Raw genomic sequence first — 230,686 nt, 5'->3', positions numbered from 1 at the left:
ACTCCTTCGCGTCTCGTCGCCAAGAACCTGACGCTCGGGTACGGGGACCGCATCATCGTCGACGGACTCGATCTCGAGATCCCTACCGGCGTGATCACGACGGTCATCGGCCCCAACGGTTGCGGCAAGTCGACGCTCCTGCGTGCGCTCGGTCGTCTGCTCAAGCCCAAGGGCGGATCGGTTGTCCTGGACGGCAAGGCGATCAGTTCGATGAAGACCAAGGAAGTCGCACGGGTGCTCGGAATGCTCCCCCAGACTCCAGTTGCGCCCGAAGGACTCACGGTCGCCGATCTGGTCTCACGTGGGCGCCACCCGCACCAGTCGTGGATCAGGCAGTGGTCTGCGGACGACGAGGGCGAGGTCGCCGAAGCGCTGGAGCTGACCGGTGTCTCGGATCTCGCCGATCGACCCGTCGATCAATTGTCCGGCGGTCAGCGCCAGCGGGCCTGGATCTCGATGGCTCTCGCCCAGGGAACCGACATTCTGCTTCTCGACGAACCGACTACCTATCTGGACCTCGCGCACTCGATGGAAGTCCTCGACCTGGTGGATCAACTCCACGAGGAAATGGGGCGCACCGTGGTGATGGTTCTGCACGACCTCAATCTCGCGGTCAGATACAGCGATCATCTGATCGTGATGCGCGACGGCGCCGTCGTCGCTTCTGGTGTCCCCAAGGACATCATTTCCGCGGAACTTCTGCTCGAGGTGTTCGGTCTCGAAGCTGCGGTCATCGACGATCCCGTCTCGGATCGGCCGCTGATCGTTCCGATCGGCACCCGGCACGTGTTCGGCGCCGTCGGCGGGCCGGCAAAGCCTGCGTGACGATCGCGAATCAGCGACCCAGAATCGTCCGAACAAGTTTGAATCCCTGACCGATCGTCACGGTCGGCAGGTACGCTCGTCCGACCGCGTTCCCGATGCTCGGCAACGCGGCTGGATCGGCGAAGGTCATGTGCATCGGCACGTACCGAGGCTGGAACTTCGATTTGAAGGCCAACAGCGAACGAAATCCGTACACCGGTTCCAGGGTGCGACCGAGCAGGTCGAGCACGCTGTCCATCATCGCCGAGAAAGTCGTGGCCTCCGGTTCGTTCGCATTCCTCTCGGAATCACCGGCGATTGTTGCCAACGGTGCACCGGACAGACTGAGGAACTCGACGTCCTCCTCCTCCAATTTCAGTGCAGCGGAGGCGATGAGGAACTCCATCGCGGGACGGAATCCTTCGGAGCGTCGCCTCATGAAGTCGAGTGTCCACCCGACGACTTTGCCGTCGCGGTGCACCGGTAGCCACGACGTGACACCGTGCACGGTGCGATCCTCGTCGACGGCGATCAGGCACCGCACTTGTTCGTCGTCGATCTCGTCGAGTCCGCCGAGGGTGAATCCCATCTCGGGCATCCCCTTGTCCGCCACCCATTCCTCCGAGATCGCAACTATCTGATCCTTGATCGCGAGAGGTGCATGAGGGAAGGAAATCCACTCGGCCGTGATCCCGGACTTCTTCGCCCGGTTCAGTGCTGTTCGCACATCCTGGAACCGCTTTCCTGTGAACGCGACCTGTCCGAGGTCGAGCACGGTTTCCTCGGCGACCTGCAGGCCGCTCCAGCCCATGGAATCAGTGATGCTTCGGGCGTCGTCGGTCACTGAATAGAAGCAGGGAATCCAACCGTTCGACGAAGCGAACTCGGCAAACTCCTCGATCGCCGTGCGCATGCGATCTGGAGGACCGACCGGATCACCGGTTGTGAGAGCAACACCGGCGATGACGCGATACGCGACGTAACTCGAACCGTCCGCGCTGAACCAGTATGTGTTTCCCTTCCACGTCGTCATCCAGGACAACGGGCTGCCGGTACCGGCGATCAACATGGATCGTGCTCGTTCGGCGGCTTTGGGATCGGCGGTCTTGACCGGCTTGAGGAAACTCACGAACACCAACACGGCGGCGACGCCCCAGAACACGACGCCGGTCCACTCGAAGAGCAACGTCGACTCGATGTCCACGGGAAGCAGACGCGGATCGATCAACTGCAGGTACACGGGCGGTACAAGGCGCTGAGGGAAGTCCGCGAGCAACATCGTTACGGTGGGCTCGCGATCGAACCCGTGCCTGGCGAGCATTCCGCCGCCGACGTAGATCACGGCGAGGACCGCGAGCAAGGTCACGATCGCAGCACCGAGACGTCGGTATGTCTTGGCCGGGGCCGCGACGTCGAAGTATCGACGTGTCGCGATCAGCAGGATCAGTACGAAGAGCGGTGTCAGGAACGGCACCAGAGTTCGGTACACGTTCGGATCGCTGATTCCGTAGAACAAGCTGTCACTGTCGACGGCGTCGACGAACCTGATGACGAAGTTCCCGATCGAGAGGACGAGTAGGACGACCTGAGCACACACTGTCGCAATCCAGGCGAATCTGCGGCCACGACGGAGCCCGTCACTCAACACGAGAACGAAGATCGACGGCATCAGCGAGAGCAGAGTCGGGCCGATACCGGAGAGTCTGAGCTCGAGGAGTCCTCGTCGGCAGTCCGGATCCGACGACGACTCCTCGCACAGTTCTCGAACCTCGGCGACAGTCCAGGGAACTCCGCGGAAGAGGTCACGGAGGACCGCGAGTGGGCCGACCGCCTGCGGGGACAGCGCGGCGATCATCGGGCCGATCGCACTCGCCGCGACGACGATGGCGACCAGGACGCGACCCTCTCGCTGTGTCCCGGCGATGCGCTCACCGCGCGCCGATCGTCCGACGATCCACTGTCCGATCACCAAACCCACCACAGCGGCAAAGAATCGGATGACGTCTTGCAGCTGACCACTGAACAAGGCCAAAGTGATCGTCAACGCCAAAGTTCCGACGCGAATGCGACGGCGCCACAGGGTGCCCATGTTCGAGCTGGCGGCCATCGCAGCGCCGACGATCCATGCACTGGCTCCGACCGCGGAGCCCACGTGGAGGCGGAATCCCCAACTGGAATCGAACACCTTCGCAAACGACGCCCAGCCGAGCCCGAGCAGGACTCCCAAGATTTGAGTGCTTGCGCCGGCGATCGCAAGCTTGATCGTTCCCATTCGGCGTTCGAGGGGTGCGGCGACTGCGATCAGGAGCACGGTCGCGCCGAGGTACCCGAGCAGGTTTCCTGCCCACAGCACGGACGTGAGCGGAGTCCAGATGCGGCCGTGCTGGATCGAGCCCATTCCGGCACCGATCGTGTGCTCGAGATCGCGGGACGGTCCGTGAACGAGGCTGCCGGTTGCGGCACCCACGATCCACATGGTGAGAAGTAGAACGACCGTCAACGGTGCGTCGCGAATGCCGAAACGGATGATGCCGGCAGCTTTCTGCGTGACTACCCGCGCCCGTGATGTCGATTCTTCGGTGCCCGGCGAACTGTCGATCGTCATCTACGTGCGGCTACTTTCTGCGGATCGACTGTTGGCTTGCAATTATCGGGCATCGTCATTGTCGGGACTTTCGTCGTCTCACACCACCGTAACCGTCACGCAGATCACTATGGCCAATACCACACCCCCACCGAGGTGGTTACTACTACCAGTAGTACGTATTTCGTCGTGGAAGTCCGTAGAATCGAAGAATGGCAGGTCTAGGTGAACTCGAACGCGCGGTGATGGATCATTTGTGGTCCACATCGGAACCGCAAACTGTGCGACAGGTGCATGAAGCACTCGCGACGCATCGCGAATTGGCGTACACGACGGTAATGACCGTTCTGCAGCGCCTGGCGAAGAAGCATCTGGTGATTCAGCAGCGTGACGATCGCGCACATCGCTATCTTCCCGTCAATAAGCGCGAAGAACTGGTCGCGAGTCTGATGGTCGACGCGCTGGCCCAGGCTCCGGAGTCCGGCGGTCGCGCTGCGGCGCTCGTCCACTTCGTGGGACAGGTCAATGCTGACGAAGCCGATGCTCTCCGCGAGGCGCTCGCTGCCCTCGAGGTGCGCGAGTCCGCGAAAAAGGCTGCGCAGCCCGGAATTTCTAGGCCGAACTGATTTCGTCGTGCATGATGTGTAGGACATGAACGCCACTACTGCACTGGTTTTCGGACTGCTTGCCTTGTTGCTGGCCGGTCCGGTTCCCGCACTCCTGAGCCGCTCCACGTGGCCTTACCGCGCTCCACGCGCGGCGTTGGTTCTGTGGCAAGCCGTCGCAATTGCTGCGGTGCTGTCGGCATTCAGCTCGGGCCTGGCCATTGCCAGCCAGCTGCTCGTTCCCGGCACTGACGGTAGGCCGACGACGGCCCCGACCGCCGAAATCGATGCACTCGGGCTCCCGCTGTGGATTCTGTACGTGGTTGTTTTTGCCCTGACGCTTCTGATCGGCGCGAAGCTGATCTTCTCGATCATCCAGGTCGCTGTGAGAACCCGACGTCGCCGTGCACGTCACCGCGTGTTGGTGGACCTTCTCGACGACTGCGCCATGCCCGCGTCGGTGGAACGCACACCCGATCTGCGGGTACTGGACGTCGACGAACCGATCGCATACTGCCTGCCAGGTCTGCGTCAACGCGTGGTTCTCAGTCAAGGCACTCTGCAGAACCTCGATCATGCCGAGGTCAAAGCCATCCTGACGCACGAGCGTTCCCACCTGCGAGCTCGTCACGATCTGGTCCTCGAGGCTTTCACTGCCGTCAACCACGCGTTCCCCCGTTTCGTTCGTAGCAAGTCGGCCCTGGGATCGGTGCAGCTACTGGTGGAGTTGCTCGCCGACGATTCAGCCGTGCGGGCTACCGGTCCCACTCCCCTCGCGCGGGCGCTTGTCGCGTGTGCCGGATCGACGGCACCCCGCGGGGCAATGGCAGCGGGCGGGCCGTCGACGCTCATCCGGGTGCAGCGCCTCTCGGCCGACGACGCAGATCCCCGCATCGCAGTTTTTGCGTATCTCGGGGCGGTCGCGATTCTCGTTGTTCCCACGGTTGCGGTTGCTGTGCCCTGGCTCACCGAACTTCGACTGCTTTTCAACGCATACTGAGTCTTGACCTGCGTAACCCCGTGTAGTAGTGCAGGTCACAGGCGGGGCTACCTGACTTCGGTGTCCCCGGTGGCGTAGAGTGGATCACGGCCACCATCGTGGTCCGTCAACATATAACGGCACACAGCCCAATTCCCCGCAGTATGCGTTCGGATTGCCAGGTGACATGTGCCCTGGCTCGTCCCTTTGCGAACTGTGTCGTGTATTTCAGCATGGCTTCTTCCGCTCCGCGACGTGCCCGTAGTCCGGAGAGGTTTCCGCGTGACCAACGCTGTCCAAATGTCGTCTTCTGAGAACATCGAAGACCCCACCGTCAACACCCCCGCTGCCGAAGAAGCAGTCGCCACCGAGCCGGGTATCACCTTCGCCGAGATCGGCCTGCCCGAGCAGCTTGTTGCCGCATTGGCGCGCAACTCCATCACCGTCCCGTCCCCCATCCAGGCGCAGTCCATCCCGGACGCGCTCGCCGGAACCAACGTTCTCGGCCGCGCACAGACCGGATCGGGCAAGACCCTCGCCTTCGGCCTGCCGATGCTGACCCGCCTCTCACGCCACGAAGATCGCCCGGCCGCCAAGCGTCCCCGCGCACTCGTGCTCGTCCCCACCCGTGAGCTTGCTTTCCAGGTGGTCGACTCCCTCAACTCCTACGCTGGCGCACTCGGACTCACGGTTCGTCCCGCTGTCGGTGGAACGCCGTTCGCCAAGCAGGTCGATCAGCTCCGCCGCGGCGTAGACGTCCTCGTCGCAACGCCGGGTCGTCTCGGCGACCACCTGCGTCAGGGCACCTGCATCCTCGACTCGGTGGAAATCACCGCACTCGACGAAGCCGATCAGATGGCAGACATGGGCTTCCTGCCCGAGGTTCGCTCGATCCTCGGTGAGACCCCCGCAGACGGACAGCGTCTGCTGTTCTCGGCAACCCTCGACCGTGAGGTCCAGTCGCTGGTTCGTCAGTTCCTGGCCAACCACGTCACCCACTCCACCGAAGACGGCCGCGCAAGCGTCGACACGATGGAGCACTACGTTCTCCTCGTCGATCGTGGACAGAAGGATTCCGTTCTCGCCGAGATCGGTGCCCGCGACGGACGCACCATCATGTTCGCCCGCACCAAGCTCGGTTGCGAGGGAATCACCGACCGCCTCCGCGCAGTCGGCATCGCTGCCGAGTCGCTTCACGGCGGCAAGGCACAGAACCAGCGCACCCGCGTCCTCGAGCGTTTCAAGAACGGCCGCACCCCGGTCCTCGTCGCAACGGACGTCGCAGCGCGCGGTATCCACGTCGACGGCATCGACCTCGTCGTTCACGTCGATCCCCCGGCCGACCACAAGGACTACCTGCACCGCGCTGGTCGTACCGCTCGCGCCGGCGAGAAGGGCACCGTTGTCGCCATCGTGCTGCCCAACCAGAAGCGTCAGTTCAAGCGTCTGACCGGTATGGCCGGCGTCAATGCCGCAGCCGTTGCCGTCACCCCGGGTTCTGCTGAACTCGCTCGCATCACCGGCGCCAAGAAGCCGACCGGAGAACCGTTGCGCGAGAGCTCTTCTCGTGGCGAGCGTTCCTTCGGTGATCGTGGTGGAAGCCGTGGCGGATACCAGGGCAACCGCTCGTCCGGTGGATACCAAGGCAACCGTTCTTCGGGTGGCTACCAGGGCAACCGCGACGGCGAGAGCCGCGGCGGATACCAGGGTGATCGCTCCAGCGGTGGTTACCAGGGCAACCGCGACAGCCGCCCCTCGACCGGATACCAAGGAAACCGCTCTTCGGGTGGCTACCAGGGCAACCGCGACGGCGAGAGCCGCGGCGGATACCAGGGCAACCGTTCGTCCGGTGGTGGATACCAAGGCAGCCGTGACAGCCGTCCGTCCTACGGAGACCGCGACAGCCGCCCGTCGACGGGTTACCAGGGCAACCGCTCGTCGGGCGGATACCAGGGAAGCCGTGACGGCGAGAGCCGCGGCGGGTACCAGGGCAACCGTTCGTCCGGTGGTGGATACCAGGGCATCCGTGACAACAACCGCTCGTACGGCGATCGCGACAGCCGCCCCTCGACCGGCTACCAGGGCAACCGCTCCTCCGGCGGATACCAGGGAAACCGCGAAGGCGGCGACAACCGTGCAGCCTCGACCAGCGGTGGCGGCTTCCGCAGCCGCACCGACCGTCGTAGCTATGACGGATTCGACGGCCCGAAGCGCGATCAGCGGTAATACCTGCGCTGAGCTGCGGCTCGACAACTGAACACTGAGAACCTTCCGGCTGTGCCGGAAGCTGTATCGAGACGGATGCAGGTCACTGCAATTAAAGTGATCTGCATCCGTGTTTTGTATGCACGGTCTGATGTTCACGCGCGTCGCGGCCGCACCGTTTTCGGCTGCGCACAGCGCAGGATTTCACAGCCGCGGACCGAGAGGGAAAGCTGTAAGCATGTCAACCACTAGCACCGAATCACCCCGAGCTCAGATCGGCGTCACCGGCCTGGCCGTCATGGGTTCGAATATTGCCCGCAATTTCGCCCGCCACGGTCACACCGTTGCCCTGCACAACCGCAGCATCGCGAAGACCGATGCCCTGATCGCCGAGCATGGTTCCGAGGGCGATTTCGTGCGCACCGAGACCGTCGAGGAGTTTGTTGCCGCACTTCAGAAGCCGCGACGCGTCCTGATCATGGTCAAGGCGGGCGCCCCGACCGATGCTGTCATCGAAGAGCTCGCGAACGCCATGGAGCCCGGCGACATCATCATCGACGGTGGCAACTCGCTCTACACCGACACGATCCGTCGTGAAGCGGCGATCCGCGCCCGCGGTCTGCACTTCGTCGGCGCCGGTATCTCCGGTGGCGAAGAAGGCGCACTCAACGGTCCGTCGATCATGCCGGGCGGCCCGAAGGAGTCCTACGAGGCTCTCGGCCCGCTTCTCGAGTCCATCTCCGCTCACGTCGACGGCACCCCGTGCTGCACGCACATCGGCCCCGACGGCAGCGGTCACTTCGTCAAGATGGTGCACAACGGCATCGAGTACGCCGACATGCAGCTCATCGGCGAGGCGTACAACCTCTTCCGCGACGCTCTGGGCTACGACGCCGGTCAGGTTGCCGACGTCTTCACCGAGTGGAACAAGGGCACCCTCGAGTCCTACCTGATCGAGATCACCGCCGAGGTGCTCCGCCAGGTCGACGCCGAGACGGGCAAGCCGTTGGTCGACGTCATCGTCGACGCTGCCGAGCAGAAGGGAACGGGCCGCTGGACGGTCAAGTCCGCTCTGGATCTGGGCGTGCCGGTCACCGGTATCGCCGAGGCCGTATTTGCTCGCGCACTATCCGGTAGCCGCAATCAGCGCGCCGCAGCTCAGGCGCAGGGTCTGGCTGCCGGCTCTCTCGGCGACAAGCCTGCTGACGCCGAGCAGTTTGCCGCCGACATCCAGGCCGCGCTGTACGCGTCGAAGATCGTGGCGTACGCGCAGGGCTTCGATCAGATCGCTGCCGGCAGCGCCGAGTACGACTGGAACCTCAAGCCTGCCGACCTGGCGACGATCTGGCGCGGTGGCTGCATCATCCGTGCGCAGTTCCTCAACCGCATCAAGGACGCGTTCGACGCCGATCCGAGCCTGCCGAGCTTGATTCTGGCGCCGTACTTCCGCGAGGCCATCGAGGCAGGCATCGACAGCTGGCGCCGCGTGGTCGCCACCGCGACGATGCTCGGCATTCCGGTACCTGCGTTCGCGTCCTCGCTGTCGTACTACGACGGTCTGCGCGCGGAGCGTCTGCCGGCCGCCCTGACTCAGGGTCAGCGCGACTTCTTCGGCGCGCACACCTACGAGCGCATCGACAAGCCGGGCAAGTTCCACACACTGTGGAGCGGTGACCGCAGCGAAATCGAGGCCTGATTCACAGCGGGTATCGGTAGATGCGGTCATCTGCGTCTACCGATACCCGGTAGCCTGGACAAATGCAGGAATCGACGATCGACTCGCCCACCTCGACCGAAGGGCGTTCGTTCGTCGACCTCGGAATCCCCGCCGTGATGGTGCACGCGTTGCGCCGAAGCGGCATCGATGCCCCCTTCCCCATTCAGTCGGCAACCATCCCCGATGTTCTTGCCGGTCGGGATGTACTCGGGCGCGGTGCGACGGGTTCCGGAAAGACTCTGGCCTTCGGGCTTCCGATGCTGGTGCGCCTCAAGGGTGGGGCGAGCAAGCGGAATCGTCCGCGCGGTTTGGTGCTCGCTCCCACCCGTGAGCTGGCGATCCAGATCCACAAGGCACTCGACGACGCCGCTACCGAGATCGGTTTGCGTGTGGCAAATGCGGTCGGGGGCGTTCCGATCAAGCGTCAGGCCGACATCCTTGCCCGCGGCGTCGATCTGCTGATCGCGACCCCCGGGCGCCTGCTCGACCTACTCGAGCAGAAGTCGGTGATTCTCGACGACGTCGTGATCACGACCATCGACGAAGCCGACCACATGGCGGACATGGGTTTCATCGACGAGGTTGCGAAGATTCTCGACACGACTCCGAAAGACGGTCAGCGTCTTCTCTTTTCGGCGACACTCGACGGCAAGGTCGACGATCTGGTCGCGGGTTACCTGCGCAATCCGGCGTCGCACTCGACTGCTCCCCCGGTTGCGACCGTCTCGACCATGGAGCATCACCTGCTTTTCGTCGACCGCGACGACAAGAGATCCGTTGTCGCACATATCGCTTCGCGTGCGGGGCGGACCATCATGTTCGTCAAGACCAAGCACGGTGTGGATCGTCTTGCGCAGCAACTGCATTTGATCGGCGTCTCGGCGGGGGCTCTGCACGGCGGCAAGACGCAGAACAATCGGACCAAGACCCTCGCGTCGTTCTCCGACGGGACAACACCGGTCCTGGTCGCCACCGATGTCGCCGCGCGCGGAATCCATGTCGACGACGTGACGCTCGTCGTTCACGTCGATCCCCCGGCCGAGGCGAAGGACTACCTGCACCGGGCCGGCCGGACGGCACGCGCCGGCGAATCGGGCGTCGTCGTCACCATCGTCACCGACGAAGAACGTGAATCGGTCGAGAAGTTGACCAGGCAGGCAGGCATCAAGGTTCACGGTGTGCGGGTTCGTCCTGACGATCTTGAGCTCACGCGCATCACCGGTGCGATGGAGCCGACGGGAATTCCGGTCGAGGCTCCCGATACGACGGTTGCCGTCAAGCACACCGCCAAGCGTGGCCGTCAGGAACACGACACTGCAGGCCGGACCGCTGCCGGAGGCCGGATGAAGAAGGACGGCGACAAGCGCGCCGCCTCCTCGCGGCGCGTCACCGATCCGAAGAGTGTGAAGAAGATCCGTGCGGACGGCACTCCGGTCCCGACCCGTTCGGAGCGTCTGGCGTCCAAGGGCTTGACCCCGCGTCGCGGCGCACCCGGCGCAGGAAAGCCGTCTGCCGGAAATCGGGCGGGCAAGCGCGCACACTGAGGGAATGGGTGATCTTCCACTGATCTCGGTTCTCTGCGCACTTCTCGCTGCACTGCTCTTCGCGTGCGCTTCGGTCGCTCAGCAACGGGCGGCGTCCGCGGTTCCCGAGGGCGAGGCGTTGGTGGCGTCGTTGATTCGCAGTCCTCGGTGGTGGGCCGGGCTGATCGGTGACGGCGGCGGGTACGTCATGCAGGCCGTTGCACTGTCGTTGGGTTCGGTGTTGGTGGTGCAGCCGCTGATCGTGACCTCGTTGCTGTTCGCGCTGCCTCTCTCGGCCAAATTCTCGGGAATCCGCATCACCCGTTCCGCGTGGTCACTGGCGATCATGCTCGCGATTTCCTTGGCGATCTTCCTCGTCGTCGGCGACCCCACCGAGGGAGACAGCAATGCTCCATGGTCGGATTGGGCTGTGCCCCTGACGATTACGGTCGCAGTGGCCGTGGCCGCAACTGTCGGCGGCTTGTCCAAACTCGACGGCGGCTGGCGCGCACTGCTTCTCGGCTCTGCGGCAGGCATCTTCTACGGCGTCGCCGTCGCATTCACCAAGTACGTCACCGACCTACTCGGCCACGGCGTCATCGGGGTGATTTCGGCATGGCAGACGTGGGCGCTGATCGCCTCGGGCGCAATCGGGGTCTACCTGCAACAGCGCGCGTTCCAGGTCGGGCCGCTGTCGGCGTCGCTACCCGCCCTGACGATCGGCGAGCCGATCGCGGCCATCTTCCTGGGGATGACAGTGCTCGACGAACGCCTCCGCGTCGACGGTCCCGGAATTGTTCTCATCGGGTGCGCCGTCGCCGTCATGATCATGACCACGATCGCCCTCTCCCGCTCACAAGCGCGCGATACCGAGGGCGCTACGGCGGAATCGACGGTAGGCTCGTGAAACGTGCAGTTCCTCGAAGGGCAACGCCCCCCATACGACCTGACCTACGACGACGTCTTCCTCGTCCCTAACCGGACCGAGGTCACCTCTCGGTTCGACGTCGATCTCAATTCTTCCGACGGATCCGGAACGACCATTCCCGTCGTGGTCGCCAATATGACCGCAGTCGCCGGCCGCCGCATGGCGGAGACTGTCGCCCGCCGCGGCGGACTGGTCATCATTCCGCAGGACGTCCCCACCGACGCTGTCGCCGAGACCGTGGCGTTCGTCAAGAGCCGCCACCTCGTCGCCGATACGCCGGTCACGCTGAGTCCGGACGACGCCGTCTCCGATGCGCTGGCGCTGCTTCCCAAGCGCGCTCACGGCGCGGTCGTGGTGGTCGAGGACGGTAAGCCTCTCGGTGTCGTCACCGAGGCTGCCTGCGCGGATGTCGATCGGTTCACTCGCCTCCGTACCGTCGCGATCACCGACTTCGTCACGGCCCCGGTCACCGCCACACCGCGTGAGGTCTTCGAACTGCTCGAAACCAAGCACGATCCGCTGGCGGTCATCGTCAACGAAGACGGGACTCTTGCCGGCGTCCTCACCCGCACCGGCGCGATTCGTGCCGGCATCTACGACCCCGCAGTCGACGAGCGCGGCGCACTCCGGGTCGCTGCGGCGGTCGGTGTGAACGGTGACGTGGGCGCCAAGGCCAAGGCACTCGTCGACGCCGGTGCCGACGTGATCGTCGTGGACACGGCTCACGGTCACCAGCAGAGAATGATCGATGCGCTCACCACCCTCAAGGCGCTCGATCTCGGCGTCCCGTTGGTCGCAGGCAACGTGGTCTCCGCACAGGGAACCCGTGATCTGATCGCCGCAGGCGCGGACATCGTCAAGGTCGGCGTCGGACCCGGAGCCATGTGCACGACTCGCATGATGACCGGCGTCGGACGCCCGCAGTTCTCGGCCGTCGCGGAATGTGCTGCAGCGGCACGTGAGCTCGGCAAGCACGTCTGGGCCGACGGCGGCGTTCGACACCCCCGCGACGTTGCACTCGCCCTCGCGGCGGGCGCGTCGAACGTCATGATCGGCTCGTGGTTCGCCGGCACATACGAGTCCCCCGGCGATCTCAAAGTCGATCAGGCGGGCAACGCGTACAAGGAGAGCTTCGGTATGGCCTCCAAGCGCGCTGTTGCCGCTCGCACAGCCACCGAAACGGCTTTCGATCGCGCCCGTAAGGGATTGTTCGAGGAAGGCATCTCCAGTTCGCGGATGCGTCTCGATCCCGAGCGCCCTGGAGTCGAGGACCTGATCGATCAGATCTGTTCCGGCGTGCGCAGTACCTGCACGTACGCGGGTGCGCGTTCTCTCGAGGAGCTGCACGAGAAGGCCGTTCTGGGCGTGCAGTCCGCCGCCGGATTTGCCGAAGGACGGCCGCTTCCGTCTGGTTGGTGAACCACGTTCTGTGACTGTCGGCGGGTGCTCGGGTCCCTACTCCCGGGCACCCGCCGGTATCATTGGATCCGTAAACAGAAAACAAAACTCGGTCGGGTGCCCTTCGGCGACCCGACCGAGCCCGCTACAGCCGAGAACTACTCGGCTCTGACGAAAGGAACCCGGTGCCCGAGGCACCCACACACTTACCCGGCGCTACACCCGTCGTTTTATCCGAGGAATCTTCTGATTCCGCCGGTTCGGAGGGCTCCTCTAGCGAGCCGGGAGACAAACCCGGCGGCCCCCGTGCACATCTCAGGTGGCGATGACACATGGACATCGTTTTCACCATTCTCAGCCTGGTCGGCTTCATCGCGCTGACTGCAGGCACCGCCCTCTTCGTGGCGGCCGAATTCTCACTGACCGCGCTCGAACGCAGCACCGTCGACGAAGCTGCTCGTGGCGGCGACCGACGCTCGCGGCAGGTTCAACACGCGCACAAGACTCTTTCGTTCCAGCTCTCCGGCGCTCAGCTGGGCATCACGATCACAACCCTGATCACCGGTTACCTGGCCGAGCCGGTCCTGGCACGGTTCATCACACCGGTCACGAAGGCCGTCGGGCTCAGTGAATCCGCGGCCTCGACAACGTCTTTGATCCTGGCGCTCGTGATCGCGACCTCGTTCTCCATGATCTTCGGTGAGCTCGTACCGAAGAACCTCGCAATCTCCAAGCCGATGCCCACCGCCCGCGCGACTGCGGGCCTGCAAGCAGGGTTCTCGCTGATCTTCCGGTGGGCCATCAACGGCCTCAACGGAACCGCCAACTGGATCGTGCGACGCCTGGGCATCGAACCCGCGGAGGAATTGCGCTCCGCGCGATCACCGCAGGAACTCGGGTCCCTCGTGCGGACGTCCGCGCAGCGCGGGTCCATCGACAAGGGCACGGCGATGCTCGTCGACCGTTCACTGCAGTTCGGTGACCGCACGGCAGAAGAGCTGATGACTCCGCGAGTGAAGATCGAATCGCTGGAACTCTCGGACACCGTCGCAGACCTGATCGTGACGGCGTCGCGGACCGGCTATTCGCGCTTCCCGGTCGTTCGCGGCGATCTCGACGACACGGTCGGCGTCGTACACATCAAGCACGCGTTCACCGTTCCGGCCGAACGTCGGCGCACGACGCGCGTCGACAGTCTGGCTCAACGTGTTCCCGTCGTGCCGTCGAGCCTGGACGGGGACACCGTCATGGAGCGAATCCGCTCCGACGGCATGCAGGTTGCGCTCGTCGTCGACGAGTACGGCGGAACTGCCGGCATCGTCACGATGGAAGACCTCATCGAGGAAATCGTCGGCGATGTGCGCGACGAACACGACGAACCCGAACTCGACGTGCAGCGCGTCGGCGACGGATGGTCGTGCTCCGGTCTCCTGCGCATCGACGAGGTCACTTCGGCTACCGGGTACACCGCTCCCGAAGGCGACTACGACACGCTCGGCGGCTTGGTGCTCACCGAACTGGGCCGCATCCCCGACGAAGGTGACGAGGTGGAATTGCCCGACGTCGACTCGTCCGGTGATTCGCGCGGAAAGTGGATTGCACGAGTGACCGGCATGGAAGGCCGCCGTATCGACCGGGTGACCATCACGCCGGTCCCCGCTTACGTCGAACCCGAATCCGCCGACGACAGCAAGAAGGAGTCCGACGATGAATAACCTCTTCGGTGTACTCCTCACCGTCGTGCTGCTCGCCGGCAATGCATTCTTCGTCGGTGCGGAGTTCGCACTGATCTCCGCACGACGTGACCGCCTCGAAGCACTGGTCGCGCAAGGCAAGAAGCGGGCGCTCACAGTCATCAAGGCCGGTGAGAACCTCTCGCTCATGCTTGCGGCGGCTCAGCTGGGCATCACGATCTGCTCGATCCTCCTCGGTAAGGTCGCCGAGCCCGCCATTGCGCACCTCCTCGAGGTGCCGATGGAAGCCGTCGGCCTGCCCGACGGATTGCTGCACCCGATCTCGTTTGCCATCGCGCTGTCGCTCGTCGTCGTGCTGCACATCCTGCTCGGCGAGATGGTGCCCAAGAACATCGCGTTGGCCGGCCCCGAGAAGACGGCCATGCTGCTCGTTCCCGTGCATCTGGCGTTCATCAAGATCGCTCGCCCGATCATCGCGTTCTACAACCTGTGCGCGAACGGAGTGCTCAAGCTCCTGCGCGTCGAACCCAAGGACGAACTCGACGTCACGGTCTCGGCGGTGGAGTTGTCCGCGATGATCGGTGAATCGCGATCCGAAGGTCTGATCGACGCCGAAGAACACCGGCGGTTGAAGCAGGCACTCGAATCGACCGATCGGACCGTCTCCGAGGTCCTGATCACTCTCGACAAGGTGCGGACCATTCCCCTCACACCGTCGGGAACAACACTGGGTGAGATCGAGCGTGCGGTCATCGAGACCGGATACTCGCGTTACCCGGTGCGAGCGAGCGACGGATCGCTGGCTGGGTACGTGCACCTCAAGGACGTGCTCGACGAGGTGCTCGACGAGGCCGCTGGACCGGACACCGTCGTTCCGACGTCGGATATCCGGCCGCTGCCCATCGTTCCGCTCAGCACACCGCTGGCCGAAGCGTTGGCCGGCCTTCGTCGGGCCAGCTCGCACCTCGGCGCTGTCACGGACGCTGACGGAGTGGTGATCGGTATCGTCGCGCTCGAGGATCTCCTCGAGGAGTACGTCGGAACGGTCCGCGACGGCACGCACCGCGGCACGGATGCTGTTCCCGGACAAAGAAACAGCTGATCGATGACACGTTCGGTGCATTCACTCGCACTCGCGCAGAGCGAGTGGACGGCTCGGCGGGCACTTCACCTCGAGGAGGTGGAGAAGCTCGTCGAGCCGCACCGAGCGCGTCGTAGCGCCGGTATCTCTCACCCGGTGCACGACTTCCTCTTCACGTACTACAACTTCAAACCCGCTCAACTGCGCCGCTGGCACCCCGGGTACGGAGTCGCGCTCGAGAACGCCGCCGAATACGCAGCCTTCTCCGGCTACCGCGTCGACGATTCGGGTACCGCGACGGTCGAGGCCTCAGTGCTGGAGCGTCGGCGTCACACAGTCGAATTCGTGTGGAATCTGTTGAATCAGACGTCTGCGCGGCCCGCTGTGCTGGGTTGCTTCGGCCTCCACGAATGGGCGATGGTCTATCGCGGCGGCGAGGACGCAATCCGTCACCAGTCGGTGCCGCTGCGACTCGGGTTCGCCGGTACCGACGCGGTCGTCGAATCCCTGCCACTCAAATGCACGCACTACGACGCGTTCCGGTTCTTCACACCGGACGCGGCCCCCAAGAACTCGCTCCCGCTTGCACGCGAAACTCAGATCGATCACGAACAGCCGGGCTGCCTGCACGCCGGTATGGACCTGTACAAGTGGAGCTTCAAATTGTTGCCACTCGTCGATTCCCACCTGGTGATGCGGTGCTTCGAACACGCGCTCCTGGCCCGTGAACTCGACATGCGCGCGAGCCCATACGACCTCGCCGAGTACGGGTACTCCCCCATTCGTATCGAAACTCCCGCGGGCCGCGCCGAATACGTGCGTCAGCAACAACAGTTGGCGGATCGTGCTGCGCCGCTCCGCGATACGCTGGCAGAGAAGTGCCGGGAGCTTCTCGGCCACTGAACTGCCGAAAGGCGTCGCATGGATCACGGGTACGGGTTCTATCTCGACGAATACCAGCGTGACGTCGGGGTGCACAGCGACGACCGACGCGGGCACATCGAATGCCCGGACTCGGCGGGTTTCCTTGCGGCGCACTTGCCGGTGTTCGACCTCGCTGCGGGCTCAGTCGCGGCGTTCGCCTCGGCGATTCATCGGTCAACCCGCCCGGGCGACGGATACTGGACCCTCGATCCCGAGCGCATCGCCGCGTCCTTCTCGAGCGATCGACTGTTCCGGATCGGCGGCGAGCCGATCAACGGGTTCTCCGAGCACTCGGGGTTCTTTGCCGCCCGCGACGGTTGGGTCCGCACGCACGGCAACTATCCGCACCATCGCGACCGCCTGCTCGCCGTCCTCGCGCTCGTTCATGGATCACCCAAAGATGCAGTGGCGCAACGGATATCCGAACTCAGCGCCATCGAGATCGAGCAGCAGGCCGCCGAGATCGGAGCCATCGCGGTCCGTGTTCGTACCGCGACCGAGTGGCGCCTGAGTGAGCAGTGCGCAGCTGCGAGGTCTGCGCCTCTGGTATCCATCCGAGCACGCGACGAGGGAAAACCCCGCACGCATCCGACGCGCCCACGCGTTCTCGACCTGACCCGCGTCATCGCCGGTCCGGTCGCGACGCGTGCCCTGGCGTTGGTCGGCGCTGACGTTCTGCGGATCGATCCCCCGGCGATCCCCGAGATCGGATGGCAGCACCTCGACAGTGGACAGGGCAAGCGGTCGGCGCTTCTCGACCTGAAGTCCTCGGCCGGAGCGGCAGCGTTCCGAGAACTCCTCGAAACCGCAGACGTACTGGTCACCGGCTACCGGCCGGGTGCACTCGAAGCGCTCATCGGGCAGGATCTTCCCGCCCACCTGATTCACGGGCGCATCAGCGCATGGGGATGGGAAGGTCCGTGGGCGAATCGCCGTGGCTTCGACAGCATCGTGCAGGCCGCGTCCGGCATTTCGTTCCTCGAGGGTGGTGAGAACCCTGGCGCACTTCCGGCGCAGGCACTCGACCACTCGACCGGATACTTCTTGGCAGCGGGGATCCTCGACGCGTTGACGCTGCGCTCGCAGGACGGCCGTGGCCGCGATGTCGACGTGTCATTGGCCAGCACCGGCGCCCGTCTTCTCGACGCACCCGGCCGAACCGTCCATCCCGGTCTACCGACCGCTCCCGGCCTGAATGTTGTTGTCAACCATGCCGACGTGACCACCGCACGACCCGCGCTGGCAGAGTTCGAGGACTACCCCGAACCAGCCCATCCGTGGGGATCGGATCGCGCGGAGTGGGCACACTGAGGGACCGGCACATTCAGGGCAAGATGGACCTGTGAAGTCACATACCTACACACTCGACCTTCAGTGGACGGGCGATCTGGGAACCGGAACGTCCAGCACGCAGGGATATTCGCGCAATCATGCAATATCCGCGGTCGGAAAGCCGGAACTTCTCGGCAGCTCCGATCCCTCGTTCCGCGGTGACGCGCAGCGATGGAACCCCGAGGAACTGCTCGTTGCCTCCCTCGCCCAGTGCCACATGCTCTGGTACCTCGGGCTGGCAGCTGCCGCTGGGGTCGTCGTTCTCGACTACAGCGATCAGCCGGTCGGCAGCATGATCGAGGAATCCGATGGCGGCGGCCAGTTCATCGAAGTGACGTTGAATCCGACGGTGTTGGTCGCGGAGGCGTCGATGGTCGAGAAGGCCCAGGAGCTTCACGGCCCCGCACACACGAAGTGCTTCATCGCTCGGTCGGTGAACTTCCCCGTCCTGCATTCCCCGACGATCCTGGTGGCCACCGATGAGTGACATGCACAAACTCATCGTCGACGTCGACACCGGTATCGACGACTCGTTGGCGCTTCTCTATCTCCTTGCCAGCCCCGAAGCCGAGATACTGGGGATTGCGAGCACCGCCGGCAACGTTCCGGTGGAACAGGTCGCGGCCAACAACTTGAACTGGCTTGCGCTCTGCGGCGCCCCGGACATCGAGGTTGCACTCGGCGCCCGCGAGCCATTGGTCATACCGTTGCGCACCACCGAGGAGACTCACGGTCCGCAAGGAATCGGCCATGCGGTCCTCCCCGATTCGGGTCGCAAGCGCTCGGTCCGAACCGCCACCGACCTCTGGGTGGATCTCGTCCGGGAGTACCCCGGACAACTCACCGGGCTGGTGACGGGGCCGCTCACCAACCTGGCCTTGGCGATCAGACGTGAACCCGATCTGCCGTCCCTGCTGAAGCGACTGGTCGTGATGGGTGGGTCGTTCAACTATCCGGGCAACACGACGCCGACCGCGGAGTGGAACGTCTCGGTGGATCCGCACGCCGCCAAGGAGGTGTTCGACGCGTTCTCCGTCGTACCCGCGCACCGGCGCCCGATCATCTGCGGCCTCAACGTCACCGAATCCATCGAGATGTTCCCCGAACATGTGCGTCGGCTCGCCGAAGCTGCCGGGAGCACCCCGGAAGAGATCATCTCGCCTGACGACGGTCCCGACGTCCGCAGTTCCGCGTCCAACAGCGTGATCAGGCATATGTCCGACGCAATCCGGTTCTACATGGAATTCCATCGTGAATACGACCAGGGATTTCTTGCTCACATGCATGATCCCTTCGCTGCTGCCGTCGCGCTCGATCCGAGCCTGGCGACGCTGAAACCGGCAACGGTAGATGTCGAAACCGAGAGTCCACTGCTGATCGGAACGACGGTTGCGGACTGGGTCGGGCACTGGAAGCGTGAGCCCAACGCGGATATCGCGGTCAGCACCGATCCGGCGGAATTCTTCGATCGACTTGTCCACCGAGTGGGAAATTACGCCCGCGTCGTGGGTTGACCGAGCCGGGCACCGGCTATGCTCGCATGGACAGAACACCAACGAACGAGAACAAAGGACCTGACGTGCAGATTTCCAGCCACGATGCCTCCCCGGCATTTGCGCTCGGATTGATGGCGTTCTGGCCCACTCGTCGTAGCGCATGCTTCGATCAGGCGTGTTGCTGAGCGGCGATTCTCGCTGCCTGCACCCCTGACTTTGTCGCTTCTTCGCTCGGAGTCTGTCTTCTCATGTTCAATCTTCTTTTGTTCACCCTTGTCGGCGTCGGCGCCCAGCTCGTCGACGGCGCCCTCGGTATGGCCTTCGGTGTCACCGCAACCACTCTGTTGATGATCGGTGGCCTCGGTCCGGCTCAGGCCAGCGCCGCTGTTCACCTGGCCGAGGTCGGCACCACCCTCGCTTCGGGTGTGTCGCATTGGAAGTTCAAGAACATCGACTGGAAGCTCGTCGCCAAGCTCGGTGTGCCCGGCGCAGTCGGTGCATTCATCGGCGCAACCGTGCTCTCGGGTCTGTCCACCGAAGCGGCAGTCCCCATCACGGCGACGATCCTGCTGGCCATCGGTATCTATGTGGCACTACGCTTTTCGGTCCGCCCACCGGCCGTCGCGGACGCTCGTACCACCCCGCACACTGCACGTTTCCTGTCCCCACTCGGCCTGTTCGGTGGTTTCATCGATGCATCCGGCGGTGGTGGTTGGGGTCCGATCACCACCAGCACGCTGCTCTCACGAGGAAAGACCGCGCCGCGCACCGTGATCGGCTCGGTCAGCGCCTCGGAGTTTCTGGTCGCGTCAGCCGCGTCGCTGGGATTCCTTGTCGGATTGGGACGTGAGTCGGCGGGAAACCTCCTCGTTGTCGCCGGTCTCGCGCTCGGCGGTGTCATCGCAGCTCCGTTCGCGGCGTGGCTGGTCAGCCGCGTACCTGCAACCTTGCTCGGAACGGCGGTGGGCGGCGTCATCGTGTTGACCAACGCACAGAAGCTGTTCAAATCCTTCGACATCACCGGGGCGGTCACAGTGGCCGGTTACCTGACCATTCTCGGCGCGTGGGCAGCGCTGCTGTTCTACGCGTGGAAGCGGTCCACGCTCACCCCGGCCGAGGCAGAAGGCGATTTCACGGGAGTCGAACTCGCTGTCGAGACCGAACTCACCGAGCCTGCAGTCAAACGCGAACGATAGCTCGTCACAGAAGAAATCCCGGGTATCCGCGCTCGGATACCCGGGATTTTGTTCTTTCCGCGCTAGTTGCTTCCGTCGAACGCGTCGAGAATTCGCCCCGCCGCCAACGCTGCCGTCAGCGAACCGTCACGCACGCTCTGCTCGACGTCGGCCCGGATCGCACGCACCCGATCGTTGCTCGAGAGCCTGCGTAGCAGCTGATCGTTGACCATCGTCCAGGTCCAATCGACCTGTTGCTTGCGACGCTTCTCCTCGAACTGTCCCGCTTCGGTGAGCACCTCACGGTGTTTGGTGACAGTTCCCCAGAACTCGTCCAGCCCGACACCTTCGAGACCGCTCATCGTGATGACGGGCGGCTTCCAGATGGCGTCGTGCGGGTAGATCAGGCGAAGCGCACCCGCCAATTCACGGGCAGCGCCCTTTGCCTCGCGCTCATGCTTGCCATCGGCCTTGTTGACCGCCACCAGATCTGCGAGCTCGAGGACACCCTTCTTGATGCCCTGGAGCTGATCACCGGTACGAGCGAGGGTCAGGAACGTGAAGCAGTCCACCATGTTGGCAACAGTGACTTCGGACTGGCCGACACCCACCGTTTCCACCAGGATGACGTCGAAACCGGCAGCTTCGAGAAGCACGATAGTCTCGCGGGTTGCCTTGGCAACACCACCGAGCGTGCCGGACGTCGGTGACGGCCGGATGTACGCATTCGGTTCGACGGTGAGCCGAGCCATGCGTGTCTTGTCGCCGAGAATCGAGCCGCCGGTGCGGGTGGACGACGGATCGACCGCCAACACCGCAACCCGATGTCCCTTGCCCAGCAAGTACATTCCGAGCGCGTCGATGAAGGTCGACTTGCCGACGCCGGGAACGCCGGTGATGCCGATCCGGTGCGCTCCCCCGGCCTCCGGCAGCAACTTCAGTAGAAGTTGCTGCGCGAGGGCCCGGTGGTCGTCGCGGGTGGACTCGACGAGGGTGATCGCCCGAGCGAGGCCGGCACGCTGATTTCCGCGCACCGCCTCGGCGAGGGAATCAATGTCGATGGGCTGACGTGCCATCTTCAGTGACCCCCTTCTCAGCTGTTGTCGTGACCCAGTTGGGCGGAGAGCTTCTCCAACAATCCGCTGGCAGCGTCGGCGATGACGGTGCCGGGCGGGAAGATGGCAGCAGCGCCGGCCTCGTAGAGTTCGTCGAAGTCACCGGGCGGAATGACGCCGCCGACGACGATCATGATGTCGGGACGACCGGCCGCAGCCAGAGCCTCCCGCAGCGCCGGCACCAAGGTCAGGTGACCGGCGGCCAACGACGACACACCGACTACGTGGACGTCGTTGTCGGCCGCCTGATTGGCGACCTCTTCGGGGGTCTGGAACAGCGGTCCGACGTCGACGTCGAATCCGATGTCCGCGAAGGCGGTGGAGATGACCTTCTGGCCACGGTCGTGACCGTCCTGGCCCATCTTCGCGACGAGGATGCGGGGACGACGTCCCTCGTCCTCGGCGAACTTCTCGACCAGTTCCATCGCCTTGCTGATGTTGCTCACCGTTCCTGCCTCGTCGCGGTACACACCACTGATGGTGCGGATCTCGGCCTGGTGGCGTCCGTACACCTTTTCGAGGGCGTCGGAAATCTCGCCGACGGTAGCCATCGCGCGGGCGGCGACGACAGCGAGGGCGAGGAGGTTGTTCTCCATGCCGCCTTCGGTGGATGCGGCAGCTCGAGTGAGGTTCGCCAGTGCGGCCTCGACGGCTTCCGGATCACGTTCCGCGCGAAGACGAACCAACTTCTCGAGCTGTTCCTTCCGGACCTTGGAGTTCTCGACCTTGAGAACTTCGATGGTGTCGACCTCGTCGGGAACGTACTTGTTGACGCCGACGAGCGGCTGCCGACCGGAGTCGATGCGTGCCTGGGTGCGGGCGGCAGCCTCCTCGATGCGCAGCTTCGGGATGCCTTCGTTGATGGCCTGAGCCATTCCGCCGGCTTCCTCGACCTCTTCGATGTGCTTACGAGCCCGGTTGGCGAGTTCGTTGGTGAGCCACTCGACGTAGTACGAGCCACCCCACGGGTCGATGGGACGCACGGTGCCGGATTCCTGCTGCAGCAGCAACTGGGTGTTACGGGCGATGCGGGCGGAGAAGTCCGTCGGCAATGCGATCGCTTCGTCGAGTGCGTTGGTGTGCAAGGACTGAGTGTGGCCCTGGGTGGCAGCCATGGCTTCGACGCAGGTACGCGGAACGTTGTTGAAGACGTCCTGCGCGGTCAGGGACCAGCCGGAGGTCTGCGAGTGGGTACGCAGCGAGAGAGACTTCGCGCTCTTGGGATCGAACTTGGCGACAAGCTCGGCCCACAGGAGGCGTCCGGCGCGGAGCTTGGCGACCTCCATGAAGAAGTTCATGCCGATGGCCCAGAAGAAGGACAGGCGAGGTGCGAACTTGTCGATGTCCATACCGGCGTCGAGGCCGGCGCGGATGTACTCGACGCCGTCGGCGAGGGTGTACGCCAGTTCCAGATCGGCCGTCGCTCCGGCTTCCTGGATGTGGTAGCCCGAGATGGAGATGGAGTTGTACTTCGGCATTTCCGCGCTGGAGTACGCGAAGATGTCCGAGATGATCCGCATCGAGGGCTTCGGCGGATAGATGTAGGTGTTACGAACCATGAACTCTTTGAGGATGTCGTTCTGGATCGTTCCGGCCAGCTTGTCCGGAGTGACACCTTGCTCGCCTGCCGCAGCGACGTACAGCGCGAGAATCGGCAGCACGGCGCCGTTCATCGTCATCGAGACCGAGACCTGCGAGAGGTCGATTCCGTCGAAGAGCTGACGCATGTCGAGGATGGAATCGATTGCGACACCGGCCATTCCGACGTCACCGGCAACGCGAGGATGATCGGAGTCGTAGCCGCGGTGTGTGGCGAGGTCGAAGGCGACCGAGAGACCCTTCTGACCGGCCGCGAGGTTACGACGGTAGAACGCATTCGACTCCGCGGCAGTGGAGAATCCGGCGTACTGGCGAATGGTCCACGGCTGGTTCACGTACATGGTCGGGTACGGACCACGCAGGAACGGCGCTGCGCCCGGGAAGCTGTCGAGCGGGTAACCCGACTCGGCGGCGGCCGTGCGGTCCGCACCGGTGTACACCGGCTTGACGTCGATGCCTTCCGGGGTGGACCAGACAACCTGCTCGGCGGCGTAGTTGTTGGCGTTGGCGCCCTCTTCGATGAGCGCCTGGGCCTGCTCGACCGACGGCGGTGTGGGTGCCGGAGACTGCGGGTCCTCGAGTGGGACCTCGGCGAAACTGCCGATCACGTGCTTGACCTCTCGTGTCGTCACTTGGAGCTTCCCGTCTCGATGAAGTCGAGCAGTTCGGTCAGAGCCGACACTGCGTCGATGCGGGCGGTGAGGAATCCGTCCGGGCGAGAATCGCCGGTCGCGTCGGCGACTGCCTTCTCCGGTCCTGCGAGCAGCACCTTGGTGATGCCGGCGGCGCGAAGTTCGGCGACGGCCGCTGCGGCGCTCTCGCCGTAGCGCTTGTCCGTGCCGCACAGCACGGCGACGGTGGCACCGGAAGCCTTGACTGCAGCGGAGATGGCCTCGGCGCCCACCTCGAGCGGGCCGGGGTTGACTGCGTCGATACCACCCGAAGCGAGCAGGTTGGACGCAAACGTGGTGCGCACGTTGTGTTCTGCAACCGAGCCCAGCGGCGCGAGAAGCGCAGTGGGACGGGCGCCGCCGGCGGCGAGGAACGCGTCCGAACGGTCACGAAGCGCTTCGAATGCAGCTGCGTAGCGGGCGACGGACTGACCGGGCTCGACGGCTTCGGCGGACAGCGGCGTTTCGCCGAGGTTCGGAAACTCGTTGACACCGGTGACCGTGGTCTTGCGGTGTGCGATGTCGGAGTCGCGCTTGGCCTTGGTAGCGGCGATGCGACCGGAGACGATTCCCGCTTCGAGTGCCGCCAGATATCCGCCGGCTGCTTCGATTTCCTGGAAGAACTCCCACGCGGTGGCGGCAATCTGCTGTGTCAGGTCCTCGACGTACCAAGACCCGGCCGACGGATCGAGGACACGGCCCAGGTGCGACTCCTCGAGCAGGAGCAGCTGTGTGTTGCGCGCGATGCGCGAGGAGAAGGACTTGCTGACGCCGAGGGTGCCGTCGGCCAGGGCGACGTCGAACGGAAGAACAGTCACCGCGTCTGCTCCGCCGACGCCGGCGCCGAATGCGGCGAGGGTCGTGCGCAGCATGTTCACCCAGGGATCACGCTGAGCCATCATCGCGGCGGAGGTGACTGCGTGCTGCGGCGCTCCACCGAAATCGGAAGCTCCGCAGACCTGGGCGATGCGTGCCCATACGAGACGTGCGGCGCGGAACTTCGCGATGGTCTGGAACTGATCGTCGGTTGCCGCGTAGCGGAAAGCCAACTGCGACAACGCGGCACCGATGGTCAGGCCGCTCTGGGCGGTGAGTGCACGGAGGTACTCGAGGCCGGCGGCGATTGCGGCTCCGAGTTCTTCGGCATCCCCGGCACCCGCGTTGTGAAAGGCCGTGCCGTCCACGGTGATCGCGTGCACGGTTTCCGCACGAGCGGCGGCGAGGGCGGCCAACTCGACTGCGCCTGCAAATTCGACGTCGGCTGCGCCGGAGAACGAACTGGTCAGCGGTGCTGCACCGAGGTGAACTCGGATGCTGCTGCGATCGCTGACACCGTCGCCGGCTTCGCTGCGTGCATCGAGGAGTGAGAAGAGTGCTCGGGCTGCATCGTTTGTCGCTGCGCCTGCATCGAGCGTGAGCGGTGCGAGGTCGAGAAGCACGCCCTCGAGCGCAGCGGCGAGGTCGGTGACCGGAACGCCGTCGGCGCCCACCTTCAACCAGAGTGCGCTGACTCCGTTTTCGAGGGCGTCCAGGATGGCGCGATTGGTCTCGGCCGCCGAGGCGGTTCCGAATGCAGCGGAAACCAACCAACCGGCATTGACATCACGGTGAGCGTCGACGCCACGCACGTACGGAAACGTGCCCGGCAAGCTCTGCTCGGGACGCTCGTCGCGTGGGCTGTAGAGCGGTGCGACAGTGACACCGTCGTAGGTGACGGTTTCGAGCAGTTTCTGTGGCTCGGGGCCCAGTTCTGCCGCATCGACTCTGCGGGACTTGGCGAGCACACCGGCTACGGAGCGCTGCCACTCCGCGTACGCCTGCTCGACAGCCTCGGCTTCTGAAGCTAATGACACTGTGTCCGCTCCCTCTCATTTTTTGCGTGAGCGCTTTACCGATAATCGGATTTGTTCGTTAGTTCTGTGATGCTAACCCGCGGTTGAGCCCAGATATCGTGAGGATCACGTCATGTTCTTCACAGGGCTGTTCGTGGCCACTTTCCGACCGGCCGGGCGACGTGCGGATTCGGTCGTTCGTGCACGTGTAACCGGCCCTTACCTAGCGATTGTTCAGCATGTTTGCGGGTTACCCGCGAGTTCGTTTCACTGGCCGGGACTGCAGGTGAAGGCCACTCCGAAAGCCTAGTGGTTTTCGTCACAGCGCCGTTTCATTGTCGCCTGGAGCACGTCGCTTTCCCGCCCCCGTGGCGATGTTCGACTCGCGATTGCAGGTCGGCAGTCGGCCTGGTTCACCGTTCGCAGGTAGCCTTGTGACCTGTGATGGGACGCCTGCTGGACCGAAGATTGATCGCAATAGTCCTGGTAGTGCTCGCTTTGTTCCTCGCAGCCCTCCTCGCCCCACATCCCACGGTGTCTCAGGTACGCGAGTGGGCGGACTCGGTTGGCCCGGCGTTTCCCCTCGTGTTCTTCCTGGTTCATTCGATAGTCACCGTCGCGCCGTTCCCGCGCACCGTCTTCACGCTCAGCGCGGGGGTTCTCTTCGGCTCGGCAACCGGCATCGCCCTTACTGTGGCGGCAACGACTGTGAGCGCCGTTCTGGCCCTCTACCTTGTCCGCGCGATCGGCCGCGACGTCGTGTGGCAACGGATTTCGAGTCCGACGATCCGGCGGGTGGACGAGCGGATCGAAAAGCGGGGGTGGCTGGCCGTCGGGTCTCTGCGCTTGATCGCGTTCGTCCCGTTCTCGGTGGTGAACTACTGCTGCGGCATTTCGTCGATCCGGATCGTGCCCTACATCCTTGCCACCGTCGTCGGCATTTTGCCCGGCACTGTTGGGATTGTCGTTCTGGGCGATGCGCTCTCCGGCGAAGCCGATCCTCGTCTCCTGATTCTGTCCGGGATCTGCATTGCGATTGGCATCGCCGGTCTGGTGTTCGACGCTCGCCGTCAGCCTTCACCGGGCGAAACCATCGTTGACAACGGTCAACCTCAAGAGGTTGATTTGATTGAGTCAACCCAAAACGATTGACTATTGAGAGTCAACTATCTAGCATTGACTAATGTTCGTACTGACAGTGGATCAGCGAGGTAGCCGACGCGATGTCGACCGCGTCGGGGACATCATCGACGACATGGCCGATCGCAGGCTCCTGCGGCCATTCGAGCGCACAGCGGGCGACGAGATTCAAGCGGTGACCGACGATCCGGCGCTACTCGTCCTCGTCGCACTCGAGCTGATTCGGCGCGAGCGCTGGAGTGTCGGGATCGGGATCGGTCCCGTCGAGCAGCCTCTCCCACGGCAGACCCGGGCCGGACGCGGACCGGCATTCGAAGCTGCTCGGATCGCCGTCGAGCGAGCCAAGCGAGCTCCGGCCAGAATTGCCGTCGAACAGGCGCCGGCGGATAGCTCACGCGACGAACTCGCCGCAGATGTCGATGCCGCGTTCACCTTGCTCGGAACGATCGTCACGAGACAGACGAAGGACGGACGCGAAGCCATCGCCCTGATGGACAGCGGACTCACTCAGGTCAGCGCAGCGGCCCACCTCGGAATCACCAAACAGGCCATGTCCAAGCGACTCCTGACAGCCGGGTGGCACGCAGAACTCGCCGGGCGCAGACTCGCAGAACGACTTTTGGTCAGACTCCAGCCCTAGACTGCTCACGCTCGCACCGGTACAAACTCGTCGACACAGCAGGGGGCTCGAATACATGGTCGTTCTGGCGTTGATCGCGCTCGCCGTCGCCGCCGCGGCACCAGCAGTTGCAGCGGCACTGGGACCGCTCAGTCGTGGTCGACTCGAAGTCCCCGAATGGGCGTCGTCCGTGGTGGCTCTTCCGGCGCTGGGTGTTGCCGCACTGGCATCGACCCGAACGACCCCGGTCACCGGTTTCGCTCTCGGGGCGACGCTTGTCCTGTGCGTACTTGCCGCCGCCACGGCCGGTGCACCGTTGGTACTTGCCACCTTCAAGATCGCTCGTCGCCAACCGGACGGGAGCCCGGCACCGGACGCCGGACCTCTTCGGGGCGGACGTGTGATCGGCATCCTCGAACGGCTTGCGGTGGCGGCATCGGTTCTCGCAACCTGGCCGGAAGGCATCGCGATCGTCTTGGCAGTCAAGGGGCTCGCGCGGTACCCGGAACTTCGCGAACCTCATGCGTCCGAGCAGTTCATCATGGGAACCTTCGTCAGTGTCCTCTGGGCGATCGCCGTATGCGGAACGGGACAGGCACTCATCACGTAGGTGATGAGTGCCCGTCCCGATCAACGTTCGCTACGAGAGGCGTCTACTGGCGCTGGCCACCCTCGGGCGGCTGCCCCTGGTACGGGTACTTCTGCTGGAAATCTTCACGCTCGGGCGGCAACTGACCCGGCCAAGGATTTTCGCCCTGCTGTGGCAACGCGGGATCTACGAATCCAGGCTGCTCGGGCGCACTCTCACGGCGGTGCCTGACCGCAGCTGCCGGGTCTTCGACCGGTGTGCGTGCAGCAACTTCAGCAGCGCGCACTGCTTCCGCGATAGCCGGATCGGATTTGGTCTCGAACCACTCCGCCACCTCGGCTGAATCGTCCTCAGGATTGGGAAGATTCTCTTCGGCGGCCGGCGGCTCATACCGGAAAACGCCATCCTGCCCTTGCGCGCCAAGCGTTTTGGCAAATCCCTTCAGCGCGTCACCGAAGTCGCTGGGTACGAGCCACACCTTGTTCGCATCGCCTTGCGCCATCTGCGGCAACGTCTGAAGATACTGGTATGCAAGCAATTCCGGAGTCGGCTTACCGGACTTGATGGCAGCAAAAACCTTCTCGATGGCCTTGGCCTCGCCTTGAGCCTGCAAGTACTTGGCCGCGCGGTCACCTTGAGCACGAAGGATCTGGGACTGACGCTCACCCTCGGCGTTCAGGATCGAGGCCTGCTTGTTTCCCTCGGCAGAAAGAATCTGGCTCTGCTTGGCGCCCTCGGCGGTCTTGATAGCGGATTCGCGGTGACCTTCAGCCGTCAGAATCATCGCGCGCTTCTCGCGGTCCGCCTTCATCTGCTTTTCCATCGACTCCTGGATCGAGGGCGGCGGATCGATGCTCTTGAGCTCGACGCGGGCCACTCGCAGGCCCCAGCGACCGGTCGCCTCGTCGAGGACACCACGAAGCTGACCGTTGATGGAATCACGCGAGGTAAGCGTCTCTTCGAGGGTCATTCCGCCGACGACGTTTCGCAGCGTGGTGGTCGCCAACTGCTCGACGGCAGCGATGTAGTTGCTGATCTCGTACACCGCAGCTTGCGGATTGGTGACCTGGAAGTACACCACCGTGTCGATGGACAGTGTCAGGTTGTCCTGGGTGATCACCGGCTGCGGTGGGAAGGAGACCACCCGCTCACGAAGATCCACCTTGGCGCGCACACGATCGGCGAACGGGATCAAGAACGTGAGCTGCCCGGACACCGTCTTCGAATACCTACCGAGCCGCTCGATCACCGCGGCTTCTGCCTGCGGTACCAGTGCTACCGACTTCGCGACCACCAAGATCACGAATAGCACCAACACACCGAGCACTATGAGTGCTGCCATTAAGGTCCCCTCCAGACGACTGCTGTTGCGCCGTTGATTTCCATCACCGTCACCTTGGTGCCCGGCGGGTACACCTCGGTGGTGTCGTACGGCCTGGCAGTCCACACCTCGCCGTCCAACTTGACCTGCCCGGAATGCTCGCCCACTTCTTCCAGAACCAGAGCGTGCTTACCTTCGAGTGCCTGTATTCCGGTCGGGGTCGGCGGCGGACTACCGAAGCGACGCAACATGATCGGTCGCACGCCCAGGACGAGGGCGGCGGAGAACACTCCGAACATGACGGCGTCGACCCAGACCGGGAAGTCGGTGACAGCACTGACACCGGCAGTAGCGAGCGCCCCACCGGCGAGCATCAGCAGGAAGAAATCCCCCACCAGCGCTTCGGCCCCGGCGAGCACCAGTGCTCCGATCAGCCAAATAAGTGCAGCCACAACACCATCTAACCAGAATGTGTGACCCAGGCCGCCGCTACGTCAGTTCGGCTCGGTAACGAAATCGACAAGTTGTTCGACTGCACCGATCAAAGGAGCTTCCAGATCGCGGAAGCTCTCGACCGAGTTGTAGACCCGCCGCCAGCCCTCTTGAGGTGTCCCCCAGCCCAGTTCGCGGCAGATTCCCGTCTTCCAATCCTCGCCGCGTGGAATCTTCGGCCAGGAGGCGATTCCGACAGATTTGGGACGAACGGCCTCCCACACGTCGATGTACGGGTGCCCGGTCACCAACACGTTCGGGCCGAGGCCCTGAGTCAGTTGGGTTTCCTTGGAACCGGTGACCAGGTGGTCGACCAGGACCCCGACGCGGCGGCCGGGACCAGGCCCGAATTCGGCAAGCCGCTCCCCCAGATTGTCGAGTCCTTCGAGATGTTCGACGACAACACCTTCGACGCGAAGATCGTGACCCCACACCCGCTCGACGAGGGCAGCATCGTGTACTCCCTCCACCCAGATCCGGCTGGGCAGTGCCGTGCGGGCGCGTAAGCCTTCGACTCGCGTCGAACCCGAAGCCGACCGTGCGGGTCTGGTGGACACGGGCTTGGGGGCCGGGCGTACGAGGGTGACCGGTGAGCCGTCGATGAGGAAGGCCGCCTCGCGCATCGCGAACAACCGCGTCCGGGAACGACCGTCCTCGAGTCGCACGAAATCGCCGTCGTACGTGCGCTCGAAACCGACTACCGCACCGCAGAATCCCGTCGCCGCATCCTCGACGACAAGATCACGCTCGGCCGCCACTTCAGGCGTCACGCGCTTCTGTTTGCGGGTATGACCCGCAAAAATGTCACCGTATCCGTTGCCACCGCTCACGCCGGATCACGCTAGGTCACAACGCCGGGGCCGCGCATGTCGCCACGCCGAACTAAACTTCACGGTCATGAGTTCTCCCAGCGCAACCCTCACCGTGTGGGCAGCGTCATGGCTCGCCGGCGACGCTGCGCCGGACGACGTCATCGACGCCCTTGCCGCGTGGGCACCGATGCACCTGATCGGCGCCGCCGATGCGGAAACCGCGGTCCGCCACGATCTCGAATGGCCGGGAGTCACGGCTTCCGGTGTGCCCACCCTGCTCAGAATCGCGCGCTCGGAGGCTGCCGAGGTCCGCCTGGTCCTTCCCACGGCCGGTGATGTACGTGGTCTGCCCACCGGGACCGAGTTCGCGCGCGCTGCGATCGCAACGGGTGAAGGGATACAGATCGGCGCCGTCGGCAAGCCGGGAGTCGGACTCGTGCCGTCGAAGGAAGGCCCGGACGTCTTGCGATGGACGGTCTTCTCCATTCCCACTGTGGCGGGCAGCGCCGAATCGATCGGACTCCGCGAAGCCGAATACGAACTGCGCCAGGCTGTTCGGGACGCAGCCGAGGTGCTCGGCGGGCTTCCGGCCGTAGCCACCGGAATGCCTGGAAACGACGCTCGTACGCTGGTCGCCGAAGCCCTGCAGGCACAGGCCGGACACCGCTGGCCGTCGACACTGTCACCTCGGCATTTACAGGTGATCGACACCGCCGACAACGTGGCAGCCATTCTCACCGTGGCTGCGTCGATATCGACCAATCAGGCCCCGAGCGTGTCCACTGCGCAGAGGCGTGACGACCTGCTGCGACGACTGTGGGACGTTGTTCGCACTGCCCGTGTCGCGTCGGCGAACAGCGTGTCGATCAGAGCTTGAGCACGAAGTTCCGGCGTTTCTCGGCAAACCCGTTGCGGTCACCGAACATGTCGATCTTCATCTCTTCGAGCTCACGCTCCTCGTAGGGCTCCACCGGATCACGTTCCAGTCGAAGACGTTTGCGCTCCAGCATCGATTCCAGCCGATCTCCTTCGAGCAAGTCGGTGGCGACCTCGCGCAACCACGCCTCGAACAGATCCGGCCGCCTGGGGCCGATCGCGTCGACAAGTCCGATGTCCAAGGCTCGACGGATGCCTATCGCACTGCACTCGGCCAGCAAACTGCGGGCCTGCTGCTCGCCGACCCGAGCCGGAAGTGTGTACGTGCGCAGTTCCGAGCCGAACAGGCCCATCGTGGCTTAATGAGGATTGAGAACCACACCGTCCCTGGCCACGACTACGTCGGCTCCAAGCGGGAGCATGACCCCGCCGGCACCGGCGTTGCCTGTGAATGCCGCCACCACAACCTGTTCCGTACAGGTGACGATCGCTTTCGCGATCTCGTTGATGGCTTTGATGTTGGCCCACGCTTCTCCGGCTTGATCCGACGCGGCCTCGATGACGTTGAGGTGGATACCGTTGCTGAATCTGTCGTAGTCACCCGTCAGGACAAGGATCTTGGTGTCCTGCGCGATCGCCCAGCGGAGCCTGGAGGCCAGTCGCGCGCATTGCTTCGTACTCATCGCACCGTTGTAGAAGCGGAACGAGATATATCCGATTTCGCCGTCGCGGTGATAGTCGGTCTCGGGGTAACGACTCTCCCAGACCTGTGGAACGAACACGTCCGGACGTACGACCGCGGTCGACGGAAGTTTGACATTGCCGGCGCCGACGAGCCGCGCATGTCCGATCCAAACGGAGCCCGCACCGGTGGCAACACGTATTGCCTGGTGGAAGTACTCGACGATGGTGCCGGGCGCTGCATCGACGTGGGTATCGAGGTGAGCGTCGTAGACGTAGACCCGGTCGAGCCCCAACTGAACGGCGACGCCGGGAAACCCGTCGGCGGCGTTGACGGCGCGGACGATGCTCGACGCGTCTTCCTCCCAGCTGAAAACGCGATCGGCCTGTTTCATGCTCGGCCGCGATCGGGTCGAAGCCACGGGCCGCGCAACTCGGTCCGATGGAATCGGCTGGAAGTAAGGAGTACGGAAATGTTCGACGACCTCTCCAATGCACTCCATCGCCGCGTCGGTGACTTCCTCGTTGTATACCGAGGATTTGGTTGCCCCGTTCCGGAGTTCGAACGTCCGCCACGCCCACACCGGCCCGGCATCGAGTTCCTCAGCGGCCTGCAATGCCGTGACACCCCAGATCGGTTCGCCATCCGTTATCGCCCAGTCCAGCGACGACGGCCCGCGATCTCCGGGCGGGCCGGGATGGATGATGATCGTTGTCCACCGCTGCCAAACAGATTCCGGGACATAGGCTTTCAAGAACGGGCAGATGACGAGGTCAAAATCTCCCGAAGAAGTCGCGGCCAGCACTGCGTCCGCGTCGGCGACGACGGCTGTACGGACTTGGTGTCCCGCCTCGCGAAGAACAAGACCGGCCCGCTGCGAGAGACCGTTGTCGGAGGTGACGAGAAGAAGCACGCTCAACGGTGGCGCGAAGGTCGTACGTGGGCGTGAGCGCCGGAACAGCGCCGCCGTCGCCGCTCGCAGACGGCCCCTGCCCGATACACCTTCACGTAGCTTAGCCGTTGCTACATCGCTGGAAATAGCCACAGAAGTCGTGAGCGCGGCCGATTTGGGCATCGGTCGTACTTCGGGGGTCGAAACCATGAATTCCTGCTCGCATGCTCGGGTATCTGCAGCGCAGACCAGACTCCCCCCAGAGCAGGACCGACGCACCGATAGATTGATTGAGGTATTTAGGGACTTTATACCTACCGTCGGTTTGTTTCAATAGCTATTTTCAAGCAAACCGTTTGATCGATCAACCCACAGTCTTGTGATTGATCGCGATATGGCGGTCGATGCGAATATGTTCATCCAGCGTCGGGTAGCGCAAACCGGTGTCCTGGCTGTACCCCTGACGGCGCAACCAATCCAGGACGTCGCCCCAGAACCAGATCCCCCCGGCAACCGAGTTGTACGGAATCGGGAAAGGCGTAGCCGCCTGCCGGACCCCTCGCACCCACTGCCCGACAGCTTGCCGCGTCACCCCCGCACGGTCGGCAATGTCCTGACGTGACACCAGATCGGGATGTGTCCGCTGGGGACGCACGCCTGCAGCCACCAACTGGTCCACCACGGTGATAGCCGTTGTCGCCGCTCGCATACCTTCCGAGGTGAGCGTCAGCAGCTCCAGCCCGCGTCGGTCCTCGACCCTTCCGCCCAAGCTCTCTTCGATCGCCTGCTCTTGCGAGACTGTCAGCATCTGAACGATGAATGTGAATTCGTAACGGTGATAGAGGTCTTCGGCCACGCAATGAACATAGCCGTAAGCTGCACTGTTTCCACATGGACACACCCGGATCCCGCCCCCGCACGCACAATGGGCAGATGATCGACGTGGACGACAGCCAGTTCGAGGACATGGTCAAGCGGGCGCTCGACAGCCTGCCACCGAAATTGGGTGCGGAGATGGCCAATGTCGCAGTGACCGTTCAACTCGAAGGTGGACGACCGGGGCTACTCGGGCTGTATCAGGGCATCCCACTGACCAAGAGAACCACCACGTACGCCGGCGTCCTTCCCGATCACATCACGATCTACCGCAGGGCCATCTGTGCGATCTGCAGCACCGAAGACGAGGTGATCGAGCAAGTTCGCCGAACCGTGATCCACGAAATCGGCCACCACTTCGGGATCGGAGATCCCCGGTTGCGTGAACTCGGATGGTGACAACCGACTCATCTACAAGTCGGAAATCAGCTAGAGGTTGATAATCGGCGAATTGTCATGTCAGCTGTACCAAGCCCGCAACAATTGAACACTTACAGGAGTTCGCATGGTCAATTTGATCCAGATCGCCCCGAAGAATGCCCCGACGTTCGCGATGAGCCGACAGAAGGCCGCAGAACTGCTGGGCATCTCGGTCGACAGCGTCGCGTTTCTCCTCAAGTCTCGCTATCTCCCGGATCTGGACGCCGGTCGGTTGATCAAGATGGCCAACCAGCCTTGGTTGTACTCGGACGGCGACTTTCCCGTCCTTCAGCAGGGCGCATCCGAACTTGCACCCAAGAAGATGCTGCCCGCACGTAAGTACATCGGCGAGAGCGCAATTCACTCCGACGCCGAATGCGTGGAGGCCAACCAGGGGCAGTGGGCGGGATTCAACGTCGACCATGTGCTCGGCGCCCGCTTCCTGCCTGTGACGCTGCGCAAGTTTCCGGTGTCGGTGCTGCAGATCCACGACGTCAACGACGACGACGAAGAACGCGTCTCGTTTGTCGCGACCCTCGCCGGGCGAGTCCGCGAACTGGGCGCGCCCGAACTCAACTACATAGACCCGTCACTGAGCCCCGAGGATCGACAGATCGTCGAGACGCTCCTCACCTCGCGCAGCACGTCCACCGTTCCCGGGCCCTGCGGAAAGCTCAAGCATCCGAACACCTGAGCGCCGGACCGTCAGCGGGGACGCTGAACGGCCGCGCAGCAATTGACCGCACACGAGAGACCGTTGGTGGTCGAGCCGAGCAGCGGCTCGACCCCCAGTCGCAGTGGCTGCTCGGCCTCGGCCAGTTCCCGAACGAGCGTGGGCACCAGCTGCGCAAAACGCTGATCGCGGCCGGGCGTTGCTGCCCGAACGAAATCCATCCCGAGTTCGGCTGCCTTGTCCTTGGCCTCGGTGTCCAGGTCCCACACCACTTCGAGGTGATCGGAGACGAAACCGACGGGGCACACGATCACGGCGCGAACATCCTTGGCGGACAACGTATCCAGGTGATCACAGATGTCGGGGTCCAGCCACGGAACCTGCGGCGGGCCTGATCGCGACTGCCACACCAGATCGAAATCCTCGGCGCCGACGGCCTCGGCAACCAACTTCGCGGCCTCGGCGACCTGTCGACTGTAGAGGTTTCCGCCCTCTGCCGGCGGCCCTGCATTGCGGTCTGCGGCACTCGGTACCGAATGCGCGGTGAACACCAGGCGCGCAGTATCGCGAGTCGCTTCGGGCAACTCTGCGCGGGCCGCGCGCACACCGTCGGCGAACGCGCCGACGACCAGCGGATGGTCGTAGTACTGGCGAAGTTTTGTCAGCGTCGGTGCGCCGTCACCGACCGCCTCACGGGCGCGAGCGATGTCCTCGTGGTACTGCCGACATCCGGAGTAACCACCCCACGCCGACGTGGCGAACACGGCGGCGTTGCGGACACCGTCCACGCGCATCTTGGCAACGGTGTCTTCGACCATCGGGTGCCAGTTGCGGTTGCCGAAGTACACGGGCAAATCCACGCCGGCTGCTGCCAGCTCACCTTCGACCCGTTCGATCAGGTCTCGGTTGAGCGCGTTGATGGGCGAAACTCCACCGAAATGCATGTAGTGCTCGACGACGGCGTCGAGCCGCTCCGGTGGCACTCCCCTACCGCGGGTGACGTTTTCGAGGAACGGCCGTACGTCTTCGGGTTTCTCGGGACCGCCGAACGACAAAACGAGAAGAGCATCGAACTGCATGTCCATACTTGCGGTCATGAGTTCAATCTTGCGCGATGCCGTTCGGCGGGAGTCACCCGGGTACTCACCTGCGTAGTAGAAGGGGTGCTACTAGCCGACCATCGCGTGGAAGCCGCCGTCGACGTAGATGATCGACGCGGTCGTGCCGGGCAACCAATCCGAGAGAACGGTGCAGACCGTTTTGGCGACCGGCTCGCGATCGTCGACGTCCCAGCCGATGGGCGCAGCACCGTCCCAGGCGGTGTTCAGCTTGTCCAACTCCGCGCCCGGACCGGTGCTGTCGCCGGCAATGGCCTTGGCGGCCAGGGTCTTGATCGGGCCGGAGGACACCAGGTTCGAGCGGATGCCGCGGACGCCGACCTCTTTGGCGACGTAACGGTTGACGGCCTCGAGGGTTGCCTTGGAGACACCCATCCAGTTGTAGAAGGGCATTGCGCGTGCCGGATCGAAGTCCATTCCGACGATGGACGCGTTGTCGTTGAGCACCGGCAGCAAGGCCTTGGCCAGTGCGCTGTACGAGTAGGCGGACACCTCGAGTGCGACCGCCACGTCTTCCCACGGCGCGTCCATGAACGGGCTTCCCAGGCAGGAGCGGGGAGCGAAGCCGATCGAGTGGACGACGCCGTCGATACCCTCGGGAGCCAGCTCGCGCACACGCTCGGCGAGAGAGGCGAGATCCTCCGAGCTCTGGACGTTGAGCGAGATTGCCGGCGGCACGGGCTGCGGCAGTCGCTGGGCGATGCGGTCGATGAGGCGCAGACGATCGAATCCGGTGATCAGTACCTTCGCGCCCTGCTCCTGCGCGACCTTGGCCACGTGGAACGCGATCGACGAATCGGTGATGATGCCGGTGACAAGAATGGTCTTACCCTCGAGCAAGCCGCCCATGAGATGTCCTCCTGATTTCAGACGTACGAGAAAGGTGTGTGTGCGAAAAGCGGGTCAGTGCCCCATGCCGAGTCCACCGTCGACGGGGATGACCGCACCCGAGACGTAGGCCGAATCGTCGGAGGCGAGGAAACTGACAACTGCTGCAACATCTTCCGGCTTTCCGGTCCGCTGCAACGGGATGAACTCGGTGGCCTTGTCCTTGACGTCGTCGCCCAGTGCTGCCGTCATGTCGGTCTCGATGAACCCGGGAGCGACGACGTTGGCGGTGATCGAACGTGAGCCGAGTTCCCTTGTCAGGGAACGAGCGATACCGACGATGCCTGCTTTGGACGCGGCGTAGTTGACCTGGCCGGCTTGTCCTGCCAGACCCACCACAGAGCCGAGGAAGATGAACCGTCCGAAACGCGCGCGCAGCATCGACCGGGTCGCACGCTTCGAGAGGCGGAACGTACCGGTGAGGTTCGCGTCGACGACGCTCGTGAACTGCTCTTCGCTCATTCGCATGATCAGTGTGTCGTCGGTGACGCCGGCATTGGCGACGATGACCTCGACCGGCCCCTGGTGCGCTTCGACCTCTTTGAACGCACGGTCGATCGACTCGGTGTCGGTGACGTCGCACACGACGCCGAACAACCCTTCGGGGACACCGGAACCGCGGTGCGTGACGGCTACCTTGTGGCCGTCTGCGGCGAGCCGCTGAGCGACGGCCAAGCCGATTCCGCGGTTACCGCCGGTGACGAGCACCGAGCGCGGTGTGGTGACGGTCCGTTCGGAAACCACTGTCGTGGGAGGGGTAGACATGGCGATCAACCTATCAATTCTCTGCGGGCCGCGTACCAGCGGTATTTGGACAATTCGGAACTGCTCTCGATCAGGGCAGACGCTGCCTGCGTACCAGGGCAATCGTCAGACCAGCGGTCGCGAACACGACGCCGAGAACCAACCACGGTCGACTCGCATCGCCTCGTGTCGTCTCGAAACCGATCTGCTCTTCGAGCGTGTCGTACACCTGGCGCAGTTCTTCGAGGCTCGATGCCGTGAAGAAACTTCCGCCGGAAAGGTTGGCGATCTCCTTCAATGACGCGTCGTCGACCGGGACGGGGATTCGGTCTCCTTCGATCTCGACTCGCCCGTATGTCGTTCCGAAGGAAATGGTCGAGATCGGAACGCCCTTGTCCTTGGCCTGACGGGCAGCGGTGAATCCGCCCCGCGGATCGTCCGAGTTCTCGGGAACGGTCTGCTTACCGTCGGACAGCAACACGATGCGCGCCGGTGGCGCCTGATCGCTGCCGCCGAGAACAGCCGACAGCGTGTCGATCGACTGCAACGAGGTGAAGATCGCTTCGCCCGTCGCCGTTCGCTCACTGAGCTTGAGGTTGTCGATGGCGACCTTCGTCGCGTCACGATTCGTGGTGGGCGACACCAGAACCGAAGCGGTTCCGGCAAATGCGACCAACCCGAGGTTGATGCCGGGAGTCAGACCGTCGGCGAACGACTTCGCAGCTTCCTGCGCTGCTGCCAATCGCGTCGGCTCGACGTCGGTGGCCTGCATCGACAGCGACACGTCGATCACGAGGATCACCGTGGCACGGTTTCGCGGGACCTTCTTGTCTGCCGTCGGACCGGCAAGGGCGACGGTGAAGAACACCAATGCGATGACCATCAGAATCGCCGGAATATGACGCCACCGCCCGGGCCGCGAAGGCGCGACCTTCTCCAACAGTGCGAAGTTCGTGAACCGAAGTGTGTGCTTGGCTCGCTGCTTCTGCACGAGTACGTAACCGACCACCAACGCGGCGATGACAGCGAGGAACAGCAGCCACCACGGTGCGGTGAATTGCGAAAGACTCACGAACGAACGCCCCCAGTTCCGGCGCCGGCACCATAACTGTGTCGGCGTGCCGAGATGAATCTCACGACGTCGGCGATCCAGTCCCGATCGGTGTGCAGGGACATGAGCGGTGCGCCGCAACGACGTAGAGCTTGCCTGACCTCGACGCGGTGCTCGGCGGCGACTCTGGCGAAGTCGGCGCGCAATTGCGGCGTCGTGGTGAATTCTCTGGTCCGGCCGGACTCGGGATCGTGGAGCACCACGTCGCCCACGTCGGGCAGTTCGAGGTCTCGCGGATCGACCACTTCGACACCGAGCACGTCGTGCCGTCCTGAAATGGCGCGCAGCGAGCGTTCCCAGTCGATCGGTCCGAGGAAGTCACTGATGACCACCGCCAGTCCGCGCCGACGCTGTGGGCGTCTGAGCGCTTCGATCGCGCCGACCAGATCACCGCGTACCCCGTCCGGCGCGTGCGGAGTCGTCGCGATCTTGCGGAGCATCGCCTGTGCGTGAATTCGCCCACCGCGGGCCGGAATTCGAGTTGTCTGTGCGCCGGTCGAGATGATGGCGCCGACGCGGTTACCGCCCGAACTGGTCAGGTGAGTGATCGCCGCGGCTGCGGCGACGACCAGGTCGCGCTTCTCGCATCCGGCGGTCCCGAAGTCGAGACTTGCGGACAAGTCGATGACGAGCCACGTCTCGAGCTCACGATCTGCGACCGACTGACGCACGTGTGGGTGCGTCGTCCGTGCGGTGACGGACCAGTCCATCTGCCGCACGTCGTCGCCCGGCTGATACTCGCGGGCATCTCCCGGCTCCGAACCCGGACCGGGAATCAGGCCGAGATGATCGCCGTGCAGCACACCGTCGAGGCGGCGGCGAACCGTCAGTTCGAGGGTGCGCAGCGCAGCGGTGAGTTTGGGGTCGCTGAGCTCGCCGGATCGGAACGACGGCGGAGAACCGGTGGATCCGGCGGGTGTCGCCTGGCCACCGTCGCGGCCTTCGGTCACTGCGGGCGACTCATCGTCTCAGCGGTCGCGATCGGCGCGCCGTTGCCCTGCGGATTAGCTGTGCCCTGCGGATTAGCTGTGCCCGGTGCGTTGAACTGCGGTGCTTGTGGTGCGCCCTGCTGGGGCGGACCGGGAACGGTGGGGACCGGCCGCGCGGCGATCTGCGGCAGTCCGACGGTCTGCAGCACCCGGGCGATGACGGCGTCGGGAGTCACCTCGTCGGCCATGGCGTCGTAGGAAAGAACGAGACGGTGACGCAACACGTCCGGGATCACCTCGATGACGTCCTGCGGCACTACGTAGTCGCGCCCGCGGACGAGAGCGAGGGCCCGCGACGCGGCGATGATGCCGAGCGTCGCGCGGGGTGAGGCGCCGTACGCGATCCAGCCTGCGACGTCCTCGAGTCCGACTTCACGCGGCGTACGCGTGGCGGCGATGACCCGGACAACGTAATCGACGAGCGCGTGGTGAACGAAGACGTTGCTGGCGACGCGTTGGAGCCTGACCAACTCCTCCGGACCGAGGATCTGGTGCGGCTCCGGCGCTGCCACGCCCATCCGGTAGACGATTTCGCGTTCTTCCTCCACTGTCGGGTAATCGACGAGGATCTTGAACAGGAAGCGGTCGCGCTGCGCTTCGGGGAGCGGGTAGACGCCCTCGTTCTCGATGGGGTTCTGCGTCGCCATCACCAGGAACGGATCGGGCATGTGGTACCGCTTGCCACCGATCGAGACGTGGCGTTCTGCCATCACCTCGAGGAGCGCGGACTGCACCTTGGCCGGGGCACGGTTGATCTCGTCGGCCAACACGAAGTTGGCGACGACGGGGCCAAGTTCGGTGTCGAACTCCTCGCGGCCCTGACGGTAGATGCGCGTGCCGATCAGGTCGGTGGGCACCAGGTCCGGGGTGAACTGGACGCGGGAGAACGAACCGCCGACGACCTTCGCGAAAGTCTCGACGGCCAGCGTCTTGGCGACACCGGGTACGCCTTCGAGGAGGACGTGCCCCTTGGCGAGAAGTCCGACGAGAATGCGCTCGACAAGCCGGTCCTGCCCGACGATGACTCGCTTGACCTCGTAAATCGCTCGTTCCAAGGTCTGAACGTCGGCTGCCAGGGAAGGTGCTGCTCCGTCCGCACTTCCACTCGCCTTGCTTACGTCGACCGTTCCGACCGAATCTTCACGTGAGGTCACCAAGAATCCATCGCTTTCACCTAGAAAAGTACCGACAGTAACGTGTTCCCCGTCAACTATTCCAGGTAGTTGCGCTCGATGCCGTAACACCACGTCGGGAACTTGATACTTCCCTGACAATGCGGGTGTCAGCGGCATTTCCTCTGACGGTCAGGACACCAGTCGGACGGCGTACGGCGTCATTCCGCCCCACCGAACCGGTGAGACCATGACACTCGAACCGGATTGTGGTGCCTCGAGCATCTGACCATTACCAAGGTAGAGCGCCACGTGTTGGCTGGCGTTGGGGCCGTAGAAGATCATGTCGCCGCGCTTCATCTCCGAAGACGGAACCTGAGTGCCTGCGGTGTACTGATAGCCGGTGTAGTGCGGCAGCGAGATCCCGATGCCGGCAAAGGCATAAATCATCAAGCCGGAGCAGTCGAACCCGACCTTGTTGAAGTCGCCGTAACTGTCAGCGACGCCGCCGTCACGGATGCCTCGCGTCGGACCGTTCTCGTCGCCGCCGCCCCAGGCATACTGCACGCCTAGCTGAGACATTCCGCGGTCGATGACGGATTCGATTGCAGCGCTTCCGGTGACGGAAGGCTTCGGAGTGGTGGGTTTCGGCGTCGTCGGCTTCGGGGTGGTGGGCTTGGGCGTCGTGACCGTTTCCTCGTCGGTGCCGGTCTCTTCGTCCGTGCCTGTTTCCTCGTCGGTCCCTGTTTCTTCGTCAGTCCAGGTGTCGTCGTCGTCCGGGATGACGGTCGGAGTCGGGTCTTCGACCGCGGTGTGCGGACGCTGGGCTGCTGCCAATGCGGCAGCTCGATCCTTGGCTGCCTGGTCGGCAGCGGCACGGGCGGCGGCCTGAGCGGCCGCTTCCTTGGCAGCGGCTTCGAGAGCCTTCTGATGAGCTTCCTCGGCGCGGCGCTGTTCGTCCCAGGTCGCGTATGCCTGGCGTTGACCCTGCAAGCCGGCGACGGCGTTGCGGGCGGCGTCGAGCTGAGCCTGGGCAGAGTTGCGCTCGGCTTCGATCGCGGCCTTCTTGGCTACCTGCTGATCGAGAGCGTTGCGCGCGATCTGAATCGCTTGCTCCGCCAGATCCTTCAGTTGTGCCGCGACCTCGGCGGCGGCATCGGCCTGCTGCTTGGCCTGGCGGGTCGCGGAATCCTTGTTCGCCTGCTCGGTACGTGCTCGCTGGAGACCGTCGAGCACTGCACTCTGCGTATTGGCGAGAAGCTTGAGGACCTGGGCGCGGTCGAGAACGTCGCCAGGACCCTTGGCGTCGAGGAACGACGAGATCGACGCAGTATTGGTGCCCTTGACGTAGCTCGAGCGTGCGTACTTGTCGAAGTCCGTCTGAGCGACCTCGATCTGCGCCGACGCGTCCTTCAGAGCTTGTTTCGTGACTCCGACGGCCTGCGCTGCGGAGTCTGCGGCGCCGCGAGCGTTCTGCAGATCCACGAGAGTCTTGTTGACGTCTTCACGCTTGATCGCAACTTCGTTGTCGAGTGCCGACAACTGTTCGTTTGCCGATGCGACTTGATTGATGAGCGCGCTGACGGTGCCGACGCTCGACGAGACCTGCGAATCTGCCGCGGCGATATCCGAGTCACTCGGATTCGGCGGCGGTGGCGGTACGGCCGAGGACATGGCCGGCGTCCCGACGATCAGGGATCCGACGACGCCGAATCCGATGACCAGTTGCGCCAGGCGCATCGATTTACGGGAAGGACCACGACGGGACTCGCCGCCACGTGTTACTTGCCTCACAAATAACTCTCCCTCGCGTGTAACGCCACGGCCCGCTGGGTCGCCGATCCGTGCGGGGAGGGAATGCGCAGACCAAGCACGGGTCGCCCACAGCCCGAGAGCTGCTCCTCGACCTGGACGTGTCGTACGAACGCCACCGTCGACACCTCGAGAACGAGGCAACCGACAAGTACGCGTCGAACAACATCAGCCTGTCTGCGACACTTCTTCCCCAAAAAGTGCCAGTTGTACCGTACGACACTCAAGCGTTCTTTGGAAACTTTAGCCACAAATAACACAAACGGTATTTGAGCTGGTCGAATGGCATGCAGGCACCAAAAAGGGCAGGTACTCACCGCAAACAGCAGTGAGTACCTGTTTTCGACGAGTTACTGAAAATCTCGCAAAAGGACCAAGGTCAGACGGAATCGGCCCGGTGGTCGGATGGTGCTGGTGTTTCCGAAGTCGAGGCGATATGTCTGGTTTGCGCGTTTTCTGGCTCTCGCCGCCACTTGACGGCAAAGGTAATTCCGGCAATAACCGCCACCACTGCGATGACAAGGACCGTGTAAAGCGTCCACGGCGGACCTGGCGCCACGATCTCGTGCGAGAAGCGGTCCGCGGTCACGCTTGCGCTTTCGCCGAAAGATCGGTCCTGTGCAGTTTCGAGCTGCACTCGACTGATCGAATCGCTGTAGCTACCCATCCAGTCAGGGCTCAGAACGAGAACCGTTCCGCCTTCTGTTTTGCCGACCGTCGTGGCCAGGTCTCGAAGATCGGACGGCCGGCCCGGATTTGCGTCGACTACTACGACGCTCAAGTCGACACCACGTTCACGAGCGTCGGTCACCACCGCGGTCAGCCCCGCAACATCATCCGCGGGGGCGGAGACGCCGTCCGTCGAAATGTCCGCGAGCACGTCGTCGAGATCGACGTCCGACGGAACAGCGACGTGCAACGGGGACTTCACGTGCACAGGCGCAAAAGCGTGATTTGTAGGAGCAGACATCTCTCATCCGGGTGCTGTTCGGATTCCGTCCACCGCTGAGATGCGGGGAGTTCTTCCGAGGTCGTTTTTCGGCGGCCGACCCGCGACGGGCCTGCATGCACCCTACTTCAGGTCGACTGCCACCAGGCGTCACACACAACCGCCGCGCGTGCCGCCCGAGCGGTAGCTGTGGGTGCGGTCACCCAGCCAAGCCTGCGTTGCGCAGGCCCGCAGTCTGCATGAAGATTGTTTCGGTCAACTTGCCCTGAATTCTCACAGGACAAGCGTACTGTTAGACTTGGACCAAGAGGTACCACCGGTCAGGACAGGTTCTACTGCAGCTCCGATGTTCGGACAGTTCTCACGCGAACTGTGCGATTGGCGTGAGCTACGGAGGATCTTCCCGGCCGAAGTACCTCGCTTCAGCTGCCGACACAGCCCCGTCGGTAGCGACCCTCATAGACGAGTGGAGCAGACGTGAGCACCAGTATCGATTCATTCGGAGCCAAGGGAACCCTCGAGGTCGGTGAGAACTCTTACGAGATCTTCCGCCTCTCGGCCGTCCCCGGCACCGAGAAATTGCCCTATTCCTTGAAGGTTCTCGCCGAGAACCTTCTCCGCACCGAAGACGGCGCCAACATCACCGCGGATCACATCCGCGCAATCGCAAGCTGGGATCCCTCAGCCGAGCCGAGCATCGAAATCCAGTTCACGCCTGCCCGCGTGATCATGCAGGACTTCACCGGCGTTCCTTGCATCGTCGACCTCGCCACCATGCGTGAGGCCGTCACCACCCTCGGTGGCGACCCGAACAAGGTCAACCCGCTCTCCCCCGCCGACATGGTCATCGACCACTCGGTCATCCTCGACGTCTTCGGCCAGGCCGACGCACTCGAGCGCAACGTCGACCTCGAATACGAGCGCAACGGCGAGCGTTACCAGTTCCTCCGTTGGGGCCAGGGCGCATTCGACGACTTCAAGGTCGTCCCCCCGGGAATGGGCATCGTTCACCAGGTCAACATCGAGTACCTGGCGCCCACCGTCATGTCCCGTAACGGCCAGGCATACCCCGACACCTGTGTCGGCACCGACTCGCACACCACGATGGTCAACGGCCTCGGCGTGCTCGGCTGGGGCGTCGGCGGCATCGAGGCCGAGGCAGCAATGCTCGGCCAGCCCGTCTCCATGCTGATCCCCCGCGTCGTCGGCTTCAAGCTCTCCGGTGAGATCAAGCCCGGCGTCACCGCAACCGACGTCGTGCTCACCGCCACCGAGATGCTCCGTAAGCACGGCGTCGTCGGCAAGTTCGTCGAGTTCTACGGCAACGGTGTTGCCGAGGTTCCGCTCGCGAACCGCGCGACGCTGGGCAACATGAGCCCCGAATTCGGTTCCACCGCAGCGATCTTCCCGATCGACGCCGAGACCATCGAATACCTGCGCCTCACCGGCCGCAGCGACGAGCAGCTCGCTCTCGTCGAGGCGTACGCCAAGGAACAGGGCCTGTGGCACAACCCCGACAAGGAACCCGTCTTCTCGGAGTACATCGAGCTGGATCTGGGAACCGTTGTTCCCTCGATCGCCGGCCCGAAGCGCCCGCAGGACCGAATCCTGTTGTCGGAGTCCAAGACTGCGTTCCGCAAGGACATCCACAACTACGTGGAAGAGAACCACCCGACCGAGCACACCCAGCTCGACGAGGCCGTCGAAGAGTCCTTCCCGGCTTCCGATCCCGCGGTTCTGTCGTTTGCCGACGACGGAGCGGTCGACGTTCTCTCTGCTGCCAACGGTGCAGAAGGCCGTCCGAGCAAGCCGGTCGTCGTCAAGTCCGACGCCGGTGAGTTCGTTCTCGACCACGGCGCCGTCGTCGTTGCAGGTATCACCTCCTGCACCAACACGTCCAACCCGTCGGTCATGCTCGGCGCTGCACTGCTCGCACGCAACGCCGTCGAAAAGGGCCTCGCCACCAAGCCGTGGGTCAAGACCAACATGGCTCCCGGTTCGCAGGTCGTCACCGACTACTACGAGAAGGCCGGCCTGTGGCCGTACCTCGAGAAGCTCGGTTACTACCTCGGTGGTTACGGCTGCACCACGTGCATCGGTAACACCGGACCGCTGCCCGAGGCAGTCTCGAAGGCGATCAACGACAACGACCTCTCGGTCACCGCGGTGCTCTCGGGTAACCGTAACTTCGAGGGACGTATCTCCCCCGACGTCAAGATGAACTACCTGGCTTCCCCGCCGCTCGTGATTGCCTACGGCCTCGCCGGAACCATGGACTTCGACTTCGAGACCGATTCGCTCGGTAACGACACCGACGGAAACCCCGTCTACCTCAAGGACATCTGGCCGTCCACGCAGGAAATCGAAGAGACCATCAAGTCCTCGATCGACCAGGACATGTTCCGCAAGTCGTACGCAACCATCTTTGCGGGCGACAGCCGCTGGCAGAACCTCGAAACCCCGAAGGGTGACACCTTCGAGTGGGACGAGAACTCCACCTACGTGCGGAAGCCACCTTACTTCGACGGCATGACGATGGATCCGGCTCCGGTCAAGGACATCAAGGGCGCTCGCGTCCTCGCACTGCTCGGCGACTCGGTCACCACCGACCACATCAGCCCGGCAGGTCCGATCAAGGTCGGCACCCCCGCTGCGCAGTACCTCGACTCCCATGGCGTCGAGCGTGCGGATTACAACTCGCTCGGCTCGCGTCGCGGTAACCACGAGGTCATGATTCGCGGAACGTTCGCGAACATCCGTCTGCGCAACCAGCTCCTCGACGACGTCTCCGGTGGTTACACCCGCGACTTCACGCAGGAAGGCGCACCGCAGGCATTCATCTACGACGCGTCGCAGAACTACCAGGCAGCCGGCATCCCGCTGGTCGTCCTGGGCGGCAAGGAGTACGGCTCCGGATCCTCGCGTGACTGGGCAGCCAAGGGCACGAGCCTGCTCGGCGTCAAGGCCGTCATCACCGAGTCGTTCGAGCGCATCCACCGCTCCAACCTGATCGGCATGGGCGTTGTCCCGCTGCAGTTCCCGGTCGGCGAGTCCGCAGGTTCGCTCAAGCTCGACGGCACCGAGACCTTCGACATCGAAGGTGTCGAGAAGCTCAACGAGGGCGTCACCCCGAAGACCATGAAGGTCACGGCGACGCGCGAGAACGGCGAGAAGGTCGTGTTCGACGCAGTCGTACGCATCGATACCCCCGGCGAAGCGGATTACTACCGCAACGGCGGCATCCTGCAGTACGTGCTTCGCAACATGATCCGCGGCTAGTAGGCACTACGTGCCTGTGAGCACTTTCGGCCCCTGACGGGTCACAAAGCGCTCACGACCACTTTCGCCGGAAGGCGAACCAGGTTTCATCGGTGGTCGTGAGCGCTTTGTGCACTGAGTCGACATTCAGCGCCTACGGCCGAAAGTGTTCACAGGCAACCCGACAAAGGAGGGATGCCCGTGCCCAAGGTCAGTGAAGACCATCTCGCGGCACGGCGCAGTCAGATCCTTGACGGCGCCCGCCGCTGCTTTGCGGAATACGGCTACGACGGCGCCACAGTTCGCCGTCTCGAAGAAGTCACCGGTTTGTCCCGCGGAGCGATCTTCCATCACTTCAAGGACAAGGACGGCCTGTTCCTCGCTCTCGCAAGCGAGGATGCGAGCCGGATGGCAGATGTCGTCGCCGAAGAGGGCCTCGTCCAGGTCATGCGGGACATGCTCGCGCAGCCCGACCAATTCGATTGGCTGGGAACGCGACTGGAGATAGCGCGTCGACTGCGCAACGACGCCGATTTCCGCGAGAAGTGGTCACAGCGCTCCGTAGAACTGACGGAAGCGACCAGTGCGCGTCTCGCCAGACAGAAATCGGCAGGCAGACTCCGTGACGACGTCCCCACCGAAATTCTGATCGGGTATCTGGATCTGGTGATGGACGGCCTGGTCGCGAGAATCGCCTCCGGCCACGGCGTCGACAACCTGTCAGCGGTTCTCGATCTGGTCGAGGAATCGGTGCGGCGGAGAGATTGAGGGGCTTCGCCCCTGTGCGCCTTTTTGGTAGTTCCCACTACCAAAAAGGCGCACAGGGGGTTAGGCGAGCTGGATCAGCTCGAGGTATTCCTGCGACCAGTGGTCCTCGTTGCCGTCGGGCAGGAGAATGACCCGCTCGGGGTTGAGTGCCTCGGCAGCGCCCGGATCGTGGGTGACCAGGACGACGGCACCGGTGTAGCTGCGGAGCGCGTCGAGCACCTGCTCGCGTGAGATCGGGTCCAGGTTGTTGGTGGGCTCGTCGAGAAGCAGAACGTTGGCAGCCGAAGACACCAGACCGGCCAGAGCCAAACGCGTCTTCTCACCACCCGAGAGCGTTCCGGCCGGCTGTTCGAGCTGCGGGCCGGTGAACATGAAGGCACCGAGCAGCGAACGCAGTTCCTGCTCCCCTGTGTCCGGCGCGGCGTGGCGGATGTTCTCCCACACGGACGCGTCGTCGTCGAGGGTGTCGTGCTCCTGAGCGAAGTAGCCGACCTTGAGTCCGTGACCGGCGATCAGCTCACCAGCGTCCGCTTTCTCCGCGCCCGCGAGGATGCGAAGCAGTGTGGTCTTACCTGCACCGTTGAGTCCGAGGATAACCACACGAGACCCACGATCGATCGCGAGATCGACACCGGTGAAGATCTCGAGCGAGCCGTACACCTTGGTGAGGTTCTTGCCCATCAGCGGAGTCTTGCCACAAGCGGCGGGTTCGGGGAAACGAATCCGCGCAACCTTGTCCGAGACACGTTCGGCATCGAGGTTCGCCATCAATTTGTCGGCTCGCTTGGCCATGTTCTGAGCCGCGACGGCCTTGGTTGCCTTTGCGCCCATCTTGGCGGCCTGAATCCGCAGCGCACCGGCCTTCTTCTCGGCATTGGCGCGCTCGCGGCGACGACGCTGCTCGTCCGTGGCACGAGCGTCGAGGTACTTCTTCCAGTTCATGTTGTAGACGTCGGCCTCACCGCGGACGGCGTCGAGGAACCACACGCGGTTGACGACGTCGTTGAGCAGGTCGACGTCGTGGCTGATGACCACCAGTCCACCCTCGTGGTTCTGGAGGAAGCCACGCAGCCAGGTGATGGAGTCGGCGTCGAGGTGGTTGGTGGGCTCGTCGAGCAGCAGAGTCGTGTCCGAGCGGGCACCGCTGCCGTCGGAGGCGGCGAAGAGGATGCGCGCCAATTCGACGCGACGACGCTGACCGCCGGACAGCGTGCTGAGCGGCTGCCCGAGAATGCGGTCTTCGAGACCGAGGCTGCTGGTGATGCGTGCGGCTTCACTCTCGGCTTCGTATCCGCCGAGGGCCGAGAACCGATCCTCGAGCTGACCGTACTTCTTGACCGCGCGGTCCTGCGATTCCTGATCGAGCACCTCGCCCATCAGAATCTGCTGCTTCTCCATCTCGCGGAGCATCGTGTCGAGGCCACGTGCGGAGAGAACCCGGTCCTTGGCGAGGACGCTCAGGTCGCCCTCTTTGGGGTCCTGCGGGAGGTATCCGAGTTCACCGGTACGTACGACGCTTCCCGCATATGCCTCACCTTCGCCGGCGAGGATGCGCAGTGTGGTCGTCTTTCCGGCTCCGTTACGTCCGACGAGTCCGATCCGGTCGCCCGGCTGGATGCGCAACGAAGGCCCGGGAGCCGTGAGAAGGGTGCGGACACCGGCACGAACTTCGAGGTCAGTGGCGGTAATCAAGCAAACTCCTCAGGAAAAACGACGAATACGGGTAAACAATGCCTGACTACAGACACAAGAACTATCGATTTTACCGTGACCTGACGGTCGTTCCGACCAGCAGCGTGTGAGTCCGCTAACGTTCGGGACATGACTAGCGAAAACAGCACTCGTCCTCGCGACCTCGAAGGCCGTGCCGCCATCGTCACCGGCGCAAGTCGCGGAATCGGCAAAGCTGTCGCCGCCGAACTCCTCGCTCGCGGTGCCGACGTCATGATCACAGCCCGCAAGCCGGAGCCCCTCCAGGCCGCCGCATCCGAGCTGTCCGCTCTGGGGCACGGCGGAAAGGTCGTCGCATTCGCGGGCAACGCAGCCGATGCCGAAGCCCGCTCCGGTGCCGTCGACCGCGCCGTGTCCGAATTCGGTTCACTCGACATTCTGGTCAACAACACCGGAATCAACCCCGTCTTCGGTTCGCTCATGGAAGCGGACCTCGACGCCGTGCGCAAGATCTTCGACGTGAATGTGGTTGCCGCCCTCGGGTACGTCCAACAAGCACATCGGGCATGGATGGGCGAACACGGTGGAGCCGTCGTGAACCTGGCAAGTGTGGCCGGGATCCGGTCGACGGGCGTCATCGCCGCGTACGGCGCGTCGAAGGCTGCGCTCATCCGCCTGACGGAAGAACTGGCCTGGCAACTGGGACCGAAGATTCGTGTCAACGCCGTAGCTCCCGGGATCGTCAAGACGCAGTTCGCGGCAGCCCTGGTCGCTGCCGGCGAGGACAAGGCGTCGGCGGGCTACCCGATGAAGCGGCTCGGCACCCCCGAGGACGTTGCCGGTCTGGTCGGCTTCCTCGTCTCCGACGCGGCGGCGTGGATCACGGGCGAAACGGTCCGGGTCGACGGCGGTCTGCTCGCAACGGGATCGATGTAGTGCGCCGGTCGTGAGCACAGACAACTCCTCCGCCGACGTGGTGATCGTCGGTGGCGGCCCGGCCGGGCGGGCACTCGCCACCCGCTGTATCGCCCGGCAACTCACCGTCGTCGTTGTCGATCCGCATCCCCATCGGGTGTGGACGCCGACCTATTCGGCGTGGGCTGACGAGCTGCCGTCGTGGCTGCCGGTCGATGTGATCGCAAGCCGGATCGAACGCCCGAGCGTGTGGACCCGCAGACAGAAAACGCTTGATCGCGCATATTGCGTATTGAATACATCTTTACTGCAATCATTTCTCTCGGGCACATCCGTACAGTTCAGAGCCTTGCGTGCTCAAACACTGTCCCCTACCGCCGTCCTGTGCGTGGACGGATCGCAGCTGACAGGTTCCGTCGTCATCGACGCTCGGGGTACCGAACTGACGGTGACAACCGCCCAGCAGACCGCCTTCGGAGTGATCGTCGACCGCGCTCTGGCCGATCCGATTCTGGGTGGTGGCGAAGCCTGGTTCATGGACTGGCGAACAGACAACGGCGCCTCCGACGCCGACGCCCCGTCGTTCCTCTATGCGGTCCCACTCGATGACGAGCGAGTTCTCCTCGAGGAGACCTGCCTCGTCGGCCGGCCGGCGTTGGGGCTCCGCGAACTCGAAGCGCGTCTGCGCACCCGACTTCACAATCGGGGCTGCGAAGTCCCCGACGACGCACCGGTAGAGCGAGTCCGTTTTGCAGTCGAAGGCCCGAAGGAGTCGTTCCCCGACGGTGTACTCCGTTTCGGCGGGCGAGGCGGTCTGATGCATCCGGGAACCGGATACAGCGTTGCCTCGTCACTCGCCGAGGCAGACGCTGTCGCCAAAGCAATCGCCGACGGTGGAGATCCCAACGCGGCGCTCTGGCCGCGGTCGGCCAAGGCGGTGTCTGCCCTTCGCCGCGTTGGCCTGAACGCACTTCTCACCCTCGGCTCGAGAGAGGTCGCGACATTCTTCGACACGTTCTTCGATCTACCGGTCGAGGCTCAGCGGTCCTACCTGTCCGATCGGCGGGACGCGTCCGCGACGGCGAAGGTGATGGCAACCCTGTTCCGATCGTCACCGTGGCACGTCCGAAAGACGTTGATGCGCGCGCCGTTTCTGAGGTGAGCACTCCGGACGGACTACTGCGCTCCCATCGAGCCGGCGATCATCGGCCAGGAATTGTGTAGGTCGTCCTGCCAGTAGCCCCACGAGTGGGTTCCGGTCGGCTTGAAGTCGAAGGTCGCGGGGATGCCCAGTGCGTTCAGTCGGTCCGCCAAGCCGTGCGTGCACCCGTTGACCGCGGATTCGATGATGCCGCCGACGACGATCTGATTCAGGAGCGCTCCGGGATTTCCGTTCACATCGGGCGCCTGAAGGTTGTCGTGCGGACCTGGCAGCCCGGATCCGGTGGAAACGTACAGTGCGGTCCCCCGCAACTTCTCCGCGTTCACGACCGGATCGTTCTCGCGCCACCCCGGACCGTCGAACGGTCCCCACATGTTTGTCGGATCAGCGCCACCCCGCGCGCCGACCACCAACCGCACATAGTCCTGACCCGGCTGGGTGGAAGTCTCCGCGCACCCGCTGTAGGCCCCGACACTCCGATAAAGCCCTGGTGCCGAGATCGCGAGATTGAGTACCGACGTCGCCGTCATCGAAATCGCCGCGATGGAATTGACCCCGTTGGTACCGAACTGCGCATCGATGACGGGCGGCAGTTCGCGAGTGAGGAACGTCTGCCACTTGTTGCGCCCGAGTACGGGATCGTCTTTCTGCCAGTCGGTGTAGTAGCTGAACGCTCCTTCCAGCGGCGTCACGACGTTGACATTCTTGTCGGCGAAGAAATCCAGGACATCGGTCCGTCCTTCCCACGTTGCACTGTCCTCGCCACCACCGGCGCCGTTGAGCAGATACAACGTGGGCCGTGGGGCGCTCGTGTCGGCGGGGAGGATCACCTCGAGTGGAATGTCGCGGCCCATCGCATCGGAGTGGACGCTGATGGTTACGGTGCGTGCCGGATCTGCGTTCGCGGGCAAAGGCGCAAACAGCAGTGGAACCAGTGAAATCGCCAGCGCCGCGGTGACGCGTCGACGGTAGGTTCGGATTCTCATCGGAGCGTCCCCCCAGGTGTGCGAGTCGGGTTCTCGAAGCGGATACCCGCTCGATACGCCCCGAACCGACCCATCCACACGCAACGGTTCGGGATCAACCGTGATCGTTTGCCTCGCGCAAACGGCCGGCGGCGACCATCATGGGAGGCATGCGCTCGATTTGGAAAGGCTCGATAGCCTTCGGTCTGGTCAACGTCCCGGTCAAGGTGTACTCGGCGACCGAGGACCACGACATCCGATTTCACCAGGTCCATGCAAAAGACGGTGGCCGCATCAAGTACAACCGTGTGTGTTCCGAGTGCGGAAACACGGTTCAGTTCGCGGACATCGACAAGGCGTACGACTCGGAAGACGGATCGCGCGTCATCTTGAGCGACGAGGACTTCAACAAACTCCCGGCCGCGGAGAAGCACGAGATTCCGGTGCTGGAATTCGTGCCGAACGATCAGATCGATCCGATCTTGTTCGAGAAGAGTTACTTCCTCGAACCCGATTCGGCGTCGCCGAAGGCGTACGTCCTGCTTTCGACTGTGCTCACCGAGAGTGATCGAACGGCACTGGTGCATTTCACGCTGCGACAGAAGACGCGCCTGGCCGCGATGCGCGCTCGCGACGGCGTCCTGGTGATCCAGACGTTGCTGTGGCCCGACGAAGTTCGCGCAGCAGAGTTCCCTTCGCTCGACGACGTGGAGAAGCCGAAGGCCAAGGAACTGAAGATGGCGCAGACGCTCGTCGAGAGCATGGCGGGCGATTTCGATCCGACCGAGTTCACCGACGACTACCAGCTCCAACTGCGGCAGTTGCTCGACGAGATGATCGAGAACGGCGGCAAGAAGGTCATCCCCGCCGCCGAGGTCGACCAAGAGGGCACCGATGCGGAGGTGGTCGACCTGGTTGCCGCACTGCAGCGCAGTGTGGACGAAGCGAAGTCGAACGCCTCCAAGGCCGGCTCGTCGAAGTCGACCACACCGAGGAAGAAACGAGCCTGAGTCAGCCGCGCACGTCTTGGACCTCGATCAGAGCGTCCAACTCAGCGTCGACGTCCGGGGCCGCGTGACGACCCGTTCCGACCGCAAGGTTGATCACGGGTCCGATCGCCTCCAGACCTGCCTCGGTGAACATTTCGGCGTGTGACGTGGGCACCGGACGGTCGATGATCACCCCGGAGACGAACGGTCGCCACGCCGACGCGGTTCGCAGCGGGTCGAAGGTGTCGGCGTTTGCCGAGAAGAACAGCAGATCGCCCACGAACTTGCCCGGGCGGTAACGGTGAGCCAGTTCGGCGCCGGCGGAGTATTCCTCGAACAGTCGCTCGATCCGATCGCTCGAGACCAAAGGGTGATCGCCGATGGCTTCGCGCAAGAGTGCTTCGGCGTCCTCGGGTGTCAGATCACGCACGCCGGTGTCCGGGACCGAGATCCCCAACCCGCCGATCAGTTCGGCGAGAGAAGGCTGCGCGCCCGCCATCGTCGGGTCTTCGAGAACGAAGCTGTCGAGCAGAATCAGGTCGGCGACGCTCTCACCCGCGGCTTGCAACTGCACCGCCGCCGCGTGAGCGATCAATCCGCCGATCGACCACCCCAGCAGGTGATACGGACCGTGCGGCTGAACTCCGCGAATTTCCTCGACGTACCGCGCCGCGAAGTCCTCGATCAGCTCCGCCCGAAATTCGGAGTCCGTCAGAACCGGCGACTGCAGGCCGTAGAGCGGCCGGCTGGAGTCGACGTAGCGATCGAGCGCTCCGTAGCACCAGGCCAATCCGACGGCCGGATGGATGCAGAACAGTGGCTCGGCGCGGCCTTCCGGACGTAGTGGCAGGACTACCGCAAGTGCGGAGGTATCCGCGTCACTTGTCACAACTGTTGCCTCGAGTTCGAAGAGTCTGCGCGCCAATGCCTCCGGAGTCGGGTCGGAGAATATCCACGCGACGGGGACGGTCATGCTGGTGCGTTCTTTGATGGCAGCGACCAAACGCGTTGCCATGAGTGAGTTGCCGCCGAGTTCGAAGAAACTCGAATCGGCGTACGTGTCTACGTCGGCCAGATCGAGTACCTCTGCGAAAGCAGCGCAGATCGCGATCTCGTCGCTGCCTTCCGGACTGCGTCCACTCGGCGACTCCCAGTTGGGAGCAGGCAGAGCGCTGCGATCGAGCTTGCCCGCCGGTGTGGTCGGGACTGCGCCGATCACGACAACAGCGGACGGGATCATGTGCGCAGGCAGCGATATACCTGCGTGACGGCGCAGCGCGGCGGCGTCGAAGTCCGCATGTGCCGGGACGACGTACGCGACGATCCGAGCGTCGACGCCCTCCCCGACGACGACGCTGACAGCCGAATGCACGGACGCTTCCGCTGCCAGCACCGCGTCGATTTCTCCGAGTTCGATTCGGAACCCTCGGATCTTGACCTGGTGGTCTGCGCGTCCGAGGTAGATCAGTGCCCCTGAGCGATCTTCGCGCACAAGATCCCCGGTGCGATACATCCGAGCGCCTTCGGGTCCATGCGGGTCGGCGACGAAGCGCGCGGCTGTGAGTGCGGGGTTGCCGAGGTACCCGCGGGCGAGACCGTCGCCGCTGACGTAGAGCTCACCGACGACCTGGCCGGGAACCGAGTGCAGTCGGGAATCGAGAATCATCGCGTCCACGCCGCGGATCGGGCCGCCGATCGTCACAGGCTCCCCCGCGACCAGCGAATCACTGATGGTGACTGCGACGGTGGCCTCGGTCGGGCCGTACGCGTTGAACATTCGGCGCCCCGGTGCCCACCGAGATACGAGGTCGGCGGAACAGGCGTCGCCGCCGACGACGACGGCTTCGAGATGGTCGAGCCCGGCGGGATCGACAGTCGCCAAGGCGGCTGGAGTCACGAAAGCATGGGTGATCGTCTGCTCGTCGAGCAGTTCGTGCAATTCGACACCGCCGAGAACTGTCGGCGGCGCTATCACCATCGTTGCGCCGGCGCCGAAAGCCAGAAGGAGCTCGAGAACCGACGCGTCGAAGCTCGTCGAGGCGAAGCTCAGAGCGCGAGAGTGCGCGGTGACGCCGAAACGCTCCCGCTGTTCGTCGGCAAACGCTGCCAGTCCCGCGTGAGTGACCAACACGCCCTTGGGTTTTCCTGTCGAGCCCGAGGTGTAGATCAAGTAGGCCGGGTTGTCGAACTCGAGTGGCGCGTCCGGCAGTGTCTCGGAATGGACTGCCTCGATTTCGGTGGTGAATTCGATCGCATCCAACTCGATCCACGATGTGACGCCCGGAAGGTCGGCCGCATACTCGCCCCTGGTGATACCGAGTACCGCCCCACTGTCGGTGAGCATGTGCTCGATCCGCTCGGCGGGGTACGCCGGATCCACGGGAAGAAACACTCCGCCGGCTTTCGCTACGGCCCAGAGCGCGATCACATAGTCGGCCGACCTCGGAAGCGCCAGTGCCACCATCATTTCCGGCGCTATTCCGCGAGCGATCAACGCAAACGCCATAGCGTCGGAGCGTCGGTCGAGTTCGCCGTACGTGAGCGTGACGGATGTGGCGACGTCGACGATTGCCGGAGCGTGCGGATCGGCAGCGCCGCGAAGCAGCAACTCCGGCAAGGTCAAAGCATCGCCGGCCGGACGTCCGGGCAACGCACGCAGGCGACGTCCCGCAAGATCCACGTCACCGACGACGGCGGAGGGCTGGGCAGTCAGTGTCTCGACGATCGTTTCCAGCATCACTGCAAACGACTCCGCCGTATCGGTGTCGAAGAGATCCTTCGCGTAGGTGAGGGAGGCCTCGTAGCCGCCGCCTTCCTCCGCGGTCTGTTCGACAACGGTGAACTGCAGGTCGTACTTGGCGATGTCCGGTGTGATCTCGTGGGCACGAACGGCAAGTCCAGGCAGGTCCCACGTCGTCGGGTGGGCGCCGTGGAACGAGATCATCGTCTGGAACACCGGATGACGGTCGGTGCTCCGGGTCGGCGCCACCACGTCCACGACCTGCTCGAACGGAATGTCCGCGTGGGCGAAGGCGTCGAGATCGACGGAGCGGACAGTACGCAGAACGTCGACGAACGTCGACCCTGGATCGACCGTCGTGCGCAGTCCGACCGTGCCCACGAACATTCCCACGAGGTCGTCGAGAACTCGGTGTCCTCGCCCGGCGACCGGAGATCCGATCACGATGTCGGTGCTTCGACTCAGCCTGGACAGCAGGACGGCATAGGCAGCGTGCAGCACCATGAACGGCGTCGCCGCATTGGCTCCAGCAACCGCCTCGACCGCGATCCGGGTGTGCGCCGGAAGCGAGACCGCGATGTGGGCACCGCTCAACGACTGGGTGAGCGGGCGCGCTCGATCGCTCGGAAGGTCGATCAATTCAGGTGCGCCCCGCAACGTCTCCCGCCAATACGACGCCTGTGCCCCGAGCACGCTCGCGGATTCGTTCAACGCGCCCAGCGCTTCCCGCTGCCAGATGGCGAAGTCCGCGTAATGCACCTCGAGCGCGGTGAACTCGGGAGCGTGTCCCGAACTTCTCGCGACGTAGGCGGTGAGCACGTCCTTCATCAACGGCGCGATCGACCATCCGTCCGCCGCGATGTGGTGGATCACGATGACAAGTGTGTGGTGCTGCGGCGTCGATTCGAGCAGGAGCGCGCGAACGGGAGCTTGGGTCGTGATGTCGAATCCACGCGACGCGAATTCTCTGGCGAGCTCTGCCGGTTCACGGGTGTCCGCATTTCCGTACTCGAGCGAGGTGAATGCATCCTGGATCACCTGGTGCGGGCCGGAGTCGGAGTCGGGGAACACCGTGCGCAGGATTTCGTGTCTTTCGATCACGTCGAGGACAGCAGCTTCGAGGGCCGGGACGTCGAGTGCACCGTCGAGGGAGATCGCAGCAGGGACGTTGTACGCGGGTGAGCCGGGATCCATCTGGTTGAGGAACCAGATGCGTGCTTGCGCGTAGGACAGCGGAATTCGCTCGGGGCGGTCTACGGCGGTGATCGGTGGTAGCGCCTTCGCCCCGGCGGATGTGTCGAGCGCGGTGGCAAGTTCCCGAATTTCGGGGTGCTCGAACAGCATTCGGACAGGTACCTGCCTGCCCAACGACTCGCCGAGTCGCTGGACAAGTCTGGTGGCGAGCAGTGAGTTGCCACCGAGTTCGAAGAAACTGTCCGACGCACCGATCTGTTCGATACCCAGCAGTTCCGCCACGACGCCGGCAACCTGGAGTTCGGTCGCGGTCGTCAGCGGCTCGACACTTCGCTCGGACGAACGCAGTGTCGGCGCCGGCAATGCCGATCGGTCGAGCTTCCCGACGGGGGTCAGCGGTACGTGATCGATCGGGGTGATCGCCGACGGCACCATGAAGGCGGGCAGTGAGCGGCGCGCATGGTTCAGCAACTCGTCCATCTCGACCGCATCGGCACCGAGCACTACGTACGACGCCAACATCGTCTCACCGGAAGCTGCGTCGACGCCCACGGTGACCGCGAACTCGACGCCGGGGTATGTGCTGAGGACGGAGTCGATCTCGCCCAGTTCGATGCGGAATCCGCGCACTTTCACCTGGTGATCGGAGCGTCCAACGTATTCGATCGTCTCGAGCGGCGTCCACCGAACCAAGTCACCGGTCCGGTACATGCGGGTGCCGGCCGGGCCGAACGGCGCTGCCACGAATCGCGTCGCCGTCAAGGCGGGTTGGTCGAGGTAGCCGCGGGCAAGTCCCAGGCCGGCGATGTAGAGCTCACCGGTGACCCCGACGGGTACCGGCTGAGCCGAGCCGTCGAGAATTACCGCGGACACGCCGCGGACGGGCCCGCCGATGGTCACGGTCTCCCCCACGCTCAAGGCATCACTGATGCAGACCATGACGGTGGTTTCCGTCGGCCCGTAGCCGTTGAACAATCGGCGACCCGGTGCCCACTTACGGACCAGTTCGGGTGGGCATGCCTCGCCACCGACAACGATCGACTGCAAGACGTCCAGCCCGGTGGGATCGACCGAGGCCAGCGCTGCCGGTGTGATGAACGCGTGGGTCACCTGGTGATCGGTGACCAATTCGGCTAGGTCCTGGCCGCCGTAGACGTCGGGAGAGGCGATCACCATCGTCGCGCCTTCACCGACTGCGAGCAGCAGTTCGAGGATGGATGCGTCGAAGCTCGGTGAGGAGAAGTGCAGCGTCCGCGACTGCGCCGAGATGCCGTAACGCGCCGTCTGCTCGGCCGCCAATGCGCTCAGGCCACGGTGAGTGACGCTGACACCCTTGGGCTTTCCTGTCGATCCGGAGGTGTAGATGATGTAGGCGAGGTTGTCGATTCGGATCGGCGCGGCCGGAACCGGCTGCCCGACACCGTCGCCGTGGATGTCGTCCATTGTCATCCACGGAACCGGGCGGGGCAGTGATTCGATCACCGCTTCCGTCGTCACTCCGCGAGTGGCTCCGGAGTCGGTGAGCATGTGCAGAATGCGATCGGCGGGGTATCGCGGATCGACCGGAACAAACGCGGCGCCGGTCAAGGAAACGCCCCACAAGGCGACGATAGAGTCGATCGAGCGCGGAATCGCGATCGCCACAATGTCTTCGGCACCGATCCCTTCCGTGGTCAGACGGCGGGCAAGCGCCGATGCACGGGCGAAGAGATCTCGGTAGAGCACGGTGGTGTCACCGGATCGAAGGGCCACCGAATCGCCTGAACGGGTGGCGGTCCGCGTCAATATTTCGGCCAAGGTACGCGAGGCTGTCCACGCCGGACCGCGAACCGGCATCAGCGACGCCCGCTCGAGGGTGCTGAGGAAATCTAGGTCGCCGATCGCGGTCTCCGGATCTGCGGCGACGGCGCGGGCCACCGACTGCACACGCGCGGCGATCGTTTCCGCGGTGGCAATGTCGAAGAGCGCCTCGGCGAACCTGAGCGACCCGGTGATCTCGGTCTTCTCGGAATCGCCTGCCAGCAGGGTGAACTCGAGGTCGAACTTCGCGACGGACGGTTCGAGTGCTTGCGCTTCGAGATGCGCGTCGTGGACCGTGACCTGCGGCGAAACCACGTTCTGGTGATACGACAGCATGACCTGGAACAGGGGGTGTCGCGTAGTCGACCGGTCGAGATCGAGGGCGTCGACCAGCACCTCGAAGGGCAGCTCGGGGTGCGCAAAGGCGGCAAGGTCGCGTTCACGGACGACCTCGAGCAGAGAGGTGAACGGCGCTCGGTGATCGACCGGCGTGCGAAGCGGTACCGAATTGACGAACATCCCGATCAGGGAATCCAGCTCGGGTCGCCCGCGGCCTGCCACCGGGGTGCCGACCACCACGTCGTCGGTTGCACCGAGACGCGCGAGAACAACCGCCAGGATCGCGTGTACGACCATGAACTGCGTCGAGCCACTGCGCCTCGCCAAGGCGGCGAGACGCTCCCCGGTCGCCGCGTCGATGACGATCGGCACCGATCCCACGGCGGTCGTGGAGACAGATCCGCGTGGGCGATCGACCGGTAGCAGTACCTCGTCCGGGGCACCAGCCATGGCAGTGGTCCAGAAGGTCAGTTCGCGGGCAACCAGAGACTCCTGGTCGCCGACCTGTCCGAGCGAGTCTTGCTGCCACACCGCGTAGTCGGCGTACTGCACGTCGAGCGGTGTGAAAACCGGGGCGTCTCCAACGACGCGTGCGGAGTACGCCGCGACGAAATCTGTCGCAAAGGGAGTCAGGGACCAGCCGTCGAAGGCGATGTGATGGATGACGACGACCAGTACGTGAGCGAAAGTGTCCTCGCGCACCAGCATGGCCCGAATCGGCAGATCCGAACCGAGATCGAACCCACGCGCCGCGAACTCCGTCGTCGCGGATTCGATACCTTCGGATCCGCGGTAGCGCTCGACGGAGAACTGCACGTCGGAAATTGCTCGGATGACCTGACTCGGGCCGTCGGCGCTGTCGACGTAGATCGTTCGAAGCACCTCATGGCGTGCAATGACGTCCGCAAGCGCCTCCTCGAGTGCATCGCCGTGGATGTCTCCGGTGATCCGGATCGCGAACGGAATGTTGTAGACCGCGGACTGCGGGTCGAAGCGATTGACGAACCACAGCCGCTGTTGCGCAGCGGAGAGCGGTAGGCGGTCCGGGCGAGCACCGGCGCTCAGGGCAGGTCGATCGTCTGATTCTTCGGCGCTCGCCGCCAGACGTGCAGCGAGCGCTTCGACGGTCGGTGCTTCGAAGATCGAGCGCACGTCCACGGTGAGTCCCGTCGCTGCGCTCAACCGCGCGGACACCTGCGTCGCGACGAGCGAGTTGCCCCCGAGATCGAAGAAGCTGTCTCCTGCTCGGACCTCGGGTACGTCGAGCAGTGAAGCGAACACGTCGGCAACGGTTCGTTCGAGCCCGGCCTCGGGTTCACGGCCCGTTCCGAGGATTTCGCGCGGTATTGGCGTCGGCAACGCTCTGCGATCGAGTTTGCCGACCGGAGTCAACGGAATGGCGTCGATCGGGGTGATCGACGACGGAATCATGTACCGCGGCAGCGTGTCGGCGAGTCCCACGAACAGCGACTCGATATCAGCGTCGCCGCTCAGCAACACGTACGACGCCAGAGTGGTACCCGCGGCGGATTCGACGGGAATCGTCGTGGCGAACTGGACAAGAGGGGAATCCATCAGAGCAGCGTCGATCTCGCCGAGTTCGATGCGGAACCCGCGGATCTTGAGCTGATGATCGCTGCGGCCCACGTAGCGAAGGGTCAGGTCCTTGGTCCAGCGGACCAGGTCACCGGTTCGGTACATCCGGGCACCGGGCGTCGAGTACGGATGCGCGACAAACCGATCCGACGTCAGCGCGGGACGAAGGTGGTAACCACGTGCAAGGCCCGGCCCACCGATGTACAGCTCGCCGACGCCGCCGATCGGGACCGGTTGCAGCCGAGAGTCGAGCACCACGGCGTCGATTCCGCGGATGGGACCGCCGATGGTGATCGGCTCCCCCGGTGAGAGTGGGTCACTGATGGCAACCATGACAGTGGTTTCGGTCGGACCGTATCCGTTGTGCAGTCTGCGCCCGTTGCCCCAGCTCGAGACCAATTCCGGCGTGCACACGTCGCCGCCGACGACTACGCATTCCAGTGCCGTCACGCCCGCCGGATCGACGGTCGCCAGCGCAGCCGGAGTGATGAAGGCATGAGTGACCTCGCGGCTTCGGAGGAACTCGCTCAACGCCTCCCCTCCGTAGATGTCGGGAGGGGCGATCACCATCGTCGCGCCGGTCGAACCGGCGAGCAGTAGCTCGAGTACGGCGCCGTCGAAGCTCGGTGACGCAAAATGCAGAGTTCGCGACCCGGCGGTGATCCGGTACCGATCCTGTTGTTCGCGAGCAAGATTGGCCAAACCCGCGTGAGTGACGACGGTGCCCTTCGGCACTCCGGTCGAGCCGGACGTGTAGATGACGTACGCAGCCGACGCCGCAGTGATCGACGCTGTTCTGTCAGCGTCGTCGATGGCAGCGTCGGAGTAGGCGGCACATTCTGCAACCGTGTCCGCGTCGCCGAGGTCGATCCAGACTGCGACGTTCCCACCGACTGCCGGACCAGCCGCAACCTCGGCGGACCGAATTCCGATCCGCACACCCGAATCCGCGAGCATGTGCGCAACTCGATCTGCGGGATAACGGGGATCGACCGGGACGAAAACGCCACCGGCTTTGGTGACCGACCAGACTGCGAGCACGGAGTCGACCGATCGGGCAACTGCCAGTGCGACCGGTGTCTCGGGGCCGACGCCCAGGTCCATGAGGTATCGAGCGATCCGATTCGATCGACGCTCCAGCTCCCCGTACGAGAGTGAGCGCTCGGAGTCTTCGAGGGCGATCGCGTCGGGATACTTCCTCGCGGTGTCTCCGAGGATCTGCGCCAGCGTCGATTCGCCCACCGAAGCCACACCGCGTCGCGGCAACGTCGCGGCACTCTCCCGCGATCCGAGTACACGAAGGTCACCAACCGGTGCAGTCGGTTCCGACACCGCCGATTCCACGAGGGTTACGAAGTTTCGCGCCAAGGCTTCGACGGTCGCGTTGTCGAACAGGTCGGTGGAATAGGTGAACGTGGCATCGATTCCTGCTGCGGCCCCGGACTCGTGACGTTCGGTAACGGTGAGCTCGAGGTCGAACTTGGTCAGCCCCGTCTCGACTGCCCGCGCCGTCATCGACACCCCGGCCAGTTCGGCTGTGTGAGCGGTGGTTATCCGCGAGGTGATGGCAGCTTGAAAGACCGGATGGTGCGCAGGCGAGCGGTCCAATTCGAGCGCGTCCACGACGACGTCGAAAGGCACGTCCGCATTGTCGAAGGCATCCACGTCGACGGCCCTGACCTGCGACAGGTGTGCGGCGAACATTGCGCCCCGATCGACGACGGTCCGCAAGGCCAGAGTGTTGACGAACATGCCGACGAGCAGATCGAGAGATCTGTCCCCTCGTCCGGCCACCGGTGTTCCGATGACGATGTCGTCCGTGCCGCTGTACCTGGCCAGAAGCAGGGCGAAGCACGCGTGCAGGGCGATGAACGGCGTGGCGTCGTGATCGGCGGCGAGTACAACGAGCTTCTGATGCGTGGAAGCGCCGATTCTGATGTCGACTCCGGCTCCGCGCATGGTCGGGTCGAGTGCGCGCGGACGGTCCGTCGGCAGGTGGAGCTGCTCGGGCGCTCCCGCCAGCTGCTGCTTCCAGAACGCGATCTGTGAGTGGGCAAGTGAATCGGTGGATGACGCGTCGCCGAGGTGTTCTCGGTGCCAGAGCGTGTAGTCGGCGTACTGCACCGGAAGGGGTGCCCACTGCGGGCTGTTGCCGCCGACGCGGGCGGCGTAGGCGCCGGTGAGATCAGCAGCCAACGGCGCGAGCGACCAACCGTCGGCCACCATGTGGTGCAGAACCACTACGAGGACAGCTTCCTCGTCATCGCCTTCCTTCTCGGCGGCGACAGTGATCAGCAGGTAGCGCACCGGACGTTCGCGGACCAGATCGAAACCGGCCGAAGAGAATTCGAAGATCACTCTCTCGAGGCTTCCGCGTTCCACGTCGATCGACTCGAGCCCTGCGATCCCCTCGCCCAGGCCCAGAACCTTCTGCGTCGCGTTGTCCCCGATCTGAGGAAACACGGTGCGTAGTGACTCGTGACGTGTCACGACGTCCACGATCGCGGCACTGAGTGCGTCGGGATCGACGGCGCCGCGCAACGACACCGCCAGTGGAATGTTGTACGCACCTGATTCCGGTGCCACGCGGTTCAGGAACCACAGTCGCTGCTGCGCGGGAGCGAGAGGCAGTACAGCCGGCCGGGCCACGACCTGAATACCGTCGGCGTCCGGGGTCTGTGCCGCACGCTCGATCGTCGCCGCGATCCCAGACACCGTGGGATGGTCGAAGAGTGCACGCAGCGGCATTTTAACCCCGGTGGCTTCGGTCAAGCGCGCTACCGCCGTCGTCGCTACCAGCGAGTTTCCGCCCAGATGGAAGAAATTATCGTCGAGTCCGAGCGGTCCACTACTCAGGATGTCAGCCAGAACCGCCGCAACCTTGCCCTCGGTCGGGGTCGTCGGGGGTCGGAAGACCTTGGTGGAGGCCAGGATAGGCGAAGGCAGCGCACGCCGGTCCAGTTTTCCGTTGGTGGTCAACGGAATCGAATCGAGGACCATGAAGGCATCGGGAACCATGTAGGTCGGGAGGGCTTCGGCGGCGTGAGCGCGGAGGGCGTCGGCGTCCACGACGTCGGAAGCGGTCACATAGGTCACGAGAGCGCCGCCCGCCGGCGTCGGAGCCACGACGGTCACGGCATCGTCGATTCCCGGCGCGCTGAGGATGACGGAGTCGATTTCGCCGAGTTCGATCCGGAATCCGCGGATCTTGACCTGCGCGTCGCCGCGTCCGAGGTACTCGAGTTGTCCGGGCGCAATCCATCGTGCGCGGTCGCCGGACCGGTACAACCGTCGTCCGCCGGCATTGAAAGGATCGGCGACGAACCGGCCCGCGGTGAGGTCTGGACGGCCCAGATAGCCACGGGCGAGTTGACCGCCCGCGACATAGATCTCCCCCGCGATCCCCACCGGGACCGGGGAGAGATGCTCGTCGAGCAGGTACACACGAAGTCCGTCGATCGCGTCACCGATCCGGCTGCCGGTAACCGCACTCGCGCTCGCCCGGTCGAGTTCGAGATGGGTGACGTGCACCGTCGTCTCGGTGATGCCGTACATGTTGACGAGTGCGGGCCCGGATTCCGTGTGATTGTCGTAGCCCGCGTGATTGTCGTACCAGCGCCCGAGGCGACGAAGATCCAAGGCTTCGCCACCGAAGATCACGTACCGGAGCCGGGTCTCCGAATCGGCTCGAAGGTCGGCTTCGATGTACTGGTAGAAGGCCGAGGGCGTCTGATTGAGCACGGTGACGCCTTCTGCGGCGACCAGCGCCCGGAAGGCGTCAGGGTCGCGTGATACCTCGTGATCGACCAGGACCAGCGTTCCGCCGTGGAGCAGCGCGCCCCACAGTTCCCACACCGAGAAGTCGAAGGCGAACGAGTGGAACATCGTCCACACGTCGTTGCCGTCGAATCCGAATTCGACGTGCGTGTTCTCGAACAATCGCACCACGGTGGCGTGGGTGACGGAGACACCTTTGGGTCGTCCCGTCGACCCCGAGGTGTAGATCACGTACGCCAGATTGTCGGCTCCGTGTCCGCGCGGGCGCTCATCGGTTTCCAGACCCTCACCGGAGTACTCGTCGGATTCGACCCCGACGACCACCACGTCAGAGTTCGGGAAGGCGGAGTTCGGGAAGGCGGAGTTCGGGAAAGTGGAATCGGAGATGACGCACACCGGTTGCGCATCCTCGACCACGTATGCCAAACGCTCGGCGGGGTGCGCACGATCGAGTGGGAGGTATCCGCCGCCGGCCTTCACTACCGCGACAGCGGCAACGATCATGTCCACGGATTTCGGCAGCATGATTCCGACCAACGACTCGGATTGCACGCCATGCTCGACGAGCTTGCGCGCCAACTGATTCGATCGTCGATCGAGTTCGCGGTACGACACGCGCGCGCTGCCCGCGACCACGGCGATCGCTTCCGGGGTCGCCCGAATGCGGTCGGAAAGGATCTCGGAGAGCGTTCGGACCGGGGTAATCGGCAGAACGGGCGGCACCAGCGCCTGGCGCGCGTCCGGGCGGAGCAGATCCACTGAGCCGAGCGCCGAGTGCGGAGTACCGACCATCGCGGTCAAGATTCGCAGATAACGGTCGGCGAGGTCCTCGGCTTGCTCCTTCGTGCCGAGCCAATCCAGAACACCGGAGATCGGCTGATCGAAATCGGCATGCTCACCAGTCGGAATCGCCAGGGAGACAAACAGTTCCGGCACGGTGGCCAGATCCGATCCGATAGGCGCACCGACCATGAGCCCCGGAAATCTCGGGTGAGCATCCAGCGGCTCCTCGAAGCAGACCATCGCCCGGAACAACGGGCCCGTCTCGACCCAGCGGCCGTCACCGAGTGCGGCGGTCACCGAAGACAGAAGAATGTCTGCGTGTTCGAGAGCTTCGATTGCGACGGTGTCCACCGCACCGACCAGGTCGGTGAGCGTCATGGTGTTCGACACCGTCGAGCGAAGCACTAACTGGTTGGCGAACATCGAGACGAAATCGTCCGGATTGGAGGCGCCGTACCCTCGGACCGAGACGCCGATCGACACCTCGTCGGCCGAACCGACGCGGCGCAGCAGTCCGGCCATCGCAGACTGGAACAGCACGAACAGACTCGTGTTCATCGTCGTCGCCATCGTCTCGAGGCTCCGGCAGAGGCCTGCCTCGATCTCGAGGGGCGTGGACGTTCGACCGGTTCCGGCGACGACCGGCAAACCCAGTTCCTCGGCGGGGTTCGACAAGGTCGCAGACCAGTACTCGACGTTGCGGGCGTGTTGGACTTCGGCGATCCATTTCCCCGCGGCGTCGGGGTCGATGTCCATCAATCGAGTTCCCGATTCTGCGGCGCAGAATAATTCGAGGAATTCGAGGAAACGCCGGTGGTGACGCGAGATGTCCTCGTTGGTGTACAGGTCTGGGTTCGCGGCGAAGTCGATCTGGATCTCTTCGGCTGCGGAAGTCTGATAGACGTTGACGGAGAGGTCTTCGATCGGCCCGGTCGAGATCACGTTCAGTTCGCCGTGCGCGTCCCCGAGAGTGATTCCGGAATGGAACAGCATGAGGTTGATCAACGGCCCGTGGAAGCCTCGTCCGTCGGCGATGCTGTGATCACCGGCGTTGAGGTCGCGTCGTAGGTCCTCGTGGCGGTATTTCTGATGACGCAGTGCGCCGGTGAGTTCGATCTTCACCTCGTGCAGCAAGTCCCCGACCGCGAAATGCGGATCGACGCTCGCACGTATCGGGACGACGTTCGACATCATTCCGCCGGACCTGCGAGCAGCTTTCGTCGTCCGCCCCGAGACCGGCAGGCTGAGGACCACGTCGCGGGTCCCGGTGGCCCGGGCGAGGTAAGCCGCCAGAGCACCGATCACCACTGACGACGTCGTCACATCGTGGGCGGCGGCCAGCCGTTCGAGGGAGCTCCGCAGTTCCGTAGGTACCGTCGCCGACCGTAGGCGAGACCATGCCTGCGACGGAGCAGTCGAGGACGCGAGCGAGGTTCCGCCCGGTTTGTCGGCCATCTTGGTGTTCCAGTAGTCGCGATCGCGCTCCCACCGCGTGGAGCCCAGATAGTCGGCCTCTGCCTTCACCAACGATTGGAGGGGGGCAGTTACCGCTGGGGGAACTGGCAGATCGCGCACCACAGCGGTGTAGATCTCGGCTGTGCGGTTCATCATCGACATCGCGCCGAAACCGTCGAGCGCCACATGATGAATACGGCTGTACCAGTAGTAATGGTCGTCGCGAAGCACCAGGACTGCCAGCCTGACCAGGCGATCGGTGAACGGATCGATGGCAGCAGTGTGCTCTCTGCGCATCCATTCCTGCGCTGCAGATTCCGGATCCGATTCGGCGCGAAGATCGACCACGTCGAGGGAGTCGTCCATGTCGAGATCGAGCCACTGACGCGCAACCCCGTCCACCTCGACCAGGCGCAGATATCCGGAGCCGATCTCACGGCCGGTCTGTTTGCTGGCAGCGGTCAGCAGCTCGATGTCGAGTGGGCCGTCCACGTCCACGTACTGAGCGATGCTGACGGGAATCTCGGGTCGAAGCTGTTGTGCGACAAGCAGGGAAAGTTGCGCGGCAGAAAGAGGGAAGGTGAGTTCGTCGTCCGGACGAGCTGCGGAAACGATTCCTCGGTCGGGACTGCCATCCACACGAATCTCCCTCTTACAACTTGATCATGATGCAAACAGGTATATGCGTCCGCTGGACGCTTCGAACTGATCGGGGCACTTCGAAAATGAGACGAATACTTTGGAAAGCTCGGGTGGAAACTGGCAAATCGCCCGCCGGAGATCACATCGTGACAATCAGCTGCGATGTTACCGATCAGTCAGCTTCCAGCAAATATTCATCAAACAACCATTTGGGACTATTGTCCTGAATATCATGGCTAAAACGGCCCTATATAACAAACCGAAGCGCCGGTACCCGACGAACGGGCACCGACGCTCCGGTGAAATGTATTCAGTTGATCGTGCCGAGGTTGCTTGTCAGACCGTGAAGCCGAGTGCGCGAAGTTGCTCGCGTCCGTCTTCGGTGATCTTGTCCGGTCCCCACGGCGGCAACCACACCCAGTTGATCTTCATGTCGGTACACAGATCGCTACGCACAAGTGCGCCGCGCGCCTGGTCCTCGATCACGTCGGTCAACGGGCACGCCGCCGACGTCAAAGTCATGTCGATCGTGACGACACCGTCGTCTTCGAAGAGTCCGTAGACCAAGCCGAGATCGACGACGTTGATTCCCAGTTCGGGATCGACGACGTCGCGCATCGCTTCTTCGAGTTCGTCGAGTCGCTCAGGCGACGGGACAGTGCCACTGCCCTGTGCGCCACCGAATTCCGCAGTGGAATCGGGATTCGGATTCACCGGAGCGCCGACCTCGGCGTCCTGCACTGGTTGTGTCTCGGTCATGATCCCTGTCCTTCAGTCGTGTCGACCAATTCACTGCTGCTGTCCGCCGTCGTCACAGCACTGCCGTCGACAATCTGGACTACAGCATCCTTGAATGCCATCCATCCGAGCAAGGCGCACTTCACGCGTGCCGGATACTTCGAGACACCGACGAACGCGATACCGTCGCCGAGAACGTCCTCGTCCCCCTCGACGGTGCCCCGACTGCTCACCATCTCGTTGAACGCCGTCACCGTCTTCAGTGCGTCGGTGACCTGCATCCCGATGACGAGGTCGTTGAGCACCGACGTCGACGCCTGGCTGATCGAACAACCCTGACCGTCGTACGAGACGTCGGAGACCGTTCCGTCCTCGGATATCTGGACGCGCAACGTCACCTCGTCGCCACACGTCGGGTTGACGTGGTGCACCTCGGCGCCGAACGGCTCACGGAGTCCGCGGCCGTGCGGATGTTTGTAGTGATCGAGGATCACTTCCTGATACATCTGCTCCATGCGCATGATTCAGTTCAACTCCCCTGCGACACCGAAAAATTCCTGCGCACGCTTGATCGCGGCAACGAGAACATCGATTTCCGCGGTGGTGTTGTAGAGCGCAAACGACGCGCGGGCCGTCGCAGCGACACCGAACTTACGATGCAGCGGCCACGCACAATGGTGTCCGACGCGAATCGCGACGCCCTCGTCGTCGAGGATCTGTCCGAGGTCGTGGGCGTGAATACCGTCCACGACAAAGGAAATCGCTCCGCCGCGGTTCTCGGACGTCTGTGGTCCGATGATGCGCAGACCTTCGATCGCCGACAACTTTTCGAGAGCAGCCTCCACCAACACGTGCTCGTGCGCAGCGACGGCGTCCATCCCGAAGGTGTTCAGGTAATCCACGGCAGCGCCCAGTCCGACCACCTGTGAGGTCATCGGTACGCCGGCTTCGAAACGCTGAGGCGGTGGCGCGTAGGTGCTGACCTCCATGGTGACCGTCTCGATCATCGACCCGCCGGTGATGAACGGAGGCATCGCTGCCAGCAGTTCACGACGGCCGTAGAGAACTCCGACCCCCGAAGGGCCGAGCATCTTGTGGCCCGAGAACGCCGCGTAGTCCACTCCCAGTTCGTGGAAGTCGACGGCCATGTGAGGCACCGACTGGCACGCGTCGAGCACGACGAGTGCACCGACGGCGCGTGCTCGTCGCACCAATTCCTCGACGGGCGCGATCGCGCCGGTCACGTTGGACTGGTGGGTGAACGAAACGACCTTCACCGCGTCCGTCAGCTCCAGCGAATCGAGATCGATCCGGCCGTCGTCGGTGACGCCGTACCACTTGAGCGTCGCACCGGTTCGGCGCGCAAGTTCCTGCCAGGGAACGAGGTTGGCGTGGTGTTCGAGTTCGGTGATGACGATTTCGTCGCCAGGACCGACATGGCGGTCGAAGCGATCGTCACCGAGAACGTAGGTCACCAGATTGAGAGCCTCGGTGGCGTTCTTGGTGAACACCAACTCGTCCGAATCCGCGCCCACGAAAGAAGCGATGGTGGCGCGAGCATTCTCGTACGCGTCCGTCGCCTCTTCTGCGAGCTGATGAGCACCCCGGTGTACTGCCGCGTTACACGTGGTCAGGAAGTCCCGTTCGGCATCGAGAACCTGGACCGGACGCTGCGAGGTAGCGCCGGAATCCAAGTACACCAAAGGTTTTCCGTCGCGCACGGTTCGCGCCAGGATCGGGAAGTCGGCCCGAACCGCTGTGACGTCGAGCTCGCGCACCGAGGTGGTCATCGTGATTACGCTCCCTGGGTAGCTGCGGTGTCCGCGGTGAAACGAACGTAGCCGTTGGTCTCGAGCTCGTCGGCCAGCTCCGGTCCACCGGACTCGACGATGCGGCCACCGACGAACACGTGAACGAAGTCGGGGTTGATGTAGCGCAGAATGCGCGTGTAGTGCGTGATCAGCAGAACGCCGCCGTTCTCGCGCTCCTTGTAGCGGTTGACGCCTTCGGAGACGGTGCGCAGAGCGTCAACGTCGAGGCCGGAGTCGGTCTCGTCGAGGATCGCGATCTTCGGCTTGAGCATGCCCAACTGCAGGATCTCGTGGCGCTTCTTCTCGCCACCGGAGAAGCCTTCGTTGACCGAGCGCTCGATGAACGAGGGATCGATCTCGAGCTCGCTGAGGGCTTCCTTGACTTCCTTGACCCAGTGGCGCAGCTTGGGAGCCTCGCCTCGCACGGCCGTAGCGGCGGTGCGCAGGAAGTTGGACATGGAAACGCCGGGAACCTCGACGGGGTACTGCATGGCCAGGAAGAGCCCGGCACGTGCACGCTCGTCGACGCTCATTGCGAGGACGTCTTCACCGTTGAGGGTGATGGAGCCGGACGTGACCTGGTACTTGGGGTGACCGGCGATGGCGTACGACAGAGTCGACTTGCCGGAGCCGTTGGGGCCCATGATCGCGTGGGTCTCCCCGGAGCGGACCGTCAGGTCGACGCCCTTGAGGATCTGGATGGGCTCGGCGTTGGCATCGGAGTTGGCGACCTCGACGTGCAGGTCACGAACCTCGAGGACCGAGGTGGTGGTGTTGTCACTGGTAGACATGAAATTCCTTCAAGATGAGGCGGGCGAGCGTAGCGACGGGGTGGTGTCGCAGGCGGGGCGGTCAGGAGCCGACGGCTGCGAGTTCGGCTTCGACTGCGGCTTCGAGGCGATCGCGCACCTCGGGAACAGCGATCTTGTTGATGATTTCGTGGAAGAACCCACGTACGACCAGACGACGAGCCTGATCCTCCGGGATACCACGAGCACGCAGGTAGAACAGCTGCTCGTCGTCGAAACGTCCCGTTGCACTTGCGTGGCCGGCCCCGACGATCTCACCGGTCTCGATTTCGAGGTTCGGAACCGAGTCGGCGCGGGCGCCGTCGGTCAGCACCAGGTTGCGGTTGAGCTCGAACGTGTCGGTGCCCTCCGCTGCGGCGCGGATGAGAACGTCGCCGATCCACACGGTGTGCGCGTCGGGCTTGCCGGATCCGGGATCTCCCTGAAGCGCACCCTTGTAGACCACGTTGGACTTGCAGTTGGGCTGCGAATGGTCCACCAGCAGACGCTGTTCCAGATGCTGGCCGGCGTCGGCGAAGTACAGACCGAGCAGTTCGGCGTCGCCGCCCGGTCCGTCGTACTTGACTGTGGCGGACAGGCGAACCAGGTCGCCGCCCAGGCTGATCGAGGTGTATCGAAGCACTGCGTCGCGGTTCAGGCGAGCGTGGTGTGACGTCACGTGAACTGCGTCGTCCGCCCAGTCCTGGATGGCCACCACCGTCAGCTGCGCACTGTCACCGAGAACGAATTCGATGTTCTCCGCGAAGGTTCCGCTGCCGCGCTGGTCGATCACGAACGTCGCCTTGGCGAACTGCGCCAGACGAATCTGGGTGTGTCCGTAGGCGACGTTGTCGACTCCGGGGCCGGTCATGGTGACCACGACGGGCTTCTCGACCTCGACCTCGGCGCCAACCGAGATGACCGTTGCCGTCTCGAAGCTCGAATACGCCTGCGCTGCAATGCGATCAGCGGGAACGCCGGCTTTGCCCAGACGTGCGTCATCACGGCCGACGGTCTCGACGGTGATGTCGCTTCCGCCGTCGACCTCGACGGTGACCTGTCCGTTGGCGACGGCGCTGCCGTCGTGCAATCCCCGGAGACGACGCAGCGGGGTGAACCGCCAGATCTCGTCACGTCCGCCGGGAACCTCGAAAGCATTGACGTCGAACGAGGAGAACTGCTCACCCTTGTTCGTGATGGGTGAGCCTGTGGCTGCACCCTTTACAGGAGCGGTCGGGTTCTCCCCGGCAACAGCTCCGATGACTCCGGTCTCTGGCGTGGTCACTAACCCACAGCCCCTTCCATCTGAAGTTCGATAAGGCGGTTGAGCTCGAGCGCGTACTCCATCGGGAGTTCCTTCGCGATGGGCTCGACGAATCCACGCACGATGGTGGCCATCGCCTCGTCCTCGGTCAGTCCGCGGCTCATCAGGTAGAAGAGCTGATCGTCACTGACCTTCGAAACGGTGGCCTCGTGACCCATGGTGACGTCGTCCTCGCGGATGTCGACGTACGGGTAGGTGTCGCTTCGGCTGATCTGGTCGACCAGCAGAGCGTCACACTTGACGGTCGACTTGGAGCCGTGGGCACCCTTGTTGACCTGCACCAGACCGCGGTACGACGCACGTCCACCACCACGGGCGACAGACTTGCTGATGATGGTCGAGGACGTGTGCGGCGCGAGGTGGAGCATCTTGGCGCCGGTGTCCTGGTGCTGGCCCTCGCCGGAGAACGCAACGGAGAGAACCTCACCGCGGGCGTACTCGCCCATCAGCCACACGGCCGGGTACTTCATGGTGACCTTGGAGCCGATGTTGCCGTCGACCCACTCCATGGATCCGCCGGCCTCGACCTTGGTGCGCTTGGTCACCAGGTTGTAGACGTTGTTGGACCAGTTCTGGATGGTCGTGTAGCGGCAGTGGCCGCCCTTCTTCACGATGATCTCGACGACGGCCGAGTGCAGTGAATCGGACTTGTAGATCGGCGCGGTGCAACCCTCGACATAGTGCACGGAGGCATCTTCGTCGACGATGATCAGGGTGCGCTCGAACTGACCCATGTTCTCGGTGTTGATGCGGAAGTACGCCTGCAACGGGATGTCCACGTGGACTCCCGGCGGAACGTAGATGAACGAGCCACCGGACCACACGGCGGTGTTCAGCGCGGAGAACTTGTTGTCGCCGGCCGGGATGACCGATCCGAAGTACTCCTTGAACAGCTCCGGGTGCTGCTTGAGACCGGTGTCCGTGTCGAGGAAGATGACGCCCTGCTCCTCGAGGTCCTCACGGATCGAGTGGTAGACGACCTCGGACTCGTACTGAGCTGCGACGCCGGCAACGAGGCGCTGCTTCTCCGCCTCGGGGATGCCGAGCTTGTCGTACGTGTTCTTGATGTCCTCGGGCAGGTCTTCCCACGACTCGGCCTGCTTCTCGCTGGACCGGACGAAGTACTTGATGTTGTCGAAGTGAATACCTTCGAGGTCGCTGCCCCAGTTCGGCATCGGCTTCTTGTCGAAGGTGCGCAGCGCCTTGAGGCGGATGTCGAGCATCCACTCGGGCTCGCTCTTCTTGGCGGAGATGTCCCGCACGACAGCCTCGGACAACCCGCGCTGCGCGCTGGCTCCGGCTTCGTCGGAATCGGACCAGCCGTAGCCGTAATGACCGAGGGACGCGATGGTCTCTTCCTGCGTGAGCGGCTCGGTGCCTGCTGCCGCAGTGGTAGTCGCCTGGTCTGATGTGACGGTCATGCGAGCTCCTTCCGGAGTCTTGTTTCTTGACGGCTGCTCGGGTTCAGCGAGGGCTGGTCGCTGTGGTCGAGCAGTTCTGACTTTGAAGAACTAGCTGAAAAATCTCTATTCGAACGCTGCACGGTGGCAACGCTCTCTAGAACAATCTGGTCCGGTCATCTACTCCCGGTGGACACGAGGGGCACGTGCGTCGTGCAGGCGCAGTCACCGTTTGCGATGGTCGCCAGACGCTGAACATGAGTCCCGAGCAATTGCCGGAATGCTTGCTGCTCTGCCTCGCACAGTTCCGGAAACTCTTCTGCCACATGGGAAACCGGGCAATGGTGTTGGCAGATCTGCACGCCGTTGCCGACCGGCCGGGTCGACGCTGCGAACCCCACCGCATTGAAGGCTTCGGCGATTGCGTCCGCTGTCGCCTCGACGTTGTCGACATCTGTCGGATCAGCCGGTTCGACGTCTCCGACGATCGCCTGGACCCGACGCTTGGCGAACTCCTCGATTGCCGCGTCTCCGCCGATTTCACGGAGTTGCCGCATCGCGGCTCCCGCCAGATCGTCGTAGGTGTGGCCGAGGCGGCCGCGACCGGTCGCGGTGATCTGGAACTGCTTGGCGGGACGACCTCGTCCACGCTGACGCAGCGACGACGCCGAAGCAGTTCGGGCTTCGCCGGACTCGATCAACGCATCCAAGTGACGTCGGACACCTGCGGCACTCAAACCGAGGCGCGTGCCGATTTCGGAGGCGGTAATGGGGCCTTCTTCGAGTAGCAGCTTGACCACTGCGGCCCGGGTCTGGCCTTCGACGCTCACCGTCACCGGATTTGCGGCAGCACTAGGCGAGGTCGCTACAGTGGGCTGACCTGCAACTTCCTTGCTTCGAGGGTCTGACGCATTTCTTTTCACAACACAAGTGTGACGGAATTCTTTTCGCAGGTCTACTAAGGGCAACCTGCATTACATTCGGGAATATCCGGACAACGTACGTTGTTTGTGCTTGTCTGTCCGGCTGGATGGAGCCGCTACGCTGCCTGGTGTGCCGCAGACCCCCGAGAAGACGACGACCGCGCGATCGGCGCGCGCGATCCTGCTGGAAAAACCCAAGGCACTCGCGCTTTCCACAATCGGCGTTCGACCTTTCGGATCCGCTCCCCGGCAGAGTATGGCCGCGGTGCTGCACGGCGACGAGGACGAGCGCCCGGGCCTGAACGCGAAGGAAACCGCACAACTGCGAGGGATCCGCCGATTCGGCGCAACCGGCGCGGTCTTGATGGCAGTCGGAGCGCTCGGCGCCGGCGCACAACCCGTCCTGCAGAATCCGACCGCAGGACTTCGAGTCCTCAGCCTTCCCGGACGTATGCCGACGGTCTCACTCACCATGACGATGACCGGAACGGTGCTCGTCGTTCTCGCCTGGCTGATGATGGGCCGATTTGCAGTCGGGGACATACGAAGCCGTTCCGGCGCACCGCGGCGCATGACCCGATCTCAGTTGGACCGAACACTCCTGCTGTGGATCCTGCCGCTCTCGGTCGCACCGCCGATGTTCAGCCGCGACGTCTACTCGTATCTGGCTCAAAGCGAAATCGCGGCCCGTGGACTCGATCCGTACGCCATCGGCCCCAAGGCGGCACTGGGCGTCGACCACGTTCTCACCCGCACGGTTCCGACGATCTGGCGCGACACCCCGGCTCCGTACGGTCCGTTCTTCCTGTGGCTGGGACGCGGGATCAGCTCACTGACCGGCGACAACATCGTGGCCGGAATCTTCTTGCACCGCTTGCTCGCATTGGCCGGCGTCGCGCTCATCGTGTGGGCGATACCTCGACTGGCCAAGCGATGCGGTGTCTCTGCCGTCAGTTCGCTCTGGCTCGGTGCCGCGAACCCGCTGTTGCTCTTCCACTTGGTGGCCGGCATCCACAACGAAGCGCTCATGCTCGGGTTGATGCTCGCCGGAATCGAGATCGCTCTCCGCGCAGTCGAAGGGTCCGGGCCCATCCGTGGGCGAGCGCTGTTCTATCTCGTTGCGGGATCAGGTTTGATCGCGTTGTCGTCGACCGTCAAAATTCCGTCCTTGCTTGCGCTGGGATTTGTCGGCATGGCCTTGGCTCGGCGTTGGGGTGGAACCTGGAAAGCCCTGGCGGGAGCCGCGATTCTCCTGGGCATCGTTGCCGCTGTCGTCACGTTTGTCATCAGCGTGGCCAGTGGGCTCGGTATGGGTTGGATCAACACCCTCGACACCGCCACGGCAGTGCGAAGTTGGATGTCCATCCCGACGCTCCTGGGCGTCGGCACGGGATTGGCAGGCGTACTGCTCGGACTCGGCGATCACACGACGGCGATCCTCACGATCACGCGGCCCATCGCAACTCTCGTCGCCATGCTCGTCACCGCACGGATGATGATCTCGGTCTACATGGGCCGCATCCATCCGGTCGGCGGACTCGGCATCGCGCTCGGCGCGATCGTTCTCCTGTTCCCCGTCGTTCAGCCGTGGTACCTGCTGTGGGCGATCCTTCCGTTGGCGGCGTGGGCCACCGCGCCGATTTTCCGCATCCCTGCCGTCGTCTTCACCTCGATCGTCAGCGTCATGTTGATGTCCAACGGCGCCGAATACCTTCCGTTCATGATCGTGCAGGCCGTCATCGCGACCATCCTCACCGCCGGAACGCTCATCGTCTTCACCCGCAATTCACTCCCCTGGCGTAGCGACAAGCCAGTAGCGGAGATCACGAAAGGCGGACCGGTAGACGAAGACAACTCGGCGGGGGCTTACGCTGATTCCCCGTGACCTCGAGAGCCTCCAGATCGTCGACGCCGGCGGTACAGATCCAGGGTGTCGTCAAGTCCTTCGACGGTGTTCGAGCCGTCGACGGTATCGATCTCACTGTCGAGACGGCCCAGGTAGTTGCCCTGCTCGGCCCCAACGGAGCCGGTAAGACAACCACCGTCGAGATGTGCGAAGGGTTTGTCACCCCCGATGCCGGCACGGTTCGAGTGCTCGGTCTCGATCCCATCGCCGACTCCGGTGAAGTCCGCTCGCGAATCGGTGTCATGCTGCAGGGCGGCGGCGCGTACCCCGGGTCCAAGGCCGGGGAAATGCTCGACCTCGTGGCCGCATACTCGGCCGACCCGCTCGATCCCGCCTGGCTCCTTTCCAAACTCGGCCTCACCGATGCGCGCAAGACCCCGTACCGCCGCCTCTCCGGAGGCCAGCAGCAACGACTGTCCCTGGCGTGCGCGCTGGTCGGCCGTCCCGAATTGGTATTTCTGGACGAACCCACCGCCGGCCTCGACGCTCAGGCACGTCTACTCGTGTGGGAACTCATCGACGCTCTGCGACGCGACGGCGTGAGCGTCCTGCTCACCACACACCTCATGGACGAGGCCGAAGCGCTCGCCGACGAACTGGTCATCATCGACCACGGCAAGATCGTCGCGTCGGGAACGCCGGCGGAGGTCACCAGCAAGGGCGCCGAAGGACAACTCCGTCTGACGACGGTTCCCGGTTTGAGCCTCGATTCGCTGGCCGGTTCACTCGCCGGGTTCCGCATCGAGGAATCCAACCCCGGCACCTACGTCGTCGAAGGTGCAATCGATCCGGCAACCGTGGCAACAGTTGCGACGTGGTGTGCCGATCAGGACGTGCTGATCAACGACATTCGCGTCGATCAACGGAGTCTGGAAGATGTCTTCCTCGAATTGACGGGCCGGGAACTGAGGGGATGACGGAGATCAAGGTCATGAACGAAACAGCGTCGAACGGCCAGAGCAGTCCCATCAGCGTTGCCAGAGACCGGCGGCTCGCCGAGAACCGCTTCGAGCCAGGCACCTTCTCGCCGGATCCCCGCCCCAATTCGGCGGCCAAGATGCTGGCGGCGCAGACCAAACTGGAGTTGACTCTTCTGCTCCGCAACGGTGAGCAATTGCTGCTCACCATGTTCATCCCGATCACCCTGCTCATCGGACTGTGTCTACTTCCGATCGGCGATTTGGGCGATTCTCGGGTCGATACCGTGCTCCCTGGTGTCATGATGGTTGCCGTGATGTCGACGGCGTTCACCGGACAGGCCATCGCCGTCGGATTCGACCGCCGATACGGCGCGCTCAAGCGACTCGGTGCAACGCCGCTACCGCGGTGGGGAATCATCGCAGGCAAGAGCGCTGCCGTCATCATCGTCGTGGCTCTGCAGTCACTCTTGCTCGGCGCTATCGGTTTGGCGTTGGGATGGCGTCCGTCATTCGTCGAACTTGTACTCGGCGCAGTGGTCATTGCCATCGGTACTGTCACATTTGCAGCGCTTGGCCTACTGCTCGGCGGTACTTTGCGAGCAGAGATCGTTCTCGCTCTCGCCAACATCCTGTGGTTCATCATGGTGGGCATCGGCAGTGTGGTCTTCGCCAGTGGTGAACTTCCGACCGCCGTCCACACGCTGGTCCGCATTGTTCCGTCCGGCGCTCTCGCACACGCACTCGAAGCGGCCCTCGACACCTCGATGGACTGGTTCTCGATTCTCGTACTTCTCATCTGGGCCGCAGTGGCCGGAGTCTGCGCAGCAAGGTGGTTCAAGTTCACGTGAGTACACGACGGACAGCTCAGATCGTCGGCTGTGTGGCCGCAACAGTCATGTTGTGTGCCGGACCCGCAACGGCGACCCCTTCGGTGTCCGGTCCCCTCGCACCTGCAAATCCGTACCTCGGTCCCGTCGGTACTTCCACCATGCACGGTGACGCGGGCTCGTCCGACGTCACGCCGCTGCCCGGTCCAGGAACCGGCCCACACGAGGTGACAGCTTTCCCGATGATGGCCGCCTGCCCGACGGTCCTCCAGGGTTCCGACGGCATGGTCGTCTCGCTCTGCACGACGATGATCGGCCAGACCCCGACCATCCATTTGATCGATCCGAAGGCCGACGCCACGCCGTTGGGTAGATCCGTAGCACAACTGCCGCTCGCGAAGGGCAGTCTGCTCGGCGGCGTCTACGCCTACCTCGACAACGAGAACCGTCTCGTCGCCGTCGACGGAAACCGTCAACTGGTCCGCATTTCCCATGCGCAGAATCCGGACGGCAGTTGGCGGCTGGAACTCGCGGAGGTCATCGATCTCAGTGGTGCGGTTGCCGCCGACGACAACGTCACCGGCCTCGCTCCGGACTGGGACGGCAATGTCTGGTTCGCCACCGGGCACGGCACCGTCGGGTATGTCGGCGCGGATCGAATCGCGCACAGCATTGCGCTCCCCGAAGGTGAACAGGTGCAGAACAGCATCTCCACCTCCCCGACGGGCACTGCTGTCGCAACTACCCACGCGCTCTACCAACTGAAGCGAAATGGCGACGAGGTCGTCATCGACTGGCGTCAGCCGTACGACCGCGGGCCGGCCCGTAATCCGGGTCAGCTCAGCTGGGGAACCGGATCGACGCCGACATACTTCGGCCCGTCGACGGGCAGCGATTTCTTGACCATCGTCGACAACGCCCACCCGACAGTGAGCTTGCATGTCTATCGCGCTGACACGGGCGCCGAGGTGTGCACGCAGCCGGTGTTGTCCGCTGCCAGCCAGGACGGCTCACCGAGCGGCAGCGAGAACTCCCTCGTCGGCATCGGTCATTCCGTCTACGTCGCCGGCACCTACGGATACCCGTACCCCACGACTCCTGAAGGTGCCGGTCCAGCGGTCCCCGCCACGGCACCCTTCAACGGCGGGATGACGCGCGTCGACATCGATCCGGTCGGCTGCCATGTCGTGTGGGACAACACGATTCGCAGCTCCGCGGTACCCCACCTCTCGACGGCTGACGGCTCGATCTACACCGTGACACGAGACGGTGCTCCGAACACCTCTCCGCTGGACGGTTACTCCTTCGCGGTGATCGACTCGAAGGACGGGTCGCAGATCGGTTCGACTCCCCTGCCGTCGACGATCCTCAACGACACCCTTCAGATGTCTGCACTCATCACCGAGTCGGGCGAGTACTTCCAGGGAACGATCTCGGGAATCGTGCGAGTTCGCGCGAACTGACGCGAGCTGGCCCCAACGACGCGGGGCAGGCGCGGAGCGAGCTGGCCCCAACGACGCGGGGCAGGCGCGGAGCGAGCTGGCCCCAACGACGCGGGGCAGGCGCGGAGCGAGCTGGCCCCAACGACGCGGGGCAGGCGCGGAGCGAGCTGGCCCCAACGACGCGGGGCAGTTGATAGGGAACTACGATCGTTGGCGTGGTGAATCGTGTGTATGCCGGATAACCGCATGTAGTTGTACGTTCCACTGCACAATAGCAGTCGAATATTCGGATGATCTCACAACGACAAACACCCCGATTCTGCCGAACCGGGGTGTTTGGGACTACAAATTACCCCTTGACGTTGCTCGGGTCATTACCAGGAGCAATGGTGTTTTTCTCGCGAATCTGACCGTTCTTGCCCTGGATCGAAACTTCACCGCCGCCAGCGTTGCCCACGATCTGATTCGCCTTGGAAATCGCTTGCTTCTGAGTGTCGGTGTGAGCACTGGCGCGCTTGCTTCCAGGAGCGCCCTTCACATCCCATCCGCCCTTTGGGTTGGGGCTGACGACTCGGTTGTTCTTTGCAGCCATTTCTATGGCCTTCCCACCAAAAGCTCTGCGGCAGACACGATCTTGACATCTTTTGCCAAAATCGTTGGAGAAGACTACGTTGACATGTGAACCGTCGAAAGTTCCACAAGCCGCGAAGCCTCGTTCCAGTCCGACACCCGGATTGGTACCGGGGCTTTCGGTGATTGAAACACTACACCTAGTGGCCGACAGAAACACATAACGCGAGATGTAGTGAATTACATCGTTGAAATTTGCAGGCCAACCCGGTTCAGCGCGCCGAGGTCTTCGACATGTAGGCGTGTCGCCCACCATACTTATTGCCTTACAATGCCCGGAGCATGCAGTGCATGCACACCTCGCAGTGCGTGGAAACGAGTGTTCGACGTCTTGGCATACTCACAAACATGCGCAGTTGAACTGACTTAGCGTGTCGTGTCTGACCTGCATAGATGCCAGAACCTACGATCAGCGAATGGTTCCCATGCTCAGACAGAACGTGATCGTTCACGAAATCAGCCTTTCCAGCGGTACACCTTGGCACGTCTACATCGCTGCTGTCATCGCTGGTGTCATTGCAATCGGCGGTTGGATTGTCGTACACCGCACCAGCCAGAGCAGAGACCTCAAGAACTGGCGACGGACCACGTTATTGGAAGCGGTATCGACAATCGTGGAAACGTCAATCAGTCGCCGAGACCATATTCAAGCTTCTATAGGCAACTATGACCGGTTTACAATAAAACAGGGTTACGAAGTACCTTCAGAAGTCCGGGAATCTCAAAGAAAAATGCTTGCGGCTCGATACCAAGTGCAGATTTGTAAAGCGAACGATGTTCTTATATTCGCCGAGGAGATAATAAAACTGCATGCACGTAGTTCCGATGCGATTCAGCGACTTCAGCGGAGCTATGTAGAAACACCCTATGAAATAGTTCGAAATATGACCGACGAGCAAATCAGAAACAACGAAGCTCTGGCAGAAATTGACATCAACCGTTTCGACCACAACCATCGTGAGATTATCAGAGCGTTACAAGTGGAACTCAGCCTTTCTAAGGACAAACCGTTTACGGGCGGTTTACGAATGTTGCACAAGCACCTAAGACCAGCAGGATTCAACACAAAAAGCCCCTCGGATAATAGATGAATCTCGCGCAAGAAATTCCAGACAGCATCCCAGAAACGGAGCAAGTCATGCCTCCAGCAGGAGCGCCCTGGTGGGCATTCATCTTGACAGCAGGTGTTGCCATACTGGCCATCGGCGTGTCTTTGTTCAGCCTTTGGTACAACCTGAAAAGAACAGACGAACGAGAGCATGAAAAGTGGGTGAAGACAAGCACCCTCGATCTTGTGAGCGAATTTCTATCAGTTACTTTTACATTGGAAACTGAATTCGTGGGAGAAGGCAGAAAGAACAAAGAACTCAATTTCGACAACTTATGGAAATATACGATAGCGATTCGGACCATGGTAGCCAAAGCAGAATTATTACAACTAGACGAACTTCACAAAAAGATGCGGGAAATAACTCAGAATCAAAACAAATACGTCACCGAGCAGCACACAGCAGGCGGAAATGTGCGAAACTCCGCAGACAGCATTCAGGAGTTGAACACTGCCAACAACGAGCTTATTAAGATAGCCAAGAAATATATTCAACAAAAGAATGATATAATATAGGTATTACGCACAATCCTCCTTCGCGTATAAGTGATTCGGTAAGAAAAAGGGCTACAAGCATTTCAGCTTGTAGCCCTTTTTCTGTCATCTTGCAATCTGAGTGATGCTGTCATCGAACAGTTCTAGATACAGCTCGTAGCAGTCAATCTGACCGTTCAAGTCGATACGAGTGCCAATGTTGCTGATGTTGAACACTTCTGGATAGAACTCGTTGTCGATCAAGTGATCGTAGTACCGCTGTTTTCCGTCTTTGCTGCGCAGATTTCCGGCTTGCTGGCTCAGTTCGAACTGACCTGTTGGAATTTCAAGCTTGACGAACTTCTTTTTTGTATATTCCGCGCCGAACTGCTCAAGGCTGTCTTCCGGATTCAGCGCTACGACGTTGCAAGGCACTGTCTCAGGATCGAGATAGTTCCACTTTCGCTCGGCTGAGCCTGTTTCAGGATCAAACGTCACGCGCTGAGTGTAGATGTCCACCAGGCTAGGCCACGTTCTCACAATGAATCTAGGCATCACCAGTACCACCAATCAGGCATACGATTCGCCCTGACTATGTTCGGTCCGGTCATTATCGAACGAGACTTGTTCCAACTGAGCTGCTTGACTGCTTCAACGACCAGCGGACTGACGGCATACGTCTTGTCACCATAGGTAACAGTGGTCTTGTCCTGCTTCACCTGTTCCACATTCGCTTGTGCGAACACGTCTGAGTTGTCCAAATAGGCAGACTGCCAACACACGGCATACTTGAGCCAGTGCTTGTCCGTCTCGTTCGTGACAAGACTTTCCGGTCTGCCTGCACATACTTCTACGATTCCCTGAGCTTGTCTGATCTGCTGATCATTGACTGTATATCCAGTCATATCCAAAACATCTGAATCTGTTGCTAACATCTAACTTCCCTCCAAACTTTCTATAACATCTATTGCGATAATGTCCGTATAGTCGAACTTATCTCCTGGTTCGCCGCTATTTCGATTCAACCTAATCTGTATCTGATACTCGCCGGTCATCGTGAATGGACTCGTTGGACCGAACGTGTAGTCAACAGCGTGATACGGATTTGCAATCGGAATCGCATATCCGTCCGAATAGACTGAACCGTCAGGTCTACGAATGAACACCTTTGCTGTGTAATACATCATCACGTCTACCGACTGCTTACGTTCGTCAACGATCTTGAACAAGACTGAACCATGCGGATTCTGACCTACGTAGAAATTTCTCACGCAGCATCACTGATCCTTGCAACAGCGAACAATCGACCAAGCGTCAAGTCTTGCTCGGAAACTGAGAACCCAAGCTGAAACTGACGTGTCTGAAAATAGTCACCGATAGTCGGCAACGTCATTGTGAACTCGTATTCGTAATCTGTCATATGAAAAACAGAACAGCCCAACATTCGACTGAACGCTGAGCTGTTCCGAATTGCTTACGCTCCTGTAACTTCCAAGATGCCAAAGGCTTTCGCTCGTCCAACAGCGAAGGCTCTACGTGCTCGCATCTTCAAGTGAGGTTCGTCAGTGTTCCAACCAGCTTCATAGCTCAACTGAGATTCAATCGGCTTGCGAACACCAACAATCAAATGCTGACGGTTGGCAACGATCAACAGTGGATTACCTGTTGGATTCTGCAAGTTGGTTGAACTTGTCTTTGCTCCGTCACTGAATCGCAACTCATATCCAAATAGAGTTGCTGGCTGAATAGCCGATACCTGTTCGATGAACAACGGTCTACCGTTGCCGTCAACAAGAAATCCCCGATCGCAACTTCAGTAAGAAACTATCTGGAATGACGATTCAGACCGACCAAGCTTGACGATACAGCAACGAAAGGAGAATACCTAGAATCCTATAGCTCAGCGTCTCTGGTTAATCGGAGACCTAGATCAGTACAGCGAGACCAGAACGACGTTCTATTTTGCCAGAACGCAGCACACTACCTAAGCGGAGAGCGTCTAGGACTCGTCTTAGCCTGAGCAATTCAGAAACCCTCCGTTATCTTAGGGAGGCTTCGCTGGTGTCGGCGAACCTTGGTCGTCAGCCGAACAGACTGGGCCCCTTAGTCCTCAGTGGTAGGCAACGGGGACTGGTCTCGGCCTGGTCAATTGCGTCACGGCTCGGAACTCCGATTGATTCAAGCCGTTCTGCTGCCGCATCAACACAGTCTAGATATTCTTGAGTCTGTCCAGCGTAATAACCTGACGTTTGGATCTGTTGAGGCGAAGTAACTTCGGATTCTGCTTGGTCTCTGCTGCTGGTCAGCCAACCAACGCCGAGCGCCACGACTGCGATCAGTGCCAGAACTCCAAGTATGCCGAGAAATTTCTTGTCCATGCTGCTCCCGTTTCATTCGGTTTGCCCATATATCGCGGGAACAGACCGCCCATTACATTTTTGAAGTACGCAGCGACGGCAGACAGATTTATCCGTCTGCCGTCACCAGTAGCTACCCGAATGCTCGTTTGACCTGGGTTTCTACGTCATCGGTTGTGGTTTGTACGTAGAAGGTCAACGAAGTCTGCACACTGTGGTGTCGTAGCTGTCTACGCAAAATCTCCGGTGAACAGCCGTTGTTGACCAGTTCAGTTGCGAACTTGTGCCGTAGTGCATGCGGAGTGACTTCGATTTCTGCGTTGCGTCCTACTCGTTGCAGGCCGAGGTACACAGTGTTTCGGGTGACCTTCGGGTTCCACTGCGCATACTCCGCTGCAAACCACTCAGGAACTACGACCGGACCGGATGATTTCGCTGAACTAAGTGTTCCGTTGGGTAGCATTTGCCTATCTACGAGCATGACATTTCCTGAAATACGTTGCTTCACAACAGATTCGCCCAAACGAAGCCCTGCGTAGAGCATCGAGAAGCCGTACATTTTGTATCGTGACGATTCGATTGCCTGGTGAATGGTCGTCAGCGGAGCAAGTGTGTAGATCCGTGGTTGACCCTTGGATACTTTGAGCTGCACACCGAGCATCGAACGCAGTGCAATCGCATGCTTGTTGCGTGTGGATTGGTTCAGCACGGTTTGCAGACGGTTATGCAGAAAGCCCACCGTTGCCTGTTCGATCGGCACCTCACACAGGTCGAGGCATCGCAGAGTGCTCAGATAGTGGTAGACGGTCGATGCCTTCACCTGCTTGTTGGCAAGATTCTGCTGGGCAACGTCGAGAATCGTTGTAGTTGACACTTCCACTCCTCACATCGGAGCAGTCACCCGGCACGGCCCCAACGACACTGTGTAGTTGATGGGGAACTACGATCGTTGGCGTGGTGAATCGTGTGTATGCCGGATTTTTACGCTTGGTGGATCGACTACCTCTCCCCTCGCTGAAAACGCAGAAAATCATCGCGTTCATCGTGATCCTGACGCAGGGCGGCATCGCTGTCACCGGCGCGGTGGTGCGCGTGACGGACTCGGGACTCGGTTGCCCGACGTGGCCGCAGTGCTTCCCCGGTAGCTTCGTCCCGGTCGGCCACGGACAGGTCGCGGTGATTCACCAAGCCGTCGAGTTCGGCAACCGCCTGCTGACCTTCCTGGTCGTCATCGTCGCCGCTGCGATCGTGCTTGCGGTGACTCGCGCTCGCCGACGCAAAGAGGTGCTTGTCTACGCCTGGATGATGCCGCTCGGCACTGTCGTTCAGGCAGTGATCGGCGGTATCACCGTCCTCACAGGCTTGCTGTGGTGGACGGTCGCCATTCACCTGGTTGCGTCGATGCTGATGGTCTGGGTTGCCACGGTGATGTACGCGAAGATCGCGGAACCCGACGAAGCAACAACTCTGGTCGTGATGCCGAAGCCGTTGCGCTGGCTTACCGCGCTGTCAGGTGTCGCGCTCGCCGGCGTTTTGGTCGCTGGAACTCTCGTAACGGGCGCAGGCCCGCACGCCGGCGACAAGGGACTGGACCGGACGGTGCCTCGCCTGGAGATCGAGATCGTGACGCTCGTCCATCTGCACTCACAGCTTCTGGTCGGATATCTCGCGCTGGTCGTGGGTCTGACCTTCGGCCTGTATGCGGTCGGGACATCCGCAGCCGTGAAGATCCGTCTGAAGGTCCTGCTGGGACTGATCCTCGCGCAGTCGCTCATCGGTGTCGTGCAGTACTTCACCGATGTGCCGGAAGTTCTGGTGATCATGCACGTCGCCGGTGCAGGACTGTGCACGGCTGCGACCGCAGCAGTTTGGGCTGCGGGTAAGACCCGCCAGTACACGCCGACCAATTCGCCGATACCAGCTGTCTGACGCTTCAAGACACGTGTGGGGCGTAGGAACACCAAAAGGTGTTCCTACGCCCCACACGTCATTTCAGGATTCGTTGCGAGCTTTCGGGAACCGAGTCTGGTTGGCGACCCAACCGGCCATCTTCTTGAAATGGCCTTCCTGCGGGGTGACGATGCTCGTCAGTTCGCGCTCCCACTCGGCGACGGTGACGTTGTCGAAGGACGCGACGACCGCGTTTGCCGTGGCGAGGTCCTCGACGACCTGATCACCGAGGATGCCGTCGGCACCTACGAGGGTGATGCGAACGCCGGCCAGGCCGACCGGCTGGATGACGGCGCTGGCGGAGCCGCCGTGCTCGGCGACGAACTTGGTGATGGCGTTCACCGTGGACTTCGGCAGTTCCGGCGCGGACGGGGTGGCGTCCGACTTCTCGGTATCGGTGCTCATGACTCGACAATACTGGTCGGTAGCCCGGAAGCGACACCAGGCATGGACTGAGCGTCGGCCGCCTCGGGTGTAGAACAGAAACCATGCGAGCCATCTACGTGACCGAGACCGGCGGACCAGACGTTCTGACTCTGACCGAACAACCCGAACCGACACCCGGCCCAGGCGATCTACTCGTCAAGACCGAAGCGATCGGCATCAATTTCATCGACATGTACTTCCGAATGGGCCAGTACAAGCGTCCGCTCCCCTACATTCCCGGCGACGAGGGCAGCGGTGTTGTCGAAGCTGTCGGCTCCGACGTCAACGAATTCTCCGTGGGCGACCGGGTCGCGTGGGCCGCTGCCACTGGCAGCTATGCCGAGAAGGTGGCTGTTCCCGCCGCAGTCGCCGTGAAAGTGCCTGACGGTGTCCCTGCATCGGCCGCAGCGTCGGCGCTCCTGCAGGGGATGACGGCGCACTACCTCGCGAAGTCGACGTATCCGATCCAGAGCGGCGACACCGTGCTCGTGCACGCAGGCGCGGGCGGCGTCGGGTTGATCCTGACGCAGATGGCCGTCAGCCTCGGGGCGAAGGTCATCACGACTGTGTCATCGGATGAAAAGGAAGAACTCTCGCGCGGCGCGGGTGCCTCGGAGGTTCTGCGGTACGACGAGGACATCGCAGCGCGAGTCCGGGAGTTGACCGGCGGCGAAGGAGTAGCGGCGGCATACGACGGCGTCGGCGCGACAACTTTTGATTCGAGCTTGGCTTCCGTGCGCATCCGCGGCACGGTCGCTTTGTTCGGTGCGGCCAGTGGACCGGTTCCGCCGGTTGATCCGCAGCGGCTCAATTCGTCGGGTTCGCTGTTCCTGACGCGTCCGACGCTCGCGCATCACATTCGCACTCGAGAGGAACTGACCTGGCGTGCCGGCGATGTCTTCGACGCCATTGCGGCCGGGAAACTCGATATTCGCGTCGGCGCCGAGTATCCCCTCGCCGATGCGGCAACAGCGCATCGGGATCTGGAAGGTCGAGCAACGACCGGGTCGATCGTTCTGATCCCCTAGCGAAGTGCTGTGCGCCTTTATTAACCGCCCGCGGTTAATAAAGGCGCACAGCAGAATCAGCTCAGCATGTCGCTGATCGTCTGCAGTCCGAGAACCGAGTCGACAGCGAGGCCGACGAACACGATCGCAAGATAGTTGTTGGACTGCAGGAACAGGCGGAGCGGTTTGACCTGAGCACCACCGCGAACGCTGCGGTACAGCTGATGAGCCATGAGCAGGAACCACGCACCGGCGACGATGGTGATTGCGGCGTAGATGACGCCCGACGCGGGGACGAGGACAAGCGTCGTGACGACCATTGCCCAGCTGTAGAACAGAATCTGCTTGGTGACGTGCTCTTCGGTGGCGATCACCGGAAGCATGGGAACACCGGCAGCTTTGTAGTCCTCTTTGTATCGCATCGCCAGCGCCCAGGTGTGCGGCGGCGTCCAGAAGAAGATGATCAGGAACAGCACGACGGGCTGCCAGCTCAGCGACCCGGTGACAGCGGCCCAGCCCACGAGGACGGGCATACATCCGGCTGCGCCACCCCAGATGACGTTCTGCCAGGTACGACGCTTGAGAACCATCGTGTAGATGAGGACGTAGAACGCGATCGTGATCACGACGAGGATGCCGGCCAAGAGGTTGGCTCGCCACCACAGCCACAGGAACGACGCGAGTCCGAGAAGGAGCCCGAAGACGAGCGCGTTGCGCGTCGGCACCGCCTCGCGGGCCAGCGGACGCTTCGCCGTGCGCTTCATGACCTTGTCGATGTCGGCGTCGACGACGCAGTTGAGCGAGTTCGCACTCGCCGCGCCCATCCAGCCACCGAAGAGGGTGCTGAGGATCAGAACGATGTCGACCGTTCCGCGATCGGCCAGCAGCATTGCCGGAATGGTTGCCACCAACAGCAATTCGATCACTCGCGGCTTCGTGAGCGCGATATAAGCCAGAACCTTGCCCGTTGCGCGACCCCACACCGTATCGGTATTGGTCGCCCGCGGGGCGGCACCTGGGCTGCCGAAGCCATGTCCGCTCGGCTGTTGCCCTGTCCGCACGTTCTCTCCTTGCACCACGCGTTACCGCACTAACTCTTCACGACACACTGCTGACACTGTTCTCTACTACGAACGATGGTAGACCGCAGCCATTGAGGAACCGAATCGACCCGGACAGCCAGGACCATTAGGCTGGGTTACGCAGTGGAGGGACACCCCACCCTCGCAATCCACGTACACCATGTCAGGAGACATCTGCCAGTGTCGATCACAGACGAGATCCACGTCCTCACGCAACCCGTCCACCCCTCGGACTGGACCGACCTGGACACCAAGGCTGTCGATACCGCCCGCGTGCTCGCCGCCGACGCGGTTCAGAAGGTCGGCAACGGCCATCCCGGAACTGCAATGAGCTTGGCGCCGTTGGCATACACCCTCTTCCAGCGCGTCATGCGCCACGATCCTTCGGATGCAGAATGGGTCGGCCGTGACCGCTTCGTTCTCTCCTGTGGCCATTCATCCTTGACGCTGTACACCCAGCTCTACCTGTCGGGCTACGGCCTCGAGCTCGCTGACCTCGAAGCTCTCCGCACGTGGGGCGCACTGACCCCCGGCCACCCCGAGGTCGGCCACACCGTCGGCGTCGAGATGACCACCGGTCCGCTGGGCCAGGGCCTTGCGTCCGCAGTCGGTATGGCGATGGCTGCGCGTCGTGAGCGTGGGCTGTTCGATCCGGAGACCCCGGTCGGCTCCTCCCCCTTCGACCATCACATCTACGTGATCGCGTCCGACGGTGACATCGAAGAAGGCGTCACGTCCGAGGCCTCGTCCCTCGCCGGTGTCCAGGAACTGGGCAACCTCATCGTCTTCTACGACGACAACAAGATCTCCATCGAACACGACACCACCATCGCTCTCGGCGAAGACGTCGGAAAGCGATACGAGGCATACGGCTGGCACGTTCAGCACGTCGAAGGTGGCGAAAACGTCTCCGGCATCCTCGACGCGGTTGCCGCGGCCAAGGCCGTCGTCGATCGTCCGTCCATCATCTTGCTCCGCACCATCATCGGTTTCCCGGCTCCGAAGAAGATGAACACCGGCGACGTCCACGGCTCCGCTCTCGGTGCCGACGAAGTTGCAGCGGTCAAGGAAGCCCTCGGCTTCGATCCGGCCAAGTCCTTCGACGTCGACGCCGACGCTCTGGCTCACGCCCGTGAGGTCGTCTCCCGCGGCGCCGACGCACGCAAGGCATGGCAGGTCGAGTTCGACGCGTGGGCTGCACGTGAGACCGAGCGCAAGGAACTCTTCGACCGCCTGTTCGCCGGTGAGTTCCCCGCCGGCTGGGCCGACGCTCTCCCGACCTACGAGGCCGACGCCAAGGGCGTTGCGACTCGCAAGGCCTCCGGTTCGGCACTCAACGCGCTCGGACCGATCCTGCCCGAGCTGTGGGGCGGCTCCGCCGACCTCGCCGGCAGCAACAACACCACCATCAAGGGCGCAGATTCGTTCGGCCCGTTCTCCATCTCCACCAACGACTGGAATGCGCAGCCGTACGGCCGCACGCTCCACTTCGGCATCCGCGAGCACGCGATGGGCTCGATCCTCAACGGCATCGCGCTTCACGGACCCACCCGCCCGTACGGCGGAACCTTCATGGTCTTCTCCGACTACATGCGTCCGGCGGTTCGCCTGGCCGCACTGATGAAGACTGCCGTCACCTACGTCTGGACCCACGACTCCATCGGTCTCGGCGAAGACGGCCCGACCCACCAGCCGGTCGAGCACCTCGCTGCTCTTCGTGCGATCCCGAACCTCGCCGTCGTCCGCCCGGGTGACGCCAACGAGACCTCTTTCGCATGGCAGGCAGCACTCGAGAACAAGACGGGCCCGACGGCTCTGGCACTCACTCGCCAGGACATCCCGGTTCTCGAAGGCACCAAGGAGAAGGCTGCCGAGGGTGTCAAGCGCGGCGCTTACGTCCTCGTCGACGCAGCCAACGGTTCGCCCGAGGTCATCTTGCTGGCGACCGGTTCCGAACTGCATCTGGCCACCGAGGCTCGCGAAACCCTCGAAGCTCAGGGCGTCGCAACCCGCGTCGTTTCCGTGCCGTGCCTCGATTGGTTCCTCGAGCAGGATCAGGCGTACCGCGACGAGGTCATTCCGCCCGCCGTGCGCGCGCGTGTGTCCGTCGAAGCCGGCATCGCGATGCCGTGGTGGCGCATCCTCGGCGACGCCGGTCAGGCCGTCTCGCTCGAGCACTACGGCGCTTCCGCCGATTACAAGACCTTGTTCCGGGAGTTCGGCATCACTGCCGACGCGACTGTCGAAGCCGCGCAGCGCTCCCTCGCAGCTGTGAAGGGATGATCTCGATGACACAGAACGTGAATACCGAAAAGCTCTCCGCTGCAGGCGTTTCCATCTGGCTCGACGACCTCTCGCGGGATCGCATCCAGTCCGGCAACCTGCAGAACCTCATCGACACGAAGTCGATCGTGGGTGTCACGACCAACCCGTCGATCTTCCAGGCGGCACTGTCCAAGGGATCGGCGTACGACGCTCAGGTCCGTGAGCTCGCACAGCGCGGCGCCGATGTCGACGCCACCATCACCGCGGTGACCACCGACGACGTGCGTGCTGCGTGCGACATCCTGGCTCCGCAGTTCGAGGCGTCGAACGGCGTCGACGGCCGCGTGTCCATCGAAGTCGATCCTCGCCTGGCACACGACACCGACGCCACCGTCGCGCAGGCGATCGAGCTGCACAAGATCGTCGATCGTCCGAACGTCCTGATCAAGATCCCCGCGACGCTGGCAGGCATTCCCGCCATCGCCAAGGTGATCGGTGAGGGCATCAGCGTCAACGTCACCTTGATCTTCTCGGTCGAGCGCTACGAGGCAGTCATGGGCGCATACCTGGAAGGTCTGGACACCGCCAAGGCTGCCGGCCGCGACATCTCGTCCATCGAGTCGGTCGCCTCGTTCTTCGTCTCCCGCGTGGATTCCGAGATCGACAACCGCCTCACGGCAATCGGCACGCCGGAAGCCCTCGAGCTTCGTGGCAAGGCTGCACTCGCAAACGCGCGTCTGGCGTACAACGCGTACCAGCAGATCTTCGAGGTGCAGCCGCGCTTCCAGGCTCTTCTGTCCGACGGCGCCAAGGCTCAGCGTCCGCTGTGGGCGTCGACCGGCGTGAAGAACCCGGATTACCCCGACACTCTCTACGTCACCGAGTTGGTTGCGCCGAACACGGTCAACACCATGCCGGAGAAGACGCTCGACGCTCTCGCCGACCACGGCGAGATCACCGGCGACACGATCTCGGGCACCGCTCAGGAGTCACAGGCGGTCTTCGATCAGCTCGCTGCAGTCGGCATCGATCTTGCGGACGTGTTCAAGGTCCTCGAGACAGAGGGCGTCGACAAGTTCGAGGTGTCCTGGAACGAGTTGCTCGACGCAACCGCCGAGCAGCTCCGCGCAGCAACCCAGAAGAGCTGAGCCTGTGAGCGATTCCGCGGCGGCATCAGATTGGGTGAATCCCCTTCGGGACAGCACCGACAAACGGCTTCCGCACATTGCGGGGCCCTGCGCCCTGGTGATTTTCGGTGTTACCGGCGACCTTGCCAGGCGCAAGCTCATGCCCGCCATCTACGACCTCGCCAACCGTGGACTGTTGCCGCCCGGATTCGCTCTGGTCGGGTTCGCCCGGCGTGACTGGACGGACGAGGACTTCGCGAACGTCGTCCTCGAAGCAGTCAAGGACGGTGCTCGCACCAAGTTCCGTCAGGACGTCTGGGAGAGGCTCGCTGAAGGTATCCGGTTCGTGGAGGGCAGTTTCGACGAGGCCGAGGCCTTCCAGAACCTGTCCGACACGTTGGCCACGCTCGACAACGAACGTGGTATCGGCGGCAATCACGGTTTCTACCTTGCGATTCCGCCCAACGCGTTTCCTCAGGTGCTCGAGCAACTGTCGGCGTCGGGCCTCGCGCAGGCCGAGGACGGTCAGTGGCGACGAGTTGTCATCGAGAAGCCGTTCGGCCACGACCTCGAGAGCGCTCGCGAACTGAACGCCGTCGTCAACAAGGTGTTCCCCGAGGACACGGTCTTCCGTATCGACCACTACCTCGGTAAGGAAACCGTCCAGAACATTCTGGCTCTGCGCTTCGCGAACCAGTTGTTCGATCCGATCTGGAACGCGCACTACGTCGACCACGTTCAGATCACGATGGCCGAGGACATCGGCCTCGGTGGACGCGCCGGGTACTACGACGGCATCGGCGCGGCCCGTGACGTGATCCAGAACCACCTGCTGCAGTTGCTCGCGTTCACGGCGATGGAAGAACCCATCAGCTTCGAGCCGCTCAATCTGCAGGCGGAGAAGATCAAGGTCCTCTCGGCCACTCGCCTTGCCGAGCCCCTCGACGAGACCACCGCACGCGGCCAGTACGCGGGCGGCTGGCAGGGTGGGCTGCCGGTGGTCGGGCTCCTCGAAGAAGACGGCTTCGCAGCGGACTCCATCACGGAGACCTTTGCCGCCATCACCCTCGAGGTCGACACCCGCCGCTGGGCGGGTGTGCCGTTCTACCTGCGCACGGGCAAACGACTCGGACGCCGTGTCACCGAGATCGCGGTGGTGTTCAAACGTGCACCGCACCTACCGTTCGACAAGACGATGACCGAAGACCTCGGCCAGAACGCTCTGGTCATCCGCGTGCAGCCCGACGAGGGCGTCACCATGCGGTTCGGCTCGAAGGTTCCCGGATCGAGCATGGAAGTCCGTGACGTCAACATGGACTTCTCGTACGGCCAGGCTTTCACCGAGTCGTCTCCGGAGGCGTACGAGCGGCTCATTCTCGACGTGTTGCTCGGCGAGCCGTCTCTGTTCCCGGTGAATGCCGAAGTCGAATTGTCTTGGGAGATCCTCGATCCCGTCCTCGAGCACTGGGCTGCCGGCGGTAAGCCGGAACCCTACGAGGCCGGAACGTGGGGACCACCGTCTGCGGACGAAATGATGCAACGCACCGGACGCGAATGGAGGCGACCCTAGTGATTCTCGATTTGCCGTCCACCACCACGGTCCAGGTCAGCAAGAAACTGGTCGAGGTACGTAAGACCGGCGGCGCTGTCACCTTGGGACGAGTGTTGACGCTCGTCGTCTGCACCAGGGACACCGGGAATGCCGAGGAAGCCATCGAGGCCGCCAACGAAGCCAGCCGCGAGCACCCATGCCGCGTCATCGTGCTTCTGCGTGGCGACGAGCAGAGTGAGCCCAGGCTCGATGCTCAGATCCGTGTCGGCGGGGACGCCGGCGCCTCGGAGGTTGTCGTGTTGCGTCTCTACGGTCCGCTTGCGGATCACGAGAGCAGCGTCGTCATCCCGTTCCTGCTCCCCGACACCCCGGTAGTCGCGTGGTGGCCCCTCGAGGCACCCGAGATTCCGGCGAAGGACCCCGTCGGGAAGCTCGCGATACGGCGCATCACCGATGCCACCGGCGCCCCCGATCCGACCGCCACCATCAAGGGGCGACTCGCGTCGTACACCGCCGGCGATACCGATCTCGCCTGGAGTCGCGTCACCTACTGGCGCGCGCTCCTCGCGTCGGCTCTCGATCAGCCGCCGCACGAGAAGATCACCTCAGCGGTGGTCTCCGGTCTCAAAACCGAACCGGCACTGGATATTCTCGCCGGTTGGTTGGCGGCCAAGATCGACGGTCCGGTCATTCGACGTACGGGTGAGCTGACGGTCGAGTTGAAGCTCGAGACCCGCAGTATCTCCATCAGTCGTCCGCAGGAGGGCACGACCGCTACGTTGATCCGCACCGGTCAGCCTGACGCGCTGGTTTCTCTGGGTCGTCGAGAGACACGCGATTGCCTCGCCGAGGAATTGCGTCGGCTCGATCCGGACGAGATCTACGAAGAAGCTCTGGCCGGATTGGAGAAGGTGACCTATGAGTGATGTTGTCGTGGAGAAGTTTTCCGACGCCGGCCAACTTGTCGACGCTGCCGCCGCACGCCTGGTCACGACCATCGTCGATGCCCAGAAGGCTCGCGGGTTTGCGTCCATCGTGCTGACTGGCGGTGGAACCGGCATCGCACTTCTCGAGAAGTTGCGTGAAGCTCCCGGCGACATCGACTGGTCGCAGATCGATCTGTACTGGGGCGACGAACGGTTCCTGCCGTCCGGCGATCCCGAGCGGAACGAAGTGCAAGCACGTGAGGCGCTTCTCGATCATGTGCCGGTCGATCCCGACAGGGTACATGCGATGGCCGCATCCGACGGTATCTACGACGGTGATCCACACGGGGCGGCGACGGCGTACGAACAACTGCTGGGCGCTCAGGCACACGGGAATCAGGTTCCGACGTTCGACGTGCACCTGCTCGGTATGGGCGGCGAAGGACACGTCAACTCGTTGTTCCCGCATACCGACGCTGTTCGCGAAGAAGCGCGTTTCGTAGTCGCGGTGACGGACTCCCCCAAGCCGCCACCGGTGCGGATCACCCTCACGTTGCCTGCTGTTCGGCGAGCCAAAGAGGTCTGGCTGCTCGTCTCGGGTGCTGCAAAGGCCGAGGCCGTTGCCAAAGCCGTCGGAGGTGCTTCGGCCGACGACTGGCCGTCCGCCGGCGCCACCGGTTTGGTTGCGACACGTTGGTTCCTCGATTCGGACGCTGCCTCGCAGCTTCCCTGATCTGATTTCACAGATCTGATTTCACAAATCTGATTTCACACCGGTCGGGAATCGTCTTCGGGCGATTCCCGGCTTGGTGGTACGTCGACGACTTCCTCACCGTGGCGACTTTCGACTACCCGCCGAGTCCGGATCCGATGCGAATTTCCTTTTGACGGAACGGAACTCAATCCCGAGATCCCGTTTCTCCAACCAGCACTGCGCCCCACACAACGATCCATCTCTCCCCTACCTCCTTCATCCGAGTGATTACTACCTTGGACGCCGCGAAGTAAGGTTCGGTTCCGCAGATCGCGTTCACTCTTGAACGAAGCAATCCAGGCGAGAACAATCGAACAATGTCGTGGACACCGAATCCGGACGCACTTCGCGGGCGAGTGGCTGTAGTTGCCGGGGCGACGAGGGGCGCCGGACGCGGAATCGCCGCGGCCTTGGGCGAGGCCGGTGCAACCGTCATCTGCACTGGCCGGAGCACATCTGCCGGAATTCTTCAGTCGGACTATCCGCGCGGAGAGACCATCGAAGAGACGGCAGAGTTGGTCACCGAACTGGGCGGCGTCGGCGTGCCGATTGCCGTCGATCATCTCAAGAGCAAACAAGTGGCTGATCTCGCCGAACGCTTGCGAATCGACTATCACCACATCGACATCTTGGTCAACGACATCTGGGGCGCGGAATTACTCAAGGGTGGGCCGGCGGAGTGGAACACGCCGGTATGGGAACACGATCTGGACAAGGGGTTTCACATCTTGCGTCTGGCGATCGACACCCACATCACCACGTCGCACCACCTCCTGCCGCTCATGACTGATCGGCCAGGCGGACTGGTCGCCGAAATAACCGATGGCACTACCGAATACAACGCATCGAACTATCGCATCTCGGTGTTCTACGACTTGGCCAAGGTGTCCGTGAACAGGCTCGCATTTTCGCAAGGCCACGAACTTGCCCCGTTCGGCTGTACTGCCGTCGCCATCACTCCCGGGTTCCTGCGATCGGAGATGATGCTCGAGAATTTTGGTGTCGGCGAATCGAATTGGCGTGACGCTTTGTTGCCGGAGCGGGATGGTCCGACTGCGCCCGCGGATTTCGCACGCTCCGAGTCACCAAGATTCATCGGACGTGCGATCGCGGCCATCGCTGCCGATCCGAATCGGAAGCGATGGAATCAGCGATCGGTCAGTTCAGGCGATCTCGGAACGGAATACGGGTTCACCGACACCGACGGCAGCCGACCGGACTTTTGGCGAGCCAACTGAATCCGACTGTGATTAAGATCCGTTCATGGCCGAATTCGCGACGATCGACCAATACATTGCGTCGTTTCCCGCCGACGAGCAACGAGTCCTCGAGAGCATCCGCGAGACGATCCACAACACCGTCCCCGGCCTCGATGAGACCATCAGCTATCAGATGCCCACCATGAGAGTGAACGGGAAGAATCTGGTTCACTTCGCAGGCTGGAAACACCACATCTCGATGTACCCGCTCCCGGCGAGTGATGCAGAGTTCGAGAAGTCCGTCGACCCGTACCGGGCTGCGAAATCAACGGTGAAGTTCCCGCTGAACAAACCGATCCCTCTCGACCTCGTGGCCCGAATCGTCGAATTGCTCGCGCAGCGCCACTAGCTCCAGTTTCCCGTCGGAGCCCTGTGAGAGCGTATGGCCGTGCAGAGACAACCCATCCGACGCATCAAGACCGGGACATCGTCAGGCGCTGACGTAGGCAGCTGGCCGATGACGGTACCCGCTGTTGCGCAGATCGTTCAGGACGGTCTCGAACTTCCACCGGGTGTCACCATTCTGGTCGGCGAAAACGGAGCGGGAAAGTCGACCGTCATCGAAATTCTTGCCGCCGTTCTCGGTCTCAATGCCGAAGGCGGGTCGACCAATACGCGGCATCAGACTCGATCGAGTGAACCGGGCGGCCTCGACCTTGTGGTCGAGCGGAGTCCCGGAGCATCGAAGTGGGCGTACTACCTCCGAGACGAAACCCTGCACGGTTTGTACACGTACTTGGAGGACAACCCCAATCCCAAGCGACCTGAACCGCTTTACCATCACCTCTCCCACGGTGAGGCGCTGCTCGAGATCCTGTCGTCGAGGACCGCCGACGGCGGCTTCTATCTCATCGACGAACCCGATGCCGCACTCTCCTTCCAAGGGACCCTGACACTGGCCGCGCTGCTCGGCGAGCTGGTGGAATCCGGCGCGCAGGCGGTGATCGCGACGCACTCGCCGATCATCGCGGCGCTGCCGAACGCCAACCTGCTCGAGATCGGAGAATGGGGAATCCGAGCCTCGAGCTGGGAGGACCTCGATCTGGTGTCGAACTGGCAGCGGTTCCTTCACGACCCGCACACGTACCTGCGCCATCTGATCTAACCTGGAACTCCACCCCAGGAGGCCTCCATGGCATACGACAAAGCGCTGGCTGAGCGTATCCGCGATGCGCTCTCGGGCGAGGACGACGTCGAGGAAGTAAAGATGTTCGGTGGGCTGAGCTTCATGGTGAACGGGAAGCTGGCCGCCAGTGCGAACTCACACGGCAACATCATGGTTCGGTGTGACCCCGATCGAGTCGACGAGCTTCTGACGCACAAGGGTGCAAGCTGGCCCGAGATGCGGGGTAAGCCGATGAGCAAGGGATGGATCGTCGTCGACCGAACCGGGACGAGTTCGAACGTCGAATTCAACGCGTGGATCAAGGAAGCTCTGGACTTCGTTCACTGACAGTTGGGGTGCGTTGCCGAAGATATCTGACGAGACTGGTGTGGCCGCGGGCTCTCGCGTCGATGAGGGACTGAACCGTGCCCGATCGACCTGAGATTGTCTGTATCTGCGGCTCTGCGCAATTCGCTGAAGAGATGCGGGAGGCGAACCGCGACCTGACGTTCGCGGGCGTGATCGTCGTCGCGCCGGTTGAAGCAGACGAGGCGGTCTCTGTCGAGCAGAAGATCCTGCTCGACGCGCTCCATCTGCGCAAGATCGACCTCGCCGATCGGGTTCTGGTCGTCAACCCTCGCGGATACATCGGTGAGTCCACGCGCCGAGAGATCGCGTACGCGCGCGCCGCCGGCAAACCAGTGTCGTTCACGACGCCGTTTGAACAGTAAGCGCCTCGTCGGTGCGGGCTGCAACGAATGTTCTCACGCCGAGTTGCTTGAGCCCTAGCGCCGTTCGATCAATTTCGCTCGATTCGGCAAAAGTGAACTGGGCGGCCCTTAGACTCCGGAAAAGCATTGGATTGGGCGGCTCGACGCCGCGGAGGAAAGGTGGTCCGTCCCGTGACGTTCACACCCAATCAGCCGGATCACCAACGCGCCTTCGGGTTTCAGCTGCCGTCGACCCGCGCAATTCCCTCCCTCATGCCCGACCGTTTCGGACCTAGCCTCATCGGATCGCTCTGGGCGTGCGCCGGGATCGTCGCCGGAAGCCTCGGCCCGTGGACGTCATCCTCCGCGCTGGACCACAGTGGTATCGACGAATGCGGAGTGATCACTCTCGTCCTCGCTCTCTGCGCGGTGACCGCGCTGATCACCCTCATGGTTCGAGACGTCACGCCCGAGATCAAGAATCACTGCACCGGCCCTTTGGTCGGAATCGCGGTCTTGATCGTTGCCGTCGGAAACGCCGCGTCCATCGTGCGACGTAGTACCGAGTTCGCAGGGCACACTGCCGGACCGTCCATCGGGTGGGGACTGTGGGTGGTCATCGCGTCCGCAGTGATCCTGTGCATCACGTCGTCGACCGTCGCGCACATGATCAGGTTTCAGGCAGCAATGATCACAAGGTCTTGATCAGACCGCCGTCGATCACGAAATCCGCGCCTGTCACGTTCCCCGCACGATCGCTGGCGAGGAACAACACCAGGTCGGCAACCTCTTCGGGGAAGGTGAACCGCCCAGTCTCGGCTCCGGCCGCGGCGCTTTCGACGATGTCGTCGGCGGCTGATCCACTCGCCTTCGCCAGCGTCGAGGCCACTCCGTGCTTGCCGAGCCACAACTCCGTTTGCACCGGGCCAGGGCTGACGGTATTGACGCGGATCCCCTGCCCGCCCAGTTCTTTCGACAACGACTTCGAGAAGTTGGTCAACGCCGCTTTGGCGGCGCTGTAGTCGATCACCGTGGGGTCAGGTAAGAATGCGTTGACCGAACTGATCGTCACGATGCTCCCGCCACCTCGGCGGATCAACTCCGGCAGCGCAGCGCGAACAGTGCGTACAGCCGACAAGAACGTCAGATTGAACGACGCCGCCCACTCTTCGTCTGTGATGGCCGCGAAACCGCTCGTTCTCGGGGTGACGGCGCCGACGTTGTTGACCAGGATGTCGACGCCGCCCCTCGCTGCTGCAACCTCGAGCAGTCGGGTTGATCCTTCGACACTCGCGAGGTCGACGCCGACAAAGGTGACGGCGCCGCCGGACTGCAGCGATTCGAGTTCCGGCGAGAGCGTCCGCGAGCCCGCGACGACGTGGACTCCCTCGGCCACCAGGGCCCGAGTGATCGCCAACCCGATACCTTTTCCCGCGCCGGTAACGACGGCAGTTCGTCCGTCCAATTGCAGATCCACTGCGGTCCCCGTTCGGTCCGGTGCGCAGCGTTGGGTGTGCGTGCGACAGCTCTAGAGTCGCCGCACGCACACCCTGGTAAACCTGCAGAACCAGCCGCTGTTACCTAGCCACTGTTACGAAGCGCAGTGGCCAGGCCGTTCATCGTCAGCTGGATACCCCGACGCACCTGATCGCTCTCGTCGCCGGAACGGTACCGACGGATCAGCTCGACCTGTAGATGGTTGAGAGGTTCGAGGTACGGGAACCGGTTGTGGACCGAACGCTCGAGGCCCGAGTTGTCGGCAAAGAGGTTCTCGTTGCCCGTGATTGCCTTGTACATGCGAATTGTGCGTTCGTGCTCGTCGGTGATCATTCCGAAGACTCGATCGCGCAGTTCGGCGTCGGGCACGAGGTCCGCGTACCGGGCCGCCAAACCGAGATCCGACTTCGACATCACCATGGCCATGTTCGAGAGCACGGTTCGGAAGAACGGCCACTTCTCGTACAGGGCCGTCAACGTGGCAAGCCGTGTGTCGTCTCCGTCTATCCATCTTTCGAACGCGGCGCCGGTTCCGTACCAACCCGGAAGCATCACGCGAGACTGACTCCACGAGAGCACCCAGGGAATCGCTCGCAGGTCGGAGATCGCCTTGGTCTGCTTGCGAGAGGCCGGACGAGAGCCGATGTTGAGTGCCCCGATCTCGGCGACCGGTGTCGACGCTTCGAAGTACTGCACGAATCCTGGTGTGTCGTGCACCAGTTCGCTGTACGCAGTGCGGGCGAGGGCAGCAAGCTCGTCCAGTACCGCATAGGCCGCGTCTGCATCGCTGCCGAGACCTTCTACGTCGAGCAACGTCGACTCGATAGTCGCTGCGATCAGTGTTTCGAGGTTGCGATGCGCCAGGCGCGGTTCGGCGTACTTGGCGGCAATCACCTCACCCTGCTCGGTGATTCGCAGAGAACCAGCGACTGCACCGGGAGGCTGGGCCAGAATCGCTTCGTAGCTCGGTCCGCCGCCACGTCCGACGGTTCCGCCGCGGCCGTGGAAGAGCCTCAACCTGATTCCGCTCTTACGCGCGGCATCGACGAGGTCGAGTTCGGCACGGTACAGCGCCCAGTTGGCTGCCAGGTACCCGCCGTCCTTGTTCGAGTCGGAGTACCCGAGCATCACTTCTTGACTGTCACCACGGGAACGGACGATCGCACGATAGATCGGGATGTCGAGCGTCGCCAGCAATGTGTCGGCGCCGCCCTGCAGATCCTCGATCGTCTCGAACAACGGCACGATGCCGATCGGGCACGAGGGCTCGCTACCGACGCCCGGATCGAGCACCCCGACCTCTTTGAGCAGCACTGCGGCCTCGAGCATGTCACTGACCGAGGTACACATGCTGATGATGTAGTTGGGTACCGCACCCGCTCCGAGAACCCGCACTGCCTTGGCACCGGCCGCCATGATGGCCAGTTCCTTGGTGGTCAATTCGCTGAACTCGGCGTCCGGCGAAGTCAGTGGTCGCCGCGTCGTCAACTCGGCCGACAGCAATTCGACTCGATCGGCTTCCGGCAAGGACGCGTAGTCCGGGTGAACTCCGGCCCACGCCAGAAGTTCTGCGACGACGCTTTCGTGTACCTCGGAGTTCTGCCGCATGTCCAGACCGGACAGGTGAAAGCCGAACACCTCCACCGCTTCTCGGAGCCGATCGAGTCGATCGTCGGCGATGGTCTCGTCACCGAAACGACGCAACGAGGTGTCGATGATTCCGAGATCCCGCTGCAATTGTGCCGGGTCGGTGTACGCCTCGAGTCCGTCGTCGGACCCGTGGGCGGGCAACTCCCCCAGTACCGTCAGTGCTGTGGCGCTCAAGCGCCCGCGGATACCGCGAATCGCGCGACGGTACGGCTCGTCGGCCCTGAAGGCAGAGTCGTCGCCGGAGGTAGACGCCAGCAGATCGAGTTCGGGCGTGACGGAAACCAGCCGCGCCGACATCGACAGTTCACGCTCGAGATGTTCGAGTTCCTCGAGGTGATGCTCGAGAGCAGTCGCCGCAGCGCGCGACGTGGCACGCTGGACGATTTCGCCGGTCACGTACGGATTGCCGTCTCGGTCACCGCCGATCCACGAACCCGGCCTCAGGATCGGTTCCGGCAGGAGCCCGGCGTCCGGCCAACGAGTGCGCAGAGCTTTGCGAACCTCGGCGTTGATCTTCGGAATCACCTCGAACAACGCTGCGTCGTAGTAGCGCAGGCCTACCTCGATTTCATCCTGGATGCGGAGGCGGCTGAGCCGGATCAGAGCCGTCTGCCACAGGGTCAGGATCTGACGGCGCAATTGCAGATCGACATCAGCGGTTTCTGCGACGGTCAGCGCCGTGCGCTCGCGGTATCGCATCAACTCGGTGATCCGACTCTGCGTCTCGAACACCGTACGGCGTCGAGTCTCCGTCGGGTGAGCGGTGATGACGGGTGAGACCAGGGCGCCCCGCAGCGCTTCTTCGACGGTGGCCGAATCGATATCGGCTGCATCAAGTTTGGTGTACGTGGCCGCGAGAGTGCTGTCGCGGGGCGGTTCCCCCGCGTTGACGTGGATGGCCCGTCGACGCTCGCGATGGATGTCCTCGGCCAGGTTGGCGAGCAGTGCGAAGTGACTGAACGCCCGGATGACGGGAATGGCGTCGTCCGTACTGATTTCGGCGAACAGCGACACCAGTTCGGCGCGATCGATCTCCGAACGACGGACTCGGAACGACTCGACACGGGCTCGCTCGACCAGATCGAACACATTGTCGCCGGCTTGCTCTCGCACTATTTGTCCGAGTATTCCGCCGAGAAGCCGGATGTCTTCGCGCAGCGGCTCGGTGGCCTCTCGCGGTGTTTCTCGATGCGACGCGGTTTCAGTCATCACACAATTATCGACCGAAACAAAGAACCCCGCTCGATAGGCGGGGTTCCGTGTCTGAAATTCGTGTGTGAAAAACTACCGGCTGTAAGTCATGAGCCGAGAATCAGGCGAACTTGATCTCCAGGCCGATGCCGACGATCGAAATGAGCCAGATCAACGCGGTGAAGACCGTCAACCGATCGAGGTTCTTCTCGACAACAGTCGATCCGGACAGGCTGGACTGGACACCGCCACCGAACAGACTCGACAAACCGCCGCCCTTACCGCGATGCAGGAGCACCAAGGCGATGAGGAGCAAGCTGGTGATGACCAGCAGGATATCCAGGAACAGTTTCATGTCTGTCTACGTCCACCAATCCAATAGGGACAACTACAACCGATAACACCATACAGGCGCGCGCAGATAGCCTGACCACATACCCGCCTCGCACATGACTTTGCACCCGGCCAGGCACGACTCTTGGTCAGTGGCATCGATCACACTGTCGAGATACCGATTCAGTAGTTTTTCAGTTGACGCGACTCTACCTCCGAAAGGCCGGCTCCATGCTTTCCGACACTGCCCTGCCCAACACTGCCCTGCCCGACACACCCCTGCCTGACACACCGCGTCTGGCTTCGATTCACAACTTCCGCGACGTGGCCGGCCCCGGGTACGTCACGACCAGCGGACAGGCGATGAGCCGCGGAGTCTTCTACCGTGCAAACGTACTGACGCCCTCGCCCGAAGATCTTGCAATCGTGGAATCGCTGGGGCTGACCGCCGTCTATGACGTGCGCTCCGAAACCGAGGCGAACGAAACTCCCGACATCGTGCCGACGCCGGCGATGTACGCCCACATTCCCATCCTGTCCGGAAACATCCACGCCGAAGCGATGGCTCTCCGAACAGCGGACGCTGCAACAGCTTTCATGCAGAACATCAATCGCAGCTTTGTCGCAGACCCCGTCACTCGGAACGGATTTTCGCAGTTGTTCGCCGCCCTGGCGACCACCGAGGGGCCGCAACTCTTCCACTGCACGGCGGGCAAGGACCGAACAGGTTGGGCGGCAGCACTACTGCAGACACTCGCTGGTGTACCGCGCGAAACGATCACGGCGGACTACCTGCTCACGAACACGTACTCGGCCGAGTACATCGATGCAACAGTCGCGAAGATCGCCGCTGCCACAGATGCAGACAAGGGCGAGGTGATCCGGTTGCTGCTTTCCGTCGACGCGAGTTACCTGGGCGCTGCCTTCGAGCAGGTCGAGCACCACTACGGGACCGTCGAGAACTATCTGACCGCCGGGTTGGAGCTTGCTCCCGAACTCGTCGGCGCTCTGGAAACCAAACTGGTGAGCTGACTCGCGAACAAAAAACTGCGGGTGTGTGGCCTACTCGGTCACACACCCGCAGTCTTAGTCTCGAGCAGTTTCAGCTCACTACCCGATCATCACGGGAGTGGACCGCCTGCAGCGATCGCAGACAGTGTCGCGAACTCGTCAGCCTTGAGTGACGCGCCGCCGACAAGAGCGCCGTCGACGTCGGTCTGGCCGACGATCTCTCCGACGTTCTTCGAGCTGACGCTACCGCCGTACAGAACGCGAACGCCGGCCGCGACCTCGGCGTCGGCAAGTTCGGCCACTGTTGCTCGTACCGCAGCACACACTTCCTGTGCATCGGCGGCAGAAGCGACACGGCCGGTGCCGATGGCCCAGACAGGTTCGTACGCGATGACGATCTTGGAGATCTCCTCCGCGCTCAGGCCCGCCAACGAACCCTTGAGCTGTTCGACGTTGTAGGCGACATGCTCGCCCGCTTCGCGGATCTCGAGGCCTTCGCCGATGCACACGATCGGCGTGAGGCCGTTCTTGAGAGCGGCCTTCGTCTTCGCGAGGACGGTCTCGTTGGTCTCACCGTGAAGGGTGCGACGCTCGGAGTGACCGACCACGACGAAGGTGCAACCGAGCTTGGCCAGCATGGAGCCGCTGATCTCGCCCGTGAACGCACCCGAGTCATGAGCCGAGACATCTTGCGCGCCGTACGTGAGGAGGAGCTTGTCGCCCTCGATCAGCGTCTGGACGCTTCGGATGTCGGTGAACGGCGGGATGACCGTGACGTCCACTTTGTCGAAGTACTTCGCAGGCAAGGAGAAAGCGATCTTCTGCACCAGGGCGATAGCCTCGAGGTGGTTCAGATTCATCTTCCAGTTGCCGGCGATCAACGGCTTACGTGCCATGTCGGATCAGCCTTCCAGTACTGCGATGCCAGGCAGCTCTTTGCCCTCGAGGTACTCGAGGGAAGCGCCACCACCGGTGGAAATGTGCGAGAAGCCCTCGTCCGGGATACCGAGCTGACGAACGGCTGCTGCGGAGTCGCCGCCGCCGACGACGCTGAAGGCGCCCTTCTCGGTTGCCTCCACGATTGCCTCGGCGACACCGCGGGTGCCTGCCTCGAACTTCGGGAACTCGAACACGCCCATCGGGCCGTTCCAGAACACCGTCTTGGCGCCGGTCAGGATCGCGGCAAAGCGCTTGACCGACTCCGGTCCGATGTCCAGACCCATCCAGCCGTCGGGAATCTTGTCGAACGGAACGATCTTCGACTCGGCATCGGCCGAGAAGGAGTCCGCGACGACAACATCCTGAGGGATGTGGATGACGTCGGCGTACCGGTCGAGGAGATCCTTGCAGGTCTCGATCATGGACTCTTCGCACAGCGAATTGCCCACGGACACACCCTGAGCCGCGAGGAACGTGTAGAACATTCCGCCGCCGATCACCAGAGTGTCGACCTTCGGCGCCAGTGCCTCTATGACGGCCAGCTTGTCCGAGACCTTGGAGCCACCGAGCACCACCGCGTACGGACGCGCCGCGTCCTGCGTGAGCTTGGCGAGCACCTCGACCTCGGCGCCGACCAGGTATCCGGCGTAATGCGGGAGCAGCTTCGCGACGTCGAAGACCGACGCCTGCTTACGGTGAACAACACCGAATCCGTCGGAGACGAATGCGCCGTCGTCACCGACCAGCTCGACGAGAGCCTTGGCGAGCTTGACCCGCTCGGCTTCGTCCTTGCTGGTCTCGCGAGGGTCGAAACGGATGTTCTCGAGCATCAGGACGTCACCGTCGGTGAGTCCTTCGGAACGAGCCAGCGCGTCCTGTCCCACGACGTCACCGGCGAGTTGCACGTTGCGACCGAGGATTTCGGCCAACTTCGCGGCAACCGGTGCGAGGGAGAACTTGGGATCGGGCTGACCGTCGGGGCGCCCGAGGTGCGCGGTCACGATGACCTTCGCTCCACCCTCGGCAAGTGCCCGCAGGGTGGGAGCGGACGCGACGATGCGACCCGGGTCCGTGATTTCTCCGCCATCCAACGGGACGTTGAGGTCGGAACGCACCAGTACGGTGCGCCCTTCGACCCCAGCGTCCAGCAGATCCTTCAGCGTCTGAACTGCCACTGTTATCGAAACTCCGCTCAGAGAGACTTGGCGACGAGGCCGATGAGGTCGGCTAGGCGGTTGGAGTAGCCCCACTCGTTGTCGTACCAGGAGACGATCTTGACCTGGTCGTCGATGACCTTCGTCAGACCCGAGTCGAAGATCGACGAGTGCGGGTCGGTGACGATGTCCGAGGAGACGATCGGTGCGTCGGTGTACTTCAGGATGCCCTTGAGGGGTCCTTCGGCAGCAGCCTTCATCGCGGCGTTGATCTCGTCGGCGGTGGCCGACTTCTTCAGGTTCGCGGTGAGGTCGGTGACCGAGCCCGTGGGGATCGGCACGCGCAGTGCGTAGCCGTCGAGCTTGCCGAGCAGCTGCGGGAGAACCAGGCCGATTGCCTTGGCTGCACCGGTACCGGTGGGAACGATGTTGAGGGCAGCTGCGCGGGCGCGACGGAGGTCTGCGTGCGGAGCGTCCTGCAGGTTCTGATCCTGGGTGTACGCGTGGATCGTGGTCATCAGACCCTTGACGATGCCGAACTCGTCGTCGAGAACCTTGGCGATGGGGCCGAGGCAGTTGGTGGTGCACGACGCGTTGGAGATGATGTTCTGGCTGCCGTCGTACTTGTCGTCGTTGACGCCCATCACGATGGTGATGTCTTCACCCTTGGCCGGAGCCGAGATGATGACCTTCTTGGCGCCGGCTTCGAGGTGTCCCTTGGCCTTTGCGGCGTCGGTGAAGATGCCGGTGGACTCGACGACGACGTCGACGCCCAGCTCGCCCCAGGGAAGTTCGTTCAACGGGCCACGGTGTGCGAGGGCCTTGATGCGCTGATCGCCGACGACGATCGTGTCGTCACCGTCGAGCGACACGTCGTACGGCAAACGGCCGAGGATGGAGTCGTACTTCAGCAGGTGAGCGAGCGTCGCGTTGTCAGTCAGGTCGTTGACTGCCACGATCTCGATATCGGTGGTTCCGAGCGCCTTCTGCGCATCCACCGCCCTGAAGAAGTTACGTCCGATACGGCCGAAACCGTTTACGCCAACCCGGACAGTCACAATTCGCTCCTTTGACCATGATTCTGGTGTGCAACTTGACCCACGCATACTCCGAATCCGTGTGTGCACGACGCGGACGTGGGGTTCATCGGTCGATGTGACTCATACCCTAATGCGCGTGGCCCGAACGTGCGCAGCCCACCCTGACGGAGGGCAGGTCACCCCTCTTCGAGTAGCTCCACATTCACTGCGGATTCGGTGTCGGGTATGCCCGTTTCCTTGGCCTTGCGATCAGCCATCGACAGCAGGCGACGGATACGTCCGGCAACGGCGTCCTTGGTCATCGGCGGGTCGGCCAACTGGCCGAGTTCTTCGAGGGACGCCTGCCGATGCTCGACGCGCAGTGCACCCGCCGCCGCGAGGTGATCGGGCACGTCCTCACCGAGGATCTCCAACGCACGCTCGACGCGCGCAGCAGCCGCAACGGCAGCGCGAGCAGAGCGTCGCAGGTTTGCGTCGTCGAAATTGGCGAGACGATTGGCGGTGGCGCGGACCTCGCGTCGCATCCGCCTCTCCTCCCACACCAGACGTGTGTCCTGGGCTCCCATTCGGGTCAGGAGATCGCCGATGGCCTCACCGTCGCGGATCACCACACGATCCGTTCCGCGAACCTCACGTGCCTTCGCCGAGATCCCCAGACGCCGCGCAGCTCCAACCAGAGCAAGTGCGGCTTCCGGGCCGGGGCAGCTCACTTCGAGCGCCGACGAACGGCCGGGTTCGGTCAGGGAACCGTGCGCGAGGAACGCACCGCGCCACGCTGCTTCGGCGTCGCCGACACTTCCGCCGACGACCTGCGCAGGCAAGCCGCGAACCGGGCGCCCGCGAAGATCGAGCAGTCCCGTCTGGCGCGCGAGGGCCTCACCCTCCTTCGCTACACGCACGATGTAGCGAGCGGACTTTCGAAGCCCGCCCGCACTGAGTACGTGCACATCGGCACTGTAGGTGAACAGGTCGAATATCTCCCGGCGCAGACGTCGCGCCGTGGAGCCCAGATCCACCTCTGCTTCGACGACCACCCGGCCGCCGACGATGTGGAGCCCACCGGCAAAGCGCAGCAACGCGGAGACCTCTGCCTTGCGGCAGCTGACCTGAGTCACCACTAACCGGCTCAGTTCGTCCTTGACCTCCGCTGTCATTGCCACGAAGCGTTCTCCCTCTGTTCTTCGGATTGCTGTTCTTGCAGGGAAGACTGTGTCGAATCCCCTACTGCCGCACTGCTCGACAGTTCAGCCAGTACATCGGCCAGTTTTGCCGGATCGTGTACATGCGCTGCGCCCGGTGAGGTGTCCGCGACATCCGCGTACCTGACTTCGGCTGAAAATTGATCCGCCGCACGCTGCAGATGTTCACGTTCACGCCCGGCCGGTACCGACGCCGAGTCGACCACCACGTAGTCGACCCGGAAATCGGGCACGTGTTGGGAGAGTACGTGCAGGTGACGCTCTGCGGAGAATCCGGCGGTCTCCCCCGGCTCGGGTGCGAGATTGAGCACCAGTACCTTTCGAGCCTTCGTCGACGACAGTGATTCGACGAGTTCGGGTACCAGGACGTGTGGGATCACGCTCGAGAACCACGATCCCGGGCCGAGAACCACGAGATCGGCACGATCGATCGCAGTCACGGCATTGGGGCACGCGGGCGGATTGGACGGGAGCAGTCTCACACGCCGAACCTTGCCCGGGGTCGTCGCGACGGCAACCTGTCCACGAATGCAGCGGCTGACGCGGGGGTCCTCCTCGAGTCCCTGAACGTCGGCTTCGATCTCGAGCGCGATCGGCGACATCGGCAGCACACGACCACGGATTCGCAGCAGTCGCGCCATCTCGTCGAGCGCGGCGACCGGATCGCCGAGCACCTCGGTCAGTCCGGCCAGGATGAGATTGCCCACCGAATGCCCGGCAAGTGCGCCGACACCGCCGAAGCGATGCTGAATGGTCCGAGTCCAGTCGACTATCTCGGGTTCCTCCGACGCGAGAGCAGCCAGCGCCATCCGGAGGTCTCCAGGCGGGATGACGCCGAGTTCGGCGCGCAGCCGGCCCGACGAACCACCGTCGTCGGCGACCGTGACCACGGCGGTGACGTCGACCGTCAAGCGTCTGACGGCCTGGAGCGTGGCGAACAATCCGTGCCCGCCGCCCAGCGCGACGATGGCCGGCCCCTCGGTTGTCTCCCGCGAGCGATGTGTCGGTTCACTCATTCGCGCCCCAGATCCCGGTGCACGATGCTGACCGAGATGTCGTCCTCGGAACCCAAACGCCTCGCGAGAGCTTCGGACATGGCCACGCTTCGGTGCTTACCGCCGGTGCACCCGACCGCAATTGTCATGTAGCGCTTTCCTTCTCGTCGATATCCGGCGATCGTCAAATCCACCAGATGTCGGTAGGTGTCGAGATAGTCTTCCGCGCCCTCGCGGGACAACACGTAGTCGCGGACGTCGGCATCCTGACCGGTGTGCGGGCGAAGTTCAGGGATCCAGTGGGGATTGGGCAGGAAACGAACGTCACAGACGAGATCGGCGTCCATCGGCAGGCCGTACTTGAATCCGAACGACTGGACCGTCACCTTCATCGTGCGGTTGGCATCGTTCCCGAACGCCGTTTCGATCTTCTGACGCAGCTGATGCGCCTTCAGCGCCGACGTGTCGATGACCAGATCGGCGGCCGCCTTCACCACGGCCAACTGCCGACGCTCGGCTGCGATCCCTTCGGACAACGTGCCGTCGATGCCGTCGTTCTGCAACGGATGACTGCGGCGCACCTGTTCGAACCGTCGGATCAACACGTCGTCCGACGCTTCGAGGTACAGCACCCGAGTATGGATCGGTTCCGCCTCGAGTTCGGTGAGCACCCACCCGAGATCGCCGGTGAAGAGTCGACTCCGCACGTCGATCACGACGGCGAGACGATCGACCGGCGGATCGGAGGTCAAGCTCAGACCGACCATTCGGGAAATGAGCTCAGGTGGCAAATTGTCCGCGACATACCAGCCGAGGTCTTCGAGCACCTTGGCAGCGGTACTCAAACCTGCTCCGGACAATCCCGTCACCAGCAGGAAATCCATCGTTCGACTGTCTTTGGCGCTGTCGGTAGTCACTGTGCACTCGGCCCCGTCGTCGGCATGGACAATTCTCGCGACTCGGAGCCCTCGTCACCGCTACCGGATTCGGCGCTGGGCGCGTCAGCAGACGTAACAGACGATTCGGATTCCGTGTCCAGCTCATCATCCCCTACCGCGGCTGGCAGCGCTCGAGCTTCAGCGCCCGCGTCGGCTGCAGCCGAATCCGTGCCGAGTGCGGCCAGAACTGCTGTGGCGGTGGTCTCACCGATACCGGGGACCTGCATGATCTCCTCGACCGTTGCCGTTTTCAGCTTCGCCACGGAACCGAAGTGAGCCACCAGAGCGGTTCGACGAGTTTCACCGAGCCCCTTGACCGAATCCAGAGCCGAAGCCGTCATCCGCCTCGAGCGTTTGCTGCGATGGAACGTGATCGCGAAGCGGTGGGCTTCGTCTCGGATGCGCTGCAGTAGGTACAACGACTCGCTCGTCCGAGGGAGGATGACCGGATCTTCTTCCCCCGGTACCCATACCTCTTCGAGTCTTTTGGCCAACCCGACTACCGCGACGTCAGTGACCCCCAGCTCGTCGAGGACCGCCGCTGCCGCCGTGACCTGAGGGGCGCCGCCGTCCACGACGAACAGATTGGGCGGATAGGCGAACCGCCGGGGCCGGCCCGTCGCCGGGTCGATCGCCGCTTCGGGAGCCAGATCCCCACCGTCCGAGTCCATGGTCGACGCCGACGCCGCGAGGACGCCCAGGTCGCGGTTGTGGCGCAGGAACCGCCGACGCGTGATCTCGGCGATACTCGCGACGTCGTCGGAATGACCGTCGCCGGCAGCTTCCTTGATCGCGTAATGGCGGTAGTCCGACTTACGCGGGAGCCCGTCCTCGAACACGACCAGTGACGCCACGACGTCGGTTCCCTGGACGTGACTGATGTCGATGCATTCGATTCGTAGCGGAGCCGAGTCCAGGTCCAGTGCTTCCTGGATGCCCTGCAGCGCCGCGGAACGCGAAGTGAAATCGCCGGCGCGCTTGAGCTTGTGCTGCGCCAGAGCCTCTTTCGCGTTTCGCTGGACTGTTTCGGCGAGGTCTTTCTTGTCGCCGCGTTGCGGAACCCGCAGTTGCACTTGCGATCCCCGAAGCTTGCTCAGCCACGCCTGGATCTCGGTCGCGTTTGCCGGCAGAACCGGCACCAGAACTTCCTTGGGAACTGCGCTGATCCCGGCCTCGGAACCCGCTCCCGGGTCGAGGGCCGCCTGCTCCCCGTAGAACTGGGTGAGGAACTGCTCGACCAGGATCGGCAGGTCGGACTCGGCGTCGAGTGCGGCCCAGTCGATGGCGTCGCCTGCCTTCTCCACGACCCATCCACGCTGACCCCGCACGCGTCCGCCCCGCACGTGGAACACCTGAACGGCGGCTTCGAGATCATCGGTGGCAAAGGCGACGAGATCGGCGTCGGTGCCGTCACCGAGTACGACGGCCTGCTTCTCGAGCGCCTTGCGCAAAGCCCCGATATCGTCACGCAGACGGGCTGCGGTCTCGAAGTCGAGGTCCTCGGAAGCCTGCTGCATGCGCTTTTCGAGATCTTTGACCAACTTGTCCGTGCGGCCGGCGAGGAAGTCGCAGAAATCTTCGACGATCTGACGATGCTCCTCGGCGCTGACTCGCCCGACGCAGGGCGCCGAGCACTTGTCGATGTAGCCGAGCAGACACGGCCGGCCGATCTGGTTGTGTCGTTTGAAGACTCCGGACGAGCACGTTCGTGCGGGAAAGACTCGTAGCAGCAGATCGAGTGTTTCGCGGATGGCCCAGGCATGGGAGTAGGGACCGAAGTACCGGACACCCTTGCGCCGCGGACCGCGGTAGACGAACAAGCGCGGGAACTCTTCGTTGAGCGTCACCGCGAGAACCGGATACGTCTTGTCGTCGCGGTACCGAACGTTGAACCGCGGATCGAATTCCTTGATCCAGTTGTACTCGAGCTGAAGCGCTTCGACTTCGGTACTGACGACGGTCCACTCGACGCTGCCGGCGGTGGTCACCATCTGCCGAGTACGGGGATGAAGTGTCGTGACGTCCGCGAAGTACGAGTTCAAACGTGAACGGAGGCTTTTCGCCTTTCCGACGTAAATGACCCGACCATGCGGATCGCGAAATTTGTAGACGCCCGGCGCAGCCGGAATGGTTCCGGTAGCGGGGCGGTAAGTCGAGGGATCCGGCACGGTTTCAGGTTAGTCGCCGCCACCGACCGACTCGGAAACGCGCAGGATGCGGGCACCGAACCGGTCGGAAGACGTCAGTTGCTCTTGTGCGCGACCGGTGCGTAGCGGTCGGCCAGTTCGCGGAACTTACCGACCGTGTCGACGGCGTACTCGCGGTCGTTGGACTGGATCGCCATCACTGCCATGTACTCGTCGTCGGGCAATTCGATGCGTGCCCAGGCGGCACCGTCGGGGAACGAGAGTCCCTCGAACAGATCCCAGTCGACGATCTTCTCGCCCAGGATGTTTCGTACGGCAATACCCTGCTTGCCCACCTTGACCCGGGGCCGCGTCAACATCAGCACACCGAGAGCCAGAATGGTGCCGATGCCTGCCATCGCGATCTGGTCCGCGGCACGGAAGTACACGCCGGTGGACCCCTGGCGGAGCAGGAGTGCAAGTGTGACGTGAACGATCACCAGGAGGACGGCAACTCCGATCGCGTATCGCGTCGACTTACGCGGTGACGCGATCAGTTCCCAGTTCTCGTTGTCGCCGGGTGTACTCATCGAAACGAATCCTCGGTCCATGGTGCTCGGAGATGGCGCAGGGTCACTGCGGTGTCCAGTGCGGCGGCGCAGGCCTGTGCGCCCTTGTCCTCGACGCTACCCGGCAGACCCGAACGGTCAAGAGCCTGCTGCTCGGTGTCGGTGGTCAGGACACCGTTCCCCACGGGGGTGCTTTCGTCGAGCGAGACGCGTGTGAGGCCCGCGGTGACCGCGTCGCACACGTACTCGAAGTGCGGCGTACCGCCGCGGATGACAACACCGAGTGCGACGACGGCGTCGTGCGTGCGCGCCAATGCCTGCGCAACGACCGGCAGTTCGATCGCGCCGGCGACACGGACCAGTGTCACGTCCTTGATCTGTGCCTCCTGCGCGACGCGCTGCGCGCCGGCGATCAGAGCCTCGGAGATCGTCGCGTGCCACTGCCCGGCAACGATCGCCAGCTTCAGATCCTTGGCCTCGGCGATCGCGAGCTGCGGCTGACCTTCCCCGCTCACAATGCGGTTCCCGGCTGTGCGGTGTTCTGGTTCGCCTCGTACTCGTCCAGTCCGATCAGATCGTGCCCCATCCGATCGCGCTTGGTGCGCAGGTAGGTGAGGTTCTCCGCATTCGCGCGCAACGGCATCGGAACACGATCGGTGATCTGCAGGCCGTAGCCGTCCAGACCCACACGCTTGGCCGGGTTGTTGGTCAGCAGACGCATCGACGAGATCCCCAGATCGACGAGGATCTGGGCACCGATGCCGTAGTCACGGGCGTCCGCCGGTAGGCCGAGTTCGAGATTGGCGTCGACGGTGTCGGAACCGGCGTCCTGGAGCTGGTAGGCCTGCAGCTTGTGCATGAGACCGATGCCACGACCCTCGTGCCCGCGCATGTACAGAACAACGCCGCGGCCCTCTTGGGCGACCATGTCCAGTGCGGCGTCGAGCTGCGGGCCGCAATCGCACCGCAGCGAACCGAAGACGTCGCCGGTGAGGCACTCGGAGTGAACGCGGACGAGCACGTCGCTACCGTCTCCGTCGGGGCCTGCGATGTCGCCACGCACCAGCGCAACGTGCTCGACCTCGTCGTAGATGCTCGTGTAGCCGACAGCGGTGAACTCACCGTGGCGGGTGGGGATGCGGGCCTCGGCGATGCGCAGCACGTGCTTCTCGTGCTTGCGACGCCACGCGATGAGGTCCGCGATCGAGATCAGAGCAAGGTTGTGTTCGTCGGCAAATACTCGCAGCTCGTCGGTCTGAGCCATCGCGCCTTCGTCCTTCTGGCTGACGATTTCGCAGATGACGCCGGCAGGACGCAGGTCCGCCATGCGGGCGAGGTCGACTGCAGCTTCCGTGTGGCCAGGACGACGCAGTACTCCGCCTTCCTTCGCGCGGAGCGGAACGACGTGACCGGGGCGAGTGAAATCGTTGGCACCGGATTCGGGGTTGGCGAGCAGACGCATCGTCGCAGCGCGGTCCGACGCCGAGATGCCGGTACCGATTCCCTCACGGGCGTCGACCGTGACGGTGTACGCCGTGCCGTGCTTGTCCTGGTTGGTGGCGTACATCGGGGGCAGGCCCAGCCGATCGCAATCGTCACCGTCGAGCGGCACGCACAGGTAGCCGGAGGTGTACCGGACCATGAACGCCACCAGTTCCGGGGTGGCTTTCTCGGCGGCGAAGATGAGGTCGCCCTCGTTCTCGCGATCCTCGTCGTCCACGACGACAACAGCTTTACCTGCAGCGATATCTGCTACTGCGCGCTCGATACTGTCGAACCTGGTCACGTGCTCGCACTCCAAAGTCTTGACTTTTCACATCATCGAATACAACAAGTGCATCCGACGGATGCACTGACAACCCTACGACCAATCGGACGGGTCCGATCAGCCTGGTCCTACCGACCGGCAGAGTGAAGCCGCTCGACGTACTTCGCGATCACGTCCACCTCGAGGTTGACCGGCGTACCGACCACAGCGGTTCCGAGCGTCGTCAACTCGAGCGTTGTCGGGATCAGCGAGATCTCGAAGTACTCGAACCCGCGGTCTCCGCCCAGCGCGGAGACCGTCAGCGAGACTCCGTCGACGGTGATCGAACCCTTCTCCACGACGTAACGGGAAATGGAGTCGGGCAGTGCGATCCGCACTACCTCCCAGTTCTCGGACGGCGAGCGGGAAATGACGTGGCCTGTTCCATCGACATGCCCTTGAACCAGGTGGCCGCCGAGTCGGCTGTTCAGCGCCGCGGCACGCTCGAGGTTGACGCGAGAGCCGACATCCAATTTCGCCAGGCTCGAGCGGTTCAGGGTTTCCTGCATGACATCTGCGGTGAACGAACCGTCGGCAAGCACGTCGACCACCGTCAGGCACACTCCGTTGACCGCGATTGAATCACCGTGGCCGGCGTCGGAGGTGACCAGTGGCCCGCGCACCGTGAAACGTGCAGCATCGACCAGTTCTTCCTTGGCGACAATTTCGCCGAGTTCTTCCACAATTCCTGTGAACACGCGCCCTACTCCTCGTTCCCCGGAGCAGAACTCTCCGGAACCAGACTCAACAAAATATCGGGGCCGATCGTTACCGCGGACTCCAAACGGAATCGGTGGGCGTCGGTGATGGTGTGCACTCCGGCATCGACGAGCGCGGAGGCGCCCGCGCCGAGCAGGATCGGAGCGATGTATGCCTCTATGACGTCGACATATCCGGCGGCAAGGAATGCTCCGGCCAGACGGGGCCCACCCTCGAGAAGTACGTCCGTGTACTCCCCCAACGCCTCGACTACTTCGTCGATGTTGTCGGTGTTGAGCACCAGAGTCGGTGCGGTATCGTCGAGAATGCTTGCCGTCGAGGGTATTTCACGCTTTCCGACGACGACGCGTACGGGCTGGTGCGCCGCGAGCTCACCGGTGGGCTGACGTGCGGTCAGCCACGGATCGTCGGCGAACACGGTGCCGGTACCGACCACGATCGCATCGATCTGCGCTCGCTGCGCATGCACGCGCGCCCTCGCCTGCGGACCGGTGATCCACTGACTCGTTCCGTCCTCAGCGGCGCTGCGTCCGTCCAGACTGGCCGCGTACTTCCACGTGATGTGCGGGCGACCGGTGCGCTGTTTGTGCAGCCAGGCCCGCAGTGGACCAGCTTCCACCTCGGGTGCTCGCAGTCCGGCCGTGACGCTGATTCCAGCGCGCATGAGGGTCGCTGCGCCGCCGGAAGCCTCCGGATTGGGATCACCGACGGCGTAGACAACCGCCGAGACTCCGGCGTCGATCAATGCCTGCGAGCAAGGGCCGGTTCGTCCCTGGTGATTGCACGGTTCCAGTGTCACCACTGCCGTACCGCCACGTGCCGCATCGCCGGCCTCGTCGAGAGCTACAACCTCGGCGTGCGGTCCACCGGGCGGTTGCGTCATACCGACGCCCGCGATGGTTCCGTCGGCAGCGAGGATGACCGCGCCGACCGGTGGGTTGGGGCTGGTGAATCCGCGCGCGGAATCAGCTGCGGCCAGCGCGATCTGCATCGCGGCGTCGAGATCAGCCGTCGACGCCTGTCCACCCTTTGCCATCGAGCGGCTCAGACCGACAGCGTCAGGTGCGGCGACGCCGAGGCGGCCTGCGCGCGCAGCTTGCGCACCGCCTCACCGGGATCACTCGCACCGTACACCGCCGAACCGGCGACGAAGCAGTCGATCCCTGCTTCAGCGGCCTGCTCGATCGTGGAAGCGTTGATGCCGCCGTCGATTTCGACAAGGAGCGTCAGCTCACCCGAGTCGACGAGCTTTCGAACTGCGCGTGCCTTGTCGAGCACCTGAGGCATGAAGGACTGACCACCGAATCCGGGTTCGACGCTCATGATCAAGAGGGTGTCGAAGTCCTTGAGGATTTCCAGGTAGTCGTCGATCGGGGTTCCAGGCTTGATGCTCAGCCCCGCCTTGGCACCAGCTGCACGAATATCGCGGGCAACCGAACGCGGATCGTCGGTGGCCTCGGCGTGAAACGTGACGTTGTAGGCACCGGCCTCGGCGTACGGCGGCGCCCAGCGCTCCGGATTCTCGATCATGAGATGGCAGTCGAGCGGAATATCCGTCGCCTTCAGCAGACTCTCGACCACCGGCAGACCCAGCGTGAGATTGGGAACGAAATGCGCGTCCATCACGTCGACGTGAAGCCAGTCGGAGCCGGACACGGCAGTCGCTTCATCAGCGAGTCGAGCAAAATCTGCGGACAGAATGGACGGTGCAATCATCGGGGAAGCCACGACGCCGAGTTTAGCTGTGCCTCATTGCCGACCGTGCATGCACATCGGAGCCGGTGAAATCCGATCAGTTCTTGACGACGGTGTGGAGCTTTCGCACCTTGGCCGGTGCCTTGATCCGCCACGCGTCTTCGAGCATCTCACCCAACTGCACCTCGTCGATCAGTTCGAGGTGCACCAGGATCGAGCCGTGCCCGTGATAGTGATCGGTGGTGAAGAAAGCCGCCTCGCCACTGGCGAGTAGCGCCTCCTTCTCGTCCAGACCGCACATCACGACCAAAGCGCCCTCCGCTTCGGTGCGGAGCCGTGCAAAAGTCTTACCTGCCACCTTGAGTGCCGGGGTGTTGTACGAGGTCGACTCTTCCACGGAGGGAAGAGCCGAACCCAGTACTACAACCTGTTCCCACGTAACCATGTAGGCACCATACGACTACCGATGCCCAGAAGTCATCCGATCAGGCCAGCGGCTTGCGCAAAGCGGCCATGAACATAGCGTCCGTGCCGTGTCGATGCGGCCACAACTGAACCGACGATCCGTCTCCGACGTCCGGGACACCTGGCACCAATTCCTTGGTGTCGAGTTCCACGACGCCATGACGCCGCACCGCATCGGCGACCACTGCCAGCGTTTCCGACAAGTGCGGCGAGCACGTGGAGTACAGCACCACTCCGCCGGGGCGAACCAGTTCGATTGCGGCAGCAAGCAATTCACGCTGCAACTTCACGAGCGGAGCCACATCGGACGGCTGGCGACGCCAACGTGCCTCCGGGCGCCGACGCAGCGCACCCAACCCGGTGCAGGGAGCGTCGACGAGGATGCGGTCGTATCCGGGTTCGAGCCCGGATTCGCGGCCGTCCGCCACGTGTACGTCCACGGGAAGCTCGCGAGTGGTCTTGCGAATCAACTCGGCACGGTGTTCGACGGGCTCGACGGCGTCGAGTCGCCCGCCTTCGATACCGGCGAGAGCGCCGAGAAGCGCTGCCTTACCGCCCGGACCTGCGCAGAGATCGAGCCAGCGTCCGGAGTCTTCACCTTCGAGAGGAGCAATGCTGAGGGCGCGGGCCACCAGCTGACTGCCCTCGTCCTGCACGCCCGCCAAGCCTTGGCGGACCGCCTCGAGCTGTCCGGGGTCACCGCCGTCGAGATGCACGGCGTACGGCGAGTACGGCCCGATCTCGCCGCCGGTCACCAGTGCTAGCTCCTCGGCGGAGATCTCGCCGGGGCGGGCGACGAGGTGTACTGCAGGGCGGGCGTCGTCGGCGATCAGGACGTCTTCGAGTTCACCGGCAGCAGCGCCGAGCGAGTCGGCAAATACCTGCGCGATCCACAGGGGGTGAGCGTGCTCGAAGGCGAGCCGGCCGACCGGGTCCTTCGGGGCCAGCAGCTCGACCCACTCCTCCTGGGTGCGTTCGGAAACACGGCGCAGGACCGCATTGACGAATCCTGCTCGGCCCTGGCCGTTTTCGGCGCGGACCAGATCGACCGAGGTTGCGACGGCAGCGTGCGGTGCGACACGAGTGCGCAGCAATTGGTACGAGCCGAGTCGGAGTACATCGAGCAGCGTTCCGTCGATCTCTTCGATCGGCCGACCCGCTGCATGGGCGATCACCGCATCCAGCAGTCCCTGAGCACGTGCCGCGCCGTACGCCAGTTCGGTTGCCAGCGCCGCGTCGCGTGCGTCGAGTTTGCGGTCACGCAGGAGCCCTGGCAGGACCAGGTTCGCGTACGCGTCACGCTCACGGACCGCGCGCAGGACGTCACGCGCTGCCAGACGCGGTTGATCGAGCCCGGCGGTTGCCGGATCAGGCCGCTTGGCCTGCTTCGGCTTGGTGTTCTTGCCGCCCCCGCCGTTCTTGGCTCCGGGACCCTGTGCCCGTCGTGCCGGTCGTCGTGATTCGGTCACTGTGCTCGTACCTCCGCGTCGAGTCGGGCACCGCGTGCCCAGTCCCCTGCCGACATCAATTTCTTGCCCGGGGGCTGAATCTGCCCGAGTCGCACCGCGGTGGTCGCGGTACCGATGTACAGACCATCCTTGCGTACCGAGATCTCACCGACTGCCAGGGTCTCGTCCGTGACGGTGATCGGGCCGACCTTGACTCGAAGATCACCGATCATCGTCCATGCCCCGGGTGCGGGTGTGACGGCTCGGATATGCCGGTCCACTGTGGGAGCGGGCAGTTCCCACCGCACGCGGGCCGCGTCCACCGTCACCTTGGGGGCATACGAGACGCCGTCGGCAGACTGCGGAACCGCGTTGATCTCGCCGGCCTCGAGTCCGTCGAGTACCGATTCGAGGAGGGCAGCGCCGTTTTCCGCGAGACGTCCGAGCAGGTCGCCCGCCGTATCGGTGTCGCGAATCCGCTCGGTCATCACTCCGTACACGGGGCCGGTATCCATCCCGGCTTCCAAACGGAACGCGCTCGCACCCGTCACCTCGTCACCGGCACTGATCGCGGCCTGCACCGGCGCGGCGCCGCGCCACGCGGGAAGCAACGAGAAATGCAGATTGACCCAACCGTATTTCGGAATGTCGAGGACGTTCTGTGGCAACAGGTTTCCGTAGGCGACGACGGGTGCACAGTCCGGTTCGAGGCGGGCGAGTTCGGCCGCGAAGTCGGGATCGGACGCCTTGGCCGGCGTCAGCACCGGGATGCCGTGCTCGTCAGCAAGCAGACCGATCGGCGATCGGGTGACTTTTCGACCGCGGCCCGCCACAGCGTCCGGACGCGTGACGACGGCTACCACTTCGTGGTTGGCGGATTCGATGAGCCGACGCAGTGAAGGAACCGCGGGTTCGGGTGTTCCGGCGAACACGACGCGCATGTCAGCTCTCCCGTTTCGTTGGGCTCTTCGGACTCTGATCAGCCGATCGGCCTGTCGAACGCGGTGGACTGCAACTCACGAAAATGCTCCCGGATGTGTCGGTGGGTGGAACTGTCAGTCTAAGGACTGCGAGAGCTACGACCTACCTCGCGCCACACCAAACCACTTTCTCAGCAATTTCTTTGATCAGAACCCTGCACATTCACCGGTCCTCGGTATTGACTGTTTCTGTCGTCGCCACTCGGCGGAGGCTGATACGGGATACACCGATCACACGGAGGAACTTAGATGGCAGGCATCGACAGTAAGTTCGACAAGGCCTACGCAGGAAAGTCCGTCGAAGAATTGGCGGACGCCCCGGTCGCGGCACTCAACGGCGTAAGCGATTCGGACGCAGAACATTTGAAGGCAGCGTTCAACATCAAGACCGTCCGCGACCTCGGAACGAACAAGTTCTTCCTGTGGGCGCAGGCCACTGCCAAGCTCGCCGAGTAAACATCCCGACCCACGTGATCTCGGTGCTCACGAGTTAGCAGCTCACGAATTTGCAGCTCACGAATTTGCAGCTCACGAATTTGCGTCGATGACCACTTGCGGAATATCCGTGCCGAGCGGCACCGCGCTGCACGAAGCGTGCCGCTCGGCATCGGGGTCGAGGACCGTCCGGATGACGTCGATCACGTAGGGGTCGTACGGCATGCGGAAGTGGCCGGTCAGGTTCGACGGGCACAGATCCTGGAGGACGATGTTTTCTGCACCGGCATCGCGGAGCGCGATGTTCGAGGACGGCTGGATCATCTCGTCGACAGTGGACCCGATGGTCGTGTAGCGCACTCCGGGTACGGTGTCGCCGCCGTCGTTGAGGGCGTTCAACATATCCGACCCCTGCATCTGCTCACGGACAGCTCGCGAAAAGACGTCTTCGACAAAGTCCTCTCCGCCGGGGATCGCGCGGACGATCGGAACCAACCCGAACATCACCCCGCCGTAGGTCGGCGAAGCCAAACCGACCCAATGATCGACGTAGGCGTCGCCGCCCATCTTGTTGACGTAGTACCGCGTCACCGTCGCGCCTTGCGAATAGCCGATGACGTCGACCTTGTCCGCGCCGGTCGCGGTCAGCACCTGATCGACGAAAGAACCGAACGCGGTGGCACTACCGACTATGTCGCCGACGCCGTAGGTCTCGTGTGCGACGTCCCCGTCTTCTTCTTTGATCGCACCGCCGTAATTGAGAGCGAAGACGCAGTAGCCGTCAGCTGCCAGTGCCGGCGACAGGGCCGCCCAATCCGCGTACGCCTCGGTGTCGGTTCCGTGCGCGAGTACAACCGGTCGGGGATGCGTGGCGGAAGGCTCACAGCCGAAATCGTTCGATCCGGCAGGTGCGGATCCTGGATGAGCATGCGCATATGCCGTAGCAACGGAACGGGTCGCCTGACCCGGACCGATGTCGAGAGGAACGTCCATCGCGTCGGCACTCGCAGACGGAAGCGTCGGTGCGGCACCCGATATCGCCGGCGGTGCTCCGATCAGCAGCGCCACTGCTACCGAAAATGTCAGTCCCACAGACCGTTTGACGCCAGCCATTGTTCCTGCTCCTGCTCTGATCCTACGAGGGAGCTGACCGTAACACCAGAAACTTCGAGGCGCATACCCTACCGAACAGTAGGTATCCGCCGTCTCAATTGCCGCCTTCATCGGCGTCATCACCGGCAAGCACTCGGTACAACGACTTGCGTGCCTCGACCAGCACGTCGGCTGCGGCCTTGACCTGCGCGGGCGTGCCTACAGCAGCCACTTGACCGGCCGCGCCCATCAACTGGCCGATCAGTTCTCGAAGGTCCTGCTCCGGCTCCCCTACGCTGAGACGAACGTCATCCCACGGCGCCCCGAGATCGGCGCGATGCTCCTCGACGTATGCGACGCCTTCTTCTGTCAGCTTGGCGGTTTTGCGGCCGGCAACCTTTTCGATGATCACCAGTCCTTCGTCCTCGAGTTGGGACAGCGCGGGATAAATCGAACCCGGACTCGGCTTCCAGACGCCGCCGCTGCGCTCGACGATCTGCTGAATCAATTCGTAGCCGTGCATCGGCTCTTCCGCGATCAACAGCAGAATCGCAGCGCGCACATCTCCTCGACGACCTCGTCCGCCACGTCCTCGCCCGCGACCGAACTGAGCGCCCGGACCGAAGCCGGGGCCGGGTCCGCCGTCTGGACCGAAACGCCCCCGCCGATGGCCTCTGCGTGGCATGTCACCGAAGCCCGGCCGCTCGTGCGGTCGACCGCGTCGTCCACCGTCTCGATCGCCGGGACCATCGCCCGACGCGCCGTCGTCCGTCGGCACCCACATCACAAATGGTGGCCGTTGCTCACGGCCGAAACCGCCGAAGAAACCGCGTCGGCCGAACATCCCCTCGTTCGGGAAACTTGCATCCATCGTCGAACCTCCATCACTATCGTTGATAGTTCGACGATATATCGTCATATCGGGTAGCGCAAGGATTCCTCCGACAACTCGAAACTCAGCCGATGCGGCGTGGGTCGATCTGAATGCGGACCGGACCCGAAGACTTCCGCGCACTGCGCGCGGCCCTCGCATGTGCCAGAGCGTCCGCAAGGCCGCGACCGTCCTTGCGTGGAACGCGGACCAGCATTCGCTCCGGCGCGACACCGCTCTCGTCCTCACCGGAATACGGAAGCCTCTCCCCCGCAGGCAGTTCCACTGGTCCGAGCAGTACAGCACTTGCCGGCAGATCAGCTGAATCCACCAACTCCGCAATTGCCGCGGATCCACCGTCGATCGCAGCCATGTGAACGGCCGGAGGAAAGCCGACCTCGTCTCGCTCCTCGAATTGAGACTGTGCGTGCCCCACTGGATCCCATCGGACCAACGCCTGCACCGTCGGGATACCCGAGTCTGCGACAACCACAACTTCACCGCCTTCGGACAGCGGAATCACCATGGCAGCAGCCGACATCCAGCGTCTGAGTGTTTCCTCGGCGGCGCGAAGATCGGGCCGGCCGAGCAGTGCCCAGCCGTCGAGCAAGAGCGCGGCGCCGTAGCCGCCGGTCATCACCGGCTCCGCACCCACTGTCGAGACCACCAACGCGGGCCCGTGTGGCAGTTCCTTGACCACATCACTGCCCCCGGACAGAACAACTTTCACTCCGGGAAACGCCCGCCCGAGTTCTTCGGCGGTCCGGCCGGCACCGACCACCACTGCGCGCAACGCTTTCGCCCCGCACGCGTGACATCGGTAGGCGGCATCGGCAACCCCGCACCAGCGGCACGCCGGTGTCCCGGCGCCGTCGGGACCTGCCGCAGCGGGAAGAGCCAGTGGGCCGTTACACCGACGGCACCGTGCCGGGGCACGGCACTTTCCGCAGGCCAGGGTCGGTACGTACCCCCGCCGAGGAACCTGCACCAGGACTCCGTTGCCCTCACCCAGAGCGCGCCGGGCGGCCGCGAATGCAATAGCGGGCAAACGAGCCGCTCTGGCTCCCGGATCGCGGGCCAAGGCTTGATCGCTGTCGGCGAGCGCGGTGATCTTGGGTGCGTGGGCACGAACGACGTCCCGCGTAGCGACCAGATCGTGCGCCCATCCCGAGTCGACGAGTACCTGCGCTTCTGCCGTACGGGAGAACCCACCGATCACGACGGCGCACCCGGCGACGTAGCCACGCAGGACGGCAACTTCGCGGGCATGTGGATACGGCGACCGCGGCTCGGACAAGTTGTCGTCGCCGTCGTCCCAGACGACGACAAGACCGGTCTCGGGCGTCGGCGCAAAAACAGCACTCCGCGTGCCGACGACGATCCGGGCGGTCCCGCGCAGTGCAGCGAGCCACCTCCGGTATCGCATGGCCGGCCCCAGGCCCGCGGACAGACCTACCACCGCATCCGCTCCGGAGAGTTCGGTACAAGCGGCGACGACGCGGTCCAGGTCGCGTTGATCGGGCACAACCAGGATCGCGGATTTACCACTTGCCGCTACGGCCCCGGCCAGTTCGGCCAGGCGCAGTGGCCAGTTTTCACCAGGCAACGCCTGCCAGACCGCACGCGGGCTTTTCGACTCGCGAATGGCGGACAGGAAGGCGTCACCGAATCTGTAGAGATGCCAACCATTTTCGATCGGTTCAGGAGCGGACGGTGACTCGGCGGGCTCCCACGGTTCCGCCTCGACCTTCGCGTGGCGCGGCGGTACCGCCAAACGGAGAACATCGGCGCGAGTTCCGGCATAACGCTCCGCCACACGATCGACGACTTGCGCGATTTCGGCCGTCAAGACCCGCTCGGACGAGATGACGCGTTCGAGCCAGCCGAACTTCCCCTGATGGTCACTGGTCGCCTCGCGCGAGACGATGAAACCGTCCACCAGACGACCAGCGAAGCGGATGCGCACCCGGACTCCGGGCTGCGCATCCGCTTCGAGTTCACGAGGAACGAGGTAGTCGAATTCACGGTCGAGGTGAGCGAGCGGGAGCATCGGCAGCACCCGGGCGACCGGATCGACTTCTGCCGCTACTCTTTCCGCGCCCACCCGCGCCCCGTCTGTACGTCAGTGATCAGAGACCAGCTGCGCTGCGCAGCTTGTCGGCGCGATCGGTGCTCTCCCACGGGAGGTCGATGTCGGTGCGACCGAAGTGACCGTATGCCGCCGTCTGCGCGTAGATCGGGCGCAGCAGGTCGAGGTCGCGGATGATCGCTCCCGGACGCAGGTCGAAGATCTCGGTGATCGCCTTCTGGATCCGTGCCGGATCGGTCTTCTCGGTGCCGAAGGTTTCGACGAAGAGTCCGACCGGAGCTGCCTTGCCGATGGCGTAGGCGACCTGAACCTCGATGCGGTCGGCCAGACCTGCGGCAACAGCGTTCTTGGCCACCCAGCGCATGGCGTAGGCAGCGCTGCGGTCGACCTTTGACGGGTCCTTGCCGGAGAACGCGCCGCCACCGTGGCGAGCCATTCCGCCGTAGGTGTCGACGATGATCTTGCGGCCGGTCAAACCGGCGTCACCCATCGGGCCACCGAGGACGAACTTGCCCGTCGGGTTCACCAACAGACGAACATCGGAGGTGTCGAGATCGGTGAGGTTGACGTCGGTCAGCACCGAGTGAAGCACCTTCTCGCGAAGATCGGGCGTCAACAGGTTGTCGAGGTCGATGTCAGCGGCATGCTGGGTGGAGATGACCACGGTGTCGAGACGGACAGCCTTGTCACCGTCGTACTCGATGGTGACCTGGGTCTTGCCGTCCGGGCGCAGGTACGGCAGCACGCCGGACTTACGGACCTCGGTCAACCGGCGAGAGAGACGATGAGCCAGCGCGATGGGCAGCGGCATCAGTTCCGGCGTGTCGGTGGTGGCGTAGCCGAACATCAGGCCTTGGTCGCCCGCACCCTGACGGTCGATCTCGTCGTCGCTGATTCCGTCGACGCGAGCCTCGTGCGAGTGATCGACACCCTGCGCGATCTCGGGCGACTGGGCGCCGATCGCGACGTTGACGCCGCAGGAGTTACCGTCGAAGCCCTTTGCGGAGCTGTCGTAGCCGATTTCGAGGACCGTGTCGCGCACGATCTTCGGAATGTCCGCGTACGCAGTGGTCGTGACCTCACCGGCTACGTGAACCTGGCCGGTGGTGACCAGTGTCTCGACGGCCACGCGGGCGCGCGGGTCCTGGGTGAGCAGCGCGTCGAGGATCGAGTCGCTGATCGCGTCACAGATCTTGTCCGGGTGCCCCTCGGTGACGGACTCGCTGGTGAATAGCCGACTGCCGGACTTGCTCACAGATCTCCCTCTCGACGACTGAGTTCTTGACTACAGCTTATTGAAGTATCCGAATCACCGTTCGGTGACCGTTTTGTCATGCTTTGTTAGCTGGGGGCTGAGCCGACGATAACGGTTGGACCGCCTGCGCAACACCCTTGTACTCACCCGATTATCGTGGGGTAACTCTCACCACCGGGCGCGTGTCGCTACTCGGGAAAGAGCTTGACCAGGGCGTCGAGTACTCGACTGGCCATCAAAGCCTTGGATCCGTGTTCGAGAGCGGACTCCGAGCCGTCGGAACCGAGCAACCAACCGTCGTTGTGATCGACCTCGAACGCCTTGCCCTCGCCGACCGCATTGACCACGAGGAGATCGCAACCTTTGCGGGCAAGCTTGGAGCGGGCATAGGTGAGAACGTCACCATGGGCGTCACCGGTCTCAGCGGCGAATCCGACGATCACCGTTCGAGCATCCAAGTCGCCGTCACGACGCGCTTCGACGAGACCGGCGAGGATGTCGGCATTTCTGGTGAGGCTGATCGAGTCGGGTTCGTTTGCGCCCTTCTTGATCTTGCTGCCTTCGACGGTGGTGGGGCGGAAGTCCGCGACAGCCGCAGCCATGACGACTCCGTCGTGTCCCGGTGCGTGCTTTTCCACTGCCAACCGGAGATCTTCGGCCGTCTTGATGTGCACGACGTCGACAGCGGCGGGGTCGGCGAGATCAGCCGTGTACCCGGCGATCAGTGTCACGTGCGCGCCGCGTTGCGCGGCAAGACGGGCGAGCGCGTAGCCCTGCTTGCCCGAGCTGCGATTACCGAGAAAGCGCACGGGATCGAGCGGCTCGCGAGTACCGCCGGCGGTGACCAGAATGCGGCGACCCTCCAGGTCGCGCGGCAACGCGTCCGAGCGCTCGAGGAGCAACGATGCCAACCCGACGATCTCGTCGGGTTCGGGAAGTCGACCGGCTCCGGTGTCTTTCCCTGTCAAACGCCCGGAGGCAGGTTCGATCACGTGTACGCCGCGCGAACGCAGTGTCGCCACGTTCGAGACCGTTGCGGGGTGCTCCCACATCTCGGTGTGCATTGCTGGGGCGAAGACGACCGGACAGCGCGCGGTCAACAAAGTGGCCGTCAACAGGTCGTCTGCGCGACCCATGACCGCTCGCGCCATCAGATCAGCGGTTGCCGGCGCGATGACGACCAGATCGGCTTCCTGTCCGAGACGGACATGCGGAACCTGCGGGACGTCGTTGAAGACGCCGGTGTGAACCGGGTTGCCGGAGAGTGCTTCGAACGTCGCGCGCCCGACGAACTCCAGAGCGGATTCAGTCGGAATCACGCGGACGTGATGACCGCTCTCGGTGAAGCTGCGGATGATCGAGCACGCCTTGTAGGCGGCGATACCCCCACCGACACCGACGACAATGCGCTTACGTATCGATGTGGGCGCGTCGGACACTCCCCCGACACCCGAACGAGGTTCGGGTGCGGCAGATGTGGTGCTCACTCGCCTTCGGTGTGCTCGAGGAGATCAGCGTGGATTTCACGCAACGCGATGGACAGCGGCTTTTCCTGCAGACCGGGCTCGACCAGAGGTCCGACGTATTCGAGGATGCCGTCACCGAGCTGGTTGTAGTAGTCGTTGATCTGGCGCGCGCGCTTGGCCGAGTAGATGACCAGGGCGTACTTGGAAGAGGTGCGTTCGAGCAACTCGTCGATCGGCGGGTTGGTGATGCCGAGCGGGGTGTCGTAGGCAGGCAGAGCGCCCTGACCTGCTGCGGACGCGGCTGAAGTGCTGCTCACTCTTGTGTCTCCTGAATTAGATCTTCATTGAAGAACTAGTTTTATCGATCCGGATATCTGAGAAACGGGGTGGAAATCGGTTCCCGAAGGGTGCGGAATCAGTTCCCAACCAACAAGGATACCAACTCATCGCAAGCACGGCTTACATCCTCGTTCACGATGACCGTGTCGAACTCGTCCTGTGCGGCCAATTCCACTCGGGCCGTCTCGAGTCGGCGCGCCACGACGTCTTCCGTTTCGGTTCCACGTCCGGTCAGCCGTTGCACCAGAACGTCCCAGCTCGGTGGAGCCATGAACACCAACAGAGCCTCGGGCATCGCCTTGCGGACAGCTCGTGCTCCGGCGAGATCGACCTCGACGAGAACGGGCTTTCCAGCTTCGAGCGCTTCTTCGACCGGAGCTGCGGGGGTGCCGGAGCGCTGCAGGCCGCCGTGGATTTCCGCCCACTCGAGAAGTTCACCGGAGTCGATCATCCGTTGAAATTCTTCACGGGAGGTGAATCGGTAGTCCTTGCCGTCCACTTCACCTGGACGGGGATCGCGAGTGGTCGCCGAAACACTGAAAACGAGTTCAGGCAACCGAGTTCTCAGCTCGCGAACGACGCTGGACTTACCGACAGCCGAAGGGCCGGCCAGTACAACCAGCCGACCCCTCCGCACTGCGGTCTTGCTCTCTGACACTGTTGCGTCAGCAATCATCAGACACTGCCGCGTCAGCAATCATCACTTGTCGGCTCAGGCCTCGAAGTCGAACTTGGTGAGCAGAGCCTTGCGCTGCCGATCACCGAGGCCACGAAGGCGACGGGTCGGTGCAATCTCCAGCTCGGTCATGATCTCCTGAGCCTTGACCTTGCCCACCTTGGGCAGCGCCTCGAGCAGTGCCGAAACCTTCATCTTGCCCAAGATTTCGTTGTCTTCGGCGTCCTTGAGGACCTGCTTGAGGTCGGTGCCGCCACGCTTCAGGCGCTCCTTGAGCTCAGCCCTGGCCTTGCGGGCAGCAGCTGCCTTCTCCAAAGCAGCAGCGCGCTGCTCATCAGTCAACTGGGGAAGGGCCACGGTTCCTCCGTCTCGTCGTGTGCAAATTTTGTCTATTCCGCTGATAACCAGCAGCGATAGCGACCGTACTCACGCCTGGCGCGAATTGCTAACCCACCCCCCGCGGTCCGATGCAGATCGCGGTGGGTTATGCGCGTCGAATCGATGTCACGGATCGTCACCGTTTTCGGCTGGATCGAGACGAATTCGACGCCACACGAACGTGCGTACAGTACCGAAATAGACTGTAACACAATGTATTTCGACCCATAGCGTGCGACACCCCCGTGCGAGTGTGCGAAATCGTTACCTGCGGGAATGAACGTGGTCGCCGACACATCCAAAATTTTCGAGCATTTTCGACGCCTATGCGCGTGTCGCGGCCCGTTTTCAGGTCTGCAGCGACGATTTCGGATCGCCGGCGTCGACCGTCTCGGGTTCGATGCGACTCACGCCGGGGGCGGCCAGAGCGAGCACTACCGCGAGGCTCGCCCAGAGCAATGAATTCTCCAGCACGAAGCCGACTACCGGGATATCCATGTCCGCGCCGACTCGAGGAAGCCGAAACAGCACTACGACAGCGGTGAGACCGATCGCGATCCAGGACCACACAGGGACCGATCGAGTGCCCTCCCCCACGCCCGACTTGATCGGAACGAGGAGTACACTCACCGCCGGCACCAACCACACGAAGTGGTGCGTCCAGGCAATGGGAGTCACGATTGCCGCCAGCAGAGCCACCACCGTGAAACCGGCGAGATCGCCCCGCAGGCGCTGAGCGCGCCGCGTCGCGACAATTCCGAGGACACCCAACACCGCACAGGCGACGAGCCATGCCGGACCCACCAGGCCCTCGGGAAGTAGCCGCAAGGCCATTCCACGCACGGACTGGTTACCGAACACGGACGGGTCACCGACGGCGACGCGCCCCGAGAGTGAGGCGATGTCGCCGAAGTAGTCGATCGTCTGGCGCGGGAGAACCGCAAAGCCCAGAGCCGTGGCGCCGAGGAAGCCGGCGAGGCCGCCCGCAACTGCTTTCCAGCGCCCGGTGATCACGTAGTAACCGATGTAGACGAGTGGCACCAGTTTGACCGCGCCGGCGATCCCCACCAGCACACCCTCGGGAATCCACCGTGGTCGAGCCAGCACGTCGATCAAGCACAGGAGAGTCAGAAACAACCCGACCTGGCCGTACCCGAGGTGATCGGAGATCGGCGATGCCGCCGTCCACAGGACCAGGAAACCCACGTAGACGACGACTGGCCGCTTACGTGTGAACGGGACTTCGCGATAGCTGAGCACGATGATCGCGGCCAGCATCAGGAGGCTGACGAAACTCCATCCCCACTGGACCGCACCCCAGGAACCCAATGCGACGGGAACGGCGACGAGCGCAGCGAAGGGCGGATACGTGAACGGCAATCTCGCGTTGAACGACTCGTCGTACAGGTTCGAGCCGTCGAGGACGGCCTGACCCGCTGTCCGGTACACGGCGAGATCGTCGCCGTGTACGCCGGTGACGGATTGGAACCCGGTGGCCAGCAGCGCGCACGCCGCGACGAGAAGTCCGATCTGCCACCAACGATTCACCGACGGACGGTACCACCGGGTTCCACCGCTCGAACGAGCCTCGAGGTCACTCACGGATCAGTTCGCCAATGCGGCTTCGATCTCGTCTCGGTCACGCATTGCTGCCTCCCGAAGTGCCGATACCGAAGGACCATGCTTGAGCACCCCGCGGGAAGTGTTCGGCAGCAGGAGCTCGGTCGATCCCGCGAAGATGTCTGCGAGATCCGCTGCCGTCGCACCCTGCGCGCCGAGTCCCGGAGCGAGAATCGGGCCGTTGAACTGCGACAGGTCCAGACCGTGGTCCCGAGTTGCACCGACCACCAGTCCGACGGTGTCACGGCCGTCGACGTTCGCATCGACCGCAGCGTCGACGATCGACTGAGCCACGCTCACACCGTCAGTCGACGACTGTTGAAGTACGCCGCCTTCCGGATTGGAGGTTCGTGCCAGGACGAAGATCCCGCGGGCGTTCTGCCGTGCCAGTTCGAGTGTCGGAGTCAGCGCCCCGAATCCCAGGTACGGCGAAACGGTGACCGAGTCGGAGGCCAACGGCGAATCACCCAACCAGGCTTGCGCGTACGCGTCCATCGTCGAACCGATGTCACCGCGCTTGGCATCCGCGACGACCAGCGTTCCCGCATCGCGAAGAACCGAGATGGTTCGCTCCAACACGGCGAAGCCGGCGCTGCCGTAAGCCTCGAAGAACGCAACCTGCGGTTTGACCAGTCCGACCTCACCGGTGAACGCCTCGACGCAGATCTCGGCGAAAGTCTCGAGACCTTCGGCCGTACGCGGCAGTCCCCACGCGTCGAGAAGCGCGGGATGCGGGTCGATACCGACGCACAGCCGCCCCCGGTCCGCGATCGCGGACCGGAGACGATGCCCCCAACTGTGACTCACGACTGCTGTGCCGGCTGACGAAGACCTGCGTGCAATTCCTGCAGGGAGTGAACTCCGATGTCGCCGCGAATGGCTGCTTCGATGCCCTGCACGGCAGCCGAGGCGCCCTGCACCGTCGTGATGCACGGGATGTTCGACGCAACCGCTGCGCTTCGGATCTCGTAGCCGTCGACACGCGGGCCGTTGTTGCCGTACGGCGTGTTGATGACCATGGCGACCTCGCCGCTGCGGATCTGGTCGACGATGGTCTCGGCACCGGCCGGAACATCTTCACCCGACTGCTTGTACACCTGCTTGCACTCGATACCGTTGCGCCGCAAAACATCTGCGGTTCCTTCGGTGGCAAGAATGGTGAATCCGAGGTCTGCCAGGCGCTTGACCGGGAAGATCAGCGAACGCTTGTCCTTGTTGGCGACCGAGACGAACACCGCGCCCGTGGTGGGCAACGAACCGTAGGCGGCAGTCTGCGACTTGGCAAAAGCCGTACCGAAGTCGAAGTCGATTCCCATGACTTCACCGGTGGACTTCATTTCCGGGCTGAGCAAGGTATCCACGCCGGTACCGTCGGCGCGGCGGAAGCGGTTGAACGGCAACACAGCTTCCTTGACCGCGATCGGTGCACCGGCCGGGGTGTTTCCGCCGTCGCCCTTCGCCGGCAGAATGCCGCTCGCACGCAGTTCCGCGATGGATTCGCCGAGCATGACGCGGGCGCATGCCTTGGCCAGCTGGACGGCCGTCGCCTTGGACACGAACGGAACCGTGCGGCTGGCGCGGGGATTTGCTTCCAGCACGTAGAGGATGTCGTCCTTGAGGGCGTACTGGACGTTGAGCAGGCCCTTGACGCCGATGCCCTTCGCGAGAGCCTCGGTGGAGCGGCGGACGTTCTCGAGATCCGCCCGGCCCAGAGTGATGGGCGGGAGCGCACACGCCGAGTCACCGGAGTGAATGCCGGCTTCCTCGATGTGCTCCATGACACCGCCGAGGTACACCTCGGTGCCGTCACACAGAGCGTCGACGTCGATCTCGACCGCGTCTTCGAGGAAGCGGTCGACCAGGACCGGACGATCGTCGGAGATCTCCGTGGCGCGCGAGATGTAGTCGGCGAGGGAAGCCTCGTCGTAGACGATCTCCATGCCGCGACCACCGAGCACGTACGACGGACGCACCAGCACCGGGTAGCCGATACCTGCCGCGATCTCGCGGGCGCCGTCGAACGTGGTGGCGGTACCGAACTTCGGTGCAGGCAGACCGGCTTCGGTCAGTACGCGACCGAATTCGCCGCGGTCCTCCGCCAGGTCGATGGCTGCGGGGCTGGTTCCCACGATGGGGACGCCGGCAGCTTCGAGACGCTTCGCCAGTCCGAGCGGGGTCTGGCCGCCGAGCTGGACGATGACGCCGGCAACGGTGCCCGACTGCGCCTCCGCGCGGTAGACCTCGAAGACGTCCTCGAACGTCAGCGGCTCGAAGTACAGGCGATCAGCGGTGTCGTAGTCCGTGGAGACGGTCTCGGGGTTGCAGTTGACCATGACGGTCTCGTACCCGGCCTCGGACAGCGTCTGCGCCGCGTGGACACACGAGTAGTCGAACTCGATGCCCTGACCGATGCGGTTGGGGCCGGATCCGAGGATCAGAACCTTGGGTCGCTCGGTCTGCGGAGCAACTTCGGACTCGGCCTCGGGATCGAGCTCGTAGGTCGAGTAGTGGTACGGCGTCTTGGCCTCGAACTCTGCGGCGCAGGTGTCGACGGTCTTGTAGACAGGGCGCACGCCCAGCTGATCACGCAGAGCGCGAACGGCGTCCTCACCTGCGTGCGTGTCACCACCGAGTTCGGGGCGCAGAGCCGCGATCTGGCGGTCCGAGATGCCGTGGTACTTGGCCTGACGCAGGGAAGCCTCGTCGAAAGACTCTGCAGCGCGCAGCTTTTCACCGAGCTCGTGAATCTGCTGGAACTGGTCGAGGAACCACGGATCGATCTTGGTGGCGTCGAAGAGCTGCTCGACAGTTGCGCCGAGCGCGAATGCCTTCTCGATGCCGTACATGCGGCCGTCCTGCGGAACGCTCAGATCGGCGAGCAGTGCATCCAGGCTCTCCGTCTCGATGTCGGCGCCGGTCCAGTAACCCGCACGCTTGGTCTCGAGCGAACGCATGACCTTGCCGAAAGCCTCGGTGAAGTTGCGGCCGATGCTCATGGCCTCGCCCACCGACTTCATCGTGGTGGTCAGAGTTCCGTCGGCACCGGGGAACTTCTCGAAAGCGAACCGCGGAGCCTTGACGACGACGTAGTCGAGTGTCGGCTCGAAGCAAGCCGGGGTTTCCTTGGTGATGTCGTTGACGATCTCGTCGAGCGTGTAGCCGATGGCAAGCTTGGCCGCCATCTTCGCGATCGGGTAACCGGTCGCCTTCGACGCCAGAGCCGACGAGCGGGAGACACGCGGGTTCATCTCGATGACGACCAGGCGGCCGTCCTTCGGGTCCATCGCGAACTGGATGTTGCAGCCGCCGGTGTCGACGCCCACCTCTCGCAGAATGTCGATGGAAAGGTCGCGCATCGCCTGGTACTCGCGGTCGGTCAGCGTCATCGCCGGGGCGACGGTGACCGAGTCTCCGGTGTGGACACCGACCGGGTCGACGTTCTCGATGGAGCAGACGATCACGACGTTGTCGCGACTGTCACGCATGAGCTCGAGTTCGTATTCCTTCCAACCGAGGATGGATTCCTCGATCAGGACGTTCGCCGTCGGCGACGCGGCCAGACCGCCACCGGCGATGCGGTTGAGATCGTCGACGTCGTACGCCATGCCGGAACCGAGGCCGCCCATGGTGAAGGACGGACGCACGACAACCGGGTAACCGAGTTCGGCGACCGTGGCGTGTACTTCGTCCATCGTGTAGCAAACTGCGGACTTCGCGGATTCGCCACCGACCTTGGCGACGATGTCCTTGAACTTCTGGCGATCCTCGCCGCGCTGGATGGCGTCGAAGTCTGCGCCGATCAGTTCGACGTCGTACTTCTCGAGGATGCCCTGCTCGTGCAGCGCCACTGCGGCGTTGAGCGCAGTCTGACCGCCGAGCGTCGCGAGGACGGCGTCGATCTTGTTGCCCTGCAAGGCTTCCTTGGCGATGACCTTCTCGAGGAACTCGGCCGTGATCGGCTCGACGTACGTGGCGTCGGCGAACTCGGGGTCCGTCATGATGGTGGCCGGGTTGGAGTTGACCAGGCTGACGCGCAGGCCCTCCTCCTGGAGGACGCGGCAGGCCTGGGTGCCCGAGTAGTCGAACTCGCAGGCCTGACCGATGACGATCGGACCGGAGCCGATTACCAGGATGTGCTTGAGATCTGTACGGCGTGGCATTAGTTCTTGACTCCGGTTTCTTTCCGTGCGGAGAGCAGGCTGGTGAAGCGGTCGAAGAGGTACGCGGCGTCGTGCGGGCCGGCTGCCGCCTCGGGGTGGTACTGCACCGAGAAGGCCGAATCGTCCAGCAGGCGAACACCTTCGACGGCTCCGTCGTTGGCGCAGGTGTGGCTGACCACCGCGCGGCCGAACGGGGTGTCGAATTCCTGACCGGCTTCGCCTTCGAGCGCGAAGCCGTGGTTCTGAGCGGTGATCGCGATGCGACCGGTCTGATGCTCGATCACCGGGATGTTGATTCCGCGGTGGCCGAACTTCATCTTGTAGGTGCTCAGGCCCAGGGCGCGGCCCAGGATCTGGTTACCGAAGCAGATACCGAACAGTGGCAAGCCCTGTCCGATGACCTCTTTCGTGAGGTGGACTGCGCCGTCGGCGGTGGCTGGGTCACCGGGACCGTTGGAGAGGAACACTCCGTCGGCCTTCAGGTCGAGGATCTGTTCGAGACTCGCGTTGGACGGCAACACGTGGACGCGAATACCGCGCTCGGCGAACATGCGCGGGGTGTTGGTCTTGATACCGAGGTCGATGGCGGCAACCGTGTACAGCGCCTCCCCGCCCTTCGGCTCGACGACGTAGCCGCTGGTGGTGCTGACCTCACCGGCAAGATCGGCGCCGAGCATGGTCGGCTGATCCTGAACCCGTCGGACCAGTTCGTCATCGGCGGCGATGGCTTCACCGGAAAAAATTCCGGCCTTCATCGAACCGCGAGTACGCAGGTGGCGAACCAGGGCACGAGTGTCGATCCCGGCGATTCCGACGATGCCCTGCTCTTCGAGCTTGGCCTGCAGCGAACCAGTTGCACGCCAGCTCGAGGTGACGCGCGAGGGGTCACGAACGACGTACCCGGCAACCCAGATCTTCGCGCCGGCACGCTCGCCGGTCGGTCCGACCGACTCGTCGTCTTCGTCGTTCCAGCCGGTGTTGCCGATCTGCGGTGCGGTGGAGACGACGATCTGGCGGTGGTAGCTGGGATCGGTGAGCGTTTCCTGGTAGCCGGTCATTCCGGTGCTGAACACCGCTTCGCCCAGGGTCTGTCCAACCGCACCGAAGGTGGTTCCGCGGAACACCCGTCCGTCTTCGAGGACCAGTACTGCGGGGCTGTTGTCAAAGCCGCTCATGCGTTCTTTCCGTTCTGCTCGATGTCGCCAGAGCTTGCGTCTTCGTTGTCATTCGTCTTGTTCGAAGCGGTCTTGTTCGAAGCAGTCACCGGCTTGACCCAGTCCGGATAAACCGTCTTGTCGTCACCGCGCACGCCCGTGTCGATCTCGGTTCCGCTCGGCAATTCCCAGCGAATCACCAGGACGCCGTCCTTGCTCATGACCTTGCCGGCAAGACCGTTCTCCGTGCGGATCGCGCGGATCGACTTCTCCGGAATCCAGATGGCCGACGCGCCGTCACGCTCGACCAGAATTCCGCCGCTGTAGCGGCTGATCTCGCAGGTGGCGCGGAAACCGAGGTCGCCGACGGCGATTCGGTCCTGCCAACTGGGTGCGATGGTGCTGCCGACGTACAGGCCGGTGGTCGGCAGGACGAGCAGTTCACCCAGGGTTGCCGGTACCGTCGGCAGTTCGCCGATCTTGTCTTTCTGGCGTCGAGCGCGTCCACGCCAGCCGACGTACATCAGGCCGATCATCGCGACCCAGAAGATCGCCAGACCGATGATCCACAGTGCTCTGTCCATGACGCGCTACTCCTCGCTACTCCGCAGCCGCACATTCCCGTCGTGTGCGGTGATGCGGCCACGTAACAGTGTGGTCGTGACCCGAGCGGGCAATGTCATCGACTCGTACGGAGTGTTATGCGCGACACTCGCCAGGTCGGGACCGTGGACCGTCCACTCGGCCGACGGATCGACCAATGTCAGGTTCGCGGGCTCCCCCACCTCGATGGGACGGCCCTGATCGTCGAGGCCGACGATTGCCGCGGGGCGCTCGCTCATGACCCGGGCAACACCGCGCCAGTCCAGCAGGCCGGGCTGGACCATCGTCTGCACGATGATCGAGAGTGCGGTCTCGAGGCCGAGCATTCCGGGGCGAGCGGCTGCGAACTCGCAGCACTTGTCCTGCTCGGCGTGCGGAGCATGGTCGGTCGCGACGCAGTCGATGATTCCCTCGGCCAGACCTTTGCGCAGCGCGGCAACATCACTGGCCTCACGCAAGGGCGGGTTGACCTTGTTGATCGCGTCGTACGTTTCGAGCCGTGAATCGTCGAGGAGCAGGTGATGCGGGGTGACCTCGGCGGTGATCGAAATCCCTTGGCTGCGAGCCCACTTCACGAGTTCGACGGTTCCGGCGGTGGAGGCGTGGCAGATGTGAACGCGGGCGCCGGCGTCACGCGCGAGCAGTGCGTCGCGGGCCACGATCGATTCTTCGGCTGCGCGCGGCCATCCGGCCAGGCCGAGACGCGCGGCCGTGGGGCCCTCGTGGGCGACCGCACCGACGGTCAAGCGCGGCTCTTCCGCGTGCTGGGCGATCAGGACGCCCAGTGAGCTGGAGTATTCGAGCGCGCGACGCATGATCAGTGGGTCGTAGACGCAGTGGCCGTCGTCGGAGAACATCTTGACCTTGCCGACGCCTGCGGCCATGGTCGCCATCTCGGCGAGTTGCTTGCCTTCCAGGCCTGCTGTGACTGCGCCGACGGGGTGGACGTCGACGAGGCCGACTTCCTGCCCGCGTCGCCAGACGTGATCGGTGATGACCACCGAATCGGCGACGGGACTCGTGTTGGCCATCGCGAAGACCGCGGTGTATCCACCCAGAGCCGCTGCCGAGCTTCCGGTTTCGATGGTCTCGGTGTCTTCGCGGCCGGGCTCACGCAGATGTGTGTGCAGGTCCACGAAGCCGGGAAGCAGGATCTGCCCGCCGGCATCGATCACCTCGGATGCCGTGGCCGGATCGAGGTCCACGCCGATCTCGAGGATCGTGCCGTCGCCGACGAGTACGTCGGTGGGCTCACCTTCTCCGTAGATCAGGACTCCGCGGAGCAGGACACTCACGGGTGATTCTCCGTTCTCGTTTCTGGTCACAGCGCACCGTCCTCCGACCCGACCAGCAGTCGGAACAAGACAGCCATGCGCATGTGTACGCCGTTGGTAACCTGTTGCAGTACAGCAGTTTTGGAGGAATCGGCAACGGCGGATGCAATCTCCATGCCGCGCAGCATCGGGCCGGGGTGCAGGACCACCGCGTGATCGGCCAGCATCGCCAGCCGCTTCTCGGACAGGCCGTAGTTGATCGAGTACTCGCGCTGCGACGGGAAGAAGCCACCGTTCATGCGTTCGGCCTGAACCCGCAGCATCAGCACCGCGTCGAGTCCGGGCAGTTCCGCGTCGAGCGAATGCGAAACCGTGACCGGCCACGTGTGCGCACCGACCGGCAGCAGTGTCGGCGGCGCAACAAGAACAACCTCGGCACCGAGCATCGAGAGCAGCAGTGCGTTGGAGCGGGCGACACGGCTGTGCAGGATGTCGCCGACGATGGCGATCCGCTTGCCCTCGATGTCGCCGAGACGCTGGCGAAGGGTCAAAGCGTCGAGAAGCGCCTGAGTGGGGTGCTCGTGCGTGCCGTCACCTGCGTTGATGACTGCCGGGCCACCGTCGTCGGCCGCTCCGGTCCACTTTGCGATCTGGTGGGCGGCGCCCGAAGCCGGGTGGCGCACGATGAGTGCGTCGGCACCGGCCGCGCGCAGGGTCATCGCGGTATCGCGCAGGGATTCACCTTTGGACACCGAGGAACTGGATGCGCTGACATTGATGACGTCGGCACTCATCCATTTGCCTGCCACCTCGAAAGACACCCGGGTGCGCGTCGAGTTCTCGAAGAACACCGTCATGACCGTGCGTCCGCGCAGCGTCGGGAGCTTGCGTACCTCTCGTCCCAGAAGTGCCTGCTCGAACCGTTCTGCCTCGTCGAGAAGTTCTACCGCGGACTCACGATCGAGGTCCGCGATGGAAAGTAAGTGCTTCACGCGCTCTTACCCCCGGAGATGACTACCGCTTCCCTGCCGTCGTGCTCCTGGAGGAGAACCTTGACGTCCTCGGACCTCGCGGTCGGGACGTTCTTGCCGACGTAGTCGGCGCGCAGCGGGAGTTCGCGGTGACCACGATCCACGAGCACTGCGAGTTGGACCGCGCGGGGGCGGCCCAGATCGCGCAACGCGTCGAGTGCCGAGCGCACGGTGCGACCGGAGAAGAGGACGTCGTCCACGAGAACGACCAGCGCATTGTCGACGCCACCCTCGGGGACGGACGTGCGCTCGAGCGGGCGGTGCGGCTTGTTCCGGAGATCGTCGCGGTAGAGGGTGATGTCGAGAGATCCGATGGGAAGACGCACACCGGAGAATTCTTCGATCTTGGCGCGCAGTCGCGTGGCGAGGGTGGTTCCACGCGTCGGGATACCGATCAGGACCACACGAGGGGCAGTTCCCTCGGGTCCGTCGAGTGCGGTCTTCTCGATGATCTCGTGAGCGATCCGCGCGATGGTCCGGCCCACATCCTGGGCGGACAACAATTCGCGGGTTTCGCTACCTGCCTCGGCACCGACCGGCGCCTTCGAGTTACCTGGACCTGCAAGATCGGATGGGCGAGACCCTTCGGGCACGCTCATGCAGCGACCTCCTTCTCCGCCTCACTGGACGGATCGTTAAAGGATGTCTGACGGTCCCCACCCTATCAGCCGACAGACCTGATCCCGCCGTGCGAGCAGCGACTCCGACCGGTTGTGTGCAGACACACAACGCGCTCGGTGACACTCGCACGGCGGTGGTGGAACAAAACTTGCTACTCGGTACCCGAATCCGATTCCTGCGCGCGCTGGGAGGTCGCGGCCGCAGCCGATCGAACCTGCGGCGCAACGAGAACGACCTGGCCGAGGATTCCGTTGACGAATCCCGGAGAGTCGTCCGTCGAGAGCTGCTTCGCGAGTTCGACGGCCTCGTCCACGGCGACAACCGGCGGAACGTCCGTCGCGTGGAAGAGCTCCCACACGGCGATACGCAGAATCGCACGGTCGACGGCGGGCAGACGCTCGAGCGTCCAGTCCTGCAGATGCGAGGAGATGACCTGATCGATCCGGTCCAGATTCTCCGCAACGCCGGACACCAACGTGACGGTGTAGGCCGCGACGGGTGCTACCGCGTCGTCCTTGACGGACAGATCGGAACGCTCCGACGCCAGTGCGACCGGATCGAGGTCACGTGCCTCGGCTTCGAAGAGGAAGTCGACGGCACGCTTGCGCGCCTTGTGGCGTGCACCGAGTTTCTTATGTGTGCCGGACACTCAGGAATTCACACGCCCGAGGTAGTTGCCGTCACGAGAATCGACCTTGAGCTTGTCACCGGTGTTGATGAAGAGCGGGACGTTGATCTCGGCACCGGTCTCGAGGGTCGCAGGCTTGGTGCCGCCGGTGGAGCGGTCGCCCTGCAGGCCCGGATCGGTGTGCTTGACGACGAGCTCGACGGTGACCGGAAGCTCGACGAAGAGGGGAACGTCTTCGTGGGTCGCGACCTGGACTGCCATGTTCTCGAGCAGGAAACGCGACTGGTCGCCGACGGTGGATTCGCTGATCGACACCTGGTCGTAGGTGTCGCCGTCCATGAAGATGTAGTCGCTGCCGTCGTGGTACAGGTACGTCATGTCACGACGGTCGACCGTGGCGGTCTCGACCTTCACACCGGCGTTGAACGTCTTGTCCACTACCTTGCCCGAGAGCACGTTCTTGAGCTTGGTGCGCACGAAGGCAGGGCCCTTGCCGGGCTTGACGTGCTGGAACTCGATGATCGTCCACAGCTGGCCTTCGATCTGCAGAACCAGACCATTCTTGAAATCACTGGTGGAAGCCACTTGCTTCGCGTCTCCTAGGGGTCGGGAAACCGTCTCAGACGACGGTAAGGTCTTTTGCGGTCAGTGTGAGCAGCTCTGGCCCCTGCTCACGAACAACGAGCGTGTCCTCGATCCGTACACCTCCGCGCCCGGAGAAGTACACGCCCGGCTCGACGGTCACCGCCGCGCCGGAAAGAAGTGTACCGGTGCCGAGCTTGCCGATCCCCGGTGCTTCGTGGATTTCGAGCCCCACACCGTGGCCGAGGCCGTGCAGGAACAACTCGCCGTAGCCTGCATCGTCGATCACCGCACGGGCGACGGCGTCGACTGCCGCACATTCGACACCCGGCGCGAGCGCGTCGCAACCGGCAGCTTGCGAACGCGCGACGAGCTCGTAGATCTCCCGTTGCCAATCGGAAACGGACTCGAGCACGTAGGTCCGTGTCATGTCCGAGTGGTACCCACCGACCTGGGCTCCGAAGTCGAGTTTGACGAAGTCACCCGACGCCAGGATCGCGTCGGTCGGTCGGTGATGCGGAATCGCCGAGTTGGCGCCGGCCGCCACGATCGTCTCGAAGGAAATACCGTCCGCCCCGTTGTCGAGCATCAGATTTTCCAGCTCGCGGCCGACCTCTCGTTCCGTTCGGCCAGGTCGCAGACCGCCGCGAGCGATCAACTGCGCCAACGCGACATCGGCTGCGGTGCACGCGGCTCGCAACAACTCCACCTCGTACTCGTCCTTGACCATGCGCAACTGTTCGACGAGTCCGCTCACCGGTTCGAACCGGATCTTCGGCGCTGCTTCGGTCCAAGCCCGATGTTCGGCGAACGTCGCCACATGTGACTCGAACGCGAGAACGGGCGCCGTGGACTTCTCGATCAAGTGCGCAGCACTCGAACGGGCGATTTCGGCCCGAAGGTCCGGCACCTGCTCTGACACCTGCGTCACGTAGCGGCCGTCGGTGCAGATCACCGTCTCACGCTCGTCGGACGCTGAATCGGATGCACTGACGACGAGCGCCGCATTGGAACCGGTGAAACCGGTGAGGTATCTGATGTTGAGGAGATCTGTGACGAGAATCGCGTCGAGTTCGCGCTCCGAGAGGAGGCGTCTGAGGGATTCACGGCGTGTTCTGAAGTCGACCGGCATCCCTCGAACCTACCGCCCGCGCAGACCTGCCGATCAACTCGAAACTCGCGGTTACAGCAATAAGTGTGGGTTAGGCCACAAGGTGTAATGGGTTCTAGTTAGGCTGTACCCATGAATGCGTGGTTGGTACGTGGCCTCGGCATGGCCCTGATACATGTTGTGTTTCGTGCGTTGCTCGGTGCAGCGATCGCACAGTGGCCACTTCAGGGGTCCACCCTGCGCTGGCTGTCCCTGTTGATCGTCATCGTCTTCGCCGCGATCTGGGGTGGTATCGACGGCATTCGTGACCGCCGGAACTTCCCCGAACCCGAGGACGGCGCCGATCTGACCATGCTGTGGCTCAAGGCCGCATTGGTCGGCGGGTTCGTCGCCGGCGCTGCCAGCTGGGCACTCAGCCTCGTCCCCTCCCTCGAACTGACCCAGCAGGGCTTGTTCTTCGAGGTGACCTCCGGTGCGGCGTTCACGATCCTTCTCATCTTCGTCCCCGCCATGATCGCCATCACTGTCGGACGCTTCTTCGTCAGCCGTGAACAGCGCAAGAACGGAACAGCTCCGCAGACCCCGTCCCATGAGCGTCACCACGAACCGGTGCCCGTCAGCGAGGGCTATGACTCCCCCACCGAGCAGCACGCATACAGCGGAGCCGCCATGTCCGTCGAGGAATCCGACGCCGATACCGCGGTCTTCCCGGCGATCGATCTGGGCAAGCGCGAGCAGTAACGCCCGCCGTCCACACAACCGAATGCGGCCCCGAGGATATTTTCCTCGGGGCCGCATTCGTGTGGCTGTTTTTTCGACTTCCCTCGTTCAGCCTCGCTCGGCGAGGAACCTGATCGCAAGCGGATACGCGGCGACGCCGAGTCCGACGATCACTCCGGTCGCAATCGGACTCAGGTAGGAGTGGTGCCGAAACTCTTCTCGCGCATGAACGTTCGAGATGTGGACCTCGACGAGACCTGCGGTCAGTTCGGCGCATGCATCTCGCAGGACCACCGACGTGTGCGTCAAGCCACCGGCATTGAGGATCACCGGTTCCCCCGCGTCCGCCGCGTCGTGGATCCAACCGAGCAGATCGCCTTCGTGATCGCTCTGACGGACGATCACCTCGACGCCGAGCTCCTTGCCTGCCGCGACGCACAATTCGATCAGATCGTCGTGTGTGGTCGCGCCGTAGACCTCGGGCTGACGCTTACCCAGACGCCCCAGATTGGGTCCGTTGACGACGTTGATCCTCACAGCAGGACCGTTCCGCCGGCCGGCCGCGCATCGCGGGCAATCGCGGAGTACGCCGCAACCAGCAGACTCGGATCCGGCCCCTCGAGGCGACCCGGCTTGGCCAGTCCGTCGAGGACCACGAAACGCAGCAGCCCGGCACGGTTCTTCTTGTCGGTCTGCATTCCCTTCATCAGATCGCCGAACGCATCACCGTCGTACGACGTCGGCAGCCCGACGAGATCGAGGATCGACTTGTGACGATCCGCGGTGGCGTCGTCGAGTCGGCCCGCGAGCCGTCCGAGTTCGGCAGCGAAGACCAGGCCGACGGAGACAGCGGCACCGTGGCGCCACTTGTAGCGCTCACGACGTTCGATCGCGTGGCCGAGGGTGTGGCCGTAGTTGAGGATTTCGCGCAGATCCGACTCGCGCAGATCCGCGGCCACGACCTTGGCCTTGACCTCTACGGAGCGCCGAATCAACTCGGGCAGAACAGTTCCCGACGGATCGAGAGCTGCCTTGGGATCGGCTTCGATGAGATCCAGGATCACCGGATCGGCGATGAATCCGGTCTTGATGACCTCGGCCATGCCGGCAACGATCTCGTTGTGCGGCACAGTCTCGAGCGTCGCGAGATCGATGAATACCGCTCCGGGTTCGTGGAACGAACCGACGAGGTTCTTGCCCGCTTCGGTGTTGATACCGGTCTTGCCGCCCACTGCTGCATCGACCATCGCGAGCAAGGTGGTGGGGACGTGAACTACCTTGACACCGCGCATCCACGTAGCCGCGACGAAGCCGGTGAGGTCGGTCGCCGCTCCCCCGCCCAAACTCATGATCGCATCGCTGCGAGTCAGGCCGATCCGGCCGAGCACGTCCCAGCAGAAGCCCGCGACGGCAAGATCCTTACCGTCCTCGGCGTCGGGGATTTCGATGCGGTGAGCGTCGATTCCCTTCTCCGCCAATGCAGCCCGTACAGCCTCCGCGGTCTCTGCCAGCGGCGGCTGATGGAAGATCGCGACAGTGCGCGCGCCGTCGAACTCGGCAACGAGATCACCGAGCAGGCCGCGGCCGATCACGACCGGGTAAGGACTTGCGGTCTTCACCTCTACACGTACGGGTTCGGTCACTGCTCCACTACTCCGCTCCGGTTGTTCATTTGTCTTGAAGTTTCGACACCAGTTGCCCGACGACACGCGCCGGACTTCGGCCGTCGGTCCGAATCCGAATCGTGGCCGAACGCCGGTACAGCGGACGACGACGCCTCATCAACTCCTGGTACTTGACCTTGGGATCTCCGCCGGCCAGCAGCGGGCGATGATTGTTCGCCCCCGTGCGGCGAAGCCCTTCGGCGACACTGATCTCGAGGTAGATGACCGTGTGCCCCTGGAGCAGTTCGCGCGTGCGATCGGAGAGGATCGCACCACCGCCGAGCGAGACGATTCCGTCAGTGGCCTGCAACGCTTCGCGAACCACCGATTCCTCGATTTCACGAAACCGAGGCTCTCCGTCATGGGTGAAGATCTCCGGGATCGTCCTACCCGTGGTCCGTTCGATCTCGGCGTCGGTATCGACCAACTCGAGTTCGAGTGCCTGCGCGAGACGTCGACCGATGGTCGATTTGCCGGCACCGGGCGGACCGATGAGTACAGCCTTCGGCTTCATCGATACGTGAGTCCTATCGAGGCGGTCGGGCTGCGATGCCCTCGGCGTAACGACGGTAGTTGGCAGTGGTTTCAGCAATGGAATCACCACCGAACTTTTCGAGTGCGGCCTGAGCCACGACGAGCGCGACCATCGACTCGGCGACGACGCCGGCGGCCGGAACCGCGCACACGTCGCTGCGCTGGTGGATGGCAACCGCTTCCTCGCCGCTCTCCATGTCGACCGTCGCCAGAGCGCGCGGAACCGTCGAGATCGGCTTCATCGCGGCGCGAACTCGAAGAGCCTCACCATTGGTCATGCCACCTTCGATTCCGCCTGCGCGGTTCGTGGAGCGCACGATGCCGTCCGGGCCCGGACGGATCTCGTCGTGAGCTTCGCTGCCACGACGGCGCGCGGTCTCGAAGCCGTCGCCGACCTCGACACCCTTGATGGCCTGAATTCCCATGAGAGCAGCAGCAAGTCGTGAATCGAGACGCTCGGCGCCGCTGACGAAAGTGCCGAGTCCGACCGGCAGGCCGTGGATGACGACCTCCACGACGCCACCGAGGGTGTCGCCGTCCTTCTTCGCCGATTCGATTTCGGCGATCATCGACTCTTCTGCAGCCTTGTCGAATGCGCGGACCGGGCTCGCATCGATCGCGTCGAGATCCTTGCCCGCCGGCACGGGGCCGACGTACGGCTCGGAAGCACCGATGGAAATAACGTGTGAAACGACCTCGGCACCGAATACCTGACGCAGGAAGGACCGTGCGACGGTTCCAGCGGCTACGCGGGCCGCGGTCTCGCGAGCGCTGGCACGCTCGAGGACGGGACGCGCGTCGTTGAAGCCGTACTTGAGCATGCCGCTGTAATCGGCGTGTCCGGGACGCGGGCGCGTCAACGGGGCATTGCGAGCCTGATCGGCGAGCAGGTCCGGGTCGACCGGGTCGGCGGACATGATGGTTTCCCACTTGGGCCACTCGGTGTTGCCGATCTCGATTGCCACGGGGCCACCGAGCGTAAATCCGTGGCGGACACCGCCGATGATGGTGACCTTGTCGGCCTCGAACTTCATCCGTGCGCCACGGCCGTAACCGAGTCGACGACGGGCAAGTTCGGACGAGATGGCCTCAGAGGTCACTTCGACCCCCGCGACCATGCCCTCGAGCATCGCGACGAGGGCGGGACCATGGGATTCTCCGGCAGTTATCCAACGCAGCACGCCGACCATCTTTCCACGTCGCAGACCTCAGTTGTCACAGTGGTCCTCCCGGTGAACACAGATGGCCCACACGCACGAGGCGTGTGGGCCATCTCAGAGGTACCTGTGGGTCTAGAACAGGCGGAATCCTCCACCGTTTGCGTTGATGTCAGCCAAACCGATGTTGATGTCCGCCGAGTTGTCGGGAGCGTGGAACGGCGGCGGAAGCGGCTCGAAGCAGTACGGCGGGTAGCCGTTGCTGATCAAGCCCACCAGGCGGTCACCGACGACGAGCGGTCCACCGGAATCACCGGGAATCGAGCACGTGTGCTCGACGATCTCACCGTAGACGGAGTCGTAGCCCCAGGTGATACCGCACGTGTTGCCGGTCGAACGGCCTTCCTTGCACACGATCGTGCCCGGTGCCGGCGGGGCGCCGATTCCGTTGATCGTCGTGCCGCCGACGGTACGCAGCGGAGCTACCTTGGCGTCGTCGAGATCGATCACGGCGATGTCCGAGACCGGGCTCGAGTAAGAGAACCGACCGATGGGTCCGGCCTCGGGCAGGTACTCGGCGAACACCCGGTCCCCGACAACTCCGCAGTGTCCGGCGGTGAGTGCCACGAGAGAACCGGCGTTGTCGTAGCCGACCGCGGTCAACGTGCATGCTGCAACTCGGTCAGGATCGGAGTGATCCACGTCCGGCAGCAGGATTCCTGAGCCCCCGCCCAGTGCCACCGATGAAGGTGCAGGCGCGGCGCCGGCGACGCCCGCTCCTGCAGCCACAGCCGCCAAACAGGCTGCCGCAGCGACGAAAAGCCTTGTGCGCATAGGTTCCCCCGATAATCGAGTGCGAAACGAGATTCGTTTTGTCCCATTTCCGAAACCTCAGTGAACGTCAGGGTGTGGACATTCGGCAAGTCCGACTCGCCGCATACTGGGACCGCGCGCTGGCAATACCCGCATTTATGAAACCGACGGTTACGTCTTTCCTGCAGTTCACCGTCCGTCGTTGAACGGTCAATAACGCCAGACTTCTCGCGGATGTTGCACTCGTCACGTCAGCCAGGCAAACGCAATCGAACCGCAGGCTGCCAGGCACATCGAGGGTCCGTGCGCAATGGGCGAATTGTGGGCTACCGGCCCTCGTCTACGCAGTTCCAGCGCGGTGCCCAGCGTTGCGGTGAGCACCGACGCAGACACCAACGACCACAGCCAGGCGTCCGCTCCCACCAATCCGGTCACGGCGCCCAGAGGAAGCGAGAGCTTCACATCGCCGACGCCCATGGAACCAGGCGACATCACGTGCGCCAGGAGGTGGATTCCGGCGAGCAGTGCCGACCCCACCACCGCCACCCACACCGTTCCCGACACCGTCGCGTAGACCATCACGACGGCGTAGCCCGGCAGCGTGAAACTGTTGGGCAGCCGACGCACAGCCAGGTCGACAGTCGAGATCGCGACGCACCACCACACCACGGCGAGACCGGAAAGTAACTGCACCACCGAGGTATTCAGCGCACCGACGACAACCCAGCCTGTTGCGACGGCGCACTGCGGCACACAACAGAAAGTCACGACTGGTCGATAACCGTGTCGCCGCAACCAATTGTCGACGATCGCCCGAGCACCGAAACCAGCGATTACCCCAGCGCCTGCCAAGACCACCAACATCCACATGGTTTCGAGCTTGGCGTCTGCCGTTCACCAGCGGCAGACTACGAATCGTCTTGTGGACTACCTCGACACTGTGAACAGACCTAAGCGATAGCGGCTGCCATCGCCTCTCGCGGAGCGGGCTTGCCCGTGAACTGCTCTACCTGCCCGAAGGCCTGATTGAGCAACATCTCGAGGCCACCGATCACCGTGCCACCGGCCGCCTCGACAACCAAAGCAAGTGGCGTCGGCCAGGGGTTGTAGATCGCGTCGAGGACAAATCGCGCCTTCCCCAATTGCTGGGCAAAGGGCGCTGCCGCTTCCGCGGGAACGGTACTGACCAAGACCGAGGATTCGGCGCAGATCCCGCCTAGCCGTGCGTCGTCGAAGGCGACCAGATCAATGTCCAACCCGACCGCGCCGCCGCATTCGATGGCACCGGATGCGCGCCCCGGATCACGCGCGACCACGGTGACCGTCCGAACTCCCATGTCGGCCAACGCGACCAATGCCGGCCGCGCGGTGCCGCCCGCGCCGACAACTACCGCCGAAGTGCCGCTGAGATCGCCGACACCGCCGGCGATCAACGCACCGCTGACTCCGTCGACGTCCGTGCAGTCGGCACGCCAACCGCCGTCGATGCGAACCAGGGTGTTGGCCGAGCCGATGGTCACCGCTCGCGGTGTGCGTTCGGTGGCATATTCGAGTGCTGCGATCTTGCCCGGCATCGTCACCGAGAGGCCGATCCATTCGGGGCCGAGTGAGTCGACGAGGGCAGGCAACTGCTCGCCGGTGCATTCGATCCGCTCGTAGGTCCAATCGCTCAGCCCCAAAGCCGCGTACGCCGCAAGATGCAGCAACGGGGACTTCGAGTGAGCGATCGGGCTTCCGAGAACTGCCGCCTTACGTGGCGTCGCGAGCGAAGTCGCGGTACTACCGTCCACTGTCGAGAATCCCACTTTGCTGTGCCAGTTCGATGTTGGCCAAATGCTCCTCGTAGCTCTTGGTGAAGAGCGTCTGGCCTTCCTTGTTGATCGTGACGAAGTACAACCAGTCACCGGCCGCCGGCGATTCCACGGCCTTCAGCGCGTCGATGCTCGGCGAAGCGATGGGCGTTGCAGGCAGACCCGGCATTGCGTACGTGTTCCACGGCGTGACGCGCTCACGGTCGGCATCCGTGGTTGCGACCTCGGTGGTGTCGAGTGAGTAGTTGACCGTGGAGTCGAACTGCAGAGGCTGATCGACTGCGAGTCGGTTGACGATCACCCGCGCGACCTTGGCCATGTCAGCGGGCAACGCCTCACGCTCGACCAGCGACGCTGCCACCAACAACTGGTACGGAGACATTCCGACCCCGCTGCCGGCTGTCAGAATTCCCGTGGCCTCGTACTTGGAGGCGCTACCCTCGACCAACGACCGCAGGATCTCGGTCGGTGTCGCAGTGGGATCGAAATCCCAACTGCTGGCGGCGATCAGGCCTTCGAGCTGACGGTCCTTGTCCGGCACGCTCTTGACCGACGACATCGCCCATTCGGGCACGCCGAGCGAAGCCAGATCGGAAGATGCTCCCGCAGTGTTCAATTCGTCTGTCGAGACACATTTCTGAGCGGAAACCGGGCCGACACAACTCGCCTCGGAAATGAGGTTGTAGATGCCCTTCTTGAGCGAGCCGGTCTGCGCGTCCGAACTGTCGTGCAGCTGACGCCCTTCGGCGATGACAACACTGCCGACTCGGGAGTCCGGGGCAACCAAGGTGTCGAGTGCGCTCGCGGCGCTACTCTGCACCGGCACCTGGTAGAAGCCGGGTTGCACCTTCTGGATCTCAGACGGATTGGCGATCGCCGCGTTGTAGAAAGCAGCGGAACTCGCGACGACGTTCTTCGCCTCGAGCGTCGCACCGATCTCCGATGCAGTTTCTCCACTGTTGATCTGGATGACCACGGGTGCGCCGCCGGGGCCGGCAAAATCCTCCGCGGTCTTGTTGCGATCCATGTACCAGAGAGCGCCGTATGCACCGACACCGAGGACTGCGATCACCAACACCAGCAGGGCGAGAACGCCGACCTTCTTGCCACGCTTGGCGCGCTTGTTGCGCGCTTCGCGTTGCTTGCGTGCCTCGGCTCGCGACATATGCGGCGGATCGATGTTCTGCGGCAGTGCACGCATGACCATGGTCTCGTCGTTGTCGAAGTCGAACGAACTGGTGGGCCGGCTTCCGCCGCCCTCATCCCACCGCGCGTTCACAGATCGCCCTCCAGTGCAGCGTCCTTCGACGACTCCCCTGGTTTCACAGCTCTACTCCGCTCGTCCAGCCAGCCTTGCAGGATTTCCACCGCCGCAGCCTGATCGATCATCGGTCGCTGGCCGCGTGCCTTGACTCCACTTTCGCGGAGATTGCGCGCAGCCGTGACGGTCGTCAGTCGTTCGTCGGACAGTCTCACCGGGATCGGTTCGACGGCCCGCTGCAGTCGTTTGGCGAATGCAGTCGCGATACCGGCGGCCTTACCTTGCTCACCGCGCAGCGTCTGTGGCAGTCCGACGATAACCTCAACGGCCTCGTATTCGGACACGATGGCGATAATGCGCCGGATATCCGGCGCGTCGGGCCCACGCTCCTTCGAGCGTGGAACCGTTTCCACCGGTGTCGCGAGGATGCCGTCGGGGTCGCTGGACGCGACGCCGATGCGAACACTGCCCACGTCGATGGCGATGCGCCGCCCGCGACCAGGGTCGTCGATGCCGGGGCGATCGGGACCCTGTTGCGTAGCCACCACCGTCAGCTGCCGCCCGCCAGCTCTCCGACTCTGTCCCGGATCGCATCGAGCGCCGCCGGGATTCCGGCGGAGTCCGAACCCGAACCCTGGGCCATGTCGGGCTTTCCGCCGCCGCGGCCGCCGATCTTGGGACCGAACGACGCGACCAGCTCGCCGGCCTTCACACCGAGACCTTGAGCTGCCTTGCTCGAGGCGACCACGAACGGAACCTTGCCGTCGACATCACCGAGCAGAGCTACGACGGCAGGTTCGGAGCCGAGGCGACCCTTGATGTCCGTGACGAGGCTGCGCAGGTCGTTTCCGCCGACTCCGGCGGGAGCAGGCTCGGCGATGACGAGGACACTGCCGATGCGCTTGGCCTTGGCGACGTACTCGCCTGCCGACGCCAGCACAGCCTTGGCCTTGGTCTGCTCGAGTTCCTTCTCGGCCACCTTGAGTCGCTCGACGAGCGCCTCGACGCGGGCGGGCACCTCTTCCGAAGGAACCTTCAGCGAGGAGGAGAGTCCGGCCAGGAGCGCGCGTTCCTTGGCGAGGTAGCGGTAGGAGTCCAAACCGACGTACGCCTCGACGCGTCGGATTCCGGAGCCGACCGACTGCTCACCGAGCAGCGTTACCTGACCGATCTGTGCGGAGCTTCCGACGTGAGTGCCACCGCACAGTTCCATCGAGAACGGGCCGCCGATTTCGACGACACGAACCTCGTCGCCGTAGTTCTCACCGAAGAGTGCCATCGCACCCATCGCCTTGGCCTTGTCGAGATCCGTGACGAATGTGTTGACCGCGTAGTTCGACGCCACAGCTTCGTTGGTGAGTGCCTCGATGTCCTGCTTCTGGGAGTCGGACAGCGCGCCCTGCCAGGAGAAGTCGAAGCGGAGGTAACCCGGCTTGTTGAGCGAGCCCGCCTGCACCGCGTTGGGGCCGAGCACCTGACGCAGCGCCGCGTGCACCATGTGGGTGCCGGAGTGCCCCTGGGTTGCACCCTTGCGCCACTCGGCGTCGACGTGCGCGAGTACGACGTCGCCCTCGGTGATCTCACCCTTCTGCACCGTCACCTTGTGCGTCCAGACCTTCTTGGCGATCTTCTGTACGTCGTTGACCTTGGCTTCGAGGCCCGGCGCGGTGAGCGAACCGATGTCGGCGATCTGTCCACCGGACTCTGCGTAGAGCGGGCTTCGGTCGAGGATGACCTCGACGTCCTGACCGGCCCTCGCTACCGGGACACGGACGCCGTCGACGATCAGTGCGAGGACGTGAGCCTCGGAGACGAGCTCGTCGAAACCGGTGAACTCGGTGGCGCCTCGGTCGAGCAGTTCCTTGTAGACCGTGAGGTCGGCGTGGGCGTGCTTACGAGCCTGAGCGTCGTCCTTGGCGCGCTTGCGCTGCTCGGCCATGAGCGTGCGGAAGCCGTCCTCGTCCACGGTGAGACCGGCCTCGGACGCCATCTCGAGCGTGAGGTCGATCGGGAAGCCGTAGGTGTCGTGCAGTGCAAACGCCTGATCGCCGGCGATGACCGACTTTCCGGACGACTTGACCGTCTCGGCAGCATTCTCGAACAGAGCAGAACCCGAAGCCAGCGTCTTGAGGAACGCGGTCTCCTCGCCGACGGCAACGTTCTCGATGCGCGTGAAGTCGGTTTCCAGAACCGGGTACGACGGCGCCATCGTGTCGCGGACGACGATCATGAACTCGCGCATGGTGGGCTGCTCGCTGCCGAGCAGTTTGGCCGAACGCACGATGCGACGCAGCAACCGGCGCAGGACGTAGCCGCGGCCGTAGTTGCCGGGGTTCACACCGTCGGCGATCAACATCGCTGCGGTGCGTGCGTGGTCGGCGATGACGCGGAAACGGACGTCTGAAGTGTGGTCGGTCCCGTAGACACTGCCGGTCAGTTCGGCGGCCTTGTCGATGACGGGGCGGAGAAGATCTGTCTCGTAGACGTTTTCGACGCCCTGCAGGAGGAACGCAACGCGCTCGACGCCCATGCCGGTGTCGATGTTCTTCTTCGGCAACGGTCCGAGGATCGGGTAGTCGCCCTTGTTGGTGCCCTCGCCGCGCTCGTTCTGCATGAACACGAGGTTCCAGATCTCGATGTAGCGATCCTCGTCGGCTTCGGGGCCACCCTCGACGCCGTATTCGGCGCCGCGGTCGTAGAAGATCTCCGAGCAGGGGCCGCACGGCCCGGGAATGCCCATGGACCAGTAGTTGTCCTTCATGCCGCGGCGCTGGATGCGCTCTTCGGGCACTCCTACCTCGTCGCGCCAGATCGAGAATGCTTCGTCGTCGTCGAGGTAGACGGTGGCCCACAGGCGCGTGGGATCGATGCCGTATCCGCCGTCCTCGACCGAACCTGTCAGCAACTGCCAGGCGTGGGAGATGGCTTCCTTCTTGAAGTAGTCACCGAAGGAGAAGTTGCCCGCCATCTGGAAGAAGGTGTTGTGGCGGGTGGTGATGCCGACCTCTTCGATGTCCAGGGTGCGGACGCACTTCTGCACGGACGTCGCCCGTGAGTAGGACGGCGTCTGCTGCCCGAGGAAGAACGGCACGAACGGAACCATGCCCGCGTTGACGAACAGAAGGTTCGGGTCGTCGAGAATCAGCGAGGCGCTGGGCACCTCGGTGTGGCCGGCCTTGACGAAGTGGTCGAGGAATCGCCTGCGGATCTCGTGGGTTTGCACTAACCGGTCCTTACCTTCAAGAGCGTCGAGCTATGGGTGTCCAGACTAACGCGTCGGCCGGTGGAACCTGGCAGGCGTCAGCCACGAACTATTCGGCGAAGTTTGCTCACCCGATCGGCGATCTCCCGCTCGTTGCCGTGCGCGGTGGGCTGGTAATAGTCGACACCCACCAGATCGTCCGGTGGATACTGTTGCCGCAGAACACCATCACGTGTGTCGTGCGGGTACTTGTATCCGACTGCGTTGCCCAATTGCTCGGCGCCCTTGTAGTGCCCGTCACGCAGGTGCGGCGGTACCAGTCCGGATTTTCCGGCGGCCACGTCGGCCATGGCCGCGCCGAGTGCGGCGATGACCGCACCCGATTTGGGAGCCGTCGCCAGATGAATGGTGGCCTGTGCCAGCGCCAGACGAGCCTCCGGCATACCGATCAGCTGCACTGCCTGCGCCGCCGCGGTGGCAGTCTGCAGCGCCATCGGATCAGCCATGCCGATGTCTTCGCTGGCGTGAACCACCAGACGCCGTGCGATGAAGCGAGGGTCTTCGCCCGCGGTCAGCATCCGTGCGAGGTAGTGCAGGGCGGCGTCGACGTCTGATCCACGAATGCTCTTGATGAATGCACTGATGACGTCGTAGTGCTGATCTCCGGCACGGTCGTACCGAACCGCGGCCTTGTCGACACTGGCCTCGACGGTCGCGAGGTCGAGCACCACCGGGCCCGAAGCGTCACCTGCGGTGTCCAGTGCAGCCCCGGCGGCAGCCTCGAGTGCCGTCAGGGCTCGGCGGGCGTCGCCGGCCGCCAGACGAACGAGGTGTTCCATCGCGTCGTCGTCGATCGTGATCGCTCCGCCGAACCCGCGTTCGTCGGCGACAGCGCGCTCGAGCAGTTCCTGGACATCCGCAGCGGTGAGCGATTGCAGTTGCAGGACCAACGAGCGCGACAACAGAGCGGAGACGACCGAGAACGACGGGTTCTCGGTGGTCGCGCCGACCAAGAGCACGATGCGGTTCTCGACCGCGGCGAGCAAGGCGTCCTGCTGGGTCTTGGAGAAGCGATGAACTTCGTCGATGAACAAGACGGTTTGTTCGCCGTTCAGCAGGCGGCGGCGCGCGAGTTCGATGACACCGCGGACTTCTTTGACTCCGGCGGACAGAGCCGACAGAGCCTCGAACCGGCGGCCGGTAGCACCCGAGATCAACGATGCGAGCGTGGTCTTGCCGGTGCCGGGAGGTCCGTACAGAAGTACCGATGCGGCGCCGGACCCCTCGACCATTCTGCGGAGTGGCGCGCCGGGCCCGAGTAAGTGCTGTTGGCCGACAACTTCACCAAGAGTGAGCGGACGCATGCGGACAGCCAGAGGAGCACCGGGAGGCACCGAGGACAGGGCGCGCTCGGCTACAGACACGACATCTGGTTCGTCGACGATCGCGGATTCCTCCGGAGTTGCCTCGAACAGGCCGTCTTCCGCCACCACGCCGTCTTTCGCCCCCACACTGTCTTCCGCTTGCCAATCGCTCACGAATCGACGCTACTAGAGACCACCGACGCCCGACACAATCCGCTGTTCCGCCAGCCCTCACCCAGTCGTGAATCCGCGTTGGATAGCGTTGTCGCCATGAGCACCTCCGAGATCGCCACCGTCCTCGCGTGGCACGATGCACTCAACTCCCAAGACGTCGACACTCTGCTGCAGTTGTCGAGTGACGACATCGAGGTAGGCGGCCCCAAGGGCGCGAGCCAGGGACTCGCTGCCCTGCGCGAGTGGGCCACCAACGCCGGCATCACGCTCGTCCCCGGAAAGATGTACGTCCACCACGGCGTGGTCGTCGTCGAACAGACCGCAACGTGGGCGGCCGAACCGGACAAGTCCGCGACCCTGGCCTCTGCTTTCCGAGTCGTGGCCGACCAGGTGACGTCAACGTTCCGGCATCCCGATCTGGCGACAGCGCTCGCGGCGACGGACCTGTCCGAGAACGATCTGGTCTCCGACAACTGAGCGGACTCGACCGAGAAAGGGCGCTCGTGCTTCGTGCACGGGCGCCCTTCTGTGTGTGATCGGTCAGGGCCTCAGCTGAACTCGGTCCGCAGCGCCGCCACGACGTCGCGGGCGTGTGCCTCGACGGCGTCGTTGCCGGCGAGCTGAGCCGAGCGTGCGAGCCTGGCCCAGCGTCCGACCAGTGCGTCGGCGCGTGGAATCGAGAGATAATGTTCGCGGACGGCGGCGATACGCGAATGATCCTCGGGCAGGTACAGATAGGTACTGAGCCAGACCCAGATGAGTTGGGCCTCGACGATCCGGCGCCCCAATTCGGCCTCGTCGGCCAGGGCGGGCCACATCCCCACGACCTCGGCCCGCCAGGCATCGACCATCGCCGACGCCCGCTCTTCGGTCAGGTCGATGTTGCACAGGCAACCGGGGAAAGACACCAACGCGTAGGTGATGTCGAGGAGGGCATCGCGGTAGCCACCCCACTCGTAGTCGAGGAACTGCACGCCGTCGTCGTTGACGATGATGTTGTCGGGGCACAGGTCCGACGGACTGAAGGCACGGAACCGACCGCCACTGAACAGTGTCTGCGCGTGCTGAACCTGCTCGAGAATGTCCGAACTCACATCGATCCCGAGACTTTCCACCAACATCGCGGGAACACCGGCCACTGCGCGTCCCACCTGATCCGCAACTTCATCGGAGCAATGGGCAACCTCGGCTCGACGCAGCAGTGCGGTGAAGTCGTCCTCCCGGCCGACGGTCGCGGCGTGCATGCGTCCCATTGCCTGAGCCATGGCCATCAACGTGTAAGTGACGGTGTCCGGGTCGGAGTCTTCGAGTCGGACGCTGATTGCGGTGGCGTCGCCGAGATCACTCAGGATCAGGAGGCGAGCATCGAGGTCGGACGCCAACAGTTCGGCGCCGGGGCGTGCGTCCTTGGCAAGCGCGTTGGCGAACTGATACGACACCGCTTCACGAAGGAATGCGGTCTCGACGTCGAAGTCACCTTCGGACGCGGCCGGGAGCGCAATCGCTGTTTTGGTAGCTCCCTGGAAGTTGTCGCGGACCTGCTTGATCACCAAAGTTCGGGGCAGGGAGAACGGGTTCTCGGCGACACGAACGCGCAGCACGACGGTGCGGCCACTCCCCCCGAGATCTACGGGATCCACCAGGGTTACGGGTGCCCCTGTGCGGCGTGTCAGCAACTGCTCAGCAGCTGCGACGACTTCGGAAACGGGGTCTGCCAGTAATGCGGTCATCACCGACCAACTTACCCGTTAGTGACTCCGATCATGCCCAGCTCGTCCGCTCGCAGCGGAGAATTCAAGGCCTCACAGCAACAGAAATTGCCGACTACCTGCGGCGATGACAAAAGTCCCCAATCGCCACACCGGCACACAGTTCTCTCGAGAATTTTGCTGTCGGTGAGCAGACCTCCGAACCTGCGACGTCATGGAGTCTTGTCCTCGTCGACAAATCGAGAAATGCCTTTCAACGCTGCTTCGAATTCCTCGTCGGCCCGGGTTCTGAGCCAGAGAACAAGCACGCAGGCAGTGACGATCCCGAGCAGGTTGACAGCCAGTTGCAGAGACGACAACCCGGCGATCCGCCATTCTCCGTTTGCTGCCGCAACCACCGCGAAACCGGCGGCAGGAACCGTGGTGACAGAGATGAACACCCCGACCAAGGCAGCGGACTTCGACGAGACGAGTGCCAGCATCCCAGCCGCACCGGCAAGAAGCGCGACGACAAACGAAATGGGCCCGACCTTGTATACGAAATCGACCTCGTGGAGTGACTCGAGACTGACGACGTCCATCCATCCGAAGAACTTCACCACGAACGTTGCGGCAAGCGTCACGCCCATCGCGATGGGGAATCCGACGGCAAGCGCGAGAATCGAACGCCGACGCAACCGTCGATCCCGCCGTACGAGTGCGACTGCCAAAGCAGCCAGCGGACCGAACTCCGGACCGACGACCATGGCGCCGACGATCGTGATCTGAGAGTCGGTCACGACGCCGATCGCGGCCAGCAGACACGCAATGGTCAGGAACGCGACGAACAATCCGTTGAGAGTCGACTCTTCGCGAGTGCGGGACAGCAATTCCTCCCACACGACGGAATCCGCGGGATCACCAGGCACGTCACGCTCGGCTTTGCGCGCCGCCGCCGACAACACCGTCTCGACCGGTACGAGCGTCATTCCGCCGTCCTCGGCGACGCCGAGTTCGTTCAGGGCATCGACGACGTCGTTTGCCGCCTCACGGGCGACGTCGGCCTCCACCATGTCGCCGGCAGGATGAACCGCGACGTCGCGCATCACGACGATGTGTGTCGCGCCCCGCTGCGACGCGAGCGCACCGAGAACTTGCTCGGTGCGCTCGGTCGGGCAGATCACCCGCAAATGCAGCATGGCGATCCGGTGTCGGCTCTACTTGGCTTCGCCGGTGTCGCCTTCGGACTTCTCGTCCTCTGACTTCTTCTCGGGCTTCGCGTCGATACCCGATTCCTTGCGCTGCTGAGCCGAGATCGGTGCCGGAGCATCCGTCAGCGGGTCGACGCCGCCGCCGGACTTCGGGAACGCGATGACCTCACGGATGGAATCCATGCCGGCGAGGAGCGCGGTGATGCGGTCCCAGCCGAATGCGATTCCGCCGTGCGGCGGCGCACCGAAGGCGAAGGCGTCGAGGAGGAAGCCGAACTGCTCCTGCGCCTCTTCCTCGGAGATACCCATCACCTTGAACACTCGTTCCTGAATGTCCTTGCGGTGGATACGAATACTGCCGCCGCCGATCTCGTTGCCGTTGCAGACGATGTCGTACGCGTAGGCGAGAGCGGAATCCGGATCGGTGTCGAACGTGTCGAAGAACTCCGGCTTCGGCGACGTGAACGCGTGGTGCACGGCGGTCCACGCGGAGTGGCCGAGAGCGACGTCACCGGATGCAGTGGCGTCGGCGGTCGGCTCGAACATCGGAGCGTCGACGATCCACACGAACGCCCACGCGTCAGGATCGATGAGGTCCTTCTTGCGGGCGATCTCACCACGGGCAGCGCCGAGGAGGGCGCGCATCGGCTTCGTTGCACCAGCTGCGAAGAAGACGCAGTCTCCCGGCTGAGCTCCGACGTGGGCGGCCAGGCCCTCACGCTCGGCGTCGGTCAGGTTCTTGGCAACAGGTCCACCGAGAGTGCCGTCTTCACCGACCAACACGTACGCCAGACCCTTGGCCCCACGCTGCTTGGCCCATTCCTGCCAGGCGTCGAGTTGCTTGCGCGGCTGGCTTGCACCGCCGGGCATCACGACGGCGCCGACGTACTCCGCCTGGAACACGCGGAACGTCGTGTCCTTGAAGAAGTCCATGCACTCGACGAGTTCGATGTCGAAACGCAGGTCCGGCTTGTCGCTGCCGTAACGACGCATTGCCTCGGTGTAGGTCATGCGGTCGATCGGCGTCTTGATCTCGTGGCCGACGAGCTTCCAGAGCGCCGTCAGGATTTCCTCGGCGAGCAGGATGATGTCGTCCTGGTTGACGAAAGCCATCTCGATGTCGAGCTGAGTGAACTCGGGCTGGCGATCGGCGCGGAAATCCTCGTCGCGGTAGCAACGTGCGATCTGGTAGTAGCGCTCGATGCCGCCGACCATGAGGAGCTGCTTGAACAGCTGCGGGCTCTGCGGCAGTGCGTAGAAGCTACCGGGCTGAAGGCGCGACGGCACCAGGAAGTCACGGGCACCCTCGGGCGTCGAGCGCGTGAGCGTCGGAGTCTCGACCTCGACGAACTCGTGATGCGCGAGAACGCCGCGCGCTGCAGCACTTACCTTGGAGCGCAAGCGAATTGCGGAGCCGGGGCCTTCACGACGCAGGTCGAGGTAGCGGTACTTGAGGCGCGCTTCTTCGCCGACCTGATCGTCGAGCTGGAACGGCAGCGGTGCGCTTTCGTTGAGAACCTCGAGTTCAGTGGCGTTGACCTCGATTGCTCCGGTGGGGATCTCGAAGTTCTGGTTGCCCTCGGGGCGAACCTCGACCGTTCCGGTCACGCGAACGCAGTATTCCGCGCGCAGACGGTGCGCCTGCTCGGCCACGTCACCTGCCCGGAAAACTACCTGCGCAACTCCGGATGCATCACGGAGATCGATGAAGATCACTCCGCCGTGATCACGACGCCTGGCTACCCAACCGGTGAGCGTTACGGTCTGCTCTGCCTGCTCGGGTCGCAATGAACCGGCGAGATGTGTGCGCAGCACGGGATTCCTTTCGAACTACTTCCAATAACCGACGACCGACTACTTTGCCTGCGATCCTACGGAGCGAACTGCACAGAGCGGAAACGCGGACCCGCATCGCATGCGAAGCTATCTCCAGAAGTGACGGCAAGCACTTGTTCACGACAGCAGAAAGCGGACATAGATGACCTTCAACGAGGGGGCCCGCGGCGAAGCGGGACGCGTTCAGGTTCAAGGCGGCGGGGGTGGCGGTGGCCGCGGCGGCAAAATCGCGATCGGCGGTGGCGCGGGCGGCATTATCGTTCTGATCCTGGCGCTGTTGTTCGGCGGTGACCCCGGCTCACTCCTGGGTACGTCTACCGAGACTTCGAGTTCGTCGACCGGACTGTCGTCGGTCGACGAGTGCACCGGTGCTCAGGCAAACGCCGATGTGAACTGCCGCGTCACACTGACCGTCGGAAGCCTCGACGACGTTTGGGAACAGCAGTTGGTCAAGCAGACCGGCACGGCGTACGTGCGACCCGAAGTCATTCTGTTCAGCGGTTCGGTCAACACCGGTTGCGGCCAGGCGTCTAGTGACGTCGGTCCGTTCTACTGCCCGGCCGACCAGACTGCGTACTTCGACACGAGTTTCTTCCAACTACTCGTCGACCGTTTCGGTTCCAGCGCCGGACCGCTCGCACAGGAGTACGTGGTCGCGCACGAGTTCGGACATCACATCCAGAATCAGCTCGGCGACATCGGCCGCGCGCAGGCCGACCCGCAGGGCGAGCAGTCGGGTGCGGTTCGCACCGAACTCCAGGCCGATTGCTACGCAGGCGTCTGGGCACATTTTGCGGACACGATTCCCGATCAGGCGACCGGTCAACCGTTCCTGAAGCCCTTGTCAAAAGACGACATTCGCGACGCGTTGTCCGCCGCCTCGTCGGTGGGCGACGACCGTATCCAAAAGTCCACGACCGGTCGGGTCAACCCTGAAGGTTGGACACACGGCTCCTCCGCACAGCGTCAGGCGTGGTTCATGACCGGATACCAGACCGGCCAGATTTCGTCGTGTGACACGTACTCGGCGCGGGATCTGAACAACCCGCCCGACCTCAAGCGATAGCGAATCTCCGAAACCATCCCACCGACAATTTTTTCTGTCTTGACAGATTTAGTTGTCGGTGGGATGGTTTTCTCATGTTGGACGTAGCAGTCATCGATCGCCCCGGAGCTGCCGAGGCGTCGCTCGATCCGATTCGGCAACGGATTCTGGCCGAATTGGCGGTGCCGGGATCGGCATCCTCGCTGGCGTCCCGGATCGGGCTGACACGCCAGAAGGTGAACTACCACCTGCGCACTCTCGAAGACCACGGACTTGTCGAGCTCGTCGAGGAACGCAAGCGAGGCAACATGACCGAGCGAATCATGCAGGCCAGTGCCGCGTCGTACGTCATCTCCCCCGCTGCAATGTCGGCGCTCGCGCCGGACCCGGGCCGGTTCCCGGATCAACTCTCGGCGCGCTGGCTCGTCAGCCTCGCAGCGCGGATCGTCCGAGAGGTCGGCGAACTGATCGCCGGCGCAACTGCGGCCGGAAAACCGTTGGCGTCCTTTGCCATCGACAGCGACATCACCTTTGCCACGGCGGCCGACCGTGCCGCCTTCGCCGGCGAACTCGGCGAGTCGATCAACTCACTCGTCGCCAAGTATCACGACGGCAATTCCGAAGGCGGACGCAAACACCGCCTCGTTGTCGCCCTGCATCCCAGCCTCACCACACCCCAAACCATCACAACCCAAGCGATCGACGCGCCCGAAACGGAGAAGTAGCAATGTCCGAGAAATTCGAAATCCGCCGCGAGGTGGTCGTCCCAGGAACCCCCGAGCAGATCTGGGCCGCCATCTCGGCCGAAACGGCCGGATGGATGTTCCCCTCCCCTCTCGAGATCCCCGCCGACGGCAGCCGCCCGGACAGCCCGATCATCGCGACCTGGGAGCCGCCCCGCGAACTCGCCATCCACATGCAAGGCCCCGATGGCTGGTTCAACAACCTCGAATACGTCGTCGAAGCACGCGACGAGAGCACCGCCGTTGTCCGCTACGTCCACGCCGGAGTGTTTGCCGATGACTGGGACAACCAGTACGACGGCGCGAGCAAGCACACGGACTTCTACCTGCACAGTCTCGGCCAATACGTGCGGTACTTCGCCGGAAAACCCGTCACCTATGTCTCGGCCGAAGGCCCGGAATCCTCGTCCGCGCCGCAAGCGATGGGAACGCTTCGCAGCGCCCTCGGAATCACCTCGGGCGCCGCTGTCGGTGACTCCGCGTCGGTGGAAGTCCCCGGAATCGGAACCGTCGACGCGATTGTCGACTACATCAACGACTGGTTCATCGGCTTGCGCACCCAGGACGCATTGCTGCGGTTCTACGGCCGAAATGCTTTCGGCGGCACCGTCGACGCGGCCCATCACCTCTTCGCAGAGGGTGCTGACGGTGGATCAGCAACGGCAGCGTGGCAGGGCTGGCTCGACGGCGCGTTCGCCTGAGTCGTCACACTCCCCGCTCTGCTGACACGCGACCGTCGTCGATCGCGGTCAGCAGAGCGGCGTGATCGCGAGCATTGCGCTTGGCGTAGGCAGCCGCGAACTCCCCGATCGCGAAATCGAATTCGGTTCCCTCACCGAGATATTCGGCGATCGCTATCCGATCGGACGAGCGAGCGTGTGCGTAGGCAAGGACCCTGGCGCACAGGCGCCCGTAGAGTTCCAGCCCCTGCGGCACCATCTCTTCGATGACTGCCGACCCTTTACCGTCACGCAGTTGACGAATGTAGAAATCGTGCTCACCCTCGTCGAGCCCCGGCCCTCGTTCCCAGCCGAGAAAGATGTCGCTTGTCGCTTGCATCAAGCGTTGCCCGTTGACGACGCGTTCCCCTTCGTTCTTGAAGGTCGGACCATCGACGTAGCCGGACAATACCGAGGGTTGCGCTTCCTTGACCTGCAGGATCAACGGATCGTCGTCGTCGACTCCTTTCATGAGGATCATCCATGCGCGTGTTCCGACGCTCCCGACACCGACAACCTTCCGCGCAATGTGCGTCATCTCGAAGCTTTCGAGCAACACCCGACGGTCCCACTGCAGCGTGCTCCGATACGACCGAACGCGCTGACGTAGCAACTCCTCGATCTGCGTGAGATCGGTCCCTGCGAACAACTCGTTTGCGGGCACGATCAGCGGCGGATCACTGATGAATTGCCGCCGGCCGTCGACGATTTCGGTGAACTTGCCTGCCGCCTGCACACTGTCGCGGCGACGAGCCTTGTCCAGCGTCGCTTGTGTGCGAGCAAGCATGCGCTTCTTCAGGTCGATCTGGAGAGCCTCGAGCCCGTCCTCGGGTGCGATGTGCGAGTACCAGACTGCAAGATTTCCCAATCCTGCCTGGGTGATCATGGTTTCCCGATACTCGGCCGCGCATCCGCGAACGATCTTCTTTCGCTCCTTGCCCGAAAATCCGTTGTCCTTTGCGGCGATCACCAAACTTGCGGCCAGTCGTTTCACGTCCCATTCGAACGGTCCCGGGTACGTTTCGTCGAAGTCGTTGATGTCGAACGCGAGCTTTCGCTCGGGCGTCGCATAGATACCGAAGTTGCTCAGGTGCGCGTCGCCGCAGAGTTGGCTGGCAAGACCCGAATCCGGACTGCGTGACAAATCGTCGGCCATCACCAGAGCAGCGCCGCGGAAGAACGAGAACCGCGATGCCGACATCCGCCCGTATCGGATGGGCACCAGGTCCTGTACCCGCGACTTCGCCTGCAATTCGAGCAGTGATATCGGATCACGTTCACTCTCTGCCAGATCCGCGAGCGCGGCCAATGGCGTATCTCTACGCGCCTGACGGCCGCGCGCCCGCCTTTCGTCGACCGTGAGATGCTCGGTACGCACTGCTGTCATCTGCCCGACCTTTCACTCGCAACGGCTATCGCTACGAACTCGACGCGTCGGGCGTCGTGCGGCCTCCTGATCCGCGCGCTGCGCGTACCAGGAGTTCCGGACTTGACACCAACGCCTTGCGCCACGGAAGTACCCCGTCGATCTCGATCTGAATCGACAGGCTCAGCACGGTCCGAATAAGTACGATCATGCCCAGAACTGCGGCGTCTGTCAGCGACGGCGACGACGTCACCGTCTTCACCAGATCAGCGGCGACAAGGATCTCGAGGCCGAGAAGGATGACCGCGCCCATGGTCTCGCGCAGAGTACGAAACGCCGAACTACCGTCCCGCGTTCGACTCCATGCGCGCCCCGCGATCACGAATGCGAACACGAACCCGAGAACCATGGCGACAACACCGAGTACCTCGAACCATTCGGTGACCAGCTCGAAGAACCTGATTTTGTCCATGGTCATGATTCTCGAGGTAATGCACCGATAAGTCGAGGTGACACGACGGCGTCAGCTGAAGATCCGCTCGATGTCGTCGAGTCGCAGCTCGGTCGCGCGGGGAGAATAGCCCGAGCCCCACAGGCTGTCGTCGACGTAATGGACGTTCCCCGAGCGGACAGCGCGAAGACGCTCCCAGAGCGGGTTCATCGCCAACTGCGCGCGGACGTCCTGCTGGTCCTGGAATGCGCCCACGATGATCACGTCGCTGGTCACCTGATCGAGTTGCTCCGCTGTGAGTGTGCGCGTGAACTCCTCCGATGTAGCTCGTTCGCCGGGGAAACCGAGGGCGTCGAGAAGAGCGTCGACCTGGTTGTAGACGACACCGTTCTCGCCGGTGCGGAGGAGGGTCATCGACGGCAACGAACCGAGGGCGGAGAGTCGATCCTTGATTGCCAGGAGTCGGCCTTCCGTTCGCGCGTTCAATTCGGCCGCCGCGTCTTCGCGTCGGACCGCGACGCCCATCGAGGTGACCAATTTCTTCATCTCGTCCCACGTGAGGAACCCGTTGAAGCCGGCGAACACCGGCACGCCTGTGGCAGAGAGTTCGTCGTAAGACTTTGCTGCGTAAGCATTTCCGGCCGTCAGGAGCATGACGATCAGATCCGGCGACACGCCGATGATTGCTTCCTTGTTCCACGTTCCCGCCGTGCCGAGGTTCGGGATGTTCGCAGCCTCTGGCATCGTGCGCAACACCGCGTCACCGCTCACACCCTCGAGACCGAAGAAGCCGCCGACGATCTTCTCCGGCGGCACACCGAGGTCGAGCACCGTCGCCATGGCGCTGACATGGGCGATGACCATTCGCTGCGGATCCGAAGGGATCTCGACACTGCCCGTCTCGTCCTGCACCGTGACGAGACCACTTGGCGCCGAGCCATTTTCGTCGCTGCTGCACGCTGCAAGCAAGGTCGCGGCCGCGGCACCGAGCCCGGCGCCGAGGAAACCCCTGCGCGTCAGCGCATCGACGATGCGTTTCCACTGCTCGTCTGTATCGAGTGCGGTGTTATCGAGTGCGGGCTCCAGGCAGATCGAGTTCGGCACAGTTCGGTCCATTCGTTCGAGCGGTCGAGAATCACCTCGATTGTGGCTATCGAACCGTCGAAACTGAACAGGATTTCGAGCCGACAACTATCGCTGTCCGGTCACACCTTCTTGACGACGCTCGACTTCAATTGCATCGGTCCGATGCCGTCGACCTTGCAGTCGATGTCGTGGTCACCAACACCCTGAACAAGGCGGATGTTGCGAACTTTCGTACCTGACTTGATGCCGGTCGGACTGCCCTTCACCTTGAGCGTCTTGACGACCGTCACCGTGTCGCCGTCCGCAAGAATGTTGCCTACGGCATCTTTCACCACACCCAGGTCCTCGCCGGCACTATCGGTCGGCGCCCACTCGTGCGCGCAGGACGGGCAGACCATCAACGCGCCCATCTCGTAGGTGTATTCGCCGGCGCATTCAGGGCAAGGGGGCAAGGTGTCCTCCACGCGGTTCATCCTATCCACCAGGCACCCGATCCCCATTTTTGCATTTCATGAGGCATTCTTGGGCGAAATATTGCATTCGATGAAACTTTGCACTCTGTGCAATTATGGATGAAATGGGAACCGAAACTCTCGGATTGCGCGAACGAAAACGAATTGCGACGAGGCAGCTGATCGAGCACACCGCCGTCGAACTCGTTCTCGACCTGGGCTATGACGAAGTGACCGTCGAGAAAATCTGCGAAGCCTGCAATCTGTCGACCCGCACGTTCTTCAACTACTTCCCCACCAAGGACGCAGCGATCGGTGGGCTCATGCTCGTCGTGCCAAGTGAGACGACCATGCTCACGCTCATCGGCGAGCACCCGGACGATCCGCTGCGCGGCGCCCTCGCGGTATTCGAGGCGGCGATGCAAATCGTCGACGAGCGACCCGATCTGCTCGCGCATCGACGCGAATTGTTCGAGCGTCATCCCACGCTGTTGCAACAACATCTGGCCACCTTCCACGATCTTGAAGACACGCTCACCCGGATCCTCACGCGGGAGTTGTCGAACAGAACCGAGTATCGCCGCCTGCACTCGGACACAGCCGCTGCCGACGAAGCCACAGCAACGGTCATCACCGCAGGCGCCGCGATGCGTTACGTCTTCCGAAAATGGCAGAACAGTGAACGGGCAAGCCCCAGAACAGATTTGCTCGATCCGGCACTACTCCTGATGGCTCGAATACTGAGGTCCGAGAGCTGATCCACACTCTCGCACCCGCCGTCACTCAACTAAGGAACTACATGTCCACTCGAGAAGCTGCGACCGTCGAGCCCGACGGCACGCATACCGACACCGAGGCCTCGCCGGACAAACGGTCGATCATCCTCGTTTTTGTCGGGCTGATGATCACGATGCTTCTGGCTTCGCTCGACCAGATGATCTTCAGTACCGCGTTGCCCACCATCGTGGGCGAATTGAACGGCGTCAACCACATGGTCTGGGTGACGACGGCATACATCCTCGCCTCGACCGTCATGATGCCGGTGTACGGAAAACTCGGTGACCTGATCGGCCGCAAGGGCCTCTTCATCGGCGCCATCAGCATTTTCATCGTCGGTTCGGTGATCGGCGGTCTGTCCCACGACATGACCACACTCATCGCTGGTCGAGCCGTGCAGGGACTCGGCGGCGGCGGATTGATCCTGCTGTCCCAGGCGATCATCGCCGACGTCGTCCCCGCCAGGCAACGCGGCCGGTACATGGGTGCGATGGGCGGGGTGTTCGCACTGGCTTCGGTTGCCGGTCCCCTACTCGGCGGCTGGTTCACCGAGGGCATCGGTTGGCGTTGGGCCTTCTGGATCAACATCCCCCTAGGCCTACTCGCCATCGCGAGCGCGATGGCATTTCTGCACCTGCGGAAGCCGAACCTCGGCAAGCCTCGCATCGACTATCTGGGCATGGTTCTCGTCGCGACGGCAGCGACGTGTCTGATCCTGTTCACGACCTGGGGCGGAAACACCTACGCCTGGGGATCGGCCGTCATCATCGGGTTGATCGTCGGCTGCGTCGTGACGGCAGTGGCTTTTGTCTTCGTCGAGAAGCGTGCCGACGAACCGGTGATTCCGATGCATCTGTTCGCTCAGCGCAACTTCGTGTTGACCACCGTCGCCGGCCTGATCATCGGAATCGCCATGTTCGGTGCGCTCGCCTACCTGCCGACCTACATCCAGATGGTGACAGGTAAGAACGCCACCGAGGCTGGATTGATGATGATTCCGATGATGGCGGGCCTGCTGGTCGCCTCCATCGGGTCCGGCCAGCTGGTCAGCAAGACCGGCCGCTACAAGATCTTCCCCATCGTCGGAACATCCATCGTCGCTGTTGCTCTGGTCCTGCTCTCACGTCTGACGCCGTCGACCTCACTGCTGGTCTTCGGTTGCTACATCGCACTCATGGGTATCGGACTCGGCCTCGTCATGCAGATCTTGATCTTGATCGTGCAGAACACCTTCCCCGCGGCCGAAGTGGGAACGGCCACCGCGTCGAACAACTTCTTCCGTCAGATCGGTGCGTCGTTGGGCAGCGCGATCGTGGGCAGCCTGTTCGCCTCGCGTCTGACCAATCTCCTGGCCGAGCGACTCCCGGCGAATGGCGGCGCGGTCGGTGGTGACGAGAACTCCTTGACCCCGGGAATCCTCTGGAAGTTGCCGAGCCAGGTTCGCGAGATCATCGTCGGCGCGTACAACGACGCGCTCGCGCCGATCTTCCTCTACCTCGTCCCCTTGGTCATCGCAGCGGTCGTGTTGTTGCTCTTCGTCAAGGAGAAGCCACTCGCGACGACGATCGATCGCTCTGCACCCCCGCTCGAGTAATTGACTATCGTGGCGTGATGTCGCACGCACCGAATACGCCCAGACGCACTCTCGCTGTTCTGGGCGTATTCGGCGTTGCGGTGGTCGTAGTTGTCGCCGGCGCACTGTGGTGGTTCGCGCGCGGCGACGACGCTCTTGCCGGCGAGAATCTCGATTCGTTCCCGGCCGTCGACCACAGCATTCTCAGCGCTCAGCAGAGTGCGCTACTGGGCGTCCTCGAGCAGGAATGGGAGTCAGGGAGTCCCGGCACCAAGTACGCCGAGGGTGTCGAAGAATCGTGGTGTGCCGATTTCGTGAGCTGGTCGATGAACCAGATCGGCACGCCGTTCTCGAACCCCAACTCAGGGTCGTGGCGCATCCCCGGGGTGTACACGCTGCAGGAGTATTACGAGTCCGTCGACGCGTTTGTCCCCTACGGTCAGGACTACCAACCCAAGGTCGGCGACACGATCCTGTACGGCGACTCGAGCCCCTTCGGCCAACACGTCAACGTCGTTCTGGTCAACGACGCCGGCACTCTGACGACCGTCGGCGGCAACGAGAACAACAAGGTCATGCTCCATCGCATCGTCCCGTCGGAAGTCCCGGGGATCGTCGGGTTCGGCGTCATCTGAGCCCGAGCCCCACCGTCGTTGCTTGATGGTTCTTGCGATGTGCAGAGGTGAGGCTACAGATTGGGGGTTGCCGTTGGATGGCACTTGCTTTCAACCAATATTCGGATAATTCCGTGTTTCCGTCATTGACAGATATTGGACATCTGTGAAGAAGTTTCCCTGCCAACTAGATTCGTATCCAGCTGTCCCCCACCCAGAACAGGAATTCGATGCGCCCTGGTGAGCTCACCACTCTCGAGCAGATACAACTCATGGCCCGCGCGGCTGCTGCGCAGGCCATGAGTGCTCCGTCGATGCTCCGACTCCGGCTCGGCCGCTACCCCACTCGCACACCCGAGCTGCGCAAACGCCCACTCCCCGACACCAAGCTGTGCAGCGAAGCGCTCGATCACGCCAGAGGAACCCTCTCCCCCGCGGTCTTGAACCACAGCCTGCGCTGCTGGATCTGGGCCGACGCCTTCGCGCAGATCGATGCGATCGAGTACGACCCCGAAGATCTCTTCACTGCGTGCGCCCTTCACGATGTCGGACTGGGCGCAGAAGGATCGGCCGAGCACGGGTGTTTCACCTACATCAGTGCCGCAGACGCAGAAGAACTCGCGACCCGAGTGGGAACTTCGGAGAGGTCGGTACAGCGAATCGGCGAAGCGATCCGTCTGCACATGGATCTGACCGTCGACCGCGGCACGGGCGCTGACGCCTACCTACTGCATGCCGCAGCGCATTTCGACGTTGCCGGTCGGCGTGCGCCCGAAATTCCGCGAGCAACTGTTGATGCAACAATCGCGGAGTACCCGCGAACAGGGTTCACCGACGAGTTCGCGCAGTCGATGCGGCGCGAGGTCGAGCTTCGTCCTCACTCTCGCGCGGCGACGCTCTGGAGATCGGGAATGGCCTTGCCGTTGCGTACCAATCCCCTGGATTGGAAGAGCCGGTAACTACGAAAAGTCCTCGAGCACTGCGGTTCGCGCCCCTCCGACGTTCCCGGTATTCACCACGCCAACGGGTTCGATCAACATCACCTCCGCTTCGTCCTCGGCGATCGGGCAATGTTCGACTCCGCGCGGTACCACGAACAGTTCACCGGGCCCCAGTGGAACATCTCCGTTTCGGAGTTGGATTCGAATCTGCCCCTTCGTCACCAGGAACATTTCGTCGGTGTCGGTGTGGGAGTGCCAGACGAATTCACCTTTGATCTTGACGATCTTGATCTCGTAATCATTGAGGGCCGCAATCTTCTTGGGCGACCAGTGCTCGGTGAACTGACCGAACTTCTCGCGGAGCGATACCGCTGTTGCCGAACTGTTCATGTTGTTCCTCCCTCGGGCGCGCCACCATCGCGATGACGACCCCGCCACTCTTCGTCACCCGAGGCAGCTGCGTCTTGTACGTTTCTGACATGGATCCCCGCGGCGCACAGATCACCGCGTGGGCACCGGGCCTCGCGGGAATCACCGAGGTCTTCCATGCCGATTTCGTCGGACACGCCTATCCCAAACACACGCACGATCAGTGGTCTCTGATGCTCGTCGACCGCGGCACGATTGCATACGACCTCGATCATCGCGCTCATGGCGCGGCACCCGAGATCGTGACTCTGTTGCCGCCAGGCATCGCACACGACGGAGTTCCGGTCACCGAGGCCGGATTTCGTCAACGAATCCTCTACCTCGACACGTCAGTTCTCGGCGAGGTCCTCATAGGCCCGGCGGTGGACAGCCCCGAGATTCGAGACCCTCTGCTGCGCCATCGCATCGATCAACTGCACTCTGCACTCGGCCCGGACGGCGAATCACTCGAGGCCGAAAGTCGCCTGGGATTCCTCGCTGAAAGATTGAACGAGATCCTCACACCGGCCACAGGTCGATCCCGTCACACGCGGACCGTTGACGAACGCGTTGCCGATCAACTTCGGGACCTGCTCGATGCGCGACTCACAACGGGAATCACGATGCGGGAAGCGTCGAACATCCTGCAGCGGAACCCCACGTATCTGATCAAGAACTTCGCGAAGCATTTCGGGCTTCCGCCTCACAAGTACGTGACGGGACGTCGAATCGATCTGGCGCGACGCGCAATCCTCGCCGGGCGCGAATTGGCGGACGTGGCCGTCGACGTCGGATTCCACGATCAATCCCACCTGTCGCGGCACTTCGTCAAGCATGTCGGGGCGCCGCCCGGTAAATACGCACTGAACGTGGTCGGCAGAGCGCGCTAGTCGAAGCACCTGGCACCGGTTTCGTCGAGCAGACACTGACTCCGATCAGCTGGAGTCTGTGTCCACTGAATGAAAACGGTGTCAGGTCCCAACGATCAAGCAGCCGTCTCGAGGTCGACCAGGAGGAAGTCCTCGCGCCGCGGCCCGTATTCACGATCGGTCAGCTGATACGAGCGCAACGCACGAGGTGCACGGGCCAACTCTTAGAACCGCTCGGAGCCAGGCACGAATTGCCTCGTAGCCCAACCCCAGTTCGGGCCGTGCGGAAACTTCGGGTCGGGCAGCATGTCGGACTCCATCGACATGAGCCGCAGGCGCCGAACTACCCCGGTCGTGGCGGCATCTGCGCCGAAGTCTATCCACGCCTGACGCGCGTTTGGGTCGTCACGAGGAGTTCCGGCAAGTAGGTGCAATGCACCCGCGACTTCGGCAACCGCCCACCGGCGCGGGTTGTCGACATTCCAGGAGAGTCCCCACCGGACGGTCTCCCCCAATTCTGGAGGAACAAACCACCGAAAACGCAGACCGTCGACGATGACCGGGGTGATCATTTCGTCGAGGTTCGCCGACGCACCGACCATTCGACCGGCTCGACCGCATCGTCGAGCCCGAGAACCACGCGAGCTGCATTGCGCCCTTGATCGAACAGGGACTGGCGAACCGTTGTCAGGCCGGCGTCCGATGCGGCTGTTGTGTCGTCCCATCCGACGACTGCGACATCGTCGGGCAGCGCGAGGCCGAGTTCACGGATCGCGTCCAGAACCCCCAGAGCCAGTTCGTCACTCATCGCCAAGATGACATCGGGCCTTCGGCTCTCGGGAACGTCGAGCAGGGACCGAGCCATCCGCGCACCCTCGCTCCGCTCGTTGACAGTGACCACCCCCACCCGCACCGAGGACCAATCGAGGCCCGCATCGCGGACGGCGCGCTCGTAGCCCTCGAGCCGATGGCGGGACACCGGAAAGAACGCTTCACCTGGATCCACGTCCATCCGAATTTCGGACCGACGCTCACGATCCCACGGAAGGCTGATCACCGCGGGCCGCTGCGCCCCCGACAACCCGACTGCCGCGATCGCAACGGCGCCGGCAACATCGTCCATCCCGACGAGATCCACACCCTCGTGCAACGGACCACCCTGGATGCATGCGGGTTTTCCGGTGCCGACAATCGCGTCGAGGATGGGATCGTCGAAGACGGTGGTCCAGACGACAAAACCGTCTACTGCCGCGTCGCGAACTCTGTCGACGTCTCCCGGTTTCCCCGAGTTCGGCAGCATCATCAGCCCGGCGTTCGCATCCAGGCACGCTTCGGCGACTCCCGAGAGGAATCGCCGAGCTACTGCGTCTTCGAAGGCGTACGTCAGCTTCTCGCTGAAGACGACCGCGATGTTGTTGAATTTCCCGCTCCGCAAGGACTGCGCCGCCCGGTTCGGGCCCGCGTACTCGAGCTCTTCGGCGGCGGCGAACACCTTGGCCCGCGTTGATTCAGACACGCGCTCGGGCTGCGCGAAGGAGTACGACACCGACATCACCGACACGCCTGCGGCCTTGGCGACGTCGGCCATCGTCGGACGACTCGAACGCTGCGCACGTATGGCCATGAGCATCAGCATAGCGAGTGAAAAATATCCATTGCGCAGGTGTGTATCGATACATGTATCGTTACACAACATGAGTGCTCGACTGCCGAAGGCAACCACGCTACGGCTGATGACACTGGCCGGAGCAGCCTTCGCCTACGTGACGGCCGAAATGCTCCCCGTCGGACTGCTCAGCGAAATCTCGACGGACCTCGACGTCACCGAAGGGCGTGTCGGCCTACTGCTGACCTTCTACGCATACGGTGTCGCGGTCTTGACGCTTCCGCTGATTGGAGCGGTCAAAACCTGGCCGCGACGACGCGTCGTCGTTCTGACGGTGGCCACCCTCGCGGTGTCGCAACTGGTCGCAGCATTGGCCGTCAACTATCCGATGCTGGTGATCGGACGATTGCTCTGCGCTGCGACGCACGGAGTGTTCTGGGCTGTCGTTGCACCGGTCGCAGCCACTCTGGTTCCGCGCGGACAACAGGGCAAGGCAATCGCGATGGTGTATGCCGGTACGTCTCTCGCTTTTGTTCTCGGAGGGCCACTGTCTTCGGCGATCGGCCAGTCCTGGGGTTGGCGGACCGCGTCGGCGGCAATCGGTGTGGTGGCAGTGGTCATTGCTTTCTCACTGCATCGTGCGTTGCCCGAAATGCCGGTCGATCAACACCATCGGAGCAAGCGAGACAAACCGAAGCCGACACCGGCGATGAAACGGGCACTCGCCGTCATCTGCGCGGCAACGCTGTTTGCCGCCCTGGGGCAATTCGCTTCGTACACGTTCTTCACACTTCTGGTGGAGGAAAGCCTCGGCTCGTCCGGTGGCATCCGTACCGCGATGCTTCTGGTCTACGGCGCCGCCGGCGCCGTCGGAGTGTGGGTCGCCGGCAAGTACTACGACCGCCGACCACGCCTCTTCACGCTCATCTCGATCGCGACGGTGGCAGGCGCGCTGGCCATCTTCTGGCTCTTGGCGCCGTCGATGGGAGCGTTCGCTGTCGTCGCCACGATCTTGTGGGGTGCGGCGTTCACCACCGTTCCGATCTGCCTCCAGTCCTCGGTTCTGCGCGCCGTCCCTATCGGGACCGACCGTGCCTCGGCCATCTACGTTGTCGTGTTCCAGATCGCGATTGCAACGGGCGCTCTGCTCGGTGCGGCCGTCGTCGACAGTGGCGGGCTCTCACATCTGGCGGGCATCGGGGTCGCTCTGATGATCGCTTCGTTGGCGATAGTCGGGTTCGGCCGACGCGCGTTTCCCCAGGAACCGGAACGGTCTACTCACTCCCCCACCGACGCGCCGGCCGGACTCTCGTCGTAGATCAGGGTGTATCGCCAGAACAGTCGTCTCCTGATCCGGCTACCTGGCAGACACAACGCGGCCGCGCGCCGGACGTCAGCCATCGACTCACCCGGTTCCGCGGTGGGAGCTGTCATCGCCTTCAGTGGCTCGGAGGCAACCCGTCGATGCTTGACGACGCCGACGACGGGATTGCACACGGTCGCCAACACCGACAGGAGTGCGTCGGTGGCTGTGGTCGATCGATAACACCCGACCACGACGAGCCGCCCGCCCGGTTCGAGCAGGCTACTCAGCTGCTTCATCGACTCTTCGAGTGGCAGATGATGCAACGCTGCGACGACTGTGATCGCGTCGTACTTCGCCTCGGATGCAAAGTCCTCGATCCGCTGCGCGTCGATGATCACGTTCTCGTCGTCGACAAACCTTGCGCGCACGGCGGCCGAGGTTGTCAGGTCGGGTTCCACACCGACCACCACGTCGAACCGCCGACGCAAGAGGTCGATCAGATTGCCGGTCCCGCACCCCACGTCGAGAGCGCGACCGGACCTGACCCCGCGCAGATTACGTAGAACCCACCGGCCGTAGTAATCGTTGTGACTCCACGGATGGCGTCGGTTGAAACCGTCCACGCGAGCAATCACACCCATACCCGACGGTATCAATCCGAGCCTGCGCACCGGCCGTCACAACCGCGGGTCGACCGGCTCCGATTCGAGAGCCAACACCGCGAACACGGCCTGGTGCGCTCGCCACAAAGGTTCACGGTCGACGAGCCTGGATACCGCCTCCATGCCGAGCGCGTACTCGCGCAGCGCCATCGACTGCTTGTGTCCGAGGTTGCGATTGCGTAGCCGAGCAAGTGTCGACGGTTCGAGGTAGTCGGCACCGTAGATCAACCGTAGGTACTCCCGGCCGCGGACCTTGATCCCTGGCTGAACCTTCGCGTCGTACCCCCGCGGTCCGTGAATCTGATTCGCCAGCGGTTTGACGACCATCCCCTCACCACCGTCGCCGGTGAGCGACTCCCACCACTTCGTCGCTTCGAACACCGAGTCCTCGGAACCGAGATCGACCACCAGGCGACGTGTAGTGGTAAATCGACTCGGGTCGGCCGCGGCCAGGCGGTCCGAAATACCGAGGTGCCATTCGTGATCCCGTTCCCCGTACGACTGGCCCTCGGCCGCCAGAATCTGGAACGGCGCGATGGTGACGCCGTCCAGTCCGTTCGTCGGCCACACGTACCGTCGGTACGCCTCGCCGAAGCGCTCGATACTGGCGGCCCGAACAGTTGTCTGTTCGAACATCTCCGCCACGTCCAGGCCCCGCGACCCGGCCCGCGCCAGCACGGCCTCGCGAGCTGTGAGGTCTGATCGCCCGGCCGCCGCGACCGACGCGTACTGCGAGCGCAGCAGACCTTCCGCTTTGACGTTCCACGGCAACAGTTCGCAGTCGAGGAGCAGCCAGTCGGTGCCCAGCTCTTCCCACAACCCAGCGGAGGTGACTGCGGCGGCGATGTCGTCGATCAACTGCTGAGTCAGGTCGTCGTCGAAGAACTGGCGGCCGGTGCGGGTGTGCACCATCCCGGTGAGCGCATCCGGTGCATCGAAGCGGGACTGAGCAACCGATCGATCACGGCACACGAGCACCACTGCCCGCGAACCCATGTGCTTCTCTTCGCAGATCACTGTTCCGATTCCGCCGGCCCGGTATGCGTCGAACGCGGTCGACGGGTGTTCCAGATAGTCATCGGATTGGGCGCTCGCGCAGGGCGCCATGGTCGGCGGTAGGTACCGCAGCCATTGCGGCGCGACCGCGAATCAGCTCATCACTTCCAAGGCGCCGGCAGCGTTGTCGGTGCGAACGGACACTCGACCGCGCAGTTCGGTGTCGACGCCGGTCGTTTCGAGGACGTCGGCGAGATCGAGCACATCCGGATCACGAGTCGGCGGTGCCAGCGGTACCACCGGCTCGTACCAAACCTGCTCCGCCGGAACCGACACGATCTCTCGTTCCGGGTATCGAAGGGCGGTGAGGGATCCACCGAAGACGCACCCGGTGTCGAGGCACGCGGTGTTGTTGATCCATTCCACCTCGTGCACCGGCGTGTGACCGTAGAGGACCATCGCTGATCCTCGGTAGTCCTGCGCCCACGGGTATCGAACGGGTAAGCCGAATTCGTCCGTCTCACCGGTAGTTTCACCGTAGAGCGCAAAGCTCCGGACTCGACCGGATGCCCTGTTGTGGTAGTCCTCCTTGAGACCGGCGTGCGCGACAACGAGTTTGCCGTCGTCCAGGACGAGGTGCGCGACGAGGCCGTCACAGAAGTCGACGACGCTTTCGCGGAACTCCGCCGACTCGGTGGCCATCTGCTCGAGGGTCTCGGCGAGTCCGTGACTCGGCGTGACCTTCTTGCCGCGCAGCGCCTTGACGAGTTTGTTCTCGTGGTTACCCGGAACCGCTATCGCGTGTCCCGCCGCGACCATCCCCATGACCAGACGCAGCACACCGACCGAATCCGGACCTCGATCCACGTAGTCACCGAGGAAGACGGCAGTTCGCCCGACCGGCGGCACCGCATCGACAGCTCTGCCATCCGTCCCGAAGTCGATGGTGTAGCCGAGTTTCACGAGGAGCGTCTCGAGCTCGCTTCGACATCCGTGGATGTCACCGATGACGTCGAACGGACCACGCTCGACACGCAGATCGCTGCGGAGCGGGTGGCGCAAGAATGTGGCTTCGGAAACCGCGTCCTCACCTCTGAGTATGTGAACCGAACGGAAACCTTCCTTGCCCAACCCGCGAAGCGAGCGAGTCAGCTGTTGGTGCTGGCGGCGAATGACGTCGCGTCCGAACGTCCGATCAGAGCGTGCGTCGTTGCGCGCAGAACAGACCGATTCCGGAATATCGAGCACGACTGCCACCGGCAGTATGTCGTGCTCGCGAGCCAACGCAACGAGTCGCTTGCGCGCGGCGGGCTGGACGTTGGTCGCGTCGACCACCGTGAGGCGTCCGCGTCGCAAACGCTTGGCCGCGACGAACTCCAGCACTTCGAAAGCATCGGACGTCGACTCCTGTGAGTTCGGATCATCACTGACCCACCCTCTGAATGTGTCACTCGAGAGAGTTTCGAACTCACTGAAGTGACGCGCCGCAAAGGTCGACTTTCCCGAGCCACTGACGCCGATGAGTACTACCAGGGCGAGATCTGGAATCTCGTACACCGTCATGACGTTCGTGCCTCCTTCGTGAAGGTTGCCATCTGTGTCGGCCCGCCAAGGACCGGATCAATTGCTCCGACAAATTCGAACTCCACGCAATAGCCGTGGACTCGGGCCGTTTCGGATGCCCAGTCGCGGAATTGGGTTCGGGAGAACTCGAACCTGTGATCGGGGTGCCTGAACTCTCCCGCGGCCAATGCCGGATACAGCACGTTGTAGTCGGCATTCGGAGTAGTCAGCAGCACATACTGCGGTGCTGCGTCCACGAAGACCGATCTGACCAGCGCCGGCAGGCGCGCCGTGTCGACGTGCTCGACCACCTCCATCAGCACGGCTGCGTCGAAGCCTTTCAAGCGTGCGTCGCGGTACGTCGCGGACGACTGCATCAAAGACACACGTTCACGTTGGGCGTCGGACATTTCGGAGAACTTCAATCTGCGTTGCGCCCGTGTCAGTTCGCGCGCGCTCACATCGACGCCGACAAGTTTGTCGAATTGAGCGTGCGGCATCAGCACCTCGATCAGTTTGCCTTCGCCGCAACCGATGTCGACAATCGTTCTGACATGCAGTCGCTGAAGCGTCGCCAAAACTGCGTCGACGCGAAGCCGTGCCAGCGGCGGATCCGGTCGCGGTACTTCGATCTGCGCCTCTGCTTGGTCGGGAATCAGTCGATCGACCACCGATTCGACCAGGTCGCGTCGACGCGCCAGGTAGCGGGACATGATCAGCGCGGAATCCGGATGCGACGCCAACCACTCTCCAGCGACGCGGATCAACTTGTCTGCCTCGTCGGGTCCCACCCAGTAGTGCTTCACGTCGTCGAGGACCGGCAACAGCACGTAGAGGTGCCGAAGGGCACTCTGCACCGTGTGTTCCCCGGTGAGCGTCAACGACACGAAGTCGGAGTTTCCCCACGTCGGCAGGTGCGGATCAAGCTGCACCGGTATCGCGGTCACATCCCAGCCCAGCGGCTCGAACAACCGACGAGGCAATTCCGCATCGCCGCCGCACGGAACCACCGGAATCGAGACGGTCAACGCGAGTTCGGTTCCGACGAGTTCCGGGTGCGACTTGCACGTTCCCGTCAACGCGGTGCGAAACAGCTTCGACAGAGCAACCGAGAGTATTGACGACGCCGCATACGGCCGATCGTTGACATACTCACCCAGCGAAAAGTTGTCGCCACTCTTGCCGCGTCGATACCTACTCTGCACAAGTTCGATGGGGTCGACGTCCACAATCACTGCCACCGTGGTCTTTTCGGCTGAGGCCTCAGGGTACAGAACCGTGGCGGCGCCGATCGCCAAGTCGAAGCTTTGCACGCGGCCGGGATGTTTGTGCAGCAGGTAGCTCAACGCGGTCGCATCAGGAGTCTGCGGGGTCGGGGTGGACGTCAGTGTGAGTAGCACCAGGCGAATGTAGCCCGGCAAACGTCCGGGGCGCCTCCGATTTACGCGCCCGCGGCCGTCAGAACAAAGTGAGAGCTGCTCCCGCACCCACCAGTTCCCGGGGCGCCTCACGCGGCTCACTGCCAGCTGCGCTGACGTCTCGATGCTCCGAACGACCACCCAACCCATGGCGCTCGACCAGTGGCTCGACACGGCTTGCGAGCCAACGCTTGTATTCGGGAGTGACATACGCGCCCCGTCCGTACAGCTCGCGGTAGCGACGGATGAGCGCCGGATGTTCCTGAGCAAGCCAATTCATGAACCAACCCCGAGTACTCCCCCGCAGGTGCATCGGGAAGACCGTCACACTCGTCGCACCGGCTTCGGACAGTGCCTCGAACAGCCCGTCGAGATGACTGGTGGAGTCGGTGAGGAACGGAATGACCGGCGCCACCATGACATTGCACGAGAATCCCGCGTCGGTGATGGCGCGGATCATCTCGAGACGCGCCCGCGGCGACGGGGTACCAGGCTCGATCTGCTTCTGAAGTGCAGCGTCATTGATCGCCAACGACACACCGATTCCGACGTCGACCTGCGCTGCCGCCATTTTCAACAGCGGCAGGTCCCGTCGGAGCAGAGTTCCCTTCGTCAGGATCGAGAAGGGAGTTCCGGATTCGGTCAACGCGCGAATAATGCCGGGCATCAAGCGGTATCGGCCCTCGGCTCGCTGATAGGGATCGGTGTTGGTACCCAGTGCCACCGCCTCCCGTTTCCAGGACTTTCGCGCCAACTCTTTGCGGAGCACCGCGGCAATGTTCGTCTTCACGACCACTTGGGAATCGAAATCCGCGCCGGCGTCGAGGTCGAGATACTCGTGACTCGGTCTCGCGAAACAATATCGGCATGCGTGCGAGCAACCACGAAAAGCGTTGACGGTGAAGCTGAACGGCAACGTCGACTCTTCGGGCATCTTGTTGAGCGCGCTCTTGCAGAGCACCTCGTGAAACGTGATTCCCTCGAACTCGGGAGTCTGCACGGAGCGAACCAACCCGGCTCGTTCGAGTCCGGGTAGCGCTCCGTCATCTGCATCCAATGCCTGACCCGACCACCTCATGGCCCCAAGTCGAACACTTGTTCTAAGGTATGTCAAGATGGAGCGAATACCTGACCGTGCCTCACCACGGCCGGGAAGTTGTTGGCAGAATTCGGTGCATGTCGAACAGAATCAATATTTCGTCCGGTTCCGAATGGGAACCCAAGATCGGTTACTCCCGTGCCGTGCGCATCGGTAACCAGATCGCAGTCTCCGGCACCACCGCTCCTGGTGAGACCCTCACAGATCAGACCCGCGCAGCGCTCGAAACTATCAAGGCAGCACTTGCCGAGGCCGGCGCCTCGCTCGACGACGTCATCCGCACTCGCATGTACCTGCGCGACATGACGCAGTGGGAGCAGGCCGCTCTCGCGCACGGTGAAGTGTTCGGCGAGATTCGTCCCGCCACGACGATCCTCGAGGTCAGCTCGCTGATCGACCCCGCTCTGCTCATCGAGATCGAGGCCGACGCGGTTCTCAGCTGATCGCCAATCCGGACATTTGTGAAATGGGCGCCTAGTCTGAGCCGATGAAACCGATGCGGCTGTATCCGTTGACGCTCGCGCTCGGCATCACCGCCGCTTTCCTCTCGCCCGGTTCTGCACTCGCAGAACCGGGCGAGAGTCTTTCGACGGCTTGCGGCAGCCAGTTGAGCAATGCCGAGGTGGGCCGGATTGCCGAACTCAGCAACGTCACGACCCTGAACGGTGCCGGACTGCCTCGGCTCGAGACCGCTGTCGAACGTCATCGTGAGATCACGTCGATCCTCGTCTCACACCACGATTGGCGAGGCTTGTTCTCCATCGGCCTGGACGCTGTCGAACACGAGGCGGTGATGCCGCTGCAGCGAGACCCTGCGGCCTTCGCCGATGACGAGTGGGCCCATTCCGTCAGCTTCGAATTGCTGCGCAGGTACCTGGTGAACGTCCATGCAGAGTTCACCGGTACTCCCACCGATCCGGCGTGGAGCAACTACTTCGCCCTGACACGTCAGTGCGACGCCAGTCCAGCACGGGTCGCCATGGCCGGCTACAACGCGCATCTCACCGTCGACCTCGCTCACGCCGTCGACACGTCCGGAACCACTGCGGAGGATGTCCCCGATTTTTACAAGATTGTCGATTCCATTGCCGTCAAGGGTGGTTCGATCGTGACCCTCACCAAGGCCGAGTACGACGCCGATCTGGGGCCGCTCTGGCGGTTCTACTTCGTCGGCGAAGGACTCGACCGATTGGCCGGAAACTCGCAGCCCTCGGAACTGCTGCTCCGCGCCGCCGACAGCGGATACAACACCATCACGCTGGCCAACGGATTCGCCCTCCAGAATCCGCAGACACGTCCGGGCGCAGAACAGGAGATCGACGCGCTCTGGCGTACTACGGATTCCGCTCTCGACGTACTCTCGCGACTCGGTGGTCTCTGACATCTCACCCTCCGCTGCCTGAAACGGACACACCTGAGACAATGACCCCATGACGGGGCACTCGGCAGGGCAAGGCATGCAGAGTCCCGCCATGCGCCGGGTACGAGACCTGTTGCGCGGACCCGCAATTGTCTGCGATGGCCGGGCAACCATCCGCGAGGCCGCGAAGTTGATGACCGACGCGGGCCGCCGCGCTGTCGTGATCCCGACGGCTACAAGCGGTTTCGGAATCTTCACCGAAGGTGACCTACGTGCTCGCGTGGTAGTCGGTGGTATCGACAGCAATCAGCCGGTATCAACGGTGATGACGCCGTCAGCAGTGACAGTCGATCCGGATCGATTGGGCGCCGACGCCGTGACCGACATGCTCGAGTACGGATTGCGCCATCTCCCGGTCGTGACCGAGGCAGGCGCACTGATGGGTGTGCTCGAACTCAGCGACCTCCTGACTTCGGCCACCAATCAGGGTTTCGAACTGCGCGCAGCGCTCGCCACAGCACAGGACGACGCCCACCTCGTCGAAACAGCCCGCGCGGTCCCTGTTCTGGTGACGGAATTGGTGGCGTCACGGGTCTCTCCGCTCGACATCGGCGCGACGCTGGCCGTGCTGATCGACGTAACAGTCAGGCGAGCCATAGAATTGGTGGTGGGCGGAGACGAGCGACCGGATTTCGCGTGGCTGTCGCTCGGCAGCGTCGCCAGGCGTGAAGCGCTCCCCTCTTCGGATATCGACAGTGCGCTGGTGTGGGGCGGCGAATCTCATCACGAGGGAGCCGACGCCGCGAAGACCATCCACGACATCCTCGATCTCTGCGGGTTCCCTCGCGACACCAAGAACGCCGTCGCGACCCAGGCCAGGTTCGCTCGGACGCTCCCACAATGGCGCACTGCGCTGCGGAAATGGGTATCCAATCCGTACCAGGACCAGGCCCTGGTCATGTTGTCGATGCTGGCGGATGCCCGTGTCGTCGCGGGCGATCCGGCGTTGGATCCTCGCCCTGCGGCGTTGGATCAACTGCGACTGCACCCGGCCGTCATGCGACTGCTCCTTCGCGAAGCCGTCGGAGACAAGGCAAAGCTCCATTCGTTCAAGGACGTGATGACGCGTCGGACCGGAACCGTCGACCTCAAAGCCAGCGCCGTCCAACCGATCGTGAACATCGCTCGTTGGGCGGGGATTTCCGTGGGCGCCCGCACGAGTTCGACACTCGAACGCCTCAAGGCTGCAGCGGGAAGCGGTTTCCTACTCGACGACGACGCCCAGGTACTGATCGAATCTTTCGAGGTGTTGCAGCAGATTCGTGTCCGCCACCAGACCGATCAGTTCGCGGCAGGTCGGCCACCGACCGACGAAGTCGTGATCTCCGAACTCACTCCGCTCTCGCGGAGCTTGCTGAGCAATGCAGTGCGCGAGGTCGCAGGTGTGCAACGACGACTCGAATATGCCGCGTCCGCGTCGGCGCTACCCGACATCGATCCGTGAATCGCACTGCGCTCGAACAGGTTCTGGCGGCGGAGCGCCTCGAAGGCTGGGATCCGAGCGATGAACAGATCGCGGAACTCGAGGCCGTGATGATCGGGATGCTTTCTCGGCGTGAGTATTTCGAGCAGGAATTGGCGCGAGCCGTCGGCCTCTCGTCTGCGATTCCCCCGCGGATCCGCTGGCGAAGATCAGCGCCGTACGTCTATCGCGGTACATCGGTGCTCGCGAACAATTTCGACGTACGAGATCCCGCCGCACTGCAATCACTCGAGTTCGCGGCGACCGCGCTTCGTCTGGGTGAGGCGCATCTCGGCAGCGACCTCGTACCGCACACGCGAGACACAGCCGAACTTCTCCTACTTCACCAGCACGTTTTCCAAGATCTGTACCAGTGGGCCGGACACATCAGAACCGTCGACATCAGGAAAGGTGCGGCAACGTTTGCTCCGGTCTCGGCGATTCGGAACTACCTGTCCGAGGTCGAAGAGATCATCGCCGCCGTCGATTGGGTAGCACTCGATCACGGCGCTGCGTCGTTCGCGCTCGCATCGGTGTACTCGACGCTCAATCATGCCCACCCGTTTCGGGAAGGAAACGGGCGAACCGGAACCCTCTTCCTGCACCGACTCGCCGCCGACACCCGGTATCAGCTCGACTTGTCGCGGGTGAGCAGAACCGAGTGGGTATCCGCTTCGAGGGATTCTGCGCCTTTCCGGCCCACCGGAACCCCGTCGCCTCGCCCGTTCATCGATCTGTTCAATCGCGCGCTGACTCGCTGACGCAGACATCTGCTGCCCGTTCCAGGCGGACTGAACACCGCTACTGCTGAGTGAGCACCGCTTCCGACACTCTGGAAGCGGTGCTCACTCTAAGACGACTGTGCTCACTCGACCATCAACCGGGCAGCGCGAACTCCCCTGCGTCGGACCAGCGCTGACGCTCGGCCCCGAACGCGACGGACTGCATCGCGCGGAACTCCTCGATCGAGCGCGAGTTCGACGCGAGGAACTCCTGATGCTCGGCCAGCGAGAAGCTGCCGTCCTCGATCTCGACGCCCCCGCCGCGGCCGGCGGCGGTGTCCGCGCGCAGATCCATCAACTCTTCCGGCTCGACGGGGTACCAGGAGATCCGGTCGAAGAATCGCAGCAACCACGGAGTGCCCTCCTCGAACGGCCCGGACTTCGCGGGGTGGCGGTGATTCCACACCTGCGTCGTACGTCCGACGAACTGGTACCCGCCCGGGCCTTCCATGCCGTAGATGCAGAGGTACGCCCCACCGATCCCGACGGCATTTTCCGGGGTCCAGGTGCGGGCAGGGTTGTACTTGGTCGTGACCAGACGATGACGCGGATCGAGCGGCGTCGCGACCGGCGCTCCGAGGTAGACGTCACCGAGTCCGAGCACCATGTAGTCGGCGCCGAAGACGGTGTCGAACACGTCGTTCACGGATTCGAGACCGTTCATCCGGCGGATGAACTCGATGTTCCACGGGCACCACGGCGCGTCGGCGCGAACCCCGTGCATGTACCGCTGGATCGCTTCGCGCGTTGCCGGGTCGTCCCACGACAGTGGCATCCGCACAGTGCGACTTGGCACAACGAGTTCGTTGGCCGCCGGCAAGGTGTCCTCCGCCTCGGCGAGCATTCCCATCAGCTTGCGGACGGGCAGCACGTCCGGGTCGACGCGGACCTGCAGGCTGCGGATTCCCGGGGTGAGATCGAGTAGTCCGGCCGGCTTCTCGGCTTCGAGTCGCTGATGCAGTGCATGAGCACGCGCACGTAACGCCAGGTCGAGATTCATGTCGCCGTATTCGACCAACACGTTGTCGTCGCCTGAGCGCCGGTACGTGACCGCGGTGTCGCCGTCACGGCGGGCTATGACGCCGTCGTCGCCGTCACCACCGGAGGAATGAACAACCGAATTGGACGCTCGACGCGATACTCCGAGGTCACGCCGGGAGGCTGCCCGTTCGGCGCGGACCGGCACGAAGCGAATCTTGTTCCCGGGAGCCAACTGTCCGAGCTTCCAGCGATCAGCGGACACCACTGTGATCGGGCAGACGAAGCCGCCGAGGCTCGGTCCGTCTGGTCCGAGGAGGATGGGCGTGTCGCCGGTGAAGTCGAGTGCACCGATCGAATACGCGTTGTCGTGGATGTTCGAAGGGTGAAGTCCGGCTTCGCCGCCGGTGGTTCTGGCCCAGTCTGGTTTCGGACCTATCAACCGGACACCGGTGCGGTCGGAGTTGAAGTGGACCTCGTACTCGGTCGCGTACAGCGTGTCGATGTCGGAGCGGGTGAAGAACTCCGGCGCCCCGTGCGGGCCCTCGGTCACCGCAAGTTCCCAGCACGTGTGTATCGCCGGAACATGCTCGGCGGGAACAGCTCCCGCGACCCCGGTCGCCTGTCCGAGTTTGAGAACGTCTCCTGCCCGCAGAGTCCTACCTTCGTGTCCCCCGAACCTGCCCAGGGTGAAGGTCGACGCACTGCCGAGATAGTCGTCGGTCTCGATTCCGCCCTGTACGAGTACGTAGATGCGCAGTCCCGGGCCGCTGACCGTTCCGACGTCGAGCACCGATCCAGCGGGGACGAAAACTGGTCGCCACTGACCGTGTACGACGCCGTCGACGGTCACCGACACCGGGGCACCTGTGATGCAGACCGTGGTGTCTTCGTCGAACGTCATGGCAGGTCCGGCCATCGCGCATTCGATGCCGGGGGCGCCTTCGGGGTTTCCGAGTGCGGTGTTTCCCAACCGAAACGACAGGTCGTCCATCGGGCCCGATGGTGGGACTCCGATCTGCCAGTATCCGACGCGTCCTGGATAGTCCTGAACCGTCGTCAGCATTCCGGGACGCACGATGGTCAGTTTTGCGTTCATTCGTCTGCTCCCGGCCGTGTGACGATCATGCGGACGGCCGTGGGATCGAAGCCGTTGCACGGGTTGTTGATCTGCGGGCAGTTGGACACGAGGACGAGCACGTCACGTTCGGCACGCAACGCGAGCCGCTTGCCTGGTGCCGACAGTCCGTCGACGATTCCGAGTGTGCCGTCGGGGTCGACCGGGACGTTCATGAAGAAGTTGATGTTGGACACCAGGTCCCGCTTACCGAGCCCCCATTTTGCGCCCTCGACGAGGAAGTTCTCGACGCACGCGTGCTGATGCTTGGTGTGGTGGCCGTATCGCAGGGTGTTCGATTCCTGTGAGCACGCGCCGCCGACGGTGTCGTGGTTTCCGACCTCGTCTGCGACCAGGGTCATGAGTGGAGTTCCGTCGTCACTGCGGAGCACGGAGCCTGTGGACAGAAACAGGTTCTTCTGGGCTGTGACCGTCGCTGCTGCCGAGTACCGAACGCTGTGATCGTCACCGGCGTAGACGAGGGTGTCGACGGCTTGATTTCCGTGTAGATCGACGATGGTCAGGACGTCACCGGCACGGACAACTGCGGACCACGGCCCGAATGCGTCAGCAATCTCGTCGAGGATCACCGTTCCGGGAACGAGGGCGGGGACATCCAAGGTGGTGGTCATGCGATCTCCTCCAGGTTCGAAGCCGTCCAGGCATCTTCGGTATTGAGCACTGCGCGTTGGTATTCCGGCCCGAGATCGTCAAGGCTGCCGAGTTCGTCGGCGGCCTTCCACGCGAGCACTTCGAGGGACGTGGTGGGAAACTGCGGCGCCGGATCGAGTGGGTGCGCGGTGTTGGCGATCATCACGATGACGGGCAGGTGAATCAGAAGGTCGACCGTTGCGCCTGAGCCGGCGGACCCCGTACTGGTGAGCGCGCCGTCCGCCTCGACGCGGACACCGTGGAAGAAGGACAACGGAGGCGCAATGTCCTGCGGCCCGAGTCCGTTCTTCGCGGCAGCGACGGTGAACAGTTCACGCCCGGCGGGTGAGGCACTGTGCAGCGAGCCCTGCCCGTACTTCGCCTCGTTGGTGGCGCGTGACGTCGTTCCGCAGAACGCGTCGTGGTGACCCGACGTGTCTGCGACCACGGTCGCAAGTACTCGCCCCTGATCGGAGAGCAACGGGTGCCCGACGCCGAGATAGGCCTGCCATGGCACCTTGACGGTATCGGCGACGTTGAGACGCTCCCAGGGGGCGTCGGCGCGATAGAGCAAGATGTTTGCGCAGGCGCTGCCAGCGATGTCGCGAAGTCGCAATCGGGTTCCACGTGCGAGAACCTTGGTCGTGTACCGCCCACCCGGCACTGTCTCAGCCCAGGTCAGACGTTCGGGAGCGACGTCTTCGGGTGGGTTCGGCCAACGCGTTGCCGGCAATACGGGCATGGAATCGGTGATCGTTCCAGCTTGAGACCGGGCATGCTCGCGCGCTCCGGCGGTGGTCTGAGTACTCATGGTCAGGCTCCGATCGTGACGGGATTCGGGGTGGCGCGGCCACGTGGGAAGCAAGCGACTCCCAGCCCCACGACCAGCGCTACCGTGATGGGCGCGGCCCACTGCAGAATGGGGTACTCCCCGGTGGGGTTGAAGATCTCGGCTCGTGGCCAGGACAGGTTGATCACCATCAGCGCGCCGTACACAACCGCGGCGATGTTGACCGGAACTCCCCAGATGCCCAGGGAGAAAAGCTTTTTGCCTTCGGCGTCGAACTTGGGGCCGACTGCCGTGCGAGGCCATCCCTTGAGACGCTGAACCAGCAGCGGCACGGTCACCATGAGGTAGGCCAAGTAGATCAAGATGATGCATACGCTGGACAGGGTTGCAAAAATTGCCGAGTTGCCCACGTTGACGGCCAGGACGGCAATGCAGACCAGACCGATGAGGACGGACGGCGCGATAGGTGTTCCGGTGCGGGGGTTGACCTTTGCCAGTACCTGCGAGGCAGGAAGCCGCCCGTCGCGGGCCATCGAGAACATCAGCCGTGAAGCAGCAGTCTGAATGGCCAAGGTGCACACGAACACTGCGATCGAGACGTCGATCAACAAGACCGTGCCCCACGGCGAACTGAGAATCGATGTTAGTACGTACGGCAAACCTTCCGTGGCCAGGCGTCCGTCGGTGAGTGAGGGCGCTGCCATCAACGCGCCGAGGATCATCAAGCCGCCGCCGAGCGCGGAAGCGGACAGTGCAAGCCGGATCGTACGAGGTGCGACGCGTCGGGGGTTGCGGGTCTCCTCGGCCAGTTCGCCTGCCGAACCGAAGCCGACCATGACGTAAGCAGCCATCAGTCCGGACATGATCCACGCCCAGGCGTATCCGGGCTGACCGCCGGCACTGCCGGTGTCGAAGACGACGTCCGGTCCGCGCTGAGCGTGGGTGAAGAACATCCCGATCACCGCGATGACACCGACGATTTCGCAGGTCACGCCGATGTTGTTGATACGCGACATCCAATTGACGCCGATGCAGTTGATGAAGGTGGTCAGAACCAGAAGTACCGATCCGAGCAGCACGGCGTTGGCGGCACCACTCGATGAGGTGAGTGCGCTGTCCTCGCCGATGATCTGGAACCCGCTCCACACATTGGGGAGCACGACCTGCAAGGCGATCGCGGCGGCCGATGCAGTGACGATCTGAGCGAGAATCATGAACCAACCGGCGAACCAGCCGACGATCTCACCACCCATCCGCCGCGACCACTGGTAGATGGCACCCGAAATCGGATATCTGGCAGCAAGTTCCGCGAAGTTGAGAGCGACCATGAACTGACCGATGAAGACGACCGGCCACGTCCAGAAGAAAGCCGGACCCGCGAAACCGAAACCGAGGCCGAACAATTGGAAGATCGTGGTGAGGATGGAGACGAAGGAGAAGCCCGCGGCGAAAGACGCGAACTTTCCCAGCGATCGATGCAGCTGCTGCTCGTAGCCGAACTCCGCGAGGTCACCGTCGTCGTGAGGCGAAGAGGCGAGTGCGGATGCGGTGGTGGGCTGCGCAGCCGGGGTGGTTGCACTCAACGGCGTACTCCTTCGGCGAAGCGATTCAGAGGCGAATAACTGTCGATTGATAGTTTTCGCGAAATCCACTCGCCGCAGGTGACGCCCGCGTATACGATTCGCCTGATTCTGTAACAGGCTCGTTGAGTACGTTTCGAGCACGTGACCGAATGCTCACAGCGGCGGCCATCCCGCACGTAAGGCCGCAGCCTGCCACTATGGAAGGCGTGACCAACGCCGGCCCCGGACGACCCCGCCTGACCGCTCGCCGACGCCCGGGTGGCACTGCCCGGGCGGAGATCTTGGATGCAGCCGCTGAACTGTTCACCACCCGAGGCTTCGCCGCGACGTCCACACGCCACATCGCCGAAGCAGTCGGAATGCGTCAGGCATCGCTGTACAACCATTTCGCCACCAAGGACGACATTCTGGTTGCACTGCTCGCCGACACCGTGACGCCGGCGCTCGACTTCGCGGAGAATCTCAGGCCACTCGACACCGCACCCGAGGTTAAGCTGTACGCACTTTCGTACATCGACGCGGCACAACTGATCACCGGACGGTGGAACCTCGGCGTCCTTTATCTCTTACCGGAACTGAGAAGTGACAGGTTCATGTCGTTCCGAGCCGATCGCGATCGGCTTCGCGAGCAATACCGGGCACTCGCCCAGGATGTGCTCGACGCGATTGACGATCCATCATCAACGCACCTGGCCGAGCTTCCGTTTCGCCTGGTAGAAAGCGTGATCAGCGCGCGAGCCGACGCGCTCGAAGGCACCCCGATTCCCGACGCCGCCGTCATCGCCGGGTCGGCGCTGCACATTCTTGGGTGGCGCCAGGATCTTGACCCCATCCATACGGAAGCGGCAACGCTCATTGCGAACGCAGAAACGCCGAAATTGTCCGGGGCTGCATCAGCTCCGGACAATTTCGACGCATTGAGGACCTAAACGGCCACGAGACTAGACCGAGAGGGACTGTCCCGGGAAGATCAGGTTGATGTTCGGAACCTGGCTGGCGAGGTTCTCGAGCGAGATGCCGTGTGCAGCAGCGATCTTCGACAGGGTGTCGCCTGCCTTGACCACGTAGTTGCCGCTTCCGGTGCTTGCTGCCGGAGCCGACTCGACGGAAGCCTCAGCGGTGACGGGGGCGGCTGCGGCCTCGTAGTTGCCTGCGGTGGTGCCGGTGGTCAGGTACTGACCGCAGACGGGCCATGCGCCGACGCCCTGGCCTGCGAGAACGTTCTCGGCGACACGGATCTGCTCGGCCTGGCTGGCGTTGGCAGCGTTGCCCGATCCACCGAATGCGTTCCAGGTGCTCTGCGTGAACTGCAGACCACCGTAGAAGCCGTTTCCGGTGTTGGCGGCCCAGTTACCGGAGGACTCGCAGTTTGCGACTCCGGACCAGTCGTGGCCGGCTGCCGAAGCGGTGCCGGTGCTCATGGCGAGCGGGATCGCGACGACTGCGCCTGCGGTTGCAACTGCGCCGAGGGCGCGCTTGAAGGTGATGCTGGTCATTGGGTAAATCCTCTCCGCTACCGCGGACGAGGTCGGCCCGGACGCTTTCACGTCTAGTCGATCGACTCGTCTGTTTCACTCCTGCCCCGCGAAGGTTTCGGGAGTACCGGACCCGCGGGGCAGAAGCACGCAGTTGCGGGTCGGTGTTTGCCCGGTAGTTTCGGGCTGTCAACGACCGTAGGTGATGGTCACGGATTGGTCACGGGGCAGTTTTCCGGCACTGCCGTACCAGATTCAGTCGAGTTTCAAGAAATAACCACAGGTCAACTAGTTGATTCGAGGTTCAACCATACCGATCGTTATCCGTCCGTTATGTGTCAACCGTCACTGCGATTTTGTGACCCACCGCACCGAAAAAGGCCGTGTCGGACCACGAAGGAGCCCCCTTCGGATGTTCAGAGATTCCTGGCAGCGGGCAAAAACCAACCGCCCCAATCGTTATGGAGAATCAACTGGTGATCATCGCAGTAGAAGGACCCAGCGCCGCCGGCAAGACCACTTGGTGCCGAGCCCAGATGACGAATGAATCGGTCGTCGAGGAATTCGTGGCCGAATATCAGCCCACCGGGTTCGAACCGGATGGAACCAACCTCGAAGTGCAGGCAAGTTACTGGACAACGGTCAATTCGAAGCGATGGTCGCAAGCGGAAGATCTCGAAGCGAGAACCGGTATCGCGCTCTGCGACAGCGACCCGCTGAAACTGCACTACAGCTGGTGTCTCGCTGCGGTGGGCGCAGCACCTCGGGAGCGATTCGAGTACGAGCTCGCGGCAGTCGAGACAGCTTTCGAGCACCTCGAACTGGGTTTCGCGGATCTGACCGTCATCTCGATACCGTCACCGGGGCAGCTTCTACTTCAGCGCGAAGGAGACCCCAGCCGCCGACGACGGCATTTCGAGCTTCACGCGGCGCTCGCCGAGCCCCTCACCCACTGGTACTCGGCGGTGAACAGGGTAGATCCAGGTCGCGTTGTGTGGCGCTTTCCGACACAGCTCGATCTTTCGCGCTGTCCCCCGCCTCGATCGGATCGCAGCGATCCGAGCCTCCTTCGCGCGATGATCAACGAGCTGCCGCCTCTCCCCAGGTAGGGAGTGGCTGCTCGATCTCAGCGCGCTCGTTCGACCCTGGCCTCGTCCCACACCGGCGACTCGCTCTCGTACACGTTCCCATCCGATCCGAAGACGAGGAACCTGTCGAACCCGCGCGCGAACCAGCGATCGTGCGTGACCGAGATGACCGTGCCGGCAAACTGAGCAATGCCCTGCTCGAGCGCGTCAGCCGAATGAAGGTCAAGGTTGTCGGTCGGTTCGTCGAGCAACAACATCGTGGCGCCGGAGAGCTCGAGGAGCAGGATCTGCAATCGTGCCTGCTGACCGCCGGACAGGTCGTCGTACTTCTGTTCCGCAGCTTGGGACAATCCGTAACGGTCCAGCGCGCGGCTCGCCGCTTCGCGTCCCATTCCGCTGCGGTGTTCGTCGCCCATGTGCAGGATCTCGAGCAGCGTGTTTCCGGTCAGATCGGGCCTGGAGTGTGTCTGCGCAAACAATCCGGGACGTACCCGGGCACCCAGCGTCGCAGTACCCCCGTGCTCGACCGGCGCGATGTCGAGCGCCTCGACGGGCAGATGCTCGCTCCCCGGATCGGTCCCCCCACCCGCCAAGAGCCGAAGGAAATGCGACTTTCCGGATCCATTGGAGCCCAGCACGGCAACCCGATCTCCGTACCAGATCTCGGTGTCGAAAGGCTTCATCAATCCGGTCAGCTCGAGATCTTGACATACCAACGCGCGCTTGGCGGTTCGCCCGCCCGCCAGCCGAACCGTCACCTTCTGCTGAAGTGGAATCGCTTCGGGTGGCCCTGCCTCCTCGAACTTCGCCAACCTGGTTTGCGAGGCGTGATACCGCGCAGCGACGCCGTCGTTGAACTTGGCCTTTTCACGCAATCGCAGAACCAGGGCACGTAATTTCGCGTGCTCCTCGTCCCAGCGTCGGCGCAGTTCTTCGAATCGAGCGTTGCGATCCTCGCGGGCTTGGTGGTAGCTGGCCAGCCCAGCGCCGTGCGTCCACGACGTTGCGCCGCTGATTCCGGGCTCGAGCGTCACGATGTGGGTGGCCGCGTTGGCGATCAGTTCGCGGTCGTGGCTGACGAACAAAACCACTTTCGACGATTCCGAGATCGTCTTTTCCAGCCATCGCTTGCCCGGAACATCGAGGTAGTTGTCCGGCTCGTCCAGTAGGAGTGCGTCGTCGGGCCCAGCGAACAGTGCTTCGAGAACCAACCGTTTCTGCTCGCCACCACTGAGGGAGTTGGCCGCGCGCCACTTCGCACGGTCATAGGGAACACCGAGAGCCGCGGTAGTGACCTTGTCCCAGAAGTCTTCGGTCTCGTAGCCGCCCACGTCGGCCCAATCGGCCAGCGCATGCGAATACTTCATTTGAGTTGATTCCTCGTCGCGCTCGATCATCGCGTTTTCTGCCGTATCGAGCGCCAGTGCTGCGTCCCGGATCCGTGCCGGCGAGACGGACAACAGAAGATCGCGCACGGTGGACTCGTCGCGAACCTGGCCGACGAATTGCCGCATCACGCCCAGTGTTCCGGATCGAGTGACAGCGCCCTCGTCGGCGACGACGTCTCCGGCGACAATGCGGAGCAACGTCGTCTTACCAGTCCCGTTGGGGCCTATCAGTGCAGTTTTTGCACCGTTGCCGACCCGAAAGCTGACACCGCTGAGCAGTTGCCGACCATCAGGGAGAAAGTAGTCGACGTCGGCGATGTTGAGGTGGGTCACGCTGTCAAGAGAACCCTACCCACGGCGATCTGCCAAACCATTATTCCTGCCTTCGGTCTCGAGCTCACTACCGTCGCGGGATCGTCCGACCGCATCGAGCGCCGCCAGATATCCGAAAACCATTGCGGGACCGATAGTTGCACCTGGACCGGCATAGGTATGACCCATCACCGGTGAGCTGGTGTTACCTGCTGCATAGAGCCCGTCGATGACCGAACCGTCGGCGCGCAACGCTCGCGCGCGAGCGTCCGTGTTGATGCCGCCTTTGGTCCCCAGGTCTCCAGGCACCATCTTCGCGGCATAGAACGGACCCTTCGTGAGTTCTCCGAGGCTGGGGTTGGGCTTGTTGGTGCAGTCGCCGTAGTAGTGGTCGTATCTGCTTGTCCCACGGCCGAAGTCGCGATCGACTCCGTCGCGCGCGTGACTGTTGAATCGTGTGATGGTCGCGGACAGCGCATCGCCCGGCACTCCGATCTCGGCAGCGAGTTCGGCAATCGATCCAGCTCGCACGATCGCACCCGATTCGATCCACGACCGAGGTATCGGCCTGCGCGCCGGAACCCCCGCGAACAGGTAACGGTCACGGTACGTCTGATCGAAGATCAGCCAAGCCGGGATGTTCTCAGCGGGTCCTTCACCTCGGCCGTACTTTCCGCCGAACATGGCGTGTGCCGCTTCGACATAGGGAAGTGACTCGTTCATGAAGCGCTGACCGCTGGCGTTGACCATGAGGCTGCGAGGCAACGAGCGTTCCGCCAAGGCGAACCACGGGCCTTTGGGCAGTGGAATCGACGGGGCCCACCACGCGTCGTCCATGTACGAAATTGCGGCGTCGACGCGTAGAGCTGCACGGATGCCATCCCCGGTATTGGTCGGTGCCCCGAGAGTCCACTGCGCGCTACTCGGCCGTCGCTGGTACTCGCCTCGCATGTCGTCGTTGTTGTCGAACCCGCCACACGCGAGGATGACACCGCATCGAGCGTGCATGGTGGTCTGCACTCCCCCGGACTCGAGTCGCACACCCACGACACGATCACTGTCGGTCACCAAATCCACAAGCCTCGTCCCGAGCTCCACCGTCACTCCGGCGTCCCGAACTCCGAGCATCAGTTCGGCCATGAGCGCCGGCCCGAGCCCGATCAGCTTCTTCTTCCGAGCTCTTGCGGCCAGGGATCTCATTCCTACCCGAAGCATCCGCACCGGACCCCGCCAATGCCGGATCCCCGTGCTCAGCCAACGGTAATCAGATTGTTGGACAACCATGTTGAGCGGAACCTTCATGTACGGCGGATGAAGTGTCGCAAGATCGTCGCCCAGAGCTCGCGCGTCGAACGGGCGCGGCTCGCACGAGCGGCCGCTTGCACGTCCGCCAGGTGCCTCGGGAAAGTAGTCGGAGTAACCCTTCACCCATTCGAGCTCGAGTGCAGAGTGACGAATCAGGAAATCGAGGGCTTCCGGACCTCGATCGAGATACGTGTCGATTCGGTCGCTGTCTGCATCCTCTCCGACAATGCTCTTCAGATATGTTCGCGCAGAGTCGATATCATCTTTCGGTGCCTCGCGGCGAAGTATCGAGTTTCCCGGAATCCACACGCCGCCCCCGGACCGGGACGACGAACCGCCCCAGTATTCGGACTTCTCCACGAGTATCGTCGAGAGTCCGTTGCGGGCTGCGGTGATGGCTGCGGACATGCCGGCAGCCCCCGATCCGACAACAACGACATCCACTACGGGCGGCGCGGCGCCCTGAGAGTTCTCGTCCATCACTGGTCACGACCTTTCGTGTCATCTTCGTCCTGCGTGTGCCACCGGGATCCCCGAACTGCGTCGAGCGCCCCCTCGACGCACACGGGAAGTGATGCCCCGCGCTTGTGAGGGTTACGTATCCATTGCCGATAACCGAACTCCGCCGCTGCCAACATCAAATGAACGAGAAGTCCTGGGCGGCTGTCATTTTCCGGATCGAGGTACATCCGTTGTGCCACCAACTCGACCAACCGATCACGATGCTCGGGCGCGATCAGGGCGACTCGATCCATCAGGTGCGGCGCGGTGCGGAACGCTGCTCGCCACTGATCGATCTCCGAGGACTCGAAAGCATTGGAGCGTTCCAGGATTGCCCGCGAGATCGCAAGATCAGCCGACTCGGATGCCGGGCGATCCTCGAGCAGCGTCACGATTCCGGCGCCGCCCTGCCTGACCGGATCCAACAGCAGATCCTCCTTGTTACGAACGTGCCGGAAGTACGTACTCGCCGATACCCCCGCTGCCGCCGCAATCTGCTCGGTGGTCACATCCTCGAAACCGTCACGCGCGAACAGATCGAATGCCGCACGTTGAATGTCTGCTCGCACCTGCAACCGCTGTCTCTCCCGTAGTGACATCAGCAACGTCCTCCCGCCTCGGCCGAGATCCGGCCATTCTCGATAATGCGAGTCTCACCTATTGTGACAGTCACTGTCAATATCCAATTCTCTGTCAGATATCAGCAGACCCGGGCACATCGTTGACAGGGCATTCGATGCCACGACAAGCTTCGAAGATGAAGCGATGGGGACCGAATCGAGACGTTTCTCCAACAATTTGTCGATGCGGGGCTTCAAGGCGCGGTCACCGAAGCGTATTTCGGTGGTCCACTCTGGCGCATGACCCTGCTCGCCCGTTTCGACGACCGAGCCCTTGGCCCCGACGGCGCCGTCATCTATCGAAATCGAACAGTGCTTCTCGTTCGGACCAAGTGGGAAAGATCATCGAGCAAGAGGACTACTACGAGGACACCGCCAGAATCGGTGACTTCGACAGGCGGCTCCGCGAAATCGAAGCCGGACGAGCCTGTGGCACAGTCGTGGAATGACAGACGTCAGGATTGACCGCCACCGAAAGCTGTCGGCGTTCCTGTCTTCCCAGAACGATGTCGAACTGGCCCGACTGGTCGACACCGTTCAAATCTCGAGTGTCGGCGTAGGTGGCGCCGCAGGAGTGATCAGGGTCTATGACAACAGGCTCAACGGCGTTCCGGTATTCACCAAACGCATCCCACTGAGCGTGCGGGAAATCGCCGAGGTGGGCTCTACTTCCAACCATTTCGATCTGCCGACGTTCTGCCAGTACGGCATTGGTGGCCCAAGCTTCAACGCCTGGCGAGAACTGGCCGCGAACATCGTGGTCACCGATGCCGTTCTGGCCGGCGAAACACAGTCGTTCCCAATGCTTTACCACTGGCGGATACTTCCCGGACGTTCGCCCGTTGCGGCCGAACACGCCGACATCGATTCCGTTCACACCGCCGGCGCCAGCCGTGAAGTGCGGACCCGTCTCGAAGCGCTTGCCGCTGCGCCGTGCAGCCTCGTACTGTTCTGCGAGTACATCGAACACCCGATCTCGAATTGGCTGGAAGACAACCCGTCCGCCAAAGCTGCCGAAGTCGAGCGACAGTTTTCGGAGATCGTGGCATTCTTGCGCGATCGACAGTTGCTGCACATGGACGGACATTTCGGCAACATGCGCACCGACATGGAGCGGATCTATCTCACCGACTTCGGACTGGCCACATCCCCACACTTCGACCTGTCGACTGCCGAGCACGACTTCGTCCGGCGCCACGCCACTCATGACGCCGACTACGCCGCCATGCTTCTGGTCAACTGGCTGGTGACCGAGGTCTGCGGGGTACCGAGGCCGACGAGCGGCGGACCAGTCGCCCGCAACCAGTACGTACGACGATGCGCCACAGGTCATATTCCAGGTGATGTGACACCAGAGGTGGCCGCGATCGTGACACGGCACGCGCCCGTCGCTGCGAGGATGAACGACTTCTACTGGCGATTGTTCGACGGCGACTTCGATGCGCCCTACCCGCATGCCGCGCCAGTTCCGACTTCCGGTCGAGCACAGGGTTTTCCCTGAACTGCCGTATTCACATCTCAGGGTTCATGTCATCCTCGGGACCGATGTGCTGGTCAGTGCCGGTAGGGCACAGTTCTCCTCATGATTGAACTGAGGGGATTGACCAAGGTTTACGGACCGACGAAAGCGGTGGACGACTTGTCGTTCACGGTCAAGCCGGGCATCGTGACGGGCTTCCTGGGCCCGAACGGTGCAGGCAAGTCGACGACGATGCGGATGATCCTGGGTCTGGATCAGCCGACGTCGGGTGCGGCGTTGATCGAGGGCAAGCCGTACCGCGAGCTCAAGACGCCGTTGCGGACGGTGGGTGCGTTGCTGGATGCGAAGTGGGTGCACCCCAATCGCAGTGCGCGTGCACATCTGCAGTGGATGGCTGCTTCGAACGGGATCCCGAAGTCCCGCGTCGACGAGGTGCTCGGGTTGGTCGGGTTGTCCGAGGTGGCGGGCAAGAAGGCCGGCGGGTTCTCGCTCGGTATGTCGCAGCGTCTGGGGTTGGCGGGTGCGTTGTTGGGGGATCCGAAGGTGTTGTTGTTCGACGAGCCGGTCAACGGTCTCGATCCGGAGGGCATCGTCTGGATTCGTAAGTTCATGCAGCGGTTGGCGGCCGAGGGCCGCACGGTGCTGGTGTCGAGTCACCTCCTGTCGGAGATGGCGCTCACGGCGGAGCAGTTGGTGGTGATCGGTCGGGGTCGGTTGATTTCGGATTCGACGGTCGCGGAGTTCGTGGATCGTTCGTCGGAGTCGACGGTGCGCGTGCGCAGCCCACAATTGGACGCTCTCCATGCCGCATTGACTGCCCAGGGACTGACTGTCCGCGAGGAACATTCAGGATCGGAGCCGGTGTTGGTGGTCGTGGATTCGACCACCGATGTGATCGGTGGTTTGGCTGGTTCGCAGGGAATCGTGTTGCACGAGTTGGCTTCTGTGCAGGGATCGCTCGAGGATGCGTTCATGAAGTTGACCGGAGACGATGTCCAGTACCACGCATCCGGTATCGATCCGGGCGCCGGAGCCCACCACGCAAACACACAGCACGCTATGGGAGGTGCACTGTAATGGCTGTTCTCAGTGCTGAACGTATCAAGATCACCACGACCAAGTCGCCGCTGTGGTGCACGATCACAATCATCGTCCTAGGGTTGGGCGTCGCCTGGATGATCGGGCGTTCGTCGAGTTCGAGCATTCAGGCGTACAACGACGAAGCCGCATCAGGAACTCCTGATTTCGAGAAATTCCTCCCCACGTTCAACGACGCGGGGCTAGGAGTATCCGGATTCGGCGTCATGGTCCTGATGATCATGGCGGCGCTCGCGATCACCAGCGAGTACCGCTTCGGCATCATCCGTACCACCTTCCAGGCCATCCCGAGTCGGGCTTCGGTTCTGATCGCCAAAGCCGGCCTGATCGGGGCTTTCGGCGCGGTGCTGTCCTTCGTTCTCATGCTCGGCGCGGTATTCATCACCAAAGCTGCGGCAGGCTCTGAAGGTTCCACCAATCTGGCACTGGACAACGCCGACGCCTGGCGCGCCGTTTACGGCGTACCGATCTTCGCGTTCCTCTGCGTTGCCCTTGCCATCGCCGTCGGAGCACTCCTTCGTCAGTCCGCCGGCGCCATTGCACTACTGCTGCTGTGGCCACTGCTCATCGAGAGCCTGTTCGGCATGTTCGGATCCTTCGGCAGAAACGTCACACCGTTCCTCCCGTTCGCCAACGCCGACCACTTCCTCTCTTCGGGTTCGAGCACCAATTTCCATTGGGGCCCTTGGGGAAGCTTGTTCTACTTCGCAGCGTTTGTGCTGGTGATATTCGGAATCAGCATCGCCGTCGTCAACAAGCGCGACGCCTGACCGAGTCGCAAACCGACCAAGACCAAAACTGGCCGCACCGGAGCCCTTCCGGTGCGGCCAGTTTCGCGTTGACAGAACCATCAGCGCTTGTCGATCACGCCAAGGAACAGGGCACGCGCGGGTTCGCGTCACTCTGCCCCGCGGACGCGGCACCTCGAAATAGGACCTGGTCGAGTTCCTAGCAGACTGACCTTACGCGTCAGCGTTCCAGTTGCGCGGCAAGCTCTTTCATCCAATCGAGGAATGCCTGCGGGCCGTCGAACTGGACGCCGTCGACAGCAGCCACTTCCGGTGCGATGTCGTCGCCCTTGACCACCAACGCTTCTCCACCCGAGGCAAGGACAGCGGCAAAGGCCGGTAGGTCACCCCGGTCGTCGCCCGCGTACGCGACGACGTCGACCCCTGCGGCCGCGATCGCGCGAAGGAGTCCTGTCCCCTTGTCCTCCTCAACGGGTGGGCGCAATTCCTCGACCAACTTGCCGGGCTCACGCCGCAACCCGGTCCGGCTCGCGATTTCTGTCGTCGCTGCTTCCACCAGGCGCTGCGCGACCGCACGATCCGCGGCCCGACGCCAATGCACGGCCACCGCAAGGCCTTTGCTCTCGACATGGATGCCAGGAACTGCCGGAGAGTCGAACAAGCGTTTCAATTCGGCTTCTGCTTCGGCGACAGCATCACTGAACGCCGCGACGGCCGGAAGCACCTCGATTCCGTTGTCCGTCCAGGTCTCGACACCGTAGGAACCCATGAGTACAACCGAATCCAGACTCAGCCGTTCTCGCAGAAACGACACCGGCCGCCCCGAAAGCAGGCCGACTACACCGAGGTGTTTCGTCAGAGTCGCGAGCACGTCTTCGGCGCCGGGCAGGAGTGCACTCGCCGACGGATCGTCGACGATGGGTGCAAGCACGCCGTCGAAATCCATCACCAGTCCACAGCGAGCTGGATCGGACGTGAGTCGGAGGATGACGTCCGAAGCGGTTCGCATGGTTCGAGTGTGCCAAATCGATCGCACTCGCAATACCAACACCGGAGCCGAATGTAATCTCTGCCACTTCGTCCAGGTTGTCCGGAGCCGCTGAGTAGGTCGCGTCGTCTCCCTGTAAGGGCCCACAGTGGTCCGCTAAAGTTCTCACGACGCTTACCAACTGGGGGGTAATGATGAGCGAATTGACTGTCGCCACTGACGGCATCCGAAAGTACGGCTCGACGTCGACCGAAGCGGCAGGACGCATCGCGCAGGCCGCCGCCGTCGATCTGGGTGCAAACATCGCAGCAGTCGCACCGGCCGTGGGCCCCGTCGGGATCGAATTTCTCGAAGCATTCGCGCGCGCTCAGGCCACACACACCAAAGATGTTGCAGCACTCGCCACGTTCTACGCCGGCAACGCCGCGACGGCCGGTGCAGCCGCGCAGGCCTACGACACCACAGATCATGCAATCGCAACAGATCTGACCGCTGCGGCCGGATCGACGGGCGCGACCGCGTGAGCACCGAAGACGACTCGACGACCGTCATCGAATTCCTTCACGGTGGCGCTCCTCCCCCGGTACTGCCGAACAATGTGGTCGAATCGATGCTCGCCGGCATACCGGTACCGGCACTCCCCGGAATCGAAGATCTGTTCGCGCCCTTGATCGAACTCGGGAAGAGTCTCGGCACAGGCACTTTTGCGGGCATCGATCCCGTCGGCATCTTCGATCAGGCGTCCACTCTCATCGACCACGCCATGGGACTGTCCCGAAGCGCGGTCGCCGACGTGGGCCAGACCTGGAACAGCACCGGCAGTGACGCCGCGACCGAACTGTCGCGATCCGCCCAGAACAGCGGCGCAGAATTGAGCGAACGCGGAACCGCGATATCGAAAACTGCTGCCGCCGCCGCGGAATCGGTGCAGCGAGGCAACGCGAATCTCGCGGCAATCGCGCAGTCCTTCGCCACCACGGTTGCAGCTGCCGCGCCCATCGCGTGGACACCACCAGGACAGGCGATGTTGCTTGCCTCGGCAGCTGAACACATGCAGGCAGCCGTCGCGGCGGTGACTCGGACGCGTGGGGAGATGCTCGGGCACACCGCAGCCATGAACGCCCTTGCCGGACCGATCCCCGTGCCGACCCCACCGACCAGTGAGGCACTCTCCAACCTGGTCACTGCGGAGGCAATCAACAACGCCGCCCGTCAGATCGCCCAACCTCTTTCTGCCTCAACCGATGCCGGTGATGCGCCGTACTCCACCCACCCGGACTCCACTCAGCCAGGCACAGAGGCTGTTCGAACTTCGGCTGCACGGGCCGGCGCCGGGCTTCCGACCGGCGTCGACAAGCTGTGGGGCGCAGGCAATCCGTCGACGTCACTCGCAGCCGGCGCGTCGCCGTCACCCAGTGCGACGGCAAGTTCAGGCGGAGCATGGGTGAGCGGAAGCGGTGGCACTACCGGCGGAATGGTGAGGGGTGCAGCGGGAGTTGCTGCAGTTCAACCGGTTCCGGTAACACCGCCCGGCCTGGGTGCACCATCGTCGGCAGTCGGCAGTAGCGGCATGTCGCCGGGCGGCATGCTGGGCGGTGGACCCCGCGGATCTCGGGACGACGAGTCGCCACGCACTACCCCGAGGTATCTCGTCACTGTCGGCGACGAGAATTCGATGGTCGACGATCTGCCGATGGTGTCGCCGCCCGTGCTCGGGGCTGACGATCCCGATCAGTACCTGTTCCGAGATCTCTGATCAAGACAAACCTCAGACGAAGCCCAACTCCCGCACCGCCGCACGCTCCTGCTCCAGTTCGCTGACGGACAGGTCGATCCGTTCGCGTGAGAAGTCGTCGATCGCGAGGTCGGGAACGATAGCGAACTCGCCATCGGCACAGGTCACAGGGAAGGAAGAGACCAATCCTTCGGGCACTCCGTAGGAACCGTCCGAACAGACGGCCATGGATACCCAGTCGTCCTCGGCGGTACCGATCACCCAGTCGCGGACGTGGTCGATCGACGCGCTGGCCGCACTCGCCGCAGAGGACGATCCCCGCGCAGCGATGATGGCGGTGCCTCGCACCTGCACAGTCGGGATGAAATCGTTCTCCACCCAGTCGCGGTCGTCGATCACCGCGAGTGCAGGCTCACCTGCGACAGTCGCGTGGGACAGGTCCGGGTACTGCGTCGCCGAATGGTTTCCCCAGACGGACACCTTGCGCACCGACGACGCACGAACCCCGGTCTTCTTCACCACCTGCGCGATCGCTCGGTTGTGGTCGAGACGTGTCAGCGCACTGAACCGAGCATCGGGCACGTCCGGTGCATTGTTCATCGCGATGAGCGCGTTGGTGTTGGCCGGGTTTCCCACGACCAGCACCTTGACGTCCGAGGCTGCGTTGTTGTTGATCGCCTTCCCGTGCGCTGTGAAAATCGCGCCGTTCGCACTCAGCAACTCGGCACGCTCCATCCCCTTGCTCCGCGGACGTGCGCCGACCAGCATCCCGACGTTCGCGCCGGAGAAGGCGACATCGGGATCGTCGGTGATGTCGATGGAGCTCAGCAACGGAAATGCGCCGTCTTCGAGTTCCATCGCAACGCCTTCGGCAGCGGACACGGCGGCAGGAATCTCGAGCAGTCGAAGTTTGATCGGGACGTCAGCGCCGAGCATCTCCCCCGCAGCTATGCGGAAAAGCATTCCGTATGCGATCTGACCCGACGCTCCGGTTACCGTGACGGTTACGGGCGCAATACTCATTGCCGACTCCTCACCTGCCGTTTTCACGACTGTCCGTTCTACAACGCTGTAAGAACGGTTTCCACGCTAGTCGAGTAAACCGGCCACTTCGTGGTCTGTCAGTGTGGTCCTCGGCACTCGTCCCTCCGCCGTCACGAGTTCGACGGCACGGTAGAGCGGACGCTCGGCGAGTCCGGCGCCGCGGGCTTCGGCACGCAACTGTTCGATCAGCACCGAGGACAACGCGGCAGCCGGTACCAACTCGCTGGCCGCCAGCGCGTCGGCGAGCTTGCGGAGTGCAAGGATTTCCAACTCGCGCCCACCCCCCGCGGTATACAGCGCGAGCGGGATCCGCACGGTGGACCGTCCGTCGCCGAGCGTCAAGCTGACTTCGCTGATCCGGCCGGATCGCACCGTCAATGCCGCCGTGAGTACCTCGGCCACGTCGACGTCGTTGGTTCGAAAACCAGCTTGCGCACGAACTCTGTTGCCGTACAACGTGATATGTCGGCGCAGCGTCATCAGGATCGCCAGTGACGTCGGCACCGCGATGACGGCACCGACGATCACTCCAACGGTCGCCGTCGAGAACACACTGACGATCAACCCGACGACCACACCGAACACCACGACAACAACGGCGAACTTCTTCAGCCGCGGCGCGATCAACGCCACGGGAACCAGATCGAGCGAAACCGGTTCGGCCTCAGTGCTCAACGAGTTCCCCGAGCTTGTCGACAACCTCGTCGAGCGCCACTGTCTCCTGCTCACCTGTTGCCAACTGTTTGACAACGACAACGCCCTCTTCGAGTTCACGCTCGCCGAGAACCAAAGCGATCGCGGCACCCGAACGATCAGCTGCCTTCATCGAGCCCTTCACGCCACGGTTTCCGTACGCCAGGTCGACGCGAATCCCATTGGCACGCAACTGATGCGCGATCTTCACCAGTGCAGCCTTCGCCTCGGCACCCATCGGTACACAGAAGACGTCGACACGCGCCGGTGGCGCAACGGACTTGCCCTCGGCCTCGAGCGCGAGAACCGTGCGGTCGACGCCGATTCCGAACCCGATGCCCGAGAGCGGCTGTCCACCCAGCTGTTCCATCAGACCGTCGTAACGACCACCACCACCGATTCCGGACTGCGCACCCAGTCCGTCGTGCACGAATTCGAAGGTTGTCTTGGTGTAGTAGTCGAGGCCGCGGACCATGCGCGGGTTGACGACGTACGGAACGCCCAATGCGTCCAGGTGCGCTAGCACCTCGTCGAAGTGCGCCTTGCAGCTCTCGGACAGGTGATCGAGCATGAGCGGTGCGCCCGCAGTCATCTCGCGTACATCCGGGCGCTTGTCGTCGAGCACGCGGAGCGGGTTGATCTCGGCGCGTCGACGCGTGTCTTCGTCGAGCGGGAGTGCAAAGAGAAACTCCTGCAGCAGTTCGCGGTACTGCGGCCGGCAGGTGTCGTCACCGAGAGAGGTGATTTCGAGGCGGAAGCCGTCGAGCCCCAACGACCGGAATCCGGCGTCGGCGATCGCGATGACCTCCGCGTCGAGCGCGGGGTCGTCGATCCCGATGGCTTCTACGCCGACCTGCTGCAACTGGCGGTAGCGACCGGCCTGCGGGCGCTCGTAGCGGAAGAACGGGCCCGCGTAACTGACCTTGACCGGCAACTGTCCACGATCGAGGCTGTGCTCGATGACCGCACGCATGACTCCGGCGGTTCCCTCGGGACGCAACGTCACCGAACGGTCACCGCGGTCGGCGAATGTGTACATCTCTTTGCTGACGACGTCGGTCGACTCACCGACACCGCGAGCGAACAGGCCGGTGTCCTCGAAGATCGGCAATTCGATGTGGCCGTATCCGGCCAACCTCGCGGCGCGCGTCAAACCGTCACGAACGGCGACGAATTCGGCTGACTGCGGCGGAACGTAGTCCGGAATGCCCTTGGGTGCAGAGAAGGTGCTGGCTTTACTCACGAGAGGTACTTTTCCTTATTCTTGTGCGCTGAGTCCAACGAGAAACGGATTCGAGCTTCGCTCGGCGCCGATCGAACTGTTTCCGCCATGCCCGGGCAGGACCACTGTCTCGTCACCGAGTACCAATAGCTTGCGGGCGATCGAAGCGAGCAACTGCTCGTGATTTCCGCCGGGCAGGTCGCTGCGCCCGATGGAACCCTGGAACAGAGTGTCACCGGTGAACGCCAAATCCACGGGCCCCCTCTCGGTGTTCGCCTGGGTGCGGAACACCACCGATCCCTGCGTGTGCCCGGGTGTGTGGTCCACGACGAACGTCATTCCGGCCTCGGTGATCTTGTCTCCGTCGGCCAGTTCGATCACCTCGTCCGGCTCCACGAACGTCATGCCTTGAATGAATTCCTTCATCGTCGGGCCGATCCCCCGTGCCGGATCGCTGAGCATGTAGCGATCCTCGGGATGGATGTACGCGGGTACGGAATACCGCTCACAGACCTCGCGGGCCGACCACACGTGATCGAGATGACCGTGCGTCAGGAGGACCGCCGTGACCGACATGTCCTTGGAGTCCAGATATTCGAAGAGCGGCTCAGCTGCATCCTGACCCGGATCTACGACGACGCACTCGCACGCGTCGTCCTGAGCGAGTATGTAGCAGTTGGTTTGGAACATCCCGGCCGGAAAACCAGTGACGAGCACGGGGGCAACTCCTCTTCGAAGGGTGGAAACAAACAACACGCTGTCGGTTACAGCCTAAGCTGCTGCCCCGCCAGTAAGTTCTCAGGTTGCAATGGGAGACTCTGACGACGAGTAGAGCCGCTTGCCGAAGCCGACCCCCAGGGTGTCGCTCGGCCGGCCGACCACGATCCACCCGCGATACGGAGGACTACAGCAGTGCCGAGTAACGAGCAACGCCGCGAGGCGGCGAAACGCAAGCTCGAGCGTCAGCTCGAACGTCGCGCAGAACGTGCCCGCAAGCGCAAGCAGATGACGATAGCCGGAACTGCGCTCGGCGTGGTCGTCGTAGTCGGCGTCGTCGGTGGACTCATCTGGCTGAGCAATCGCAGTGACGACGACGCGAACACCACCAACACTGCTGCCGACGACTCGAGCCTCACGCCACAGACCGCGGGTGCAATGCCGGCCGGTCTGTCGACGCCACTGGCCGACACGGTTTCCTGCTCGTATCCAGCCGACGGCGCTACCGCGTCCAAGGCCAACAACCCTCCTCGTACCGACGGGATTCCCACCACCGCGCCGGACGCGACGCCGAGCATCAGCGTCGAGACCTCGCAGGGAAACATCGGGCTCACACTCGACGGAACGAAGTCTCCGTGCACGGTCAACAGCTTCGTGAGCTTGGCGCAGCAGGACTACTTCAACGACACCACCTGCCACCGCATGACGACGAGCCCCTCGCTCCAGGTGCTGCAGTGCGGTGACCCGTCCGGCACCGGCACCGGCGGACCGGGCTACGGCTTCGACAACGAATTCCCCACCACGGCGTATTCCACCACCGACCCGGCAGCGCAGGAGCCCGTCACCTACGCGCGCGGCACGGTTGCGATGGCCAACACCGGGGCACCCGGTAGCAACGGCAGCCAGTTCTTCCTCGTCTACGGCGACTCACAACTCCCCCCGCAGTACACGGTTTTCGGCACGATCGACGAAACCGGGCTCGCCACTTTGGACAAGGTCGCGGCCGGCGGATCGACGCCAGAGGGTGACGGCAAGCCGAATCTGACCACCGACATCAAGACAGTAAGGCTCGACTGATGCGACGTAAACCTGTGATGCGCTTTCCTGTAGTTATTGCCGCCGCAAGCGCCGCGGCGCTGCTTCTGGCTGGTTGTTCCAGTGATTCCGGTAGCTCGGACTCGCCGTCCAGCACCTCCAAGGCGAAGACGACAACGGCTGCCATGCCGCCGCTCGACATGTCACAGTTCGACGCACTCCCGCCTGTCCCGACTCCGGCCTCGGCGACCGTCGACTGCTCGTACCCGAGCGCGGCGGGTGCAGCAAAAACCGTCAATCCGCCGAACTCCACGGGTGTGTCCACCGAGGGAACCGTCAACGTCGCGCTCACGACTACGGCCGGCCCGATCGGGATGGAACTGAACCGGGCGGAAGCCCCCTGCACGGTCAACAGCATCGTGAGCTTGACCGAGCAGAAGTACTTCGACGACACCCCGTGCCATCGACTCGTCACCACACCCGGTCTACAGATCCTGCAGTGCGGCGATCCCTCGGGCAAGGGCACGGGCGGACCGGGCTATGGCTTCGACAACGAGTACCCGACCACTGCCTACCCGGCTAACGATCCGGCACTCTCCTTGCCTGCCGTCTACCCCCGCGGCACGCTGGCAATGGCCAACTCGGGTAAACCGGGCAGCAACGGCAGTCAGTTCTTCCTCGTCTACGAGGATTCGGTCTTGCCGCCCAACTACACGGTCTTCGGAAAGATCGACGACGCCGGCCTGGCGACGATCGAGAAGATCGCGGCCGACGGCGACGACGGTGGCATGGGAGCAACCGGCGGCGGTGCACCCAACACCCCGATCACCATCGAGACTGCAGTAGTCGCCTGACCCCCTGTGCGCCTTTATTAACCGCCCGCGGTTAATAAAGGCGCACAGCAGTTTACGAAGCAGAGGTCACGCGGTAGACGTCGTAGACGCCTTCCACGTTACGAACCACGTTGAGAACATGACCCAAGTGCTTCGGGTCGCCCATCTCGAAGGTGAACTTGCTGATCGCCACTCGGTCACCTGAGGTGGTGACCGAGGCCGACAGGATGTTCACCTTCTCGTCTGCCAACGCCTTGGTGACGTCGGAAAGCAACCGATGACGATCGAGTGCCTCGATCTGGATCGCGACCAGGAACACCGATGTCGCTGACGGTGCCCATTCGACGTCGATGATTCGCTCCGACTGATCGTGGAGCGAGTTGGCGTTGGTGCAGTCGGTACGGTGCACGCTGACCGCGCCGCCACGCGTGACGAAGCCCAGAATCGAATCGCCCGGTACCGGCGTGCAACACTTCGCGAGTTTTGCCACCGTGCCGGGTGCTCCGGGAACCAGAATTCCGGAGTCACCCGTACTGCGGGTGCGCACCGGCATGGTCGACGGCGTCGAACGCTCGGCCAGTTCCTCCTCGACGGCGCCGACGCCGCCCAGATGAGCAACCAGTCGCTGCACGACGTGGTGCGCCGACACCTGACTCTCGCCTACGGCCGTGTACAACGCCGAGACGTCGGGATAGCGAAGTTCGTGCGCGATCGTGCTCATCGATTCGGCATTCATCAACCGCTGCAACGGAAGTCCCACGCGGCGGACTTCCTTCGCGATCTGATCCTTGCCGGACTCAAGCGCCTCTTCGCGGCGTTCCTTCGCGAACCACTGCCGGATCTTCGCCTTGGCACGCGGCGAGACGACAAACGTCTGCCAATCTCGGCTCGGCCCGGCGGTGGCAGCCTTCGACGTGAAGACCTCCACCACTTCGCCGTTTTCGAGAGTTCGTTCCAGCGCGACCAACCGACCGTTGACCCTGGCACCGATGCATCGGTGCCCGACCTCGGTGTGCACCGCATACGCGAAATCGACGGGAGTCGATCCGGCAGGCAACGTGATCACGTCACCCTTCGGCGTGAAGACGAAGATCTCCTTAACCGCGAGGTCGTAACGCAACGATTCGAGGAACTCCCCCGGATCGGCCGCTTCACGTTGCCAGTCGAGTAGCTGACGCATCCACGCCATGTCGTCGACCTCGGCGATGTCGCCCGCGTGCTTGCCCTTGGTCTCCTTGTACCGCCAGTGCGCGGCGATACCGAACTCCGCGGTCCGGTGCATGTCCTGGGTCCGGATCTGGACCTCCAGGGGCTTGCCTTCCGGTCCCACGACGGTGGTGTGCAGCGACTGGTAGACGCCGTAGCGCGGCTGTGCGATGTAGTCCTTGAAGCGTCCGGCCATCGGCTGCCACAGTGAGTGGACAACGCCGACCGCGGCGTAACAGTCACGCACTTCTTCACACAGGATGCGGACGCCGACCAGATCGTGGATGTCGTCGAAATCGCGGCCCTTGACGATCATCTTCTGATAGATCGACCAGTAATGCTTGGGCCTGCCTTCGACGATGGCGTTGATCCGCGAGGCGGACAGGGTCGAGTTGATCTCGGCGCGAACCTTGGCCAGATAGGTGTCACGAGAAGGCGCGCGATCGGCGACCAGTCGAACGATCTCGTCATACTTCTTCGGGTGCAAGATGGCGAACGAAAGGTCCTCGAGTTCCCACTTGACGGTCGCCATTCCAAGTCGATGTGCAAGTGGCGCAATGACTTCGAGAGTCTCTCGCGCCTTACGTGCCTGCTTTTCTGGCGGCAGGAATCGCATCGTGCGCATGTTGTGCAGACGATCCGCGACCTTGATCACGAGCACGCGCGGGTCCCGCGCCATCGCGATGATCATCTTGCGGATGGTTTCGCCCTCGGCGGCGGTGCCCAGAACGACCTTGTCGAGTTTGGTGACGCCGTCGACGAGGTGAGCGACCTCGTCACCGAAGTCCTTGGTCAACTCTTCGAGTGAGTACCCGGTGTCCTCGACGGTGTCGTGCAGCAGGGCTGCGACGAGGGTGGTGGTGTCCATACCCAACTCGGCCAGAATGCTTGCGACGGCCAACGGATGCGTGATGTACGGATCGCCGGACTTGCGCCGCTGGCTCGAATGTCTGTCCTCGGCGACGTCGTACGCACGCTGGAGCAGCGCGAGGTCGGCCTTCGGATACAGCTCACGGTGGAGGCTGACCAACGGCTCGAGCACCGGGCGGATGGTGGCGTTGCGCTGACCGGTGATGCGTCGAGCAAGCCGAGCGCGCACCCTACGGGAGGCGGAAGCGGGCACGGCCAGATTCTGCCCACCCCGATTGCCGGTAGTTTGCGCAGATCCCGAATCGTCGGGCACCGCGGACTTCGATGGTGTCGTCTCCGGAGCCGGAACTGCACCCGTCTCCTGCGACACTGCACCCGAGTTCTGTGATCGATCAAGATTCGACGTCATGTCGCCACCTCCTACCACCGAGTTGGTTGAGGCAACCGCCCTGCATCGGGTAATTGCCCTGGAGGTCTAACTCGACCCCCAGGAGACAACTTTAATACTCAGACCTTCACCAGTGATGTCAGTGGGTACTTCAAGAAGCGATCTCGACCGCGCAGTTCCTCGATCTCGAGCACCACTGCGACGCCGACGACGTTCGCTCCACCCAACTCGACCAACTGTACAGCCGCCTCGAGTGTCCCTCCGGTAGCCAGAACGTCGTCGATCACCAGAACATTCCGCCCGGTGAGATCGAAGCCGTTTGCGGGAATCTCGAGAGTCGAGGATCCGTACTCGAGGCTGTACGAACGAGAGAGCACCGGCGGCGGCAGTTTGCCGACCTTCCGCACGGCAACGACTCCCGCACCCATCTTCGCGGCCGCACCGGCACCGAGCAGGAATCCACGAGCATCGACGGCGGCGATCGTGTCGGCGTCCGGAGCACAGGCGACAAGGGCATCGAGCACGGCCCCGAACCCCTCGGCGTCGGCGAACACCGGAGTCAGATCGGCGAACCGAACACCGGGACCGGGAAAGTTGTCCGCCCAGCGGGTCAGCCGAACAACGGCGTCCCCGGCAGCCCGGTGGATTGCGATCAATTCTTCAGTCGTGTGCAAGGCAACACCATTCGAGACGCTCATCTGCGTAGTACCCATCTGTCCATGTTCCAGCCGGTAGCGGCCCGAGTCGGATTGACCAACACTGCCGACATGCCTGGAGCTACAGCGACAGTTCGTAGTTGATTGAACAGTGGAATCGTAGGCACCTGGGTCCACAGGATGTTCTCCGCCTCCACCGAGAGTCCCAATTGCGCACTCGTGCTCGCATCCACGTTCAACTGATCGATGATCTGATCGATCCTGGCATTTCCGTACGTACCGAGGTTTGCGCCGTTGCCCGATCGCAGCGCTCCGCGCGCGTCGATCATGCTCGCTGTTCCGCCTGCCCCGACTTTGCCTGCCATGCCGGAAAGCACAGCGTCGACTCCCCCGGACTGCAGACTCGCAGGATCGAAGCTGTCGGTACTCGCGTCCTCGATCGTAATTCCCGCCGGAGCACACGCGGCTTTCGCTTCAGAGACGATCTGCGCCCGCACCGGGTCCGGTGCGAGGTACCCGACCCGGACGGTCAACTGGTCGAGATCGGCTTCCGACAACGACGTCTTCGCGGCATCGACGTCGGCATTGGCGTACCGGTCACCGTCGACCGCAGCGGCGTCGCTGTACACGAGTGAATCCGGCGCCATCAGTCGCGAATCGACCACGCCGGAACCCAGACCAGCCTGCGGCGCGTTATCCGTCTGCCCGAACTTCTCGAACAGAGTTGTCCGCGGAACACAATGCGCGAACGCTCGACGGGCGGCTTCGTCGCCCAGCGAACCAGAGGTCGCGAGAACGAACTGCTCGATCGACCGCGACGGAATCTGTTGGACGTCGAACCCGGACGGAGTACCGAGTTCGCCGGCCGACCCGGAAGCGACGTCGACGACCTCGATCGAGTTCTTGTCGAGATCCTCGGTCAGATTCACACCACGTGGCCAGACGACGATGCGATCGGTCGCCGGCTTGTTGCCCCACCACCGCTCGTTCGCGACCAGCACCAGGCCGTCGTCGGCACTGTACGAGTCGAATCGATACGGACCAGCGGAGGGCAGTACGGAGGTGTCCACCTGACCTGGAGTCAGGTTCCACCCGGTGTTCCAGAAGTCCGCGATCTTCGACAACGCTTCGGTGTCACCGGCATTCACCGCGCTCACCACGTCGCCCACTCCGGCGCGCTGCGTCACGATGTGTGAAGGCATCAGCGCAGTCGCACCGAACAACGACCGCCAATCGGTGAACGATCGCCCGGGTTTGAAGAACACCGTCGCGTCCTTCGCCCCGCTCTGGCAGTCGATCCGGTCGATGTCCGCGTATCCGAGATTGTTCGCCGTGTCGAACATGGGCTTCACGGCACCATCGACGTCTTCGGTGAACTTGCCACTCGACGCCGCCCAGGTGAGGACGAGATCGTCACAGGACATCGGAATCCCGTCGGAGTACACGGACGCCGGATTGAGCTTGTACGAGACCGTGAGCACGTCACCGGGCAACTCCGACACCGTTCCGATGTCCGTGTCGGAGACAGGTGCTCCGGCCGGGCCGGTGAACGTGAAGCCGGGAAGCACCCGGCCGAACGCGGCCATCGCCCCGGACACCGATCCAGCTGTCGTGTTGGCGTTGTACGTGGAGATGGAGTTGTCGATGGCATATCCGATGGACGGAACCTGCTCGGCGCTTTCCGAGCAGGCCGCCAACGAACCCGCAGCCACAGCGGTGGCCGCAACGAACGTCATCGATCGAACCAGTGTGCGTGTTCTTGGGAGCATGTTCAGTGCCCCTTCTTGTTTCGCTTTCCGGTCGGCCGCGCACCCGGCTGCGGAGCAACCGGAGCACGGCGTGCAACTGGTGCGCCGACGGCAACCGTCTGCGTACCCTTCTCGGCCAGCGTAGCCCGGCGCGAGAGCACCTTACGAGTGTGCGCGGCAACGGGTCCCCAGCGTTCCTTCATCGACACCAGGAGCGGCGTCGCGAAGAAGATCGAGGAGTACGCACCCACGATGATGCCGACGAGCTGAACGAGCGCAAGGTCCTTGAGTGTGCCGACGCCGAGCATCCAGACCGCGACAACCATCAGAGCGATCACCGGGAGCACGCTGATGACGGTCGTGTTGATCGATCGCATCAAGGTCTGATTCACCGCGAGGTTGGCCTGCTCGCCGTACGTCCGGCGCGTCAGATGCAGAACACCGCGGGTGTTCTCTTCGACCTTGTCGAACACCACCACGGTGTCGTACAGCGAGAAGCCGAGAATGGTAAGCAAACCGATCACCGTCGCGGGCGTCACCTCGAAACCGACGAGCGAGTAGACGCCGGCAGTGACGATGATGTCGAAGAACAACGCAACGATCGCAGCTACCGCCATGTCCCGCTCGAAGCGGATGGCGATGTAGATACTCACGATCACCAGGAACACAATCAGCGCGATCAGCGCCTTCTTGGTGATCTGGCCGCCCCAGGTTTCACTCACGTCCGCAAAACTGATGGCTTGCGCCGACGGGTTCCCGTTCTTGTCCTTGGGCTGGAACTCGTCGAAGAGAGCCGACTGAAGATCGTTGATCTGCGTCGCGTTCAACGTCTCCGACCGGATCTGCACGGTTGCGCTGGCACCCGAGCCGACTGTCTGCACGCTGACCGGTTCGAACCCGAGTGTGTCGGAGTAGACGGTTTCCACCGCCGACGTCTCGACTCCACCCTCGGCCGGGAACTGAATGCGTGATCCGCCTTCGAAATCGATACCGAAGGTGAAGCCGCGCAGGATGATGCTCAGCAGCGCAATGGCGACCAGAGCGCCGGTCAGTCCGTAGTAGAAGCGACGCTTGCCGACGACCTCGAACGCACCCGTTCCGGTGTACAACCGCGAGAGCCAGCTGTGCTTGGGCATCGCGCCCTGATCGACGCCTGAGTCGGTGATCTCCGACCGGGCCGCCGCATCGGCGGACTCGGCGGCGGAACTGTTGGTGGACCCCACCGGGGAGTTGTTGGACTCGCTCATGCTCGTGTCTCCTTAGCCGACGCAGCGGCGGCAACCTTACGTTCGCGGGCAACCTCTTGCACTGCGCCGAGACCGTTGACGCTGGGCTTGGACCAGAACGCCGAACGGGACGCCATGCTGACCAGTGGCCACGTCACGAGGAACACGACAATCACGTCGAGAATGGTCGTCAGACCCAAGGTGAAGGCGAAGCCTCGCACCTGTCCGACCGCCAGCACGTACAGAACTGCAGCGGCGATGAAGCTCACCGCGTTGCCGGAAAGAATTGTTCGGCGTGCTCTTGCCCAACCGCGTGGCACCGCCGAGCGGAAGCTACGGCCCTCACGCATTTCGTCCTTGATGCGTTCGAAGAACACGACGAACGAGTCGGCGGTCATACCGATACCGATGATCAGACCAGCCATGCCGGCCAAGTCGAGCGTGAAGCCGATGTATCTGCCGAGCAGAACCATGATCGCGTAGACCATGACTCCGGAGAGAATCAGCGACAACGCCGTCAGGACGCCGAGCATGCGGTAGTAGACGAGGCAGTACAGCAGAACGAGAACGAGACCGACCGCGCCGGCGATCAATGCCGCCTGCAGTGAGGCCAGGCCGAGCGTGGCCGAGACCGTCTCGGCCTCAGAGGCTGCGAACGAGAGCGGAAGCGAACCGTACTTCAGTGTGTTGGCAAGTTCTTTGGCACTCTCGGCAGTGAAACTGCCCGTGATCGAGGTGGCGCTACCCGCAGGCGTTGCACCTTGAATCGTGGGAGCGCTGACGACCTTCGAGTCGAGCGTGAACGCTGCCTGCTTGCCGATGTTGGCTGAGGTGAACTCGGCCCAGGTATTGCTGCCGGTCGTCTTGAACGAGAGGCTGATCTCGTGGCGCGACTGCTGCGAGTTGAAGACCGAAGACGCGTCGGCAATCTCCTGTCCGTCGATGATCGAAGGACCGAGGAGATAGATGTTCAGTCCGTCTTGCGAGCAGGCGACCAGCGGCAGGGTCGGGTCGTCGTTTCCACGGAGCGGATCCGCGACGGAGCAGTCGAGGTTCGCCACTGCTTGCTGCTGCACTGTCGGATCGCTGCTCTGTCGGAGGGCGCGCGCTGCGGCGATTTCCGCTGCTGCTGCGTCGCCTTCGTCGGTGCCGTCGCTCGGCGCGTCCCCGGTGGGGGCCGGAGTCGTTGTCTGCGGCGCGGGCGTTGCCTCGGGAGTAGTCGGGTCCTGAGCCAGGAACGGACGGTTCTGCGGCGTCTGCGTCCCGTCAGCGGGTGCTTCGGGGGCCGGTGCATCAGTGGCCGGAGTTTCGGCCGCCGGCGCCTCGGGCGTAGCTGTCCGATTCGCGTCACGGGTGGCGACGTCGATCGAACCCGTCACCGGGCGGATGTACAGACGAGCGGTCTGGCCGAGCGAGCGAGCCTGCGCACTGTCGTCGCCGGGAACGGTGATGACGAGGTTGTCACCGTCGACAACGACCTCGGAACCGGAAACGCCGAGACCGTTGACGCGGGTCTCGATGATTTCCTGAGCCTGCTTGAGACTGTCCTGACTGGGAGCGCTGCCGTCCGGGGTACGAGCGGTCAACGTGACGCGCGTTCCACCCTGCAGGTCGATGCCGAGTTTCGGCGTGGCCGACTTGTCTCCAGTGAAGAACACCAGGGCATACAGTGCCACTACCAGGACCCCGAAAAGGGCCAGGTAGCGGACCGGATGCACCGTTCCGGTGGAAGGTGCCACGATCTTTAAGTCTCCTCGGTAGGTGCAGAGCTTCAGTAAGTGCACGGCTCGGGTGGTCGACGACCACCCGAGCTGCGGCGTTCGAACTGCAACGATTGATCAACGGGGTGAACTGAGCTGCTGGTGTAAGAGCGGACAAGACAATCTGGACGTGTGTCCGAGTTCACAACTCTAGAACACGTACCAGTTCGACGAAGTCAGGACTCCTTGGTGAGCCGGATTTCGGTGTCGGCAGCAGACTCTTCGATCTCGGAAATCGAGTCGTCGTCGTACTCGTCGGTCTCGGTCGTCTCGACGACGCGCTCACGGATGACCAGACGCGACCAGGTGGTGATGACACCGTCCGCGATCTCGAGGTCCACGGTCTCGTCGTCCAGGGAAGCGATCGTGGCGTAGAGCCCGGCCGTGGTCTGCACCCGATCGCCGACCTGCAGCGAGTCCTGCATCTCGGAAGTCGCGGCCAAGGCCTTCTTCTGCTTGCGCATGCCCAGGAACATGGGCACCAGCAGTGCGAGGATCAAGAGGGGGAAAAGCAAACTCGACATGTGTTGATCAACCTCGGTTGTGTTGCACGTTTTACGCCGCGATGGTCCCGGATGGACCTACGCAATACACCAGTGTGCCATTAGTTGCTGAGGATTCCTGACAGATCGGCCGTTCAAGTAGGCCTTTCCAGTCGAAATTCACTCGCCGTTCGGATCGAACAACGTGGCCTGCGGTTCGTTGACACGAACCTCGATACCGCCCGCTGCGGCATCCGGCGGCGGTGTCATTCCGAGTTGAGTCCAGGCAGCGGCGGTAGCCACACGTCCTCGCGGCGTCCGGGCGATCATTCCGGCCCGGACCAGGAACGGCTCGCACACTTCTTCCACCGTCGACGGTTCCTCGCCGACGGCCACCGCAAGCGTCGACACGCCGACGGGCCCGCCGCCGAACGAACGCACCAAAGCACTCAGTACCGAACGGTCGAGACGGTCCAAGCCCAACTGGTCCACGTCGTAGACGGCCAAGGCCGCCTGAGCGACGTCCATGGTGACGATTCCGTCGGCGCGCACCTCGGCGAAGTCGCGAACCCGGCGCAGCAATCGGTTCGCGATACGCGGTGTCCCCCGCGAGCGTCGTGCGATTTCGGCACCGGCATCGACTTCGAGATCGACGCCCAGAATTCCGGCCGAACGCATCAGAATCTGTTGCAGCTCTTCGGGTTCGTAGAAATCCATGTGAGCGGTGAACCCGAAGCGGTCGCGCAACGGACCGGTCAGCGCACCCGACCGCGTAGTCGCACCGACCAGCGTGAACGGTGCAACCTCCAGAGGAATCGACGTGGCGCCCGGCCCCTTACCGACGACGACGTCGACACGGAAGTCTTCCATGGCCAGGTACAACATCTCCTCGGCCGGACGAGCGATTCGGTGAATCTCGTCGATGAACAACACGTCGCCCTCGACGAGGTTGCTCAGCATCGCAGCCAGGTCTCCGGCGCGTTCGAGCGCCGGTCCGGACGTCAACCGCAGAGAAGAGCCCAACTCCCCCGCGATGATCATCGCCATCGACGTCTTGCCGAGCCCGGGGGGACCGGACATCAGGATGTGATCAGGCGTGCTGCCACGAAGTTTTGCTCCGGTGAGCACGAGCTGCAGTTGTTCGCGAACACGAGGTTGACCGATGAAGTCGTCGAGACTCTTGGGGCGCAGACTCGCTTCGACATCACCGTCTCCCGCCACCAATTCGGCAGAGACCTGCGACTCGTCGTCGAAATCGTCGATCGGGTCGAAGTTCATCGAGTCTTACCGAGCAGCGACAGAGCGGAACGCAGTGCGACCGACGTGGTGGCCTCGGGCGATTCCGCCAGAACCGAATCCGTGGCCTGCTCAGCCTGCTTGATCGGGAAGCCCAGACCTTCGAGAGCCTCGACGATCTGATCACGGATCGAGCTGCCGACGACGACGCCGGACGCCGCGCCGGCCGTCGTCGCGACGGCGTCGACCTTGTCACGCAGTTCGACAACCATGCGCTCGGCGCCGCGTTTTCCGATACCGGGCACCCTCGTCAACGCCGTCAGGTTGCCTTCCGAGAGCGCCCGCCGCAGCGCGTCCGGTTCGAGAACTGCGAGAGTTGCCATCGCCAGGCGCGGTCCGACTCCGGAAACCGTCTGCAGGAGGCTGAACAGGTCCTTCGACTCGGTATCGGAAAAACCGTACAGCGTCATCGAGTCTTCGCGAACGATCATCGTCGTGAACAGTCGCGCTTCGCTTCCCCGGTGCAGCGCACCGAGAGTCACCGGGGTGGCATTGACCCGATAGCCGACACCTGACGCTTCGATGACCGCGTGATCGAGCGCAATATCGAGTACCTCGCCGCGTACCGACGCGATCATCGTGAACCTGCCTTCTTCGTCTCGGCCAATTTTGCCTGATACTTACGCATTTGTTCAGCGGCCATCGCCTCGGCGCGGGCCATCCGCTCGATCATCGGTGCTCGCCAGCAGTGACAGATCGCCAGCGCCAGAGCGTCGGCAGCGTCAGCAGGTTTCGGCGCCGTCTTCAAATTCAGAATTCGCGTCACCATCGCAGTGACCTGCGCCTTGTCGGCGTTACCGCTGCCGGTGACGGCGGCCTTCACCTCGCTGGGCGTGTGGAAACACACCGGAATGCCGCGTCTGGCGGCAGCGAGCGCGACAACTCCGCCTGCTTGCGCCGTCCCCATCGCGGTACTGACGTTGTGCTGCGCGAACACGCGCTCGATCGCGACCACCTCCGGCTTGTACTGCTCGATCCACAGTTCAGCCGCATCGGAGATCCGCAGAAGCCGAGAACCAAGGTCCATCTCGGCCGGAGTCCGCACCACGTCGACCGCAATGGGGCGCACTTTCCTGCCGTTGCTCCCGTCGACCACTCCCAACCCGCAGCGAGTCAAGCCTGGGTCCACTCCGAGCACGCGCACTTGTCACACCTCTCCATACCGAACAGCTGTTCGATAGCTTAGCGGTGCGCGGGACTACTACCCCGCATCAACACGCAACCCGGCCCGGACGCGGACGTCAGGACCGGGTTGAGTTGAAAAGCAATCAGTCTTCGAGAGCCGCGAGAACCTCGTCGGAAAGATCGATGTTGGTGTAGACGTTCTGCACGTCGTCAGAATCTTCGAGCGCGTCGACGAGCTTGAAGATCTTGCGTGCGCCGTCGACATCCAAGGGAACCTCGACGGAAGCGCGGAAATCGGCTTCAGCGGAGTCGTAGTCGATGCCGGCTTCCTGAAGTGCCGACCGTACGGCAACCAGATCCTGTGGCTCACTGACGATTTCGAAGGTTTCACCGAGATCGGTGACTTCCTCGACACCGGCGTCGAGCACAGCCATCAGGACGTCGTCCTCCGACTGGCCGTTCTTCTCGAGTGTGACGACACCCTTGCGAGCAAACAGGTAGGAGACGGAACCCGGGTCAGCGAGGTTGCCACCGTTACGGGTCATCGCGGTGCGAACTTCACCGGCTGCGCGGTTGCGGTTGTCAGTGAGGCACTCGATCAGAACGGCGACGCCGTTGGGTCCGTAGCCCTCGTACATGATGGTCTGCCAGTCTGCGCCGCCCGCTTCTTCACCGGCGCCGCGCTTGCGCGCACGCTCGATGTTGTCATTGGGAACAGACGTCTTCTTCGCCTTCTGGATGGCGTCGTACAAGGTGGGGTTGCCCGTGGGATCGCCACCGCCGGTTCGTGCCGCCACCTCGATGTTCTTGATCAGCTTCGCGAAGGATTTGCCACGACGTGCGTCGATCACAGCCTTCTTGTGCTTGGTGGTGGCCCATTTTGAGTGGCCGCTCATGCGATTCAAGCCCCTTTCCTGCTGCGTTGCGCACGCCGAATGCGCGTCTTTCAGCTCTGCCGATGTTACCCGTCCCACGTCACAACTCGCTGCATCCCCCGACACGAATTAGTCAAACCGCGCATTGTTTGCATAGAATGCAAACATGTTGGTCCGAATAGATCACGCCTCCACAACTCCACTCGCGGAGCAGATTGCAGCCGGGGTTCGTGGCTCGGTCATCCGCGGTGAGATCGGACCAGGTGACCGCCTGCCGTCCGCTCGCGCTCTCGCCGAGTCGATCGACGTCAATCTCCACACGGTTCTTCGTGCGTACGCAACACTGCGCGACGAAGGCCTGATCGACCTCCGACGCGGACGTGGCGCCGTCATTCGCGCCGAATTCGACTCGGGAAGAACAGCTCTCAACGAATCTGCGCGCGAGTTCGTACGGCAGGCCCGAAATCTCGGACTCGACACTGCGCACATGCTCGACCTCATCAAGGAGACCAGCACACAATGACGACCAGCAAGATCCGACTCTGGACAGCAGCTTCGCTGACTCTGATCCCGACCCTGATACTGGTTCTCGCACGCTTCGCGTGGGGTGACCGCCTACCCGAGACCGTCGCGAGCCATTGGTCCGGATCGACCCCGGACGGCTTCAGCACCACGACGACCTTTTTCTTCATCGCGCTGGCGATTTCACTGGTGGCAGTCGTTTGCGCGTGTGTCGTCGCGGCCCGTTCGAGCGACAACGCGCCCTTGTTTCTCGCCGTAACCTCGATCTCGAGTGCGACACTGGCGACGATCTGGATTCTGAGCGTCGCCCTGACGATCGACGCCGGGTCGCCGGAGGACGCGCGCATCGGCTGGTGGATTCTTGCGCCGATCGCGGCGGTACTCGTAGGAGTTCTGGCATACGCGCTGCCTGACCAGCAACGAAGCGGCCCGGAGTCGCCACTGCCGACCCCGACGCTCGACACTCCACTCACGGCCTCCGAACGTGCAGTGTGGGTCGGGCAGGTCCGCAGCATCTGGCCGTGGATCGTTACCGCCGGCCTCGTAGTTCTCGTGATCGCGACTGCCGCGTACTCGGATTGGTGGGTTGCCGTGATCCTGGGTGTGTCCACCCTCGCCGTCACAGCATTCGCGTCGGTCACCGTGCGCGTCGACCGTCACAGTGTCGGCATCAGTTCCTGGGGCGTTCGATGGAAGAAGATCCCCATCTCGAAGGTGAAGTCCGCATCAGTCGACGCGATACGTCCGGCCGAATGGGGCGGATGGGGTTACCGAATGACACCGCGCGGAACAGCCGTCACTCTCCGCTCGGGTGAGGCCATCGTGGTCACTCTCGAGAACGGACGACTGTTCGCCGTGACCGTCGATCACCCGGAAGACGGTGTGAAGCTGATCAATTCGTTGGTTCAGGCTGGTTGATTCACGAACAACGTCAATTCACGAACAACACGGCAGCGGCATTGCCGGCGAGGTAGAAGCCGGCAATGCCGAACACCCAACCCATCGCGCTGTCGCCGTGGCGTGAGATGAACGAGTCCACCCCGCTCAGCGGCTTGTCCAGTCGGTCGCCGGCCACGATCCGCCCGCACAACAGAAGCACTGCCGGAGTGGCCATGATCAGGCAGTATCCGGCAAGTATCGACGCAGACGTGACTGCGGACAGCCCAGCAGCGGTGATCATCGCGATCGCCGCCAAGTAGGGCAGCATCGTCACCAACTCGGCGGTCCCGGCAGCAATTGCCAGAAGTACAACACTTCTCGCGGAACTGCCCGAGCCGAGCACCCGCTCTCGCCAAACATGGGTTCGATCGGCCTGACCGGATGTGCGCCTCTTCTCGGAATCGAATCGAAAGCTCCACGCGATCAACGCGATACCGAGTATCAACTGCGCACCGCGGGCGGCGGGGGTTTCGAGCAGCGGGGCGACGACAGGCATACCTGCCCGTGCCGTCGTCCAGACTGCCACCCCGACAACAAAATAGAACGTCGTGATGACCACCAGATACGTCAGCAGCCTGCGAACCTGCGGTCGTCCCGGCATCAACAACATCCAGACCGGGACGACCAATGTTCCGATGCTCGTACTGTCCAGCAGGGCGAGCCCGCCCAGCGTGGTGAGCAGGACGAGTTCCACGTCAGTCGTTTCGGCGCTCGGGTATCGCTGTCTCCCTCGTTCGGACTGCATTCACGATGTCGAAGGCACCGATGATCGCGAGGATCACGCCGAGTGGTCCGCCGCGAAACCAGAAGAACTCGGCGTCACGCGCGAACAGCCACAGACAGCCGCCACCGACGACCAAGAGAATGCCGATCATCAACTCGAAGCGAATTTTCATACGTCGAGCCTGTCTTCTCTCTCGAATCCGCACATCAGCCATCGGAACAACGCCGACCTCATCATTTGGTATGACAAGTCAGGCGCCCCGATGTGCTCTGATAAGTCTGTGGTGACCAGAAGTCGGAGTGTCGGCAAGTGGAACGATCCGCTCATCGCCTTCGGCCTGTTCGCGATCGGGGTACTCCTCTACCTGGTCGGCCTGTACCAAATGTGGACCGATGTCGGAGGTGTCGCCGACGTTCCCGCCGGGGTTCGGATCGGGATGCTGGCTCTGCTGTGTGCGATCGACTCGTTCCGGCGGGTGCGTCCGGCAACGGCCTTGGCGGCGGGGGCCGTCATCGTCGCGGTCGACGCCGCCCTTGGCCCGACTCTGCCGATGTGGCTGGTCCTCTCGGATCTCACCTACGCCGCAGTTCTGTACGGGACGGCGCGGTTGGGCCGAGTGGTCTGTTCTCTGACCGCAGTGACGGTTGCCGCGCTCACAGCCCTCGTCTACCTGTCCGCCCAGGACGTCCGCGCTGCGGCTGGGGCAGGCGTCGTGACCGCTCTGTTCTTCGGTACGCCGGTGTGGTGGGCACTGGTCATCCGTCGACAAGTCGAACTGACCGAGGCCGAACGCGAGCGTTCCAGAGTCCACGAAGCACTCGCCGCTCTGGACCGCGAGGCCGCGGTCGCTCACGAACGAGCAACCATGGCGCGCGATCTGCACGACGTCATCGCAAGCCACCTCTCCGCCATCGCAATCCATTCGGAGGCGGCACTGTCCACCTCAGCTCTCTCCGGTGAACGGGGCCAACCCGACGACGGATTGAGGGAGATGATCGGAGCGATCAGATCGAGCAGTCTCGCGGGCCTTTCCGAGATGCGGTCGATGATCGAACTGCTCCACGCCGGGGACGACGAGACCCCGGACCCGCGTTCCTCTCCCCCGCGGCTGACCGAGTTGCCCGTCGTCCTGGACGCAGTTCGGGCAGCCGGCGCCGCCGTGCACGTTGCGATCGACATCGATACTGCCGACCTGCCGAGCGTGGTCGATCACACGGCGTACCGGATCACCCAGGAGGCGTTGACCAATGCGCTCAAGCATGCGCCTGGTGCACCGATCTCGATGTCGATCTCTCTCCAGCACAATGCATTACAGATCGAGATCCGAAACCCCGTCGGTCGCGACACATCCAGTTTTCGGGCGGGAACGCACGGACTTGCAAACATGCGTCACCGCGCCGAACTGCTGGGCGGTTCACTCGACGCACTTCCGGTCGACGGAGAATGGACGGTATGCGCACAGCTACCGGTCCCCGCGCCGAACGGAACGGATCAGTGATCACCGTCGCCCTGGTCGACGACCACGCCGCGATCCGGTCCGGACTCGCGATGATCCTGCGGCAGCACGACGACATCGATGTCGTTGCAGAAGCCGGTGACGGAGCGTCGGCGATCACCGTCACCCGCACGCATCAACCCGACGTCGTACTCATGGACGTCCGGATGCCAGGCACCGACGGCATCGAGGCGACGCGTCAGATCATCGGGACGACCCGCAGCCGGGTTCTGGTGTTGACCACCTTCGACCTCGACGAATACGTCTTCGCGGCCCTGCGCGCCGGTGCTTCGGGATTCCTGCTCAAGACTGCGACCGCGGACGAGCTGACCAGCGCTATCCGCAACGTCGCGGCCGGAGATGCAGTGCTCGCTCCTCGCGCGGCGCGTGCACTGATCGGCGAGTTCGTTCAGCGTGCACCCAAACCCACCGAACCGCTGGGATTGAGCGAGCTCACCGATCGTGAACGCGAGGTGCTCGCGCTGTTGGGGACGGGACTGTCCAATGCCGAACTGTCGCGTGAACTCGGTGTCGGTGCTCCGACGGTGAAGTCGCACGTGTCGCGAGTTCTGTCGAAGTTGCACCTCACCTCACGCGTCCAGGCGGCGATCCTTGCCCGCGAACTGGAGCTGTAGGTTCGGCCGAGGCTGACTACTCCAGTTATCCGCGAACCAGATCGACGAACATCTCGTGCACTCGACGGTCCCCGGTAACCTCGGGATGGAAAGAAGTGGCGATCACCGAGCCCTGCCGAACCGCGACGATCCGGCCCGCGGCCTCCCCCGCGGCGGCGGGAACCTGCGCAAGAACCTCTACGCCCGGTCCAACTCGCTCCACCCACGGCGCGCGGATGAAGACGGCGCGGATGGGATCTCCGATGATGCCCTCGAACTCCAGGTCGGACTCGAAAGAATCGACCTGTCTGCCGAAAGCGTTGCGGCGCACCGTCATGTCGATGGCGCCGAGATGTTCGGCGTCCGGCCGGGTGTCGAGTACCTCGCTCGCCAGCAGAATCATGCCGGCACACGAACCGTAGGCCGGCAGCCCCCCGCGAAGACGCTCACGAAGCGGATCCAACAGTTCGAACACCTGCAGAAGCCGGCTCATCGTGGTGGATTCGCCACCGGGGATCACGATGCCATCGACCTTGTCGAGTTCCTCCGGGCGCCGGATACCCACCGCATCCGCTCCCGAATCATCGAGTGCGGCAAGGTGTTCGCGAACATCACCTTGGAGGGCGAGTACACCGATCAACGGACGCGTCATCACACAGTTCCTGTCTTGTTCTCACGGCTGTTCTTGCTCTCATGGCTGTCGGGTTCGCGTTCGAGACGCGTCAAACCCTCCTGAACCACCGCTGCCACCATGTTGCCATCGCGATCGTAGATACGCCCCTGAGTGAGCGCGCGACCAAAACCTGCCGACGGCGACGTCTGGTCGTAGAGCAACCACTCGTCGGCCCGGAACGGACGCAGGAACCACATCGCGTGATCGAGCGAAGCAGTCTGCGTCTTCACGCCGCGGTGCGGGACTTTCGAAGTTCCGAGCAGGGTCATGTCACTGAGATACGCAAGCGTGCAGATGTGCAGCAGCGGACGATCCGGCAGAGCCTCGCGGTAGCGCATCCACACGCGTTGCTGCGCGGCGAGATCCGGCGCTGACGCGCTCTGCTCAGCGGGCACAATTCTGATGTCCCAGTTCTTCCACTCCTGATAGAACTGCGATTCAGCCAACTTCGGAACGGTCTGCGCGTCCGGCAAGTCCTCCGGCGCCGGAACGGAGGGCATCCGGTCCTGGTGCTCGATACCTTCGTCGTCGACGTGGAACGAGGCCGACATCGTGAAGATCGTCTTGCCGTCCTGAACTGCATTCACCCGGCGGGTGCAGAACGAGCGCCCGTCGCGGATGCGGTCCACCAGGTAGACCGTCGGAATCTTCGGATTGCCCGGGCGCAGGAAATATCCGTGCAACGAGTGCACGTGGTAGCTCTCGTCAACGGTGCTCACGGCAGAAACCAACGACTGCCCGGCAACCTGCCCGCCGAACGTCCGTTGAAGTGCGGTGGGATGGACCGCCCCACGGAAGATGTCCTTCTCCAGGTGTTCGAGCGCGAGGATCTCCTCGATACCAACCATGAGTCCTCCGAAAACATAGACCGCCGCACTGGGCGCGATGACGGTTCACAATATCGCCTCGGCGAGCGGGCACGGCACCATGGTGGGCGTGAGTACATTCATCCCGTCCAGTCCCCTCGCCTTGGCCGAGCAGATTGCAACGCTGAGCGGATCGTTTCCGTCGGTGGCGGTAGTAGCGATCGACGGACCTGATTGTGCACAGCCGTCTCGGCTCGCGGAACTGGTCGGCACCGCCGTCGAGTCGCGCAACAGGCCGAGTGCTGTTGTGTCACTGCACGACTACGTGCGGCCGGCTTCGCTGCGATACGAGTTCGGCCACGAGGATGCGCTGAGTTACCGTACTATCTGGTTCGACTATCCGGCACTCGATCGTGAAGTGATCACCGCAGCCCGCACAAAACGGGCGTTCTTGCCGAAACTCTGGGACGAACCCACCGATCGATCGGCTCGGTCGACCCGTATCCCCGTCCATGAGCGCGCGGTCATCGTGATCGCCGGTCCGATGTTGCTCGGGCGCGGGCTGGAGTTCGACGTCAGCGTCCGCCTGGACATGAGCGAACCTGCCATGCGGCGGCACACACCGGAGGCAGATCTGTGGACCGTCGAGGCACTCCTCGAACACCGATCAGAAGTGTCCGAGGAGGTCGATTTCGAGGTCAGATACGACCATCCGGCCCGGCCTGCGGTGCGGTCTCGCCAGTGAAGGTCTCACTGCGATTGATCTCACGTCGGCCGACCTCACTTCGGGCGATACAGCCTGGTCAGACCCTCCTGGACGACTGCAGCAACCATATTTCCTCGGCTGTCGAAGATTCGTCCCTGCGTCAGGGCGCGACCGAAGCCCGCTGACGGCGACGTCTGGTCGTACAACAGCCACTCGTCGGCGCGGAACGGCCGCAGGAACCACATGGCGTGATCGAGCGAAGCGCTTTGCATGGCGACGTCCATGTGGGGGCCGCGAGAAGATCCGAGCAGCGTCATGTCGCTCATGTAGGCAAGCGTGCACACGTGAAATACCGGGTCGTCCGGGAGTGCCTCGCGGGAACGGAACCACACTTGCTGCTGCGCGGCAGCGCCCGGACGTTTGTCGATGTCGGCCTTCGGCACCATTCGAAGGTCCCAATCGGACCACTCACGCGCCAGCCACGCAGTCTCGGGATCCTCCGAATCCTGGGCGATGGCCAAGGTCTCGGGGTCAGGAACGGGTGGCATCTCGTCCTGGTGCTCGATGCCTTCGTCTTGGACGTGGAAGGACGCCGACATCGTGAAAATGGCTTGCCCGTCTTGAATTCCGGTGACCAAGCGGGTCGCGAACGATCGACCGTCCCGAACACGATCAACCAGAAAAACCGTCGGCTCCATCGGATTTCCCGGACGCAGGAAATATCCGTGCAACGAATGAACCGAGTAGGCCGGATCGACCGTGCGTACCGCCGACACCAATGCCTGTCCGGCGACCTGGCCGCCGAAAGTGCGGGTCAGGGTGGTCTCCGCGATGATTCCTCGAAAGATGTCCCGCTCGAGGCGTTCCAACTCCAGAATTTCTTCGATCCTCGCCATCGATGCTCCACATCTTCCCGTGTACCGACGTCTACCGACCTTCACACAATGCCTGACGCACCCCCGGCCACCAAAGTGGGCATCCGAAAACACTGAGCGACGGGGCGCATCGACTCAGAATGGCGGTGGATCGTCTCCGCCGTCGAAGGTCCTCCTCTGTGCCTTCTTCATCCGCCGGTGCATTCGTATCCGCTGCCGCCGGCGTTCCCCCCACACACGAGCGGCCTTGTTTTCCAGACGTGTGCGCCGACGCCGACCACCCTCGGGCAGTACAGGCTCGAGCATTCCCGCCAGCAGACCTGACGGCCTCGTTCGGTAGCAATGTCCGGTCGGCGAGGTCAGCATGACGCTGCGGTCCGGGTTCGAGGTGTGCACCCACTGACCGGAGTGCTTGAGGCGGTGATGGTTTCGACAATAGGCACTCAAGTTCGAGGCCACGGTCTTTCCACCACGAGTGGGATCGCGATGATCAAAGGGTTCAGTGTGATCGAGATCTGAATTCCATGCAGCGACATCGCAGTGCAACCACTGGCAGCTTCCTGCGATCACCCGCACCCAGGTGTCGAGGACAGCGCCGGGGCGGTACACGAACGCAGAAGGAACGACGGGCGAAGGTACTGGCTCGCCCTCACCGGCAGACTCGAGCGCGGCATCGGCTGGTACCTTCACCTTCCGAATCAGCGCACCCGCGGCGATGTCACGCGCATGCTCTGCACTGATCACTCCATAACCGTCGAGGTGAGCGGGTTCGTCTGCACCTGGTGCGTCACCGCCCTGAAGCGTTGATTCCAGCATGACCACGTGAACCAACGGCCGACGCACCACCACAATCCCGCTTCGATCTTGTGGGCACTCGTGCCGGCCGCAATCGCACGGCAGAATCGTCGATCCGGATACCAACGCTCCCAATGCGTCAGCTCGTCGTTGCTCGTACTTACGGGAATCGTGTCGACACACCGACATTGCCAACTCCCGCAACCGACGGTCGAAAGCCCGTGCTTCCTCCGCCGGAGTACTCCCCAATATCCGCGCCATTCCGTCCTCGGCAGCGCTCACACCCACGAACCGATCAGCCAGGGCGCGGCGTCGACGTTCGCGTATCCCCTCGGGATCCACCACGGCGACGATCCGGTCGATAGCCGCTGTCAATCGGCGACCCGTCAAGCCGGTACCGCCAGGCATCGGGGGCGCCGAGATCTTCTCGAGGAGTTGCCGTTCCACCTCGTCGATCAAATCGTCGGCTACGTTGGCCGTAGCGGAGTCGATCAATCCGACTCGATACAGATCCAGTTCTCCGCGCGCCATGGCGGCACGCGTGCGATGGAGGCGAGTCTTGAGAGAAAAGCCGAGACCGATCAACTTTCCCGCTGCGGCACAGCCCATGGTCAATGCCGCGCCGAGCTCGGCCTCAGCCAGTTCGTGAGCGGTAGACGACCAAGCACCGTTATCAGTGTGGTCAGCGCTGCGACGCTCGAAAAACTCGGCAATGGCAGCCAGTTTCCGTTCCACGAGCATCGATTCGCGCGCATGCAGATCGGCGATGAGATCGATGAGGGCGCAGTCGGATTCAGCACCGGACAGCTGCGCTGCGGTACCCGAACTTCCTACTCCGTCATCGAACATTCCTCAACATTATTCGAATATACGTTCGATATCCATGATTTCCAGGAATCAGTCCGAACAATCCTGATTGACCGAAAATTGTTGCGGAGCAACCTTTGCGGCCACTCGTGTTCCGGCAACGGATTCCCCTACTGAACCAGGGCGTTGATAATGCGGGCAGCTTCGGCCGGGTAGATAGGGCGGTCGGACCCACCACTCAATACCCAGTGGACTGGACTACCTTCGTCTAGGACTCGGAGTTGCACGTCGAGCGGAAACGCATCGATGTCAGCCGAGTCGACTCCAAAGACATGGACAATCTCATGCCCAGGTCGCCCCTCGAACTCGAAGATGTTCTCTACGACCTCGAGCAACTCGACGCTTCCCAACGTGACGCCGAGTTCCTCCGCGAACTCGCGCCGCAGCGCTGCCTCGGCCGTCTCACCGAACTCGATACCGCCACCGATCAATCGATGAAAGTTCTCCCCCGTGACAGAGTCCGTGCCGTCGAGTATGAGTATGTGACCGGAACGGACAGGTATCCCCAGTGAGATGTTACGAATTGACGACATACGACACAGTTTAGGTGGCCAACTCGAACACCATTTTGAATCCGACGACGGCGAATATCACCAAAAGTGATGGGGTGGGCGCAAATACGACTTGGACTTGCCGAGACTCCCGATGACAGACTCGAACACCATTCCCGGACAAAAGAACCCATTGAGGAACCGATGAACGACGCAAGTACCTGGACCGCACGACTCGCCGCACTCGACCTGACCCTCCCGCCTGTTGCCACCCCCGCAGGCTCATACCTCCCCGCCGTTCAGACGGGGTCATACGTCTACACGTCGGGGCAATTGCCGCTCGTCGACGGCACTACGACGTGCATCGGTAAGTTGGGCGAGGGCGTCTCCGTCGAAGACGCCGCCCAGGCGGCGCGGTTGTGCACTCTCAACGGACTCGCGGCAGTCGATTCCTTAGTCGGGCTCGATCGCATCGTTCGGGTCGTCAAGGTCGTTGGATTTGTTGCTTCCGGATCGGGATTTTCGCAGCAACCCCAGGTGATCAACGGTGCGTCCGACCTGCTGGCCGAGATCTTCGGTTCGGCTGGACAACACGCCCGCTCAGCGATCGGCGTCGCCGAACTACCCCGAAACAGTGCCGTCGAGGTCGAGTTCGTGTTCGAGGTATCGGACAGCATCTGATCGGTCTGCCACACCCCGAAGGGGCGGCGGTTGCCAACGCAACCGCCGCCCCTTCGTCTGTGAGGACTTTCAGGCACTGGGCCCGGTCGTCGAACCTGCTGTCACCAACCGCGCTCTGCGAGGCGGTGTCCGACAGGCAGGTCGTCGACGTTGATGCCGACCATTGCCTCGCCGAGTCCGCGCGAGACCTTGGCGAGCACGTCCGGGTCGTCGTAGAACGTGGTGGCCTTGACGATTGCCTCGGCGCGCTGCTTCGGATTGCCGGACTTGAAGATGCCCGATCCGACGAACACGCCCTCGGCGCCGAGCTGCATCATCATCGCAGCGTCTGCCGGCGTGGCGATGCCGCCGGCGGTGAACATGGTGACCGGCAGCTTGCCGGCCTTGGCGACCTCGACGACCAGTTCGTACGGGGCCTGCAGTTCCTTGGCGGCTACGTACAGTTCGTCTTCGCTCAGCGAGGTCAACCGGCGGATCTCGCCGCGGATGGTGCGCATGTGGGTGGTGGCGTTGGAGACGTCTCCGGTGCCTGCTTCACCCTTCGAGCGGATCATGGCCGCGCCTTCGTTGATGCGACGGAGCGCTTCGCCGAGGTTGGTGGCGCCACAGACGAAGGGAGCGGTGAACTTCCACTTGTCGATGTGGTTGGCGTAGTCGGCCGGGGTCAGGACCTCGGACTCGTCGATGTAGTCGACGCCGAGGCTCTGCAGGATCTGCGCTTCGACGAAGTGACCGATGCGTGCCTTCGCCATGACGGGGATGCTGACGGTGGAGATGATGCTGTCGATCATGTCCGGGTCACTCATGCGCGAGACGCCGCCCTGTGCGCGAATGTCTGCGGGGACCCGCTCGAGTGCCATGACGGCGACGGCGCCGGCGTCTTCGGCGATCTTGGCCTGCTCAGCGGTGACCACGTCCATGATCACACCGCCCTTGAGCATTTCAGCCATGCCGCGCTTGACGCGGGCGGTGCCGATGGCGGTGGTGGGGGCAGAGTCGGGGGTGCTCACAGCAAACTCCTGCAGTAGTGGCGTGACGAAAGAAACAAGGCACGGCGAACACACGAGTTCATTCGCGCGGAGGCCTCTGGCCAGAACTCTAGGACGAACCGGCCTTCGATTCCGTATCCAATTTGCCATTGCTGGCCTTAAACTGCCCGCGAGAACTGAACGACCGAAGGATCAGCGGATGGAACGCACTTCCGGATCCTCGGTACCGTCCGCGATCGTCGCCGCTTCCACCAGGAGGTTTGCCAGATCCAACGGGTAGACCGGCTCACCGGACTTGGCCAATTGGCGGATCTCGTCGGCGCTGCACCAGCGATGGCCGGTGATGGCACGCTGCTCCAATTCCGTGTGGCCTTGGAAGACCGGCTCGAAGCCGTGAGTGCGCGTAGCGAAGAACAGCTCTTCCGAACGGATCAGCTCACCGTCGAACGGGAAAATCGCCACACGACGCCAGAGTGGACCTCGCAGATTCTCCGGAGCCACGACGAATCCGGTCTCCTCCTCGATCTCACGAACGGCAGCCGCCCGCAGGTGTTCGCCCCGTTCGAGCCCGCCGCCGACGGTGAACCAGAAGTAAGTGTTCGGGATCTTGGGATCGTGGCCGCGCAACAGCAGCACCCGATCGTCCTCGTCCAGCATCACCACGCGGGCAGAGGTCCGTGACGTATCCACGGTGATGCCCTCGGGCACCGCCGCCGCGGTGGTGCGCTCGGAGATCTCGAAATACTGAGGCAGCGGTGCCGTTCCACCGAGGTGCAGCCAGCGAACAAGTCGACGCGTACGCAACGCGAGAGTGTCTCGCACCGCGTCGTTGTGGAACCGCCGGGCGATCAGCACGCGCGCTTCGGCATCGGCCAACTCGGCCACCAGTTGAGGGCGCAGCGACGTCGTGCCGTAGGCAGCGAGAGCATTGGACAGCCGGTTCTCGGCAAGCTCGCGATCCTGACGATCCGCACGTTCGGCAGCGTCCGCCAAGGTGACGAATCTGCGCGCGTCGTCGGCGTTCATGTCCACCGCCGCCGCGCGGACAACCGCGGCACGACGGGACAGAGCCGCATCGAGCGCCAACCACGACTGATCCGAACGCACATGCAGTCGATCGAGTCGGTTCGCCGTCCCGTACGCCCACAGTCCGACGACCAGGACGACGGCAGCGACGAGCCCGAGAATGAAGATTGTCAGAGCGGAGAAGGTCATGAACCCACCACGCGTACGCCGGTGCCGCCAACCGTGACGGTCTCGTAGACACGCAGGATCTGTTCGGCCACCACCGGCCAGTCGTATTCGGCAACAACACTTGTCGCGGTGTTGACCAGCGCGCGTCGTCGATCCGGGTCACCGAGAACGGAATCGATTGCCTCGGCCAAGGCATCGGAGTTCCCGATGGGGACCAGCAAGCCGGCCTGACCGTCGCGAAGAACACGGCGAAAAGCGTCCAACTCACTGGCCACGACGGCAGTGCCAGCCGCCATGGCCTCGACCAGCACGATCCCGAAGCTCTCACCGCCGAGATTGGGCGCGCAGTAGACGTCCGCACTGCGAAGCGCCGACGCTTTCTCCTCGTCACTGACCTGCCCGAGCAGGCGGAGATGCTTGAAGTACTTACCCGCCTCTTTGCGGAGTTTCTCCTCGTCGCCGCGTCCGACCACGATCACTTCGAGATCCGGGTGACGCTCGACCAACTCCGGCAGCGCACCGAGGAGGACGGCCATCCCCTTGCGCGGTTCGTCGTAGCGACCGAGGAACAGAATGGTTCCACCTTCGCGCGGGTAGCCGGGCAACAGATCGGCCTCGGCAAACGCTGCGACATCGACGCCGTTGGGGATCTCGACCGCGTCGGATCCGAGAGACTCGACCTGCCAACGACGCGCCAACTCCGA

The 230,686-nt window shown here is 63.2% G+C and carries 207 protein-coding genes and 1 pseudogene (2 of these 208 only partly in view); 77 read left to right on the top strand and 131 right to left on the bottom strand.

Annotation, left to right across the window (positions count from 1 at the left end; genetic code table 11):
• Positions 1-825: the 3' portion of an ABC transporter ATP-binding protein gene (locus BH682_RS14630; protein ID WP_003945031.1), read on the top strand. It extends 27 nt beyond the left edge of the window; the window shows 825 of its 852 coding nt (coding positions 28-852); its start codon lies off the left edge, out of view; the stop codon is at positions 823-825.
• Positions 826-835: 10 nt separating this feature from the next.
• Here BH682_RS14630 and BH682_RS14625 read toward each other — a convergent pair whose 3' ends face one another.
• Entirely contained in the window at positions 836-3,409 is a 2,574-nt protein-coding gene (locus BH682_RS14625; protein ID WP_075833184.1) for a bifunctional lysylphosphatidylglycerol flippase/synthetase MprF, read from the bottom strand.
• Between the two features lie 191 nt (positions 3,410-3,600).
• On the opposite strand from BH682_RS14625, the gene BH682_RS14620 reads away from it, so the two are divergent.
• The 14 genes from BH682_RS14620 to BH682_RS14550 all read left to right on the top strand — a co-directional run bounded on the left by BH682_RS14620 (position 3,601) and on the right by BH682_RS14550 (position 20,466).
• A complete protein-coding gene (locus tag BH682_RS14620) occupies positions 3,601-4,014 on the top strand; it encodes a BlaI/MecI/CopY family transcriptional regulator (RefSeq protein WP_003944876.1) in 414 nt (137 codons plus the stop codon).
• Between the two features lie 25 nt (positions 4,015-4,039).
• A complete protein-coding gene (locus tag BH682_RS14615) occupies positions 4,040-4,993 on the top strand; it encodes a M56 family metallopeptidase (protein WP_007730909.1) in 954 nt (317 codons plus the stop codon).
• Between the two features lie 261 nt (positions 4,994-5,254).
• Entirely contained in the window at positions 5,255-7,198 is a 1,944-nt protein-coding gene (locus tag BH682_RS14610) for a DEAD/DEAH box helicase (RefSeq protein WP_075833183.1), read from the top strand.
• A gap of 217 nt (positions 7,199-7,415) precedes the next feature.
• Positions 7,416-8,873: an NADP-dependent phosphogluconate dehydrogenase gene (gndA, locus tag BH682_RS14605; RefSeq protein WP_007730904.1), complete on the top strand. Its 1,458-nt coding sequence runs from the start codon at positions 7,416-7,418 to the stop codon at positions 8,871-8,873.
• Between the two features lie 62 nt (positions 8,874-8,935).
• Positions 8,936-10,438: a DEAD/DEAH box helicase gene (locus BH682_RS14600; protein WP_054188236.1), complete on the top strand. Its 1,503-nt coding sequence runs from the start codon at positions 8,936-8,938 to the stop codon at positions 10,436-10,438.
• A gap of 4 nt (positions 10,439-10,442) precedes the next feature.
• Positions 10,443-11,324 carry a DMT family transporter gene (locus BH682_RS14595; protein WP_075833182.1) on the top strand — a complete coding sequence of 294 codons (882 nt, stop codon included), beginning with the start codon at positions 10,443-10,445 and terminating at the stop codon, positions 11,322-11,324.
• 3 nt (positions 11,325-11,327) lie between these two features.
• Positions 11,328-12,764 carry a GuaB1 family IMP dehydrogenase-related protein gene (locus BH682_RS14590; RefSeq protein ID WP_042919784.1) on the top strand — a complete coding sequence of 479 codons (1,437 nt, stop codon included), beginning with the start codon at positions 11,328-11,330 and terminating at the stop codon, positions 12,762-12,764.
• Between the two features lie 311 nt (positions 12,765-13,075).
• Positions 13,076-14,458 carry a hemolysin family protein gene (locus BH682_RS14580; protein ID WP_075833180.1) on the top strand — a complete coding sequence of 461 codons (1,383 nt, stop codon included), beginning with the start codon at positions 13,076-13,078 and terminating at the stop codon, positions 14,456-14,458.
• Positions 14,451-15,539, top strand: a complete 1,089-nt coding sequence (locus tag BH682_RS14575; RefSeq protein ID WP_003944826.1) for a hemolysin family protein — start codon at positions 14,451-14,453, stop codon at positions 15,537-15,539. Before BH682_RS14580 ends, BH682_RS14575 begins: the two co-directional genes overlap by 8 nt.
• A 3-nt stretch (positions 15,540-15,542) precedes the next feature.
• The gene (locus BH682_RS14570) at positions 15,543-16,421 is read left to right on the top strand and encodes a 3-methyladenine DNA glycosylase (protein WP_075833178.1); all 879 of its coding nucleotides are present in this window, start codon (positions 15,543-15,545) and stop codon (positions 16,419-16,421) included.
• Between the two features lie 18 nt (positions 16,422-16,439).
• Positions 16,440-17,753 (top strand): CoA transferase, encoded by a 1,314-nt coding sequence (locus BH682_RS14565; RefSeq protein ID WP_075833176.1) that lies wholly within the window; start codon positions 16,440-16,442, stop codon positions 17,751-17,753.
• A gap of 31 nt (positions 17,754-17,784) precedes the next feature.
• Entirely contained in the window at positions 17,785-18,261 is a 477-nt protein-coding gene (locus BH682_RS14560; RefSeq protein ID WP_007727816.1) for an OsmC family protein, read from the top strand.
• On the top strand, positions 18,254-19,288 hold the full coding sequence (locus BH682_RS14555) for a nucleoside hydrolase (protein ID WP_007727817.1): 1,035 nt from the start codon (positions 18,254-18,256) through the stop codon (positions 19,286-19,288). The genes BH682_RS14560 and BH682_RS14555 overlap by 8 nt, the downstream gene beginning before the upstream one ends.
• A 230-nt stretch (positions 19,289-19,518) precedes the next feature.
• Complete coding sequence (locus BH682_RS14550) at positions 19,519-20,466, top strand: sulfite exporter TauE/SafE family protein (RefSeq protein ID WP_007727818.1); 948 nt, start codon at positions 19,519-19,521, stop codon at positions 20,464-20,466.
• A gap of 62 nt (positions 20,467-20,528) precedes the next feature.
• Here the strand turns inward: BH682_RS14550 and meaB are convergent, their stop codons facing one another.
• Genes meaB through mutA form a run of 3 tightly spaced genes read right to left on the bottom strand, consistent with a single transcriptional unit; the run spans position 20,529 to position 25,683 of the window.
• Positions 20,529-21,521: a methylmalonyl Co-A mutase-associated GTPase MeaB gene (gene meaB, locus BH682_RS14545; protein WP_003945003.1), complete on the bottom strand. Its 993-nt coding sequence runs from the start codon at positions 21,519-21,521 to the stop codon at positions 20,529-20,531.
• A 17-nt stretch (positions 21,522-21,538) separates the two neighbouring features.
• Positions 21,539-23,791, bottom strand: coding sequence for a methylmalonyl-CoA mutase (gene scpA, locus BH682_RS14540; RefSeq protein WP_003944912.1), 2,253 nt, complete (start codon positions 23,789-23,791; stop codon positions 21,539-21,541).
• A complete protein-coding gene (mutA, locus tag BH682_RS14535) occupies positions 23,788-25,683 on the bottom strand; it encodes a methylmalonyl-CoA mutase small subunit (protein ID WP_030536386.1) in 1,896 nt (631 codons plus the stop codon). Before mutA ends, scpA begins: the two co-directional genes overlap by 4 nt.
• Before the next feature lie 423 nt (positions 25,684-26,106).
• Between mutA and BH682_RS14530 the strand changes: the two genes are divergently transcribed.
• Genes BH682_RS14530 through BH682_RS14520 form a run of 3 tightly spaced genes read left to right on the top strand, consistent with a single transcriptional unit; the run spans position 26,107 to position 28,031 of the window.
• Positions 26,107-26,814 (top strand): TVP38/TMEM64 family protein, encoded by a 708-nt coding sequence (locus BH682_RS14530; RefSeq protein WP_058038785.1) that lies wholly within the window; start codon positions 26,107-26,109, stop codon positions 26,812-26,814.
• 31 nt (positions 26,815-26,845) lie between these two features.
• A complete protein-coding gene (locus tag BH682_RS14525; RefSeq protein ID WP_075833175.1) occupies positions 26,846-27,442 on the top strand; it encodes a hypothetical protein in 597 nt (198 codons plus the stop codon).
• Between the two features lie 55 nt (positions 27,443-27,497).
• Positions 27,498-28,031: a hypothetical protein gene (locus BH682_RS14520; RefSeq protein ID WP_075833173.1), complete on the top strand. Its 534-nt coding sequence runs from the start codon at positions 27,498-27,500 to the stop codon at positions 28,029-28,031.
• Positions 28,032-28,074: 43 nt separating this feature from the next.
• Here BH682_RS14520 and BH682_RS14515 read toward each other — a convergent pair whose 3' ends face one another.
• Genes BH682_RS14515 through BH682_RS14505 form a run of 3 tightly spaced genes read right to left on the bottom strand, consistent with a single transcriptional unit; the run spans position 28,075 to position 30,653 of the window.
• Positions 28,075-29,352, bottom strand: a complete 1,278-nt coding sequence (locus tag BH682_RS14515; protein ID WP_075833172.1) for an SPFH domain-containing protein — start codon at positions 29,350-29,352, stop codon at positions 28,075-28,077.
• Positions 29,352-29,783 carry an NfeD family protein gene (locus BH682_RS14510; RefSeq protein ID WP_003944877.1) on the bottom strand — a complete coding sequence of 144 codons (432 nt, stop codon included), beginning with the start codon at positions 29,781-29,783 and terminating at the stop codon, positions 29,352-29,354. Before BH682_RS14510 ends, BH682_RS14515 begins: the two co-directional genes overlap by 1 nt.
• A 42-nt stretch (positions 29,784-29,825) precedes the next feature.
• Complete coding sequence (locus BH682_RS14505; protein WP_064688207.1) at positions 29,826-30,653, bottom strand: DUF3097 domain-containing protein; 828 nt, start codon at positions 30,651-30,653, stop codon at positions 29,826-29,828.
• 67 nt (positions 30,654-30,720) lie between these two features.
• Between BH682_RS14505 and BH682_RS14500 the strand changes: the two genes are divergently transcribed.
• Complete coding sequence (locus BH682_RS14500) at positions 30,721-31,512, top strand: hypothetical protein (protein WP_075833170.1); 792 nt, start codon at positions 30,721-30,723, stop codon at positions 31,510-31,512.
• Here the strand turns inward: BH682_RS14500 and BH682_RS36695 are convergent.
• The 3 genes from BH682_RS36695 to BH682_RS14490 form a co-directional block, all read right to left on the bottom strand.
• The gene (locus BH682_RS36695; RefSeq protein WP_223304525.1) at positions 31,502-31,864 is read right to left on the bottom strand and encodes a hypothetical protein; all 363 of its coding nucleotides are present in this window, start codon (positions 31,862-31,864) and stop codon (positions 31,502-31,504) included. The genes BH682_RS14500 and BH682_RS36695 overlap by 11 nt on opposite strands.
• 6 nt (positions 31,865-31,870) lie before the next feature.
• Positions 31,871-33,295: a formyltransferase family protein gene (locus tag BH682_RS14495; RefSeq protein ID WP_223304524.1), complete on the bottom strand. Its 1,425-nt coding sequence runs from the start codon at positions 33,293-33,295 to the stop codon at positions 31,871-31,873.
• 154 nt (positions 33,296-33,449) lie between these two features.
• Positions 33,450-33,941 (bottom strand): hypothetical protein, encoded by a 492-nt coding sequence (locus BH682_RS14490; protein ID WP_075833168.1) that lies wholly within the window; start codon positions 33,939-33,941, stop codon positions 33,450-33,452.
• 77 nt (positions 33,942-34,018) lie between these two features.
• Here BH682_RS14490 and BH682_RS14485 point away from each other — a divergent pair, with 77 nt between their 5' ends.
• A complete protein-coding gene (locus BH682_RS14485) occupies positions 34,019-34,360 on the top strand; it encodes a metallopeptidase family protein (protein WP_075835276.1) in 342 nt (113 codons plus the stop codon).
• A 106-nt stretch (positions 34,361-34,466) separates the two neighbouring features.
• On the top strand, positions 34,467-35,075 hold the full coding sequence (locus BH682_RS14480) for a transcriptional regulator (RefSeq protein ID WP_007727873.1): 609 nt from the start codon (positions 34,467-34,469) through the stop codon (positions 35,073-35,075).
• Between the two features lie 11 nt (positions 35,076-35,086).
• Here BH682_RS14480 and BH682_RS14475 read toward each other — a convergent pair whose 3' ends face one another.
• From BH682_RS14475 to BH682_RS14435, 8 genes are all read right to left on the bottom strand, one after another.
• The gene (locus BH682_RS14475) at positions 35,087-36,139 is read right to left on the bottom strand and encodes a ferrochelatase (protein ID WP_075833166.1); all 1,053 of its coding nucleotides are present in this window, start codon (positions 36,137-36,139) and stop codon (positions 35,087-35,089) included.
• 84 nt (positions 36,140-36,223) lie between these two features.
• The gene (inhA, locus tag BH682_RS14470) at positions 36,224-37,021 is read right to left on the bottom strand and encodes an NADH-dependent enoyl-ACP reductase InhA (protein ID WP_003944803.1); all 798 of its coding nucleotides are present in this window, start codon (positions 37,019-37,021) and stop codon (positions 36,224-36,226) included.
• Positions 37,022-37,075: 54 nt separating this feature from the next.
• Entirely contained in the window at positions 37,076-37,825 is a 750-nt protein-coding gene (gene fabG1, locus BH682_RS14465) for a 3-oxoacyl-ACP reductase FabG1 (RefSeq protein ID WP_007727875.1), read from the bottom strand.
• Between the two features lie 70 nt (positions 37,826-37,895).
• The gene (locus BH682_RS14460) at positions 37,896-38,876 is read right to left on the bottom strand and encodes a VWA domain-containing protein (RefSeq protein WP_003944878.1); all 981 of its coding nucleotides are present in this window, start codon (positions 38,874-38,876) and stop codon (positions 37,896-37,898) included.
• Positions 38,873-39,865: a DUF58 domain-containing protein gene (locus tag BH682_RS14455; RefSeq protein WP_003944991.1), complete on the bottom strand. Its 993-nt coding sequence runs from the start codon at positions 39,863-39,865 to the stop codon at positions 38,873-38,875. The genes BH682_RS14460 and BH682_RS14455 overlap by 4 nt, the downstream gene beginning before the upstream one ends.
• The gene (locus BH682_RS14450) at positions 39,862-41,058 is read right to left on the bottom strand and encodes an AAA family ATPase (protein WP_003944917.1); all 1,197 of its coding nucleotides are present in this window, start codon (positions 41,056-41,058) and stop codon (positions 39,862-39,864) included. The genes BH682_RS14455 and BH682_RS14450 overlap by 4 nt, the downstream gene beginning before the upstream one ends.
• 150 nt (positions 41,059-41,208) lie before the next feature.
• Positions 41,209-42,756: an NlpC/P60 family protein gene (locus tag BH682_RS14445; RefSeq protein ID WP_003944866.1), complete on the bottom strand. Its 1,548-nt coding sequence runs from the start codon at positions 42,754-42,756 to the stop codon at positions 41,209-41,211.
• A gap of 451 nt (positions 42,757-43,207) precedes the next feature.
• Positions 43,208-43,798, bottom strand: a complete 591-nt coding sequence (locus BH682_RS14435; protein ID WP_021332993.1) for an Rv1476 family membrane protein — start codon at positions 43,796-43,798, stop codon at positions 43,208-43,210.
• A 456-nt stretch (positions 43,799-44,254) separates the two neighbouring features.
• Here BH682_RS14435 and acnA point away from each other — a divergent pair, with 456 nt between their 5' ends.
• Both acnA and BH682_RS14425 read left to right on the top strand, forming a co-directional pair.
• Positions 44,255-47,056 (top strand): aconitate hydratase AcnA, encoded by a 2,802-nt coding sequence (acnA, locus tag BH682_RS14430; protein WP_007727883.1) that lies wholly within the window; start codon positions 44,255-44,257, stop codon positions 47,054-47,056.
• Positions 47,057-47,236: 180 nt separating this feature from the next.
• Positions 47,237-47,803 (top strand): TetR/AcrR family transcriptional regulator, encoded by a 567-nt coding sequence (locus BH682_RS14425; RefSeq protein WP_003944970.1) that lies wholly within the window; start codon positions 47,237-47,239, stop codon positions 47,801-47,803.
• A gap of 60 nt (positions 47,804-47,863) precedes the next feature.
• On the opposite strand, the gene BH682_RS14420 is transcribed toward BH682_RS14425, so the two are convergent.
• Positions 47,864-49,495, bottom strand: coding sequence for an ABC-F family ATP-binding cassette domain-containing protein (locus BH682_RS14420; RefSeq protein ID WP_003944932.1), 1,632 nt, complete (start codon positions 49,493-49,495; stop codon positions 47,864-47,866).
• Positions 49,496-49,624: 129 nt separating this feature from the next.
• Here BH682_RS14420 and BH682_RS14415 point away from each other — a divergent pair, with 129 nt between their 5' ends.
• Together BH682_RS14415 and BH682_RS14410 are read left to right on the top strand one after the other, a co-directional pair.
• A complete protein-coding gene (locus BH682_RS14415) occupies positions 49,625-50,410 on the top strand; it encodes an SDR family oxidoreductase (RefSeq protein WP_075833162.1) in 786 nt (261 codons plus the stop codon).
• 10 nt (positions 50,411-50,420) lie between these two features.
• Positions 50,421-51,551 (top strand): lycopene cyclase family protein, encoded by a 1,131-nt coding sequence (locus BH682_RS14410; protein ID WP_075833160.1) that lies wholly within the window; start codon positions 50,421-50,423, stop codon positions 51,549-51,551.
• A 14-nt stretch (positions 51,552-51,565) separates the two neighbouring features.
• Here the strand turns inward: BH682_RS14410 and BH682_RS14405 are convergent, their stop codons facing one another.
• Positions 51,566-52,537 carry an alpha/beta hydrolase gene (locus BH682_RS14405; RefSeq protein WP_042445627.1) on the bottom strand — a complete coding sequence of 324 codons (972 nt, stop codon included), beginning with the start codon at positions 52,535-52,537 and terminating at the stop codon, positions 51,566-51,568.
• 149 nt (positions 52,538-52,686) lie between these two features.
• On the opposite strand from BH682_RS14405, the gene ku reads away from it, so the two are divergent.
• Positions 52,687-53,526: a non-homologous end joining protein Ku gene (gene ku, locus BH682_RS14400; RefSeq protein ID WP_172932851.1), complete on the top strand. Its 840-nt coding sequence runs from the start codon at positions 52,687-52,689 to the stop codon at positions 53,524-53,526.
• 1 nt (position 53,527) lies between these two features.
• Here ku and BH682_RS14395 read toward each other — a convergent pair whose 3' ends face one another.
• From BH682_RS14395 to BH682_RS14360, 8 genes are all read right to left on the bottom strand, one after another.
• Positions 53,528-67,828 (bottom strand): non-ribosomal peptide synthetase, encoded by a 14,301-nt coding sequence (locus BH682_RS14395; protein ID WP_075833158.1) that lies wholly within the window; start codon positions 67,826-67,828, stop codon positions 53,528-53,530.
• A 339-nt stretch (positions 67,829-68,167) separates the two neighbouring features.
• Positions 68,168-68,590, bottom strand: coding sequence for a metal-sulfur cluster assembly factor (locus BH682_RS14390; protein ID WP_003944963.1), 423 nt, complete (start codon positions 68,588-68,590; stop codon positions 68,168-68,170).
• Positions 68,587-69,090: a Fe-S cluster assembly sulfur transfer protein SufU gene (gene sufU / locus BH682_RS14385; RefSeq protein WP_003944894.1), complete on the bottom strand. Its 504-nt coding sequence runs from the start codon at positions 69,088-69,090 to the stop codon at positions 68,587-68,589. Before sufU ends, BH682_RS14390 begins: the two co-directional genes overlap by 4 nt.
• Before the next feature lie 3 nt (positions 69,091-69,093).
• Positions 69,094-70,359 carry a cysteine desulfurase gene (locus tag BH682_RS14380; protein WP_003944865.1) on the bottom strand — a complete coding sequence of 422 codons (1,266 nt, stop codon included), beginning with the start codon at positions 70,357-70,359 and terminating at the stop codon, positions 69,094-69,096.
• Positions 70,360-70,364: 5 nt separating this feature from the next.
• Positions 70,365-71,171 (bottom strand): Fe-S cluster assembly ATPase SufC, encoded by an 807-nt coding sequence (sufC, locus tag BH682_RS14375; protein ID WP_003944795.1) that lies wholly within the window; start codon positions 71,169-71,171, stop codon positions 70,365-70,367.
• 61 nt (positions 71,172-71,232) lie between these two features.
• A complete protein-coding gene (sufD, locus tag BH682_RS14370) occupies positions 71,233-72,453 on the bottom strand; it encodes a Fe-S cluster assembly protein SufD (RefSeq protein WP_042919809.1) in 1,221 nt (406 codons plus the stop codon).
• Positions 72,453-73,913 (bottom strand): Fe-S cluster assembly protein SufB, encoded by a 1,461-nt coding sequence (gene sufB / locus BH682_RS14365; RefSeq protein WP_003944799.1) that lies wholly within the window; start codon positions 73,911-73,913, stop codon positions 72,453-72,455. Before sufB ends, sufD begins: the two co-directional genes overlap by 1 nt.
• Positions 73,914-74,068: 155 nt before the next feature.
• Positions 74,069-74,815 carry a helix-turn-helix transcriptional regulator gene (locus BH682_RS14360; protein WP_269750909.1) on the bottom strand — a complete coding sequence of 249 codons (747 nt, stop codon included), beginning with the start codon at positions 74,813-74,815 and terminating at the stop codon, positions 74,069-74,071.
• Between the two features lie 130 nt (positions 74,816-74,945).
• Between BH682_RS14360 and mptB the strand changes: the two genes are divergently transcribed.
• Genes mptB through BH682_RS14340 form a run of 4 tightly spaced genes read left to right on the top strand, consistent with a single transcriptional unit; the run spans position 74,946 to position 79,931 of the window.
• On the top strand, positions 74,946-76,700 hold the full coding sequence (gene mptB / locus BH682_RS14355; RefSeq protein ID WP_003944776.1) for a polyprenol phosphomannose-dependent alpha 1,6 mannosyltransferase MptB: 1,755 nt from the start codon (positions 74,946-74,948) through the stop codon (positions 76,698-76,700).
• A complete protein-coding gene (locus BH682_RS14350) occupies positions 76,697-77,638 on the top strand; it encodes an ABC transporter ATP-binding protein (RefSeq protein ID WP_007727917.1) in 942 nt (313 codons plus the stop codon). Before mptB ends, BH682_RS14350 begins: the two co-directional genes overlap by 4 nt.
• A gap of 14 nt (positions 77,639-77,652) precedes the next feature.
• Complete coding sequence (locus tag BH682_RS14345) at positions 77,653-78,489, top strand: ABC transporter permease (RefSeq protein WP_371684328.1); 837 nt, start codon at positions 77,653-77,655, stop codon at positions 78,487-78,489.
• Positions 78,490-78,536: 47 nt separating this feature from the next.
• The gene (locus BH682_RS14340) at positions 78,537-79,931 is read left to right on the top strand and encodes a hypothetical protein (protein ID WP_232354240.1); all 1,395 of its coding nucleotides are present in this window, start codon (positions 78,537-78,539) and stop codon (positions 79,929-79,931) included.
• 328 nt (positions 79,932-80,259) lie between these two features.
• On the opposite strand, the gene BH682_RS14335 is transcribed toward BH682_RS14340, so the two are convergent.
• Positions 80,260-80,502: a DUF2188 domain-containing protein gene (locus tag BH682_RS14335; RefSeq protein ID WP_064075319.1), complete on the bottom strand. Its 243-nt coding sequence runs from the start codon at positions 80,500-80,502 to the stop codon at positions 80,260-80,262.
• 454 nt (positions 80,503-80,956) lie between these two features.
• Here BH682_RS14335 and BH682_RS14330 point away from each other — a divergent pair, with 454 nt between their 5' ends.
• Positions 80,957-81,631 carry a hypothetical protein gene (locus tag BH682_RS14330; protein WP_075833153.1) on the top strand — a complete coding sequence of 225 codons (675 nt, stop codon included), beginning with the start codon at positions 80,957-80,959 and terminating at the stop codon, positions 81,629-81,631.
• Positions 81,628-82,164 carry a hypothetical protein gene (locus BH682_RS14325; RefSeq protein ID WP_075833151.1) on the top strand — a complete coding sequence of 179 codons (537 nt, stop codon included), beginning with the start codon at positions 81,628-81,630 and terminating at the stop codon, positions 82,162-82,164. The genes BH682_RS14330 and BH682_RS14325 overlap by 4 nt, the downstream gene beginning before the upstream one ends.
• An 84-nt stretch (positions 82,165-82,248) precedes the next feature.
• Here the strand turns inward: BH682_RS14325 and BH682_RS14320 are convergent, their stop codons facing one another.
• The 4 genes from BH682_RS14320 to BH682_RS14300 all read right to left on the bottom strand — a co-directional run bounded on the left by BH682_RS14320 (position 82,249) and on the right by BH682_RS14300 (position 85,353).
• Complete coding sequence (locus BH682_RS14320; protein WP_075833149.1) at positions 82,249-82,641, bottom strand: hypothetical protein; 393 nt, start codon at positions 82,639-82,641, stop codon at positions 82,249-82,251.
• A gap of 35 nt (positions 82,642-82,676) precedes the next feature.
• Positions 82,677-83,057: a hypothetical protein gene (locus tag BH682_RS14315; protein ID WP_075833147.1), complete on the bottom strand. Its 381-nt coding sequence runs from the start codon at positions 83,055-83,057 to the stop codon at positions 82,677-82,679.
• Between the two features lie 539 nt (positions 83,058-83,596).
• Positions 83,597-83,893, bottom strand: coding sequence for a hypothetical protein (locus BH682_RS35875; RefSeq protein WP_075833144.1), 297 nt, complete (start codon positions 83,891-83,893; stop codon positions 83,597-83,599).
• Between the two features lie 719 nt (positions 83,894-84,612).
• The gene (locus tag BH682_RS14300; protein WP_143542607.1) at positions 84,613-85,353 is read right to left on the bottom strand and encodes a tyrosine-type recombinase/integrase; all 741 of its coding nucleotides are present in this window, start codon (positions 85,351-85,353) and stop codon (positions 84,613-84,615) included.
• An 80-nt stretch (positions 85,354-85,433) separates the two neighbouring features.
• Between BH682_RS14300 and BH682_RS14295 the strand changes: the two genes are divergently transcribed.
• Complete coding sequence (locus BH682_RS14295; protein WP_021332987.1) at positions 85,434-86,408, top strand: COX15/CtaA family protein; 975 nt, start codon at positions 85,434-85,436, stop codon at positions 86,406-86,408.
• A 63-nt stretch (positions 86,409-86,471) separates the two neighbouring features.
• Here the strand turns inward: BH682_RS14295 and BH682_RS14290 are convergent, their stop codons facing one another.
• Positions 86,472-86,834, bottom strand: coding sequence for a hypothetical protein (locus BH682_RS14290; RefSeq protein ID WP_003945032.1), 363 nt, complete (start codon positions 86,832-86,834; stop codon positions 86,472-86,474).
• Between the two features lie 83 nt (positions 86,835-86,917).
• Between BH682_RS14290 and BH682_RS14285 the strand changes: the two genes are divergently transcribed.
• A complete protein-coding gene (locus BH682_RS14285) occupies positions 86,918-87,883 on the top strand; it encodes a quinone oxidoreductase family protein (RefSeq protein WP_075833142.1) in 966 nt (321 codons plus the stop codon).
• 56 nt (positions 87,884-87,939) lie between these two features.
• Here BH682_RS14285 and BH682_RS14280 read toward each other — a convergent pair whose 3' ends face one another.
• Positions 87,940-88,923 (bottom strand): heme o synthase, encoded by a 984-nt coding sequence (locus BH682_RS14280; protein ID WP_003944994.1) that lies wholly within the window; start codon positions 88,921-88,923, stop codon positions 87,940-87,942.
• A 201-nt stretch (positions 88,924-89,124) separates the two neighbouring features.
• Here BH682_RS14280 and tkt point away from each other — a divergent pair, with 201 nt between their 5' ends.
• From tkt to BH682_RS14225, 11 genes are all read left to right on the top strand, one after another.
• Positions 89,125-91,227 carry a transketolase gene (gene tkt / locus BH682_RS14275; RefSeq protein ID WP_003944976.1) on the top strand — a complete coding sequence of 701 codons (2,103 nt, stop codon included), beginning with the start codon at positions 89,125-89,127 and terminating at the stop codon, positions 91,225-91,227.
• 5 nt (positions 91,228-91,232) lie between these two features.
• Positions 91,233-92,357: a transaldolase gene (gene tal, locus BH682_RS14270; protein ID WP_064114350.1), complete on the top strand. Its 1,125-nt coding sequence runs from the start codon at positions 91,233-91,235 to the stop codon at positions 92,355-92,357.
• Positions 92,358-92,361: 4 nt separating this feature from the next.
• A complete protein-coding gene (gene zwf / locus BH682_RS14265; RefSeq protein ID WP_003944956.1) occupies positions 92,362-93,906 on the top strand; it encodes a glucose-6-phosphate dehydrogenase in 1,545 nt (514 codons plus the stop codon).
• Positions 93,906-94,814: a glucose-6-phosphate dehydrogenase assembly protein OpcA gene (gene opcA, locus BH682_RS14260; RefSeq protein ID WP_003944921.1), complete on the top strand. Its 909-nt coding sequence runs from the start codon at positions 93,906-93,908 to the stop codon at positions 94,812-94,814. Before zwf ends, opcA begins: the two co-directional genes overlap by 1 nt.
• Positions 94,807-95,547: a 6-phosphogluconolactonase gene (gene pgl, locus BH682_RS14255; protein WP_030536405.1), complete on the top strand. Its 741-nt coding sequence runs from the start codon at positions 94,807-94,809 to the stop codon at positions 95,545-95,547. The genes opcA and pgl overlap by 8 nt, the downstream gene beginning before the upstream one ends.
• A 338-nt stretch (positions 95,548-95,885) precedes the next feature.
• Positions 95,886-96,806, top strand: a complete 921-nt coding sequence (locus BH682_RS14250; RefSeq protein ID WP_075833140.1) for an SDR family oxidoreductase — start codon at positions 95,886-95,888, stop codon at positions 96,804-96,806.
• Between the two features lie 25 nt (positions 96,807-96,831).
• Positions 96,832-97,176, top strand: coding sequence for an iron chaperone (locus BH682_RS14245; protein ID WP_075833138.1), 345 nt, complete (start codon positions 96,832-96,834; stop codon positions 97,174-97,176).
• 33 nt (positions 97,177-97,209) lie between these two features.
• A complete protein-coding gene (locus BH682_RS14240) occupies positions 97,210-97,932 on the top strand; it encodes an AAA family ATPase (RefSeq protein WP_075833137.1) in 723 nt (240 codons plus the stop codon).
• Between the two features lie 27 nt (positions 97,933-97,959).
• The gene (locus tag BH682_RS14235; RefSeq protein WP_003944891.1) at positions 97,960-98,280 is read left to right on the top strand and encodes a TfoX/Sxy family protein; all 321 of its coding nucleotides are present in this window, start codon (positions 97,960-97,962) and stop codon (positions 98,278-98,280) included.
• A gap of 134 nt (positions 98,281-98,414) precedes the next feature.
• Positions 98,415-98,663, top strand: coding sequence for a hypothetical protein (locus BH682_RS14230; RefSeq protein WP_218960106.1), 249 nt, complete (start codon positions 98,415-98,417; stop codon positions 98,661-98,663).
• Between the two features lie 171 nt (positions 98,664-98,834).
• Positions 98,835-99,347 (top strand): hypothetical protein, encoded by a 513-nt coding sequence (locus BH682_RS14225; RefSeq protein WP_007727952.1) that lies wholly within the window; start codon positions 98,835-98,837, stop codon positions 99,345-99,347.
• Here the strand turns inward: BH682_RS14225 and BH682_RS14220 are convergent.
• The 3 genes from BH682_RS14220 to secG all read right to left on the bottom strand — a co-directional run bounded on the left by BH682_RS14220 (position 99,334) and on the right by secG (position 103,335).
• Positions 99,334-100,119 carry an oxidoreductase gene (locus tag BH682_RS14220; RefSeq protein WP_042919818.1) on the bottom strand — a complete coding sequence of 262 codons (786 nt, stop codon included), beginning with the start codon at positions 100,117-100,119 and terminating at the stop codon, positions 99,334-99,336. The genes BH682_RS14225 and BH682_RS14220 overlap by 14 nt on opposite strands.
• Positions 100,120-100,223: 104 nt before the next feature.
• The gene (ppc, locus tag BH682_RS14215; protein ID WP_075833135.1) at positions 100,224-102,998 is read right to left on the bottom strand and encodes a phosphoenolpyruvate carboxylase; all 2,775 of its coding nucleotides are present in this window, start codon (positions 102,996-102,998) and stop codon (positions 100,224-100,226) included.
• Between the two features lie 103 nt (positions 102,999-103,101).
• Entirely contained in the window at positions 103,102-103,335 is a 234-nt protein-coding gene (gene secG, locus BH682_RS14210) for a preprotein translocase subunit SecG (protein ID WP_003944946.1), read from the bottom strand.
• 209 nt (positions 103,336-103,544) lie between these two features.
• Here secG and BH682_RS14205 point away from each other — a divergent pair, with 209 nt between their 5' ends.
• Positions 103,545-104,345 carry a tyrosine-protein phosphatase gene (locus tag BH682_RS14205; protein ID WP_075835274.1) on the top strand — a complete coding sequence of 267 codons (801 nt, stop codon included), beginning with the start codon at positions 103,545-103,547 and terminating at the stop codon, positions 104,343-104,345.
• Between the two features lie 89 nt (positions 104,346-104,434).
• Here BH682_RS14205 and tpiA read toward each other — a convergent pair whose 3' ends face one another.
• The 16 genes from tpiA to fmt all read right to left on the bottom strand — a co-directional run bounded on the left by tpiA (position 104,435) and on the right by fmt (position 120,360).
• Positions 104,435-105,220: a triose-phosphate isomerase gene (tpiA, locus tag BH682_RS14200; RefSeq protein WP_042919821.1), complete on the bottom strand. Its 786-nt coding sequence runs from the start codon at positions 105,218-105,220 to the stop codon at positions 104,435-104,437.
• Between the two features lie 6 nt (positions 105,221-105,226).
• Entirely contained in the window at positions 105,227-106,438 is a 1,212-nt protein-coding gene (locus tag BH682_RS14195; RefSeq protein WP_003944901.1) for a phosphoglycerate kinase, read from the bottom strand.
• A 17-nt stretch (positions 106,439-106,455) separates the two neighbouring features.
• The gene (gap, locus tag BH682_RS14190) at positions 106,456-107,475 is read right to left on the bottom strand and encodes a type I glyceraldehyde-3-phosphate dehydrogenase (protein WP_003944851.1); all 1,020 of its coding nucleotides are present in this window, start codon (positions 107,473-107,475) and stop codon (positions 106,456-106,458) included.
• A gap of 158 nt (positions 107,476-107,633) precedes the next feature.
• Entirely contained in the window at positions 107,634-108,611 is a 978-nt protein-coding gene (whiA, locus tag BH682_RS14185) for a DNA-binding protein WhiA (RefSeq protein WP_021344225.1), read from the bottom strand.
• On the bottom strand, positions 108,608-109,672 hold the full coding sequence (locus tag BH682_RS14180; protein WP_075833133.1) for a gluconeogenesis factor YvcK family protein: 1,065 nt from the start codon (positions 109,670-109,672) through the stop codon (positions 108,608-108,610). The genes whiA and BH682_RS14180 overlap by 4 nt, the downstream gene beginning before the upstream one ends.
• Positions 109,669-110,568 carry an RNase adapter RapZ gene (gene rapZ / locus BH682_RS14175; RefSeq protein WP_003944872.1) on the bottom strand — a complete coding sequence of 300 codons (900 nt, stop codon included), beginning with the start codon at positions 110,566-110,568 and terminating at the stop codon, positions 109,669-109,671. Before rapZ ends, BH682_RS14180 begins: the two co-directional genes overlap by 4 nt.
• Entirely contained in the window at positions 110,565-112,757 is a 2,193-nt protein-coding gene (gene uvrC / locus BH682_RS14170; protein WP_003944805.1) for an excinuclease ABC subunit UvrC, read from the bottom strand. The genes rapZ and uvrC overlap by 4 nt, the downstream gene beginning before the upstream one ends.
• Positions 112,758-112,831: 74 nt before the next feature.
• Positions 112,832-113,305, bottom strand: coding sequence for a PH domain-containing protein (locus tag BH682_RS14165; protein WP_003944987.1), 474 nt, complete (start codon positions 113,303-113,305; stop codon positions 112,832-112,834).
• Positions 113,302-113,799 carry a 6,7-dimethyl-8-ribityllumazine synthase gene (gene ribH / locus BH682_RS14160; protein ID WP_003944999.1) on the bottom strand — a complete coding sequence of 166 codons (498 nt, stop codon included), beginning with the start codon at positions 113,797-113,799 and terminating at the stop codon, positions 113,302-113,304. The genes BH682_RS14165 and ribH overlap by 4 nt, the downstream gene beginning before the upstream one ends.
• Positions 113,796-115,070, bottom strand: coding sequence for a bifunctional 3,4-dihydroxy-2-butanone-4-phosphate synthase/GTP cyclohydrolase II (locus BH682_RS14155; RefSeq protein ID WP_003944833.1), 1,275 nt, complete (start codon positions 115,068-115,070; stop codon positions 113,796-113,798). The genes ribH and BH682_RS14155 overlap by 4 nt, the downstream gene beginning before the upstream one ends.
• A 110-nt stretch (positions 115,071-115,180) precedes the next feature.
• Complete coding sequence (locus BH682_RS14150) at positions 115,181-115,789, bottom strand: riboflavin synthase (protein WP_003944892.1); 609 nt, start codon at positions 115,787-115,789, stop codon at positions 115,181-115,183.
• A 5-nt stretch (positions 115,790-115,794) separates the two neighbouring features.
• Positions 115,795-116,847 carry a bifunctional diaminohydroxyphosphoribosylaminopyrimidine deaminase/5-amino-6-(5-phosphoribosylamino)uracil reductase RibD gene (gene ribD, locus BH682_RS14145; RefSeq protein WP_030536416.1) on the bottom strand — a complete coding sequence of 351 codons (1,053 nt, stop codon included), beginning with the start codon at positions 116,845-116,847 and terminating at the stop codon, positions 115,795-115,797.
• A gap of 8 nt (positions 116,848-116,855) precedes the next feature.
• Positions 116,856-117,539 (bottom strand): ribulose-phosphate 3-epimerase, encoded by a 684-nt coding sequence (gene rpe / locus BH682_RS14140; RefSeq protein ID WP_019748384.1) that lies wholly within the window; start codon positions 117,537-117,539, stop codon positions 116,856-116,858.
• Positions 117,540-117,603: 64 nt separating this feature from the next.
• The gene (locus tag BH682_RS14135) at positions 117,604-117,951 is read right to left on the bottom strand and encodes an MmcQ/YjbR family DNA-binding protein (RefSeq protein WP_003944924.1); all 348 of its coding nucleotides are present in this window, start codon (positions 117,949-117,951) and stop codon (positions 117,604-117,606) included.
• 40 nt (positions 117,952-117,991) lie between these two features.
• On the bottom strand, positions 117,992-119,440 hold the full coding sequence (locus BH682_RS14130; protein ID WP_075833131.1) for an RsmB/NOP family class I SAM-dependent RNA methyltransferase: 1,449 nt from the start codon (positions 119,438-119,440) through the stop codon (positions 117,992-117,994).
• On the bottom strand, positions 119,437-120,360 hold the full coding sequence (gene fmt, locus BH682_RS14125) for a methionyl-tRNA formyltransferase (RefSeq protein ID WP_003944846.1): 924 nt from the start codon (positions 120,358-120,360) through the stop codon (positions 119,437-119,439). Before fmt ends, BH682_RS14130 begins: the two co-directional genes overlap by 4 nt.
• A gap of 288 nt (positions 120,361-120,648) precedes the next feature.
• Here fmt and BH682_RS14120 point away from each other — a divergent pair, with 288 nt between their 5' ends.
• The gene (locus tag BH682_RS14120; RefSeq protein WP_003944900.1) at positions 120,649-120,855 is read left to right on the top strand and encodes a hypothetical protein; all 207 of its coding nucleotides are present in this window, start codon (positions 120,649-120,651) and stop codon (positions 120,853-120,855) included.
• 72 nt (positions 120,856-120,927) lie between these two features.
• On the opposite strand, the gene BH682_RS14115 is transcribed toward BH682_RS14120, so the two are convergent.
• The 19 genes from BH682_RS14115 to BH682_RS14020 all read right to left on the bottom strand — a co-directional run bounded on the left by BH682_RS14115 (position 120,928) and on the right by BH682_RS14020 (position 141,805).
• Positions 120,928-121,947, bottom strand: coding sequence for an esterase/lipase family protein (locus BH682_RS14115; protein ID WP_087503874.1), 1,020 nt, complete (start codon positions 121,945-121,947; stop codon positions 120,928-120,930).
• Between the two features lie 94 nt (positions 121,948-122,041).
• The gene (locus BH682_RS14110; protein ID WP_370852745.1) at positions 122,042-122,710 is read right to left on the bottom strand and encodes a PadR family transcriptional regulator; all 669 of its coding nucleotides are present in this window, start codon (positions 122,708-122,710) and stop codon (positions 122,042-122,044) included.
• A 172-nt stretch (positions 122,711-122,882) separates the two neighbouring features.
• Positions 122,883-124,901 (bottom strand): primosomal protein N', encoded by a 2,019-nt coding sequence (locus tag BH682_RS14100; RefSeq protein WP_080726519.1) that lies wholly within the window; start codon positions 124,899-124,901, stop codon positions 122,883-122,885.
• A 25-nt stretch (positions 124,902-124,926) separates the two neighbouring features.
• The gene (metK, locus tag BH682_RS14095; protein ID WP_003944827.1) at positions 124,927-126,141 is read right to left on the bottom strand and encodes a methionine adenosyltransferase; all 1,215 of its coding nucleotides are present in this window, start codon (positions 126,139-126,141) and stop codon (positions 124,927-124,929) included.
• A gap of 188 nt (positions 126,142-126,329) precedes the next feature.
• A complete protein-coding gene (coaBC, locus tag BH682_RS14090) occupies positions 126,330-127,628 on the bottom strand; it encodes a bifunctional phosphopantothenoylcysteine decarboxylase/phosphopantothenate--cysteine ligase CoaBC (RefSeq protein WP_003944888.1) in 1,299 nt (432 codons plus the stop codon).
• On the bottom strand, positions 127,625-127,924 hold the full coding sequence (gene rpoZ, locus BH682_RS14085; protein ID WP_003944996.1) for a DNA-directed RNA polymerase subunit omega: 300 nt from the start codon (positions 127,922-127,924) through the stop codon (positions 127,625-127,627). The genes coaBC and rpoZ overlap by 4 nt, the downstream gene beginning before the upstream one ends.
• 98 nt (positions 127,925-128,022) lie before the next feature.
• The gene (gmk, locus tag BH682_RS14080) at positions 128,023-128,622 is read right to left on the bottom strand and encodes a guanylate kinase (protein WP_003944801.1); all 600 of its coding nucleotides are present in this window, start codon (positions 128,620-128,622) and stop codon (positions 128,023-128,025) included.
• Between the two features lie 36 nt (positions 128,623-128,658).
• A complete protein-coding gene (mihF, locus tag BH682_RS14075; RefSeq protein ID WP_003944825.1) occupies positions 128,659-128,979 on the bottom strand; it encodes an integration host factor, actinobacterial type in 321 nt (106 codons plus the stop codon).
• A 369-nt stretch (positions 128,980-129,348) separates the two neighbouring features.
• Positions 129,349-130,548: a glycosyltransferase 87 family protein gene (locus BH682_RS14070; RefSeq protein WP_223304665.1), complete on the bottom strand. Its 1,200-nt coding sequence runs from the start codon at positions 130,546-130,548 to the stop codon at positions 129,349-129,351.
• 57 nt (positions 130,549-130,605) lie between these two features.
• Positions 130,606-131,427 carry an orotidine-5'-phosphate decarboxylase gene (gene pyrF, locus BH682_RS14065; protein ID WP_064075330.1) on the bottom strand — a complete coding sequence of 274 codons (822 nt, stop codon included), beginning with the start codon at positions 131,425-131,427 and terminating at the stop codon, positions 130,606-130,608.
• Complete coding sequence (gene carB, locus BH682_RS14060) at positions 131,424-134,780, bottom strand: carbamoyl-phosphate synthase large subunit (RefSeq protein WP_003945010.1); 3,357 nt, start codon at positions 134,778-134,780, stop codon at positions 131,424-131,426. Before carB ends, pyrF begins: the two co-directional genes overlap by 4 nt.
• Positions 134,780-135,955 (bottom strand): glutamine-hydrolyzing carbamoyl-phosphate synthase small subunit, encoded by a 1,176-nt coding sequence (gene carA, locus BH682_RS14055; RefSeq protein ID WP_007728009.1) that lies wholly within the window; start codon positions 135,953-135,955, stop codon positions 134,780-134,782. The genes carB and carA overlap by 1 nt, the downstream gene beginning before the upstream one ends.
• Positions 135,952-136,518 carry a PH-like domain-containing protein gene (locus BH682_RS14050; protein WP_003944773.1) on the bottom strand — a complete coding sequence of 189 codons (567 nt, stop codon included), beginning with the start codon at positions 136,516-136,518 and terminating at the stop codon, positions 135,952-135,954. The genes carA and BH682_RS14050 overlap by 4 nt, the downstream gene beginning before the upstream one ends.
• A gap of 6 nt (positions 136,519-136,524) precedes the next feature.
• A complete protein-coding gene (locus tag BH682_RS14045; RefSeq protein WP_003944990.1) occupies positions 136,525-137,832 on the bottom strand; it encodes a dihydroorotase in 1,308 nt (435 codons plus the stop codon).
• A 26-nt stretch (positions 137,833-137,858) separates the two neighbouring features.
• Complete coding sequence (locus BH682_RS14040; protein WP_003944883.1) at positions 137,859-138,803, bottom strand: aspartate carbamoyltransferase catalytic subunit; 945 nt, start codon at positions 138,801-138,803, stop codon at positions 137,859-137,861.
• Complete coding sequence (gene pyrR, locus BH682_RS14035; RefSeq protein ID WP_003944977.1) at positions 138,800-139,441, bottom strand: bifunctional pyr operon transcriptional regulator/uracil phosphoribosyltransferase PyrR; 642 nt, start codon at positions 139,439-139,441, stop codon at positions 138,800-138,802. Before pyrR ends, BH682_RS14040 begins: the two co-directional genes overlap by 4 nt.
• A 173-nt stretch (positions 139,442-139,614) precedes the next feature.
• Positions 139,615-140,112 carry a transcription antitermination factor NusB gene (gene nusB, locus BH682_RS14030; RefSeq protein WP_007728014.1) on the bottom strand — a complete coding sequence of 166 codons (498 nt, stop codon included), beginning with the start codon at positions 140,110-140,112 and terminating at the stop codon, positions 139,615-139,617.
• Positions 140,113-140,676: an elongation factor P gene (gene efp, locus BH682_RS14025; protein ID WP_003944958.1), complete on the bottom strand. Its 564-nt coding sequence runs from the start codon at positions 140,674-140,676 to the stop codon at positions 140,113-140,115.
• Between the two features lie 34 nt (positions 140,677-140,710).
• Positions 140,711-141,805, bottom strand: coding sequence for a M24 family metallopeptidase (locus BH682_RS14020; RefSeq protein ID WP_003944812.1), 1,095 nt, complete (start codon positions 141,803-141,805; stop codon positions 140,711-140,713).
• A gap of 111 nt (positions 141,806-141,916) precedes the next feature.
• Here BH682_RS14020 and BH682_RS14015 point away from each other — a divergent pair, with 111 nt between their 5' ends.
• Positions 141,917-142,525 carry a B-4DMT family transporter gene (locus tag BH682_RS14015; RefSeq protein WP_019748369.1) on the top strand — a complete coding sequence of 203 codons (609 nt, stop codon included), beginning with the start codon at positions 141,917-141,919 and terminating at the stop codon, positions 142,523-142,525.
• 87 nt (positions 142,526-142,612) lie between these two features.
• Here BH682_RS14015 and aroQ read toward each other — a convergent pair whose 3' ends face one another.
• The 11 genes from aroQ to BH682_RS13960 all read right to left on the bottom strand — a co-directional run bounded on the left by aroQ (position 142,613) and on the right by BH682_RS13960 (position 154,484).
• A complete protein-coding gene (gene aroQ / locus BH682_RS14010) occupies positions 142,613-143,041 on the bottom strand; it encodes a type II 3-dehydroquinate dehydratase (protein WP_003944916.1) in 429 nt (142 codons plus the stop codon).
• A complete protein-coding gene (gene aroB / locus BH682_RS14005; RefSeq protein WP_003944873.1) occupies positions 143,038-144,147 on the bottom strand; it encodes a 3-dehydroquinate synthase in 1,110 nt (369 codons plus the stop codon). The genes aroQ and aroB overlap by 4 nt, the downstream gene beginning before the upstream one ends.
• Before the next feature lie 25 nt (positions 144,148-144,172).
• A complete protein-coding gene (locus tag BH682_RS14000; protein ID WP_030536425.1) occupies positions 144,173-144,682 on the bottom strand; it encodes a shikimate kinase in 510 nt (169 codons plus the stop codon).
• Positions 144,683-144,695: 13 nt separating this feature from the next.
• On the bottom strand, positions 144,696-145,883 hold the full coding sequence (gene aroC / locus BH682_RS13995) for a chorismate synthase (RefSeq protein WP_063316721.1): 1,188 nt from the start codon (positions 145,881-145,883) through the stop codon (positions 144,696-144,698).
• A gap of 111 nt (positions 145,884-145,994) precedes the next feature.
• Positions 145,995-146,693: a S1 family peptidase gene (locus tag BH682_RS13990; RefSeq protein WP_007728030.1), complete on the bottom strand. Its 699-nt coding sequence runs from the start codon at positions 146,691-146,693 to the stop codon at positions 145,995-145,997.
• Positions 146,694-146,918: 225 nt separating this feature from the next.
• Positions 146,919-147,542: a prepilin peptidase gene (locus BH682_RS13985; RefSeq protein ID WP_065455722.1), complete on the bottom strand. Its 624-nt coding sequence runs from the start codon at positions 147,540-147,542 to the stop codon at positions 146,919-146,921.
• Between the two features lie 80 nt (positions 147,543-147,622).
• Positions 147,623-148,462, bottom strand: a complete 840-nt coding sequence (locus tag BH682_RS13980; RefSeq protein WP_007728034.1) for a shikimate dehydrogenase — start codon at positions 148,460-148,462, stop codon at positions 147,623-147,625.
• Positions 148,452-149,762 carry an endolytic transglycosylase MltG gene (mltG, locus tag BH682_RS13975; protein ID WP_075833127.1) on the bottom strand — a complete coding sequence of 437 codons (1,311 nt, stop codon included), beginning with the start codon at positions 149,760-149,762 and terminating at the stop codon, positions 148,452-148,454. Before mltG ends, BH682_RS13980 begins: the two co-directional genes overlap by 11 nt.
• Positions 149,759-150,292, bottom strand: a complete 534-nt coding sequence (ruvX, locus tag BH682_RS13970; RefSeq protein WP_003944838.1) for a Holliday junction resolvase RuvX — start codon at positions 150,290-150,292, stop codon at positions 149,759-149,761. Before ruvX ends, mltG begins: the two co-directional genes overlap by 4 nt.
• Positions 150,293-150,294: 2 nt before the next feature.
• Positions 150,295-152,967: an alanine--tRNA ligase gene (alaS, locus tag BH682_RS13965; RefSeq protein WP_064688265.1), complete on the bottom strand. Its 2,673-nt coding sequence runs from the start codon at positions 152,965-152,967 to the stop codon at positions 150,295-150,297.
• A 77-nt stretch (positions 152,968-153,044) separates the two neighbouring features.
• A complete protein-coding gene (locus tag BH682_RS13960; RefSeq protein WP_370852743.1) occupies positions 153,045-154,484 on the bottom strand; it encodes a replication-associated recombination protein A in 1,440 nt (479 codons plus the stop codon).
• A 96-nt stretch (positions 154,485-154,580) separates the two neighbouring features.
• Between BH682_RS13960 and BH682_RS13955 the strand changes: the two genes are divergently transcribed.
• Positions 154,581-154,961 carry a nuclear transport factor 2 family protein gene (locus tag BH682_RS13955; RefSeq protein WP_003944973.1) on the top strand — a complete coding sequence of 127 codons (381 nt, stop codon included), beginning with the start codon at positions 154,581-154,583 and terminating at the stop codon, positions 154,959-154,961.
• 71 nt (positions 154,962-155,032) lie between these two features.
• Here BH682_RS13955 and BH682_RS13950 read toward each other — a convergent pair whose 3' ends face one another.
• From BH682_RS13950 to aspS, 3 genes are all read right to left on the bottom strand, one after another.
• Complete coding sequence (locus BH682_RS13950) at positions 155,033-156,214, bottom strand: kinase (protein ID WP_042448767.1); 1,182 nt, start codon at positions 156,212-156,214, stop codon at positions 155,033-155,035.
• A gap of 191 nt (positions 156,215-156,405) precedes the next feature.
• Positions 156,406-157,371, bottom strand: coding sequence for a DUF389 domain-containing protein (locus BH682_RS13945; RefSeq protein ID WP_007728045.1), 966 nt, complete (start codon positions 157,369-157,371; stop codon positions 156,406-156,408).
• An 18-nt stretch (positions 157,372-157,389) separates the two neighbouring features.
• The gene (gene aspS / locus BH682_RS13940; protein ID WP_075833125.1) at positions 157,390-159,198 is read right to left on the bottom strand and encodes an aspartate--tRNA ligase; all 1,809 of its coding nucleotides are present in this window, start codon (positions 159,196-159,198) and stop codon (positions 157,390-157,392) included.
• 163 nt (positions 159,199-159,361) lie between these two features.
• Between aspS and ypfJ the strand changes: the two genes are divergently transcribed.
• The 3 genes from ypfJ (at position 159,362) to BH682_RS13925 (ending at position 161,708) form a co-directional block, all read left to right on the top strand.
• Positions 159,362-160,285, top strand: a complete 924-nt coding sequence (gene ypfJ / locus BH682_RS13935; protein ID WP_003945028.1) for a KPN_02809 family neutral zinc metallopeptidase — start codon at positions 159,362-159,364, stop codon at positions 160,283-160,285.
• A gap of 74 nt (positions 160,286-160,359) precedes the next feature.
• Positions 160,360-160,989 carry an ArsR/SmtB family transcription factor gene (locus BH682_RS13930; protein ID WP_075833123.1) on the top strand — a complete coding sequence of 210 codons (630 nt, stop codon included), beginning with the start codon at positions 160,360-160,362 and terminating at the stop codon, positions 160,987-160,989.
• Between the two features lie 2 nt (positions 160,990-160,991).
• Positions 160,992-161,708 carry an ATPase gene (locus tag BH682_RS13925; protein ID WP_075833121.1) on the top strand — a complete coding sequence of 239 codons (717 nt, stop codon included), beginning with the start codon at positions 160,992-160,994 and terminating at the stop codon, positions 161,706-161,708.
• A gap of 4 nt (positions 161,709-161,712) precedes the next feature.
• Here BH682_RS13925 and BH682_RS13920 read toward each other — a convergent pair whose 3' ends face one another.
• The 4 genes from BH682_RS13920 to BH682_RS13905 all read right to left on the bottom strand — a co-directional run bounded on the left by BH682_RS13920 (position 161,713) and on the right by BH682_RS13905 (position 165,093).
• The gene (locus BH682_RS13920; RefSeq protein WP_075833119.1) at positions 161,713-163,113 is read right to left on the bottom strand and encodes a DUF2252 domain-containing protein; all 1,401 of its coding nucleotides are present in this window, start codon (positions 163,111-163,113) and stop codon (positions 161,713-161,715) included.
• A gap of 31 nt (positions 163,114-163,144) precedes the next feature.
• Positions 163,145-163,564, bottom strand: coding sequence for a DUF1622 domain-containing protein (locus BH682_RS13915; RefSeq protein ID WP_007728052.1), 420 nt, complete (start codon positions 163,562-163,564; stop codon positions 163,145-163,147).
• Positions 163,565-163,615: 51 nt separating this feature from the next.
• Positions 163,616-164,659, bottom strand: a complete 1,044-nt coding sequence (locus tag BH682_RS13910) for an ABC transporter substrate-binding protein (protein ID WP_075833117.1) — start codon at positions 164,657-164,659, stop codon at positions 163,616-163,618.
• A gap of 89 nt (positions 164,660-164,748) precedes the next feature.
• Complete coding sequence (locus BH682_RS13905) at positions 164,749-165,093, bottom strand: zinc ribbon domain-containing protein YjdM (protein WP_003944988.1); 345 nt, start codon at positions 165,091-165,093, stop codon at positions 164,749-164,751.
• A gap of 113 nt (positions 165,094-165,206) precedes the next feature.
• Between BH682_RS13905 and BH682_RS13900 the strand changes: the two genes are divergently transcribed.
• The 4 genes from BH682_RS13900 to BH682_RS13885 all read left to right on the top strand — a co-directional run bounded on the left by BH682_RS13900 (position 165,207) and on the right by BH682_RS13885 (position 169,004).
• Positions 165,207-165,839: a TetR/AcrR family transcriptional regulator gene (locus BH682_RS13900; RefSeq protein WP_003944787.1), complete on the top strand. Its 633-nt coding sequence runs from the start codon at positions 165,207-165,209 to the stop codon at positions 165,837-165,839.
• A gap of 41 nt (positions 165,840-165,880) precedes the next feature.
• A complete protein-coding gene (locus tag BH682_RS13895; RefSeq protein ID WP_003944867.1) occupies positions 165,881-167,452 on the top strand; it encodes an MDR family MFS transporter in 1,572 nt (523 codons plus the stop codon).
• A gap of 17 nt (positions 167,453-167,469) precedes the next feature.
• On the top strand, positions 167,470-168,066 hold the full coding sequence (locus BH682_RS13890; protein WP_007728059.1) for a CHAP domain-containing protein: 597 nt from the start codon (positions 167,470-167,472) through the stop codon (positions 168,064-168,066).
• A 209-nt stretch (positions 168,067-168,275) separates the two neighbouring features.
• Positions 168,276-169,004 (top strand): HD domain-containing protein, encoded by a 729-nt coding sequence (locus tag BH682_RS13885; RefSeq protein ID WP_075833115.1) that lies wholly within the window; start codon positions 168,276-168,278, stop codon positions 169,002-169,004.
• Here BH682_RS13885 and BH682_RS13880 read toward each other — a convergent pair whose 3' ends face one another.
• Positions 169,005-169,376 carry a cupin domain-containing protein gene (locus BH682_RS13880; RefSeq protein WP_003945018.1) on the bottom strand — a complete coding sequence of 124 codons (372 nt, stop codon included), beginning with the start codon at positions 169,374-169,376 and terminating at the stop codon, positions 169,005-169,007. It lies immediately after the preceding gene.
• An 89-nt stretch (positions 169,377-169,465) separates the two neighbouring features.
• On the opposite strand from BH682_RS13880, the gene BH682_RS13875 reads away from it, so the two are divergent.
• Positions 169,466-170,284 (top strand): helix-turn-helix domain-containing protein, encoded by an 819-nt coding sequence (locus BH682_RS13875; RefSeq protein ID WP_075833113.1) that lies wholly within the window; start codon positions 169,466-169,468, stop codon positions 170,282-170,284.
• Positions 170,285-170,487: 203 nt separating this feature from the next.
• Here BH682_RS13875 and BH682_RS13870 read toward each other — a convergent pair whose 3' ends face one another.
• Together BH682_RS13870 and BH682_RS13865 are read right to left on the bottom strand one after the other, a co-directional pair.
• Positions 170,488-170,835 (bottom strand): hypothetical protein, encoded by a 348-nt coding sequence (locus BH682_RS13870; RefSeq protein WP_223304667.1) that lies wholly within the window; start codon positions 170,833-170,835, stop codon positions 170,488-170,490.
• A complete protein-coding gene (locus BH682_RS13865; protein WP_223304668.1) occupies positions 170,832-171,887 on the bottom strand; it encodes a LacI family DNA-binding transcriptional regulator in 1,056 nt (351 codons plus the stop codon). Before BH682_RS13865 ends, BH682_RS13870 begins: the two co-directional genes overlap by 4 nt.
• 70 nt (positions 171,888-171,957) lie before the next feature.
• Here BH682_RS13865 and BH682_RS13860 point away from each other — a divergent pair, with 70 nt between their 5' ends.
• Positions 171,958-173,187, top strand: coding sequence for an MFS transporter (locus tag BH682_RS13860; RefSeq protein WP_039972887.1), 1,230 nt, complete (start codon positions 171,958-171,960; stop codon positions 173,185-173,187).
• Here the strand turns inward: BH682_RS13860 and BH682_RS13855 are convergent.
• The 4 genes and pseudogenes from BH682_RS13855 to BH682_RS13840 form a co-directional block, all read right to left on the bottom strand.
• Positions 173,148-173,816: a class I SAM-dependent methyltransferase gene (locus BH682_RS13855; RefSeq protein ID WP_075833109.1), complete on the bottom strand. Its 669-nt coding sequence runs from the start codon at positions 173,814-173,816 to the stop codon at positions 173,148-173,150. The genes BH682_RS13860 and BH682_RS13855 overlap by 40 nt on opposite strands.
• A gap of 36 nt (positions 173,817-173,852) precedes the next feature.
• Positions 173,853-176,396: pseudogene (locus tag BH682_RS13850) on the bottom strand (polynucleotide kinase-phosphatase).
• Complete coding sequence (locus BH682_RS13845) at positions 176,393-177,817, bottom strand: 3' terminal RNA ribose 2'-O-methyltransferase Hen1 (RefSeq protein ID WP_075833107.1); 1,425 nt, start codon at positions 177,815-177,817, stop codon at positions 176,393-176,395. Before BH682_RS13845 ends, BH682_RS13850 begins: the two are co-directional and overlap by 4 nt.
• Before the next feature lie 37 nt (positions 177,818-177,854).
• Positions 177,855-178,892, bottom strand: a complete 1,038-nt coding sequence (locus BH682_RS13840; protein WP_003944842.1) for an Rv2578c family radical SAM protein — start codon at positions 178,890-178,892, stop codon at positions 177,855-177,857.
• 98 nt (positions 178,893-178,990) lie between these two features.
• Between BH682_RS13840 and BH682_RS13835 the strand changes: the two genes are divergently transcribed.
• Genes BH682_RS13835 through BH682_RS13820 form a run of 4 tightly spaced genes read left to right on the top strand, consistent with a single transcriptional unit; the run spans position 178,991 to position 182,556 of the window.
• A complete protein-coding gene (locus tag BH682_RS13835; protein WP_019748335.1) occupies positions 178,991-179,356 on the top strand; it encodes a RidA family protein in 366 nt (121 codons plus the stop codon).
• A 53-nt stretch (positions 179,357-179,409) separates the two neighbouring features.
• Positions 179,410-180,294, top strand: coding sequence for a DUF5995 family protein (locus BH682_RS13830; protein WP_083954750.1), 885 nt, complete (start codon positions 179,410-179,412; stop codon positions 180,292-180,294).
• Positions 180,295-180,343: 49 nt separating this feature from the next.
• On the top strand, positions 180,344-181,777 hold the full coding sequence (locus tag BH682_RS13825; RefSeq protein ID WP_223304669.1) for a putative nucleotidyltransferase substrate binding domain-containing protein: 1,434 nt from the start codon (positions 180,344-180,346) through the stop codon (positions 181,775-181,777).
• Positions 181,774-182,556 carry a Fic/DOC family protein gene (locus BH682_RS13820; RefSeq protein ID WP_075833101.1) on the top strand — a complete coding sequence of 261 codons (783 nt, stop codon included), beginning with the start codon at positions 181,774-181,776 and terminating at the stop codon, positions 182,554-182,556. The genes BH682_RS13825 and BH682_RS13820 overlap by 4 nt, the downstream gene beginning before the upstream one ends.
• Before the next feature lie 115 nt (positions 182,557-182,671).
• Here BH682_RS13820 and BH682_RS13815 read toward each other — a convergent pair whose 3' ends face one another.
• From BH682_RS13815 to BH682_RS13800, 4 genes are read right to left on the bottom strand one after another with little or no spacing between them, the layout of a single operon-like run.
• Positions 182,672-184,654: a 5-oxoprolinase/urea amidolyase family protein gene (locus BH682_RS13815; protein WP_075833099.1), complete on the bottom strand. Its 1,983-nt coding sequence runs from the start codon at positions 184,652-184,654 to the stop codon at positions 182,672-182,674.
• Positions 184,651-185,304: an urea amidolyase associated protein UAAP2 gene (locus tag BH682_RS13810; protein WP_007728099.1), complete on the bottom strand. Its 654-nt coding sequence runs from the start codon at positions 185,302-185,304 to the stop codon at positions 184,651-184,653. Before BH682_RS13810 ends, BH682_RS13815 begins: the two co-directional genes overlap by 4 nt.
• Positions 185,301-186,134 carry an urea amidolyase associated protein UAAP1 gene (locus BH682_RS13805; protein WP_047270362.1) on the bottom strand — a complete coding sequence of 278 codons (834 nt, stop codon included), beginning with the start codon at positions 186,132-186,134 and terminating at the stop codon, positions 185,301-185,303. Before BH682_RS13805 ends, BH682_RS13810 begins: the two co-directional genes overlap by 4 nt.
• Positions 186,135-186,136: 2 nt before the next feature.
• Entirely contained in the window at positions 186,137-187,696 is a 1,560-nt protein-coding gene (locus BH682_RS13800) for an amino acid permease (RefSeq protein WP_042951823.1), read from the bottom strand.
• Positions 187,697-187,893: 197 nt separating this feature from the next.
• Here BH682_RS13800 and BH682_RS13795 point away from each other — a divergent pair, with 197 nt between their 5' ends.
• Positions 187,894-188,625 carry a TetR/AcrR family transcriptional regulator gene (locus BH682_RS13795; RefSeq protein ID WP_003944898.1) on the top strand — a complete coding sequence of 244 codons (732 nt, stop codon included), beginning with the start codon at positions 187,894-187,896 and terminating at the stop codon, positions 188,623-188,625.
• Positions 188,626-188,637: 12 nt separating this feature from the next.
• On the opposite strand, the gene BH682_RS13790 is transcribed toward BH682_RS13795, so the two are convergent.
• Positions 188,638-189,192 (bottom strand): LysM peptidoglycan-binding domain-containing protein, encoded by a 555-nt coding sequence (locus tag BH682_RS13790; protein WP_003944949.1) that lies wholly within the window; start codon positions 189,190-189,192, stop codon positions 188,638-188,640.
• Positions 189,193-189,632: 440 nt separating this feature from the next.
• Here BH682_RS13790 and BH682_RS13785 point away from each other — a divergent pair, with 440 nt between their 5' ends.
• The gene (locus tag BH682_RS13785; protein WP_075833097.1) at positions 189,633-190,280 is read left to right on the top strand and encodes a hypothetical protein; all 648 of its coding nucleotides are present in this window, start codon (positions 189,633-189,635) and stop codon (positions 190,278-190,280) included.
• 17 nt (positions 190,281-190,297) lie between these two features.
• Here the strand turns inward: BH682_RS13785 and BH682_RS13780 are convergent, their stop codons facing one another.
• The 3 genes from BH682_RS13780 to BH682_RS13770 are packed head-to-tail and all read right to left on the bottom strand — an operon-like array spanning position 190,298 to position 194,364.
• Positions 190,298-191,980 carry an ATP-binding cassette domain-containing protein gene (locus tag BH682_RS13780; RefSeq protein WP_003944811.1) on the bottom strand — a complete coding sequence of 561 codons (1,683 nt, stop codon included), beginning with the start codon at positions 191,978-191,980 and terminating at the stop codon, positions 190,298-190,300.
• Between the two features lie 15 nt (positions 191,981-191,995).
• Positions 191,996-193,744 (bottom strand): 3-oxosteroid 1-dehydrogenase, encoded by a 1,749-nt coding sequence (gene kstD / locus BH682_RS13775; RefSeq protein WP_075833096.1) that lies wholly within the window; start codon positions 193,742-193,744, stop codon positions 191,996-191,998.
• Positions 193,744-194,364, bottom strand: a complete 621-nt coding sequence (locus BH682_RS13770; RefSeq protein WP_030536452.1) for a TetR/AcrR family transcriptional regulator — start codon at positions 194,362-194,364, stop codon at positions 193,744-193,746. The genes kstD and BH682_RS13770 overlap by 1 nt, the downstream gene beginning before the upstream one ends.
• A gap of 466 nt (positions 194,365-194,830) precedes the next feature.
• Between BH682_RS13770 and BH682_RS13760 the strand changes: the two genes are divergently transcribed.
• The 3 genes from BH682_RS13760 (at position 194,831) to BH682_RS13750 (ending at position 197,733) form a co-directional block, all read left to right on the top strand.
• On the top strand, positions 194,831-195,886 hold the full coding sequence (locus BH682_RS13760) for a serine/threonine protein phosphatase (RefSeq protein ID WP_030536453.1): 1,056 nt from the start codon (positions 194,831-194,833) through the stop codon (positions 195,884-195,886).
• A gap of 81 nt (positions 195,887-195,967) precedes the next feature.
• A complete protein-coding gene (locus BH682_RS13755; protein ID WP_042919882.1) occupies positions 195,968-196,942 on the top strand; it encodes an ABC transporter ATP-binding protein in 975 nt (324 codons plus the stop codon).
• A complete protein-coding gene (locus tag BH682_RS13750; RefSeq protein ID WP_003943323.1) occupies positions 196,942-197,733 on the top strand; it encodes an ABC transporter permease subunit in 792 nt (263 codons plus the stop codon). Before BH682_RS13755 ends, BH682_RS13750 begins: the two co-directional genes overlap by 1 nt.
• Positions 197,734-197,932: 199 nt before the next feature.
• Here the strand turns inward: BH682_RS13750 and otsB are convergent, their stop codons facing one another.
• Complete coding sequence (otsB, locus tag BH682_RS13745; protein WP_223304451.1) at positions 197,933-198,721, bottom strand: trehalose-phosphatase; 789 nt, start codon at positions 198,719-198,721, stop codon at positions 197,933-197,935.
• A gap of 173 nt (positions 198,722-198,894) precedes the next feature.
• Between otsB and BH682_RS13740 the strand changes: the two genes are divergently transcribed.
• Together BH682_RS13740 and BH682_RS13735 are read left to right on the top strand one after the other, a co-directional pair.
• Entirely contained in the window at positions 198,895-199,224 is a 330-nt protein-coding gene (locus BH682_RS13740; protein WP_037130770.1) for a type VII secretion target, read from the top strand.
• Positions 199,221-200,456 (top strand): hypothetical protein, encoded by a 1,236-nt coding sequence (locus BH682_RS13735; protein WP_223304452.1) that lies wholly within the window; start codon positions 199,221-199,223, stop codon positions 200,454-200,456. The genes BH682_RS13740 and BH682_RS13735 overlap by 4 nt, the downstream gene beginning before the upstream one ends.
• A gap of 12 nt (positions 200,457-200,468) precedes the next feature.
• Here BH682_RS13735 and BH682_RS13730 read toward each other — a convergent pair whose 3' ends face one another.
• The 4 genes from BH682_RS13730 to BH682_RS13715 all read right to left on the bottom strand — a co-directional run bounded on the left by BH682_RS13730 (position 200,469) and on the right by BH682_RS13715 (position 204,111).
• Positions 200,469-201,458 (bottom strand): malate dehydrogenase, encoded by a 990-nt coding sequence (locus BH682_RS13730; RefSeq protein ID WP_075833092.1) that lies wholly within the window; start codon positions 201,456-201,458, stop codon positions 200,469-200,471.
• 66 nt (positions 201,459-201,524) lie between these two features.
• Positions 201,525-202,154, bottom strand: coding sequence for a hypothetical protein (locus BH682_RS13725; RefSeq protein ID WP_042919891.1), 630 nt, complete (start codon positions 202,152-202,154; stop codon positions 201,525-201,527).
• Positions 202,144-203,415, bottom strand: coding sequence for a histidine--tRNA ligase (gene hisS / locus BH682_RS13720; RefSeq protein ID WP_075833090.1), 1,272 nt, complete (start codon positions 203,413-203,415; stop codon positions 202,144-202,146). Before hisS ends, BH682_RS13725 begins: the two co-directional genes overlap by 11 nt.
• Positions 203,416-203,430: 15 nt before the next feature.
• A complete protein-coding gene (locus BH682_RS13715; RefSeq protein ID WP_075833088.1) occupies positions 203,431-204,111 on the bottom strand; it encodes an MBL fold metallo-hydrolase in 681 nt (226 codons plus the stop codon).
• Between the two features lie 195 nt (positions 204,112-204,306).
• On the opposite strand from BH682_RS13715, the gene BH682_RS13710 reads away from it, so the two are divergent.
• On the top strand, positions 204,307-205,188 hold the full coding sequence (locus BH682_RS13710; protein ID WP_003943303.1) for a peptidylprolyl isomerase: 882 nt from the start codon (positions 204,307-204,309) through the stop codon (positions 205,186-205,188).
• Entirely contained in the window at positions 205,188-206,000 is an 813-nt protein-coding gene (locus BH682_RS13705) for a peptidylprolyl isomerase (protein WP_371734887.1), read from the top strand. Before BH682_RS13710 ends, BH682_RS13705 begins: the two co-directional genes overlap by 1 nt.
• Positions 206,001-206,052: 52 nt before the next feature.
• Here the strand turns inward: BH682_RS13705 and BH682_RS13700 are convergent, their stop codons facing one another.
• The 10 genes from BH682_RS13700 to BH682_RS13655 form a co-directional block, all read right to left on the bottom strand.
• Positions 206,053-208,464, bottom strand: a complete 2,412-nt coding sequence (locus BH682_RS13700) for a RelA/SpoT family protein (RefSeq protein ID WP_003943344.1) — start codon at positions 208,462-208,464, stop codon at positions 206,053-206,055.
• A 98-nt stretch (positions 208,465-208,562) separates the two neighbouring features.
• The gene (locus BH682_RS13695) at positions 208,563-209,141 is read right to left on the bottom strand and encodes an adenine phosphoribosyltransferase (protein WP_007732962.1); all 579 of its coding nucleotides are present in this window, start codon (positions 209,139-209,141) and stop codon (positions 208,563-208,565) included.
• Positions 209,138-210,868, bottom strand: a complete 1,731-nt coding sequence (locus tag BH682_RS13690; protein ID WP_075833086.1) for an ABC transporter substrate-binding protein — start codon at positions 210,866-210,868, stop codon at positions 209,138-209,140. The genes BH682_RS13695 and BH682_RS13690 overlap by 4 nt, the downstream gene beginning before the upstream one ends.
• A 2-nt stretch (positions 210,869-210,870) precedes the next feature.
• Entirely contained in the window at positions 210,871-212,094 is a 1,224-nt protein-coding gene (gene secF, locus BH682_RS13685) for a protein translocase subunit SecF (RefSeq protein ID WP_007732958.1), read from the bottom strand.
• On the bottom strand, positions 212,091-213,812 hold the full coding sequence (gene secD / locus BH682_RS13680; RefSeq protein ID WP_007732956.1) for a protein translocase subunit SecD: 1,722 nt from the start codon (positions 213,810-213,812) through the stop codon (positions 212,091-212,093). Before secD ends, secF begins: the two co-directional genes overlap by 4 nt.
• 197 nt (positions 213,813-214,009) lie before the next feature.
• Positions 214,010-214,357, bottom strand: coding sequence for a preprotein translocase subunit YajC (gene yajC, locus BH682_RS13675; protein WP_064075366.1), 348 nt, complete (start codon positions 214,355-214,357; stop codon positions 214,010-214,012).
• A 138-nt stretch (positions 214,358-214,495) separates the two neighbouring features.
• The gene (gene ruvB, locus BH682_RS13670; RefSeq protein ID WP_003943304.1) at positions 214,496-215,593 is read right to left on the bottom strand and encodes a Holliday junction branch migration DNA helicase RuvB; all 1,098 of its coding nucleotides are present in this window, start codon (positions 215,591-215,593) and stop codon (positions 214,496-214,498) included.
• The gene (gene ruvA, locus BH682_RS13665) at positions 215,590-216,189 is read right to left on the bottom strand and encodes a Holliday junction branch migration protein RuvA (RefSeq protein ID WP_007732953.1); all 600 of its coding nucleotides are present in this window, start codon (positions 216,187-216,189) and stop codon (positions 215,590-215,592) included. Before ruvA ends, ruvB begins: the two co-directional genes overlap by 4 nt.
• Complete coding sequence (gene ruvC, locus BH682_RS13660) at positions 216,186-216,755, bottom strand: crossover junction endodeoxyribonuclease RuvC (protein WP_003943325.1); 570 nt, start codon at positions 216,753-216,755, stop codon at positions 216,186-216,188. Before ruvC ends, ruvA begins: the two co-directional genes overlap by 4 nt.
• A gap of 124 nt (positions 216,756-216,879) precedes the next feature.
• Entirely contained in the window at positions 216,880-217,632 is a 753-nt protein-coding gene (locus BH682_RS13655; protein WP_075833084.1) for a YebC/PmpR family DNA-binding transcriptional regulator, read from the bottom strand.
• Between the two features lie 145 nt (positions 217,633-217,777).
• On the opposite strand from BH682_RS13655, the gene BH682_RS13650 reads away from it, so the two are divergent.
• Together BH682_RS13650 and BH682_RS13645 are read left to right on the top strand one after the other, a co-directional pair.
• Positions 217,778-218,134, top strand: coding sequence for a GntR family transcriptional regulator (locus BH682_RS13650; protein WP_003943322.1), 357 nt, complete (start codon positions 217,778-217,780; stop codon positions 218,132-218,134).
• Positions 218,131-219,051 (top strand): hypothetical protein, encoded by a 921-nt coding sequence (locus tag BH682_RS13645; RefSeq protein WP_075833082.1) that lies wholly within the window; start codon positions 218,131-218,133, stop codon positions 219,049-219,051. The genes BH682_RS13650 and BH682_RS13645 overlap by 4 nt, the downstream gene beginning before the upstream one ends.
• 13 nt (positions 219,052-219,064) lie before the next feature.
• On the opposite strand, the gene BH682_RS13640 is transcribed toward BH682_RS13645, so the two are convergent.
• Both BH682_RS13640 and BH682_RS13635 read right to left on the bottom strand, forming a co-directional pair.
• Positions 219,065-219,766: a GAP family protein gene (locus tag BH682_RS13640; protein WP_075833080.1), complete on the bottom strand. Its 702-nt coding sequence runs from the start codon at positions 219,764-219,766 to the stop codon at positions 219,065-219,067.
• A gap of 1 nt (position 219,767) precedes the next feature.
• Complete coding sequence (locus BH682_RS13635; RefSeq protein WP_003943331.1) at positions 219,768-219,968, bottom strand: hypothetical protein; 201 nt, start codon at positions 219,966-219,968, stop codon at positions 219,768-219,770.
• A gap of 111 nt (positions 219,969-220,079) precedes the next feature.
• Between BH682_RS13635 and BH682_RS13630 the strand changes: the two genes are divergently transcribed.
• A complete protein-coding gene (locus BH682_RS13630; RefSeq protein WP_223304454.1) occupies positions 220,080-221,294 on the top strand; it encodes a sensor histidine kinase in 1,215 nt (404 codons plus the stop codon).
• On the top strand, positions 221,249-221,926 hold the full coding sequence (locus BH682_RS13625) for a response regulator (RefSeq protein WP_058038730.1): 678 nt from the start codon (positions 221,249-221,251) through the stop codon (positions 221,924-221,926). Before BH682_RS13630 ends, BH682_RS13625 begins: the two co-directional genes overlap by 46 nt.
• 25 nt (positions 221,927-221,951) lie before the next feature.
• On the opposite strand, the gene pdxT is transcribed toward BH682_RS13625, so the two are convergent.
• Positions 221,952-222,557 (bottom strand): pyridoxal 5'-phosphate synthase glutaminase subunit PdxT, encoded by a 606-nt coding sequence (pdxT, locus tag BH682_RS13620; protein ID WP_047269319.1) that lies wholly within the window; start codon positions 222,555-222,557, stop codon positions 221,952-221,954.
• On the bottom strand, positions 222,557-223,426 hold the full coding sequence (gene tesB, locus BH682_RS13615) for an acyl-CoA thioesterase II (RefSeq protein ID WP_007732935.1): 870 nt from the start codon (positions 223,424-223,426) through the stop codon (positions 222,557-222,559). The genes pdxT and tesB overlap by 1 nt, the downstream gene beginning before the upstream one ends.
• Before the next feature lie 37 nt (positions 223,427-223,463).
• Here tesB and BH682_RS13610 point away from each other — a divergent pair, with 37 nt between their 5' ends.
• Positions 223,464-224,129 (top strand): hypothetical protein, encoded by a 666-nt coding sequence (locus tag BH682_RS13610; protein ID WP_007732932.1) that lies wholly within the window; start codon positions 223,464-223,466, stop codon positions 224,127-224,129.
• Between the two features lie 35 nt (positions 224,130-224,164).
• Here the strand turns inward: BH682_RS13610 and BH682_RS13605 are convergent, their stop codons facing one another.
• The 3 genes from BH682_RS13605 to BH682_RS13595 form a co-directional block, all read right to left on the bottom strand.
• Positions 224,165-224,986 (bottom strand): acyl-CoA thioesterase, encoded by an 822-nt coding sequence (locus tag BH682_RS13605; protein WP_003943337.1) that lies wholly within the window; start codon positions 224,984-224,986, stop codon positions 224,165-224,167.
• 114 nt (positions 224,987-225,100) lie between these two features.
• Entirely contained in the window at positions 225,101-226,609 is a 1,509-nt protein-coding gene (locus tag BH682_RS13600) for an HNH endonuclease signature motif containing protein (RefSeq protein WP_075833078.1), read from the bottom strand.
• A 128-nt stretch (positions 226,610-226,737) separates the two neighbouring features.
• A complete protein-coding gene (locus BH682_RS13595; RefSeq protein WP_030536863.1) occupies positions 226,738-227,160 on the bottom strand; it encodes an NUDIX domain-containing protein in 423 nt (140 codons plus the stop codon).
• 162 nt (positions 227,161-227,322) lie between these two features.
• Between BH682_RS13595 and BH682_RS13590 the strand changes: the two genes are divergently transcribed.
• Positions 227,323-227,799, top strand: coding sequence for a RidA family protein (locus BH682_RS13590; RefSeq protein WP_058038728.1), 477 nt, complete (start codon positions 227,323-227,325; stop codon positions 227,797-227,799).
• 101 nt (positions 227,800-227,900) lie between these two features.
• On the opposite strand, the gene pdxS is transcribed toward BH682_RS13590, so the two are convergent.
• The 3 genes from pdxS to BH682_RS13575 all read right to left on the bottom strand — a co-directional run.
• Positions 227,901-228,809 carry a pyridoxal 5'-phosphate synthase lyase subunit PdxS gene (gene pdxS, locus BH682_RS13585; RefSeq protein ID WP_003943338.1) on the bottom strand — a complete coding sequence of 303 codons (909 nt, stop codon included), beginning with the start codon at positions 228,807-228,809 and terminating at the stop codon, positions 227,901-227,903.
• A 171-nt stretch (positions 228,810-228,980) separates the two neighbouring features.
• Entirely contained in the window at positions 228,981-230,003 is a 1,023-nt protein-coding gene (locus BH682_RS13580) for an NUDIX hydrolase (protein WP_047269324.1), read from the bottom strand.
• On the bottom strand, positions 230,000-230,686 hold the 3' portion of the coding sequence (locus BH682_RS13575) for a glycosyltransferase family 4 protein (RefSeq protein ID WP_003943332.1). The gene runs 441 nt beyond the window's last position; only the last 687 of its 1,128 coding nucleotides appear in the window; the start codon falls outside the window, past its right edge; its stop codon occupies positions 230,000-230,002. Before BH682_RS13575 ends, BH682_RS13580 begins: the two co-directional genes overlap by 4 nt.

Origin of the sequence: Rhodococcus sp. YL-1, assembly GCF_001942025.1 — a bacterium.
GTDB lineage: Bacteria > Actinomycetota > Actinomycetes > Mycobacteriales > Mycobacteriaceae > Rhodococcus_F > Rhodococcus_F qingshengii.
This window is presented reverse-complemented; position numbering and strand designations above follow the sequence as displayed.

Coding starts and splice junctions, on each gene's coding strand:
- BH682_RS14625 (WP_075833184.1), bottom strand. CDS start 3,409: ATGACGATCGACAGTTCGCCGGGCACCGAAGAATCGACATCACGGGCG.
- BH682_RS14620 (WP_003944876.1), top strand. CDS start 3,601: ATGGCAGGTCTAGGTGAACTCGAACGCGCGGTGATGGATCATTTGTGG.
- BH682_RS14615 (WP_007730909.1), top strand. CDS start 4,040: ATGAACGCCACTACTGCACTGGTTTTCGGACTGCTTGCCTTGTTGCTG.
- gndA (WP_007730904.1), top strand. CDS start 7,416: ATGTCAACCACTAGCACCGAATCACCCCGAGCTCAGATCGGCGTCACC.
- BH682_RS14600 (WP_054188236.1), top strand. CDS start 8,936: ATGCAGGAATCGACGATCGACTCGCCCACCTCGACCGAAGGGCGTTCG.
- BH682_RS14595 (WP_075833182.1), top strand. CDS start 10,443: ATGGGTGATCTTCCACTGATCTCGGTTCTCTGCGCACTTCTCGCTGCA.
- BH682_RS14580 (WP_075833180.1), top strand. CDS start 13,076: ATGGACATCGTTTTCACCATTCTCAGCCTGGTCGGCTTCATCGCGCTG.
- BH682_RS14575 (WP_003944826.1), top strand. CDS start 14,451: ATGAATAACCTCTTCGGTGTACTCCTCACCGTCGTGCTGCTCGCCGGC.
- BH682_RS14570 (WP_075833178.1), top strand. CDS start 15,543: ATGACACGTTCGGTGCATTCACTCGCACTCGCGCAGAGCGAGTGGACG.
- BH682_RS14565 (WP_075833176.1), top strand. CDS start 16,440: ATGGATCACGGGTACGGGTTCTATCTCGACGAATACCAGCGTGACGTC.
- BH682_RS14555 (WP_007727817.1), top strand. CDS start 18,254: ATGAGTGACATGCACAAACTCATCGTCGACGTCGACACCGGTATCGAC.
- BH682_RS14550 (WP_007727818.1), top strand. CDS start 19,519: ATGTTCAATCTTCTTTTGTTCACCCTTGTCGGCGTCGGCGCCCAGCTC.
- meaB (WP_003945003.1), bottom strand. CDS start 21,521: ATGGCACGTCAGCCCATCGACATTGATTCCCTCGCCGAGGCGGTGCGC.
- BH682_RS14530 (WP_058038785.1), top strand. CDS start 26,107: ATGGGACGCCTGCTGGACCGAAGATTGATCGCAATAGTCCTGGTAGTG.
- BH682_RS14525 (WP_075833175.1), top strand. CDS start 26,846: ATGTTCGTACTGACAGTGGATCAGCGAGGTAGCCGACGCGATGTCGAC.
- BH682_RS14520 (WP_075833173.1), top strand. CDS start 27,498: ATGGTCGTTCTGGCGTTGATCGCGCTCGCCGTCGCCGCCGCGGCACCA.
- BH682_RS14515 (WP_075833172.1), bottom strand. CDS start 29,352: ATGGCAGCACTCATAGTGCTCGGTGTGTTGGTGCTATTCGTGATCTTG.
- BH682_RS14500 (WP_075833170.1), top strand. CDS start 30,721: ATGAGTTCTCCCAGCGCAACCCTCACCGTGTGGGCAGCGTCATGGCTC.
- BH682_RS36695 (WP_223304525.1), bottom strand. CDS start 31,864: ATGGGCCTGTTCGGCTCGGAACTGCGCACGTACACACTTCCGGCTCGG.
- BH682_RS14495 (WP_223304524.1), bottom strand. CDS start 33,295: ATGGTTTCGACCCCCGAAGTACGACCGATGCCCAAATCGGCCGCGCTC.
- BH682_RS14485 (WP_075835276.1), top strand. CDS start 34,019: ATGATCGACGTGGACGACAGCCAGTTCGAGGACATGGTCAAGCGGGCG.
- BH682_RS14480 (WP_007727873.1), top strand. CDS start 34,467: ATGGTCAATTTGATCCAGATCGCCCCGAAGAATGCCCCGACGTTCGCG.
- BH682_RS14475 (WP_075833166.1), bottom strand. CDS start 36,139: ATGGACATGCAGTTCGATGCTCTTCTCGTTTTGTCGTTCGGCGGTCCC.
- inhA (WP_003944803.1), bottom strand. CDS start 37,021: ATGGGCGGCTTGCTCGAGGGTAAGACCATTCTTGTCACCGGCATCATC.
- fabG1 (WP_007727875.1), bottom strand. CDS start 37,825: ATGTCTACCCCTCCCACGACAGTGGTTTCCGAACGGACCGTCACCACA.
- BH682_RS14445 (WP_003944866.1), bottom strand. CDS start 42,756: ATGCGCCTGGCGCAACTGGTCATCGGATTCGGCGTCGTCGGATCCCTG.
- BH682_RS14435 (WP_021332993.1), bottom strand. CDS start 43,798: ATGTCTGCTCCTACAAATCACGCTTTTGCGCCTGTGCACGTGAAGTCC.
- BH682_RS14415 (WP_075833162.1), top strand. CDS start 49,625: ATGACTAGCGAAAACAGCACTCGTCCTCGCGACCTCGAAGGCCGTGCC.
- BH682_RS14405 (WP_042445627.1), bottom strand. CDS start 52,537: ATGAGAATCCGAACCTACCGTCGACGCGTCACCGCGGCGCTGGCGATT.
- ku (WP_172932851.1), top strand. CDS start 52,687: ATGCGCTCGATTTGGAAAGGCTCGATAGCCTTCGGTCTGGTCAACGTC.
- BH682_RS14390 (WP_003944963.1), bottom strand. CDS start 68,590: ATGACCGAGACACAACCAGTGCAGGACGCCGAGGTCGGCGCTCCGGTG.
- sufU (WP_003944894.1), bottom strand. CDS start 69,090: ATGCGCATGGAGCAGATGTATCAGGAAGTGATCCTCGATCACTACAAA.
- BH682_RS14380 (WP_003944865.1), bottom strand. CDS start 70,359: ATGACCACCTCGGTGCGCGAGCTCGACGTCACAGCGGTTCGGGCCGAC.
- sufC (WP_003944795.1), bottom strand. CDS start 71,171: ATGTCTACCAGTGACAACACCACCACCTCGGTCCTCGAGGTTCGTGAC.
- sufB (WP_003944799.1), bottom strand. CDS start 73,913: ATGACCGTCACATCAGACCAGGCGACTACCACTGCGGCAGCAGGCACC.
- BH682_RS14345 (WP_371684328.1), top strand. CDS start 77,653: ATGAACGAAACAGCGTCGAACGGCCAGAGCAGTCCCATCAGCGTTGCC.
- BH682_RS14340 (WP_232354240.1), top strand. CDS start 78,537: ATGTTGTGTGCCGGACCCGCAACGGCGACCCCTTCGGTGTCCGGTCCC.
- BH682_RS14335 (WP_064075319.1), bottom strand. CDS start 80,502: ATGGCTGCAAAGAACAACCGAGTCGTCAGCCCCAACCCAAAGGGCGGA.
- BH682_RS14330 (WP_075833153.1), top strand. CDS start 80,957: ATGGTTCCCATGCTCAGACAGAACGTGATCGTTCACGAAATCAGCCTT.
- BH682_RS14325 (WP_075833151.1), top strand. CDS start 81,628: ATGAATCTCGCGCAAGAAATTCCAGACAGCATCCCAGAAACGGAGCAA.
- BH682_RS14315 (WP_075833147.1), bottom strand. CDS start 83,057: ATGTTAGCAACAGATTCAGATGTTTTGGATATGACTGGATATACAGTC.
- BH682_RS14290 (WP_003945032.1), bottom strand. CDS start 86,834: ATGAGCACCGATACCGAGAAGTCGGACGCCACCCCGTCCGCGCCGGAA.
- BH682_RS14285 (WP_075833142.1), top strand. CDS start 86,918: ATGCGAGCCATCTACGTGACCGAGACCGGCGGACCAGACGTTCTGACT.
- tal (WP_064114350.1), top strand. CDS start 91,233: ATGACACAGAACGTGAATACCGAAAAGCTCTCCGCTGCAGGCGTTTCC.
- pgl (WP_030536405.1), top strand. CDS start 94,807: ATGAGTGATGTTGTCGTGGAGAAGTTTTCCGACGCCGGCCAACTTGTC.
- BH682_RS14250 (WP_075833140.1), top strand. CDS start 95,886: ATGTCGTGGACACCGAATCCGGACGCACTTCGCGGGCGAGTGGCTGTA.
- BH682_RS14245 (WP_075833138.1), top strand. CDS start 96,832: ATGGCCGAATTCGCGACGATCGACCAATACATTGCGTCGTTTCCCGCC.
- BH682_RS14240 (WP_075833137.1), top strand. CDS start 97,210: ATGGCCGTGCAGAGACAACCCATCCGACGCATCAAGACCGGGACATCG.
- BH682_RS14235 (WP_003944891.1), top strand. CDS start 97,960: ATGGCATACGACAAAGCGCTGGCTGAGCGTATCCGCGATGCGCTCTCG.
- BH682_RS14230 (WP_218960106.1), top strand. CDS start 98,415: ATGCGGGAGGCGAACCGCGACCTGACGTTCGCGGGCGTGATCGTCGTC.
- ppc (WP_075833135.1), bottom strand. CDS start 102,998: ATGACTGAAACCGCGTCGCATCGAGAAACACCGCGAGAGGCCACCGAG.
- secG (WP_003944946.1), bottom strand. CDS start 103,335: ATGAAACTGTTCCTGGATATCCTGCTGGTCATCACCAGCTTGCTCCTC.
- BH682_RS14205 (WP_075835274.1), top strand. CDS start 103,545: ATGCTTTCCGACACTGCCCTGCCCAACACTGCCCTGCCCGACACACCC.
- tpiA (WP_042919821.1), bottom strand. CDS start 105,220: ATGGCACGTAAGCCGTTGATCGCCGGCAACTGGAAGATGAATCTGAAC.
- whiA (WP_021344225.1), bottom strand. CDS start 108,611: ATGACAGCGGAGGTCAAGGACGAACTGAGCCGGTTAGTGGTGACTCAG.
- BH682_RS14180 (WP_075833133.1), bottom strand. CDS start 109,672: ATGAGTGAACCGACACATCGCTCGCGGGAGACAACCGAGGGGCCGGCC.
- BH682_RS14165 (WP_003944987.1), bottom strand. CDS start 113,305: ATGAGTACACCCGGCGACAACGAGAACTGGGAACTGATCGCGTCACCG.
- ribD (WP_030536416.1), bottom strand. CDS start 116,847: ATGGCAAAGGGTGGACAGGCGTCGACGGCTGATCTCGACGCCGCGATG.
- BH682_RS14135 (WP_003944924.1), bottom strand. CDS start 117,951: ATGGTTACGTGGGAACAGGTTGTAGTACTGGGTTCGGCTCTTCCCTCC.
- fmt (WP_003944846.1), bottom strand. CDS start 120,360: ATGCGCGTCGTGTTCGCCGGAACACCCGAACCCGCGGTTCCTTCACTG.
- BH682_RS14120 (WP_003944900.1), top strand. CDS start 120,649: ATGGCAGGCATCGACAGTAAGTTCGACAAGGCCTACGCAGGAAAGTCC.
- BH682_RS14115 (WP_087503874.1), bottom strand. CDS start 121,947: ATGGCTGGCGTCAAACGGTCTGTGGGACTGACATTTTCGGTAGCAGTG.
- BH682_RS14110 (WP_370852745.1), bottom strand. CDS start 122,710: ATGTGGGTGCCGACGGACGACGGCGCGTCGGGCGATGGTCCCGGCGAT.
- gmk (WP_003944801.1), bottom strand. CDS start 128,622: ATGATTGCTGACGCAACAGTGTCAGAGAGCAAGACCGCAGTGCGGAGG.
- carB (WP_003945010.1), bottom strand. CDS start 134,780: ATGCCACGCCGTACAGATCTCAAGCACATCCTGGTAATCGGCTCCGGT.
- carA (WP_007728009.1), bottom strand. CDS start 135,955: ATGAGCGGCTTTGACAACAGCCCCGCAGTACTGGTCCTCGAAGACGGA.
- BH682_RS14050 (WP_003944773.1), bottom strand. CDS start 136,518: ATGGACAGAGCACTGTGGATCATCGGTCTGGCGATCTTCTGGGTCGCG.
- pyrR (WP_003944977.1), bottom strand. CDS start 139,441: ATGAGCGTGCCCGAAGGGTCTCGCCCATCCGATCTTGCAGGTCCAGGT.
- BH682_RS14020 (WP_003944812.1), bottom strand. CDS start 141,805: ATGCCGGTCGACTTCAGAACACGCCGTGAATCCCTCAGACGCCTCCTC.
- BH682_RS14015 (WP_019748369.1), top strand. CDS start 141,917: ATGAATGCGTGGTTGGTACGTGGCCTCGGCATGGCCCTGATACATGTT.
- BH682_RS14000 (WP_030536425.1), bottom strand. CDS start 144,682: ATGAAGCCGAAGGCTGTACTCATCGGTCCGCCCGGTGCCGGCAAATCG.
- BH682_RS13990 (WP_007728030.1), bottom strand. CDS start 146,693: ATGCGCACAAGGCTTTTCGTCGCTGCGGCAGCCTGTTTGGCGGCTGTG.
- BH682_RS13985 (WP_065455722.1), bottom strand. CDS start 147,542: ATGTGGATGTTGGTGGTCTTGGCAGGCGCTGGGGTAATCGCTGGTTTC.
- BH682_RS13955 (WP_003944973.1), top strand. CDS start 154,581: ATGAGCACCTCCGAGATCGCCACCGTCCTCGCGTGGCACGATGCACTC.
- BH682_RS13950 (WP_042448767.1), bottom strand. CDS start 156,214: ATGACCGCATTACTGGCAGACCCCGTTTCCGAAGTCGTCGCAGCTGCT.
- BH682_RS13945 (WP_007728045.1), bottom strand. CDS start 157,371: ATGCTGCATTTGCGGGTGATCTGCCCGACCGAGCGCACCGAGCAAGTT.
- ypfJ (WP_003945028.1), top strand. CDS start 159,362: ATGACCTTCAACGAGGGGGCCCGCGGCGAAGCGGGACGCGTTCAGGTT.
- BH682_RS13930 (WP_075833123.1), top strand. CDS start 160,360: ATGTTGGACGTAGCAGTCATCGATCGCCCCGGAGCTGCCGAGGCGTCG.
- BH682_RS13925 (WP_075833121.1), top strand. CDS start 160,992: ATGTCCGAGAAATTCGAAATCCGCCGCGAGGTGGTCGTCCCAGGAACC.
- BH682_RS13920 (WP_075833119.1), bottom strand. CDS start 163,113: ATGACAGCAGTGCGTACCGAGCATCTCACGGTCGACGAAAGGCGGGCG.
- BH682_RS13915 (WP_007728052.1), bottom strand. CDS start 163,564: ATGGACAAAATCAGGTTCTTCGAGCTGGTCACCGAATGGTTCGAGGTA.
- BH682_RS13910 (WP_075833117.1), bottom strand. CDS start 164,659: ATGGACCGAACTGTGCCGAACTCGATCTGCCTGGAGCCCGCACTCGAT.
- BH682_RS13900 (WP_003944787.1), top strand. CDS start 165,207: ATGGGAACCGAAACTCTCGGATTGCGCGAACGAAAACGAATTGCGACG.
- BH682_RS13895 (WP_003944867.1), top strand. CDS start 165,881: ATGTCCACTCGAGAAGCTGCGACCGTCGAGCCCGACGGCACGCATACC.
- BH682_RS13890 (WP_007728059.1), top strand. CDS start 167,470: ATGTCGCACGCACCGAATACGCCCAGACGCACTCTCGCTGTTCTGGGC.
- BH682_RS13885 (WP_075833115.1), top strand. CDS start 168,276: ATGCGCCCTGGTGAGCTCACCACTCTCGAGCAGATACAACTCATGGCC.
- BH682_RS13880 (WP_003945018.1), bottom strand. CDS start 169,376: ATGAACAGTTCGGCAACAGCGGTATCGCTCCGCGAGAAGTTCGGTCAG.
- BH682_RS13875 (WP_075833113.1), top strand. CDS start 169,466: ATGGATCCCCGCGGCGCACAGATCACCGCGTGGGCACCGGGCCTCGCG.
- BH682_RS13870 (WP_223304667.1), bottom strand. CDS start 170,835: ATGATCACCCCGGTCATCGTCGACGGTCTGCGTTTTCGGTGGTTTGTT.
- BH682_RS13865 (WP_223304668.1), bottom strand. CDS start 171,887: ATGGCCATACGTGCGCAGCGTTCGAGTCGTCCGACGATGGCCGACGTC.
- BH682_RS13860 (WP_039972887.1), top strand. CDS start 171,958: ATGAGTGCTCGACTGCCGAAGGCAACCACGCTACGGCTGATGACACTG.
- BH682_RS13855 (WP_075833109.1), bottom strand. CDS start 173,816: ATGGGTGTGATTGCTCGCGTGGACGGTTTCAACCGACGCCATCCGTGG.
- BH682_RS13840 (WP_003944842.1), bottom strand. CDS start 178,892: ATGAGGTGGTCGGGTCAGGCATTGGATGCAGATGACGGAGCGCTACCC.
- BH682_RS13835 (WP_019748335.1), top strand. CDS start 178,991: ATGTCGAACAGAATCAATATTTCGTCCGGTTCCGAATGGGAACCCAAG.
- BH682_RS13830 (WP_083954750.1), top strand. CDS start 179,410: ATGCGGCTGTATCCGTTGACGCTCGCGCTCGGCATCACCGCCGCTTTC.
- BH682_RS13825 (WP_223304669.1), top strand. CDS start 180,344: ATGACGGGGCACTCGGCAGGGCAAGGCATGCAGAGTCCCGCCATGCGC.
- BH682_RS13815 (WP_075833099.1), bottom strand. CDS start 184,654: ATGAACGCAAAACTGACCATCGTGCGTCCCGGAATGCTGACGACGGTT.
- BH682_RS13810 (WP_007728099.1), bottom strand. CDS start 185,304: ATGACCACCACCTTGGATGTCCCCGCCCTCGTTCCCGGAACGGTGATC.
- BH682_RS13805 (WP_047270362.1), bottom strand. CDS start 186,134: ATGAGTACTCAGACCACCGCCGGAGCGCGCGAGCATGCCCGGTCTCAA.
- BH682_RS13795 (WP_003944898.1), top strand. CDS start 187,894: ATGGAAGGCGTGACCAACGCCGGCCCCGGACGACCCCGCCTGACCGCT.
- BH682_RS13790 (WP_003944949.1), bottom strand. CDS start 189,192: ATGACCAGCATCACCTTCAAGCGCGCCCTCGGCGCAGTTGCAACCGCA.
- BH682_RS13785 (WP_075833097.1), top strand. CDS start 189,633: ATGGAGAATCAACTGGTGATCATCGCAGTAGAAGGACCCAGCGCCGCC.
- kstD (WP_075833096.1), bottom strand. CDS start 193,744: ATGGACGAGAACTCTCAGGGCGCCGCGCCGCCCGTAGTGGATGTCGTT.
- BH682_RS13770 (WP_030536452.1), bottom strand. CDS start 194,364: ATGTCACTACGGGAGAGACAGCGGTTGCAGGTGCGAGCAGACATTCAA.
- BH682_RS13760 (WP_030536453.1), top strand. CDS start 194,831: ATGACAGACGTCAGGATTGACCGCCACCGAAAGCTGTCGGCGTTCCTG.
- BH682_RS13755 (WP_042919882.1), top strand. CDS start 195,968: ATGATTGAACTGAGGGGATTGACCAAGGTTTACGGACCGACGAAAGCG.
- BH682_RS13750 (WP_003943323.1), top strand. CDS start 196,942: ATGGCTGTTCTCAGTGCTGAACGTATCAAGATCACCACGACCAAGTCG.
- otsB (WP_223304451.1), bottom strand. CDS start 198,721: ATGCGAACCGCTTCGGACGTCATCCTCCGACTCACGTCCGATCCAGCT.
- BH682_RS13740 (WP_037130770.1), top strand. CDS start 198,895: ATGAGCGAATTGACTGTCGCCACTGACGGCATCCGAAAGTACGGCTCG.
- BH682_RS13730 (WP_075833092.1), bottom strand. CDS start 201,458: ATGAGTATTGCGCCCGTAACCGTCACGGTAACCGGAGCGTCGGGTCAG.
- BH682_RS13705 (WP_371734887.1), top strand. CDS start 205,188: ATGCGACGTAAACCTGTGATGCGCTTTCCTGTAGTTATTGCCGCCGCA.
- BH682_RS13700 (WP_003943344.1), bottom strand. CDS start 208,464: ATGACGTCGAATCTTGATCGATCACAGAACTCGGGTGCAGTGTCGCAG.
- BH682_RS13695 (WP_007732962.1), bottom strand. CDS start 209,141: ATGAGCGTCTCGAATGGTGTTGCCTTGCACACGACTGAAGAATTGATC.
- BH682_RS13690 (WP_075833086.1), bottom strand. CDS start 210,868: ATGCTCCCAAGAACACGCACACTGGTTCGATCGATGACGTTCGTTGCG.
- secF (WP_007732958.1), bottom strand. CDS start 212,094: ATGAGCGAGTCCAACAACTCCCCGGTGGGGTCCACCAACAGTTCCGCC.
- yajC (WP_064075366.1), bottom strand. CDS start 214,357: ATGTCGAGTTTGCTTTTCCCCCTCTTGATCCTCGCACTGCTGGTGCCC.
- ruvB (WP_003943304.1), bottom strand. CDS start 215,593: ATGAACTTCGACCCGATCGACGATTTCGACGACGAGTCGCAGGTCTCT.
- ruvA (WP_007732953.1), bottom strand. CDS start 216,189: ATGATCGCGTCGGTACGCGGCGAGGTACTCGATATTGCGCTCGATCAC.
- BH682_RS13655 (WP_075833084.1), bottom strand. CDS start 217,632: ATGAGCGGCCACTCAAAATGGGCCACCACCAAGCACAAGAAGGCTGTG.
- BH682_RS13650 (WP_003943322.1), top strand. CDS start 217,778: ATGTTGGTCCGAATAGATCACGCCTCCACAACTCCACTCGCGGAGCAG.
- BH682_RS13645 (WP_075833082.1), top strand. CDS start 218,131: ATGACGACCAGCAAGATCCGACTCTGGACAGCAGCTTCGCTGACTCTG.
- BH682_RS13635 (WP_003943331.1), bottom strand. CDS start 219,968: ATGAAAATTCGCTTCGAGTTGATGATCGGCATTCTCTTGGTCGTCGGT.
- BH682_RS13625 (WP_058038730.1), top strand. CDS start 221,249: ATGCGCACAGCTACCGGTCCCCGCGCCGAACGGAACGGATCAGTGATC.
- pdxT (WP_047269319.1), bottom strand. CDS start 222,557: ATGACGCGTCCGTTGATCGGTGTACTCGCCCTCCAAGGTGATGTTCGC.
- tesB (WP_007732935.1), bottom strand. CDS start 223,426: ATGGTTGGTATCGAGGAGATCCTCGCGCTCGAACACCTGGAGAAGGAC.
- BH682_RS13610 (WP_007732932.1), top strand. CDS start 223,464: ATGACGGTTCACAATATCGCCTCGGCGAGCGGGCACGGCACCATGGTG.
- BH682_RS13605 (WP_003943337.1), bottom strand. CDS start 224,986: ATGGCGAGGATCGAAGAAATTCTGGAGTTGGAACGCCTCGAGCGGGAC.
- BH682_RS13600 (WP_075833078.1), bottom strand. CDS start 226,609: ATGTTCGATGACGGAGTAGGAAGTTCGGGTACCGCAGCGCAGCTGTCC.
- BH682_RS13595 (WP_030536863.1), bottom strand. CDS start 227,160: ATGTCGTCAATTCGTAACATCTCACTGGGGATACCTGTCCGTTCCGGT.
- BH682_RS13590 (WP_058038728.1), top strand. CDS start 227,323: ATGAACGACGCAAGTACCTGGACCGCACGACTCGCCGCACTCGACCTG.
- BH682_RS13580 (WP_047269324.1), bottom strand. CDS start 230,003: ATGACCTTCTCCGCTCTGACAATCTTCATTCTCGGGCTCGTCGCTGCC.